Genomic DNA, 230,686 nt, shown 5'->3' on the forward strand with positions numbered 1-230,686 from the left:
TTAATTGGTGCAGATGGTGCGCACAGTACAGTAAGACATCAACTACAAATACCTTTTAAGGGCGATACTTATCCGCATGAGTTTTTCCTGGCTGATGTGAAACTGAAGCACCCGCCTTTACCTCCCCAGGAAGTTGAATTATATTTGAATAAGGCACAGTTTGCGGCTTTTTTTCCGATGCAGGAGGAAAACAGTTACCGTATTGTAGGCAGCATACCACCTGATGTAGATGAAGCCAAGTTACAGTATGAGGAGATGGTACCCAAGCTTAGCGAGATTATAGGGTTCGCTCTGGAAACTGAAAAATGCCGTTGGTTTACTACCTACCGGCTGCACCACCGCATGGCAGAGCAGTTTAACCTGAACCGTTGTTTTCTGGTTGGCGATGCGGCGCATATCCATTCGCCCGTGGGCGGCCAGGGAATGAATACAGGCTTGCAAGATGCTTATAATCTGTCCTGGAAGCTGGCCGGCGTTGTAAGCAGAAAACTACCATCCGAAATATTGAAAACCTATGCCGCCGAACGCATTCCTGTGGCTACTGAACTGCTGCAAACTACCGACAGGGCATTTAACCTTATTACCTCCAACAACTTATTTACCGGTTTATTCAAAAAGCTGGCTTTACCATATCTGCTTAGCTGGCTTTGGAAAAAAGAACACGTAAAAAAGAATTTCTTTGCACGTATATCGCAAACTGGCATACAATACCGTAACAGTAAGCTGAGTTTGCATCTGAGCCAGGCCGGAACAGTGAAAGCCGGTGACAGATTGCCTTACCTGAAAATATATGATGAAAAGAAAAAGCAGGATACTGACCTGCATGCCTGGTGCAGCAAGCCCGGCTTTACGTTGATCACCATGGGGCCATTAAAGGAGCAGGAGCTCTTCAGCTTTGCCAAATGGATAACCCAGGGCTACAGTAGCTACCTCAACTTCTTTCACTTGCCACCATCCGCAAAAAACCTGGAAGTATTTGACCGCTTTGAGATTAAACAAGGGCATGTAAAAGCGTTGGTGGTACGGCCGGATATGTACATCGGCTTGCTTTCAGATATGGCCGATGTGGAGACAGTAAGAACTTATTTGAGGGATGTGGTAGGAGTGATTTGATTTTTTGTAGCTGGTGCAGCTATACGCTTAAGTGGTTCTGTGCTTTTGTTATTGGCAGTTTACTTTTTGCTTGATCAAAAAGTAACAAAAAATCAAGGCAGAAACAATCCTTCCCCGCACAAGGCCACCGCATGGCCCGGGCGGTTTCTGCCAGCCCACCGCGCTTAGGTACAGAGGCAGACCACCGCCACGTCATTGCGAGGACCGAAGCAATCTCTCTGCAAGCAGATCTTACATGGTGCTGACTCGTAAGTCGGGGATTGCTTCGTTCCTCGCAATGACGTGTTTAAATAAAGAATAGATTCTGATGTAATCATTAATCCTTATCCATGTATGGTTTCCTTTTTACCATAATTTTGTATCACCTGCGCTTCGTAGGCTAGGAACTCTTTCCAGCGGGCTTCTACATCTATGTTGCCGGCATATTTCTTGGCCAGGCGGATGAAGGTAGTATAGTGGGCGGCCTCGCTGATCATTAGCTCGTAATAAAAATCGGCCAGCTCTTTGTCGTTGATATTTTCCGATAGCACTTTAAAACGTTCACAGCTGCGCGCTTCTATCATGGCGGCAAACAGCAAGCGGTCAATCAGTTGGTCGGTACGGCTGCCGCCTTTTTTCATGAATTTTAACAGTTCGCCTACATAATCATCTTTACGCTCTTTGCCCAACACATAGCCCCGGGCGAGAATGATATCATGTACCCGTTTAAAATGATCCATTTCCTCCTGCACCAAGGCGGCCATTTCCTGCACCAGGTCCGACAGTTGCGGGTTCTGCACAATCAAGGTAATGGCGTTACTGGCTGCCTTCTGCTCGCAAAAAGCATGGTCGGTTAATATTTCCTCAATATTGCTTTCTACCACGTTGGTTACCCAACGGGGGTCGGTAGGCAGTTGTAGTTTTAAAATCGTTTTCTCGCTCACAGCTACAAAGATAAGTAAAGTGCATATTATATAAAGCAGCAAGGCCCGGCGTTTCATTACGTCGGGCCTTGCTGCAGGTTGATAAAGATATAAGGTTTAGAGTTTAATCTTTACAAAATACAAGCGGTTATGATCAACCGAGTTTGTTGCCGGTAAAATTTTGGCGGCAAACGCATTTGCGCCGTTATCTACCACACCAAAATCATCATCATTAGAGATTACCAAAATATTGCCGGGCAATAAGGCTAAACCCTCGGCTTTATCGTGCGGATACACTTTCGGTAAATCCTTCAGCAAATCGAGCACTAACGTTTTGCTTACTGGTGCAATACCTGCAGTTTGCAAACCGGCGGCATCGTTTAACTGCTCTACGGTTTTACCATTGTATAGCTTCCCGTTGGTACCATTGGCCGGGTCAGAAATATCGGTAGCGTTGCTGATATCTATTTTAAACACTTTTTTAAATGTGGATGGATTAGTAGACGCTCCACCATAGTTACCATCACGTTCGATAGTTAAAAAAGTAGTGGCATTTACGCATAATATTTCACTCACACCGGTTAACGAGGAATTATCCATTAAGTAGGCATATTGTTTGGTAGCACCCGTTGCAATATCAAAAGTAAGGATACGAAGTACGGTTGAGTTAGATACGGCTGACTTAGATGGATTATACATAGGCGATTGCATGATGCCTACCAGCGTTTTGCCATCAGGTGTGATGGCTAAACCCTCCATACCACGGTTGGCACGGCGTGTAGCAAATACGGCTGGTATTTTTCGCCCTCCGGTACCTGTACCAAAAGGATTGATACGCTCTATGGTACGCCCTGCAGCATCAAAGTGAACAATATGCGGGCCGTACTCATCACTTACCCAAAAAGAACCATCAGCGGCCAATACCAGGCCTTCAGAATCAATACCATCGGCGCTTGGGGCAATCACATTACCGTTCAGGTCATAAGCGGTTTCGCCTGAAGCACCCATACCTGCAGGATTGGGCAAACCGTTCAGTTTGCCGCCGGCAGCATTCTTAAATTCAATGATCTGCTCCAGCACCAGTTTCCCATCTTTTAAGCGGAACTTGCCGATTTCGGGCGTAAACTCCGGCCTGCCGATAATAATGGAATTGGCCGCCTGCCCTGCTACATTTGGTCCACGGTCGGTAAGCATATAAAATACATCGGGCGAGTTGAGGTCAGCTGCAACAGCAGAGCCAAAACCACCATTATACACCTTTACGCCATTGGCAGTGGTATACAGCACTGCCGGGTCGGCAGCTTCTGCCATATCAGGGTAAGTAAAAGGCGTATTTACGTCGTTGTGGTTTTTCTTGCACGAGGTAAAGCAAGCGGTTGCCAATAAAAGCAAACCGAATGTTTTATTGAATTGTGATAATGATTTCATATTACCACAAAAAGAAGATTATACTATGAACAGAGTGTTAATGACAGATTAATATTGTAGCTGCTTAATATTACTTATAACACAATAAGCAATTAATATTAGCTGTACAGGTTTTTATCATCAATAAACTTTAGCACCGCATCAGGTACAAAGAATTGTACGCTTTTCCGCTGGGCGATGGATTGACGGATGAAGGTAGCCGATAACTCCATCAGCGGTGTCATGGTAATGGTTACGGCCGGGTCTGATGCCAGGTCGGCGTTTTCATAACCGGGGCGCGGGTAAACATAAATCTTATAATTTTTGAGTATCTGCTTATAATTCTTCCATTTGTGCAATGATGCCAGGTTATCAGAACCCATAATTAATACAAACTCATGTTGCGGATACTTTTCAGACAGGTGGGTAAGCGTGTCAATGGTATAAGAAGGCTGCGGCAATTTTATTTCTACATCACTTACCTCAAGGTTATCCGCATTATCAGTGGCCAGTCGGGCCATTTCCAGCCGGTCGTAGGTATTAATTAAACTGCCGTATTTTTTAAAGGGATTTTGTGGGGTAACCACCAGCCAAACTTTATCCAGTTCGGTGTGATTGGCCATATAATTGGCAATAATTAAATGCCCGATGTGTATCGGGTTAAAAGAACCGAACAACAAACCAATTTTCATATTCAGTTTCGCTTTAAAAACTAACTTTCTAAAAATTCTTTCACCAGTGTTCTCGCCTCGGCGCAGGCCGTATCCAAATCATAATTTTTAAGTATGATATCGAATTTAGGCGCATAGTTCAATTCCTTCTCCGCCTTGGCGAAACGCTCCTTTAATTTTTCGGCGCTGTCTGTGCCACGGCCGGTTAAACGCTCAATCAGCACCTCTAATGACGGGGGTTGAACAAATATAGCCAGGGCTTGGTCAGCATATTTGCGCTTCAGGTGAAGGCCGCCTTCTACATCAATATCAAATATAACGGTTTTGCCTTTTTTCCAGATGCGCTCAATTTCCTGGCGTAAGGTGCCGTAAAAAGTACCCGAATATACTTCTTCAAACTCAACAAACTGCTTTTTGGCAATGCGGTGCAAAAATTCTTCTTTGCTGATGAAATAATAATCTTTGCTATCCTCTTCATCTCCCCTGGCCTCGCGGGTAGTGGCCGAAATAGAAAACTCCAGTTCGGGAAAGTGTTGCAGCAGGTGGTGTACAATAGTGGTTTTACCTGCGCCGGAAGGAGCCGAGAAGATGATAAGTTTGCCTTGTTTGCTCATTAGTTTTAGGGGTTCATTAGTTACGGGTTCATTAGTTCATTGGGATTCTTTTTCTACCCAAATGTACCAATGAACCAATAAACGCTTTACAGCACATTTAACAGTTGTTCTTTAATTTTTTCCAGTTCCTCTTTCATGCCTACCACCAGCTTTTGGATGTTGGCATCATTGGCTTTCGACCCCAGAGTATTTACCTCACGGCCTATTTCCTGAGAGATGAAGCCCAATTTTTTACCATTGGCATCAGCACTGTTCAAGGTCTCTAAAAAGTAGCTGCAATGGGTTTTTAAACGCAATTTTTCTTCAGTAATATCTAACTTATCAATATAATAAATCAGTTCCTGCTCCAAACGGTTCTGGTCAATGTGCTCACGGCCGGCAACTTCTGCCAAATGCTGGTTCAGGCGCTCACGTATTACCGGAATACGTTTAGGCTCCTCCACCTCCACCAATTCCAGGTTTTTCTGAATTAAACCAATGCGGTACTTCAAATCGTTTTCCAGCACTTTACCTTCTTCAGCCCTGAATTTTTGAAAAGCAGCCACGGCTTGTTTAAAGGTATTGTCTACCGCTTTCCATTCTTCTTCGGTTACACTTTCTTCGGTATATTTCACTACCTCGGGTAAGCCCAAAGCCAGTTCCATCAGGTTAGAAGTGGGCTCGTTCAATTCGGTGCTTACAGCTTTTAACTGTTCATAATAATATTTAAGCAAGGCGGTATTGATACCGGCGGCTTTCACTTGTCCTTCGTTTTGCTCAACGTTGATTGACAGGTTCACTTTACCGCGTTCCAGTTGCTTACTGCACTCGGTGCGCAGCTGAAACTCTTTATCAGAAAATGCTTTGGGAATACGTAATGACAGCTCCAGAAATTTGCTGTTTAACGATTTGATCTCGACGGTATATTTAACATTACCAAAATCGGTAACTGCCACTCCATACCCGGTCATGGATTTTATCATGCGCAAAGATAGGCTTTTTAAGCGATTTGTAAACGGCCGAGGCGTTTAACACTTTTTCACACTTTAAATTTTACTAAAGCGTTATGTTTACACATGCTTATTAATGCCCGGCTGCTGCCGTTTAAATGTTTACTGTTTATAGCAGTGCTATCTGTTTTTTCCCCGTTTTTTGCCAATGCGCAAACATTGCCGGTCATTAAAGGCTTAATTGTACGCTCTTCAACTTACGATCGCCTGGCCGAAGTAAAAGTAACCAACCTGCGTACACAAATAATTAAAGTGAGTGATGAACAGGGCATTTTTACCATACCCGCCAACATAGGCGATACGCTTGAATTCAGCAAAACCGAATATGCGGTAATGAAGCAAGTGATTACCAGCACTAATGACATTATTGTGAGTATGCAACGTGCGGTAACATTAAATACCGTAGTGGTAAAAGGCTACAGTACAAAAACCGAGCAGCAGGCTACTATGGATGCCTACCGCAGTAAAGGGGTTTATTATAATGGCAAGCCACCGGTGCTGTCTTACCTGGCTTCGCCTGTTAATGGTTTGTATGAGTTGTTTGGCAAGGAGCCTAAACGTGCAAGGCGCTTTAACGCTTACATTAAAGCCGAAAATGAAGGTATACAGATTAATAAGCGCTTTACCAAAAGCCTGATTAAACAGGTAACCGGCCTGCCCGATGAAGAAATACCTGCCTTTATGGATGCTTACCGCCCGCAATATGAAGAGGCTGCCAAATGGAGCGATTATGAACTGATGAACTACATCAAAAAATCTTATGCTGCGTATGAGGCTTTGAAAAAAGCGAAAGCCCAACCTGCTCCCTAATACCGTTTCAGATAGACAAATTAGTACAGGCTTTTTCGGCTGCTAATTTTTCGGCTGTTTTTTTATTGAACTCTTTTCCTAAACCCATTGGCTCATTGTCAACCGTTACCTGTATGGTAAACAGTTTGACGCTTTCACCTTCAGCATTAGGGATCAACTCAAACAATACATCTTTACCATGGCGCTGGCACCATTCAATCAGCTTGCTCTTGAAGTTGGTTTCGGTTTGCTCCAAAGTATGGATGTCAATATGCGGCTTAATGATGTGATTGATGAGGAAACTTTTGGTAAAATCATACCCTTTGTCAAGGTACACGGCACCAATCAGTGCCTCAAAAGCATCGCCCAATAAGGAGCCCTGGCGGGCAGAACCTACAGCGCGCTGGTCATACTCTATCAAACTTTCTAAACCCAGTTTGCGCGATAACTGGTTAAGGTTAACACGGCTCACCATTTTAGAACGCAGTTCTGTTAAAAAGCCTTCGTCTTTATAAGGGTATAATTTAAACAATACCTCTGCCACTACGCTGCCCAATACCGCATCGCCCAGAAACTCCAGGCGCTCGTTGCTGTTTTTTACACCCTTTTTAATGGATTGGGCAACCGACTTATGCCGAAAAGCCAAACGGTATAAAGACAAATTGCCCGGTGTATAACCGAGCAAATTCTTTAACTGTTTAGTATATTTTCTATGCGGAGATAAATAAAGCTTATATAACCGACGAATAGGCATGCAGCAATTTACGAAAAATTATGCTTCGTATTTTTTAAATATAACAGAAGCATTGTGGCCGCCAAAACCAAAGCCGTTGCTTTGCGCTGCCCTTACTTCACGTTGCTGTGCAGTGTTAAAGGTAAAGTTAATTTTAGAATCAAAAGCCGGATCATCAGTAAAATGGTTGATGGTTGGCGGAATGATATTATTTTTAACTGCCAATATAGCCGCAATAGCTTCAACCGCACCTGCAGCACCCAGTAAGTGCCCGGTCATGGATTTGGTAGAGCTGATGTTTACACGATACAACTCGTCGCCATATACATCCTGAATAGCTTTTACTTCTTGCGGATCGCCTATCGGGGTTGAGGTGCCGTGTACGTTGATATAATCAATGTCGGCCGGTGTCATGCCTGCATCTTGTAAAGCAGCACGCATTACCAGTGCAGCGCCCAAGCCTTCAGGGTGAGGAGCCGTCATGTGATAAGCATCGGCACTCATACCACCGCCCATCATTTCGGCATAAATTTTAGCGCCGCGTGCCTTGGCATGCTCCAGTTCTTCCAAAATAATGGTACCTGCGCCCTCGCCGGCCACAAAGCCGTCGCGGTCTAAATCAAACGGACGTGAAGCCGTTGCAGGATCATCATTACGGGTAGAGAGGGCGTGCATAGCGTTAAACCCGCCAATACCTGCCTCATTAATAATCGCTTCGGAGCCGCCGCTGATAAACATATTGGCTTTACCTAAACGAATGTAATTGAAGGCATCAATCAGCGAATTATTGGATGATGCACAGGCCGAAACAGTGGTAAAGTTTGGCCCTCTTAATCCGTATTTGATAGAGATATGGCCAGGAGCAATATCTGCAATCATTTTAGGGATAAAGAAAGGATTGAAACGTGGGGTACCATCGCCTTTAGCAAAGTTAACCACTTCATCCAAAAAGGTTTTTAAACCACCAATACCTGATCCCCAGATAACACCTATACGGTTTACATCCAGTTCATCAAAATTGAGGCCGGCATCTTTCACCGCTTCCTCGGTAGAATACAGGGCGTATTGTACAAAGGGATCCAGCTTACGGGCATCTTTACGGCCCAAAAATGCATCCGCATCAAAACCCTTCACCTCACAGGCAAACTTGGTTTTGAAATGCGTTACATCAAAACTCTTAATAAAGGCAGCACCACTCACTCCATTGATCAACCCGTTCCAGTATTCTGCAACGCTGTTACCAATTGGAGTAAGTGCACCCAGCCCGGTTACGACAACTCGCTTAAACTCCATTTAAACTTCTCCAGGGAGTTATTTATTTAACGTTTTTTTCCAGATAAGCGATAGCCTGACCTACTGTACCAATGGTTTCAGCCTGATCATCAGGAATAGCTACGTTAAATTCTTTTTCAAACTCCATGATCAGTTCCACGGTGTCTAATGAATCAGCACCAAGGTCATTGGTGAAGCTTGCTTCTGGTGTAACTTCACTTTCGTCAACACCTAATTTTTCTACAATGATAGCTTTTACTCTTGAAGCGATATCAGACATAATGTGTGATGTTTAATGTGTAAATAAAAATTTCTGTGCAAAGAAAAATAAATTCTGGTAAATATCAAACCTATTTTCCGAATGCTTAATGTTAACAAAGTTTTAGGTATAGAGTTTCAGTTTGTAATTTTATACGCTAAATAATTAGAAACTTGAATAAAAAGGTTTTAAAGGTAGGCGCCGATCTGGATTTCGAGCTGATTGCCATCACTTCTGCACTTAAAGATTACCGGGTTTGTTTCCTGATTAACAAACACTTGAACTTCAATTTCAGGAAAGAAGATGACTTGAAAGTAGATATTTATAAGAACAGTGTTGAGCCTGCCCTCTTTTCTTTATATCACTACCAGTGGGAAACCACGGAGACTGATTTTTATTTTATTGCCAACCGCGGCTCTGATGGCTTGCTGATTCCGGAGATGCGCCAGGCCGATTATTTTCTGATGATACGTAATTATATAGATACAAATGATCTGAATGAGATCATTTCGGGCTTAAATACCCTACCCGAAATCATTTCTGCAATAAAGATTGATCCCAAAAAAATAAAATCAAACGAAAATCTGTTATTTTAGCGCAAATTTTAAGTGTCGGATTTACACTAAATGTACACCGGCACCTGTTTTTATAGGTAAAGGCAAAGCCAGTTAACTCTAAAATATGAAACTATCTTACAACCGTACTAAAATTGTGGCTACCATGGGCCCGGCATCTACCAAGAAAGATGTACTGCTGGCCATGATTAAGGCAGGTGTGAATGTATGCCGCCTGAATTTCTCGCACGGCCGCCCGGAAGACCACCAGAAAACCATTGACCTGATTCGTGAAATTAACGAACAATATAAAGTAAACATTGGTATCCTGGCCGATTTGCAAGGACCAAAAATTCGCATTGGTTTGGTAAAAGATGGCGGTATTCACCTGGTAAACGGTAAACATATTGATATTACCACCCATGAGTGCATTGGTGATGATCATCAGATTTATATTACCTACGAAACCTTCCCTCAGGATGTACAGGCCGGCGAAATTATATTGCTGGATGACGGAAAATTGCAGTTACGCGTAATTGAAACCAACCGTAAAGACACTGTTAAATGTGAAGTGGTACACGGCGGTATCTTAACCTCACGTAAAGGTGTAAACCTGCCAAACACCAAAGTATCTATCCCAAGCTTAACCGAAGAAGACTTGGTAAACCTGCAATTTGCATTGCAAAACGATGTAGAGTGGATTGGTTTATCATTCGTACGTACCGGCGAGGATATTGTAGACCTGAAACGCATTATTGCACAAAGCGGCAAGCCTTCAAAAATTATTGCCAAGGTTGAAAAACCAGAGGCTATTGACAATATTGACGCCATTATTGCCGCTACTGATGGTGTAATGGTAGCCCGTGGCGACCTGGGTGTGGAAATGCCTTTAGAAGTAGTGCCAATGCTGCAAAAAATGATTGTACGCAAGTGCCGTGCAGCTTCAAAACCGGTAATTGTAGCCACCCAGATGCTGGAGTCAATGATTACTACCCCACGCCCTACCCGCGCCGAGGTGAATGACGTAGCCAACTCTGTACTTGACGGCGCCGATGCTGTGATGCTGAGCGGTGAGACCTCTGTAGGTGAGTTCCCGGTGATTGTAATTGACACAATGGCTAAGATTGTGCGGAACGTAGAAGAAAGCGGTTATCCGTTTAATGCGCCTAAAACAACCATTACTGACGTGAGTTCTCCGGTTTACCTGAGCAACGCCGTATGTGAATCTGCCGTTTACCTGGCCGACCATACCAACGCTGCGGGCATCGTATCCATGACGGTTTCTGGCTATACGGCTTTCGAAATATCGAGCTACCGCCCTAAGGCCAGCACTTATATCTTTACTTCGAACAAAACTTTATTGAATGCACTAAGCCTGGTTTGGGGTGTAAAAGCGTTTTACTACGACCAGTTGGAAAGCACTGATAAAACCATCAGCGAAGTAAACGACATTCTGAAAGGTGAAAACCTGGTAGAAGCCGGCGAGGTTGTTATCAACACCGCTGCTATTCCAATCGAGAAACAAGGCAAAACCAATATGCTGAAAGTTACTGTGATTGACTAACACCATTCAGACAAAGGATAAAAAGAGAAAGGACAAAGGATTTGGAAATTACTTCCTCATCCTTTGTCCTTTCTCTTTTGTCAATAATCTCAACTTTAGAACACTTTAGCTTTACAAATCTTCTTGTGAAGCTTGTTCATGCTGCTAAAGCGGTAGTTCCAGTAAATAGTAAACAGTTCCATACGCTTTCATCTTTGTTTTGAGGTGCTTAATATTGACAAACGATGAAAGTAATAGTTTAAGTATTTTTAAACTTTATAACAACTGAATATTAACAACTTACTGCTTCTTTTTCATGGTGACAATAACAGCTCCATTCGCAGCTTTTTCACCATACTTAGCTACAGCGGTTTTATCCTTTAATACTTCGATGGTTTGAATATCATCAGAACTTAAATTATTTATACGATTTACTTCTTTACCGTCTACAATATACAAGGGTTGGTTAGGACCCTCTAATGAAAGATTGACCCGGCCACCATTCTGGTTTCCGCTGCCAGTTGAATTGGCTTTAGCACTGGTACCATATCCGACCACCACTACTTCATTTATATTTTTGTTAATCGCAGGCTTGCCAGATTCCTCGGGGGGATGTTTTGCGTCCGGCAAACTGAACTGTATAGGCACAGTATACTGCGTACGTACCGGCCTGCCATTTTGCCGCCCAGCCGCCCATTTAGAAGAGTTAGAAACGGCCCTTACAGCCTCCTCATCCAAACCATAGCCGGGTCCTCTTACTGCTTTCACGTCAGACAGGCTGCCATCTTTCTCTACAATGAAGGTTACAATTACCCTGCCCTGTATGCCTGTTTCTCTGGCCTTAGCCGGATAGTGAATGGTTCTGCCTAAAAATTTATAAAATTCATCCATACCGCCTACATACATAGGGCTTTGTTCAACAGCGGTAAATACTTCACTTTTAATTTCAGGCACGGTATCAATCTGCAACTGCAGCACGTCGGCTTTAGGCCTTAGCGCAAAGTTTACCGGTATCACCAATGCAGTTCTGGCAGGTTTGCCATCTTTGGTACCGGGTTTCCATTTGGCTGAGGCTGACACCGCTTTTACTGCCTCTTCATTTAAGCCATAACCAGGTCCTTTAATGGCATGCACATCGGTCAAGCTTCCATCTTTCTCTACCATAAAGCCAACCATTACTTTACCGGCTACCTTAGCCTCGCGGGCAGCTGCGGGATAATGTACCCGACTGCTTATCTCATTGTAAAAAGACTTCAGGCCACCAGCCGGAACCGGAGGCGTGGTGCCTTCTGTAACATTTATCGTCATTGATTCGGCCGGGGCTTCATCTTTATTGGGTGCGTTGGTTGCTGTTGTAACCAGCTTTGCAGCATCAGCAGCCGCCACATCCAGTGCAGCATCGGTTTTAAAATTAATTTGAGTGATGATTTGGCTCTTGCTTAAAGTTGCTGATGAGAGCACCAGCATGGCGGCAAACAGCGGTGCCGACAGCCCGTATTTGACGAGCGCCACACGTTTTGACTTGTTTTTCTGTAGCATGATGATTCGTTGTTTGAGTAAACTTTTATTAAAGAATGGATTGATGAGTTGGTGGGGCGGCGCCATAAAAGCCTGGTTCACCAGCAGCTGGGCATATTGCTTTTTAGAGGTTCCGGTACTCACCACCTCATCATCGGCAATAAACTCGTGCAAATGCTTTACCGCACGGCGGTATAAGTAAATAACAGGGTTGAACCAGCTTACAATCAGCAGCACTTCGAGCAGCAGACGGTCGGCCGAATGTAATTGCCGACTGTGGGTTTCTTCGTGTGCCGTAATAATGTCATGGCCAGGCTGCGCCTCGTTCACTTGTATCTTGTTAAAAAAAGAATAAGCGGCTTCACTTTCGGGTCTTTTTAGCAGCCGGCGCAGGGCAATCAACTGCAGGCAAAGCTTTACGGCCATAAATAATAAGCCGAATAGGTATACATAGCTCAGCAAATCGCCCAGAGTAATGCGGTTATCAGGCATGGCCGTTACCTGGAACAGTTGCGCCGGGTTTACCTGATAAATGGTTTGCTCCACCCGCTCGGTAATCAGCCAGTGCTTCACCCAATCTGACTGCACCAGCGGCAGGATGAATGACAGCGCCGCCGAGGCTACCAGGTAAATGCGGTTAAGCTGAAAAAAAGTTTCGCGCTTTAGCAGCAGCGCATAAAAGGCATAAAATAAGATAAGGTATAGGTTTGCTAATAACAGATAGTGCCACCAAGTTGTCATCGCTATTCATTTTTAAATTTTTCAATCAGTTTCATGAGTTCATCGGCTTCCTTCAGGTTAATTTTCTCTTTTTGCACAAAGAAGGAGAACATGCGTTTCACCGAGTTATCGAAGTAGCCGTTCAGCAGCTTATCTGCTGCAAAATCTTTATAAGCCTCTTTGCTGATCAGCGGGTAATATTCATGGCTTTTACCATGGGCTATGTGCCCTACAAAGCCTTTGGTCTCCAGTATCCGTATAATGGTGGATACCGTATTATAAGCCGGCTTTGGTTCGGGCAATTGCTCAATTACATCTTTTACAAATCCTTTTTTTAGTTGCCACAGCACCTGCATAAGTTGCTCTTCGGCACGGGTAAGTTCCTTTATTTCCATAGTGAGTGATGATAATTTATTCAGCGTCCTGGTATATAGCCGGCCCGCATTGGGCAAACTTTTTACCGGCTGTAATTTTCAGTTTATATGTTTTTACAAATTGATTAAGCAGTGTTATAAATTGCGCTTGTGTTTCGGCAGCCATACCTGTAGGTTGTAAGTTGAGCAGGTAGTAATCAATGGTACCATCCGGCTCAAAATAAATACGGTGCACAATGCGGGTTGGCTTACCCCAAGTAAAATTATTAGCTTTCATGTAACGGGCTACATCCTGCAGCAGTGCTACATAAGCACTGTAAAACGCTTTGGTTCCTGCTCCCCTGAATACGGATTTAGCAGAATCAACATCTAATGCATTGGCATAAACCCTGTCCAGCTTTTGAACAGTTAAGCCTTCCTTTTCTGCGTCCTGAAAAGTGATAGCTCTTTGCGCCGAAACGGTTAAGCTCCAAAGCATTAAACAGATTAAAGTTAAAAATTTCATCGTTAATATCGGTTAAAATAGCGCTTTCAACTAAGTTCTTAGTCAAAGATATTATTTCAACTTTACATTATCAACTAAAGTTTTAGTTTTTTATAAAAATATATTTATCAGTGATGTAATTGCTACTTAACAACCACTCCAATAAACATTTGCCTGCACTGGTACGTTGCTATCCTACTAATTATAAAATTTTACAGCTACCTATTACATGCATATTACTTTTCATGGCGCTGCCCGTAATGTAACCGGCAGCAAGCACCTGCTCACTTTAAATGATGGCACCTCTGTACTGCTGGACTGCGGCATGTTTCAGGGCCTCGGCGAAAAAACAGAAAACCTGAACGAACACCTCGGCTTTAATCCGAAAAAGGTGGATTATATGATTCTCTCTCATGCTCATATTGACCATTGCGGCTTGATTCCAAAACTGGTGTCAGAGGGTTTTGAAGGTCAGATATTTTGCACTGCCCCTACTATGGAGTTGGCCCGCATCCTATTAATGGATTCTGCTAAGATACAGCAACAGGACACTGACTATAGTAACCGGCAACGCAGCAAAAAGAACGAGCCGCATTTAACCGCATTGTATACCGAAGAGCAGGCGATGGAAGCCATGCGCCTGTTTAAGATTGTAGACTATAACGAGGAATATGAAATTACACCCCGCATCAAATTTAAATTTACTGACGTAGGCCATGTAATAGGCAGTGCGGCTGTTCATCTCACCGTGCTTGAGGATGGTAAAGAAACCTGCATTACTTTTAGCGGCGATGTGGGCCGTTACGGCGATTTGCTGTTACGCAGTCCGCAAACCTTTCCGCAGGCCGATTATGTTTTGCTTGAATCTACCTACGGCGATTCATTGCATAAAGAATTGGAACCAATAGAGGATGCTCTGTTGAATGTTATTAAACATACCTGTATAGATAAACGGGGAAAACTCATCATCCCGGCCTTCAGCGTAGGGCGTACGCAAGAATTACTGTACACATTAAACTGCCTGGAGCAGGAAGGCAGGCTGCCGGATGTACCTGTTTTTGTAGATAGCCCTTTATCGTTACAAGCCACAGAGGTATTGCGAAACCATACTGAAGTTTTCAATAAAGATGTAAAAGAAACGATGAAAACGGATGCCGACCCGTTTTCGTTTAAGAACCTGCATTTCATTGAATCGACGGCTGAATCTATTGCCTTGAATGATGATGCCCGCCCCTGCGTAATCATATCCTCATCGGGTATGGCGGATGCAGGCCGTGTAAAGCATCACATCAAAAATAATATTGGCAACCAGAAAAACACCATCCTGATTGTAGGCTATTGCGAGCCCGGCTCATTAGGCGGCCACCTGATGCACGGTGACCATGAAGTTGATATTTTTGGCGACAAGTACCAGGTGAACGCCGAAGTACAAGTAATTAAAAGCATGAGCGCCCACGGTGATTATGAGGATTTACTACACTTTTTAAGCTGCCAGGATCCGAAACAAGTCAAAAAACTTTTCTTGGTACACGGCGAATACGAAACACAAAAACACTTTTGCGATAAGTTAAAGGAAAAAGGTTTTGGCGAAGTGGAGATACCTTTTCAGCATCAACGGGTGGAGCTGGAGTAACTGCTTGTGGTTGACTATAAATAGTTTGTCATGGCGAGGAGGAACGACGTGGCCATCGCACGGAGGCATCTGCGCCTCTGTATAGCAAGCGGTTGCCACGCTATCGCTCGCAATGACAATCCGTACTATTATACAATTTCACCCCAACTTCCCTATCACCTCAAACCGTTCAAATACACCGGCTGTGTGCGGTGCATCGGCCAGTTCGGGTGTTAAATCCTGCCCGGCCCAGTGTTCGTAGTGCTTACCGTTTCGCCAGAGGCGGCTTTCGGTAACATCATAAATTAAGCCCTGATAAGCTACCCAGATCTGCGGCTTGTCTTGCCCGTTGCGCAAAGCCAGCTGCGAGCGGCTATACACCGGCAATTGATTTAGCGAGGGCTCCATCTGCGTTTAAAATATTCAAAAAAGGCGGTATTCATGAGAAGCAGCGCCAAGGAGTAAAAATGATCTTCAAAAGGTATGGTGCCAACACGAATGGCCATGTTTTCGTGATTGTTGTATAACACAATAGGTATAGCCGTTAGCACCCCGTTTACTACATAAAACGGAATGAGTGATACCACATAAGCCATATAAAAGCGGCCTAACCAGGGTGATTTGATCAAAAACTGTAACGTTAAAATTATCACCAGCAACAAACCAAAGGTAACCAGTGTATACAAGCGGGTATGATACGTTACCAATAGCACAGCGCTTAGCCCCAGCAATAAGCCGGAAATGAGATAAGTCAACATTTTTCCGGGCTGCCATTTAACATAGTAATTCAGGCAGGCATAAATAAACAGGCAGGCGAAGGGAACGGTTAAAAAAAACAAGATCTCCTCCAGCGGTAGCTGGAATACTTTAATACCCAATATATAATCGGGGTTGAACGACCATACATTGTTTAACGTAAACTGTACATCCCAGTATAGAAACACCAAGCCCGTAATCAACAGGCCAGGGGCCAGATACTTCCAGCTTTTATAAAATGCTACACGGCGGTCGAACGACAGAGCTATGGGAAATACAATAGTCAGGAAGTTAATTAACAGGTAGGCAGTATTCACTTTAAAGCGGCTAAGTTTTTCCGCAAATCTACGGTTTCGGCCGCCGTGCAGCGGCCCGAATCCAACAAAAATTTAATCACTGTAACCGCAAGGTCTCTATCGCTGCTGGGGTAGTGTTTACCATCAATCAACTTCACCAGCTCTTGCCGGTCGGTGTTCAGGTGCTTGCTGTAACCTAAAAAGGAAGGTACATTGTGTTCAATTGAAAAACGAATAAACCGCACTTCAAGATGGTGGGTGTTTTGTTCTACCGCTGTATCGAGGTGCTTTTCTGCATCGCTTACATAACTTATTTTCGAGAAAGGGCTCCATACCTGTTTGGCCTTCAGAGCTTCTGTTGCAGCTAAATAAGCATTTTGCTGGGCACTGCGGTTATTTACATTCAGGAACGATTGATACAATGAGTCTGTAAGGCGCTTGTTGTTTAAGGCCACCACCAGTTTTTGCCTCACCTGCCGGGCAGAGGTTTGCCCCTGTACCTGCAGCGAACAACATAAGAACGCGCTCAACAGCCAACCTATATGCAATACTTTTAAACTCATTTTAAATGATGTTTAACTTTTGATGGAGTACCGCTTTCATATACAGCGCCATTTTGCGCCGGTCTGATACCCGGATGCGTTTTTGCATGATTACGCTGGCCGGTGTGTGGCTTATTTTTTTAAATAATTGCAGGTAATATACATAGGCAATGTACACCCCCAGCCTGCTGCCGCGTGGCAACTGCTTAATGCCTTCGAAAGCATCGTCAAAATCTTTTTTGATGTCGGCTTCAATTTGGGCCTTCTCCTCATCGGTAAAGCTATTGAAGTCAATATCCGGAAAGTAAGTGCGGCCGCGTTCTTCAAAATCGGCTTTTACATCGCGAAGGAAATTTATTTTTTGAAACGCTGAACCCAGGCTGCAGGCCATAGGTTTGAGGCTTTGGTATTGCGCTTCGTCATTTTCGCAGAACACCCGCAGGCACATCAGCCCTACTACTTCGGCCGAGCCATAAATATAATTTTTGTAGCCATCGTGATTATAAGCTTTGTTCTCTAAATCCATTTCCATAGAATCCAGGAAAGCATGGATCAGTTCATGCTCAATGTGATAAGCATTTACAATGAGTTGGAAAGATTGCAATACCGGATTTAAAGAGATGCCATCACGTATGGCCTTAAAGGTTTCCTGCCTGAAGTTGGTAATAAGTTCGTGCTTATCATAGGCATGAAAGGTATCTACAATTTCATCAGCATAGCGTACAAAGCCATAAATAGCATATACCGGAAAATGAAAACGCTTACTGAAGGCCCTGATACCAATACTAAAAGAAGTACTGTATTTGGTGGTAATCAGCTTACTGCACTCAAAGCAGGTTTCATCATATAGATTCATAGGGAACCGAAGGCATATTTTAGGTAGCGGATATATCAAATATACATAAATATGGCTTAGTTGTTTAGTTGTACACTAAAACATTTTGCTTACTTTGAACTTGTAACAGGGCATTTCTATACATGAGTCAACCAAAATCAGTTATTGTAATAGGCGCGGGCTTCGCCGGAATGGCTGCCGCCACGCTATTGGCCAAAGAGGGCTATCAGGTTACCCTACTCGAAAAAAATGACCAGCCCGGCGGTCGTGCCCGAATTTGGGAAAAAGACGGGTTTAAGTTTGACATGGGCCCCAGCTGGTACTGGATGCCCGATATCTTTGAAAATTACTTCGCCTTGTTTGGCAAAAAGCCGTCCGATTACTATAACCTGAAACGCCTAGACCCTGGTTACCGCATTTATTATGGAAAAGACGACCTGATAGATGTACCTGCCGCCATGCCTGAGTTGGAAGCCTTGTTTGAGCGCATAGAACCTGGCAGCAGTCAGGGGCTAAGAAAATTTCTTAGTCAGGCTGAGTACAAATACCGCGTGGGCATGAATGAATATGTACAGCGCCCCTCGCACTCCATTACCGAGTTTATTGACTGGAACCTGATTAAAAAAAGCTTTGGTATACAATTGCTCACCAGCATGAGCAAACATGTACGGCAGTATTTCAAAAACCCCAAGCTGATCAAGTTATTAGAGTTTCCGGTACTTTTTCTGGGTGCTACCCCACAAAACACCCCGGCCATGTATAGTATGATGAATTATGCCGACCTGGTTTTGGGCACCTGGTACCCTGATGGCGGCATGAACGAAATTGTGCAAGCCATGGTAAAGCTGGCTCAAGAATACAATGTGGATATCAGGCTGAATACAGAAGTAACCGCCATACATACCGATGGCGATACGGCAAGCGGCGTAATTACTACACAAGGAGAATACAAAGCCGATTTTATCATTGCCGGTGCCGATTATGAACATGTAGACCAGCAACTGGTAGACCAAGCTCACCGCAACTATACTCCCAAATATTGGGACAACCGCACTATGTCGCCCTCCAGCTTATTGTTTTATGTGGGGGTTAACAAAAAGCTGCCGAACATTCAACATCATAACTTATTTTTTGATGAAGATTTTGAGCTGCATGCCCATGAAATTTACACTGAGCCCCAATGGCCCACCAAGCCATTGTTTTATGTATGCTGCACTTCAAAAACAGATGCCGGTGCCGCCCCCGAGGGTTCTGAAAATCTGTTTTTCCTGGTTCCGCTAGCCCCGGGACTAAATGATAATGAAGAACTGCGGGAAGCATACTTTAACAAAATTGCCGACCGCTTTGAACAGCTTACCGGCGAAAATATTCGGGAGCATATCATCGTCAAACGCAGCTACGCCATGAACGACTTTAAGGCTGATTATCATTCTTATAAAGGCAATGCCTACGGCTTAGCCAATACTTTGGCGCAAACTGCCTTTTTTAAACCAGCCATGCGCGCTAAAAAGATTAAAAATATGCTTTACACCGGCCAGCTTACTGTACCCGGCCCCGGAGTACCGCCGGCGTTGATATCGGGACAGATAGCGGCGAAGGAAGTGATGAAGATGATGCCAAGCCCCCTAACCCCCTAAAGGGGGAACAGAAGTTAGGAGAAAAGAGAAAGGACCAAAGATCAAGAATTGAACCTTTGTCTTTTATCCATTCTCTTTTCATCTTTTGTCAAAATTTCTCCTCTCCCTTTAGGGGCTGGGGGGCACAAAAAAAGGCCCGTTCAATCAACGGGCCTTTTTTTGTAATATATAGTGAGTTTGAATGAGCTAAGATTTATTCCTCTTCTGCAAAGATTGGTTTTTTCAAACCGTTATCATAAGCTTTCAGGTTTTTCTTCAGCAGCTTGCGGGCTACGTGAATGCGGGTTTTTACAGTACCGATAGGGATGGTTAAGTGATCGGCAATTTCGTGATATTTGTGGCCTTCAAAATACATGGTGAAAGGCACGTAATAATCTTCAGGTAAACGGTCTAAAGCACGGCGGATGTCATCCATAATGAATTTAGACTCACCTTGGTTTTTGGTTGAACTGAATACCAGATTAGCTGATGAAATTTCTTCAGATTTGGTTACAAAAGTGCTCATCTTAACAAACCGGCGGTAGTTATTGATGAATGTATTTTTCATGATGGTATACAACCATCCTTTTAAGTTAGTTCCTTCTTTAAACTTGTTGTAGTAAGTGATGGCCTTTAACATTGTATCCTGTACAAGGTCGTTAGCATCGTCTGCGTCATGAGTGAAGTGTAAGGCGTAAGAACGTAGTGAACTTGCCTGACGTAGTACCATGGTGTTAAACTCTGTCTTTGTCATTCTATTTCAGTTAAAGTTTGTACTGAGTAGGTTGCAAACATGATACCGTTTTGCTTTGGCACAGCTATAAGCTGTACATAAACGCCAAAAAAGTTTTAAACAAGCGTGAATAAAACAAATAAATATGCTGAAACCGAAATACGTAAACAACTATGCATAAGTAGCTTATCTGCCCGTAAATGCGCCAAATGCAATTAAATTCAAATATTAATCTAAAACATTTATCAAGTTTCAGCACTTGATATAGAAAAAAGGGAAGTAAGGTCTTTTTAGGACAGTTAAGTACATTAACCGATCATATTTACCTCGCGCTCCAGCATAACGCCAAATTTAGTGTACACACTGTCTATGATTTGCGACGACAGCGCATACACCTCTGCGCCTGTGGCACCGCCATGGTTTACCAATACCAGCGCCTGATTTTTCCAGGTTCCGGTGTGGCCTACTACTTTTCCCTTCCAGCCACATTGCTCAATGAGCCAGCCGGCGGCCAGTTTTACCAACCCTTCTCCTGCCGGGAAATTAACCACTTGCGGGTATTGCTCTACCAGTCGGTTAAACTGTTCGGCTGGAATAACCGGATTTTTGAAGAAGCTGCCTGCATTACCGATGGTAGAAGGATCGGGCAATTTAGACACACGGATATGTGATACCACCTGCGCTACATCTTTTAAAGTAGGCGCTGCAATACCGCGCTGAGCCAGTTCCTGCTCAATAGCACCATAGTGCAGCTTTAAATGGGGGATTAAAGACAATTGGAATTTTACCGAGGTAATAATGTATTGCCCCTTCAGTTGCTTAAAAATACTTTCGCGGTAACTGAAATGGCAATCCTCTTTGGTAAAAGTTTTAAACTCACCGGTAGCAATTTCAAAAGCTACACAACTGTGAAATACATCTTTCAACTCCACGCCATAAGCCCCGATGTTTTGTACAGGCGAAGCCCCTACCGAGCCGGGAATGAGCGCTAGGTTTTCCATACCGGCGTAACCATGATCTACACAGAACAGCACCAGTTCATTCCAGTTTTCGCCTGCACCGGCCTCTACAATTACTTCATCATGATGAATGCGATGCTCGATGCCCCGGATGTTGAGGCGGATAACCAGCCCTGCAAAATCATGAATGAACAGCATATTGCTGCCACCGCCCAAGATCAGGCGCTCGGTCTGCAGCCATTGCGGGTCGGCAAATAATTCGGAAAGTTCTTCGGGCCGGCTAATTTCTACAAAATAGCGGGCGCTGGCTTCAATACCAAAAGTGTTAAAGTTTTTCAAAGAAACGTTTTCCTGAATCTGGAGCATGGTGTATATAATATGTATAGAGCCGCAAATTTCGGAATTAATCTATAACTTACAGATTATAGTTCGTATTTAGTAAATTTGTTATATGGCAAACCCAATAGACTATACACTTTTTATTGAAATTGAACCAGAAGTGCGTTTTGGTAAACCGGTAATTAAAGGCACACGCATTACTGTGTATGATATATTGGGTTGGTTAGCTGCAGGACTAACACATCAGCAAATTTTAGAAGACTTTCCCCAATTACAAGAACAGCACATTCTTGCTTGCCTGGCTTACGCCGCTAATAAGGAAAGGAAATTGAAAGTTGGCTGATATAAGACTCATAATTGATGAAAATATCTCTTGGCGCCTAAAGAAACTCTTACCTGAATGGATGCTGCTTCCTGTAAATGAGATCAGTCCTTCACAACGCATTAATGATTACGGAATTTGGTCTTACGCAAAGCTTCATCAATACCATATTCTTACTTTTGATGAAGATTTTATTGAATTACAAAACCTGTATAACTATCCGCCAAAAATTATCTGGCTTAGAACAGGCAATGTAACCACTTCAGAAATTGCCCGATTGCTTGTATTCCATCAACCTGTGCTTAAAGTTTTTTTAGCAGATAGAGAATCTGGCATAATCGAACTCCAGTAAAGTTTACTTAAAATACTGCTTTCTCGTTACCAGTAACCCAAACTCTTCAGAGGGTAAACGCTCGGTGGATTTATGATGAATTTTGTGCGCCCGGCGGATATTGAGTAAATACCGGTTATAAGTACGAAAAGGCCGCATACGGCTATGAATGTACCAGTCGTGAAAAATAAAATAGATAACACCATATACACTGATGCCCGCACCTATCCAAAACCGGTAATCCAAAGTTTTATGTGCTACCCACATTAGCCATAGCGACAAAGCAGCAAACCCCAAGCTAAACAAATCATTCCACTCCAGCCATCCCGATTTTTTATGCTGATGATGAGTTTTATGAATAAACCACAGCGGCCCATGAAAGAGATACTTATGGATAGCCCAGGATAAAGCTTCCATGCCGGCAATGGTGAGCACTACAATGGCGGTGTTAATTAAAAATTGCATCAATAGAAATACAAATAAACAACTATTTTGCTTGTAATGCTTTTCTCAAAGCCCCTTCCACCCTCATGGCGTAGGCCTGCTCTTGCTCTTTTTCAAAACCTGTTTCCTTAAAAATTAATTTACCTTGTTTATTGTATATCATCAGCGTTGGGTAACCTCTGAAACTAAACTGAGCATCGGGGCACAGTTTTTTATTATAGCTTTCGCCCGCTTTGGCATAAACACCAACTTTTTGGTTACAACCCGGAATAAAATAAACCGGTAATAAAAAATCTTTTCGCCCGCTTCGCTGCTGATACCAGTCAATAAACCCTTTAATGTGAGCATCACCCGCTAAAAACTTTTTAACAATGCCACTATCTGTGCGGCAAATGGTAATCAACTGCACTTGGGTGTTATTTTTATATTTAGCATGTAATTTATGCAGGTAACCCAATTCGGCAAAACAAGGCGGACAGGGAATAAACCAGTTATCAATAATCAGTACCTTGTTTTGACCTAACCGCTTTAAAGTGGTATGCTTACCTTTCAAATCATAAATTTCCAGGTCAGGTATTGCCTTAATGCCTGCGGGCTGCTTGCGCTGCGCTGATACATGATTAAAGTAAGCTGTACTTAATAGAACAAGCAGGCAGATTCTAAGGCTCATAAAATTTAAGTTTCGCTAAATATAAATATGGAGGTAACGCTTATGCAACAAAAAAGGCAGCTTTAATTATAAAGCTGCCTTTTTGTATTATTCAAAAGGGAGAAATTAAATATGTATCGCCCTGTTTTCAGTTGCTGCCAAACATGCTTCACGGATGGCTTCGGTGTACGTTGGGTGAGCATGGCTCATGCGCGATACATCCTCGGCGCTGGCACGGTACTCCATAGCTACTACACCTTCGGCAATCATGTCAGCCGCACGCGGGCCAATCATGTGCATACCCAAAATTTCGTCAGTAGTACTATCAGCCAATACTTTTACAAAGCCATCAGTATCCATACTGGCGCGCGCACGGCCGCTGGCCTTGAACGGGAATGAACCCGATTTGTATTTTACACCTTTTTCTTTCAATTGCTCCTCGGTATAACCTACCGAAGCTACTTCAGGCCAGGTATACACCACACCCGGAATCAGGTTGTAATTGATGTGCGGTTTCTGTCCGGCAATGTGCTCAGCCACAAAAGTACCTTCATCCTCGGCTTTGTGAGCCAGCATCGCACCGCGAACCACGTCGCCAATGGCATATATACCTTTAACGCTGGTTTCCAAGTGCTCATCTACCGCAATCTTTTTACCGCGCTCTTCTACCTGGATACCAATGTTCTCTAAGCCTAAACCTTCAGTATAGGCTACGCGGCCTACAGCCACCAGGCAGTAATCACCTTTCAATTCTTTCTTTTCGCCTTTCGGGGTATCAAAAGTTACGGTTACTTCATCACCTTCGGTTGTTGCACCGGTTACTTTATGACCGAGGTAAAACTCCATGCCTAGTTTTTGCAGGCTCTTTTGCAGTTCTTTACCCAGTTGCTTATCCATAGTAGGGATAATTGAATCCATAAACTCAATTACCGACACCTTGGCACCCAAACGGGCATAAACCGAACCCAACTCCAAACCAATCACACCACCGCCAATTAACACCATGTGCTTAGGCACTTCGGGCAAACTGATGGCTTCGGTTGAGGTAATGATGCGTTTTTTATCCACCTGCAAAAACGGCAGGCTCGATGGTTTTGAACCGGTAGCAATAATCACGTTCTTGGTAGTCAGCGTTTGCTCAGTGCCGTCATCTTTTTTAACAATAATCGTATTCTTATCTTTGAAAGAACCAATACCCTGATAAGAATCAATTTTATTCTTTTTAAATAAGAAAGTGATACCGCCGGTGGTTTGCGCCACCACTTCGTTTTTGCGTTTTACCATCTGGCCGAAATCAACCTGCAGGTTATCCAGGCTGATGCCGTGCGCCTTAAAGGTATGGGCCGCATTATGATAATGTTCTGAAGAATCCAGTAATGCTTTTGACGGAATACAGCCTACGTTTAAGCAGGTACCGCCAAAAGTGCCGTATTTTTCTATACAAGCAGTTTTTAAACCCAGTTGGGCACAACGGATAGCAGCTACATAGCCACCCGGACCCGAACCGATAACAATAACATCATATTGCATAACAGTAGTGTATTTGATTGGTGCACAAAGGTAAAACAATAATTGTACGAAAGGCTAAATTTGATGTGTTTGCTGTGTAAAGCTGACAAGAGTTGTATAATTATGTCTGTACCTGTCATTTCGACCGTAGGGAGAAATCTTCTTTGCCATGCCGGTCTGCTGTAGATTTATCGCTCGAAGAAGATTTCTCCCTACGGTCGAAATGACAAGCAGGATAAATTTAAAATTCATCCGCTACCATACCAAACACTTGCGACTTCACTGCATTAGGTAGGATGATTTCCTTCTCAAAACTCAAGCCCAGTTTAGTCAACAGTTTTATCGAACGTTCATTATCGGGCACAACAGTTGCCAGCAAGCGCTTTAAACCCAGTACTGTTTTGGCGTACTGCTGTACAGCGGCTGCCGCTTCAAACGCATATCCCTTGCGTTCATATTCCGGCAGTAAAGCATAGCCAATATCTGGTGCATCCAAATAATCACGTTTGGCCAATCCGCAGGTACCGATTACAGTGCCGTCTGCTTTTAACGATACCCTCCAAAAGCCAAAACCATGTTCATCATAGCTTTTAATAATATTATCAGATAAATAGGCTTCCGCATCGGTTACATGATGTACCTGGCGGTCGCCAATATACTGCAGCCAGCACGGGCTGTTTAACAATTGAAGGATAAACTCCGCATCGTTCAGTGTAAATTCGTGTAAAATCAGGCGAGTAGTTTCAAGTATCTTTTTCATTACAAAGCAGTGCAGTTACAGCAATTACGCCATTATCAGTTTAACAATCAACTAAACTTATTAAATTAGGCTCCGGAACACTTCAATCCCCTCTTTATGAAAAAAATTTGCTCACTGCTACTGGTAGCCGCAGCCTGGTGCACCGGCGTTCAGGCCCAGGGTACCTCCAACTATGCTAAAGAACACTACACCAAAAAAGATGTGTACATCACCATGCGCGATGGTGTAAAGCTGTTTACCTCTGTTTACATTCCTAACGATGCATCACCACAGCATAAGTACCCCATGGTAATGCAGCGTACCTGCTACAGTATTGCCCCCTACGGCGCTAATAAAATACCTGCCCGTTTAGGCCCTTCTGATATTATGATGAAGGAAGGTTATATTGTAGTTTACCAGGATGTACGTGGCCGCTACAAGAGCGAAGGCACTTGGACCAACATGACCCCGGTAGTAGAGCACAAAACCAAAAAGGATGTGGATGAAGGCACCGATACCTACGATACCATTGACTGGCTGGTAAAAAACATACCGAACAACAATGGCCGCGTAGGCCAATGGGGTATTTCTTATCCTGGCTTTTATACCGCAGCCGGTATATTATCCAACCACCCGGCGTTGAAAGCATCATCGCCGCAGGCCCCAATTTCCGATTTCTTTTTCGATGATTTTCATCATAACGGCGCCCTGTTGGAAAGCTACTTCTTTACTTACCCGGTATTTGGCGTGCAAAAGAAAGATACAACCAGTAGCGCCTGGTACGGTAGCCAGATGTTTAACCCCGGCACCCGCGATGGCTACCAGTTTTTGCTGGATATGGGCCCGCTGAAAAATGCCGACAAGTATTATAAAGATAATTTCTTTTGGCAGGAAACTGTAAACCATCCTAACTATGATGAGTTTTGGCAATCCCGCAGCCTGCCCCGCCACTACGGCAAAGTGAAACCTGCTGTAATGTTTGTAGGCGGCTGGTACGATGCTGAAGATTTGAGCGGCCCACTGGATATGTTCAAGCGCATTAATAAAACCGATCCTTCAGCTTACAATACCATTGTAATGGGGCCATTCGGCCATGGCCGCTGGTCGCGCGAGACGGGGCACACCATGCACAGCAACGTGTACTTTGGCGATAGCATTGCTACCTTTTATCAGCGCGATATTGAGGCGAAATTCTTCAACCATTTCCTGAAAGGTAACGGCGATAAAAATTCAGGTTTGCCCAAAGCTTACATGTATGATACCGGCAACAAGGAATGGAAGCAATTTGCGCAATGGCCGGCCGCTAATGCATCGCACGTTAAAATGTATTTAAGCGCTGATGGCAAGTTACCGATGACTCAACCTGCACAAAGCGCCTCTACCTCTTACATCAGCGACCCATTAAAACCGGTACCTTACACCGAGGACAACACCACCACCATGGGCTTTACCCCGCATAATTATATGAGCGAAGATCAGCGCTTTGCTGGTCGTCGCCCTGATGTATTGGTGTATCAAACAGATGTATTAACTGAAGATATGACTTTAGGCGGCGAGATTATGACTCACCTTAAAGTAGCCAACAGCAGCACCGATGCCGATTATGTAGTGAAATTGATTGATGTATATCCTCCGGATGAGCAGAACAACCCTTACATGCCGAACAAAAACATCATCCTGAGCAACTACTGGCAAATGGTGCGTTCAGAAATTATGCCGGCCCGGTTCCGCAATAGTTTTGAAAAACCGGAAGCGATGGTACCCGGCCAGAAAACCGAGGTGAAAGCGCGCCTGCAGGATGTACTGCACACCTTTAAAAAAGGACATCGTATTATGATTCAGGTACAAAGCACTGCCTTCCCGCTGTTTGCCCGCAACCCGCAAAAGTTTGTGGCCAACCCTTACAAAGCTGATGAAAGCGACTATGTAAAAGCTACTGAAACGGTTTATAACGATAGCTATGTTGATGTGGAGGTTTTAAAATAGTTGATGGTTTATGGCCCATGGTTAATGGACAATAAATTACAATAAACTCCAACGCGTCATTGCGAGGAATGAAGCAATCCCCGAATTATAAAGGGGCTGTCAAAAACTTGATAATGCTTCCCTCCCTGCAATGACGCTTTTTTATTTACTTTAGACGCGCATTAAATCTTTCTCATGAAATTGAAATTATTAGCCCTGTTGCTGGGCCTTACTCCTTTCATCGCACAAGCACAGTTGATGAAGGACAAAGAAACCTTCACCCGTGCCGATACGCTGCGCGGTACTTTAACACCGCTTCGTACCTGCTATGATATCAACTACTACCACCTAGATGTGAAGTTTGACATCGACAACAAATCTATTAGCGGCAGCAACCTGTTTAAATTTACCGCTACGCAGGACTTTAATAAACTACAATTCGATCTGTTCGAGAACCTGAAAATAGAAAAGGTAGTATACAAAGGTAAATCCGTGCCTTTCACACGCGAGTTCAATGCCGTGTTTGTGACCTTCCCCAACACCATACAAAAAGGATATCATGATGAATTTACGGTATATTACTCCGGAAATCCGCGTGTAGCAATAAACGCCCCTTGGGATGGCGGCGTACAATATAAAACCGACTCGCTGGGCAAACCTTGGGTGGCTACCGCCTGCCAGGGTTTGGGTGCCAGCGTATGGTGGCCCACCAAAGATCACCAGGCCGACGAGGTAGACAGTATGCTCATCAGCATCAGCGTACCCAAAGGTTTAAAAGATGTATCAAACGGCAGACTGCGCAAGGTTACCCAACTGAAAGATGGCTATACCCGCTACGATTGGTTTGTAGCTAACCCCATTAATAATTATGATGTAGCCGCCAACATTGGCGAATACGAACATTTCAGTGATACCTACGATGGCGAAAAAGGCAAGCTCACTTTAGATTACTGGGTACTACCCTACAATTTGGATAAAGCCAAAAAGCAATTTGCGGCCAACGTAAAACCCATGCTGAAAGCACACGAGCACTGGTTTGGCCCCTACCCCTGGTATGAGGATGGCTACAAACTGGTGGAAACCCCGCACCTGGGCATGGAGCACCAAAGTGCTGTAGCTTATGGCAATCATTATAAAAATGGTTACTTGGGCCGCGATCTTTCGGGTACCGGCTGGGGCTTAAAATGGGATTACATTATTATTCACGAAAGCGGCCATGAGTGGTTCGGCAATAATATTACCAGTAAGGATTTAGCCGATATGTGGATACATGAAAGCTTTACTTATTATTCAGAATCGCTGTTTACGGAGTTTTACTATGGTAAAGAAGCCGGTCAGGCTTATGTGAATGGCAGCCGGTTAAGCATTTCTAATGACCGCCCGATTATAGGCCCATACAATGTAAACAAAGAAGGCTCGGGTGATATGTACCCTAAAGGCGGCGTATTGCTGAACATGGTGCGCACCATTATTAATGACGACGCCAAATGGCTAAGCATACTGCGTGGACTTAACAAAACCTTCTATCATCAAACCGTAACCACCGAGCAGATTGTAGGCTATATCAACAAAGGATCGGGCATGAATTTAACGCCGGTGTTTGACCAATACCTGCGCTACAATACCCTGCCGGTACTGGAAATTGCAAGCTACCGGGGCCGCCTGGCCTGCCGCTGGGTAGCCAACGAAAAACGCTTTGCCATGCCGGTAAAGCTGCGGGTTAAAGGCGGTGAGTACCAGTTTGTGAATGTAACCTCGCAATGGCAGCCACTTACGTTGCAAGGCGCTACCAAAGATAATGTAGAGGCCGATACCTTTAATTATTATATAGGGGTGATGGTTGACTAACCACTCGCAAAGGCCGGCTGATTAGCCGGCCTTTTTGTTTTATAATTTTATTGTTTGTGCTGGTTGGGGGTTGTACTGTATTTCCGTTGTTGTTCTTTTGTCTTGATACAAAAGAACCAAAAAATCAAGTGCAGCCCGCTTAGGCTTTTTTGCCGCACGGGGCTCTGGCTGCAAAGGCGGGCAGCACCACAGGCTGTTTAGTGTTTACGTATGAGCAGGCTTGTGCTTTATTTACTGGCAGTGCAAACACTAAAAGGCCTCTTCCTTACGCACAAGGCCAACGAGTGCTGCCCGCCTTTCGCCCAAAGCTGAGGGGCTGACAGAGGAGAAAAGGAGAGTCAAGAAGCAAGAGTCAAGAACCAAGAATTAAGAAGGAACAAGCAGCGTACACCCATCACCATCACGTCATTGCGAGGTACGAAGCAATCTCTCAACGCCCGACTAAGACAAGGCGCATAGAGATTGCTTCGTACCTCGCAATGACGCAGTGGGATGAACTAAGCGTCACAACGCATTCTGCTCATTCTTAAATTCTATACATTCTGATTCAGGCAACTGCAACCACTGTACACACATACTCCCCCCTTGTGGCCTTGGCTTTTTCGGCCACCACTACCGGCCGCCCACGCACTGCACACCTCATAGAAAAAGACGCAGACACGAGTTTTCTTTTTGGTTCTTTTTCTTTTGCGGAAAAAGAAAAAGAACATCCACTGACGTTCATAACAGGCAACCCCGGCCTCATGAAATATTCAAATAAAATGCTAAAATCCAACCCATCTCTTATAGACCACAACAAATAATCAAAAACTAAAAATTTATTTTTAAAACCGTGCAACGTTCCTATACTCTACAGCATCTAATAGATACAAATCAAGCAAACCATGAAATCACTATCAAAAATCTTACTGGCAGCCGCTTTACTGAGCGGTGCCGGTGCAGTACAAACCGTTAATGCAGCCACTTTTACAACCACCAGCGCTTTCGATACGCAAGACCGTCACCTCAGCGGCTTTAATGCCATTGATGCTACCGGTTCTTTTGATGTTATCATCACCCAGGGCAACACCGAATCGGTAAAAGTAGAAGCACCTGCCGATGTGATTGACCGTATTACCACCGAGGTGAAAGGCGGCGTATTGAAGTTAGGTACCAAACGTAACAACGGCTGGAACTGGAATTGGAACGACAACAAACGTATTGTTATTTACGTCAGCATCAGAGAGGTAAACGCGGTAAATTTAAGCGGCTCAGGCGATGTGATGTTTAAAAACGGTTTACGCGCCGAGAACCTAAGAGTAACCCTGAGCGGCTCGGGCGACATCAGCGGACGTGTGGAAGCTAAAACTTTAGAGAGCCGGATCAGCGGATCGGGCGACTTGAAACTGAGCGGGCGCGCCAGTTATTCATCCATCAGCATCTCAGGTTCGGGCGACTATTCAGCCGAGTCACTGGCCTGCGAAGAAGTTGCGGTACGCATAAGCGGATCGGGCGATGTACATGTGAACGCCAATAGCAAAATTGACTCTTCAATCAGCGGCTCAGGCGATGTGTACTACAGTGGCAATGCCAAGCAAATCAGTACCTCAAAAACCGGCAGCGGTGAGGTTCATCATATATAATAGTTAATTAATTTAAACCAGAAAGGGGCCAATTAGCCCCTTTCTGGTTTAATAATGTTTTAATAACCCCTCCTGTTATTATTTTCATTCTAAGGTGAAATCTTTGCCATCAGGCAACGCTATCATTAGCCTATCGCTTAAAGGTCTCTCCCTGCATCATTAAAATAATAACTTTTTTCATGCATTCCGGCTTGCAATGCGCCAGGTGTTCACGTTCATGTGTCGTGAACACCTGTGAACGCTTTTTATGACGTTTAGGTAGGTGGAATTTAACTTTCCTGGAAGCATAATTACATGTAAGTCATTAACAAACAACACCATATGCCCAAAAATGTTAATTTTACTGATAGTTAAACTTGATGCACGTGAACGCTCGTGAACAGGCGTGAACACCCGTGAACGTTCATGAACACCGGCAGCGTGAACACACTGATTGCAGTTGTCATGATTGCCATAGGTGCTTTCACTTTGCGCATTAGCACCAACGAAAAAGCCACAAGGCAACAAAGACTTAAGTTTGCTCTGTTGCTTGTGGCTTATTACATATCGCCGAAGTACTTCGGCCAGCGTAATTTATTTAATGGTTACCGGTACTTCCAGTTTTTCCCAACGTAAGCCGAAACCGGTTTTGTAAAATACAAACGTTAAATGCTCCTGCATTGCGGCTGGCTTAGGTTTGGCGGATACAGTCAGCACATTTTTAGCTTCTTCGTAATTAGCCTCACCTGTACGTTTAATACCCCACTGGCCGGTTTGCGAATTGAAAATATACTTCCACTCGGTTTTGCCGGGGATGATAAACAGCGTATAAGTACCTGCAGGCAGCTTTTTACCCTGTACCATAATATCTTTATCAGTGGCAAAAGTGGTTGCCTCATCGGCGCCTGCACGCCAGGCCTTGTCATAAGGTACCAAGTCACCCCATATCGTGCGGCCTTTTACCGCCGGACTGCCGTATACAATACGGATATTAGCACCGGCTACTTTACCCGAAATGGTATCGTGCGGGCTGTTTTTATGCGGCTGCGCTTTCAGTGCAAAAGGCAATAGCAAAGTAGCCACAGCTAAACTCAGCGTTTTAATGAACATGTTTTTTTTCATTTGGTGTAATGGATTGGTGATTTACGTGATTAAAGGTAATGATTTATAATCAATCAAAAAATTCACTTACGCCAACGCGTTAGTATAACGAATGTATTTTTAATCCCTGAACCGCACCAGTGGTTTGCGGCCTAAATCGTACATAATGCGGAAGGCTTGCTGGCTATCGCCCAACTGCCCCGGCGACTGGTGCAGGCTTAATACAAACTGGCCGGTAATGCGTTTAAAAACAAAAGGCGAATAAATAATATCCAGGCGGTTATACATCTTTTTTTCATAATAGGCATCGCCGTAGGAAATATGATGGCCCTGGCCGGCGTAAAATTCATCAAAAAACGCAAAGCGGTGGTAGCGGGCATATGCGCTGGCTACAAAACCAAACGGATGCTGCAAACCGGTTACACTGCGGGTACGCTCAATAGAAGCCATGGCGCCAGCTTCCACCGAAAGGGAATCAAATACAGTTTTATGGCTGAAATCCATACCCAGCCTGATCTGTAAACCACCGTTATCGCGAATATGGTCACCGGGGATGGCTACAGCCGGGCCGGCATCATGCAGCAGCAGGAAATAATGCGATAAATAGAACGGACCGAAAGGATTGGGCAGGTACTTACCGGCCAAACCGAATAAAAACTGCTCACGGTCGGTATTGGTTTGGCGGCTTACCCAGTCAATCCAAAGCGTTTCGTAACCATACTCAGTTTGGTAACGGGTGAGCAAACCCTCTACATTAGGCCGGTAATAACGCAAGGTATCATTCAACAGCGCACGCGGGTATTGGGTAAGTAAGCCCTCGCGCGGAAACATACCTGCATTGAACAGCCATTTGTGGCTTTCAAATTTATAGTAGGCTACTGGGTCAACCCGCAAAAAATAAGGCTTGGCACCATACTCGTGTATGCCGTTGATACCCACAATAAAATGGTTCAGGCTATCGAAATTCAGGCCCAAATCTAAAGCTACCCGGGTGCCCGAGTAAGTGCGCGAGCGCTCGGTAAACGCTTTGTATTCGCGGTTATCAAAAAAGCCGAAGCCATTGAAATGAATATCCAGGCTACCGGCGCGGGTGGTAGTATCTTGTGCTTTGGCAGCAAAGCTAAAGCATAATGCAGCAGCAAACAGTAAGGCGTAAAAATTTTTAATCATATCGTATCGTTAATCAAGGGGCTAACGGACGGTAAAGTTAATAATTCTGCTGTTGCGGCCGCCTGCAAACGGCACTGTACGCACAGAAAATACCAAATCGTACCGGCCAGGCTGTGCCGGGGCTTTTACAACAAAGCGGTAATTCGCATTGCCATGCGCGGGTACGGTTAAGCGGCTCAGCTCCGCCCCTGCCTGCTCCTCGTTTTTTAATTCATCACCCTGAAAAAAGCAGGCCGATAATTGGACTGGCTGACTTTGTGATAATTCAGCAAAATTAGCTGCTAAGCCAGAACGGTTGTTCAGCCTCAAATTTAATTCGAGTTGCTGACCGGGCCGGGCCTCAACTTTGGCATGGCCTAACTCTATATCCAGTAGTTGAAATGTACGCACATTGGCAATCGGTGTAAAGTAGCGCATCCCCTTAACCGTGAGCATAGAGTCGGTGCTGAGGCCAGGCAGCGGCTGGTCGGTTACAAATAATGCGGACTGGTGCTGCAGGCTGTCTTCCAGCGGCCATAGGTCGTACTGTGTGCGGCGGTAGTAGCGCTCATCATAATCAAACCCTTTCAGGCTTTGGGTATAAAAATTATACTTAGAGGCTTCCTGAAAGCTGGAAGGAATGATAACATGCCGGTTACCGGCTTTTTGCTGAATTTGCTGCGCCCACTGCTTGTAAAAGAAAAAGCTTTTAACCGGCCGCCAATGGGTAAGCAGTGGCAATTGCACAATGAGCAGCAGGCGAAACAATATAATTAACCCGGCATTTACCAACGCCAGTTTATACAGCCATAAGGGCCGGCTACCCGGCTGGCGCAAATGAATCAGTACCAGCAGTACCACCGGTACAAAGCTGATTAAGGTCCAATGGGGCTGTACGTTGCCTTTAATGGTGTTGAGCAAAAAGAACAACAATGTACCGATAGCATTCACCATCAGGCAGCGAATAAAGGCATTTTTAATGCGTGTAGTAAAGGCGTAGTAAAATAAGAACCAGCCAATTAAAGGCCCTGCCATTAACAATTGCCCTGGTATGTAAAGGTAGGTATGCTCAAGCTGATAAACTTCGGATGAGCGCTCAAACAAGTGGTAAACCAGCGATGGGTACTCGTGGTTAACCTGCCATAAAATGTGCGGTACATACAATGCCGCCGATAGCAGGATGATGAGATAAAATGATGGCCGTTTAAAGAGTTTAATGTTGGCCAGCACTGTAAACACAATTAGCAATACACCATGGTATTTACTGTACAACAGACAGGCTATGGTGATGCCCAGCAATAATGCAATGGTCCATTTATCTTCTTCTAAATACTGCTGGTAGAAATAATAAAAAAGGATGGTAAAAAACAGCAGCGGGGCGTCGGGCGTAGTAATAAAACCATAGATGTGAAAGGCCAGAACACCTGATACCACCACCACGAACCAGCGGGCATCTGTTTTATATTTTTTGGCAATGAGCCAGAGCAGATAAAGCCCCAATGGGTTAATAAGCACAGTAACCAAGCGCAAGCCTAACTCATTGTGAAACAAGCTGTAGCCTAACTTAATAAACACCGCCACCATGGGTGGATGATCAAAATAGCCCCAGTCCAGAAAGCGGGAGTACATCCAGTAATATGCCTCATCGGAGTGCAGCCCTAAAGTGGCAGCCTGCAACAGGTTGAGCGCCGTCCAACACAATAAAAACAACCCAATAGTTCTGTTGGGCCGTGTGGCAGGCGTAGAGGCAGATGAGAACATAGGCAGAAAGATACCACTTGTAGCAGTATGCCGGCAAAGGTAATTAAATTATTACAGGGCTGAATGACCTTACTTCTAAGCGGTTTAAATTAACTTTCAGCTATGTCATCCTGAGCGATAGCGGCATCTAATTACAAAGCTATCCTTGAGCACGTCATTGCGAGGACTTAGTTTATTGTTAGTAATGCGGTTAAGTTGTTTTGCAAAGGGTTGTTATCATATGCCGCGATAGCCCAAAGTAACAGGGCTAAGATCAACCTTGTCATTTCGACCGCAGGGAGAAATCTTCTTCGGCAAGGCAGTTTGTAGTAAACTCATCATGTGAAGAAGATTTCTCCCTGCGGTCGAAATGACAAGAGGAAGAGATAATAATGTATTCTGCTACTTTCATCAGTATCCCTTTATTTACCTAATCCCTACACTACTTTCATTTGCCCGGCATCCCAGTGGATGATCTTTCCGCTAAAATAACTTTCATTACAGGCGAGTGCCGGGGCAGCAGCGCGGAAACCGAATACGGCATCCTCGGTTACGGGTTTGCCGGTACGAATCGAATCCATAAAATTGGCAAAATGATCATTGGAGGCATTGTAACCGCGCGGAGATTCATACTTTACTCCTTCCAACCTGGGCGCCGCTTTATCTGCCGATGAGTATTTTGAGTCGTACCTGGCAGTAAGCTCCTTCTGCATGGCTTCGGGGTAAGTAGACAGCGAATCCCAGCCGCCAATGCCCGGGGCATTAGGCATTTTGTTTTTTACTATCGTAAAACCATCGCCCTCACCAAACAGGTTGATGACGCCTTCGGAGCCGATAATTTTGGTGGTGGAATAATCCCCTTCTCCGCTGATAAAGTCCACCTGCAAATTCACCTGAAAAGCCGGATGCTCTTTGGTTTCCGGGTAATGAATAATGGCACTCATTACATCGGGCACATTACGGCCATCCTTCCAGTAGGTTAAACCGCCTATAGAAAATATTTTATCCGGGCCTTTTGAGTCAGTAATATAATGAATCCCGGTAAGCAGGTGTACAAACAAATCGCCGGCTACCCCGGTGCCATATTCACGGTAGTTGCGCCACCTGAAAAAGCGGTTGCTATCATACGCATGCTTGTTTTTTTCATTAGCCTGGAAGCGGTTCCAGTTTACGGTGTTCGGGCCGGCATCCAGCGGGATGGTGTATTGCCAGGCCCCCAGAGCGCTTTGGCGATTAAACGATGCTTGTATGGTATTAATTTGCCCGATAGCGCCTGCCTGGTATAATTCTTTAGCCTTACGGTAAGCCAAACTGCTGATGCGCTGGCTGCCCACCTGAAATACGGCTTTGGTTTCGCGCTGTGTTTTAATCTCATCCAGTCCTTCGCTAATGTAATGCACCATTGGCTTTTCGCTATACACAGCCTTGCCCTTGCGCATAGCGGCTTTGGCAATGGTGCTGTGCCAGTTATCGCTGGTGGCAATAATGACGGCATCTATATCTTTGCGGTCTAATAGCTCTTCGTAATTGTCAGTTGTGAACAGTGCCTGCCCGTATAATTCTTTAGCACGTTCCAGGCGGCCTTTATACAGGTCGCAAACGGCTACCAGTTCAACACCGGGTACGGTGAGGGCGGCGCGGGTATCGTTAAAGCCCATAATGCCCATGCCAATAGTGGCAATACGTATTTTATCATTGGCACTGATGCGCTTTTCAGATAGCAAGATGCGGCGCTCGTATTCTTCCTGTGCAGCTAAACTGGTTAGTGAGGCAGAACTAAGCAATATGGCTCCGCCGAAATGCTTTATAAAGCTTCGTCTGTTGCTTGACATGAAAATAGAATTTAGGTGTGGATTTAATTGGTTAAACCGCTGGCTGGCAAGAAAGTAGCCCGGCGGTTATGAAATACAAGGTAAGGAATAAGTTTCGGAAGATGACTAATAATGTAAACCTTATTAAATAAAATCAGGTAAGCTTAACATGAACGAGACCGTAGCCAGATTTCAATCCCAAAAACAGTATTATATTGTAGGCATTGGCCACATACTAACTGGTCAAACTGTAGGCGGGAGCATTGAGTACGGTAACCAAATCCGCCTTCAATCGGATAACACCGAGATCATCTATACTATTACCGACGTACAACTCATTGAGTATATGACCTCCGGCACCAGTGAAACCGCCCTGATACTGGAACTCACGCAAGGCAACCCGGAAAATAATTACTTAGAAAATATTGCAGGGGAAGTGATATCTATTGTGAAATAACCTCAATTATACAGCATGCACAGCTTCCCCTTCGCTCAATTGAGGCAGCCAGCGTTTGGTATATTCTCCTTTAGGGTCTAATTCTTTAACTAACTTGGTAATGTTGTAGGTACGGCCTTCGCGCGGATCGTTGCCTACGCCGGCTATAGACGCCCAATTGCCCCAGTTACTGGCCGGCGAATAGTCTATCAGCTTTTCTTCAAACCAGGCAGCACCCAGTGTCCAATCCACCTTTAATTCTTGTACCAAGTAAGCCGCTACCACCTGGCGGGCACCGCTGCCAATGTAACCGGTGGCGCAAAGTTCGTGCATGGCAGCATCAATAAAAGGCACGCCTGTAGTACCGGTTTTCCATTGTTCAAACAGTTCCTGTTGATTTTCGGCGGTTGCGGGCGCTTCGGTTTTAAAACCGGCGGCATCGGCAAACTTGCTACCGTGCTTTTTAAACATAAAGCGGTAATAATCGCGCCAAAGCAGTTCCAACATTAGCGGATAGTTGTTAGAACTATACTCGTGCTGCATAATGGCCCAGTATACCTGACGCAACGACAAACACCCTAAAGCCAGCCATGGTGACAAGCGCGAGGCCTGTGCTTTGCCCTTTCCTGTAACCGGCATGGCATCACGGTTAAAATAAGCTGCCAACTGCTGCAGGGCCATAGTTTCTCCGCCGGTAAAACCTGCGGCACGTACATCAGCTTTAGGTTCGGATAAACCCAAATCTTCCAAGGCTGGCAAAGCACCCGCATCTGGCAGAGTAGGGATAACAATTTGCTCCGGCGTATCTACACAAGGCCGCACTGCACTCTCCCGCTCTACTTTTTTACGGAAGGTGGCAAAGCTATCAGGAATATCTTTTATCGGAAAAGGTAAATCTTCTTTATGATACAGGGTGTGGCCAATAAAATGCTTCAGGTTGATTCGCATCTTCCACAATGCGGCTTCTACCTCTTCAGATATGGCAGTTTCTTCAGAAGCTACCTCCCGGTGGTGATATACTTCGTTTACTTGGTACTCTTCTACCAGTTGTAGCAAAATTTCGGCCGGGTTGCCGATACGAATGATCAGATCGCCGCCCAACTGCTGCAGGTTACGGCGCAGATCGGCTACACTTTCTATAATAAATTTGGCACGGATATTACCGGTTTTAGAGGTTCCGGCTGCATTTGCTGTAAAATAATGAGTATCAAAAATATATACCGGCAGTATCTTATCGGCTTTACGTGTGGCTTCTAACAGTATCTCGTTATCATGCACGCGTAAGTCGTTCCGAAACCACACCAGTATTATTCTTTCGCTCATTATTTGAATTAATCTAAATCAGGACAGCTAATCTACAAAAATCGCTATAATTTATTTCTCCTGCAGCGGTCACTGCAATATTTGACATCATCCCAACATTTTTCCCACTTCTTGCGCCAGGTAAAAGGTTTCTGGCAAGTGGCACATATTTTTTGAGGAAGATTTTCTTTCAGAATTCTTTTCGGTGCGGGCACCTACAGTAAACAACATGGGGCTGATAATGTTATTGAGCTTGAATAATTTATGACAGATTTTAATCAAAAAAATATCCTGGTGGCCGGCGGAAGTTCGGGCATCGGACTGGCCTTGTGCAACAGGTTAGCTGCAAAAGGCGCACGGGTAATCAGCCTATCACGCCATGCTGCCGAAAGCTGGGCTACAGGCGTTACCCATTTACCATTTGATGTATTAAAGGATGATTTTACCGCTTTACCGGCTCAATTGCCCGAGCAGTTACATGGTGTGGTTTATGCCATTGGCAGCATTAACCTGAAACCGTTTAACCGCTTAAGTACGCAAGATTTTCTGAATGATTTTCAAGTCAACACTTTAGGGGCAGCGCAACTGCTACAACAATGTTTAAAACCGCTGAAGGCAGCCGGTTCGGCTTCGGTGGTGTTATTTAGTACCGTGGCTGCTTCAACAGGTATGGGTTTCCATGCCAGTATTGCCATGGCTAAGGGCGGCATCAATGGTTTAACGCTGGCGCTGGCTGCCGAGCTGGCACCACAGCACATCAGGGTAAACGCCCTGACTCCGTCACTCACTGATACGCCGCTGGCCGGAAATTTACTAAGCACAGAAGATAAGCGTGAGGCTTCCAACAAACGCCACCCACTGGGCCGGTATGGCAAGCCGGATGATTTAGCCGCTGCTGCAGAATTGTTATTAAGTGATGATGGCAGCTGGATAACCGGACAAATTTGGGGTATAGATGGCGGATTGTCGGCTATCAGACCTTTATAAGTGCTCATGAGTTGTACAGGTAGTGTTACTGTCAACCTGTCGTTTAATTAACACAAGCATGATATTTGATTTGCCTGTTATAACTATATTTACATAAAACCAATACCCATATGGCCACCACAGAAAGCATACAAGCCGCTTACATAGATTATGTACTCACCGAAGGTCATGAGCCTAAATCGGTATACCTGTTTGCCAAAAATAATGAGATGACCGAAGAAGAGTTTTATCGCTTTTTTGGCTCTTTTGAGGCTGTAGAACAAAGCATTTGGGCTGATTTAGCCAAGCGAACCATTACTGAAATCAAAACCCAGGAGGTCTGGCCGGAGTACTCTGCCCGCGAAAAGGCTTTGTCTTTCTTTTACAGCTTTTTCGAATTGCTGAAGGGTAGCCGCAGTTTCGCGGTGTATAGCCTGAGTAAGCACCAGCGCACTATGGGTTCGCCGCGTGTGCTCGATCAGCTGCGCAACCTGGTAGAAAACTTTGCTGAAGACATCATTCGCCAAGGATTGGAAAGCAACGAGCTGGCCGACCGTAAATTTTTTACCAGCCGGTACAAAGATGCCTTTTGGGTACAGTTTGGCTTTGTGCTTAATTTTTGGGTAAATGATAATTCCGCCGGGTTTGAGAAAACTGACGAGGCTATTGAAAAAGGCGTAAACCTGACGTTCGATTTGTTCCAGCGTTCGGCAGTAGATAACCTGCTGGATTACGGCAAGTTTTTGTTTAAAAACAGCGCCTTTAAAGATAAAATGCATCAGCGCCGCTGGTAAGTGCTGCCGGAATGAACAAAAGCACTGCAACGTTCATTATTAGCAGTAGATGACACAGCACGCTGCAATTTTTGATATGGATGGTACACTGGTAGACAATAACCCCTACCATTACCAGTCGTGGCAGGTATTGTTCGAAAGGCATGGCCTGCCGCCCCTGAGCCTGCAAACATTTAACGAAAGCATGAGCGGTGTACCCGGCATGGTAATTTTGCGTAATTTTTTTGGCGACAGGGATGAACAAGAACTCGAAGCCCTGTACCACGAAAAAGACGCCATTTATTACGATGCGTACCGGCCTTACATGGCACCCATCAATGGCTTGGAGCGACTGTTGAGCGAACTGAAAGATGCGGGCTGGAAACTGGCCATGGCATCATCGGCCGCGCAGCGCAATATCGATTTTATATTGAATACGGTAGCGATCAAGCCATACTTCGATGCCATTATTAACGGCACACGTGTACATCAGCCCAAACCTAACCCACAAATATTTTTAAAAGCAGCAGATGAGTTGCAGGTAGCACCCGGAAACTGCGTTGTATTTGAAGATTCGATTTCAGGTGTAAAGGCGGCCAACAGCGCAGGCATGAAAGTAGTAGCCATTACCACTACCCACAAAGCCCATGAGCTGCACCCGGTAAACCTGATGATAAATGATTATGCAGGGCTGAAGGTACTACAACTGGAAGCTTTGTTTGAGAAAGATACTATATGAGCGAACAAAACAATGAGCAGAACAGCATACCTACCAGCAAGGTAGAGCGTTCGGCCAAATTTGTAAAAACAGGGTTTAAAATAGGCGGTAATTACATTAAGCATTATTCAAAAAAACTCTTTAACCCCGATTTGGATAAAAGCGAGCTGAATGAGGATAATGCAGCAGATATCTATCAATCGTTAAGCGAGCTGAAAGGCAGCGCCCTCAAAGTGGCGCAGATGCTGAGCATGGATAAAAACCTGCTGCCTACGGCATACGTCGAAAAGTTTTCGCAATCGCAATACAATGCCCCGCCCCTTTCGGGCCCGCTGATTGTGCAAACCTTTAAAAAGTATTTTGGCAAAACACCGGAGCAGATTTACGATAAATTCAATCTTAAATCAACCAACGCTGCTTCTATTGGCCAGGTGCACCAGGCAGAACTGAACGGGCAAAAGCTGGCTGTAAAAATTCAGTATCCCGGCGTGGGCGATTCTATTTCATCCGACCTGAAACTGGTAAAACCTTTTGCCTTTCGGTTATTGGGCATGAGCGAAAAAGAATTGGATGTATATATGCGCGAGGTAGAAGAACGCCTGCTGGAAGAAACCGATTATGAACTGGAAGTACGCCGTTCTATTGAATTTTCTAACGCTTGTTCGGTGCTCAATAATATTGGGTTCCCTACTTACTACCCCGAACTTTCCAGCAAGCGCATTATTACCATGAGCTGGATTGACGGGCAGCACCTAAAAGAATTTATGGCTACCAACCCTTCTCAGGAGTTGCGTAACCAGATTGGTCAGGCTTTATGGGACTTTTATAACTTTCAGCAACATGAACTGCGTGCCGTGCATGCCGACCCCCATCCGGGTAATTTTATGATTACGCCCGAAGGCAAACTTGGCGTGATTGATTTTGGCTGCATCAAAGAAATGCCGGCCGATTTTTATTACCCTTTCTTCTCGCTCACCTCTACCAATATGCTGGAAAACAAGGAGGAAACCATTAAGGCCTTCCGCCAGCTGGAAATGATTTTGCCTAATGACAATGCCGCACAAATTGAATTTTACTACGGCATGTATAAGCAAATGATTGGTTTATTTGCCCAACCTTACATGAGCGGCAGCTTTGATTTCAGTCAGACTGAGTTTTTTACCAGCCTGTATAATTTTGGTGAGCAGATTGCCAAGATGCCCGAGTTTAAGCAAGCCCGAGGCGTAAAGCATTTCATTTATGTAAACCGCACCAATTTTGGCCTCTACAATATTTTGCATGAGTTAGGTGCTGAAGTAAAAACCGATACCTACAAGCCACACCTGCTGGCAGAAGCCTGATTACAGCAAAGGCTTTATCTTTCGATAAAGCCTTTGCTGTAAATTATAAGTTAGCTTATGTACGTGGCCGTTTAACGTTATAAGCCACCAGATACCTTAAATCATCTTTTAAAACTGTATTTACATCTAAAGCTTCCTGAATTTTGCTCAAAGGCTGATTCAACCTTGACTTGATTTCGTGAAATATAGGTAAAACCGTTTCAGGAAACATCCTGGTAGCAATGTATGGGTAATACTGCCGCTGAATATCTGCCTTTTCAGCATCGGCCACTAAGTTAATTTCCCAATTGTCGTCGGTTTTAAAGCCATGTTCACGGGCTGTGTTCATCAAATCAAATAAGTAGATTCGTATTTGCTGTTCAACTTGCTGCTCGTTCATCTTACTTACTTTTCTTTTTAACGGAAGTATCACTTACAGATGATGAACTTTTGTCGGTTTGATAGGCCGATACCTTTTTATTCAGGTTGGTAGAAGGTGCCTTCTTGGCATCTTTTTTCATTTTTTGATCTTTACTCATAGGTAGTGTATTTTATTTGATGTTTAATTCTTTTTCAAGGCGGCGTATATTGGCTTCAAGCAGGGTGCTGCTTAAATCCTGGTAATGCGCCATACGGTATTGCTTTAATTGGTTAATGCTGGCTTCTGCCTGCCGGGTTAGCTCATTGATATATTTCTGAGCGCCTGCTTTGGCTTTTTCCAATGCGCGTATGCGGGTCATATAGCCATAGAACATTTGCTCAGCTACAGGTAACGAATAATGACTATCAGATAGCTGGCAAAGGTGGTCTTTAAAATCATCGGCCCTGCTTACCCTGCGAACGAATAGCTGATGATTAACCGGCTTAAAATCATTAGTTGAGATTTCTGTAACCGCCGTATCGTACATAAATACACGAAAGTACCTGTTGTAGTTGTTCTGTTTCATTGAGTAAATGCTATTAGCTTAGCTAAGCTTAAAGATTGGCTGCTCCAGAACAACAAGCAATGCTTAAGGGTAGGAAATGCTGGTGGTAGAATGAATTTTACTAAAGGTACCTTTTATTTAAGTAGAAATTGCAAGATTTTCAAATTATTTATATATAAGTTAAAAGAACACGCTTTTTTGTTTCTGGGTGTTGCATTTCGAAGCATTTACCCGTAATACCTGTATGGTTAGAAGTATATGATATTGATGTAACCTTTTAACTACACTATTCCATTAAATTGCAATCTTATTATCTTCGCCCGTAACTTATCACAAGTCATGTATAAATATATCATCACCGCTGCTTTAGCTGTAGCTTTGGGCAGTTCTGCCGCACAAGCCCAAACCCAACCCGATTCTACCACTTTAGATTTAGGCCGCTTTCAAATCAATAAAAAACTGGCGCAAACCGTTACCATCAAAGGTAAAGATCTGGAGCAGATGGCTTTTACCAACTTAGCTGATGCTATTAACGTATGGCTCAATGGTGCCTATACCAATTCATCGTCATTAGTGTACGTGGTAGATGGTTTAACCATAAAGGATGTTAACGCTTATCACATCAATGATATTGAAGAAATTACACTGGTACAAAATGCGCTGGGCCATGTAAACGGCTTAAACAACGGGCAGCAATTGGTATTAATTACCACCAAGCGCCGCAAACATACCGGCATAGAAGCATCAGGACAAGCCAACTGGGTGCGGCCCATGAGCGAACGTAATAATATTGGATTTCAGAATGGTGACAAGCAAAACAGTATATACCATAATTATTATTTGTCGGCCTTTACCGGCTCCGATAAGTTGCAGGCAGGCATATCTGCCAATTATCAGCGCGATGTGGTGCCGACGGTTCAGTCGACTAACTTCAGGGCCAATGAGTTATACCGTATTAACCGCTTTAGGTTCAATGGTTATGTAAGCAGCCGATTAGGCGAAAGTTCAGTAATTGATTTCACTGCTGGTTACGCCCCTCAAAATAACAAAGCCAATATCACCACTTTGGGGCAAGACAACGTGTTACAGCAAACCAGTAATATGGATGAACACTTGTTTAATACGCAATTAAAATTGAGCAGTCATGTAGGCAGTCAATTTAGCAACGTTTTCAAGGCCGGCTATAGCAATTATAATTTTGATAATAATCCTACTATTACCGTATTCAGCACTTTAGGCGGCGGTTCCCAAAGCACTTACATCAACAACAATTCAGACAGCAGCCACACTTTTAATATTGTTGACCAGCTTAAATATACGGCGCAGCTAAACAACTGGAAGATTGAACCGCAAGTGAATTTCACTTACAATTACATCACATACGGCATTACCTCCTTTACCCAAAACTCGTACAACAGTACTTATGTAAGCAGTTCGGGCAGCACTTACGGCAATAAGTATAAGCAATACCTGCTTACGCCAATGGCCAGCATCAGCTACAAAAATGCATTTAACATAGAAGGTGGTTTTTTATATGACATTCATCATGCCCTCACTACTGTTAGCGGGCAAAAAGAGAAAAAAATATTTCCCTTTGTTTCTGCCGCGCTTGATGTCATACAGTTGCTTGATCCGTCGGCTAACCAAGCTTACAGTGTAAAACTTTACAGTTCGTATGCTTTGTCTAATAACTATTACAGGTATTCTGTACAGTTAAGCAACTTCTTCTCAAATCCGCTTATTGGAAATACGTTGGGGCAAAATTTTATCTATTCGCATTATAACTATTCCAAATCACTTAGCGCCGGCGCAGAGCTTGGCTTTTTAAATAACAGCTTAACGCTTGCTTATAATTTTCAACGTTTAAAATATGTAGATCCAATTACGATTTCTCCACCATATTATACTAACAGTGCTCCGTTTACTGTTTATCCTTATACCTATACCAACATTCATCGCATTGGGTTAAACTATAAAATATTAAACGCATCACATGTGCAGTTTAACAGCGGTTTAAATGCATCATTAATTAAATCACGCATTGATGTTGACCCTGGCTATCAGGTCATCACCAGTAGTAAGGCATGGACCGGTGGCTGGGTAAACCGCTTAACTTACAACCATTTTATTGCCGGGGTTGATGTATTATATATACTGGGTTCGCCTGATTTGTATGTCAACACTACAAGCATTTCAGATAAGAAAAATGCAGTGCGGGTACAAAACCTTTATGCCGGTTACCGCTTATCACCGGCTTTTGCCAAACAGTTACAGGTATATGTGAACGTACGCAACCTTAACGACGATAAAAACAGCTTGTTTATCGATAACCGCCGTTATGTAGGATTAGGTTTTAGCGCGGGTTTTTAAAACCGCGCCGCCCTTTTTATTGTTGATATGGGATATGAAGGTTTTGCTCACAGGTGCGGGAAGTTATGTAGGCGCTCATTTGGTTCCGGTATTGCTGCAGAAAGGACATGAGGTGCTTTGCCTGGTACGCGATGAAAAGCTTTTCAGAAAGCAAAACCCCTGGGCTGATAAAGTGAAACTAATTACGGGCGATTTACTGCGCACCCGTAACATGCAGCCCCTGCCGCAAGATATTGATGCTGCCTTCTATCTCACGGCATCATTAACGCAAACCTCGGCCTTTGCCGGCCTGGAAGCATTGGCTGCCGAGAATTTTATTGGCTTTATAAATGAAACCAATTGTCAGCAGATTATTTCGCTGGGCGATATTGATGACGAAGAGTCAGATACGGCCCGTTCGCGGCGACATGTAGAAGAGATTTTGTATGCAGGTAATGCCTCGCTTACCGTATTGCGCACCTCGCTGATCATCGGCCCGCACAGCATAGCAAGTGAAATGCTGAACGGCCTAACCGAAAAGAACCCCATTGTAATTGCACACAACTGGGCCCAGGCCCGGGTACAACCTATTGCCCTATGCGATGTACTGGGTTATATGGAAGGCTGCCTGCTGAATAAACTTACCTACAATACTGTATTCACTATAGGCGGTCCCGAAGTGCTGACCATTAAGGAAATGATACATACGTATGCCGAAGTATGCAAGCAAGCACGTGTACACATGGTACTGGTGCCATTGGTTTCCAAACAATTATCTACCTACTGGCTCAATTATTTAACGCCCATCAGCTTTACGGCGGCGCAAAGTTTAATTGAAAACCTGGAGCATGACAGCATTGCGCAGGATGACAGCCTTACCCGCATTATTCAGCGTAAACTGATGCCGTACCGGGAGGCCCTGCAGCAATCTGATGAACTGATGCACCAGTTGGCGTCAAACTAAAAAGCAGAGATAATGGTTATGCACTTATAATGCAGCAACATATTCTGATTACCGGTGGCAACGGACTCATCGGTAAACACCTCACACAAGCTTTATTGCAACAAGGGCATAAGGTAAGCCACCTGAGCCGCCATCCAACCGTAGTATCGGGCGTTACCTCGTTCAAATGGGATTTACACCGCCAGCAAATTGACATGCACTGTATTGACGGGGTGGATACCATTGTGCACCTGGCAGGTGCCGGCGTTGCCGATAAGCGCTGGACAGAAAAGCGCAAAAAAGAAATCCTGGATAGCCGTACGCAATCTATTCGATTAATTTATACGCTGTTGCAGCAAAAAGAGCATCAGGTAAAGTCTGTTGTTTCTGCATCGGCCACCGGTTATTATGGCAGCCGTAATGATGAAGTGCTTACCGAAAGCAGTGCCCCTTCTGATGACTTTTTAGGGAAAGTTTGTGTAGAATGGGAGAATGCGGTAGATAAAGGCAAAGCTTTGGGCTTGCGTATTGTAAAGTTTCGCACCGGTGTGGTGCTTACCACTGAAGGCGGCGCTTTACCACCGCTGGCCGCACCCGTAAAACTCGGTTTGGGCGCCCCGTTGGGTAACGGCCGGCAGTGGATTCCGTGGATACACTGGCAGGATGTGGTTGACCAGTACCTGATGGCAATTAACAAACCTGAGATGGAGGGCGTTTTCAATATGTCGGCCCCGGAACCGGTTACCAACAGGCAATTAACAGAAGCTGTTGCCCATCAGCTTAAAAAGCCGTTGTGGCTGCCTGCTGTACCTGCATTCGCATTAAAACTGGCGTTTGGCGAGATGAGCGAGGTGGTACTGGGCAGTACGCGCGCAATTCCCGAAGCTTTGAAGCATACCTCGTATCAGTTTAAATACCCCACTATAGCCGAAGCGTTAAAAGAAATTTATGGATCATAAACAACCCGTTAGCATTTTTTGGTTCCGGCGCGATTTGCGCCTGCATGATAATGCAGGACTGTATCATGCCCTGAAGGGAGAACACCCGGTATTGTGCCTGTTCATATTTGACAGGGAAATATTGGATGAGTTAGAAGATAGAGATGATGCCCGCGTTACCTTTATTTACAACAGCATTGAAAAAGTACGTGATGAATTGCATAAACACAGTAGCAGCATAGAGGTTAGATACGGCACACCAGAGCAAGTTTTTGATGATTTACTGCAAGCGTATACTATTGCAGCCGTATATACCAACCGCGACTATGAGCCTTACGCCAAGCAGCGCGACAAGGCTATTGCTGAAAAACTACAGCAGCACAACATTGAATTTAAAGATTATAAAGACCAAATGATTTTTGAGCGCAATGAAGTGGTAAAAGATAATGGTGAACCTTATACTGTATTTACACCCTACAAAAAGCGCTGGTTTAAAACTTTAAAGCCATTTTATTTAAAGTCTTACCCTACCGAGAAGTATTTTAAAAATTTAGCCAAAACTAAACCCCTGCCTTTAATAGCTTTAAAGGAAATGGGCTTTGTTAAAAGTGAGCTTGAATTTCCGAAAGAAGAGTATCAGGACATTATTGATGATTACGCCAAGAACCGCGATTACCCGGCTAAAAAAGGCACCTCACACATTGGCCTGCATTTGCGCTTTGGTACAGTAAGCATACGCGATTGCGCCCGTGCCGCTTTTGAAAAAGAACAAACCTGGCTGGGCGAACTAGTATGGCGCGAGTTTTATATGATGGTGCTCGACCATTTTCCGCAAACGCAAACCCAGGCTTACCGGCTCAAATTCGACCACATCAGGTGGCGCAATAATGAAACTGAGTTTGAAGCCTGGTGCAAAGGCGATACCGGCTACCCCCTGGTAGATGCCGGTATGCGCGAACTGAATGCCACTGGTTTTATGCATAACCGGGTGCGCATGGTAACTGCCAGCTTTCTGGTTAAACACCTGCTTATTGACTGGCGCTGGGGCGAACAATATTTTGCACGTAAGTTACTGGATTATGAATCATCCACCAATGTGGGCAGCTGGCAATGGGTAGCCGGCTCGGGTACGGATGTAATGCCTTACTTCAGGATTTTCAACCCTGATGCACAGTTAAAAAAGTTTGACCCCAAAAAAGAATATGTAAAACAATGGGTACCCGAGTATGACAACCCGGATCAATATGCCTCACCCCTGGTAGACAATAAAGAGGGCAAGGAGCGTGCCCTAAAAACATATAGGGCAGCAGTAGCCAATGTATAACAAAAGCGCCTTGTAATTAATTACAAGGCGCTTTTTGTTAGGTAAAAAACCAATCTAATTGGTTACTGATGCAATACTTACATCATAAGCAATGCATGTATGGGCCGCATATGTGCTATTACCACTTAAGCCATAAGCTAAACCCGAGGGCAATATCAAACTAAACTCTGTATCTGTACCGGTTGCGCCGGCTTTTAACAAGCCTTGTCTTACCCCCTCAATTTGCCCTGGCAAACTGTTATTCATATAATACACTCCCGGAACAGCATTGTTAGTTTCTGTATAACCTAAAGGTTCCACAATGGAGCCATTAAAAATGGTTGTGCGATAATTAATATTTACCACCGAACTGGTAGTTACAGGAGTAGAGCCGGTACCGGCTCTGCGCAGTTTGTAATAATATTTTTGACCTAAGTACGGCCCAGCCTCAGTAATGGTAACAGGTGTGTAACCGGTCAGGTTATTGGCAGCCATATATTTCTGAATACTGATATCATCATAAGCGGCCATGTTGTTGTTATAAACTACTCCGTTGTATGAGTTTACGTTATTCACAACATTCAGGTAAAAATCGAGCGATTTATTACCACCAATTCTGTTATTGCCAATCAGGCCACCGCTTTGCCCGTAAGCCAAATGCGAAGGGATAATTACACGCAAGCGTGTACCTTGCCGTTTAACCAGATTACGCAAGGCCAATTGAAAACCATTTGGCCCGGCCTGGCCGCCATAAATATATTGGTGGTTAATAAAAGTGTCTTGTACGGAATAACTGCCATCCAGTGCTTTTACTGTTAAGGTAAGCGATAGTGGTGTAGATTCATCTACCGGTGCACCGGTACCCGCGCCCAAAATTTCGTAATAAATACCAGAGGTATCGCCGCCGGTGGTTTCGCGTTTCATGTTGCTCAAGCCGTTGGCTGATATATAAGCTTTAATCTGGGCATCATCATACTCTTTAATGTTCTGCTCCACTTTATCTTTGCGGCACGAAATCAGGCCTGCCGAAACCAGTAAAGAAAGTAAGTATATTGTTTTTCTCATGAGTCTTAATTAATAATATCATATACAGTGATCTCAAAATCGAGTACTGAATTGGCCCGCAGGCCCAAGGTTTGCAATTGGTCATACGGCCCATAAGCATAGCGCGAAGCCGTAATGATACGAATGGTTCCATTCTTTCCCACCTGCGATTTTGGAATGCACTGGCTCCAGGCCTTAATGGTTTCCCCAATACTAAAAGAAGGGTGAAAGGTGTCTGTTTTAACAAAGGGGTTACCCATTGAGCCAAGCACCCGCCCGGTATAACCAACCGTAATGCGGGTTGAAGTACTATACAACGCCTTTTCAGTACCGGGGTTAGTTACGCTGTACCACAGGCCGCTACTATCGGCAATAGCTTTGGTAAAACTACCGGCCAGCTTGTTGGCAGCCAGGTAATCGGTAATAATTTGATCATCTATGGCTGCCTGCGCTTTTGCCTGGTTGGCTATGCTACCATCTTTTTTGCAGCCTGCAAAAAACAAAGCACTTAACACCAGTATATATAACAGCCTGCGCATCAACTTTTTTTGAAACGGCAAATTTATTGTTTTATCCATCAAAACAAGCAGCTTAACATTTTTTAACACATAAAAAGGCTTAGCCCGGTTGGATAACGTAAGAAGAGCAATAAAATGATATTAAAAGCGAAGATAAAAGCTTATAAATTTTCGGGTTTATAATCCAGCGTAAGCTGATTGAGTTTTTTAAGCAGATTAATGAGGTAGTTTTTATCTTTTTCGCTGATGTGCTCATTCAGATAATTATTGAACTCTTTAACCACACGGCGGGCCATACGCCGTTTTTCGCGCCCCATTTCGGTTAAATATACTTTAACCGAGCGCTTATCGCCCTGGTTTGATTCCCGGTAAATTAAACCCATTTGCTCCAGCTGGCTTAGCATGCGCGACAAGCTGGTTGACTTTAAGCCCAGCAAGGCCGCTACCTGCGAAACGGTGGTGCCCTCCTTTTCGTCAATATTAATTAAAAGATAGCCAATGGATTGGGTGATCCCATGTTCTACCACCAATTGGTTGTACCGGTTGGCCATAGTTTGCCATACCACTTTTAAAAAATAATCTATCGTTTCCTGGTGCTTCATCTACTATGCAAGCATAATAATAATATCTCAGCTTTAAAAATCAGAACTTATTATGCAAAGGCAATAACGGCTATTTCAGTAAAATATGATAATCAAGAACATTTAGGTTACCAACCCGCTTTCGTATCATCTCCCCTCGGATCGGCTCCGCCCTCGTAACCCTTTGCCGTTTTCAAAATCGCATCTACCCTGCCAATACCCCCGCCTTCTCTTATCTTGTAGCCTTTTTGTTCCAACACGGTTTTGACTTGCGGCTGCAGTGCACCAAGTTCGGTATGTACTTCATCGGGCAGCCATTGGTGATGAAAGCGTTTGGCGGCTACGGCCTGCTGTATGTTCATGTCAAATTCAATCACATCAAGTATGGTTTGGAAAACCGAAGTGATAATGGTGGAACCGCCGGGTGTACCTACTACCATAAACAGATGTCCGTTTTTTTCCAGTATGGTAGGCGTCATGGAAGATAACATGCGCTTGCCAGGCTGTATGCTATTAGCTTTACCACCTACCAGGCCATACATGTTGGGGCTGCCGGGCTTCGAGCTAAAATCGTCCATTTCGTTATTCAACAAAAAACCGGCACCTTTTACCACTATTTTGGAGCCAAATGAGCCGTTAAGCGTAGTAGTAATAGACACAGCATTTCCCTCCTTATCCACAATAGAATAATGAGTAGTTTGGTCGCTTTCGTACCCTACAAAACTGCCCGGCTGTATAACCGAGCTTGGGGTGGCCTGTGCCCAGGTAAAGTTGCTCATGCGCGAAGCGGTATACGATGGTCTTAACAAGCTATCCACCGGAACCTTGAAAAAATCAGGGTCGCCCAGATACTTAGAGCGATCTGCATATACCCGGCGTTCAGCTTCGGTAATAAGCTGCACAGTAGAATCTGTATTGTACCCCCAGCGGTGCAAAGGGTACTTTTCAACCGATTGCAGCAATTGCAAAAGAGCAATACCGCCGCTTGATGGCGGGGGCATGGTAATCACCTTATACTGCTTGTACTTACCCACAATGGCTTTGCGCCACACCGAATGATAGTTTTTCAGATCGGTTAAAGTCATCAACCCATTACCGCTTTTCATTTCGGCTACCAGGGCATTTGCCACCCGGCCCTCATAAAAACCAGCCCGCCCCTTTGTGCTGATGAGTTGAAGCGTGTTAGCTAAATCGGCTTGCACCAATATATCACCGGCTTGCCAGGGTGTTTCTTTTATAAAGTAGCCCTTGCCGGGATTCAGGCGTTTGAAATCAGCTTGATTATGGTTTAAATCGGCAGCCAGGCGGGCTGTAATCTTAAACCCGTTGCGGGCCAGATCAATAGCGGGTTGCACAAGTGTTGCCCAGGGCAGCTTACCGTATTTACGATGCGCCTCCACCATACCATCCACAGAGCCCGGTACACCAGAAGCCTGATGGGTATATAAGCTTTGATTAGGTATAACGTTGCCTTTATCATCCAGGTACATGTTCGCGCTGGCCGCGGCCGGGGCCTTTTCCCGGTAATCGAGCGTGTTGGTTTGCCCTTTGGCCGAACGGTACACCATAAAACCACCTCCTCCAACATTACCCGCTTCGGGCAAGGTTACTGCCAGCGCAAACTGTACAGCTACCGCGGCATCAACGGCATTACCACCCTTTTTTAATATGGTTAAACCTGCCTGTGCAGCATCCGGATAGGCACAGACCACCATACCATTATGAGCGCCCGGCTCTGCTGTAACCTGTGCTGATGCCTGCATTGTAAGCAGCGCATTTATTGCTATAACTGCAACTGTATTAACACCCCATTTTAACCACTGAAGTTTCATGAAGCCAATTTAAGCGTTCTGGTGTACTTTTCACTAAAATGCCCCGGCACTCAATAAAAAATCTAAAATAAAAAGCATTCATTTTCAGTCGGCTAAACCAAAAGCGGGCATTTTAGTCCTACCAGCCGTACCGAATTTTGCTATTTGTACGTTATTTACCAAAATCAAGCATTAAAAAGCATGAAGAAATTTACCTACTTATTCACGTTGCTGATTGCAGCATTATGTATTTCCACCACCGTAAAAGCGCAATATCAGGCTGCTGCCGGCTTAAAGTTTGGCGGCTATGAAAACGGCATTGCCGGAAAATACTTTTTGAACGAAGGCGCTGCCATAGAAGGTGTGCTGGGTTTTCGCTCTCATGGCGTAGTGGTTACCGGCTTGTATGAAATTCATCAAACTGCCTTTAATGTTAAAGACCTTAAATTTTACTACGGTGGAGGTGCACACGTAGGCGGTGTAGGCAGCGGTACTTATAAACGCTATAACGGAGACGACTACAATTATCATAACAGCACGGTATTGTTAGGTGCTGATGGTGTTATTGGTTTGGAGTATGTAATTCCTGATTCGCCCATTGGTATCAGCTTGGATTTAAACCCACGTGTAGAGCTGGCTACCGGACCCTTTTTTGATATTGCCCCAGGCTTGGGATTAAAATATACGTTCAAATAAGAATTACATGAGGAAAGGGTGAAGCGGAAATGTGCTTTAACAACCATCTGCTTGTGCAATTACTGCTTCACCCTACTCCCTCCTCATTCGTTTATTTTGTAATAATCACTTTGCTGCTATATACTTTCGTACCCAATTGTATTTTAAGTATATAAGTACCTGCCTTGATGTTGGCTACCCCGAACGAGCCGATATAATTACCTGCGGCCACCGCAGCAGCATTAGAATAAACGGTTTGCCCCGCTGTGTTTACCAATGAAATGTTCAGCTGACCAGCTTCGGGCGCTGTAAGCGCTACTGTGAGCTGCGTACTGGCCGGCACCGGGAAAACCGACAGGTTGATATCGGCCCAGTTGCCACTGGCTTCGCCGGGTTTGATGTAAACAAATACTTCGGAATTTAAGGTACAACCACCTGCCAGTGTAATTTGCAATTGGTAACTACCGCTCACCTGCGGTGTATAAGTTTGCCCGGTAGCACCAGCGATAGCCTTACCGTTTAAGTACCACTGGTTACCAGTAGTAACATTTGACGTAAGTACATTTCCGTTTAAACTGATAGCAGGGCGTGTAACAGCAACCGGCACACGGGCCAGCGAAGCGCAGCCACTGCTGGCTACCTGCATATTGTAAAAATAATAATAAGCTGCTGCAGCCCCTGCACTCCCTGTATTACCCGAAATACGGAAAACAGAGCCGGCAGCAAACGGATAGCCGGTTACGCCAGCATTACTGCGGTACAGGGTAGCCCCGTTGAGGTAAGCCACATTAATAGTATAGTTGCCCGCTGCCGGCAGCGATAAATTAAGTTGATATACAGCACCCTGATCATTAAGATCATCAGGTTGCGCACCTGCGCCCGGCGTACTGCGGGTAGCGGTTACAGCAATAGTAGTGGTAGATACCACCAATCCGCTTGCATTGGTTACCGTAAACCGAACACGTCCTGAATTACCCACGTACAGGCGGGCGCTTTGTATGATTAAAGGTATCTGCGTGCTTACAATTACACCGGGCGTATATTGGTTATAGCCGCCTCCGCTAAATACATTTTTAGTGGCTGGCCCCACAGTGGCATTAAAATCATTTACACCTGCATAAAAAGTATTATTTACCGGTGCCAAGGTTGTAGCGGAGTTAGCCCCAATAGCAATAGGTGTAACATCATTAGCGTTGGCATACCATAGCAGTTGCCCGTCGGCAGCGCCGGTAAGCAGGTATTGGTTGCTGTTGTTGCAATAATAAGCCGCCAAACCAGCTGGTGCCGGGTTGTTACCCGTTACATAATTTATGCTAAACTGGTTGTTGGCCGCAATAGCATCGCCCGCCAGGGTGGTGGTAGCCGTAACCGTGTATGTGGCTCCCGCCACGGTATTGAACGTATTGGTTAAAGTATAGTCATCTTCGGCATTAGGGGCTAAGCTACCGGTGTAGGTACCACTCAAAGTCACCGTTGAACCGTTAGGCATACTTACCCTCACAGTTACCGGAACAGAGGTTAGTACATTAGTGCCAAAGTTTTTCAAGGTAACAGTTACATTGGTACGCCCTGCACAGGTACCGCTCACTACGGCATCATTGATATCAATCACACCAGCATCAATGGCAGTCTTTACGAATTGCACACGATAATCCTGAGTTTCGCCTTTGGCATAATTTGCACAAGGTGTAACCTCGTTTGCGTTGGATGTTTCTACCAGCACCACCCGCATCAGCGAGTAATTACCCGGTGTAACAGTAACCGGTACAGTAACGTTGGCGGTAAACGTACCTGTACTGTTAATAACACCAGTTGTAGCTACTAATTCTCCGGCATCGGTGAAGTTGCCGTTGGAGTTCCAATCGACGTACACTTTTGCAATTTTATTATTATTCGTCCCGCAGGTACCCAGGCTCAGGATGAGTGGATAAGTTTTGCCCTGTTCCAATTGTGCGGTGAGTGATGTATTGTCAGTATACGCCGTGCACCCGTCGGCCGACGTGGTATTGATATTGGCTAATGAAAAGCCGGTAATTTTTGAATCAGCGCTGGAGACAGGGGCCGAGCCACAATACGGGCTGCCACCCGAACCTGTAACAATCAGCGAATACGGCTGACTGCCTGATTGTAATGTTTGCTTGTTTGAGACAATAATTGTATACGTTTTTCCGGGCGTTGCACCATCTACTATAATTTGTTCAATATTGTCCCTGATGTTGTCGCCCTTGGTGGCTGCCACGCCCGGCTGCTCAGGGTTCAGCACCCAGGGCAACAGCGTGCCGCTGCCATTGCTGATGCGTATATCTAAATCATTCACCAGTTTTGGGCTGCGGTCGTTAATAGTGCCATCAGGGGTTATGGTACCTTCAGGATCTGTCCAGGCCAGGGTGGCGGCCAATACGCCGCTGCCTGAAGCGGTTACCTGGATGGTTTGCGGCTGCCCCTGTTGAAGGGTATTTTCCAAAATCAAACTCTTGGTACCGTTATCGGTAATCGCCTGGGCGGCGCGGCGCATATCCAGCAGGCCCCAGCCATAAATGTAATCGGGGCCTATATTGCCGCCATCAAAAGCGGTATGGCAGGCCAGTGCCTTAAGCGTAGCCGAGCGCATAAAATTGTTGCTGTTTTTTTGAGCATAATACTCCTGCAGCAAGTAAAGCGAACCGGTAATATTTGGGGCCGACATAGATGTGCCCGATAAAGTTAAATAATCAGTCGGACCACTATTATCGGTAGATAATACATTGTCCCCATTGCCAACCAAATCAGGTTTGATGCGCCCATCATCTGTTGGGCCCCAACTGCTGTAGCTACCAATCACCACATCAGCCGGAGTTGCCGGTCCGAAGGGCAATGCCTGCACCGCCCCCACTGTAATTACATTTTTGGCGTTAGCCTCCAAAGGAATTACATCATACCCATTATTGCTACTGATACCCGATGGGCGCGGGCCCTGGTTAACAAGTGTTTGGTCTGTACGGCTGCGAAAGCCATAATAACTCTCCCCTATGCCGGGGCCGGTGTCATTACGGCTGTTACCGGCGGCTACCACAATGGTGTAATAGGGCGCGTTATAAGCTACACGATCGTACCCTTGGGTGTAGCTGCTGTAAAAACCAAATTTATAATCTACAGAATCGCCGGGAAGGCCATACCATTCCCAGTGCCCTTCGTCGCTGTTGTAATTCCAGCCGGCAATAGCGCCGTATGAATGGTTGGACAGCAGCAGGTTAGTACCTGCCGTACCCATCTCAGCTACATCGTTGTCGAAATCATAAGACAGTAAAGTTGCGGCATTAAAAGCCATACCCTTAACCGCTGGCACTACACCTTTGGCTACCATGGTACCGGCTACGTGTGTGGCGTGTTCGTTACTACCTACTCCATCAGGGTTGGTAATGGTTTTTCCGGCAAATTCCTGATGACCGGCGTATACTGAACCACCATCCCAAATAGCCAGTTTATCGTTCAATAAAGTACTCGAACCCGATAAATTAAGACCCAAACTGCCGCCGGGCTGCACCGAATTGGTACCGGTGGTAGCGGCTGAAATTGTGTTGTTATACGTTTGCACGTATACAGGGAACCCCAATGGTGTTACCTGTTGCAGGCTAATGACCTTACCTTGCCGGCTTTTTCTTTTCAGTACCCAGCCGTGCTGTTTGGCCAGGGCTATCGCCTTTTGCTGATCAGCCTGATGAAGGGTGTTGGCCTGAGCTGATATTTCATTTAACGCCCTCCTGTTCTCGGCTGTAACTAAAGGTTTTTGGGCGTAGACTACTGCCGCAATACATACCCCTAAAAAGCTTAATAATGAAATGCGGCGCAATTGAATCATACAATAGTTTTAAAGTTAGGCAGGTTGGAAAAATTGGCTGACTAAAGTACTTACTTTTTACCGATAGCGATAGCATACAACTATAAGTTTTACGAATATTTATCAAATAAGTTGCTGAAACAAGTTTAAATGGAAAAAATATCTGGTTTATGAAAGCAAGCACCATATCATGACATGAGGTTGATCTTCCTGACAGATTAAACTATATGGGTGAGAGGAGAAAATTAGCCGGAAAAGCGAGTAAGACTCAGTTATAATTAATTAATGATTATAAATTTTACTTATAGTAAATATTAAATATTAATTTTAATATATTTCAACGCCCCGAAATCCAGCTTCGGCGCTTTATACGTATCTTGTGCGTTATTTGTTTAGAAAAAATTTAACTTTTTTAAATAAATCTTTTTCATCCCCTTAGCACTAATTAATTTGAAAACACAGTTACTCCGGTTTATTTGTGTAAGTATTATATTTTGTATTGCAACAATAGCAACTGCACTTGCTCAATCCCCTCCTCCCGGAACGGTCACTTTTCAATATTTAAACTCTAACCAAACCAACTCTCCTACCAACTATGTAAATTTTGTTCCAAGCTCTGCATTTAATCAAGACGGTGGGTATGGATTTGAGTTTGTGACTTATGGTACCGGAACCGGAGCCACCAGTACTTATAATGCTGTACAAGTATCATTCGCAGTTTTTTCCGGCAATGATGCAACACTTAGTTTTGACAGAAGCAATGCGAACGTAACTGTTCAAACCGCATATATTCAAAGTGCAAGCAGTACCGCCGCAAACTCACAAACACTTACGGCCGTGCCCAACGCCGGAGGAGAGTTTAAACTTAACTCGATTGATTTATTAACCGTTTCGGGAACTGCTACAGTTAGTATAAGAGCTTACAAAGACAATGTACTTGTAGGCACAGCAGTTAGTGCAGCTATAAATGCAACCACCAAGACTACCGTAAATTTATCAGCCAATACAGATTTTAACAATATTGACAGAATAACCATTACCGGTTTTAGCGCTGATGGCGTAAGAGCAGATAATATCACTACAGTTGCAGCTGTAGGCCCAGCCACAGTAACAACAACAACTCCTTCAAATATTTCAAGCACATCAGCAACTGTGGGTGGTAGTATTACCGCAACAGGTGGTAGTACAGTTACAGAGTATGGGGTAGTATATTCTGCAACTGCTACTACACCCACTACTGCTAACAGCAAAATTGCAATTGGCACTTCAGCAACAACTGCTACTACGTTTTCCGGTACACTTTCCGGCTTAACCGCAGGAGCCACTTATTACATTAGAGCATATGCCATCAACAGTTCAGGTACCAACTATGGACCAGTAAGTACAATTACAACATCTACCGCTCCTACTACGCCAATCAACATCAATACCACTGCTCCTGTACTTTCAGTACCCGAGAATTCTGCCAATGGTACAACCGTAGGCTTAACCGCTTATTCATCTGATCCAACATTAGGCTATAATTCAACCAACCTGGCTTTAAATAAAACGGTTACAGTAACCTCATTGGAGAACGGCGCACAGTTTCCGGCTTCGGCTGCGGTGGATGGCAATACCACTACACGTTGGTCAAGCGCCTTCTCTGATCCGCAATCAATTACAGTTGACCTTGGCGGATTTTACGACATCAGCCGCGTAAGAATTTTGTGGGAAAATGCTTATGGCAAAGATTATCAAGTTCAGATCTCATCAAACGGCACCAGTTTTAATACGATTAAAAGCGTAACCGGGAACACTTCAACGAATAATGATATTACCGGCTTAAGCGGACAGTCAAGCATTGCCCGCTATGTTAGAATTTACGGCACTACCCGCGCCTTAACCGCCTATGGTTACTCTATTTACGAGCTTGAAGTTTACGGTTCGCCAATCCGGTATTCGCTAAGTAATGATGCAGGCGGCCGTTTTACGATCAATACGCTTACAGGGGCGGTAACCGTAGCAAACGGCACACTGCTAGATTACGAAACCAATACATCGCATACCATTACTGTAGTGGCCACCAACCCTAATAACAATACAACATCATCTCAAAACTTTACTATTGCCGTTACTAATGTTAACGAAGCACCTACTATTACGTCGGCAGCTACGGCTTCTGTAAGTGAAAGTACTACCGCTGTTGCTGTAGTAACAGCCACCGACCCGGATGCCAATACCACCTTAACTTACAGCATTTCAGGTGGGGCCGACCAAGCGAAGTTTACTATTAATTCGTCTACCGGCGCTTTAAGTTTTATTACGGCGCCACAGTATAGTTCGCCCGGTTCAGCAGCCGGAACTAATACTTACCTGGTAAATGTTACCGCTACAGATAATGGCTCACCTGCGTTAAGCAACGCTAAAAGCATGACCATTACTGTAACGCAGACTACGTTTTTAAACAGTTATGCTTACCGTTTACCGCTAACATTAAATACAACCGGCCTGGGCCTGAGCGGCGATTTAAATTATTTCCCCTTACTGTTAAAAATTACCAGCAATGATTTAAAAGTTGTTTCGGGCGGCTGTGCTAACAAGGTGCAGTTTCCTAACGGGCCTACCGGATATGACTTTGCCTTTGTTTCCCCTTCAGCACCTTCTACAGAGCTTAACTACCAGGTAGAAAGTTACGACCAAACCAATGGTATACTTTTGGTTTGGGTACGTGTTCCTACCGTGAGTTACCAGTCAAATAACAACTTATTTTTTTACTTTGGTTCGCCTGCTGCCCAAACTACCCATACTGCTGCTTTTTCACAAGCCACCTGGGCACAGTTAGTTTCAAGTACAAGCCCGCAGGCTTATAAAGGTGTATGGCACTTTAACGAAACCCCTTCTTCGGCCACTGCAACCTTAACTGATGCTACCGGTACCGGGAATAACTTAATTATTGGTTCTGGTACGGTAACCCAAAGCTCGCCGTCTTCGCCTTTGGTAGCCAATGGTGTTTTGTTAAACTCAGGCACGGTGTATAACCCATCGGCAACCAGCCTGCCGGCACTCAGTACAAATCTTACCATGTCGGCATGGGTTAATTACTCAACCTATCCGAGTGGTGTGGCTAATGTGATGGTATTGCAAAACGGTTCATCATACACCCAACTGGGTTTCAGAGGTACCAATTCACCGGTGAGCGTTAATTACGGAGGTGGTGCATCGTTGGTAACCAGTACCTCTACGCCTGCTATAAACACCTGGCATCATTTGGTATATACATTTACGCCTACTACCAACAATTTGTATGTAGATGGCGCGCTGGTACAAACCAGCACCACGGCACCGCAATCGGGCACGCCAAGCACGGTTATATTTGGCAGCTATGCTACCAATGGCGGTGAGTATTTCAATGGTTACCTGGATGAGGCCCGTGTAATTAACACAACTTTATCTGATAACTGGATTAAAGCCGAATACGGAAATATCAATAACATCAACTCTTTTACTACAGTTGGAACATTAAGCACTGATCCAACCAATGTTACCGGCATTCCAGGCGGTGTAGTATATTCTACCAGCAATGGTATCTCGTTTACGGTTTCACCGAGCGGCGTATCCACTACACCCTCAAATAATGGCAAGGAAAGCTTTATTTTAACCGGCAATGCTTCGCAGCCTACCACTACCAATGTTTATGCTTATACCATCAACAGCGGTAATACTTACACCATCAATAACCAAACCTTAAACGTAGGGTGTGATCTTACTGTTAATGGTACGCTTGCCGCAACCAGTGGCACCATTATATTCAATGGTACCAATTCGAAACAAAATTTAACAGTAAGCGGCACAGCTACTTTAGGAAATTTAGAAATTAAAAATACTTATAATACTACCGGTGGAGGTAATACACCAGGTACAATTAACCTTACAGGTGGTAATGTTAACCTTACTACATCACTCAAACTTACTCAGGGTAATTTAGTAATCAACAATGCTGCAAACGGATCATTAACTTTAAAAAGTACAGCTACCTCTACGGCATATGTAGCCGCAATTAATGATCTTACTTATAGCATTACCGGTAATGTAATTGCCGAACGCTTTGTAAAAGGTAACAACTCGCTTACCAGGCGCCAGTATCGCATGTTATCTTCGCCTGTACATACCAATACATCCGGCACCAACGTATATAACTTTAATTATTTACAAGCCTCTTCTTATGTTACGGGCCCGGGCGGTACTGCCAATGGTTTTGATAAAGATACCAACCCTTTACTTTATTTATACCGGGAAGACTATTTAGCAAGCAGTGCAGGGTTCAATTCCGGCCCATATAAAGGGGTTACTAAAATTACCTCCGGAAGTAACCAGGTAAACGTAGTGCTGAACACTACCGTAGCCGGTGGAAGCGAAACTGTTACCATACCCATTGGCAACGGCTTCCTGTTTTACTTTACCGGTAACCGTTCTACCTCCTTAGCTTCTAAAACTGCGCTGCCGCTTACCCCACCCGAAGATGTAGTGTACAGCAATACCGGCATACTTAACCAGGGGCCTGTTAACGTAGCTTACTGGCACAGTCCGGCTACCATAGGGTTGCCATACACCGGCACCAGCAACGGCTATTTCCTGGCGGGTAACCCTTATGCGTCATCTATCAATCTTTTAACGTTTAGCAGTACGGTAAGTACGGCAGGAATTTATGGCCCGGGCCTTGGCTCTACACCATATTTCTATGTATTAGATCCTTTGAAAAAAACTTACGATACCTACCAGGTAACCGGATCGGGTACTGGTATAGGAACCGGAAATGCAACCAATATTATTGCCAGCGGGCAAGGCTTCCTGGTAAGGTCTACCAGTGCGGGTAAATCTTTAATTTTTAATGAGGCTGCCAAAGTTGCTACTCAGCCCACCACAGCAACAGACCCGAATAACACTTTACTGATGAGTACCCCTACCCAAAGCCTGAGTGATTTTGGTGCCGGTTACCCTGTACAGAAAGCGATGAATGCAACAAATATCAAGACAAGCAATCAACCTCAATATCTGCGCTTACGCCTGGAGCAGGATACCATGTATAATGATGAGGTTATTATACGCATGGACGAGAAAGCAACAGATGCCTTTAATCCGCAACAAGATGCGGAAGATTTAGGTGGTGTAGGTGCTCCGGTTGCGCTTTCTTCACTTTCGTCTGATCAGGCCCTGCTGGCTATCAATTGGGTATCTGCACTTAATAAAACAGATAAACATATTAAACTGAATGCAAGTGCTACCGCTACCGGCTTGTATGCACTTAAAGCACCCGAGATTGTAAATATACCCGAGCAATATGAGATATGGTTAAAAGATGCCTACAAAAAGGATTCTTTAGATTTGGGCAGATACAAGCAGTATAACTTTAACATTGACCGTACCATACCTGCCACTTTTGCTTCCGGGCGTTTTGAAATTGTAATACGCAAAAAAACATACCCAGCTTACGAACTGGTTAATTTAACAGCCAGCGCAGTTAAAGATGGTATTAATGTTACCTGGAAAGTATACAATGAATACAGCTTTTACGGCTTCACTTTACAAAAGCAGGACGGCAGCAACCAATTCATTCCCATTTCGCAATTGCAGTCTGATGGCCGGGGTAATTATAGCTACTTAGACCGCTTTCCAACCAAAGGCATCAACATCTATCGCTTGCAGCAAAATGATGATGAAGGAAAAAGCACCTACTCGGCAACAGCATCAGTAATGTTTGGTGCTGATGGAAAGAGCAGTACAACACATGATGCTTTTACGGTGTTCCCCTCCCCTGCAGTAAGCCAGATCACTATCCATTTAAATCAAGATGTGCTGTCTTTTAATGGCCAGATGCAGGTACGGGTTTATAACGGAAATGGCAACACAGTAATTAATCAATTAATGAGCGGAAACGACTGGAATCAGGATATCAGCCGACTGCTTCCCGGCTCTTATGTAGTTGAGGTGACGGATAAAGGCACAGGAGCATCATTAGGAAGAAGGTTATTTATAAAATTATAAGAGGAAGAAAATTGAGATGAGAGAATATAAAAAGTTTGCACTTACTTTATTATTTATCCTGCTGGCCAGTATAACTTTTGCTCAGCAGCCCGGCGACTTACCCTGTGAGGATGCCGACCCTACTTTAGGAAATGTGGAAACCTGCCCGTTAGATACCTGGGTATATGTGATGATTACAATTACGGTAATCCCAGCTGTTTATCATTTGTATCAACAAAAAAAGCCAGCTATCAAATAGCTGGCTTTTTTTGTTGATACAAATGCTCGGCAATTAAATACTGCCCTGGCCTGTTACTGTCACAGGCAATTGCTTAAACATACCTTCAATCACTTTCGGTATCTCATCAATCGACTTTTTCGGATTGCGTTTCAGCTCGCCGGTACCAAAACCACGCCATACCACCCGGCGGGTGCGGGCATCAATCAGGTCAACAGTAAGTACGCCCTCTTTAAAGTGTTCTACTGTTGGGTAACCATAGCCACCCCAACCACCGTAAGGGTAGCCCCAGCCGCCCCAGAACGGACGCCAGCCATAACCCCAACCCCAGCCAGCATAAAAGCCGCCATAGTACGGATAGCTGTAGCCCTGACGACTACCACGGTCAACCATGGTAGAGTACTGTACCAGCAAATCGGCGTTGCGGCCTTCGGCCTGGGTAAGGCCTTTGGCAGTTAAAGCCGCAACAGTAGCCTGACGGATACGCTCGGCCGCTACCGGGTTGTTGTAGTACTTGTTGTTGTTAATATAGTTTAATTGATGCGGCACGCTGCTGTTAATAGCCGGCATGCGGGTATTGGCATTCCCTGTAGGCACCAAAGCAAAGGTGCGGTATTGCCGTAAATTCAGTTGGTCGGCCCCGGCCTTGTAGTAGTGGTAGCTGGTACAAGAAGACCAAGCCATAACCAACAGTGCGAAAAATAAAATATAGCTGTATTTTTTCATGGAATTGTGAAACTTATATAATTAGACTTTGAAATGCCTGAAGGTTTAACAGGAATAAAAATATTTTTTAGTTTTTAAGCCGCAAAATAATACATCCTTTACCTGATTACAATAGGTATCTGCCTTTAAATGTTTCAACCCAAAATGTTAAAATCATCATATTAACGCAGCAGGCTCAATCCGTAAAAATTGAGCCTGCTGTTTGGTTTCCGATTAAGATAAATATCTGCCTACAATTGGCATCCTGCGCCCCATGCCGAAAGCTTTGGGCGATACCCTGAGGATAGGCGGCGTTTGATAACGCTTATGTTCAGCTGTGTTTACCAGTTTAATTACCCGCCTTACGGTAGTTTCATCATATCCTTGTTTAATGATTTCTTTTGAAGAGTAACGATGCTCAAGGTAAAGCTTCAGCACAGCGTCAAGCACATCATATTCGGGCAGCGAGTCTGTATCCTTTTGGTCAGGGCGCAACTCTGCTGAAGGTGGTTTACTGATGGTATTTTCCGGAATAATCTCACGTTCGCGGTTAATATATTTAGCCAGCTCGAATACCTGAGTTTTATACACATCGCCAATTACGGATATACCGCCGCACATATCGCCGTACAGGGTACCATACCCTACCGCTACTTCACTTTTATTAGAAGTATTAAGCAGGATATAGCCAAACTTGTTACACATGGCCATCAATAATACAGCGCGGCTGCGCGATTGTATATTCTCTTCGGCAATGTTAAACGGCAGCCCTTCAAACTGTGGATGCAGGGCGGTTTCAAAAGCTTCGGTAATAGATTTGATAGCAATAGTTTCAGATTTACAGCCCAGATTGTTTACCAAATCCTCGGCATCTTTAATAGAGTGATCGGTGGAATACCGTGAGGGCAGCAATACAGCCATTACATTTTCAGGCCCCAGGGCAGCTGCCGCCAGTGCACACACCACAGCGGAGTCAATTCCGCCCGACAAACCCAAAGTAGCCTTTGAAAAACCGGATTTACGGAAGTAATCCTGAATGCCCAGTACCAGGCCATTATAAATCTGTTCAATATCGCTTTGGCGCTGTGCCTGCAGGGTAACCGGCTGCAATGGCTTAATGGCTTCGCCCCTATTAAATTCATAATAAGTTACCTGCTCAGTAAAGTAAGGCAGTTCATCAGCCAGCGTACCATCAGCATTAAATGCCATGGAGCCGCCATCAAAAATAATTTCGGTTTGGGCACCTACATGGTTTACATAAAACAGCGGCAGTTGGTAACGTTTCACATTATCACCTAAAATGGCAATCCGCTCCTCATCGTGGTTGTAAGCAAAAGGCGAGGCCGCAATATTAATCATTACATCGGGCTGCTGCTCAATCAGCTTATCCATGGGGCGGGTTACATACAGCGGGTTTTCAATGTCGTTCCACAAGTCTTCGCAAATAGTAAGTGCAATGCGGATGCCTTTATAATCTATGCACTGAAACTCGGTTTCAGGCTCAAAATACCGGTATTCATCAAATACATCGTAATTGGGCAGCAGCGCTTTGTTCACTACGGCTTGTACTTTGCCATCAGCTATAAAATAAGCCGAGTTGTGCAGATCTTTACCTTCCGGATCGTTATTAGGTGTAGGCACGCCAATAATGCAGGCAATACCGGTGCATGCTTGCGCAACCTGCCGGGCAGCTTGCTCGCATTCATCAATAAATTCTTTAAACTCTAAAAAATCCCGGGCCGGATAACCGCAAATGCAGAGTTCGGAAAATACCACCAAATCGGCGCCCTGCTGCCTGGCATCGTTAAGGGTATCAATAATTTTAGCGGTTATTTTTTCGAAATTACCGATGTGATAATTGAGCTGTGCTAATGCAATTTTCATAATGATGCGGATACTTATCAAAGCCGGCTAAAATCCAACCGGACAAAAAACTGTTACTTTTGTTGTTATGTTAACAACGCTTGGCTTTAAAAACAGATTTCAGCAAATATATTTATTTTTACTTACCGCACTGGCTTTACAGGCTTGTAACCGGCATGCCAAGGTAGATGTAAGCCACATCCCGGTAAATGTGACTATCCAGCGGTTCGATCATGACTTTGCACAACTGCAAAACCCTCCGGTTGGCCCCAAAGCGCAAAACCTGCAACGTAAATATGGTGTATTTTATACCGATTTTATATCGCACATTTTACAAGCCGGCAGCCCCCGCGATACCAGTTATTTTAAAACCCTGCACGATGTATTCAACAGCCAGGCATATCAGGACTTAAAACACGAGGTAGACTCAGTTTACCCTAATATGGACAAGCAAAATGCAGAATTAACAGATGCCTTCCGGCACATCAGATATTATTTCCCTAAACAATCTTTACCTAAGGTGTATGCCTACTTTTCAGGTTTTCAGGCACAAACTTCTATTGGTGATGGCTATTTTGCCATTGGGCTGGATTTGTTTTTGGGGGCAAAGTCTAAGTTCTATCCGGCACTTATCGAAGCTTATCCGCATTACATTTCGCGCCGCTTTACACCTGATAACATTGCTCCGCGTACTGTTGAAACCATCGTACGGGAAAACATTTTCCCTGAGCCAGATGCAGATAAAAGCCTGTTGAGCCGTATGGTATATAATGGTAAAGTGATGTACATAATGGACCAATTATTGCCTGATGCGCCTGACAGCCTGAAAATAGGTTACACTCCGCAGCAACTGGATTGGGCTCAAAAATTCGAAGGTGATACTTGGGCTTACTTTTTGGAAGAGAACCTGCTTTACGAAACTGACTATAACAGAATACAAAAATACTTAAGCGAAGCGCCGTTTACTCCCGGCCTGGGCGAGCACAATGATTCGGCTCCTAAACTGGCTATATTTACCGGCTGGCAAATGGTAAAGCAATACATGGAGCGCCACCCGGATACTACCCTGCCGCAATTAATGGCGATGGATGATGCACAAGCCATTTTAAACCAATCGAAATATCGGCCGAAGGTTGAAAAGTAAGCACATAAAAAAAGCGCCTTTTATAAAAGGCGCTTTTTTTATGTGGTAAAGCCCGTTGGCTTATTGTAAAATCTTAAATACTGCTTTTAAGGCGATGATTACACCAACCACCAAGATAATCCATGAAATTAAAGAAAACATCATGCTATCGTGTATAAAGCGGAAGTACACGCCCACGATGCCTACAATAATGGCCAGGACTAATAAAAGATAATTACTGGTTTCGTTAGCTTTTTCTATAGAGTTCATGGTTTGTGTGTTGCTATTTAATTACGCCTCAAAAATAAAAATGTTTAACTGATTTTACGAATTTGTTTTCTACTTAAACCGGCTGTACAACCAATTTTCTTTTGCGATAAATTTTTACCATATACCACAGCACCAATCCGGTTAAAATACAAGCCCATAAATTCATGATTGCTAGTATGGCTTCCTTAAATAAATACCAACCGTTTTCAAAAGCTAAAGCTAAACGGTTAAAGAAACCTAACTGATAAGCAGAAGGATTATCATTAGCTATTATCTCTTTCATAATTACATTGCTTTGGTAAAAACTTAAATCTACCACGCTGTATTTAACCTCATCATTCACTTTCAAATTATTGATTTTTTCATCAATCATATCATCTTTTAAGTACAGCACATCCGCCGGGCTTTTGATCACCACTTTACCAGCTTTTTGCTGCTGTATGAGTTGGGTCCGGCTTTGCAGTTTGAGCTTTGATGACAGGTAATCGAACGTTCTGTCCTCAATGTTCATCCGGCGAAGATTGACGTAAACGCCCATTTTCTCTACTTGATCCATATACTCCTCCAGCCGCTCGGAAGGCACTTTAACCGACATTTGTGCTGATATATTTTGTGCCGACACCCGCATCAATGAATCACTACTGAGTTTAATATCCTGGCTTTGTTCATTCTCCGTAGCCGTTTCGTGGTGCATTACCACACCCTGGTACCGTTTGGTTAAGGCTTCTATTTGTGTACCGCTTTGCTGCACATTTTTTACTTTGAAGCGAATTTCGGCCGTTTTCACTAACTTGATTTCACTGGTTGTACTATCCGTGTTTTGAACAGTACTTGCGGTATCTGCATTACTCAATGGTTCATAACGACCGCTGTTTTTACAAGCGTTCAGTACTAAAGCAGTCAGCATTAGTACAATTGATAATTTCTTTCTCATGATACTAAGTATTTGGTTATGTATATCTTAATATCAGCATATGGTATAAAGTAACCTGAGCAAGAAGCTTATAACTGAAAAGTTACGAAAGAATAAAAAGAAATAATTAAGCCCTGAGAAACGTCATTGCGAGGTACGAAGCAACCTCTATGCGCTTAATTATGACAGGGTGCAGAAAGATTGCTTTGTACCTCGCAATGACGTTTTGATAAATACTAGCTGAAAAATGTAGGTGCACCACACAAAAAAAGGCTCCCCTATTGCTAAGGAAGCCTTGATATAGTTGTAAAAATTAAAACGCTTATCCGTTCAGGGCTGCGGCACCGCTTACAATCTCGGTAAGCTCGGTAGTAATGGCGGCCTGGCGTGCCTGGTTATAAGATAGCTTCAGGTTACGCAGCAACTCGCCGGCATTATCTGTTGCTTTATCCATCGCCGTCATGCGAGCGCCATGCTCAGAAGCATGTGAATCCAACACAGCACGATACAATTGTATTTTGATATTTTTAGGGATCAACTGATCAACAATAGCTTCTTTAGATGGCTCTAAAATGTAATCCACCTGCACGTTGCCCTTTTCTGAAAAGTTGATTGCAGCTTTAGCTGACTTGGCTTCCACCTCTTCAGCTTTCGGCACAGGTAATAATTGTTCGGTAGTTAAAATCTGTACCGCAGCGTTACGGAAGTGATTGTACACCAGTTCTACCCGGTCATACTTTCCATCCACAAAGCCTTGCATAATCTCTTCGGTAATTACCGATACCGTACTGAAGTTCAAATCAGAGTAAACCTCATTGTTATTACCAATTACGTTGTAACCACGCTTTTGATAAAACTCCTGCGCTTTACGGCCAATGGCTACAACAGAAAGGTTACCTGCTCTGTATTGGGCATTGTATTTACCTGCAATCAGGTTGTTGGCAGTTTTGATGGCATTGGTATTGAAAGCACCGGCCAAACCACGGTTAGAGGTAATTACCACCAGCAATACCCGCATCGGCTCACGTTCCTGCAAATAAGGTGATGAACCCTGCTCTAAACTGGCCGAAAGGTTAGCCAGCAACTCCTTTAGTTTGGTAGCATAGGGGCGCAGTTGGATGATAGCATTGGTAGCCCGTTTCAACTTAGCTGCCGAAACCATTTTCATGGCCTTGGTGATTTGCTGCGTTGACGTTACCGACGAAATACGGTTTCTTACTTCTTTTAAATTTGCCATTATACGAGATGTGAGATTTGAGATGTGAGATTTGAGATTACTTCTCACTCACCTGCTCTAAACTCCTTTATGTTCTGATTAAAAAGATGTGAGCATGAAAATTTCTCATATCTCACATCTATAATCTCATATCTAAATATTAATACTTTCCTGTCAGCTCTTTAGCTACAGTTTCCAGTACGCCGGTGATGTTATCATCAAACTTGCCTGCTTTAAGGGCAGCTAAAGTTTCAGGATGACGCATTTCCAGCTGGCTGGTGAACTCTGCTTCAAACTCACGTACTTTATTCACAGGTACGTTACGCATTAGGTTTTTGGTACCAATGTAGATGATAGCAACCTGCTTTTCTACAGATACCGGTGAGAACTGACCTTGTTTCAGCACTTCTACGTTACGGGCACCTTTATCCAATACGTTTTTAGTAGAAGCATCCAAATCAGAACCAAATTTAGAGAAAGCCTCCAATTCGCGGTACTGGGCCTGGTCAAGCTTTAAAGTACCGGCTACTTTCTTCATAGATTTGATCTGGGCGTTACCACCTACACGCGATACCGAAATACCTACGTTGATTGCCGGACGCACACCTGCGTTAAACAGGTTTGACTCCAGGAAGATCTGACCATCAGTAATCGAGATTACGTTGGTTGGAATATAAGCTGATACGTCACCTGCCTGAGTTTCGATAATTGGCAATGCAGTTAATGAACCACCGCCTTTTACCAAATGCTTGATAGATTCCGGCAAATCGTTCATATCGCGGGCAATCTCATCATTGGCGTTAATTTTAGCGGCACGCTCTAATAAACGGCTGTGCAGGTAAAATACGTCACCAGGGTAAGCCTCACGGCCCGGTGGGCGGCGCAGTAACAAAGATACTTCGCGGTAAGCAGTTGCTTGTTTTGACAAGTCATCATAAACAATCAGTGCCGGGCGGCCGGTATCACGGAAATACTCGCCGATAGCAGCACCTGCAAACGGCGCAAAGAATTGCATTGGAGCAGGATCAGAAGCTGAAGCCGCTACAATAATGGTATATGGCATAGCGCCGTTCTCTTCCAGTGTGCGTACAATGTTGGCTACGGTAGAGTTTTTCTGACCGCAGGCTACATAAATACAAATCACCGGCTGGCCGGCATCATAAAATTCTTTTTGGTTAATGATGGTATCAATACAAACCGCAGTTTTACCGGTTTGGCGGTCACCAATTACCAGCTCACGCTGTCCGCGGCCAATCGGAATCATGGCATCAATCGCCTTAATACCGGTTTGCAACGGCTCGGTTACCGGCTGGCGATAAATTACGCCTGGCGCTTTACGCTCCAGAGGCATATCATAAGTTTCACCGGTGATAGGACCTTTACCGTCAATAGGCTGACCTAAGGTGTTCACCACACGGCCCAGCATGCCCTCACCCACTTTTACCGAACCAATGGTGTTGGTACGCTTAATCGTATCACCTTCACGAACACCTTCGCTTGGGCCTAACAATACTACACCTACATTGTCTTCTTCCAGGTTTAACACGATACCTCTCAGGCCGTTGTCAAACTCAACCAGCTCGCCCAGTTGTACTTGAGATAAACCGTAAACACGGGCAATACCATCGCCCACCTGCAATACGGTACCTACTTCTTCTAATTCAGATTCTGACTTGAAGCCGGCCAGTTGCTGACGCAAAATGGCTGATACTTCGTCTGGTCTTACCTCTACCATAGTTTTTTTATCTATTTTTTAAGAGTATGTATACTATTATAAAATTGCATTCTCTGCAAAATCTTTCTTCAATCGTTTCAGGCTGCCGCTCACCGAAGTATCAATCTGCCTGTCGCCAACAGTTAATACAAACCCACCTATCAGTGCCGGGTCAACCTTGACTTGCAATACAATCTCGCCGCCAACAATCTGCTTTACTTCATCAATAATAGCCAGGCGGTTGGCTTCACTCAAAGGTGCTGCCGATACTACCGAAGCTTTTACAATGTGCTTTTTGATATTGTACTGGTTCACAAACTCCTGGGCAGTAAAATACAATACATCACCACGACTTTTGTTAACCATAATGGCAAAAAAGGCCTCAGTAGCTTTAGATACCTTATCGCCAAACAGTGCTTTTAAGATGTTTACTTTCTTGTCGTGCGATATGATAGGGTTGCGCAATACAGCCTGCAGCTGACTATTGGCTTTCACTACCTGCACAAAAAGCTCCATATCCTTCTTGGTCTCTTCTAAAGTATTTTGCTCTTCAGAAAGATCAATCAGTGATTTAGCGTAACGGGATGCAACAGTTAGTTCTGACATTCTTTTTTATTTCGGATTTCGGATATTCGATTTCGGATTTGCTTTTAAGCTTTTGATCAACCGGATTTATACAAAATCCTAAATCGAACATCCGAAATTCAAAATCTATCTTACTTCAAATTAACTTCTTTTAATAAATCGGCTACCAACAGGTCTTGCTCACGCTGGTTTTCAAATTGCTTGCGTAAAATCTTCTCTGCAATATCTACCGAAAGTACAGCCACCTGGTTCTTTACATCGGCCAGGGCAACTGCTTTTTGATTGCCAATCTCAATTTTCGCTTTTTCAATCATGCGGGCACCTTCTTCATTAGCCGCACTTTTAGCTTCATTAATGATCTGGTCTTTCATCTGGCGTGCTTCTTTCAAAATCAGGTCACGCTCGGCACGAGCTTGCTTCAACAGGCTTTCGTTCTCATTGGTTAAGCGGGCCATTTCCTCTTTAGCAGCTTCAGCTTTTAATAACGCATCTTCAATTGAACGCTCACGCTCGGTAATAGCGCCCATAATAGGTTTCCATGCAAACTTACCTAACAAAATCAGCAAAATCACGAAGGCAACTGTAGACCAAACCACAAAGCCTAAATGATCATTTAATAAACCTTCAAATAATTCTTCCATGAGTAATAAAAATCTTCAAATTAACTTTTAATCAAAACAAAGCCGGCCGCCAACCGCTGCCAGCTTTGTTTTTTTGAGGCAATTACTTGCTTAACAGTGAAACTACCACCCCGAACAGGGCAACACCTTCGATTAGAGCGGCAGCAATAATCATAGCGGTTTGGATTCTTGAAGAAGCCTCTGGCTGACGAGCAATACCTTCCATTGCTTTACCACCAACCTGGCCAATACCAAGGCCTGCACCGATAACTGCTAAACCTGCACCTAATGCAGCAATACTTCCAGTCATGTTTGTTAAAATTTAAAAGTTAAATATATAATATAATTGTTTACTAATTAATGGTGATGCTCTTCTACCGCCGCACCAATGAACAAGGCGGTCAGCATCGTGAAAATGAACGCCTGCAGAAAAGCCACCAGCACTTCCAGTACATCCATAAACAATACGAATGCTACTGATACAGGTGCGATCCAAAGGGTTTTGAAAATAAAGATCAGTGAAATCAAGCTCAGTACGATAATGTGACCGGCTGAAATGTTCGCATACAAACGAATCATTAACGCGAATGGCCTTGAAATCACACCAATCAATTCTACTGGAATCATAATCGGGTATAACCACAGCGGTACATCAGGCAACAAAATGTGTTTCCAGTAATATTTATTACCGCTAAAGTTCACCACCAGCAACACGATGAATGACAGCACAAAGGTTAACAGGATGTTACCGGTAACGTTAGCACCTCCCGGGAATACCGGAATCAAACCCATGATATTGTTGATCCAGATAAAGAAGAAGATGGTTAACAATATCGGCATATAGCGCTGATGACGGTAACCAATGTTAGGGCGCGCAATTTCATCGCGCACAAAAACAATAACCGGCTCAATCAATGACTGAAACCCTTTAGGGGCTTTACCTTCACGTTTTTTATAAGCTGATGCCACACCAATAAAGATAATCAGCAGCAGCGTACCCGCCAGCCACATCGCAATCACATTTTTAGTGATCGAGAAATCATAAATATGCTTTGACGCTTCTTTGTCTACCTGACCCTCGGCATTTACTACTCTTACCTTATCTTCGGTTAAAGTATAAGTATAATACTTACCCTGGTAGTTGCTTTTACCATGCTCGAAGTTTTTGGCTGAGAAAAACTCAGTTCCCTTATCTGTAAACAGGATAATAGGCAACGGGATTGACACCTGACCGCCTACATGCCAGTAATGCGAATCGCCAATGTGTTCCAAAATGGCAGTGGTAGGATTAAAAGCCTCTTGTTCGGCGTTTTTTTCCTTTACTTCGGCCTTTTCGCCTTGCATAGCGAAAGTGTTACAAGTGAAAAAAGCCAGAAAAACGCTTAAAATGACGCTTAACGTGATTTTTTTTGAGTTCAAAATGTGGCTAAAATCCATTAAAATAGAGCTTTTTACGTTTTATTTTGGAGCCGCAAGTTAGTTAATAAGGCGTAAATCTCAAATAGTGTATTTAATAAATACAGATAAAAAAAACACACCACAAATTCAATACTGTTTACGCGGTGAGTATTGAGGTAATACAGCGCATAGCCCATGCAGGCCAATAGCTTTATAGTAGTGAATATCAGGAAGAACTGCGCCCCTGATCCCCCGCCCCAACCCTGCCCTATGGCAATTGTGGTCACCAGTACTAAAGTAAGCACGGCATAAAAGGCAAACATCACCCAAAATTGAGGAATCAGGACAATCGGAGTATGATAATATTGCACTAAAATTGGTGGCAGAGCGATAGCCAGCATACACACAACATATAATAGTAAAATACGTATCAATCTTTGAGTGATTTAAGTGTAATAAATAAAGAGGCAAATACGCCCACCAGCGCAAATATGGCAGTGGCCCATTGGGTGGTATGGTTATAATGCTGATCTATTTCGTAACCGACAAAGGTAAGCAGACCAATGATGGCAATCATCTGAAACCCGATACCGGTGTACTTAATGGCATTGCTGTATTGTTTGTTAGCGTTAGGTTTATCAACAGGCATTTGCAAATTTATTAATCGTTGCACAGATTTTAGTAATTTAGCTTGCTTTTATAAAATCCCTCTGATTTGATTTTGAGAAAATCGTCGTCTTTGCTGTTGTTGGTGTGGTGTATAGGCTTGCTGGCTGCCTGTTCTCTCGAAAAAAAGAGCGCTGTAAACCGGGGTTTACAAAATCTTACTGCGCATTATAACATCCTGTTTAATGCCAATGAGGTTTTAAAAGCCAAGCAGGATGCTTATGCCGCTTCTTATGTGGATGCGTATACCGATATACTGAACGTTTTCCAGGATACCATAAGCCATGCCGGCAACACCGCCGACGACCAGGACCTGCAATCGGTCACTTCACGCGCCAATACCATCATTAATTTTAAAGAACAAAGCCATTACATTGGCGATGCTTATCTATTGTTAGGTAAAGCCAGCTTTTTGAATGGCGATTATTTTAATGCTACCGAATATTTTGGCTATGTAACCCGCTCTTATAAAACACAGGAAAATTTGGTACAAGAGGCCCGTGCCTGGCAAGGCCGTTCGCTTATTTATTTGAACCTGTTGCCGCAGGCCAAACTAGTGCTTGATACCGCCTTGCAAAACATCAACTCCAAAGCCAACGCTACGGCACAGGTGTATGCCGCCCGCCTGCAATATGAAATTAAGGCCGAAAATTACCCCGAAGCTGAAGCAATGGCAAAAAATGCGTTGACAGCAGGCCAGAGCAAAACCGAACGCCAACGCATTACATTTATATTAGCGCAGTTACAGGAACTTAACCACAAACCCGATGAAGCTTATGCCAATTACAGCCGCATTGTAAACAGCAACGCCCCTTTTGTAATGGCATTTAACGCTGAGCTAAACCGCATCAGGATGGAGGATGCCCAAACCGGCAGGCACATGAGCCGGGCCGACCGCCTGCGCAGCCTGCTGCGTAATGAGAACGACCGTGAGTTTGCCGATCAGATTTATTATCAATTAGCTGAGCTCTACCTGTCGCAAGGCAATATAGAAGAAGCCATTAGAAACTATAAGTTGTCTACCCGTTACAGCCAGCGTAATCAAACACAAAAAGGGCTATCTTATTTACGCCTGGCCGACATCTACTTTAAAAACCAGGGTGATTATGTTATGGCCAAACAGTATTATGATAGTACCCTACTCAACCTGCAGCCCACCTACCGCGGCTATAACAGTATTCGCATCAAAGCCGATAATCTCCAACTGCTGGCCGACCGCCTGCAGCTCATCTCACGCGAAGACACCCTGCAAATGCTGGCTGGCCTGGATGCCAAAACCCGCCAAGCACGCATTGATCTATTAGTAAATCGGTACAAAATTCAGCAGCAGGCCGCCGCTGCTAACCCACAACAAGCTGTTAATCCTGATGATCCTTTTAGTGCTGCGCCATCGGTAGCACCACAGGGCAGTATACCCAATGGCAATAGTTTCTATTTTTACAATACCAATGCGGTAAGTCAGGGTTTTACCGCTTTTAAGCGCGAGTGGGGTAACCGGCTTTTAGAGGACAACTGGCGGCGCAGCAGCCGGGCCAATGGCGATATCACTGCCAACACCCAAAACACCACTAATAATATCAACCCCGCCGTAGTGCCTGACCAGTTGCTGCGAACCGAGGAAGATGTAGCTACTGCCGCCTACCGCCGCGAATTGCTGCAAAACATTCCGTACACACCTGCACAATTGGCGCAATCTAATACCCGCATTTATAATGCCTATTTAGATATTGCCAATTTTTACCGTGATATATTAAAAGACCAGTCCGAAGCTATTGCAGTTTACGAATTACTGCTCAAGCGCTTTCCTAACAATGATAATATTCCGCTGATATATTACAACTTATACCGATTGTATGCAGATAGCGGCAACAAGCCAAAGTCTGATGAGTACAAAGATTTATTATTAAAAAACTTTGCACAAACCCCATATGCCAAAGTTATCCTCGATCCGGAATATGCCCAGCGGCTGGATGACCGCGATGCAGAATTAAATGCTTTATACAACGAAGTATACTCGCTGTATGCCAAGCGCGATTATGCCCAGGTAATTGTACGGGCCGAGCAGTTGCAGCTGCAATATCCCAACAGTAAGCTGGCAGCCCAACTCGCTTACCTGCGCGCAATTGCCTTAGGTCACCAGGAAAAATACCAGCCATTTAAGGCTCACCTGCAACAAATCGTGGCCAGCTATCCTGATGACCGGCTGATTACCCCGTTGGTAAATCAGCACCTGGCCTACCTGGATGCCAATGCCCGCGAGATATCGGCCCGCCGCTTTGCCTTGATGGACAGCGACCCAAATGAAATACCATTTATACCGGCACCAGTGGTACAGCAGCAAACGCCCCGTGTAACTGCTAACCCCGTAGCAGCAAACAAACCGGCAATTGCTCCACAACAGCAAACGCCATTAACAGCATCACAGCCTGCAGCACCAGTAACCCTGCAACGGCCAGCGGCCAAGCCGCAAGTAAACTTGCCGCAACCAGCACCGGTAAATGCTACTGCTACAGCACCTGCTAAACCCGCGCCCCAATTATTTAATGAGCGCGATAGTACCAATTATTATTTTGTGGTAAATGTAGCCAGCGGCAATACCAACCTGGCGTCTTCACGGTTTGGTATAGGGCAGTTTAACCGTACCACGTATCAGGGCAGTGCCATTAAACACCAATTGAAACCAATTGGTGCCGACAACCAACTGATTTTTGTAGGCAGGTTCTATCATTTAGAGGATGCCAAGGAATATGGCCGCCGTATTATACCGCTGATGAGCCAGATTATGAAAGTTCCGGCAGATAAATACAGCTTTTTTATCATCACTCAGGAAAATCTGGATAAATTAGCCGACCGAAAAATGCTGGATAATTACGCTGAGTATTACCAGAAAAGTTTTTAAGCTATGATTATTAAAAATTCCCCTCAGGATACCAAACGATATAACTGGATGATATGGAAATTCGTCATCGGTATATTTGTTTTCATTGTACTGCTGTTTAGTCTTACCGCTTTCGGCGTATTTGGGAAACTGCCTTCCTTCCGCGACTTGGAAAACCCTAAAAGCAACCTGGCCTCAGAAGTTTACTCATCCGATAAGCATATACTGGGTTCTTACTACGTTCAAAACCGTTCAAATGTAACTTATAAGGAAATCTCACCTAATGTGATAAACGCTTTAGTGGCTACTGAGGATAACCGTTTCTTCGACCATTCGGGAATAGATTTTGGCCGTACTTTTACCATCATCTTTTATAACCTGATTGGCAGAAAGCAGGGCGGCAGTACCATTACCCAGCAGCTGGCTTTAAATCTGTTCTCCGAGCGTTCGCATAATGTAGTAAAGCGTATCCAGCAAAAATTGCAGGAATGGATTATTGCCGTACAACTGGAGCGTAAATATACCAAAGAGGAAATCCTCACCATGTATTTGAATACGGTTGATTTTGGCGCGTACAATACCTTTGGCATTAAATCGGCCGCACGTACTTACTTTAACACCACCCCGGCCAAACTAACGCCCGACCAGGCTGCTCTGTTAATAGGTATGGTAAACGGTCCTTCCATCTTCTCGCCTATCCGTCATCCGCAAAATGCCATTAACCGCCGAAACCTGGTATTGCGCCGCATGGCTGCCGAAGGCTATTTAAGCGAAGGCCAGGCCGAAGAGTTTATACAAAAACCATTAACGCTGAACTTTCATCCCGATGACCACAACGAAGGCCTGGCTACTTACTTCCGCTCGGCTTTGAAAAAAGATGTGCAACGCATTCTGGACGAACAATCCATCAACAAAGCCGATGGCACCCCTTATGATATTGACCGCGATGGTTTAAAAATTTATACCACCATTGATTATACCATGCAGCAATATGCTGAGGAGGCGCAACGCGATTATATGAAAGACTTGCAGCGCCAGTTTAACCAGCATTGGCGCGGCCACAGCTTATGGAAAGAAATCAACAACTTCTCGTTGCTGATGGATCAGGGCATGAAACGATCTGACCGTTATAAATACCTGAAATTGCAGGGAAAATCTGACGATGAGATTAAAGAAGACTTTAACACCCCTGATACCCTGAACCTGTTTACCTGGCATGGTGCAGTAGATACGGTGATGAAACCAATAGACTCTATCCGCTATTGCAAAATGCTGCTGCGCAATGCCATGATGAGCATGGATCCTACCACCGGTTATGTAAAAGCCTGGGTAGGCGGTATTGATTTTGCCCACTTTAAATATGACCAGGTGCGCACCGGCACCCGCCAGGTGGGGTCAACAGCCAAGCCTTTTACTTATGCCGTGGCAGTTGAAAACGGCTACTCACCCTGCCAGCAGGTAGACAACGTACCCGTTACTGTAGAGTGGGAAGGCACCACCTGGACGCCCGGATCGGCCAAATCAGAAACTGTACCTGGCGTGATTACTTTGCGTAAAGCGCTGGCCCGCTCACAAAACTGGGTGACCGCTTATGTAATGAAAGAAGTAACGCCACCGCCCGTACGCGACTTGATTAAGAAGATGGGTATCACCAGCCCGGTACCTGCGGTACCGTCTATTTGCCTGGGTGTATTTGATGCCTCGGTGTATGACATGACCGGTGCATACAGCGTATTCGCCAACCAGGGCACCTGGACGCAGCCTACCTATTTGCTGCGTATTGAAGATAAAAACGGTAACGTGTTATATACTCACCATCCTAAAGTAGTGCAGGCCATGAACGAGCAGGATGCTTACGTAATGAACTATATGCTGAAAGGTGTAGTAGACGAAGGTACCGGCTGGCGCCTGCGTAGCAAATATGGTTTGCGTAACCCTATCGGCGGCAAAACAGGTACTACACAAAATAATTCGGATGGCTGGTTTATCGGTGTTACGCCACAACTGGTTACCGGCGTTTGGACGGGTTGTGAAGACCGAGATATCCATTTCCGCTCTACCAACCTGGGCGAAGGGGCCAACTCGGCTCTTCCTATTTTCGCATTGTACATGAAAAAAGTATACGCCAACAAAGCGCTCGGCATCAAACAAAACATAGACTTTGCCCCGCCTAAAGGTGGCGTAAGTGTTACGCTCGATTGCAATGCCTACAGCCAGCAGCAACAGGGCACTAATGAGGTAGATGAGAAATTAGGATTTTAAGAGCCTCCTACCCCCTAAAGGGGAACAGAAGTTGAGATAAACGGCAAAGGACGAAAGATATAGGATGTAATTCCGGTCTTTCGTCCTTTGTCGTTTTAATCTTTTTCCGAAAGGTGTCCTGACTCTTGGTTCTTGTCTCCCGACTCTTTCTGCAAGGGCAAACTTAACGCCCGGTTTTACCGTTATTAAAAATAGATATGTCGAGTTTTGATTATAAAGAAGCGTTAAAAAAAATACCTCACAAGCCTGGTGTATACCAGTATTGGGATGAACATAATGAGTTGATTTATATTGGTAAAGCGAAAGATTTGCGCAACCGTGTATCTTCTTATTTTGTAAAAGACCATCATGTAAACTCGAAGACTAAGGTACTGGTATCTAAAATACGCAATATTACGTTCACCATTGTTGATAGCGAGATTGATGCCTGGCTGCTGGAAAACAGCCTGATTAAAAAGCACCAGCCGCGATACAACATTATGCTGAAGGATGATAAAACCTACCCCTGGATTATCATCAAAAATGAGAACTTCCCGCGCATTTTCTGGACACGACGCATCATCCGTGATGGCTCAAAGTATTTAGGCCCGTACGCATCGGTGAGTATGATGCATACTATATTGGGACTGATACGCGAAACCTATGCGCTGCGCACCTGTAACCTGGCTTTAACGCCGCAAAATATAGCGGCAGGCAAGTTTAAGGTATGCTTGGAGTATCAGTTAGGTAATTGCAAAGGCCCCTGCCAAAATTTTCAATCCGAAGATGATTACAACAAATGCATTCAGGAAATCAAGGACATTCTGAACGGCAAAATTGGTGGCGTCATCCGTGATATGAAAGCGGAAATGGAGCAGGCAGTAAGCAACCTTGATTTTGAAGCCGCCCACCGGGTAAAACGCAAACTCGATTTGCTGGAAAATTACCAAAGCAAATCTACCATTGTTAATTCTTCTATTACCGATGTGGATGTGTTCAGTATTGCATCAGAAGAGAAATATGCCTTTGTGAATTTCTTGAAAGTCATGAACGGTACTGTCATCCAAACGCAAACCATTGAGCTAAAAAAGCGGCTGGATGAAAGCGATGAGGAACTGCTCTCCATAGCCATATCAGAGTTTAGGCGGCGATATAACAGCCAGTCTAAAGAAATCATTGTTCCGTTTGAAATGGAACTGGATGATTCGAATATTAAATTTACCGTACCCAAACTGGGCGAAAAGAAAAAGCTGCTTGATTTATCACAAAAGAATGTACAGTTCTTTAAGCGTGAAAAAATAGACCAATATGAAAAGCTCAATCCTGAAGTAAAGACTGAACGCCTGCTGACGCAGATGATGAAGGATTTGCGCATGAATACCCTGCCCCGGCATATTGAGTGTTTTGATAACTCTAACTTTCAGGGCAAGTATCCGGTTTCGGCCATTGTGGTATTTAGGGATGCCCGCCCATCTAAAAAGGATTACCGGTTTTTCAATGTAAAAACAGTAGAAGGCCCCAACGACTTTGCCACTATGGAAGAGGCCGTACACCGCCGTTACCGCCGCCTGTTAGACGAAGGCCAGGAGCTGCCGCAGCTGGTAATCATCGACGGTGGTAAAGGCCAGCTTTCCTCTGCGCTAAAAAGCCTGAGGCTATTGGGTATCGACAAGCAATTAACCGTTATCGGCATTGCCAAACGCCTGGAAGAGTTATACTACCCCGGCGACCAATATCCTTTATATTTAGATAAGAAATCAGAAACGCTGAAAATCATACAGCAATTACGAGATGAGGCTCACCGCTTTGGCATCACCGCCCACCGTAAAAAGCGGGATAAAGGCACCCTGGCTACTGAACTGGAATTGATACCCGGTATAGGTAAACTTACCGCCGAAAAGATGTTGAAGTATTTTAAATCAGTTAAAAAGATACGGGAAGCGAAGGAAGAAGACTTGCTGGAAGTCATCAACCTGAAACAAGCGAAAGCCGTGTTGGAATATTTTGCGGGAGAAGAGGCGCCTTCTGCTTAGTGAATATTAAAATTCCATCTTAAACCAAGAACACCGCCGTAACGTCATTGCGAGGAACGAAGCAATCACTCAGGGATTTGCTATAACCAAACGTACAGAGATTGCTTCGTTCCTCGTAATAACGTTATGTTAATATAAAAATAACAAAGGCCGCTTCGTAAAAGCGGCCTTTGTTATCAATATTGCACTCCCCTTTAGGGAGACGGGGGGCTTAATAGCTCCACAAACCTAACTCCCAATCCATCAGCGATTTTTTGATGCGCTCAGATTCGTAGAGGCGGTCAATGCCTTGTGCGTAGTCTTTAATACGTTCGTCTTTGTCATTAGATTGCTTAACAATGTAGCTGGCAAAAATGCGTTTCATAAACACGTCATCAAAGCTTAAGCCGGTGGCATCGCTGTTGCGGCTCATGGCTTCTTTAACTGCCAGTACCTGGCGTGCATCAGGGAAGTAAATCCAGAAGGCAGGCTGGTAGTCAGTTTCGACACCGTTACCCACTTTAGGTTTTACCATAGGGGCAATACCTACAATACGGGGCTCGAAGATAGAACGCTGGCGGTCAAATACCCAGTCCTCTTTAATACGGAACTTGATCACACTATCCGGATTAAATTCACCTGCTACCATTTTCGAACCAATTTTGTCTCCAGTTTTCGGGTCGAACTGGTCCACCACCGTACTATCGGCAAATTTGGCCATTGCCTCTCCCGGTTTTAATGGGGTAGAAAAACTATCACCATTAGGGTCGTCCTTAGTTGGCGTTGGATCATAAGCGGTAAGCTCACCCGCCATTACAGCGTTCATCAGCACATCAATTAACCGGGCTTTAGGCGAACCTAAATACTGGTTCATCTTTTCGCGCAGGTCAATCTCGCGCCATATCCGCTTGGCAAAAGCCACATCGTTTTCGCGCAGATTAGGATATGGTGTTACTTTGGCGCTCAGGATATTGGTTTTCTTGAAATAACCATCCAATGGGCGCTCAAACGGTTTGGCTGTAGCTACCGATGTTTTTGAAGCATCATCAGTTTGTGTACCCAAAGCTGTTTGCTGTGGCTGGGCGGCAGTAGCAGTTTTTTTAGGTGCAGCTTTGCGCGTGGTACGCTTGCGCTGTGCCATGCTGCTGCTAACCGATAACACACACAAAGCTACAATCAGAATCTTTTTCATTTTTAGCATTAATTTGCTGTTAATAACACATCATTTAAGCTGCGCGGAGAACCATCAGGACCAACGGCAACAATATTGCTCAGTGCCACACGCGAACCGGGGCCAATACCTGCTAATGCAGCCTTCATAGCGCCAGTTAATTCACCGCCTGAACTGCTTAGGGTAACAATATCCTGGCGGGGCTTAATGATAGACATGGTAAAGCGGGTTACACTAAACTTGGCATCAAAGTCAAAGTTATCCAAGCGTGCAAATACACGGTCCTGGCCTTTAATGTTGGCTGTACCGGTAGCACCACCGCTTTTGCCTGCAAATACGGCGATAGGGTCAGGAATACGTTTTACACGGAAATCCATTGCACCCAATACACCACCTTTTTTGCTGCTTACGGTAATTTTAGCGGCACCCGGGCTGCTTACTTTAACAGTATAATGGCCGCCTGAACCGCTGATAGAACCGCCGCTCATGCTCACATTAATATCTTCTTTAGCTACGCCAGGGGCAGAAACAGAAACCGGGTTAGGTACACCAATGTACAACACGTTCATTTTATCAGGTGATACTACGGCTGATGGACGGGCCACCATATATTCGCCGTTTACCGGAACTTGCATTGACTTGGCACCGTTAACGCCAGGAACGGTAATAAAGCCATTCCATTTGTGCATACCCTCACCGCTGGCGGTTACACTATAAGTACCCTTACCACCAGAAACCGGAATAGAAGAACCGTTTACAGTGATGTTGGGGTTTGAGTTTTTATCATAAGCGGTCAGGAAGATGTCGGCAGTGTATTTTTGGCCGGCTATTACATAGCTGCTTGGCGCTACTGCTGCACCTACAAAGGTGTTCAATACTACTTTAGCCTGATCAACCTTACCCAAAATTGCTTTTACTACTTCGTTTTCTGAGTTTTTAGCATCAGCCTGTACTTTGCTTAATGAAGTCATGGCAGCGCCCATAGGCACGCCATCACCAAAAGCTGATTCCTGCCAGGTAGTTTTTGCCACACCCGGACGAGATTTAGGGTCAAGCGTTTGCAAGGGTAAATTCACATTAACAGAATCCTTACCCAGCAATGCCAGTAACTTACCACGGGTTTCGTTAATTTTTTGGCGAAGCTTTACACCGTTCTTCTGGTCAATCATTAATCGTGGAGATACATCCTGATTGTCACGACCTTTGTAGTCATTGATTTTTTCATCAAAACCACCTCCGGCTTCAACCAGTTGCTTTTTCAAACTTTCTACATAAGTATCCAGTTCTGCCACTAATGAAGTTGCCTGTTGGGCTTTTTCATACAAAGGCTTTGCCTCATCCGGCTGCTCCTTCAGTTTGGTTTGAAATGCAGCATAAGTATTCTTTATACCTGTGTCTACATTTCCTCTTGAAGCGTCCAAACTATCGCTTATATTTTTGAATGCGGCCAATAAATTGTCGGGTATGTTAATGGCTACAAGCCCTAACAATACCAAATACAATATACCGAGCATTCGCTGCCTTGGGGTTTCTTTACCTCCAGCCATCTGCTATCTTTCTATATATCTTATGGGTATAAAATTCAGTTAATTAAGCGCGGGGCTGGTTCATGGCAGTCAGCATGTTACCATACACAGCATTTAACGAAGCCAGGTTTTTAGCCAGGTGACTCACTTCTGTTTTGAAGTTTTGGGTATCGGCCACCGAGTCGTTAAAGTTTTGCATGGTTACTGAAAGGCCCTGGTAAAATTTGTTCATCGCCTTTAAGTGCGCACTTGAATCCTGTAATTCCAGCTCGTACACTGCATTTAATGCTGATAAATTTTTAGCCAGATTATTTACCTGCTCATGGTAAGCTTTTGAATCTACATTGGTTGAAGCCATTTCGCTCAGGTTAGCTGAGGCTTTAGCAAATGCACTGCTCAGGGCATCATAGCTGGCAGAGGCCGCTTTTACTTTAGCAGTAAACTCACTGGTGGCAGCACCAGCATCAGCTACAGTAGATATAGAAGCAACTTTATCACCAAAAGTTCTTAAACCGGTACCCAGGCTTTCAATCAGCTCAGGACCAATTTTAGCATCGCTCAGCATTTTATCTAACGCGGCGGTGTTACCTGTTGCTACCGGAGCAGCAATAGCACGGCTTGAAGCTTTTGGCAGCTCACCATTGTAATCGTCTCTTAATTCAGGATAAGCTCTTGACCAGTCAATCTCCTGCTCTTCGCGTTGAAAGCCTAAAATAAAGAACAAAATGGCTTCCGCTCCTAACCCAACTGCAATGAATATTGTAGAGCCCGGTAAGTGCAGAATTTTACACATCAAACCAATAATCACAATTGTTGCACCCCACGATACGATGTTGTTAATGCCGTAAGGTTTTTTCTTTCCTGCCATAAAATTTGTTGTAGTTTGTTTGTTTTGTTTGTTGTTGCTTAATTAATGAGGGCAATTGCTAAGTAAGGTGGTTGATTATCTTTTATCCTTAATATCTCTGCCTAAGAAATGGCTTACGGAGCGGAAACCAATGTAAGCTTTTGCAGTATCCTGATATTCGTAAGTACGGGTAGCATTCTGTAAAAAATACCCAATATCTTTCCATGAACCGCCACGTACTACTTTGCGTTTCAGCACTTCAGGATCTGTGGCTTTAGCCTCGTAGGCGAAGGTTGGGTTCATATCATGCACAAAGGTGGAAGCCGATTCATCAAAGGCTGATGAAGTCCATTCGGCTACGTTACCGGCCATATTGTACAAGCCATAATCGTTAGGAAAATAAGCACGAACATTTACGGTGTAAGCGCCGCCGTCATCGGTATAATTACCGCGGCCAGGCTTAAAGTTGGCCAGCAAACAGCCTTTTGCGTTTTTAATGTATGGGCCACCCCAAGGGTAATCGGTACCGATACGGCCACCGCGTGCTGCGTATTCAAACTCGGCTTCATTCGGCAACGAGTATGGTGCACGGTGAGGCAAACCGCGTTTATCTTTATAAGCATCGTTATAACGGCCTCTCCAGGTATTAAAAGCACGTGCCTGGCGCCAGGTTACCCCAACTACCGGGTAATTACGGTAAGCCGGATGAGAAAAATAGCCTTCCACCATCGGCTCGTTGGCCGCATAAGAAAAATCATTTAACCATACCAGGGTATCCGGATAGATAGGCACAGTATCGCGGATGATGAAATCTGAGCGTCTTTTGGTTTTATCAAAACGATAGTTTGAGGCATCACGTAACGACATCAGCGCATAGTTGTATTTCAGCAAACGGGTGTCAATTTCGTTACGGTCAAAAATACGGTCATCGCCCTGGTAATACATGCTTTGCAGTTTCTGCGAGTTATTGTTCCCCTTGCGGCTGCTAAACACCGGATTTTTTTGCACGTATGCCCAGTTGATATATTTTTTACCGTTGGCATTGGCTGCCTGCCCTTTAGGGGTCAGGTAGTATTTCTGGTCGTTCAGGTAATTGGTGATGGCAATTGAATCACGCACCCAATTCACAAACTGCTTGTATTGTGTGTTGCTCACTTCAGTTTCGTCCATAAAGAAGGGAGAAACGGTTACCTGTTTGGTTTGTGCAATTTGTGCAAAGGTTACATCCTGATCAGTTTGCCCCATCAGAAACGAGCCTCCTGGGATGTACACCATTCCGTAAGGTACTTCTGCCCGAAAAGAACGCTGGCGCACGCCTCTCACTTCACCACGGTCGCCACCGCCACCGCCAATACTGCCACAACCAGACAGTACAACACAAGCTATTGCCAACAAAAGAAAGTAATTATATTTCATTCAGTTAAAAATAGTATTCAGGTAAATCAATATTTTAAATTAATAATAGCCCCCGAAAATAAAGAATATGTTGCACTAAATCACCATGATAAGTGTGCAAAAAATCCATCTTCACGCAAAATATTTCGTGATATTAAATAAAAGTTATTTTAATATACTCTCCATTAAAATACCTGTACGTAATTTTAAAACTATTACGTAAGCTTCAATGAAAAAGTTTCAGGAAAACAGCATTGACTCCGGCTTATTTATTGGCCATTTTAGCGTATTGCTCAATAGCCATGGTCATGGACGGGGCACCGGGTGTAGGGGCCGGTATATCCAGAATCAGGCCGGCATCGAGCACTGCTTTATGGGTAGTGGCTCCAAATGCTGCTATACGGGTGTTATTCTGTTTAAAATCAGGAAAGTTTTTGTAGAGGGATTGAATACTTGATGGACTGAAGAAAGCAATCACATCGTAAAACACATCGGCCAGGTCAGACAAATCACTGCAAACAGTGCGGAACAGCACAGCCGGGGTAAAATTATAACCGTTCTCGGTCAAAAACTTTTGGGTTTCTTCGGCAGCTACATCCGAGCAAGGGTACAGGAATTTTTCGCCCGAGTGCTTTTTCAATACCTCCGCCAGATCGGCAGCGGTTTGTTTACCAAAAAATATTTTACGCTTGCGGTATTGAATATACTTTTGAAGGTACAGGGCAATGGTTTCAGAAAGACAGAAATACTTCATCTCGGCCGGCACCTCAAAACGCATTTCTTCGCAGATGCGGAAAAAATGGTCGGCTGAATTACGGCTGGTGAAAATTACTGCTGTAAAATCTGCCAGGTTAATGCGCTCTTTACGGAAGTCTTTAGCCGGTACACCTTCTACGTGAATAAATGAACGGAAGTCAATCTTCAGGTTCAGTTTCTTAGCCAGCTCTGTGTATGGATTTTTATCGTTTTCAGGTTTGGGCAATGTAACCAGTATGCTTTTAACCTTTTTCTTTCTATCTTCCAATGTGTTTCCTTACTACCTAAGTATTAATATTCAGCGCCTTAATCAATATTAGTATTGGGCAAATTTCGAGGGCACAAAGATAAATAAATAAATAAAACTTATGAAATCTAAAGCTAGAAATAATATTTACGCTGCTGCGCAGGTATTGCCATACAAAAATAACCACCACTAAAAACAAAGCTGTACCTAACATATAGGGTATATACGGAGCTGCCAGCAAACTAAAGCATACCAATACAGGCAAAAACACAAAGGTGATATTGAAGTAGGTGAGATATAATATGGAACTATATTCGCCCACCAAACGACTGATGTTGAATACAAAACCGATAAAGCGCAACACAATAAGCTTAACGGCAAACAGCACAATAATGAGTATGGAAAACGACACGAAAAGCTGCGGTCCGCTGATGGAGTAGAATACGTTGTAGTAACCGGCCAATTGGTAAATAAACAAGCCAAATGTAAAGCCGAACAAAATAAACAACCCCACGAACGACCATGAATTGAGCAAACCATCCTCCTTACTCACCTGCGACAGGACGCGCTTGCTGTAAAACGACTGCCATACGTTTCGCACATCTTTACTCATTACCCGGGTAAGCAATGCGGTATAAAACACCAGGCCAATAATGATGATCAGCACACCCGGGTCGCGGGTGCGGCGGCTATGGCCTTCGCGCAGGTTGTGCTTGCTGTTTACCGGCATGCTGTAAAACCCGTATTGCCTGTACAGGCTGGGACGCACTACGGCCTCGTACAACTGATTGCGGCGGTTACTGTCGGGCACCTTGATATAACGCATGGCTAATGAATCAGATACGCGCTGCTCATGATTACGCATGGCAGCGGCTACTGAATCGAGCACGGTGTAAACGCGGGGGCGATATACGCGCTGTGCGGCAACTATAGTATCAGGTGCTGTAACGGCGCCTGAATCTTGCTGCGCATAAGCGCTGCAAAAATTAAAACACCAAAAAACCAATACCCAGATACAAAAACGCATACTAATGTGCTATCACAGTTAACTGTCCGCGAATTTCAGAAAAAATTTTAACAAAGCTGGCAGCAATCATAGCCGGAGCATAATGCCCGGTTAAGTATAAGATGAACAGCGGAGTTTCTTTTACTCATGCAATTGCAATCTTACCCGCAGTTTGTTGTTTCGCAACAGCTTTGTAGATTACCTTTGCACCGTGGCGGGTATTTACATCCATATTCCTTTTTGCAAACAAGCATGTTATTACTGTGATTTTCACTTTAGCACTTCGCTCAAATACCGTAAAGAACTGGTACAAGCTTTGGGTAATGAGCTGCGAATGCAAAAAGATTACTTAAATCAACAAACGGTTGAAACTATCTATTTTGGCGGCGGCACTCCTTCGTTACTTGATGCTGATGAAATCAATTTTCTGCTTGACGAAATCCATCGCTTTCATCAGGTAAGTTCAAATGCAGAAATTACATTAGAGGCTAATCCGGATGATTTAAGCGCAGACAAGATTAACGCCTTACGCCAAACCCCGATAAACAGACTGAGCATTGGTATACAATCATTCTTCGACGAGGATTTAAAATGGATGAACCGCGCCCATTATGCCGGCCAGGCGCTGCAATCGGTACAGCTGGCACAGGATGCCGGGTTTGACAACCTGACGGCCGATCTCATTTACGGCTACCCGCTACTCAGCGATGGAAAGTGGCAGCATAACCTGCAGACTTTATTTGATTTGAATATCCCTCACCTCTCGGCCTATGCCATGACGGTGGAGCCGCAAACGGCTTTAGATACCTTTATTCGACGCAAGCAGCAGCCCGCGATGAACGAGCAGCAAAGTGCCCATCAATTTACTCAACTGATGCAGGCCATGCAAACACAAGGTTACGAACATTACGAAATTTCAAACTTCTGCAAGCCGGGCCGTTATTCTAAACATAATTCCAACTATTGGAAAGGCGTACACTATTTAGGCATCGGCCCATCAGCACATTCGTTTAACGGACAGAGCCGGCAATGGAATGTAGCGAATAATGCTCAATACCTGAAAGCGGTTACTGATAACATCTTTGCTGCCGAAACTGAAGAACTAACCACAGAGAACCGGCTAAACGAGTATATCATGACTTCGTTGCGCACGCAATGGGGATTGGATTTGGAGCATTTGAACAATATTTCTTCAGGTACAGCCCGTACGCTGCTCAGTGAGGCTCAATCTTATTTCGACAAGGCCTGGCTACAACAACAAGACAACCATATTTACCTTACCCCTGCCGGTAAGCTATATGCTGACCATATTGCGGCTGCACTTTTCTTTTAGTTTATAAAACCGGAGCCCATCACATCCCGTATATACCTCATTTAACCACTCGTTACACTTAGTAATTGTACACAAATGGCATTAAATAAATACCAAATACCGGCAATTCACTGATTTAAAAATACTTATAAAAATTTTTAAATTTATTAAATCCATATTTCACTTGTCATCGTAATTGATTTCAAAACACCAAAAACAATTAGACAATGAAAAAATTAATGATGGCAGCGTTTGCTTTAGTAGCTTTAGCCGTTGCACCTAAAGCCAATGCCCAAACCAAAATGGTAGGCGGTGCCCCCATGTATCCTACCAAAAACATTGTAGAGAACGCAGTAAATTCTAAAGACCACACCACGCTGGTGGCTGCTGTAAAAGCTGCCGATTTGGTAGAGACCTTACAAGGTGCCGGTCCATTCACCGTATTTGCCCCAACAAATGAGGCTTTTGACAAACTGCCTGCCGGTACTGTAGATAACCTGGTGAAGCCAGAGAACAAAGCTACCTTAACCAAAATTTTAACTTACCACGTTGTAGCCGGCCGCTTAAGCGCTGCTGATTTGATGGCTAAGGTTAAAGCAGGTAATGGCAAAGCCGAATTAACTACCGTAGAAGGTGGTAAGCTGACTGCCATGCTGCAAGGCAAAAAGCTGTACCTGGTTGACGAAAAAGGCGGCAAATCATGGGTAACTATTGCTGATGTATTTCAGAGCAATGGCGTAATCCACGTGGTAAACACAGTGTTAATGCCTAACTAATATTGCCCAATACAATTAACTAATATATACACGATGAAGCCCGGCTGCAATAAAGCGCTGGGCTTTTTTGTGTGCAAAATGAAGTGAATACCAATTTATGATAACATTAAAGCACCTTTAATGTTAATTTTGCTACTCGTTAACTTGTATACTACCATGGGATTGATTCTATCGCCGATTGACCGTGTTGACCATATCACTAAAGAGGATTTTGTAAACAACTATCTTAATCCGCGCAAACCGCTGGTTATTCGGAAAGCTACAGAAACCTGGCCTGCTCTGCAGAAATGGACATTCGAATACTTGAAGGAAAGTGTAGGCGAGCAAATTGTGCCCTTGTATGACAGCTCAAAAGCCGACCCTTCGAAACCCATTAATGCAGCTGCTTCAGAAATGAAGTTTGGCGATTATATTGACCTGATTCAAAAAGAGCCCACCGACCTGCGCATTTTTTTATTTGACCCCATTAAGCATGCGCCGGGTTTGTTACAGGATTACCGCTCACCTACCGATTTAATGGGTGGCTTTTTGGATAAGTACCCTAATATGTTTTTCGGTGGTGCCGGTTCGGTTACATTTTTGCATTACGATATTGACCTGGCCCATATCTTCCACACCCATTTTCATGGCCGCAAGCATGTGATGTTGTTCGATTACAAGTGGAAAGAGCGGTTGTATTGCATTCCTTTCGCTACTTATGCACTGGAAGATTATGACATTGAAAACCCGGATTTCAGTAAGTACCCGGCTTTGGATGGTATTGAGGGACAAGAAACTATTTTAGAACATGGCGACACCTTGTTTATGCCCACCGGTTTCTGGCACTGGATGAAGTACCTGGACGGCTCCTTCTCTATTTCATTGCGCGCCTGGGATAAATCATGGGCTATTAAAGCCAAAAGCCTGTACAACCTTACCATACAGCGCAATTTCGACAATTTTATGAAACGCCGCTACAAAGGCCGGTATATGAATTGGAAAGAAGAGTTAGCTATTAAACGAGCCGATGCAGCACTGGCAGCGCATTTGCCGAAGTAGGAAGCAGTTATCCTCTCTTGTCATTTTTCCCTGCGGTCGAAATGACATACCTATTTTGGTGTTTGCTGCTTTCTACCTGTGCTTAGTCACCCCTACTTGTTCACAATACTCCAGCACCGGGCAGGTGCTGCAATGAGGCAGGTTGCCGGTGCAGATGTGCTTACCAAAAGGCATTAATAATCGGTTGATATCAATCCATTGTTCTTGCGGTACTTTCTGTTCCAGGGCCAGCAAGGTTTTTTCGGGTGTTGAAGCCTTAATGAAACCCCAGCGGTTAACTACCCTGTGCACATGAATATCCACACTAATAGCTGGTGTATGGGTGGCCACGCCCAGCGCCAGGTTAGCACATTTAGGGCCAACGCCCTTCAGGTCTGTAAGCGCAGTATAATCGGCAGGCAGTTCACCATTGTATTTTTCAATAGCCGTTCGGGCAATATCCAGCATGGTATAGGCTTTTTGCCCGTTGTAAGAGGAACCATGCAGTAAAGTCTCCAATTCCTGCGGGCTTAGCTTCAGCATTTCCTGCGGGGTACGTGCTTTTTCAAATAAGCGTAATGATACTGGTATAGAAACCTCATCCATGGTCCGGATAGATATGATGCACGACATCAGCTGCTCAAACAGAGACGTATAGCCCCGCTCATACAACTCAAACATAGCCGCTTTAGGGTAAGCCGCAATAGCTTCGCCAATTCGGCCCAGCATATCGGTTAAGTTGTATGGTTTTTTTGCAACGGTTTCCATTAGGATATAACTTGTTGAAACTACAAAAGGTTTATCCTGTTGTCATTTCGACCGTAGGGAGAAATCCTCTTCAACAAGTTGGTTTACCGTACGCTCAACGCTCGAAGAAGATTTCTCCCTACGGTCGAAATGACATGGGTAGGAATTACGAAGTATGATCGCACACAATTTTCCAAGCTCCTTTAATCTTTTTGAACCATAAGGTAAAGTAACCGCCTGGCTCGTCTTTTTCGCGCTTTAGATGCCATCCGCCCAATACAAAGGCATTATGAGCATCCAGCAATTGTATTTGTTTGATATCAAAAGTAAGCTGGCCCATTGCCGCCCTATCAGGATAATTTTTCTGATAGTTTTTAAGTGTAGCCTGCCAGCCGTAAGTAACACCGCTTTTACCTACAAACATCAAAGAGTCCGACTCACGGTAAGCCTGCATAAATTCCTCAAGATTTCCTTTGTTCCAGGCCAGGCGTTGTGTTTCCAATACCCGGGCAATGGCTTGTTTATCCTGTGCCTGACATAAATCAAACATGATCAAACTCAAACACAGCAGCAAAAACTTTTTCATGCCGTAAGTTAAACATTTTCTTGGCTAAAATCCTTTAGCTTTACGCTTATCAACAGGTAACATCAATTTATGGACAAGCTTGTACTCTGCTTCGGCGAAATATTATGGGATGCCTTTGGCGATGGCAAAAAAGCAGGTGGTGCACCCTTCAATGTGGCCCGCCATTTGGTTCAGCAAGGGGTAAACGCCCTGCCGGCCAGCCGGGTTGGGGCCGATGATTCGGGTATGGAACTGGTGGCTACCCTTCAGGATGCTGATATCAACACTTTGTTAATACAACAAGACGAGAAACTGCCCACTTGTGAAGTTACGGTAAAACTGGATGAAAATAACCATGCCACTTATACCATACCCGAGCCGGTATCTTGGGATAATATGCAGCCTGAAAAATGGCTGATGGAACATGCCGAAAAAGCAGATGTAATCGTATTCGGCAGCTTGGCTAACCGTAAAGAAACTACGCTAAACACTTTATTAGATGTGCTGGACAATAGTAAAGCTTTACGTGTTTTTGATGTAAACTTGCGGCCACCGCATTACAACCTGGATACCATTGAAACCTTAGCAGCCAAAGCCGATGTAATTAAAATGAATGAGGAAGAAGCTGCTATTCTTTTAAGCACCACTTATGCAAGTAAAAACTCATTAGCTGACCAGTTAGCCGAGTTCAGGGCCAAATTTCATGTACAAACCATTTGCATTACCCGCGGCGAAAATGGTGCTGTCATCTGGCACGATGAAAAACTATACGAACACCCCGGCTTTGAAATTACCGTTGCCGATACCGTAGGTGCCGGCGACTCCTTTTTAGCTACGCTGATTTGCGGCTTACTAAAAGAAGAGCCTATTGATACCATTTTACCCCGTGCCGGTGCGGTAGGTGCCTATGTAGCCAGTCAGCGCGGCGCTAACCCAGTTTATGATGAAGGGGTGATTGAGGGGATTATGAGGGGTTAGTGTTTTTTGTTTATTGCTGCTATGTAGTTCTGTGTTGTGTTGAATGGTAGTTTACTTTTTGCTTGATCAAAAAGTAACAAAAAATCAAGGCAGAAACAACCCTTCCACGCACAAGGCCAACGCATGGCCCGGGCGGTTTCTGCCAGCCCACCGCGCCTGGGTGAAGATGCATTCCCTCCCTCAAGCACGTCATTGCGAGGAACGAAGCAATCTCTATGCACCTTGTCTTAGTCGGGCGTATAAAGATTGCTTCGTACCTCGCAATGACGTGATGGTGATAGGTGTGATACCAGTTATTTCTTGATTCTTGGTTCTTTACTCTTGATTCTCTTTCTCTCGTCAGCCCCTCAGCTTTGGGCGAAAGGCGGGCAGCACTGATGGCTTTGTGTGGTAGAGAGAGGCCTTTTAGTGTTTGCACTAACAACGGGCAAAGCACGATCTGTTCATACGCAAACACTAAACAGCCTGTGGTGCTACCTGGCTTTGCAGGGTAGGCCTCGTGCGGCAAAAAAGCCTTACGGGGCTGTACTTGATTTTTTGTTACTTTTTGATCAAGACAAAAGAACAACAACATTCAACAAAGCACAGAAACAAGAAGCGAATAGCACCAATATCAAAGCAACAAGCAAGCGCCTTTTGTCATATTTCCCCAACAATTCACATCTCCCCGCTCTGCACCTAAACTTTTAAGAAATTTTATTCGTTACTTTAAATAAGAAAGGGATTACTATGCGCGGTTTTGGATTTTCAAAACACATCGCCCGCGAACTACCTAAAGGCGGGTTTGATGAATTATTAAAATTATTTCTGGAGCTGCTCAACTATACCTCCGGCGATGCAGGCGAAGCCTTGGCCTGGCTGAACGAACTGGATAAGCAATATAACATCACCAATGACGACTATGGCATGGGTGATTTTATTGACGAGCTGAAGCAGAAAGGCTATTTAACTGAAGATGGCGAAAAAGGCGAGTTTAATATTACAGCCAAAACGGAGCAAAGTATCCGGCAATCGGCCCTCGAGGAAATCTTTGGTAAATTAAAAAAATCAGGTAAAGGAAATCACCGTTCGCCGCAATCGGGGCAGGGCGATGAGCGTAACTCCGAGCGGCGGGAATTTGAGTTTGGCGATAGCCTGGATCAAATTGATATGACACAGTCTATCCACAATGCCCAGGTAAACCACGGCATCGGCGATTTTATGATGACCGAACGCGACCTGGAAGTAGAGGAGATGGACTACAAGACTCAAACGTCTACAGTATTGATGATCGACATTTCGCACTCCATGATTTTGTATGGCGAAGACCGCATCACACCAGCCAAAAAAGTAGCCATGGCTTTAGCTGAATTAATTAAAACCAAGTACCCGAAAGACACCTTGGACATTGTGGTGTTTGGTAATGATGCCTGGCCCATCAGCTTAAAAGACTTACCTTATTTGCAGGTAGGCCCCTACCATACCAATACGTATGCAGGTTTAGAACTGGCAACCGATATTTTGCGCCGCCGTAAAACCAGCAACAAGCAAATTTTTATGATTACCGATGGTAAGCCTACTTGCTTAAAAGAAGGCACCAAGTATTATAAAAACAGTATCGGGCTCGACCGTAAGGTGGTGAATAAAACATTAACCATGGCAGCACAATGCAAACGGTTGAAAATACCCATCACCACTTTTATGATTGCCAAAGACCCTTACTTGCAACAGTTTGTACGCAAGTTTACGGAAACCAATGGCGGCAAAGCTTTTTACAGCTCACTAAATGGCCTGGGCGAATATATTTTTGAAGATTACATCCGTAACCGCAGAAAAACGGTAAGATAACCTTCTGTTTAAACACAAAACATATCACTTCCGGATGTTTGGTTTACGCCGCTTCCGGACTTATTAAAAGCAATGAACGAAAAACTAAATATTAAAACCCTCGGACAACTGAAGCAAACCGATTACCGGAGCCGCTCGGTTAAAGAAGAACTAAGAGAAAACCTTATTCTGCAATTGCAGAAAAAAGAAGGTGGCTTTGAAGGCATTGTGGGTTATGAAGATACCGTCATCCCCGATTTGCAAACGGCTATTTTATCTCGCCATAACATTTTGTTGTTGGGTTTACGCGGTCAGGCAAAAACCCGTATTGCCCGCCTGCTCGTGAACTTGCTGGATGAGTACATGCCTTATATTGAAGGATCAGAGCTGTTTGATGATCCGCTGGCTCCTATCTCGTGGTTTGGTCACAATACCGTTAACGAGTTGGGCGATAATACCCCAATTGCATGGGTACACCGCTCAGAGCGCTATACCGAAAAGCTGGCTACGCCAGATGTAACTGTAGCGGACTTGATTGGCGACGTAGACCCTATTAAAGCAGCTACCTTAAAACTAACGTATTCTGATGAGCGCGTGATACACTTTGGCTTAATTCCGCGTGCACACCGGGGTATATTTGTAATTAATGAGCTGCCCGATTTACAGGCACGTATCCAGGTATCGTTGTTCAATATCCTGCAGGAAAGAGATATACAGATACGCGGTTTTAAATTGCGCCTGCCGCTGGATATTCAATTTATGTTTACTGCCAACCCTGAAGATTACACCAACCGGGGTTCCATTGTAACCCCACTGAAAGACCGGATTGAAAGCCAGATTTTAACTCACTATCCACGTTCAGTGGAGATTTCTCGTAAAATTACCCAGCAGGAAGCTCAGTTAAGCGCAGAGCAGCGCGTAGCGGTGGAAGCAGACGGCTTGGTAAAAGACCTGGTAGAGCAGATTGCTTTTGAAGCCCGTAATTCGGAGTACGTAGATAAAAAATCAGGCGTATCAGCCCGTTTAACTATTTCAGCCTATGAAAACCTGATTAGCAATGCAGAGCGCCGCATGATTATTAATCATGAGAAAAGTACGTTTGTGCGCATTGCCGACTTTTTAGGCGTTATCCCGGCTATTACCGGTAAAATTGAGCTGGTATATGAAGGCGAATTGGAAGGTTCGGCTAAAGTAGCTACCATTTTACTGGGCAAGGCCATCAAAATATTGTTCTCTAAATTTTTCCCTGATCCTGAAAAAATTAAGAAGGGCAAAAAAGCTAACAGCACCAACCCTTACAATGATGTAGTGAGCTGGTTTGCAGGCGGCAACACGTTATCATTAGTAGATGATTTGCCTTTGCAAGAATATAAAAAGATGCTCAACTCCGTAACCGGATTGAAAGAAGTGGTAAAACAGTTCCACCCACGGCTAACCGAAAACCAGCAACTACTGCTGATGGAATTTGTATTGCACGGATTGGCGGAATTTTCGCAACTTAGCAAAGGATTTTTAGATAACGGTTTTGCCTTCGGCGATATGTTTGACAGCTTGTTCAACCTGCAGCCGGATGATGACGATCTGGATTTCAACGACGACCGTTATTAGTATTTGCTTCACCCATGCAGGGACAATTTTTTAAGTTACTACTTTTCGGCATCGGCCTCTTATTGGCCGATGCTTATATTTTAAGCGGTATCCGTAGCGCTTTTCCGAAACGCACATGGCCCCGCCGGCCCGCATTTACTTATTCGTACTGGGTATTCAATGTGCTGCTGATAGCGGGTTTGCTGCTTAGCGTTTATGTAAAGTTTGGCGTAGGCGCCAAGGCAGGCACGTTAATGGTGGCTTGTATTGCATTGGTATTTAAAACTATTTTCCTGTTGTTTTTACTGGCCGCAGATGCCAAGCGTTTGCTCAGCCGGAAAACGAAGACTAAAGAACCTGCATCAGTAACTGATTCCCAACCTCCATCCTCCCATCTCCCTGTAATACCACGTTCAGAATTTTTACTCAAAGCCGGTTTAATTGCCGGTGCGGCCCCATTGGTGTCAGTGGGTTTCGCGATCACGACAGGCGCGTATGATTATCATATTCGCATGCAAACCTTGTACCTACCCAAGTTGCCCAAAAAGTTTGATGGCATACGCCTGGGGCAAATTTCCGACATTCACTCCGGCAGTTTTTACAATAAACGCGCCGTGATGGGTGGTGTAGAAATGCTGATGCGGGAAAAAGCCGACTTCATCTTTTTTACCGGCGATTTGGTGAACATGATGTCTAAAGAGTTTAATCCTTATTTTGATGTATTCAACAAGGTAAAGGCTCCATTGGGTGTCTATTCATCTTTAGGCAATCATGATTACGGCGACTACTACAGCTACTGGCCCGGTAACTCCAAACAGAAAAATTTTAATGAACTGTTGGAAGCCCACCGCCTGTTAGGTTGGGATTTGCTTCGGAACACCAATCGCCGGCTGAAAGTAGAGGGCGAAGAAATTGGAATTTTAGGGGTAGAAAACTGGGGCGCTTTAAGTCGTTTTCCTAAATACGGGCGCTTGGATTTAGCTACGCAACATACCGATGACCTGCCGGTAAAATTACTCCTCTCGCACGATCCCTCCCATTGGCGCGGTGAAGTACTGCCGCATTACCCGCAAATTGATGTGATGTTTTCGGGTCATACGCATGGCATGCAATTCGGTGTCCGGGCCGAAAGTTTTCAATGGAGCCCTATAGAATATGTGTATAAAGAATGGGCCGGCCATTACCAGCAGGCGCAGCAGCAACTATATGTAAACGTGGGCTATGGTTTTCTAGGTTTCCCCGGCCGCGTGGGTATACTACCAGAAATTACCATATTTGAGTTAAAAGCTGCAGAAGCACCTAAAATAAACGCTTAACCTAAAGCTATTTTACTGTAAGGCTGCTTATATTCACGCCATTAATTGCCCATAGGCATTTAATGGTTTTCAGCCTATATGAAGAAACTCCTGCAATCCGCATTCGATGCTTTGCTGTTCAGCAATATATTTATGGCATTGTGTGCCGTGGCGCAAGGCCTGGTTACTTTTCTTCTGATTGATGCTCAACCTACCCTGCCTGTTTTACTGTTATTATTTAGTGCTACATTGGGCCTGTATAATTTCTGCATTTTAATAACTAAACCCCGGTATCCCGAAAAATCATCCTACCGGCGTGTACGCTGGTTTTTTGGCCACCACAAGGCGATGATGATATTTACCATCGTAGCCTTGCTTTCCCTGATACCCGTCTTCTTTTTATTATCAGTCGCTTCAAAACTGTTGCTTATTTTTTTAGGTATACTTTCTTTCAGTTATGGATTTCCATTGTTCAAGGCCGGCACTCAGCAGTTCGGGCTGCGCAACATTCCGGGGTTAAAACCTTTTTTGATTACTTTAGTGTGGACATTAAGCTGCGTACTATTGCCAGTACTGGAAGCCCAGAACATGGGCTTGACTCATATAGGATCAAAGGATACCTCAATACTCATTGCCAAACGTTTTTTGTTTATCGGTGCACTCACCATTCCATTTGATATCCGTGATCTGTTTCAGGATCGCCAGGCTGGTTTAAAAACCATACCTGTGGCCTGGGGCGAAAAGAATGCATACTTGTTTTGCCAATTGCTGCTGGCTGGCTATGTGGCTTTGCTCTTTCTGTTTCGCAACAATGGATTCAATATCGATTTTTGGGCGCTTACGTTTGCCGTAATCTTCACGGGCATATTAATATTTAATGCCCGCTGGAAGAAAAATGAGTATTATTATTTCTTTTGGCTGGATAGCGTATTGATTTTGCAGTATGTGATGCTATTGGTATTTCATCAACTTCATTTTTAAACCATGGCTGCCAATTATGATAATGTGGCCTGGTTTTATGACCGCCTTTCGCGCCTGGTATTCGGTAACCGGCTGATGGCCGCGCAAAAGTTTTTGCTGTCCTATATTCCGGCAGGCAGCCATGTTTTAATTGCAGGAGGCGGAACCGGCAGTATATTGGATGAACTAACCCGGCTACACTCCTCCGGCTTACACATTACTTACATTGAAATATCGGCTAATATGATTGCTTTATCCAAAAAGCGAAATGTTGGACAGAATCAAATCACATACATTACCGCCCCCGTTGAGCAGGTACAAAAAACCGAAGTTTATGATGTTATCTTCACCCCTTTTTTGCTGGACAATTTTACCAACCAGGAAATGCAAGCCATTTTTACTCACCTGCATCATCAGCTAAAACCCGGGGGGGCGTGGTTGTGTGCAGATTTTCAGTTGCAGGGTAAATGGTGGCAAGCCATCTTATTGAAAACCATGTATAGATTTTTTAAATTATTGGGGTGTGTACAAGTGAGTCAACTACCTGATATTCGGGGCGCTTTTTCAAATTATCAGTATAATACCATAACCTCGAAAACATATTTTGGCGGATTCATTCAATCAACTGTTTACCAAGCTCCATTAAACCCTTAATTTGCCGGAGATGTTAAGTGCGGAAGACATACAGTATTACTTATCTGTTTTTAAAGAGCTCAGTATAACTGATTTGATAGGCCTGTTTAATATGGCCGGTACCAAGCGGCTGCCTGCACATAGTGTTTACATTAAAGAAGGAGCGCTGCACCGCAAACTGGCTTTTATTAAAAAAGGCCTCATCAGGGCTTATTTGCTTAAAGAGAATGGCGAAGAAATTACGGTACTGCTGCGCTGGGAAAACCAGTTTATTGCCTCGCATGATAATATCATTCTACAGCAGCCTTCACGTTTTATTTATGAGGCCATGGAAGACACAGTGATATTAGAAATTGATTACGATAAAGCTCAGGAACTGCTCGACCGCAACCCTAAGCTGGCCGCTCAGCGCAATTCATTCATCTTAAACATGCTGGCCGATTCCATGACAAGGGTAGAGTCTTTCATCCTGCTTACACCCGAAGAACGTTACCTGCAGTTGGTGAAAGAAAAAGCCAACATTGTAAACCGGGTGCCCGATAAACACCTGGCTACTTTATTAGGGATCACCCCAGTATCCCTTAGCCGCATTCGTAAGCGTATTGCTGCAGGTGGCCGGCATTAATTAACTTTTGTTAATTTTTTGAGGCAGGGTACCGTCGTAATTTTGGGTATTATTTTAAATCAGATCTCTTGTTATGCAAAAATTACTGGAAGGTACTGCCTCAATTTTCGGCGTACTCACCCTCAGATATTTTATTTTAGCCGGCATACCGTTTCTCATTTTTTACTACTGGCTACACAACCGGTTCAGTAAATTGAAAATTCAAAAGAAAGCTGCCGGCCGTACCGATTTCTGGCGTGAAATTCTACACTCTGTACAAAGCACAGCGGTGTTTGCCATTGCATCAGCGCTTATTCTACTTACGCCGTTCCGGCAGCATACACAGGTGTATACCCAGCTGCATGATTACCCTTTGTGGTGGGTTGGCGTAAGTTTATTACTCACCCTCATTGTGCACGATACTTATTTTTACTGGACGCACCGCCTGATGCATCACAAAAGCATATTTAAGTATGCGCACCTGCTGCACCATAAATCAACCAATCCTTCTCCTTGGACTTCTTATGCCTTTCACATACTGGAAGCCGTAGTTGAGGTTGGTATCTTGCTGGTGATTGTGATGATTATGCCGCTGCACCCCATTACTATTATGCTATTTACTGTAGTCGGCTTTATTATCAATGTGTATGGGCACCTGGGTTATGAAATTATGCCGCGTGGTTTTAGAAACACCGTTTGGTTCGAGATACTGAACACTTCTGTACACCATAACCTGCACCATAGCAAATTTAAAGGCAACTACGGCTTATATTTCCGGGTATGGGACCGTTTGATGGGCACCGAGCACCCTGATTATGTAAAAGATTACGACCGTGTACAGGCACAGCGTTTTGGCGGGATAGCAAAAGATGTGATTGAGGCAGAAGTTGAAGTGTTTAAGCCTAAAACATCGTTTAAAGCGCGGAAATATAAGGCAGCTTAGGTAAGTAACTCTGTCATTGCGAGCGATAGCGTGGCAACCGCACGGAAGCATATGCGCCTCTGTACAGCAAGCGATTGCCACGCTACCGCTCGCAATGACAAAAAGTAAAGGCCTTCCCATTTAGAAAGACCTGGGGTGAGGTTTACCCTTCGTATACAAACTTATATCCTATTCCACGTACCGTTTGCAGGTACTGAGGTGAATCGGGATTATGCTCAATTTTTTTGCGCAGGCGAACGATGTGCATATCTAATGTGCGGGTGTTTACATCAGCATTGTAGCCCCAAACCTCCATCATCAGTTCCTCGCGGTTAATTACCTTGTTCCTGTTTTTCAGGAAATACAGCAGGATACGGTTCTCTAATATGGTCAGCTCTATTTTGCGGTCATTTTTAACCAGCAGGTGCGTATTGGGGTGGTGCTCCATCCCATCAAAGCGGTATACTTCTGATTTATTATCGGTATTGAGCGAAAACTTAATCTTGTTGTCAATCATCGCCACCAATACATCCATGTTAAATGGTTTAGTGATATAATCAGATACGCCAAAGTTATAAGCCTCAATTTTATCAACATCCTGCGCTTTGGCTGTCATCATAATTACCAGTTTATCAAAGCCCTGGTTTCTTATACTGGTACAAACTTCAGAACCCTGTTTGCCGGGTAACATCCAGTCCAACAATACAATATCCGGATCGCTGGACAAAATCATGGCTTCCGCTTCGTCTCCGTTAGCTGCTTCCAGCACTTTATAACCTTCACTTTCCAGTCGCTCGGCCACTAAAAAGCGCAGGTTCTCGTCATCTTCAACTAAAGCAATTTTTATCTCTTTGTTCATAATTTAGTTTTCGTAAGGCAAGGTAACTGTAAACTCCGAACCTTCGTTCACTTTACTTTTTACCGTAATATCGCCGTTCATAAAATTAGCCAGTTCTTTGCAAAAAGCCAAACCTAAGCCCACGCTTCCGTTTTGGTTATACTTGTTTTGGATGCGGTAAAACTTTTTAAACACGTTGGCCAGCTCGGCTTTGGGTATACCAATGCCTTTATCTGTAAACGAAAATACAATATTCCGCTTATCCAGCATCACACTGATGTTCAATTCTTTATTTTCAGGATTAGAATATTTATAAGCATTCTCTATCAGGTTTTGAAACAGGCTGCCCAGCAATACCGGATCTGTAAAAAAAACCAGCGGCTGCTCAATCTGATAGCTTAATACAAAGTCGGGATATTTAATGCGGAACGTTTCAATATACCCTTTTACAAATTCTTCTACGTTAATTTCCTGTTTTTTCAGATGAATTGACCTGTTCTCTATTTGCGTAAATGAAAGCAGCTTGTTCATCAAATTATTCAGCTTATCAGCTTCTTCATCCAGTATACGCCCATAATGCTTACGCTGACGTTCAGTAAGTTCACCTTCCCCTTTCAGGTTTGAGCCGGCAATTTTGATTACGCTTACCGGCGTTTTAAACTCATGCGTAAAATTGTTGATAAAATCATACTGCAGTTTAAACAGTTTTAAGTTGGTATTTAGGTTACGGTTAATCAGCCAGCCAATGAGTACCAGGAATACGTAAATAAGAATTACAATAGATGCTGTGGGCGCAAAACGCCGGTAAATTTCATTATTCAGGTAAGCCTTCGGCGAACGGAAATACAATTTATAATCAGAAAACGCACCTGGAAAGGCTACCTCCGTTTTAATGTCGCCATCTTCATCATTCAGCGGGTCATACACCACCCGTTGTATACTGATCTCTCTGTACAGTTCGGGATGGTTATTCTTCACCTTTAAAGCTTTGGCATCCAGCAAAAAAGCCATCATGTTTTGCTTATAAAACGCACCGGGGCGATAGTTTTGCTGTAACTGCTTATAGGCTTTAATTTCTTCGCGCCGCGGAATGTTCAGGTAACTGATGCGGGCCGGCTTTACATCGTAAAAAGTTTTATATTGCTCGTCCTGGTCGGGTACCCGCGAGGTATCGGCTGTTTCAATATAATTGCTGAACTTGTCGGCCACTAACTCAAAATCCTGATCAGTACCTCTGTTTTTTAAAACAGTACCTGCAACGCTTCCATGGTTGGGCAAATACTGATAAACTGCTTTCACCGCAATGTTAAGGCTGCTTTTATTGGCCGGCTGCTGGCGGCTGCTGATGATAATATCATAAAAACGTATGCGCTTTACAAAGGAGTAACTTCCAAACACCGATCCGGCATAATTACCGGCCGAAGCTGAATCCAAAAACCCTTGGTAAGAAGTTACTTCAGGGATTTTATTTTGAAAAAAATCGGTATAGGGCTTTAACGTTTGCTCCAGCACATCAATCTTGCGCGAGGCAAATTCATTTTCAACATACTTCTTCGTCAAATTATAAGTTAAAATCAGTGCAGCTACCAAAGCAGCCGATATCAGCACCATAAAGATGACAATAAGCGAAAGGTTCTTTTTGAAAATATGATTTTGCGGCTGCATCACCCTTTCTTTTAGGGTTTAACCTTCATGTGTTCAGCCAGAAACGCTTCAATCTGGGTATACATTTGCGTACGGTTATGTTCGCTTTTGAAGTAACCACGTTCGTTCTCTTTCAGCACGTAAGTTACAGGCGCCTGATTACGCTTTTTCAGCTCGCGCACAAACTGGTTTAACTCGCTAATGTTAGCGCGCGGGTCTTTAGCTCCCTGAAAAATCAGCAGCGGGGTTTTTATTTTATCAGTATGAAATACCGGCGATATATTGCGCAATTGCAGGGCATCCGTTTCGGGGTTTCCTACCATCTCGTAGGTCATTTGCAGGTAAGGCTTAAAAAACGGCGGTGCATCTTTAATGTAAGTAAAAAAGTTAATAAGCCCGTTCTGCACGATAGCGCAGTTGTATAAACCCTGATGGGCAGCTATACCGTTTAAGGCCGAGAACCCCCCGAATCCACTGCCCATAATGGCTATCTTTTGAGGATTAGCTATTTTTTGAGCAATCAACCAGTGTACACCATCCGTAATATCCTGCTGGATGCGCCCACCCACTTGCTTGAAACCGGCACTGTGAAATGCCTTGCCATAGCCCGACGAACCACGGTAATTGACCTGGAAAACTGCATAACCCCGGTTGGCTAAAAACTGTACTTCTGCATTGTAGCCCCAAACATTGCGCCCCCAGGGATCGTTATGGGGCATTACTACTACGGGAAGGTTATCAGCCTTTTTGTTTAAAGGCAAGGTTAAATAACCATGTATCAGCAATCCATCGCTGGCTTTGAATGATACCGGCTTCATTGCACACAAATTATCGGCTGATAGCGATGTGTTGATATTACCCAGCAGGGTTAGTTTCTTTGTTGGCTGGTTATATAAGTAGTAGCTACCCGGGTTACGATCATTATAGGCGCTTAATATAAAGTTGTGCCCTGCTGTATCACGATCAATTAGCCGGATGGACATACTGTTGTTCAGTTGCCTGCGGATGTCGGTATACATTTGCTCAATACTATCATTCAAAAAATGCTTCTTGGGCTTGGTATCTTCCCAGGCGGCATACTCCAATGTACCTTTTAAGCGCGAGTAACTCACTTCCTGAATGTCAGCATCACTGGTGGCATAAATCACTTTAGCTTCTTTACCGGTATGGGCATCAATCTGCACCAGCGCCATTTTATCGCGGTTTACATTAGATAAGGCGTAGAAAGCATTTGGGGTGCTGGTAAAAGGTACCGGCTCTACCGAGTTTTTGAAATTATTTTTAATAATCGGCTTGAATGGCGCACTATCATCCGGGCGGAACAAGATAGTTTCATCTACCCCATCAGACGACTTGGCCAACCGGATTTTTCCATCTATATCCGGGAACCACTCAGTAATATTACCGGGATTGGGCTGATATAAATCCAATTTGCCGGTAGTGATGTTCAGCTTGTAAATATCGAAGCTGGCCGGGTTACGCTTGTTCATGATCAGCGTAATTACATCCGGGTTGTGCTTATCCAAATTCAATAAACGCACACGCAGTTTCTCCTGCGAAATCAGGGTTTTTAATTTCAGTGTATTGATGTCCAACGCATACATGCGGTATTCATCCATAGCAATACGGTCCTGACTAAATACCAAATGGTTATTATAGGTCCAGAAATAATCGCGTACCGAATAATCGGCAAACGAAGTGACCATGCGCTCCCTGCCATCAGCCAACGACAGGATGAACAAATTCTGCTTCTCTTTATATGGTTTGAGGTAAGTAATATACTTACCATCAGGAGAGATTTTAAAAAAGCTCTTTTCGGGCGTTTTAAAAAAATAGCGCACCGGTATCTGCTTCACTTCACTCCTCTGACAAGCGGTGAATAAACAGAACAGTACTGTAATGTATAGTAAAATTTTAAGACGATTCAACATGTGTATAAGCGGCAATACCGGATATATTCAAAGTTTAAACATAAATAAATTTAATTTATGCGTATTTAATGTCACTACAATTTTACCCATCAAAAACGTTATATTAACTCAAGTAAAGTACTTGGTAACAAACCATTTATATTAGGTATTTTTGAACTGCATGAGGGTTAAAGTCATTATTATTTTACTGGTTTACTGCGTATTCGGCACCGTTGCGTTTGCTCAAAACACCGAGTTGCAGTTAGCACAGCAGTATATCAACAATTCTGAGCCGCAAAAGGCTGCAGAGGTTTACGCTAAGCTGTTCAATCAGGATAATGAAGCCTTTTATCGTTACTATGCGGATGCCTTGCTGAACCTGAAAAACTTTGCCGAGGCCGAGCGCATTACCCGCCGCATGATGCAAAACCATCCGGAAGACAGCCAGTTTGCGGTGATGCTAACACAAATTTACCAGCGTCAGGGTAATACCGCAAAAGCCGACGAATTGTTTAAAACACTGATTAAAAGCTTACCTGCCGATAAGGGTGCCGTAGCCAGCTTGGCCATGCAGTTTTACCAAGCCGAAAATGCCGATGCCGCCATTAAATGTTTTTTGCAGGGCCGTAAGTTGCTGCACAATAACCAATTGTTTAGTATCGAGCTGATCAGCCTTTACCGTTATAAACGTGATAAAATAGCTTTAACTGATGAATACCTGAATTATGTACCCGAAAACCCGGGTTATTTGAGCCAGGCTGAGGGCACCCTGGCCGCTTTATATGATGGCTCGGCCGATTATGAGCAGCTCAGAGTTAAATTGCAAAAGTTACTGCAGAAGGAGCCGCAACAAGTGGTATACAATCGCTTGCTGATATGGCAGTACTTGGAACAGAAGCAATATCAGCAGGCATTAGATCAAACCATTGCCGTGAGTCGCCTGATGAAAGAAGATGCCGGCCGGGTATTTGATTTAAGCCGCACTCTGGCAGATAACGAGGCTTATGACGAAGCCATTAAAGGATATCAATATATTATTGATTTAGGCGCTGCCAATAATGAGCTGTACTTGCCCGCAAAAATTGACCTTATTAATACCAAAAACCTAAAAGTAACCGCTGGTAAGTATGTTGCTGCCGATTTACTGGGTCTCGAAAAAGATTATCAGAGCCTGTTAAACGAATTTGGCACCAATGCACGCACAGCCTTTGCCATGGAGCGCCTGGCCAAACTGCAGGCGTTTAAACTGCATAAACCTACCGAAGCCAGAGCATTGCTGCAAAAAGCGATAACTATTAATGGACTGCGCCCCGATTTGCTGGCCGCCTGCAAACTTGATTTAGGTGATGCTGAGCTGATGTGTGGCCAACCCTGGGAAGCAACTTTGCTATACAGCCAGGTATCTGGAAGCAACAAAGGAATGCCGCTCGCGCAAGAAGCCTTATTTCGTAATGCGCGGCTGGCCTATTATACCGGTGATTTTAAATGGGCCAAGGAGCAGTTGGATGTACTGAAAGCCGCCACATCACAATTGATTGCCAATGACGCCCTTAACTTATCGTTACTGATTACTGATAACCTGCTTGCAGATACCAGCGGAGCCGCCTTAAAAGTATATGCACGTGCCGACCTGCTGATATTTGAAGAACAACCTGAAAAAGCCCTGCAAACATTGGATAGTATCACTACCGCCTACCCGGGCAATACCCTGGTGGATGATATACTGATGGCAAAAGCCCGTATAAGCCTGCAGCTTAAGGATTATACAGCCGCTTTGCAGCCGTTAAAACAAATTTCGGAGCAACATCCATCAGGGTTATGGGCTGATGATGCGGTGTTTATGCTGGGCGATTTGTATGAGCATCAGTTAAATGATAAACAGCTGGCTAAGGTTTATTACCAGAAAATTATCACCGCTTACCCCGGCAGCTTGTGGATTGGTGAAGCGCGTAAACGTTTCCGCATTTTAAGGGGCGACCAGCCTGATAGTTCATCTTAATTTATATTTTTGCAATACATGATTATTTATAACGAAACCTACGTAGTTAACCCCGAAGTGAATGAAACCTGGCTGGCCTGGATAAAGCAAAATCACATTCCAGGTGCCTTAAGCACCGGCTTGTTTAACTCGTACAAAATACTCACGGTACTCAATTCACCCAATGAAGGTGTAACCTACTGCATACAGTTTGTGACCGACCAAATTGAAAAATATACGCAGTTTACCGAAAACCATTTGGACCAGTTGCATATTGTTCATAACCAGCAATTTGAAAACCAATATGTACTGTTTAACAGCATTATGCAACTGTTAGAAGAACACGCCGCATGAAAGTAACGACCACAACCATCGAAGGGTTGCTCATCATCGAACCCCGCATATTTCCTGACGATCGGGGTTTCTTTTTTGAGAGCTACAATAAAAAGAAATACGAAGAGGCAGGCATTACTGCCGAATTTGTGCAGGATAATCAGTCTATTTCCCACAGAGGTGCCATCAGAGGTTTGCATGCCCAGGCGCCGCCTTTTGCACAAGGCAAACTGGTGCGTGTACTCCAGGGCCGTGCGCTTGATGTGGTGGTAGATGTACGCAAAAGCTCACCTACCTATGGCCAGCATGTAAGCCTGGAGTTAACAGGCGAAAACAACATTCAGCTGTGGATACCTGAGGGCTTTGTACACGGTTTTGCCGTGCTAGAGGATAATACTATTTTCAGTTATAAAGTAACCAATTTTTATGATAAAGCCTCTGAGATTGGAGTAATCTGGAACGACCCCGAGCTGGGTATTGGTTGGGGTATGGACACGCGCAATGTAGTTACCTCGGCCAAAGATGAGGTACTGCCCGCACTGAAAGATTTTGTAAGCCCGTTTTAAGCGGGCTTTAATGATTTGGGCATTCGGCCATGTAACAGAAAATCTGCCCACTTCTCGTTCCCATTACTGCGTGCATTGGCCGAGGCTTGGTGCCAGTCATAAGCACACAGCACTTGTTCAATACTTACCTGCTGTCCATCCACACTTACAATGGCATACTTGGCATGGGGCGACATCGACTCCATTGCGAAGTAATATTCGCCATTACCTAAATAAGCCGGCAAACCCACACTACCAGGGTTTAGGATGATTTTATCATTCGATAAGTAGATTACCCGGTTCACATGCGAGTGTCCGCATAAAATTATACGCTCATTAATGTGAGCTGTACGGCGTATCAATTCTTCATCATTGTATACAAATACACCATGCGGAGTTACCTGCTCCAGTAAATACTCATCATCGCTTTCAGGGGTACCATGGCATACAAAAAATAAGCCGTCGCAGGTAGTCGTTTGCGGCAGGCTTTTCAGCCAGCTGGTAGATTGTTCGGAAAGTTCTTTTTGCACCCGCTCCATGCCCTCTTTAGGCTTATTTTCCAGTATCTCACGGTCGGTGTTACCATTGATGCACAGCATTGGATTTTCGCGCAGTATCTGCGCTACGCTTTCCGGCTCCAGGGCACCAAAAAAGTGATCACCCAAGTTAATAATATGGTCAATGCGCCTGGCTTTAATATCCTTGAGCACTGCAAGCAAGGCTAAGGTGTTACCGTGTATATCTGATATGATGGCGTACTTTCTTTGCATAGTTTAATTTGTATTCATTTTAAATCGGTAACAGAAATGCATTACCCATCTCTTGTTACGCTCAACCACCCTGTCATGCTAATGCACTCGAAGCATGTAGCATAGCCATTCATCGGATCCGTTTGTGCAATCATGCTTCGAGTGCATTAGCATGACAGGAGTAGTATAATTTTCTGTTACTTCCATATTAACAAAAAAGCCCCGGCTTAGTGCCGGGGCTCACAAAATTATTACAGGATGATTACTTGGTAATCAAGTTATACAGTTCATCCAGCTTAGGCGTCAGCACAATTTCAATGCGACGGTTGCGGGCACGGGCAGCGTCGGTATTGGCCGGGTCAATGGGCTGGTACTGGCCCTTACCGGTAGCCGTTAAACGATGTGGATCTACTTTTTGCACTTCAGTTAAGAAGCGGGTTACCGAGGTAGCACGTAATACACTCAAATCCCAGTTATCTTTGATCTGCCCGAGGTTGACTACACGTTTATCGTCGGTATGGCCTTCTACAGCAATATTGATGTCAGGCTCTTTGTTTAACACTGCGGCTAACTGCTCTAAAGCTTGTTTACCTTTTTCATCAATTACAATACTGCCGGATGGGAACAGCAGCTTATCTGTTAAGGATACATACACCTTACCATTACGGATATCAACAGTAAGACCGCTGTTTTGGAAGCCCAGCAACGCCTGTTGTAACTTATTACGCAGAGCATTGGTAGCTTCATCGCGCTTGCGCAAAATATCTTCTACCTCGCGCAAACGGGCTTCGCGTTTTTTCAGGTCGTCTGATAGCTGGCCTACTTGGTTTGAACTTGCGTTATAATCTTTGTTAAGCGCGTTAAACTTGGTTTGCAAATCGGCAATCTGGTGGTGCAAGCGCGCCGTATCAGCCTGCAGTCGGGCCAGTTCGGTTTCCAGGTTGGTGGTTCTGTTTTGCAGTGAATCGCGGCTGGCCAGCAAAGTATTGTACTTTTTGGTTGATACGCACGAGTTCATCATAATGCAGGTGAGTGCTGCTAATAGTATGTACTTCAATTTCATGGTATAAGTAGGTTAAGTGAAAAAAACATTATGCTATGGCATTGGCCAAAAATATATTCAAAGGTTGAATTTTGCCGCACAAATCAGTTACATGTTGCACCGCATCGGCGCTTTGCAGTTCAGTGTCTTTTAAATCATGTATGGCTGCAAAACTTTTCAACTTCAACAGTTCAATATTTTCGTTATCAGGTTCATAACCCTTGGGCATTACTTTTAGTTTTTCCTGATTCCTGAAATCGCCAAACAGTTGCTTAAACTCCGGCGCATCAACTATATTTTTCAGTTCAGCTGCGTTGTAATCAATCTCCTGCCTGATCGCTTTCAAATCTTCTGCCTGTGGCATCCAGTAGCCACCGGCTATAAAAGACGCGCCCGGCTCAATCTGCAAAAAGTAGCCAATTCCCTCTTTGGCATTGCCGGTTCTGAGCCTACCTACAGACATGTTGGTTTTATAAGGTGTTTTATCCTTACTGAAACGCACATCGCGGTAAATACGCAGCACACACTTTTTAGGGTCTTTATCAGCGCTGATGGTTGCATCTATTTTGCTCAATCCTTTAATTAATTCGGCTGCAAAATCAACTACGTTTTGCTGCGCGGCATCATAACGCTCTTTATTGTCCTGAAACCACTCGCGGTTATTGTTTTGCGCTAAATCATGTAAAAAGCTAAACGTCTCTTTGCGGATCATCAGTATCTAGGTATGAGTGATAATGTATTTTGGGTGAAAGCCAGTATAATAGCAAAATGCGCGAATAACGGTAATTAAATGGTGCCATTAGAAAGCATCCTCCCAGTACAACACCCAGGTACAACCAGGGCGAATCCATATTATGAGTGAAAATATAGGTGGCTACGCCCAGCGTAACCGCTTCGGCAACGTTGAGCGCATAACTTACATACATCGCCGCGTAAAAGTAACCGGGTTCAATTTCGAAATGAAAGCCGCAACGTGGGCAATTCTCATTCATGCCGCTGTTGCCAATGGCATACATACCGCCGTAAAAAATATTGCCCCGGCGGCAGCGGGGGCATTTGCCGTGCAGTATTGCCCAGCCTTTGGGTGTTGTGGCCATAGTATAGATAACCGGCCTAACCGGTATTAGTTCAGGTGAAGTTTTTCATCGCGCATCTTCAGATCTACGTTTTTGCGACGATATTTTTTATACCAGATGAAACCTACTGCCGCTGCTGCAATATATGGCGCAGCCAGCAAGTACATAATGCCATTATTAAGCCCGTTGGCCGTAGTATTTCCGTTTTGAGTACCTGCATCAGCTGTGGCCGAACACATGGCGCACTGGGCTTTTACTTGTGTAATACCTGCAGCGGCAAAAGTTAAAACAGTGGCGATAATGAAAATTCTTAATGCTTTCATGTGTTTACAAAAATAACTTAAAACCTATAATAAGGCGATATCATGATGTATACAATTACCCCGGTTACGGTTACATAAAACCAGATTGGAAACGTCCAGCGTACCAGTTTTTTGTGTTTGGCTACCTGCATTTGCAAACCACGGTAAAAGCTCATTAATATTAACGGTAAAACAACCGCAGCCAGTACAATGTGTGAAATTAATATCACATAATAAATATAGCGTATACTACCGGTTGCCGCCTTCTCCTGGTCAGATACCAAATGGTCGCCGTTCAAATCTCCAAACTTGGTTTCAGGTGCCAGCCAATGGAACAAAATATAAGAAACAAGGAACAGTGATGACAACACAAAGGCCAAAACATTAATGCGCTTATGCATAGTCACATTACCGTTTCGAATATAAAACAAAGAAATGAGCAGCAGCACACTGCAAGTGCCATTCAGTATGGCATTCAGCTTAGGTAAATAGGGAGTAAAGGCAGGGAGTTGGGCCGGCACCGGTAATACCTTAAGGTTAAGTATCACCACTACTAAAAAAACAAATATAGATACCGCAGCTACAAAGCGGAAAATGAACTTATCAGTCATGGAATTAGAAATTCTTATAAATCAGGAGCTTTAATTTTTCGTAATTCTTCGGCTATTTGCACTTTTATCTCATCATTGAGGCGCATTACTTCAGTTATTGAGCCGCCGGTGTAATAGCCGCGTATGCGGTTTTCGGCATCTATCAAAATCATTTGGTTGCTGAAAACAAAGTTGTTGGCGTCTACCTGCGCCGCATTCACTAAAAAGCCTTTACGGGCCAGCGGGTACACCTGCGCCGTATCGCCGGTGAGAAATTGCCACTTGTTGGTTTTAGCTTTATATCGGGTGGCAAATTGCTTCAGTTTCTCGCTATTATCTACGCTGGGGTTTACTGTAATAGATGCGAAATGAATCAGGCGGTTTTTAACATAGTTATGTACCAGGCTGTCCATATTATTGCATACGGTAATACAGGCATCGGGGCAGCCGGTATAAAAGAAATTAACTACCGTAATGCGGCCCTTCAGGCTATCAGCAGTAAACGGTTGTCCGTCTTGATTGATGAGTTGAAAAGCAGGCAGCTTATGGTAAATAGTATCGGCTATATATTTACCATGAAAGGTATGGCCGGTTTTGGCCACTACTTTGGGGCCATAAAATGGCAATGGTTTATAGCGGTTTTTGCCGCCAACCATCAGTAAATAATACAAAAATCCTGGTACTGCTAAAATGAGCACCAGGATTGTAACTTGTTTAAATCCGATTTTTTGCTGTTGCATTACCCGCGTAAATCAAGCCAATGGTGGCTTTCATTGGTAAGCACCAGAATTAAGCCGATGATAAAAATAATCGGGATGAGGATGGTATATGCTAAACCTACTTTTTCAAACTTTAAGTGCATAAAGTAGGCAACAATATAAAATGCTTTAAACAATGTAAGCACGATGTATACCGGGTTTACCACATTGATAGGCACAATTCCTTTTGGAACCAAAACCAGTGCGATAAAAAATTCAACAGCGGTGATACCCAGTAAAATCCAGAATACCCTCCATATTCTTTTTTTACTCATGGTGTCATGCGATGCATGATCGGCATGAGGATCGTTATGTATTTCTGATGATGACATGATAATTCAGATTGAATGTGTTAAACTAAATAAAAGAAGGTAAATACGAATACCCAAACCAAATCTACAAAGTGCCAGTACAAGCCTACTTTTTCTACCATCAGGTAACTGCCGCGCTTGTCATATGTACCTTTAAGTACATTAATAAGGATAATGATATTGATAATTACCCCGCTAAATACGTGGAAACCGTGGAAACCGGTGATGGTAAAAAACAGGTTGGCAAACTGATGCGCATAAGTAGTAGAAGGCGTACCGTTAAACAGGTGCTTCAATTCCTCCATGCTTGGGATGCTCCCCCACCAAAAACCTTCGTGGTGTAAGTGGGTCCACTCCAGTGCCTGGCAACCCAGAAACATGAAACCACCAATTACAGTAGCAATCATCCACCCGGCAACTTCTTTGCGTGCACCACGGTGACCGGCTTCTACGCCTAATACCATAGTTACAGAGCTCATGATCAGGATGAAAGTCATTAAACCTACGAATACCAGCGGAGCGCCACTGTCCAGCACACCGGGTACCGACTGAAATACTTTATCGGCCGCAGGCCAGTTGGTTGAACTAAAACGTAAAGCGCCGTAGGCGATAAGTAATGATGAGAAAGTAAAGGCATCTGATAACAGGAAAAACCACATCATCATCTTTCCGTACTCTACCGAGAACGGAGACTTGCCGCCTGACCAAGGGCCAGACTTTACTTCATCTATTTGTGATACTGCTGCTGTACTCATTTGTACTAATTATAGAATTATTAATGTTGGTTCAAAAGTAAAAAAACATAGAGATAAATCCATACCAAATCCACAAAATGCCAAAATATTGAGGCCATTTCCATGCGGTATAAATTCAGCACTTGTGGTGTTTTGCCATATGCACTGCGCAGGCTTATAATTAGTAACACCAAACCCGCCAAAATGTGTATCATGTGCATGCCCGAAAACACATAAATAAACGAGATGGAAGCGTTGGGGTTTATAAAAAAAGCTTGTAAGCGGTAAGTTAAAGTATACCAGGCAAAAATCTGGATTACAAAAAACGCAATGCCTAAAGCAAAGCTGATCCATAAAAACAGGCGTTGCTTGTCAAACTGTAAGCCTTTAGCCGCCTTATTAGCTAAAAACAGGGTAATGCTGCTTAATAAAATGGTAGCCGTACTGTAAGCAAATGCAGCCGGCATTTGTATTTGTAAAGCATGCCCCCGCCCTCCTACGTACACAATAAATGCGCTGGTAAGCGCAGCAAAAAACATAAAGGAGGTAAATATGAACACCCACATGTTAAATTTCTTTGGGGTGAGATCAAGTTTTGTGTTGTCGTCTTGTAAGTAAGCCATGAGTTTATTTTCCTATAAAATCAAATAAAAACGCTAACTGCACTATGGGCAGATATAGAAATGAACCAAACATCAACTGCCTTGCCGACGGAATGGTTAACAAACGCAGCAAATTGAATGCCTGATATAAGAATATAACGCTGCAAACCAGTGAAATGATACCTACATAATTGCCGCCATAACCATATATAGTTGGCAGCAAACTTACGGGTACCAGTATCAGCGTTACAACAAAAGTTACTATAGCACTGGTACGGTCGCGCTTCTGGGTAGGCAGCAGGCGGAATCCGGCGAGCTTGTAATCATCGTCCAACACCCAGGCTATGGCCCAAAAGTGCGGGAACTGCCAAACAAATTGCACAAGGAACAGAATAACAGCTATTTCGTCAATCCGACCATAAGCAGCTACATAACCAATAAGCGGTGGTAATGCACCCGGTATTGCACCCACAAATACCGCAAAAGGCGATTTGCGTTTCATAGGCGTGTATACAAAGGCATATAATACAATAGCAAAAATTGATAAGTAGCCGGTAAGCAGATTCAGGCTACCCAACAAGTAAGTACCACCCAAGCCCATGCCCAAGCTTAAGATCAGTGCCTGACCATTAGTCATGCGCCCTGAAGGCAGCGGACGATCTGCCGTGCGTTTCATCAGGCGGTCTAAATCCTTTTCAATAATTTCGTTAAAGCCATTGGCAGCGCCGGTAATCAGGAATCCGCCTACAACAAGCTTCAACCAATCTACCCAATGAATCATGCCGGTTACTTTGTTACCGATGATGAAGGAGATAGAAGCCGAAAATACGACCAGGAAGGTAAGCCGGAACTTAATCAGCTTAATAAAATCTTTCATCTGCGCACGGCCTCCGCACCTGCCGATTTATAAAAATTCAATAATAGATAAAATTGTGCCCCAAACATTAAACTGGCTAGCACGATATGTGTAGCCTGAGCAAAAGGCGGCAGCGCAAAATATGATAAGGCAATGCCGGTGCCTATCTGCAATACAATAAGCAAAAATATAAAGCTCATTAATTGCTGATGAACCGAATGCCGACTGAAGTTGCGGCGCACCAAAGCATACAGCATCACGTTGATTATCAATACCAAAATGGCGGTGTCTCTATGATGAGGAAACACCGGCCCGGTATCATTTACCCAACGCTCGCGGTATTGCTGCTCAAAATGGCCGGCCACAGCATCTACCTGCTCACGAACCTCTGTGCCCAGTGTGATTTGAACAATGCTGATAATTAACGCAATAATAGCTACAACACTCAAAAACGAGCTGATGCGTAATGACTGCTTCCCTTCCACTTTTGATACATGGTAGGTATAAATACTAATAGCTAAGATAGCCAGCGCAAGCAACATGTGAACCGTTACGATCCAAGCAACCAGATTAGTAGAAACCACGATAGAACCTAACCAAGCCTGGAAGAATACCAGCAATAAGTTGAATATACTCAATACCGGTATAATGCTTTTTTGCCCAAAATATTTAAACGAGTAAACCATGGTTAGCAGCAAAAACACGCCCGATAAAGCACCAATTAAACGGTTAACATATTCCGTCCAGGTACGGGTAGCGTTAAATTCCTCAGGTACCAAAATTGATTTGTCGTTACGCAGGCGTTGGGCTAAATCAGCATAACCAAATACATCAAGCGTTTTTGCAAACCGTTCGTTTTTCTTGGCACGGCCGGCCACATACGTTTGCTTGTAGTCCTTGGGGAGTTCAGAAGCATCGGTGGGTGGTATATAACGGCCAAAGCACTTGGGCCAATCAGGGCAACCCATACCAGAGCCACTACTGCGTACTACCCCACCAGCTAAAATAACGGCAAAAAGCAAAACGATGGTTATCAGGTTAACCTTCTGAAATCTGGCTTTTGCGGTGGAATCAATCATCTTTCTTCTTAATCGCTCGGGGGTTGATCAACTTAAGTTATAGGATAGCAATGTATATTAGTTAACTTAACTTGAACATCAACAGAACCCTCTATGAACAATTTAGGGTACCTGCTGCCGAAAGAGCATGCTTTCCGGTACAGGTACCCTAACTATTTCTTATAACAAGTGATTACTTTACTTGCTCATTTGAGCTTTGGGTATTCTCTTGGTGCATTTTCAAACCAGCATCAATATCTTCAAAATCATGAGGTAAGTTCGAGCTCATGGTTTGAGAGAACGGTACGGTTTGAGGAATGAAATCTTCATCATGCCCTGGCTTGCTGTAATCATATGGCCAACGGTAAACAGTTGGTATTTCTCCAGGCCAATTGCCATGGATGTGCTCAACAGGTGTAGTCCATTCCAGCGTGTTTGAATTCCATGGGTTTTGAGTGGATTTCTGTCCGAAGAAGATCGAATAGAAGAAGTTCCATAAGAAAATCAACTGCGCGAATGCTGCCATGATAGCAGACCAGGTTACAAATACGTTTACTGACACCCATTTTTTCAATGGCTCTATCTCAGTAAATGAGTAGTAACGGCGAGGCACGCCATCTAAACCCATAAAGTGCATTGGGAAGAATACCAGGTAAGCACCAATGAAAGTTAACCAAAAGTGCAGGTAACCCAATTTGCTGTCCATATGGCGGCCAAACATTTTAGGGAACCAGTGGTACACACCAGCCAACATACCAAATATTGCTGCCGAACCCATTACCAAGTGGAAGTGAGCAACTACAAAGTAAGTATCATGCAGGTTAATATCTAATGCAGCGTTACCTAAGTATATACCGGTTAAACCACCAGAGATGAAAAACGATACGAAAGCAATTGAGTACAGCATAGCCGGTGTAAACTGAATGTTACCGCGCCAAAGCGTAGCCAGCCAGTTAAATGTTTTTACTGCTGATGGTACCGCAATAATCAACGTCGTAATCATAAACACACCACCCAGGAACGGATTCATACCCGTAACAAACATGTGGTGGCCCCATACGATGAACGACAACACGGTAATACCAATTAATGAATACACCATGGCATGATAACCGAAGATAGGCTTACGTGAATTGGTAGCCATTACTTCTGATACCAGACCCATTGCCGGCATAATTACAATATATACTTCAGGGTGACCCAGGAACCAGAATAAGTGCTGGAACAAAATCGGGCTACCACCTTCAAAGTTCATCACCTGGCCTTGTACTACAATGTCAGACAAGTAGAAGCTGGTACCAAAGCTGCGGTCAAAAATCAATAATACCACACCTGCTACCAGTACCGGGAACGCTAACAAACCTAAAACGGCAGTTAAAAAGAAAGCCCAGATAGTTAAAGGCATTTTCCATAAGTCCATACCCTTGGTACGCATGTTCAGAATGGTACTGATGTAATTGATACCACCCATCAGCTGCGAAGCGATGAAGAACACCATACTTACCAACCACAAAGTCATACCCATACCAGAACCAGGCATAGCTTTTGGTAAAGCCGACAGTGGAGGGTAAATCGTCCATCCCGGACCAGCAGGGCCTTTTTCTACAAAGAATGAACCCAGCATGATCACACTGGCAATGAAGAAAAACCAGTAGGAAAGCATGTTCATGAAAGGTGAAGCCATATCACGTGCACCTAACTGGTAAGGGATAAGCAAGTTACTGAAAGTACCGCTCAAACCTGCAGTTAACACAAAGAATACCATGATGGTACCGTGAATGGTAACCAGCGACAGGTAGAAGTTTGAATCCAAATGCCCGCCTGGTGCCCATTTACCTAACAACACTTCCAGGAAAGGGAATGATTTTTCAGGGTAAGCTAATTGGATACGGAACAGGATAGACAGGATCATGGCGATAACGGCCATAATAATACCAGTAATCAAAAACTGCCGTGCGATCATTTTGTGATCCTGGCTGAAGATATACTTGGTTATAAACGTCTCTTTATGGTGATGTCCGTGATCGTGATCATGATGTGTAACGCCATGATCTTGAACTGATAATGTTGACATATGCTCTCGTTATCTTGTATTAATTATTCAATGCTAATCTAATCTGTTCTTTGGTGGGCTGTACTGCAGGCACGTTGTCTGCAAATTTCAGCTCTTTCTTCAGTTGTTCGCTCAAGTAAGGCTTTTGGTGAGCCAACCAAGTATAATATTCCTCTTGCGTTACCACTTTGATCAGCTTCTGCATGTTGTAGTGGCCACCACCACAAATTTTGTTGCAGTACAAATGATAATCAAAAGTCTGGTCATCCAGGTTTCTGCGCATTTGCTCTGTAGTAATGGTTGGCGTAAACTTGAAGTAAGTAGGCAAACCAGGTACCGCATTTATTTGTACCCTGAAATTTGGCATGTACACACTATGAATTACATCCTGCGCCAAAATATTCAAACGAACCGATTTGTTTACCGGCAGTACAATGGTATCGGTACGTAAATCGTCAAAGCTATTGCGGTCTTTAAAATTTACACCTAACACGTTGGTACCGCTTATCAATTTGTAATCTTTCAAACCTAATTTACCATCGTGTCCAGGGTAACGAATCTCCCACGCGAACTGATGGCCTGTTACATCTATTTGTAACGATGCAGGTTCGCCTTTAGCATCAACAGTGTTAGTTATTTTTCTCCAGGAGAAAAAACCAAAGATTACCAAAGCTGCTAACACAATTGCAGGTGTAATAGTCCACGCCTTTTCAATAGTGTTATTATGCGGATAGTAATAAGCTTTACGTGTTTTTTGACCGCGGTATTTATAAGCGAAGCCGAACAACAGAATTTGTGTGGCGAAAAACACAATTACAGTGATACCAAATGTAACCCAGAACATAGTATCCAGCGTTTTACCATGTGCAGAAGCAGATTCAGGTAATATCATGCTGCCATGAACTGTAAACGAGTAATAAACGCCTACCAAACCAGCCAGCAAGAACAGGATGAAGCCAACAGCCATTGACTTGTTCCAGTCAATACCTTTTTTACCTTGCATTTGCAGGGTAAGGTCATATATTCTCAAAATTTTACCTACAATACCAATAATTACACCGGCCAGCACGACCAATACAACATAGTAAGCTACAGTAGTCCACATACCGGCTGTTTGGGCCGATTGGTCGGCTGTAGCAGTAGCATTTGAACTGGCGGTGCCCTGCGCCATTAAAGCGGTTGCGCCTAGCATAAACACCGTGAGCAACGAAAGGAATTTATTAGAACTTATATATTTTTTGAATCCCATTTTAGTGTTTGTTTTGGTATTCTTAATGTGATGCAAAGGTAGCAATTATTAAATGTGATGGTGAAGGCTTTCCTCCAAAAACGGATGCTTTTTGGGTACTAATGATTCGAATTTACTCAATGAATTCAGCATCAGGAATACAAACAAACCAGCGAAACCTAAAAAGATGCATATTTCCTCAACACCAAACCCTGTACCTTTAGGTCCTACTGTTCCAGGCATAATCATTAAGTAATAATCCAGCCAGTGACCTAAGATGATGACGATTGAAGCCAGCTTCATTCTGCTGAACATACGTTTAGCATCACGAGACATCAATAGTAATAAAGGAGCTAAGAAGTTGATCACGATGTTCAGCCAGAATAACCATTTAAACTCCGGTTCCCAACGTTTGTAGAAATACACACTTTCCTCCGGTATATTAGCGTACCAGGTAAGAAAGAACTGTGCAAACCAAAGGTAAGTCCAGAATATAGAGAAGCCGAACATCAGCTTACCCAAATCATGCAGGTGGTTGGAAGTTACCCATTGCATATAACCTTTTTCACGCATCCAAATCAGTGTAAGGGCGATTGCTGCTAATCCGGTTACGTGCATTGCAGCCAGGTTATACCAGCCAAACATCGTAGAGAACCAATGAGCCTCTAACGACATGATGGTAGCAAAAGCAAACAGCGGAAATGTAAAACCCAACACTACTAAAAACACCACTGAGTATTTAAAGCTCTTGTTATAGTTGAACATGCCTCCGCGCGAATCTTCAGCAACTGAAGCATTAACTAAAACACGGCCCAGTATGCTGTATGCGCCCAAGAACACAACAAGCATTAAAAAGAATGTTCCGCGGTTTAAGAAGGCCGATTTACCTGCAATAGTCGCATCATAGTTGGGGCTTCCTTTTGTTACCAGGCCATCTGTAGCCCAATGTGCGTACAAAAATGGCTCGGTTACCGTTTTACCATCCTCTACATAAGTGTGGTTGATAAACAAACCGGCAGCTGCAATGCCAATTAGGATGATGGATGCTACAGGCAATACTCTTGCAAACGCATGAGGTACGCGTATAATAGAAGCAGACCAGCCAGATTGCGAAACGTATTGTATTGCGCAGAAAAAGATACCACAGATGCAAATACATGCAAAGTAATAACTCATCAACAGCAGGTTTGAAAACGTGCGTTCTGCGTGTTCACCGTTTTTATAAAGAAAGCCAAACAGAATACCTATTACCCCAATAGCAATGCATGCCAGGCTGAGGGTCTTAGTTCTTCCGCCAAACTCAAATCTTTCTTCTATAGTATGATTATGAGTACTCATTAATGTAATATGTTATAAAGTTTGTAAATGGTGAACATACATTACTACTTTCCAGCGCTCCTCGGGCGATAGCTGTGAAGCGTAGGAACCCATGGCATTTACACCATAAGTAATGGTATGATAAATTTTTCCGTCGGTTAAATCTTTCATGGCACCACCGCGTGATGACTGGCCTTTAGAGTAAGATGGCGGCGCAGGATAACCGTGCTGTACTACTTCGCCGTCACCTTGCCCGTTAGGGCCATGGCATGGGGAGCACATGTGCTCGAAAAGCAGTTTACCTTCTTTGTAATTTTCATTACCAGATTTTAACGGGTTAGTTACTGCCAAGCTGGCTGCTTCATAACCATCCTTGGTATTAGGATAGTTAAAGCGCACAAAACCGATTGGTGTTGTACCTGCCGGCGGTAACTGCGATGTTTTACCATCACGGAAATTCGGGTTCTTCTGGTCGTACTCAAAAGCAATATGCTCATACATATTTGGCGCGTACTGCCATCCCGTGCTTCTTTTATCTTTACATGAAGTAAATACAAGGGTAGCGGCAATGGTAACTGCCATGGCGCCTAATATTTTACTTTTATTCATAGCTAACATATTTTCTGTCGTTATGCTTAATTTCTACAGCTCCGGCTTCTTTCAGTATCCGGCTGATATCATCGTGAGGAATATTACCTTTAGCATCAATGGCAATCACAAAGCGGTCATCAGTAGCGCGCAAGTCCATTACCCGCGGCGCACGGCCCGGAAACAGGTGTGTTGCTGCGTAAAAGGTTAACACCATGCCAAATGCGGTAAATAAGATTGTCCACTCAAATGTGAAAGGAACAAAGTTAGGTATGGCAAAATTGGGCTTACCGCCAACATTCATTGGCCAGTCGTGCACCAGGGTGTAATATACAATGCTAAAGATAACGGTAGCACCCAAACAGCCAAAGCAAAAGGCAGCATAGCCGAGGCGGGATTCCTTTACACCCAGTTTATCCTCAATGCCGTGAATAGGCATTGGAGTATATACATCATAAATCGGAACGCTGTTCTTTTTCAGCTGATCAATCCCGTGCATCATTTCATCGGGATCATCAAATAAGCCTAATATAAATTTTGTGCTGCTCATGTTTTTACTTTTCGTAGTCAGACAGGTCTACACTATCATACTTAATTAACGATTGCTTGTATTCGTCCACCTGTTCAGGATCGAGCTGTTGGTGGGCAATCAGCGCTTTCTTGGCTTGCTCGCTCGATGTTTTAACGAGTAACTTCACCTCGGCGATAGCAATAGAAGGCAATACGCGGATAAAGAGCAAGAACAAGGTAAAGAATACCCCTATTGAACCTACGAATACACTTACATCAACCCAGGTTGGGTAAAACATAGCCCAGCTTGATGGCAGGTGATCGCGGTGTAACGATACAACGATGATTACAAAGCGCTCGAACCACATACCGATGTTTACAATGATAGACAGTACCCATGACAATGGGATGTTTGTTCTTACTTTCTTGAACCACATCAGCTGCGTCATACCGATGTTACAGCCGTACATCATACAGCCAGCCCACCAGTACGGACCGATAAACCTGTTAAGGAAGGTATACTGTTCACCTTCAACACCAGAGTAGTAAGCAATGAAGAACTCTGTCAGATAAGCTACACCTACAATGTTACCGGTAAGCAGGATGATTTTATTCATCGACTCGATGTGGAACATCGTAATGTAGTTTTCGAGGCCCAATACTTTACGGGTAACCAAAAGCAGGGTTTGCACCATGGCAAAACCAGAGAAGATAGCACCCGCAACGAAGTATGGAGGGAAGATGGTAGTATGCCATCCTGGCTCCAGAGATGTTGCAAAGTCAAATGATACAATGGTGTGTACCGAAAGTACCAGCGGTGTAGAGATACCGGCCAGGATTAATGACACAGTTTCGAAACGTTGCCAGGTTTTAACCGAACCAGTCCAACCAAATGACAGTACAGAATAAATGCGGCGGCGTAAACCAACGGCACGGTCACGGATGGTAGCAATATCGGGTAATAAACCGGTGTACCAGAATACCAGTGATACTGAGAAGTAAGTTGAAATCGCGAATACGTCCATCATCAGCGCTGAGTTCCAGTTTACCCATAGTACATACTGGTTTGGCAGCGGTAAAGTGTAGTAGGCTAACCATGGGCGGCCCATGTGACCTAAGATGTAAGTAGCCGCACAGATAACCGCGAAGATGGTCATCGCCTCGGCAGAACGGTTGATGGAGTTACGCCAGTTTTGACGGAAGATTAATAATACCGCAGAGATTAGCGTACCGGCGTGACCGATACCTACCCACCAAACGAAACCTGTAATATCCCAGGCCCATCCAACGGTTTTGTTCAAGCCCCATTCTCCGATACCGAACCAGAAGGTCCAGCTGATAGAGAACAACCATAATAACGCGCCTAAACTTGCTACGGTGAAACCAATCCACCAGGCTTTGTTCGGCATATTTTCTACAGGGTTTAATACCTCATTGGTTATTTGCGCGTAAGTGATATCCTTACCCGTAATTAACGGTTCCCTGATTATTGATTCACTGTGAGATGCCATGTTATACTCTCTTTTAAAATTTAAGCCTCAGTTTCTGTTGCAGTTGCAGCTCTGTTTCTAACTTTTGCCTGGTAAGCAATGCCTGGTTTGGTTCCCAGTTCTTCCAGCACATAGTATTTACGCTCGCTCTTCATCGCTTTTGATACCTCTGAGTTAGGGTCAGCCGCGTTACCAAAGATGATTGCATTGGCCGGGCAGGTTTGCTGACAGGCTACTTTGATTTCACCATCTGTTACCGGGCGTTTTTCCATTTTGGCTTTTAATTTACCAGCCTGGATACGCTGTGCACACATTGAGCATTTTTCCATCACCCCACGGAAACGGGTAGTTACATCAGGGTTAAGTACAAGCTCAGTGTAATCGTTTTGCAGGTAATTTTCAAAGCGTGAATCGTTCCAGTAGTTAAACCAGTTGAAACGGCGCACTTTGTACGGGCAGTTGTTAGCACAGTAACGGGTACCCACACAACGGTTATAAGTCATCTGGTTCAAACCTTCAGACGAGTGGGTGGTAGCCAGTACCGGGCATACGGTTTCGCAAGGAGCATGATCACAATGCTGGCAAAGCATTGGCTGGTAAGCAACCGATACATTGTCAAAATTCTTCAGATCATCGATCTCTTTCTCGCGGGTTACTTCTTCGTTGTTGTTTTCGCCGTTGAAGGTGTAGTAGCGGTCAATGCGTATCCAGTGCATTTCGCGGCGGCGGCGAACTTCATCGCGGCCTACTACCGGAACGTTATTTTCAGCGCTACAAGCTACCACGCAGGCACCACAACCGGTACAAGCGTTCAGGTCTATGGCCATTACCCAGTTGTAATCGGTATACTGGTAATCATTCCATAAATCGTAAGGCTCTTTCGATTCCTTGCCTTCCTTCATGGCTTTAGCAGGGTTCTTCACAAACTCAGCCAGGGTAGTTTCTTTAATAATGCCTTCGCGGCCTTCGTAAGAATTGTGGGTTTGAGTTAATGCCAGTTCTACCCGCTCTAAACCTGCTGATTTGATATCGGCAGTTACCGCAGTTTGGAAGGTGCCGTTACGGAATGTCATGAACGGATAAGCGTTCTGACCTACGCCATCGCCTACTTTACCGGCTTTGGTACGGCCATAACCTACAGCTACAGAGATGGTATCTTGTGCCTGGCCTGGTTGTAACAACACCGGCAGGTTGATAGAATAACCATTAGCGCTGATGGTTATTACATCGCCTTGCTCATAACCCAGTTTTTTTGCAGTAGCAATAGACATGGCTGCAAAGTTATCCCAGGTTACTTTTGATACCGGTTCAGGCAACTCCTGTAACCAAGGGTTGTTGGCGTATTTACCATTTTTTACTGTTCCGTTTTCATACACGGTAAGTTCTACTTTACCGTTTGATGCAGCCAGTTCATTGCTGTGCGATACAATAGTTTGTACCACCGCACCCAAATCATGGGTAAAAGTGTAGGTACCTTTAGGCTTATCGGCTGCTTTTACAAAGCCGGTTTGCAATAAGGTTTCCCAACCTGCTGCACCTGCTAAACCGCCTTGCGGCAGAATGGTAGTAGTCCAGGTATTACGAACGAAAGTATAGTAATCTTTTACCGGAGCATTAGCCCAGTTTAATAAGCTTTCTTCAGCACCACGGGTATCATATACCTTGTTGATGGTAGGCTGTATAATAGTATAGTAACCTTCTACTGCATTCTCATCACCCCAGCTTTCCAGGTAATGGCTGGCTGGTGCTACGATGTTACACAGTGAAGCGGTTTCATCATTGTAATCAGCGAATGAAACGCGCAGACGTACTTTTTTCAAAGCGTCGGTCAGCTCTTTAGTTTTGTAATAGCTGTAAACCGGGTTAGCGCCCATAAAGAATACGGCATCAACCTCTCCCCTTTTAAGTTCGTTTACAAACTCTACAAACTCGGCATCGTTACCGGCGTATTTTTTAATCGGGTTATCCAGATCAATAGTGGTACCGTAGCTGCCCAGCAGGGAGTTAATGGCGTTCACTAAAATTTGGCAGGCTACATCATTTGAACCCGAAACTACCAGGGCGCGGCCCTTGGCAGCTACCAGCTCTTTAGCAGCCAGTACAATGGCGTTATCAACTGCGGTGTTGATTTTTTTAGAACCTGGTAAAGTAGTACCTGCAACAGCGTTATACAAATTTACCAGCGCCAGGCCTTCTTCTGATGGTTTTAAAACGATACGGGTATCAGCGTTTGAACCGGTGATGGTCATACCACTTTCGAACTGAATGTGGCGAGACATCTTTTTGTCTTCAAGCGCTTTCCAGCTGCGTTTTGAAGTATACTGACGCATCTGCTCGGCCTGAATTAACCATGAACCCAGGAAATCGGCACCAAAGCTTACAATTACATCCGCATTTTCGAAGTGATAGTGTGGAATTACTGCTTTACCGAAGCTGTTTTGATTGGCCTGAATGATACCTGTATAAGATACGGGCTCATAGTTTACCAGTTTAGCATTCGGATAAGCTGCCGTAAAGTTGGCAATTACGCCAAGGGTAGACGGGCTGTGAACCGAAGAAGCAATGATGCGGATTTTTTTACCACCGGCTTTAATGGCCGCCAGCTCGTTTTTCACAAAGCTGTCAACACCACTCCAACCGCTGTCACCACCGTCCTGCATCGGGCCTTTTAAACGGTTTGAATCATATAAATCCAATACCGAAGCCTGTACCTGTGCGGTTAAACCGCCTTTACCGAATATATCGTTGGGGTTACCTTCTACTTTAATCGGGCGGCCTTCGCGGGTTTTTACCATAATGGCATAACCCTCGTGGCTTGACACGTAGTAGTTTGATACACCCGGAGTTACCTCTTCAGGCTTAATTAAATAAGGAATAGATTTATACACCGGAGCTTTTTGACAAGCTGCCAATGAAACTGCACCTATACCAAAACCCAGAGTTTTCAGAAAGTCGCGGCGCGGAGTTTTGCCCATCAGGCCGTTTCCGCTCAGTACTTCTTCAATAGGCAGCGGTTCGGCAAATTCATTTTTATTTGCTTCAACAAATTCCGGCGTGCTGTTTAGCTCTTCTAAACCCTTCCAGTATTTTTTATTGCTTTCCATTTAAGCTATATAAACTGTAATTGCTAAGTTTTAATTCAATTATTAATAATGGCACTTGCTGCAATCGGTTCCACCCAGCATTGCTACAGTTACTTTTTCGCCATTTTTAAGTTTTTCGTGTGCTTTCAGCAGGTTATCATAGTAACCATTGCCTTTAGCATTCACGTTGGTGCGGCGGTGGCACTGTATACACCATTTCATGGTAAGCGGTGAGTATTGGTACACCTCTTTCATAGTTTGGATCGGGCCGTGGCAAGCCTGACATTGAATGCCGCCTACACGGGTATGTTGTGCGTGGTTAAAGTAAACCAAATCGGGCAGGTTGTGGATACGTACCCACTGTATTGGGCGGGCCTTGGTAGTATCATATTTAGCTGTTGCCGGATCGTAACCCAACGCATCGTAAATTTTGTGAATTTCCGGAGATTCTGTTTTAACTACCTTGTGGCAGTTCATACAGATATTCAGCGACGGAATAGTTGCGTTTTTGCCTTTGTAAGCCGGAGAGTGGCAATACTGACAGCTAATTTTCATTACACCGGCATGCAGCTCGTGCGAGTACTTGATTGGCTGTACCGGCTGATAACCCTGGTGAACATTGGTGTTCCACATGGTTACCCAGCTCCAGCTACCCATAGCAATAGTACCACACAGAATGATAAAGAACACCAGCTTCTTGTTTTTCAGCAGCTTTTGAGCGGCAGCCAGGCGGGCAGCTTTTTTAGCAGCCTTAGCTTCGTCCTGCTCTTCTTCATCAGCAGCTAATAATGCAGTAGTATCAGCTTTCTTTACCAGCAGGCGCTCTAAAGTAGCTACCACGCGGTTTAATACCAGGATAACAGCGAAGGCTACTACGATTAAGCCAATTAAGCCCCAAACCAACAAATCGCTCGGGCCTGAATCGGCAGCGGCAGTTTGACCAGGTATAACCGGAGCTGCTTTAGGCGGCCAGTTGGCGCGCACATAAGTGATAATGTCAGCCACATCACCGTCAGACAACTCGGTAAATACGTTCATACCAGCCTGGTTGAACTCGTTGTATACCTTTAATGCCTTTGGATCTTTAGCAGCAATTAACGCCTGGTTGTTCTGAATCCATTTGGTTAACCATTTATCATCTGTTTCTGATGTAATACGTGGACCCAGTGCCGGACCAACCATATTCACATCCAGTTTATGACAAGCAGTACATTTGGCTTTAAATAAGGCCTCACCTTTGGCGGCATCGCCCGCCGCACGTGCAGTAAGTGTAGAAGCAGCTAAACCGGCAATTACAAGAACCGACCGGGAAAACTGTTTAAGAATCAATGAGATATTTCTCATAAAGCGTATTTATGCTAAATAATTATGTGTTTTGATGATAAAACCGTTGAAAAAAGTGCAGATGTAACCCTTTTTTCAGTCCACAAAAGTAAAACTTATTACAGTATGGCTGACAAATTCCTGACACAATGTTATAATTTATAATCGTTCTAAACAACCAAAAAAAATAGCCCTTAATGCGAAATTAAGGGCTATTTTATATAGTTACAGTTAAACCAAACTATTGTTCGGTTAAATTAAATTTGCCGGTATAAATTATTGTTTTAGCAACCAGGCGAATATTAATGGCGCTACAATCGTAGCATCAGATTCTACTATAAATTTAGGCGTATTGATATCCAGCTTACCCCAAGTGATTTTTTCATTAGGTACTGCACCCGAATATGAACCATATGAAGTGGTGGAATCAGATATCTGGCAGAAATAGCTCCAGAACGGAATGTTTTCCATTTCCATATCCTGGTACAACATTGGTACTACACAGATAGGGAAATCACCGGCAATACCGCCACCAATCTGGAAAAAGCCGATGCCTTTGCCATCAGAGTTTTTTACATACCAGTCGGCCAGCCAGCCCATATATTCAATACCACTCTTCATGGTAGTGGCCTTAATTTCGTTTTTAATTACGTATGAGGCAAAGATGTTACCCATGGTAGAGTCTTCCCATCCGGGTACTACAATAGGCAGGTTCTTTTCGGCCGCAGCCAGCATCCACGAATTTTTAGGGTCAATCTCGTAGTATTGCTCCAGCTCACCGCTCAATAATATTTTGTACATATACTCATGCGGAAAATAGCGCTCGCCTTTGTCGTCCGCATCTTTCCAAATCTGGTAAATGTGCTTTTGTAAACGGCGGAAAGCTTCCTCTTCGGGTATACAGGTATCAGTAACGCGGTTGTAGTGGTTTTCTAACAAATCCCACTCATCCTGCGGGCTCAGATCACGGTAATTAGGTACGCGTTTATAGTGTGAGTGCGCTACCAAGTTCATGATGTCTTCCTCAAGGTTGGCACCTGTACAAGAAATAATGGCAATTTTATCCTGACGGATCATTTCGGCCAGGCTAATGCCCAGCTCGGCAGTACTCATAGCACCAGCCAGGGTTACCATCATTTTACCGCCTTCTTCCAAATGCTGTTCATAGCCTTTGGCGGCATCCATTAAAGCGGCTGCATTAAAGTGTAAGTAATTCCTTTCAATAAACTGTGATACAGGGCCTCTTTCTATGCTCATGAATTTAAATTGCTTTTTAATTAATTTTCTGCAAAAGTAGGTATTTTCAGGCAAACGTAGTTTTAAAATCAAAAAAGCTGATTTTATGTTGACACGTGCATAAGGCGTGTATATTAGCCGCCGCAAACTCCATTACATGAAGAAATTCTTTGTGGTGCTGATGCTATTAGCCAGCTTTACGGCTACACAGGCGCAGCCCCGTTTCATACCCAAATTTGTGCGCAAAATGCTGTTTGAAAAAGACAGCACCAAGCACAGTAGTTTTTTTCTGCTTCCGGTATTTAGCTCGGCGCCCGAAACCGGTGTAGAGCTGGGCGCTTCGGCTTTGTACTCTTTTTATACCGATACCCTGCACCAGGGTACGCGGGTGTCTAACATTTTTGCTTACGGCACCTTCACTACTAAAAGCCAGCAGCGCCTGAGCCTGAGCACCAATTACTGGACGCCAGCCAACCGCTATCATTATACGGCCTCCATTAAGTACACCAATTTTCCGAACAATTTTTATGGTATCGGCAGCAATACCGCTCTGGCCGATAAAGACCCCATCTCCGAAAAGCGACTGCTTGTTAACTTAGAAGCTGAGAAACGCTTTGGCAATTATATTTATGCCGGGTTTGTAGCCGGCGGCTCCGATTACCGGTACCACAATAAACAGGCGGGTGGCATTTTTGAAACCAATCCGCTGGTAGAAGACCGTAACGGGGGCAGCCTCCTGTTCATTGGCCCGAGCCTGACTTTTGATAACCGTAACAACAATACTTATACCACACGCGGTATACATGTAAACGGCTACCTGAACTTGATGCAGGGCCTGTTTAACAACAATGCTTACCGGGGAGGCTTTTTAAATATAGAATATACCCAGTTTTTTCCGCTGGCTAAACGCTGGGTACTGGGCACCGATATACAGAGCCAGAACCTGGTGGGTGGCCAGTCGCCTTTTTACCTGCTGCCTTCATTAGGTAATGATGAAATGATGCGGGGTTACTATAACGGCCGTTTCCGCGACCGCAACCTGATTGCCGGGCAAGCCGAATTGCGCTACCGCCTGAGCGACCGATTGGGGTTGGACGGCTTTGTAGGCATGGGCACCGTTTTCAGAAACAGCTTTAACCTGGATGACCTGAAACCCAATTACGGTGGCGGCATCCGCTACTTTTTTGATGTAGAGAAAGGCCTCACTCTGCGCCTGGATTACGGTATTGGCGAGAAACGCCCCGGCGAAAACCGCATCAGTGGGTTTTACTTTAGCTTAGGCGAGGCTTTTTAATAGCGCTATTTCTAAATTAAGGTACTAAAGGCAGTTAAATAATTTGCCGAACTATCAGCAATAGCCTTAGCCCACCGCTTTTTAATGTTTTCCGTATTGAGGCTTTAGACAGGCAGATTGCATTTACCGTAAGAAGTACGAATACATCCTGCAGCGTTCACAGTACTGGTGTTCATGAACGTTCACGACTGTTCACGAGCGTTCACGCTTATACTTATTAACCATAAGTACAATTCAATAATTATTTACATCAAATTGAATGTCAATTAATTACTAAAGAATACGATTTTATCCAGTTAAATTTCACCTACTTAAACGTCATGAAAAGCGTTCACGAGTGTTCACGAAACATGAACGTGAACACTCGCAAGCTTATACATAAACGTACAGTTAAAAACGCAATTAATACTTCACCCTGAAATGCTCCTTGCGCTGACCTGCCCTGAAAAATACCAGTTGCAGCCAGAATAAATCAATAGTCACCGTTACCTGCGGATGGGCTTTAATGGCCTGCCATTCGCTTCTACCCTGCGGGTTACGGTAAATATTCTGGATGATGATGACATCATCGGGCTGAACACTGAGCGCTATTTGTTGAAGCAACTGCAAAGCGGACGAACTGCCTGCATCTACATAAACCAGTGCCGGGTGGCCTGTTAATCTGAGATCATTAATCTCCCCTATTTTGATACCAGGCAGGGCCAATCGGAATACCGAAGCGATTACGGGATTATGCGCCCCCACGGTATACACAACCCTATATTGAAACCTGGCCAGCAGCCGATATAGCAGTTGCAACACTTTGAGCGGTGGTGTTGTAAACGTACGGTCATATCTAAATTCAGCAGCTTGCTTTTTTAACTCGGGATATGCGTTTTTGGCACAAAAATCGTAAATTACTTCATCAACCAGCCGGTAAACAAAGGGAGAGTGCAAACCATGCCTGTTATTTGCGGTAATGCGATGAAGCAGGTATTTAATGGCCAACCTTACGTTTAACATGGCTGCAAAAATATACATTGATTTAATATTTTAATACCTGTTACTGAATGATGAATACATCAGAAATAAATTCCCTCATCCGTCTTTTGGATGATCCTGATAGCGAAATTTACACTCATGTACACGATAAGCTGCTCAGTTACGGGCACGATGTAATTGAACACCTCGAATCTGCCTTTACCGAAGCTTTTGATCCTATACAACAGGAACGCATTGCCAACCTGGTACACGAAATACAATTTACCATTGTAAAAAACGAGTTAAAGCTTTGGTACCAGGGCGGTGCCTTTGATTTGCTGCAGGGCGTACTGGCCATCAACAAGTACCAGTACCCTGATATTGATGAGCAGAAAATAATTAACCAGTTAGAAGCCGTTAAGCGCGATGTATGGCTGCAATTAAATAATGAAAGCAGCCCGGCCGAACAAATTAAATTGGTAAACCATGTATTATATAACATTTATGGTTTCACCGGCAATACTAAACACCACCAGGACCCTCAAAACAGCTATTTGAGCCAGGTGCTGGAAAGCAAGAAGGGCAACCAGATTTCACTGGCCATCATCTACTCAGTTATTGCACAAAAGCTGGATATACCGGTATATGGTGTTAACCTGCCCCAGTATTTTATACTGGCCTATATTGATGAAAGTAATGCCTATCCCGATTTTAACGACAATGGTGTATTGTTCTACATTAACGCCTTTAACAAAGGCCAGATTTTCGGCAAGCGAGATGTAGATATGTTTTTAAACCGGCTGAATCTCAAATCGGATCCGCAATTTTACCTGCCCTGCAGCAATGCCGATATTATAAGGCGCATCATCCGCAACCTCATTAGCGCTTATGAGCAATTAGGCTCAACAGAGAAAGTAGATGAGTTGACAGAGCTAATGGAAATTGTAAGTTGAGGTTTAAAGTTAGGATAAAGGACAAAAGATGCATACTTAATTGCCGTCTTTTGTCCTTTATCTTTTATCCTGAATTCTTATTGGGCTAACCAGCCTTCCACTTTCATCCAGTTGACCAGGCGGTCAAACCATTGATCTTGGGTGGTGGGATTGTTAAGGCCGAAACCGTGGCCGCCTTTTTCGTAGATGTGCAGTTCGCCTTTTATACCGGCCTTTACCATAGCCTCATAAAACATCAGGCTGTTTTGAACCGGCACGGTTTTATCATCCTGCGCATGAACCAAAAATGTGGGCGGCGTTTGTGCGGTTACCTGCTTTTCGTTCGAGAAAAAATCCATTTGTGCTTCTGTTGCATTTTTACCCACCAGATTATGTTTCGACCCTGTATGGGCAGACTCGCCAAAAGTAATTACCGGGTAAAGCAGCACCATAAAATCTGGCCGCAAGCTGGTTTGCTTGGGGTTGTCAATTACAACTTTATCGAAATGTGTGCCCGCTGTAGAAGCCAGGTGCCCGCCGGCCGAGAAACCGACAATACCCACTTTATTGACATCAATTCCCCATTCGCCTGCCCGCTCACGCACCATTTGCAAGGCACGTTGTGCATCCTGCAAGGGGCCGATAGTTTTATCAACCATAATCTGATCGCTGGGTAAGCGATACTTAAGCACGAATGCCGTAATGCCAACTTCGTTAAATTTTTTGGCAACAGCTTCACCCTCGTGGCCCATGGCCAGATGAACGTAGCCGCCGCCGGGGCATATCACTACAGCCGTTCCGTTAGCTTTACCTTTTTCAGGAAAGTAAGGCGTAAGCGTAGGTTCTGTCACCATCCCCACGCTCGTTCCTTTCGAATATTCTTTATAATCAGCCGGTGCCTCTTTACTATTAGGCACTCCTTTAGGGTATAAAGCAATCGGTGTAACAGACTGTGCCACAGTTATAGATGATAGAAAGAATAATACCATTAAAGTTGCTGCATATTTTTTCATACCTGCAAATCTATAATGCTAACATTAATTGATTATTTACTCCCGCCAAACTCCATTAAATAGGCTTTCAGAAAATCGTCCAGATCGCCATCTAATACGGCTTGTGCGTTTGAGGTTTCGTGGTCGGTGCGTAAATCTTTTACCAACTTGTAAGGATGCAACACATAGTTGCGGATTTGCGACCCCCACTCTATTTTCTTCTTATTACCCTCAATAGCATTGGTGGTCTCCATACGCTTACGCATCTCAATTTCATATAACTGCGACTTCAGTAAGCGGATGGCGTTTTCCTTGTTTTGCAATTGCGAGCGAGACTCCTGGTTTTTGATAATGATGCCTGAAGGTTTGTGATATAAACGAACAGCGGTTTCTACCTTGTTCACGTTCTGGCCGCCGGCACCGCCCGAACGGAAAGTTTCGAACTCAATATCGGCCGGATTGATTTCAATCTCAATGGTATCATCTACCAGCGGGTATACGTACACTGAGGCAAAAGAGGTATGGCGCTTGGCATTGGCATCAAATGGCGATACGCGCACCAAACGGTGTACTCCGTTCTCCCCTTTCAGGTAACCATAGGCAAATTCACCTTCCAACTGCAGGGTTACGGTTTTTATACCGGCCACATCGCCTTCCTGCGAATCTTGCTCGGTTACTTTGTAGCCGTTTTTTTCGCCCCACATAATGTACATACGCATCAGCATACTGGCCCAGTCGCAACTTTCGGTACCACCGGCACCGGCGGTAATTTGCAACACGGCATTCAGCTGGTCTTCTTCGGCCGAGAGCATATTTTTAAATTCAAGCTCTTCTACTACTTTCAGTGAGCTGTTGTACTGCTCGGTCATTTCGACCTCGCTTACATCGCCGGCCTGATAAAATTCAAACAGCACCTGGGTATCTTCTACCGAGGCCACCACCTTATTGAAAGCATCGGTCCAGATTTTTTTGGCTTTGATAGAGGCCAGCACTTTTTCTGCTTCTTTAGGCGCATTCCAAAAATCCGGACTTACTGTAATTTCCTGTTGTTTGGTTAATTCTTCAAGTTTGGTATCAATGTCAAAGATACCTCCTCAGGGAAGTTGTTCTATCCCTTAAATCCTGCACTTGTTCTTTAGTCATAAGGGCAAAGATAAGTTTTTAAGATACACAAATCAGGCATAATTTAAGTGCCTGCAACCAACGCAAAAGGCCCGTACATTTGTACGGGCCTTTTGCCATATCACACCACAAGGGTAGTTTAGTTTTATGCTACTACCATTAATTGGTGTACCAGGCCGCTTAAATCGGCACGGTTGCCATTTAAGGTAGAAAGCATAGAGCTGATATTCTGCTCGCCGCGTGACTGCTGCACCAACTGCTGCATTACCGGCGGAATAAGGCTCTGAGAGGCTGCTTGTGCAGAAGCCGGGTCAATATCATAATACTTGTTCAGTTTGTTGGCAAAACGGTTGATAATACTGGTGACCAGCGATGTATTGTTTACACCGGTTAACTGAAAGAACTTAATTAAATCATTAATTTTTCCGCTTTCCATCTGGCCCTTCAACACCTCAATAATTGAGCTTGAAGCCTCATTGATGGTAGCCTCGCGGTATTTGGCCGGGATAACCGGGTTTTGCATAATAGCATTGCCGGCATTGCTTTTTACAAGTTGGAACAATTTTTCAAACATAGTGGTAGATATTAATTTCAATTTTTTCTAAAATTATCGCCCATCGATAATAATAAGACAAATATAATAGTAATTACTTTTAATAATCAAAATAAAATTAACAATTATTTAATAAAATAATAAAAATGAAGTGTTTAACCAACACTAACCTAAAAGTGTTCATATCACACTTCAGGCATGAATTTATTCTGAAATAATTGGTTTATTTTTGCCCAAAACAGTTCAATTATGCTGCCAACTATTGATTTTACTACTACAGAGGCTTACAAGTATTTAACCGACCATTTTATACAACTGGCCGGTACGCAAATAAAAGATGAGTTTGCTGCTGATAAACAACGTTTTGAAAAATTTTCGGTTTCGTTCGAAGACATTTTATTCGATTTTTCTAAAAACCGCATTAGTGATACCACTATCGCTTTATTAGTACAGCTGGCAAAAGAGTGTAGATTAAATGAGGCAGTAGCCGCCATGTTCAGCGGCGAGGCAATAAATGTTACTGAGGGCAGGCCGGTATTACATACGGCTTTACGCTATCAGGGCAACCAGCCGGTAATGGCCGAGGGCAAAGATGTGATGCCTGAAGTTAAATCCGTGTTGGCACAAATGCAGCAGTTTAGCCAGTCGGTAATCAGCGGGGAATGGAAAGGATACAACGGGCAGGCCATTACTGACGTAGTGAATATAGGCATAGGCGGCTCTGACCTGGGGCCGGTAATGGTAACAGAAGCACTTAAGGCTTACAAAAATCACCTTAACCTGCATTTTGTATCTAATGTGGACGGCACCCAGATTGCTGAAACATTAAAGGTATTAAACCCTGAGACTACCCTGTTTTTAATTGCCTCCAAAACCTTTACCACTCAGGAAACCATGGCTAACGCCCATACCGCGCGCGAGTGGTTTTTAAGCAGCGGTGCTGCCGAGCAGGATATTGCCAAACATTTTGCAGCCCTCTCTACCAATGCCAAAGGCGTAGCTCAGTTTGGTATTGATACCAAAAACATGTTTGTATTTTGGGATTGGGTAGGCGGCCGTTATTCATTATGGAGCGCCATTGGCCTTTCTATATGCCTGGGCATTGGTTTCGATAATTTTCAGGAGTTGCTGGCCGGTGCATATGCCATGGATGAACATTTTAAAAATACCGAACTGGAACAAAACATTCCTGTATTGATGGCACTCATCGGCATTTGGTATAACAACTTTTTTGAGGCCGAAACGCAGGCCATTTTGCCATACGACCAGTACATGCACCGTTTTGCAGCTTACTTTCAGCAGGGCGATATGGAAAGCAACGGCAAATCAGTTGACCGTAACGGCGTACCGGTAAATTACCAAACCGGCCCTGTAATTTGGGGCGAACCGGGCACCAATGGCCAGCATGCCTTTTACCAGTTAATTCACCAGGGCACTAAATTAATACCCTGCGATTTTATTGCCCCGGCACAAACGCATAACCCTGTAGGCGAACACCACACGTTGCTGCTATCTAACTTTTTTGCCCAAACCGAAGCGCTGATGAACGGCAAAAGCTATGATGAGGTAGTGACCGAATTTAATGCCGCCGGTAAAAGCGAAGCCGAGATTGAAAAGCTGGCGCCATTTAAAGTATTTGAAGGCAACCGCCCTACTAACTCTATATTGGTTAAAAAAATCACCCCGCGCACGCTGGGCTCCCTGATTGCCATGTATGAGCATAAAATTTTCACTCAGGGCATTATCTGGAACATTTACAGCTTCGACCAATGGGGAGTAGAACTGGGCAAACAGTTAGCCGGCAAAATACTGCCTGAGCTACGCACGGCTGATGAGGTTACTGCGCATGATGGTTCTACCAATGGGTTAATTAACCAGTATAAAGCCTGGCGGTAAGAGGTTAATTTGATGATTAGCTATTGTGAGTGCGTCATGCTGAAATTGCTTTAACGACACACTTTATGAGGATACATAAAAGCCGGTAGCGCAACTACCGGCTTTTTTTATATAAATACATAGGGCATCATCTTTACAAATTTGTAAGGGATGCTGATTATACAAAGTCAAATGCAATCTGAATGCTTTAAAGAGCAATAAAATGAAAGCTCAGTTTTCTATTTTCGAAAATCTTTTGGCCACCACACATATCAATATCGTTACCCTGTCTTTTAGTTCGCCTCCGGCGAAGCTTTGATATTCCATATCTTTTCTGCTTTGCGGCCAATCAGCCAAAAGGAAACAGCTAACACCGAAAAGAACAAGGTATGCGGAATATGCTGCCACAGGTACTCAAAGTACTTAGTATATAGAAAGATGAGCAAAAAGGTGATACCAAACTCCCGGGCGATAACATCATTGGCTTTGAGGCCATATAATAAAAAGCCGCCTGCAATACCCAGCGCAATGAGGCCCCAGTAATAAAGAGAAATTTGCTTAATCAACATCCACTGATCCAACTGTCCGTAATTGCCAAAAATGCTGAGCAGCCATAAAGACAAGAACAGGTACAACAACCCCATTACATAGGTAAGATCACAAAAATGGGCGAACCACTTTTTGGTTCTCAACACAAAAGTTGACGCTACCAATAAGGCCCCAAACAACACAAAGCGCAGGGGGTAATTCATACCTAAAAAGTAATAGCTCCAGCGGGTTTGATAACCGGTTTCGGTACCGAACCAACTGCCCAGCGAAATAAGTGCAAACAGCCAGATGAGCCTTGAGTTTAAACGCCAGCCCAAAAAGCCATATACAAACACAGAGAACAGGAACAATAAAGAATAATGCCCCGAGCCATTATCGAATGTTTTACCCAGGTAAGCTATACAGCAGGCGGTGAACAAAATACCAATAAAAATAATGGCCTCGTTACTGAAAATCTGCTTGGGATATCTAAGCTCGCGCATACGGCCGGTATAAAAGAAACCTGCTGCTGCTGCACCTGATAATATACTGATGACAATATCGGGCGTATAGTACAACTGCTTCAGCCAGTTCAGTACATCATCATTTACCAGCAAGGAGGCAAAAGCAATACCGCCGCAAATCAGCGCAATCCAGAAGGAGTACTTAGCCAGCCGCATCCAGTCGAAGCCTTTGGTTTCATAAGAACTGCGCAGGCCTTCGGCCTGCTCACGGCTTACCAGCTGCTCTTTTTCCCAAAAGGCAATCAGCTTGCCTGCAAATTCACTCTCCTGCTTATCTAAATTTATTTTGGGCATACTACTGTAATGACTAAGGTATAGCTTGCAGTACCAAATATAAAAATTAAGTTAACAGGTTGAACCTTTATTGCTGCATTTTGCCTGTAAAGAAATTACTTACCGTAGCGTTAAACTGATCCTTGTATTTAATCAGCGTATCGTGTCCCGAATTGGGCAAAATCCACAAATAGGCATTAGGAATAGATTGTGCAATTAACAGCGTATGCTGAGGTAAAATGGCATCGTGGTCGCCACCAATAACGAGTGTAGGGCATTTGACCTGTTTGAGCAATGCAGGTTGTATTTGCGGCTTGGTAGCCATCAGGTGCACCAGTTTGTAAGCATTACGAGCCTTATTGCCGGTAAAGGCCAGCTTTTTTAGAGCAAAATCTTCTGCTTTTAAGGCCCGGTAAGAGCCGGGGCCAAAAGCGGTACTATCTGATACCAGGTTTGCGCCCGATATAGCCAGCTTACGCACTTTATCAGGATGGCGAACGGCCAGCAGCAAACCATTGATCCCCCCATCGCTCCAGCCAATTACATAACATGATTTTACATGCAGGTAATTCAGCAGCGAATCCATATCATCAGCCATCATACTATAGCTTAAAGAATCTTTTGGGTCTTTTGATTTTCCCTGTGAGCGGCTATCAGCAGCAATCACACGGTAATGTTTAGCAAAATAAGGTATCTGATTTTCGAAAGCCTTAATAGAGCCACCATTGCCATGAATAAGCAATAAGGGCCGGCCGCTGCCGTAGGTTTCGTAATATAAATTAAACCCGCGCAGGTTTGCATAATGCCCGGCGGAAGGGTTATTGCCATAACCGGTTTTAGCTTTACCCTTTGTTGCCCTTTGCGAAAATGCAGATAAAATCGGGAACAGCATTAAACAAATTAAACATAAACGTACAAGTAACTTCATCCGGACGAAAATTTTGAAAGTAAATATAGGTGTTATCAGCGTTTTAAAGGTATGCTGTATGTACACGGTCAGGTTTTGGTTTATCAAACATCAGATAACAAAAATTGGTTGCATCAAATGTGATTAAATAAATAATTTTTTGATTTACAATCAATTATATGCAAAACAAGCCCATCAATTGTAATCTCAAACTCACTTAAAATATAATATCAATCCAATATTTGTTTTTATGAGTTAAATACGTACTTTTGCACCCGATTTGACGATGTTGTCAGATACGTTATTTTAATTCATGAATAACCCATTTTTAGAACTGGGAATCCGTCATGATATTGTTAATGCCATCAGCGATTTAGGTTTCGAGAAACCATCGCCTATTCAGGAAGCTTCTATTCCTGTTTTACTGTCAGGCAGCAACGATTTTGTCGGATTAGCCCAAACGGGAACCGGAAAAACCGCTGCATTCGGACTGCCTTTATTAGAACTTGTCGATTTCGAGGATAAGACCCCTCAGGCGCTTGTACTATGCCCTACACGTGAACTTTGCTTGCAAATAGCAAATGATTTAACCAAATATGCCAAAAACATGCAAAATGTGCATGTAGTTGCAGTTTACGGTGGTGCCAGTATCAGCGATCAGTTGCGCAGCATTAAACGCGGCGTACAGATTGTGGTAGCTACACCCGGCCGTATGCTGGATATATTGAACCGCAATGCCATCGACTTCTCCAACATCCAATACGTAGTACTGGATGAGGCAGATGAAATGCTCAACATGGGTTTCCAGGAAGACATTGATGAAATCTTGTCGACCACGCCTGAAGAAAAGAAAACCTGGCTGTTTTCAGCCACTATGCCAAGCGAAGTTCGCCGCATAGCTAAAAAGTACATGACTGACCCATACGAATTAACGATGGGTGAGAAAAACACCGGTAATGCCAACATTGAGCACGAATACTACATTGTACGTGCCCGTGACAAGTATGCCGCGTTTAAACGCATTGTTGATTTCAACCCTGAAATTTTTGGTATCGTATTTTGCCGTACCAAAATTGAAACTCAGGAAATTGCAGAATCATTGATTAAGGACGGCTATAATGCCGATGCCCTGCACGGTGATTTATCGCAGCAGCAACGCGACAAGGTAATGAAACGTTACCGCGAACGCAGCTTGCAGTTATTGATTGCAACCGACGTAGCTGCCCGTGGTATTGACGTAAACGACGTTACCCACGTTATCAATTACTCGTTGCCTGATGAGATTGAGAACTATACCCACCGTAGCGGCCGTACCGCACGTGCAGGTAAAACCGGTATCTCTATCGCCATCATTAACTCAAAAGAGTTAGGCAAAATTCGCCAAATTGAAAAGGTAATTGGTAAACGCTTTAATAAAGCCGAAATACCAAGCGGTTTTGATGTATGCGAAAAGCAACTGTTCGGCATGATACATAAAGTGCATAACGTAGAGGTAGACGAAACTCAGATTGAGCAGTACTTACCCCGCATTATGGACGAGTTTGCCGACCTGAGCAAAGAAGACCTGATCAAGCGTTTTGCTTCACTGGAGTTCAACACATTTTTAGATTATTATAAAAACGCGCCAGACCTGAACGTACAGGAAGACAGCCGCAGCCGCGAAGGTGGTGAGAAATTCCCTCGCACCGGAGCCCGTGCCGATTTTACCCGTTTGTTTATCAACCTGGGTTCGGTAGATGGCTTTAGCCGTGGCGATTTGCTGGGCTACTTCTGCAACCAAACCGGCATTAGTGGCCGTACCATTGGCAAAATTGATGTAAAGGGTGTTTACTCTTTCATCGAAGTAGCCAATGAAGACTCAGATCGCGCTTTCAACAGCTTTAAAGAAGCCGATTTTCATGGCCGCCAGGTGCGGATTGAAATTTCTGCTGATGGTGACCGTAACAATAGCCGTGGTGGTTCGTCTAACTATCGTAAGAGCGAAAGCCGCGACGGTGGTTTCAGAAGCAACAGCCGCCGCGATGGCCGCAGCAGCGAAAGAGGCAACTCTGGCGGTGGGTTCCGCGATTTCTCCGGCAAACGCCGTGAAGACCGCACCGAGCGCCGCAAGAAATATTAAGGATTTAGTTTTTTCTTCATAGCAGCTTCTGCTGCGGCAGAAGCTCCATTAGTTTTAGTTTTAGTTTAGTTAACAAAGCCTTTCCCTCATACGGAAGGGCTTTTGTTTTTAACGGGTAAACTCTACGGTGATAGAATCGGGGTAAAGCAGCTTCAGGTTATGGTCATCCAGTTGCTGGATTACAAATTTGGTATAAGGCTGGCTGCCTTCGTATGAAGTAAGAATGGTATCACCTTTCATGATATAATCTTCGGGCAGCGGCGAGCCGTTGTCCATGATAAATTCTTTACCGGTGATTTTAAGACGAGTCTCGCCATCTTTAGAACGCCACTCACCTTTCAGTTCTGATTTTTTGGCGTTAGATGAACAGGCAGATAAGCTAAGTAATGAGGTGCAGAAGAAAGATAAGAGTATAAAGTTTTTCATAGGCTGTATGGTATCAATAAATAAGCGCCTGCTTTAGGGCAGGCGCTTTATCATATTACATAGGTTTGCTTGTTCTTAAGCTGGCTTTGGCTACATATACACGGTGGCCTTTGCTGTTTACATAGTAATATTTTGATTTATCATTAATGTATACTGTTTGACCACCCGGGCCATAATGACCATCATATTTTTTATCAACTACTGCAGCAGCACCTTTTGATGCAGTATGGGCAGTGGCATGGCCAACTTTTTTACCGGCTTTGCCAATATCTTTCCCGGCATTTTTCAAATCTTGTCCTACGGTTTGTGCATTTACCTGCACAGCGGCAAATAATCCTGCGGCTAATAGCGCAGCTTTAACGAAATTTTTCATGGTATAAGAACAATTTAAGTGTTGTTAATAATAACGCTTAACTCAATTGTTCTGCCAAATGTTTCATTTCTGTTACAGGCGACCGTTTTTGGTATAAAATAGCGTAAACAGCGTTACAAATGGGCATAGGCACTTTGTAATTTTTATTCACCTGGTGTAGGCAATTTACTGCATAATAACCCTCAGCCACCATATTCATTTCCAACTGGGCCGAGGTTACGGTGTACCCCTTGCCTATCATGTTACCAAAGGTGCGGTTACGGCTAAATTGCGAATAGGCGGTTACCAACAAATCACCCAGGTAGGCAGACTCTTTAATATCCCGCTCAATGGGGTGCACGGCATCCACAAAGTTTTTTAGCTCATTAATGGCGTTTGAAATCAATACTGCCTGAAAATTATCGCCATAGCCTACCCCATGGCAAATACCGCTGGCTATAGCATAAATATTTTTCAATACAGCCGCATATTCGGTACCGTAAATATCATCAGATACGATGGTTTTAATATAACGGGTATTGAGCATGCCGGCAAAACGGGCAGCCAGCTCTTCATCTTGTGAGGCTACAGTAAGATATGATAGTTTTTCTAACGCCACCTCCTCAGCATGGCAAGGGCCGCTCAGTACCACCAAATCGGTAAGCGGAATGTGGTAGCGCTCATGCATAAATTCCCCGATGATCATGTTTTCATCGGGCACAATGCCTTTAATGGCCGAAATGATTTTTTTACCGGCCAGGTCATCAGGTGCAATATCCTTCAATGCATCTTTCAGAAAAGCGGCAGGTACATTGAGCAATATCATATCAGCCTCAGCTACCAACTGCCTTAAATCGGTGGAGATATGCTGAGCCGGTACTTTGATTTCAACCGAGCTTAGGTAGCTGGGGTTATGCCTGAACTTTTGCAAATGCTCCACGGCCTGTGCATTGCGCATCCACCACATCACCTCTTTAGGTGTGGTATTATCCGTTAGCATTTTTACATTGGCTGTGGCCCAGCTGCCCCCGCCTACCACCAGTATTTTATTGCTCATTAAGGGCAAAGATAGGTTAATAGAAGCAAGAGACAAGAATCAAGAGCCAAGACCAAAAATATTAAGCCATTATAAACACGTATCTAAAATTCTAAAATAACTAACTCTTGGTTCTTGACTCTTGTCTCTTGCTTCTATTCCTCTATCTTTACAAGCATGTACCTCATAAAAACGCCTTGGTGGTTAAAGCGCCTGTACCCGCAGCTGTTGTGGAACATGCCCCGCCATGAGCGTACGTTGTACATTACCTTTGATGATGGCCCTATCCCTGATGTAACCCCTTTTGTTTTAGCCACCCTGCGACAATATCAGGCCAAAGCCACCTTTTTTTGCATAGGCGATAATGTGCGCAAGCACCCTGATCTATACCAACAGGTAATAGCCGACGGCCATGCCATCGGTAACCATACCTTTAATCACCTTAAAGGTTGGGTAACTGAAGATGACGTATATATAGATAACTACCGCCAAGCCGATGAACTGTTAAACGCCCCACTATTCCGCCCGCCCTATGGCCGCATGAAGCGCAGCCAGATCAAGTTGTTGCAGCAAGCCCGGCCGGATATCAATATAGTGATGTGGGACGTATTGAGCGGTGATTTTGACATCAACCTCGACCCTGATAAATGCCTGCGCCATACGTTGAAGCATACCGAAAATGGTTCCATTATTGTATTTCATGATAGCTTGAAGGCATTTCCGAGGTTGAAATATGTGTTACCGAGGGTGCTGGAAGTATGGAAGGAAGAGGGATATGCCTTTAAGACGTTATAATAAAACCCAACTTGTCATTTCGACCGTAGGGAGAAATCTTCTTCTGTCGACAGGTCTACAACAGACTGGCATGTTGAAGAAGATTTCTCCCTACGGTCGAAATGACAACTCCTTATAATGTTCTCAACCTTTTCATGCCTACAGTGGCCTGCATTAGCGCAACATTGTTTGCGAATAGCTTCTGCTTCAATGCCTGCGGTTGGTGTTATCACCAACCGCTACTTGCAGTGCACAAACTTAGGTTATCTTTAACTGTATTCACCCGAATCATTCTATTCAAATAAGCTTGTTTGTATATGGCGGTTGATAATAACACCAACTACAGGCAGTAAAACATATCTAATACTGTTTCTATTATCATTGTTGAGTCAAGTTTAAATATTGCACCAAACATTTATTCAATTACATGTTTAAACATCTATATTAGCATTTAAATAAACTAAAACTACCATGTCAAAAATTCTGAATGTCATTTCCAGTCCGCGCGGCGCGGCATCCAACAGTATTAAACTGGCTAACGCGATTATCGACCGGCTGAAAGAAAAAGATCCCGGTGCCGCCGTGCATACCCGTGATTTAACCAAAGGGCCCTTTCCTCACCTGGAAGAAGCCCATTTAAATGCCTTCTTTACCCCGGCTGAGCAGCATACTGAAGAAAATAAAGCAGCTATCAAACATTCTAACGAAGCAATTCAGGAGATTATGGATGCTGATATCATAGTAATTGGTGCCCCTATGTACAATTTCACCATTTCATCTACCCTAAAAGCATGGATTGACCATATTTGCCGTGCAGGCATTACTTTCAAGTACACTGCTACCGGCCCGGTTGGTTTGGTTAGCGGTAAAAAAGCTTACGTGGCTGTAGCTACCGGCGGTGTGTATGCTGATGGTGCACAATCAGGTGACTTTCTGACTCCTTATATTAAATCTATACTGGCATTCATCGGTATTACTGATGTGACCTTTGTTACCGCTGAAGGTTTTGCCATGCCCGATTTACAATTAGGTGCTTTAGACAAAGCGATAGACAGCATTGCAATTTAAGGCGCTCTTAGCCATTAATATAAAAAAGGGAACCCGACATTGGGTTCCCTTTTCTGTTTTGATAACTGCTTAATTTCACCCTAACATTTCATTATTGCCATAGCAACCGATGGCTTGGCACTCGCACAGCAATACGCTCACCCCCGTGATGACGAAAGTTAAACGCAAAAATTACTGACACATTTGTGCCACTGCTGCGGGTGCTGCGCAGTGCTTCACCTGCTGCATCCGCTGCGCGCAGCACTTATGCAATAGTATCTTTCATATTTGCTTTATACCACTGATCTGCCATACTCCAAAAGCTAATACTACGGTTGCGGCTCTCCATACCTGCTACATTCGTTATCATCTTTTATTGTGGTTGTTACAATAGCACTTGAAGCAGCAACAATCTTATCTTTCAATACAAAAACTCAAATTAAGTAAAAGCGGTGTAACGTTGTGTGCTTTATTAACGTCATGGGTATAAACAACCTGAGTTCATATCATGAAACGTATTTTAATTGTTTGCCTGCTTGGCCTTGCCAGTTTTACCAGTTGTAAAAAAGAGAAGAAAAGTGCCATACAGCCACCCGACAATACTTCTATTCCGCAAAACACTTTTCACTGGCAGCTTTATACGCAAACCAACTCTCAGCTCAGCAATAACCAGGTAAACGCGATTGCCATAAGTAAAGCCGATGTTAAATGGATTGGCACAGCCAATGGCCTGGTACGCATTGAGGGTAACAACTGGACGATCTATAACGAGTATAATTCGCCGCTGCCATCTTCAGCCATACAAGCATTGGCCGTACAAAACAATGGCAATGTTTGGATTGGCACTAACAAAGGAGCGGTTAAATTTGACGGAATCAACTGGCAAACCTATACTCCCGAGAACAGCCTGTTACCCGATAAGGCAATAATGAGTATTGCACACGATGGCATTTATAACCGTACATGGTTAGGCACTGCCAAAGGCCTGGTTGAAATTAAAGAGGATAACAGCTGGCACCTGCATGATGAAACCGACGGAGAATTACCCCTATCCTTAGCCACAGACCATAATGGCGCGCTTTGGATGGGCTGCCATGATCATTTAAATTTCAGGGGAAAAATCAAGCGGTTTCAGTTCGACAAGTGGGCAACTTATCAATTAGACAAAATGGGGTTCGAATCCGCATTTCCGTATGCTATTGGTGTGGATAAGAACAATGCCATTGTAGCGGTACTCACCGGTACTGCCGTACAATCAGTTATTCGTTTAAACGATGGCACTTGGAATGAAGTTAACCGGCCGGAAAATTTGCACGGAATGCGATCGCTGGCGCTCGAAGGAGAAAAAATATGGGTAGGCGGCACTTCTCTTGCCTTATTGGGTGAAGTGCCCTCCGCCGCACTCCCTATTACAGGCACAGATGCAGGTATACTGGCGATGGCTGTTGACAGCAAAGGTAATAAGTGGATAGGCACAGCAGGCGGCGGCCTGGCTGTTTACCATGAATGATACAACGTGGGATATCTACAGCTATACATTTGCTGGCAAAAACTTCATCTATATCATCATAACACCTACTCATGCAAAACCTGGCAGTAGCAAAGCAGCCAGTTGCTGCCAGGTTTTTACTCGTTCCGGATGACCGGTTAACAAGGCAATCTCACTGTATACATCTGCCGGTGTTTTACCCTGTTCACGCAGATACTTAACAGAAGTTGCTCCGGCTGATTTTGAAAGCTTTATTCCATCAGCACCTAAAAGCAAGTCATGATGGTAAAACCTGATTTGCTGAAAAGCCTCCACTTTTAAGGCAGCAGCCAACTCCTGCTGTGCCAGAGTAGATGACCATAAATCCTGCCCCCGTACTATCAAATTTACGCCGAAGTGCAAATCATCTATTACCGAACTTAACTGGTAAGCCGGAAAGCCATCTTTTTTCCTTACCACAAAATACTGCATATCTGCCGGTAGCAAAGCTTGCATTGCACTATCCGGATAAGCAGGCACATTTAACAATTGACGGTCATCAGTCAACAGGCGCCAACTGGTATGAGGTGCATTTAGCGGAATATTTTGCTGGCAGCAGGTGCCGGGATAAATATCATTACCACTGTTGCTGCGTATTTGCGCCCTTGAACATGAGCAGGCAAACACTTTTCCCTCAGTTTGCAATTGGCGAAGCGCCCGCTCATATAAAGGCAGCCGGTGCCTTTGCGACCACTCGGCTTCAAACTCCTGTACACTGCGCGGCCCCACATGCCAGGGGATCTCTAAAAAATGCAGCGTGTCAAACACATCCTGCACGTACAAAGGGTTTACCCGCTCGCGGTCCATATCATCAATACGCAGCAGTATGCGGGCACCTGCCTGCTGGGCAACTGCTGCCGTTAACACAAATGACAACACATTGCCAATGTGGAGGTATCCGCTGGGTGTAGGCGCTATACGTGTGAGCATAGGTTGAGTGGTGAGTTAAACCAATTACAATTGTAAAATATTGTTTTTGAATTTTTACTTTTCAATTTTGGCTTTCAACCGCCTGCTAATTTAGAATATATCCAAATAACATTCGCGCAAACCTGCAAAGCCATTTATGTGTTAAATTTCGTACATTCGCGGCGTTGAGCATTTTTTGTGCTTTAACTTCCCGATTGTTCACTTTTTTACCTAAAAATCAATACAATGGCATTTGATTTAGATATGATTAAAAAGGTTTACGACCGCTATACCAGCCGCATTGAGGCTGCCCGTACAGCTACCGGTAAACCTTTAACCTTAACCGAAAAAATATTATACGCCCACTTATCTGAAGGAGATGCTCAAAAGGCTTTCCAACGCGGCGTTGACTATGTAGATTTTGCACCAGACCGTGTGGCTATGCAGGATGCAACTGCGCAAATGGCCCTGTTACAGTTTATGCAAGCCGGCCGCCCGCAGGTAGCTGTTCCTTCTACCGTACACTGCGATCACTTGATTCAGGCCAAAGTAGGGGCTTCTGAAGATTTGCATACCGCAATTGATATCAATAAAGAAGTTTACGATTTCCTTTCTTCAGTATCTGATAAATATGGTATTGGTTTCTGGAAACCAGGTGCAGGTATTATTCACCAGGTAGTGCTGGAAAATTACGCCTTTCCTGGCGGTATGATGATCGGTACCGACTCACACACGCCTAATGCGGGTGGCTTGGGTATGATTGCCATTGGTGTTGGTGGTGCTGATGCCTGCGACGTAATGGCCGGCCTGCCTTGGGAACTTAAATTCCCTAAACTGATTGGTGTTCACCTGACTGGTAAATTATCAGGCTGGACTTCAGCAAAAGATGTTATTTTGAAAGTAGCAGGTGTATTAACTGTAAAAGGTGGTACCGGCGCTATTGTTGAATATTTCGGCGAAGGTGCCCGTTCATTATCAGCTACCGGTAAAGGTACTATCTGTAACATGGGTGCCGAGATTGGCGCTACCACTTCTATCTTCGGGTATGATGAAAAAGCTGCTGCTTACCTGCGTGGCACAAAACGCGAAGACATTGCTGACTTAGCCGATGCCATCAAACACCATTTAACCGGTGATGATGAAGTATATGCTAGCCCTGAGCAGTACTTCGATCAGGTAATTGAAATTAACCTGAGCGAATTGGAACCACATGTAAACGGTCCGTTCACCCCCGATCTGGCATGGCCGATTTCTAAATTTGCTACCGCTGTTAAAGAAAACGGCTGGCCTGAGGCTTTGGAAGTAGGTTTGATTGGTTCTTGTACCAACTCTTCTTACGAGGACATTACCCGCGCGGCATCTTTAGCTAAACAAGCTATTGACAAAAATCTGAAAACCAAAGCTGAATATACGGTTACACCAGGTTCAGAACTGGTACGCTACACGGTAGAGCGCGATGGTTATTTAGATACCTTTGCTAAAATTGGCGGTGTGGTATTAGCTAATGCCTGCGGCCCATGTATTGGTCAATGGAGCCGTCATACCAATGACCCAACCCGCAAAAACTCAATCATCACTTCGTTTAACCGTAACTTTGCGAAACGTAATGATGGTAACCCGAATACACACGCTTTCGTGGCTTCACCAGAAATTGTAACAGCTTTTGCTATTGCAGGTGATTTAACCTTTAACCCATTAACCGACACTCTGACCAACGAAAACGGCGAACAGGTAAAACTGGACGAGCCTATGGGTATTGAATTACCAGTAAAAGGTTTTGCGGTTGAAGATGCCGGCTACCAGGCCCCTGCCGAAGATGGCAGCCAGGTAACCGTACAGGTAGATCCTAACTCTTCACGTTTGCAATTACTGGATCCGTTCCCGGCTTGGGAAGGTACTGATATTACCGGCTTACGCCTGTTAATTAAGGCCAAAGGTAAATGTACTACTGACCATATCTCTATGGCCGGCCCATGGTTGAAATTCCGCGGCCACCTGGATAACATCAGTAATAACATGCTGATTGGTGCCATCAATTACTTTAACCTGACTGCCGACAGCGTGAAAAACGAACTGACCGGCGAGTACGGCCCGGTACCTGCTACCCAGCGTGATTATAAAGCTCATGGCATTGGTACAGTTGTAGTGGGTGATGAAAACTATGGTGAAGGTTCATCTCGTGAGCACGCGGCCATGGAGCCACGTCACTTAGGCGTTCGTGCCATCCTGGTAAAATCATTTGCCCGTATTCACGAAACCAACCTGAAAAAACAAGGTATGCTGGCTATCACTTTTGATAACGCTGCAGACTATGACAAAGTTCAGGAAGATGATACCATTGATATTACCGGCTTAACTGAGTTTGCACCTGGCAAACAGTTAACCGTTGTGTTGCACCATAAAGATGGCAGCGAAGAGTCATTCGCGGTAAACCATACTTATAATGCACAGCAAATTGAGTGGTTTAAAGCCGGCGGTGCTTTAAATATCATCCGCAAACAACAAGTACAATAAGCTATATTTAGCTTTGCGATACAAAAGCCTCTCCATCCGGAGAGGCTTTTTTTGTTTATCCGTTTTCTGAGTTGTAAAAACACGAGTTTATGAACAACAACGCGCTCATTCACCACGTATAAAAGGTTATACTCATATCCCCGCTGAGTTCTCACCGCCAGTCATCAAACCATTATAACCAACTATTTAATTATTAACTCCATTATGAAAAGCACAATGAAATCATTGTACCTGTCAGCAGTGCTGATAGCTGCCACTGTGTTTTGTTCTTGTAAGAAGGACAACGTGGTAACCGCACCGGAAAGTGGCAACAACACCATCGTTGCACGGGCAATAGGCCGGAGCGGCCCCAAGAGCGTTTGCTATGTAGAAGTAAACAACAACGACCTGCGCAATGTGGGTAAATACACATTAACCTCAGGTGGGCAGCAATTATTTGATATTGCCATCATTTTTGCCGCCAATATCAACTATGATGTAACCAATAAAAAGGCAGTTTTATATTTTAACAGCAATGTGGCCAATGTACTTAACAATAAAGCTACATATATACAATCCTTACAAAGCAAGGGTATTAAGGTGCTGTTATCTGTATTAGGCAATCATCAGGGCGCTGGTATTTCTAATTTTCCATCGCAGGCCGCAGCGCAGGATTTTGCCCAGCAGCTAAGCGATGCGGTAACTACTTATGGCCTGGATGGTATTGATTTTGACGATGAATACGCTGATTACGGTAACAACGGCACCGGGCAGCCCAATTCAAGTTCGTTTGTATACCTGGTAACGGCCCTGCGCCAGTTAATGCCCAATAAAATTATCTCATTTTATTTTTACGGCCCCGCAGCATCCAGGTTATCTTATAATGGGGTAACGGTAGGCTCAAAAGTTGATTACAGCTGGAATGCTGTTTATGGTACGTATTCGGTTCCGAATGTGCCCGGCCTGGCCAAGTCCAACCTCGGACCGGCTGCAATAGATATTACAGCTACCAGTTCAAGTACTGCCAAAACGCTGGCTACACGTACCGTAAGTTATGGCTATGGTATTTATCTGTATTACAACCTGCCCAATACCGATCAGCACACTTACTTATCTAATATATCGCAATCATTATACGGCAGTGCAACCAGCTACACTCCATAATACAACCATTATTGAAATAAATTGATATCAGGACTGGACGATATAAAGCAAAAGGCATTTGAACATACAAATGCCTTTTGCTTTTTCTACTCATTGCAGTTTCTTTTTCACCCTTTTCAACACCAGCAAACTCTCCGCAGTTTTACTAAAGCCGCTAATGTTGTTCTGGTACAGGTTTACCAGTTTATCATAATATAAAATCACTACCGGTGCCTGTTGCATTACCAAATTATCCATTTGGTGGTAAAGCTGGTAACGCTGCCCGTTATCAGTGGTATGGTAAGCCTGTTCAAACAGTGCATCAAATTTAGGATTACTGTAACCCGTATAGTTAGGGCCAAACGGAATTTTGTTTTTGCTGTAAAACAGCGAGAGGTAGTTTTCGGCATCCGGATAATCGGCAATCCAGGAGCCACGGAAAAAGTTAACACCGTTTTTAGCAATCAACTCGCGCAGGCTTGCCCCCTGTACCACTTCTACCCGGGTGCGGATACCGGCCTGATTAAGCTCGCCTTGTACGTATTCAATCAAATCGCGGTAGGTAGTAGTGGTGCTCAGCAATATTTCGGGTAAGCCTTTACCATGCGGAAAACCGGCCTCGGCTAATAACTGCTGCGCCTTAGCCGGATTATAAGCGTAACCTTGCACAGCTTTTCGGTCAAAACCGGGCATGCCCTCGGGTACAAAGCCGGCATCGCCGGGGGTACCTATACTGTTACGCAGATATTTAATGAGTTTCTGCTTGTTAATAGCATAATTGATAGCCTGCCTGACTTTGAGCAACCGTAAAGGCGAATGTTTAACGATAGCCAGATTGGAATCCACCAGCATACCTATATACTCGGTGTTTAGGTATGGGCCTATAATAAGTTGAAACTTACCTTTATGCTTTTGGGTAATATGGCCACTCTTGGTGAGGATATCATCGCGGTAGCTGCCGTCTATGCTGTTAAAATAGTCGAGCTTACCTTTTATAAACTCCATAAAGGCAGTTTGCTTATCACTGATAAAGGTGGCACGTACTGCATCTAAATAAGGCAGTTGATGCCCCCCGGCATCTTTTTCCCAATAATGGTTGTTTTTGAGCAGCACCAGCACCTCCCCTTCCTTCCAGTATTTGAACCGAAAGGGGCCGGTACCTACAGGATGGCTCCGAAAGTCTTTTCCATAATGCGTAACAATCTCTTTAGGTACCACAGAGCAATATTGCGCCGTAAGCAAACTAAGCAATGGAGGAAAAGGCTGCTTGAGGTGGATTTGAAAAGTGCTGTCATTGAGGGCTTGAAAAGCTGCTTCGCCGCTTACCTTGTCACTAAAAATCCAGGAGCCGGAGCTGGCCACTTTAGGGTCAATCAGTCGGCCGAAGCTGTAGGCAAAATCACCGGCTGTAACTTTGCGGCCCTTACCCTGTGGAAACAACGGGTCATCATGAAAGCTAACATCCTGCCGCAGGTGAAAGGTATAAGTTAAACCATCGGCCGATATCAGCCAGCTTTTGGCAATGCAGGGTTGGGTGTGCAGACTATCATCAATTTGTACCAGGCCGTTGTACAGCTGATTATCTATCCAAAGGGCATTTTTATTACGGGCGAAGGCCGGATCCATGGAGGTAAGGCCTTCATCCATATTGAAATTAAATACGGCTTTGTCTTGATTGGTAACATCAGGCCGGCAGGCAGCTAACGTTCCTAACCACAACAATACAGCATATAACCGGCGCTTATTCATCAGATTAAACAGGGTAATTAATATCAACCATGATATCAACCGATATCCGTAATACCCGAAATCTTCCCGCCATCAAAAGTAAAAACCGAGGTACCGCTGAGTTGCAGTAAGTCACCTTGTTTAAGGCCATTGGGTAAATCAGCAGCTACTATGGCCTGGTAGTCTATAGTTACTTCGGTTTGGGCAGGTTCGTGCTTATAATCGGTTACGGTTTGCTGCCGCTGGTTGAAAAATGCAACAGCCTGTATAGCCTGTTGTTTAAACGCCTCCAGGCCCTGCAAATGCAGGTCGACCACACCACCGGTTATGTTTTTAAACTCCATACTGTTTTTCAGGCCCGCCATCATTCCTTCAATATCAAAATTATTGTAGGCGTCTATATAGGCCTGTATCAGTTGCTCGCGTTTATCGTATCCGGTCATGTTTTTCTGTGTGGTAAAAGTTCGAAAGTAACTATTTTCAATGAGTTCACTCTAATTTAAAATGTTTAACCAGCCTGGTCGTCTACCCTTTTAAAACAGATATATTTTGAACGCTGCTGTAATACCCCTTGATATTCAACACACACTGGTTGCCGCCGTTAAAAAGTATGGCAGCGGGTTGTTGCGCTTTATACGCAGCAGGGTAAAAACCGATGCGGATGCCGAAGATATATTGCAGGATGTTTGGTACCAGCTGAGCGCCGTAGTTAACGCCGCCCCCATTGAGCAAACCGGCGCCTGGCTGTACACGGTTGCCCGTAATAAAATCATCGACCGCTATAAAAAGAAACATGAGTTTTTGCTGGATGATTTAGCCGCTGCTGACGAAGATGAGGACGAGGATAGCCAGCAAATCAGCGCGCTGCTGCTTACCGAGGCTACTACGCCCGAAACGGAGTACCTGCGTAACTTGTTTTGGGAAGAACTATTTGCTGCGCTGGATGAACTGCCGCCCGAGCAGAAAGCGGCTTTTGTGGCGCAGGAACTGGAAGGCAAAAGCTTTAAAGACCTGGCCAAGCAAACCGGCGAACCAGTACAAACCTGGATAAGCCGAAAATACTATGCCGTAACCCACCTGCGCAGGCGATTAAAGCAGTTGTATGATGATTTGATGTACGATTAAACCAACCCACCATGAAAGAATTATTTTTTAAAAGACGTTTTGTATTGATGCCTTTTTTGGCCGCCGCCTTTCTGGCCTTGGTGAGTTTTGCCATAATGGAGTTATGGAACAACCTGATGCCCGACATTTTCCATTTAGGCACCATAACCTATTGGCAGGCACTGGGCCTATTCATATTGAGCAAGCTGTTGTTTGGCTTTGGTGGCCGCGGCCGGTTTGGCGGCTCTTGGGGCAAGGGCCGCATTCAGGAGCGCTTTGCCCAAATGAGCAATGAAGAGCGCGAAGCTTTTAAAGCCCGCATGAAAGGCCGCTGCGGCCCCGGATGGCGCAATTTTTACGACCCCGCCCCCCATGAGCAACCTATATCTTAACACCACAGTTTTATATTTAGCAGTTTAAAACTAACAAAGCCGGTTAGCCATCCATAGCTAACCGGCTTGTTTCGTTTAATGACTTAGATCATTGAATCTTGGCATTGGCATCACTATATAAGATGCGTTTAGGTCTACAGAACTTTTGGTATTTACACCGCCGTTTTAATTACTCCACCATCAACACGAACAGCAGCGCCGTTAGTAGCGGCTGCCAGCGGACTAGATAAATACGTAACGGTATTGGCCACTTCTTCAGGTGTGATGAAACGTTGCAAGAGGGAGGTTGGCCGAATGGAGATGAAAAAGTCATCTTCTACATCTTTTACACTTTTCTGCTGGTTTTGTGCCAAAGCATCAATAAAACCACCCACACCTTCAGACATAGTTGGGCCGGGCAATACCGTATTTACAGTAACGTTAGTTCCCTTGGTTAACTCGGCCAGTCCACGGGCTACACCTAATTGCGCTGTTTTACTTACCCCATAATGAATCATTTCTGCAGGTATTTGCAAAGCGGATTCACTTGAGATAAAAATGATACGCCCCCAGTTTCTTTTCAGCATCCCATCAAAATAAGCACGCGAAAGCCGGATACCACTCATTATGTTTACTTCAAAGAAACGGAGCCAGTCCTGATCTGATATATCAGCAAATTCTTTAGGCTCAAATATGGCCACGTTGTTAATTAAAATATCTACTTCAGCTACTTCATTAATCAACGCAGCAATCTGGTCTGCCTTTGCAAAGTCGGCTATTACACCATAAACTTCATTATTACCAGTGCTGGTTTTTATCTGATTAACGGCCTGATCTACCCGTTCCTGAGTGCGGCCGTTTACCCACACCTGTGCGCCTTCAGCAGCCAGCCTTTGTGCTGTAGCATAACCAATACCCGCTGTTGAGCCGGTAACCAAAGCCCGTTTTCCTTTTAACTGCAAATCCATAGTTATCAACTTAATTTGTTCAGCTGAAACAACAGGTTAGCAATAGGTTTTGTGTGCATTTGAAAGCCATATGGAAGTAAGATTGAAATTTGCGCTTATTTCCCTTTAATTTTCGTCCGGTGCTTCATACCGAATTCAACCAGCGCATCAATAACCGGTTTAATTTCAACAGCATGCGTAGTTAAGGCATAAGATACAGTTACAGGTTTGGTGTTATTTACGGTACGGGTAATAAACATGTTTTCTTCCAAATCCTGTAATTCTTTTGACAGCACTTTCGGTGTTATACCCAACGTCGTTTCCTGTAAATCCTTAAAGCGCATCGTTCCATAATTATACAGTCCTAACAGGATGCAGAACTTCCATTTGCCACTTACCAACTCTATAGCATCTTTTAATGCCAATATCTTTTCATGAGAGAGTTGAGCATCCTCTTTATTACAATTCAAATAATCCATAATAAATAGTTACTTTCCAAAAGGTAACGAATAGCAAATGTAAATTAACTTACCAATATTTTTGATCTGTATTTAAAATTAACCGATATGAAAAAGACAATTTTTATTACAGGCACTTCATCAGGCATTGGCAAAGCAACCGCTAAACTATTTGCCAATAAAGGTTGGCAAGTTATTGCCACCATGCGTAAACCTGAACTTGAAACAGAACTAAACCAACTTGAAGGCATAACGCTGTTACCGTTGGACGTTACCGATTTAAAGCAGATTGAAGAAATAACTAAAAAAGTATTAGCATCAGGTGATATCGACATTGTGCTAAACAATGCGGGCTATGCACTAATTGGCCCATTAGAGGCTTCTACCGATGAGCAACTGGTGCAGCAGATGGAAACTAATTTTTTGGGAACTGTGCGTGTTACCCAGGCATTTATTCCTTACTTCAGGGCAAAAAAATCAGGCCTTTTTATCAACACCACTTCTTCGGCTGGTTTAATAGGATTTCCGGTAAGCTCGATGTATGATGCCAGCAAATGGGCGTTAGAAGGTTGGGCCGAAAGTTTATATTATGAATTAGATGAATTTGGCATTAGCATCAAAAATATTGAGCCGGGACTTGTGGCTACCGAAATAGGCGCAAAATCACCTATTACCTCACATCCGGCTTATGAAGAATTATCATCCAGTTTTTTTGCATTGATCAGTAACACATCAACCAAGGTATCTACTTCTGAAGAAATTGCAGAGGTAATATATGAAGCAGCGACCGATGGCAAAGATCAATTACGCTATGTATGCGGTGCCGATGCTATAGAGTGGTATGCAAGACGCCTTGAAGTAGGCAATGAAGCTTTCAGGAAAGAAGTAAAGCAGATGCTGAAGAAGTAAACGAAGTGATGATTAAGAGTTGCCTGATTAATTATAGGCAGCTCTTAATAGGTTAATGCGATTAGAAAGCAAAAAAAATTAAGTAAAAAAGGGGCCTATAAGCCCCAATCTATTGTTATATCCTCAAAGGATGCCGATATTGATTTTCAATTCGGTCGTAAGTGATTTATTTGCCTAACCCAAATTCAAATGACCACTTATCGTCTGCATATTTTACATTAAACTTTATAAAAGGTAAAATAGCAACTAATATGGCTAATGTCATATTAATTTCGTTTTATAATTAGAACCACAGTAAGTAGTTCCTGAGTCTTTGCATACTAAGAAGCAAAGAAAAAATTTATAATGCAAATATCCGGGTAAAAGTCCCCTTTGTCAAGCTTAGACAATTAATTTTTATTTGAATTTAAATTTTACGCTTGTTTGCAGCGCCAATCTATGTTCTGCACTTGCATTTATAACATTGAAGATATATTTTAACTTTACACTTCTAAACTATGTCAGACCAGTACTGTGTACACAACCATGAAGCCGTTTACTTTGTTACATCTACAAATATTAACGAAATAGACCTATTTGGCCACTCCGCTTACAAAGACATAGTTACTGAAAGCCTACAATATCACTATGGACATAAAAAATTGTAATTGCATTTTGGTGGTAATAATTATCATTTGCTTTTATTAGTCGCAGCTAAGGATGGAGATCATCTACCAAATATTATTCACAATTTTCAGAAGCATACAAGTAAATAACTAATTAACTTAGACAAGTGCCTCAAAAACCGCCGCATTGGGATATTAAATCGCTTTGCTTTTCATATCAAGTTCAAAAGCCGAATTGAAGAATATAAAGTTTGGTATAGCAGTTACAATGTGAGAGAATATTTAACGTCCGGAATGATGCGGTAAAAATTAAGAAGGCATTGTAAACCCCGGATAGAGCTAAGTAGCTCATTATAAAGGAGCGTAAGTAAAGAGGTGTATTTAAAGCTTTGATTTTTAAGTTATATGCATACAAAATTCGATCTGTTCACAACCTTAGAAAGTCCTAAATATATAGTAACATCATTTGCTAATGGTGAGCTAACATTTATATTTTTATTTAAAAACAGAGGTGAAGCAGTACAAGCAAGTAAAATCTTTGGACATGTTCTAAAAATGGATGTAAATGTAAACGAAACCATACCAGAATATTATATCTCAATAAAATTTAATGACAATTCAAAAGGGAGCTTTAAAGTGTTAAACGAACAAAAAAATTATAAAGCGATGTCTTTATTAGTTGAAGCAGAGATAAAAATATATTCAATAGGATACTATATTTTAACTGGAATACCCAGTTTATTAGTACCTAACTATCACCCTCTAATACTTTCTGTGTTTAACGATTGTTAGAATGTTATTTACGCTTGCGCTCGTTTGTAACGAGCGCTTAACTCTGTCCGGCGTTTGCAACGCCCTTCTACGCCCTACTCAAAATCCATTTCTACGTCCGGCTCCCAAAACAAGGTTTTAAAGTTTTGTATTTTATCCCCAATAACGGTAACCCCTTCTTCGGCCAGTAGCTGCGCCCGTGTTTCAATACCCGAAGTTCCGCCGGTGAGTTGCCCCTGGCTGCTCACTACCCGCCAGTAAGGTACCGGCGGCTTCAAACCATGAATGAGCCCCATAGCATAACCCACTTTGCGCGACCAGTTACCCCGGCCTAAAAATTTGGCAATGGCACCATAGGAGGTAACACGACCTGTAGGAATAAGGCGAACTACTTCAAATACATGGTTATTGAAATTGGGATCGGTGGGCATGGTGGTTATTTTCTTAACACGTCATTGCGAGAAACCAAGCAATATATCTGCACCTTGTTAGTTAGGTGTATAGAGATTGCTTCGTTCCTCGCAATGACGTCGTATTGGGTGATTTTAGTTATTTATTCACTTACCCAGCCGTTCTTTTAAAAACTGGCCGGTATAACTTTTCTTCACTTTAATTAAATCTTCGGGAACGCCTTCAAACACTAGGTTGCCGCCTTTGTCGCCACCTTCGGGGCCAATGTCAATCACCCAGTCGGCACTTTTAATCACGTCCATATTGTGCTCAATTACCACAATGGTATTGCCTTGTTCCAGCAGGGCGTCAAAAGATTTTAGCAGCTTTTTGATATCGGCAAAATGCAACCCGGTGGTAGGCTCGTCAAAAATGAACAGCGTTTTGTTGGCATTGTTACCTTTCACCAAAAAGGAAGCCAGCTTAATACGCTGCGCTTCGCCGCCCGACAGTGTGTTAGACGACTGGCCTAATTGCACATACCCCAAACCTACTTCTTGCAGGGGCCTGATGCGGTTGGCTATTTTAGGGTCGTTCACAAAAAACTCCAGCGCTTCGTCAATGGTCATCCCTAAAATATCAGCTACGTTTTTATCCTGATAGGTGACATCCAGAATATGCTGTTTGAAACGTTTACCGTTACAGGCTTCGCAAGGCAAAAAGATATCGGCCATAAACTGCATCTCAATCTTTACCTCACCTTCACCCTGGCAAACATCGCAGCGGCCACCTTCTACGTTGAAAGAGAAAGCTGAAGGTTTCAAACCACCTGCTTTGGCAGCGGGTTGTGCGGCAAACAGGTTGCGTACTTCATCCCAGGCCTTTACGTAGGTAACCGGGTTAGAGCGCGACGAACGGCCGATAGGATTTTGGTCTACCATCTCCACCTGCTCTACTTTAGCCATATCACCTTCAATGGCGTCATACTGCCCGGTAATTTCTCCTGAATAATTGCCTAAAGCTTTTTGCAACGCAGGCTGCAGGATACGCTTTACCAAACTAGTTTTACCCGAACCAGACACGCCGGTAACTACAGTAAATACCCCCAGCGGAAATTTAACATCAATGTTTTTTAGGTTATTCTCACGGGCGCCTTTAATCAGCACGTAATCGTTCCATTTGCGGTGCTGGGTGGGTACAGCAATTTCTTCCTTTCCGCTCAGGTAACGGCCGGTCAGGCTGTTATCATCGTTGATAATCTCGTTATACGTACCGGCGAAGATTAACTCGCCGCCATGCGTACCGGCTTCGGGGCCAATGTCAATCAGGTGATCAGCGGCCTGCATAATTTCTTCTTCGTGTTCGACCACCAATACGGTATTGCCTACATCACGCAATGATTTCAATACGGTAATCAAACGCTGGGTATCGCGCGGGTGCAAGCCAATGCTGGGTTCATCCAACACATATACCGAACCTACTAAACTGCTGCCCAATGAGGTAGCCAGGTTAATGCGTTGTGACTCGCCGCCTGATAAGGTATTGGATAACCGATTCAGGGTTAAATAGCCCAAGCCTACATCATTTAAAAAATTCAATCGATTGGCAATTTCCATCAGCAGGCGGCGGGCAATCTTTTCATCGTGCGCATCCAGCTCCAGGGTTTTAAAGAATTGATACGCCTGATCTAACGGCATCAATACAATATCGGTAATAGATTTATCCTGTATTTTCACATAGGTAGCATCAGGCCGCAAACGACTTCCCCGGCACTCGGGGCAGGTGGTTTTGCCACGGTAGCGCGACAGGATAACCCGGTATTGTATTTTATACGTTTGCTCTTCTACTTCTTTAAAAAAGGCATCAATGCCACGAAAGTATTTATTACCTGTCCATAGCACCTTTTTGTCCTTCTCACTTAGCTGACTGTAAGGTTTATGGATGGGAAAATTAAATTTATCGCTCTGGCGGACGAGCTGCTGGTTCCACTCGCTCATCTTTTCGCCACGCCAGGGGGCAATGGCATTGTCATATACTGATTTACTTTTATCAGGTATCACCAAGTCCTCATCAATACCGATGATCTTGCCGTAACCCTCGCAGCGCGGACAAGCCCCGTAAGGGTTGTTAAAGCTGAAAAAGTTAGGCGTAGGTTCTTCAAAACGAATACCGTCCAGCTCAAATCGGTCGCAAAAGAAAGCTTCAGTTTCTTCTTCCGCTTCGGGTAAAGTATAGCGCACAAAACAATCGCCTCGGCCTTCAAAAAAAGCGGTCTGGGCCGAGTCGGCTACGCGGCTCAGCGTTTCCTCTTCTTCGTTTTTGGTGATACGGTCTATTACAATGCGCACGGTATCGGTAGCTGCTAAGGTTTCATTGCCGATGTTTTCATTTTCCAGCAAAGCCTCAATGCGCGAAACGGCCTGGTTGTATTCTACCCGTACAAAGCCTTTTTGCAACAATACAGCCAGCTCTTCTTTCAGGCTGCGGTTATTGTGCGGATGCAGGGGGCAAAGTACGGTTACCTGCGTATCATCCGGCAGATTCTGCACAAAGTTCACCACATCGGTTACTGTATCGCGTTTTACCTGCTTGCCCGATACCGGCGAAATGGTTTTGCCAATACGTGAGAACAGCAGCTTAAGGTAATCATATATCTCAGTGGAGGTACCCACGGTAGAACGCGGGTTGGAAGTAATTACTTTTTGCTCAATGGCAATAGCGGGTGCAATACCGCGGATATAATCTACATCGGGCTTATTCATCCGCCCCAAAAATTGGCGGGCATAAGAAGATAAGCTTTCTACGTAGCGGCGCTGCCCTTCGGCATAGAGCGTGTCAAAAGCCAGGGATGATTTACCCGAGCCCGACATGCCTGTAACCACCACCAGCTTATTCTTAGGGATGGCCACATCAACGTTTTTAAGGTTATGCACCCTTGCACCTTTTATAATGATATTTTTTTGAGGATCTTGCTCTGCTTGATTCGTCATGCTAATGTTCATGGCGCATAGTTCAGGGTTCATAGCCAAATTTTATCTTACGAACTATACGCCATAAGCTATGAACCGAGCGGCAAATTTCCTAAAATATTTAGCAACTTGCAAATGTCCGCATTGCCTGTTGCCCAGGCAGATAACAACCCGGGCGAAGGTAAGTTTATATAATCACAGTTGGCTTCGATATTAATGATCAGGCTTTACAGGAATCACTTATAACAGGCTGGAAGACTGTTATTTAACTACAACCTATATAATTTTGATTAAAAGCGAAATGACAATACGATGGCTGGATATTTTTTCTATACTGTTAATCTATTTCGCTATATAATCATCTAACTTATTGTTAACTGACATAAAAGCGACAGATTATTTTTTCAAATATTTGTTTTGAAAAATATTTTTTACTTTATTTGATATACCGTTAATTTAAAACTAAAAGGAGAACCCCTTATTGATTAGAACTTTACTTTAAAACGTTTATTGTTCCAGTAATTATTATATTTTAAAGTAGTTCTATGGATTTTCAATTGAAAAGTGATCAGGATTTAATCCATCAATACATTGGCGGCGATGAGGGAGGATTGGTTGAACTCATCCGGCGCTATCAGTCAAAAATTTATACATCCATTTATTTGCTGGTAAAAGACCAGGATTTAGCCGAAGATATTTTTCAGGATACCTTTATTAAGGTCATCAATACCCTGAAAGCCGGCAAATATAATGAAGAGGGTAAGTTTTTACCTTGGGTGAGCCGTATTGCCCATAACTTGGTAATTGACCACTTCCGCAGGGAGAAACGCACGCCGTTAATTAATGGTGGTGATGATTTCGATATCTTCGAGGTATTAGGCAACTATGATGAAAGCACTGAAGACCGCATGGTGCGCGAGCAAACCCACCGCGATTTGAAGGCGCTGATTCACCTGCTGCCTGCCGAACAAAAGGAAGTATTAATTATGCGCCACTTTGGCAATATGAGTTTTAAGGAGATTGCCGATGTTACTGAAGTAAGCATTAATACTGCCCTGGGCCGTATGCGCTATGCCTTAAACAACCTGCGTAAAATGATGCAGGTAAAAGAGATGAGCTTAAAGAATTAGTACCTGATTTTTCTTTTAATATTTTTTTCAAAAAAAGAAAATATTTATTTCCCTGCTGCGTTTATGAGTAAACAATTATTCAAAAAAGCTTATGGGTGAAACTTCTACTACTACTTTAAAAGCCATCACTAACATAGCCGACGTGAAAGGATTAGACACTATTGAAAGCCTGAATGCAGACGAAACTGTATTCTACTATGCGCTCAGAACTGAGCTTGACCGCTTGCAAAAGCAGCCCAAAACGCAAACAGTGGATCGTATCCTGAAGTACTCGAAGAGCTTACGTTAACGATATAATAAGAGCCCTGCGTTTGCAGGGCTCTTATTATATTTGCCCCATGCTAAAAAAGGAACGTTACCGCCTGTTTGTTGAATATTTTTCGCAGCACCAGCCCAACGCTGTTACCGAACTCAATTACAGCAATCCTTATGAACTGCTGGTAGCCGTTATTCTATCGGCCCAGTGTACCGATAAACGCATTAACCAGATTACCCCTGCCCTGTTTGAACGCTACCCCGATGTACAGGCACTGGCGCAGGCTACCTCTGATGAAATATTCGCTTACATTCGCAGTGTAAGCTACCCCAACAATAAAGCCAAGCACCTGGCCGGCATGGCCCGTATGCTGTTGAATGATTTTAACGGCGAGGTGCCCTCCGATATTAATGAACTGCAAAAATTGCCCGGCGTAGGCCGCAAAACCGCCAATGTAATTGCTTCGGTGGTGTATGATGCACCGGCTATCGCCGTAGACACCCATGTGTTCCGGGTAGCCAATCGCATTGGCCTCACCACCAAAGCCCGTACCCCGCTGGCTGTTGAGCAGCAGCTAACAGAGCATCTGCCCAAAAACACACTGGGTATGGCGCACCACTGGCTTATTCTGCATGGCCGTTATATCTGTGTGGCGCGCAACCCCAAATGTAGTATTTGCCCCCTTACCTACTTTTGTAAATACTACGCCACCATTACTTCTGATACTTACTTGCTAAAACAGGAAGCTTTAAAAGCAAAGAAGGCCGAAGCAGCTCGGAAAAAGAAGCAGCTGGATGCAATTGCCAAAGAGCTGAAAAGGCGGAGTATATCTTCAGAAGAAGCTTATTAACTTAAATGTCTACTAATTTTTTGGTGTCAACATTTGTTAAAAGTTGTTAAAACCATTGACTAATTACGAAAGTATCGTAGATTTACGAATAATTCGTAACAGGTCAGGTTTATCCTGAGTCTATACTTAAACTTTTAACCATGCAACTTAAACATTTCCTCTTATCAGCCTTGCTATTACCAGCAGCATTATTTACCCAAGCACAAACACCCGATACGGCCAGGCTGGTGGTTCATTACCAGTTTACCCACATCAGAGATACCACTGACAAAGAGCACCCCTACACCGAAAATATGATGCTGCTGGCCGGCAACCGGGCCAGCGTTTATAAAAGCTACGACCGTATCAAGCGCATGGCGCAGGTACAGGCCGATGTGAGCAACCAGATTAAAAACAGTGCAGGCGGCGCAGGTGGGCCGCAAAACTTCACTATCCGCAGCAGCGGTCCGGTGGGTTCCCGTGCTGAATACTTTTATTTCTTTCCTGAGCGCAAATCTTACCGCCGCGAGCAAATCATCAACAACTATATCATAGAGCAGCCCTTTGAAACACCTCAATGGAAAATCAGCGCCGATACCCTGACCATTGGCGGCCTGCATTGCCAAAAGGCCACTACCCATTTTAAGGGGCGTGATTATTTGGCTTGGTTCTGTACCGACTTGCCTTTTCATACCGGCCCTTGGAAACTGGTGGGCTTACCGGGCCTGGTGGTACAGGCGGCCAGCACTAAAGGCGATGTGGTGTTTAAGTTTGATGGCATAGAAGAAGCCTCGAAACTGGTTGCCAGTCAGCCCAAACCGCCTGCTGCACCAGGAGGGCAAACGCGGATGATTATGATTGGCGGCCTGGATGATAAACAGCCAGCCGATGTTATTGCCCTGCCCGAAAACGGACTCAAAGTAACCGAGAAGGATTTTACCCGGTTAATGGAGATGCGAGACAAAGACCCACAGGGCTTTTTACAGGCGCAAATGGCCGGAGCAGGCATTACACCACCATCTGGCGGTGGGCAAATGTCGTTTAAAATACAAGCGCCGCCTGCCGGCATCAAAAAGCCGGTAATTAATAATCCTTTAGAATTGACTAACGGTAAATAACACCCCTAAACCTTATCACTTTTACATGAAAGCACTTTTCATCGCTTTCCTGCTGGGCTGTGCGTTGTTGTGGAGCAGCTATGCACATGCCCAAACCCTTAGGGGTACTGTAACCGACAGCCTGGGCAAACCGGTATCTTATGCTACCATTAACTTAAAAGGTAGCGGTAATCTTGTATTAGGGTATACCAACACAGACAATAAAGGTATTTACCAATTACCTGTCCCGCCTGATGCAGACCAAAAGAACTTGTATCTGGAAGCCAGTTACCTGGGGTATAAAAAGCAAAGCAAGCAGGTTAACAATGTGTCGGCACTTTACAATTTCAGGCTATCACCAGCCAGCCGGGAGTTAAATACGGTAATCGTTAAAGACAACCGCCCTCGCCTGCGGGTAAATGGCGATACACTGAGCTACAAAGTATCAGAATTTAGCACCCCGCAGGATAGAGTTATAGGTGATGTGATTAAGAAGCTGCCGGGCATAGAGATGGATGCCAATGGTAAAATCAAATACAATGGCAAAGCCATCTCTAACCTGTATATCGGCGGCGATAACCTGTTGGATGACAAATACAATATTGCCACCAGCACCATCCCCAGCGATGCGGTGGACAAAGTACAGGTAATGGAAAACCATCAGCCCATAAAAATGCTGAAGGATAAAGTAGTGAGTGATGATGTAGCCTTGAACATCAAATTAAAAGATGAAGCCAAAATACAACTGGTAGGCCAGGCTACTTTAGGCGCCGGCCTGCCCAAAAAGTATGATGAAAACATCAATGCCATGATGTTTAAAGACAAGTACAAAGCCATCAATTACTTTAAGGGCAATAATACCGGCTTTGATGTGGCTAACGATTTAATTTCGCACAATATCAACGATTATCTGAACCGGCTGGATAATAATAAACCGAGCACACTGCTTTCGCTGGGTGCGGCAGGTAACCCCGATTTGCCGGTTAACCGTTATCTGTTTAACCAATCGGCCCTGTTCAATTTCAATAACCTGTTTAATGTAAAAAAGGATGTGCAATTGCGGGCTAATATTTCTTACCTGCACGATGTGCAACGCCAGCAGTACTCAAAATTTACGCAAACTTACCTACCCGATGATACCATTACCTATACCGAAACCCAGCGTAATAAACGCCGCCCCGATCTGATACATGCGCAGTTGAATGTGAACATTAATAAAGAAAAATATTACCTCAACAATGCTTTCATCGGCGATATCAATTACAACACAGCCTATTCTGCCCTAAACACCAACGGCAACCAGGTTAACCAAAAGCTCATACAAAACAGCTTCGATTTTTCGAATGAATTTAACTACCTGAATACATTTAAGTCAGGTAAAATCATCAACTATTATTCTTACATTAATCATGTAAGCCAACCCGAGAACCGGATAATTGAGCCGGGATTGAATGCAAATATATTTAACGGCGGAGTGCCATATAACGAACTCTTGCAGCGGGCTAATGTACCTACCTGGTTTACCAACAACTACGTGGGTTTAAAACTGCCGGGCAATAAATTGACACAGCAATACAAGCTGGGCTTCAATATGCAATCTCAACAGTTAACTTCCTCTTTGTATACTATACAAACCAACGGCAACACTAAACCGGCCTTAGATAGCGCCATGAACGACCTGAACTGGCAACGCAGGAAATTTTATGCCGAAGCAGGATTTGACATACCCGGCAACAAATTAAAAATGAGCTTTAATGTGCCGGTTACCCTGCAACAAATTGCTTATGATGAAGAGTTATACCAACTGCATGAATCATTAACACGCTTGTATGTAAATCCGCAGCTATCATTAAAATATCAAACCAGCGCCGAAAATTACCTGAGCTTCAGTTACGCTTACCGCAATAACATAGGCGATATCAGTAACGTTTACCGGGGTTATATCTTAACTAACTACCGTACGCTTTATGCCAATAACGCTGGCATCACCGAACGTAAATCACAAAGTGCTAACCTGGGTTTCAACTATCGTAAGGCCATCCAAATGTTTTTCTTCGGCGTGAATGTAGGCTACACGCACAGCGAAGCCAACAATATCACTTACAGCAATATTACCCCAAACTTTCAGCAACGTATTGTATTGCCCTACCAGAACGCAACTGATAGCTGGACCGCTATGGGCAGCGTAAGTAAATATGCGTTTGATTTGCGCAGCACCTTTAGTGCAGGAGCGCTGTGGCAAGCCAACCGCTCCAACCAGATTGTGAATCGTATTTTGCTGCCTTACCAAACCTATATAACCAGTATAAATGCCGGCGTAGAATCAAAAATAAGCAACCGCATCAATTTTAGTTATAAGGCTTACCTTACCCGTACCGGCAGCCGTTCGTCGGTTGCTACCAGCACGGCATTTTATCAATTGCAACACCAGGCATCTATTAATTATAACCCGACAGATAACCTGCTGTTCAAGCTTTCGGGCGATAACTATTTTACCCATCAGCCGCAGATGAATAATTTGAATTATGCTTTCGCCGATTTCTCTGCCCGCTATAAATTCAACACAAGCAAGATTGATGTGGAGCTGAACGCTTTAAATATCCTAAACACCAAAACTTACAGCAACGCATATTTAACCGCCAATACATTTACCTCAAGCGTATACCAGTTGCCGGGGCGAATGTTGGTAGCTAAAATATCATTCAACTATTAACCGGTAATAACTTTCAAATGTTAAGGTGTGTTAAATAACTAATCTGAAACCACTTAACTTGTAATTTAGACAAGCAGCAGACAAATACTTACCCAGCTGCTGTACCAATTGCATGAAATCATTTTATTGCCTGTTGCTCATGTGCTGGTGTAGCCCATTATGGGCGCAAACCCTGCACGGAAAACTGATCGACCCGTTAACCCATATGCCTATAGCTAACGCCGGCTTAAGCAGTGCCAACACCAAAACGTTTAGTGATGTAAACGGGCGGTTTACTCTATATCAAATAAAACCGGGTGATACTGTTAATATCACGCATCCTAATTATCAACCTTACTATTATACCGTAAAAAGCAAATCATTTAAAGACACCTTAGTACTTTACCTAACCTCCTACTCCATGATACTGCGCCCGGTGATCATCAATGGGAAGCGCGACTTTAAAAAAGATTCTGTGCGTAACCGTAAGGAGTTTGCATCGGTATTTAATTACAAGGCCCCTACTATTAAAGATGCCTTTATTACCCGATCGCCTTATGCTTATAAGCCACCTAACTATATTGATGCGCCTAACAATACCACCTCATTAGTGAGTGTTAACCTGCTTTCGGTTGTCAGTTTGCTGGGTAAGCACAAAGCGCCCAAATCCCGCCTGCAAAAAAACCTCATCAGAGATGAGCAGGTAGCCGCCGTTGACCAATCGTTCAGCCGCTCAAGAGTAAGCGCCATTACAGGTTTAAAAGGAGATTCTTTGCAGTTGTTTATGGAAAAGTACCGGCCTTCGTTAGGGCAGGTACACCAAATGAACGATTATGAATTAATGTTGTACATCAAAAACTCTTATACCGATTTCACCGGTTCCCGCAAATAAGAACCTGTAGGCCGCATTATTTTTAACGTGATTTTATAAAAACGCACTTTCCTTATGGTTATAATATCATGCTATTGTAAAGGCAGAAACATGCCGTATAAGTATCTGTTTATCAATACCATTATTTCATGAAATAAGCCTTGCATTACTGTTAACTAACAACAATTATTTGTATATTTATATTATAAATCAATAAGAACTTAAGGCTGATTTTACTGTTCATCATTATTATAAATTTGATTTACACCGGCAATTTCAGGCACTTATTTTTTACTAATTAATTTAGCAAATCAATTAAATTCAGTATATTTGTTATACAAATAAACAAGATGAGTAACGCAAACGCAGATAAACTAAAAGCCCTTCAGCTTACCTTAGATAAGCTGGAAAAATCGTACGGTAAAGGAACCATTATGAAATTAGGCGAGAGTGCAATTGAGCCTATTGAAGTGATCCCTACCGGTTCGTTAACGCTCGACCTTGCCCTTGGTGTAGGTGGTTTACCTAAAGGCCGTGTAATTGAAATTTACGGTCCGGAGTCGTCAGGTAAAACTACCCTGGCTATCCATGCCATTGCCGAAGCACAAAAGAAAGGCGGCATTGCAGCCTTTATTGATGCAGAGCACGCTTTTGACAGATTTTATGCACAAAAATTAGGCGTAGACGTAGAGAACCTGTTAATCTCTCAGCCCGATCACGGTGAGCAGGCGCTTGAAATTGCCGACAACCTGATCCGCTCAGGCGCTATTGATATTTTGGTAATTGACTCGGTAGCTGCCTTGGTACCTAAAGGTGAGATTGAAGGCGAAATGGGTGACAGCAAAATGGGTTTACAAGCCCGCTTAATGTCACAAGCCTTACGTAAGCTTACCGGTACCATTAACAAAACAGGCTGCTGCTGTATCTTTATTAACCAGCTGCGCGAAAAGATTGGTGTAATGTTCGGTAACCCTGAAACTACCACCGGTGGTAACGCCCTGAAATTCTATGCTTCAGTACGTTTGGATGTACGCCGTATATCACAAATTAAAGATACCGACGAAGTATCAGGTAACCGTGTGAAGGTAAAGGTGGTGAAAAATAAAGTAGCGCCTCCGTTCCGCCTGGCTGAGTTTGATATCATGTTTGGTGAAGGTATTTCTAAAGCCGGTGAGATCATTGACCTGGGTGTAGAGCACAACATCATTAAAAAATCAGGTTCATGGTTCAGCTATGGCGAAACCCGCCTGGGCCAGGGCCGCGATGCGGTTAAGCAACTGGTGCATGATAACCCTGAGTTAGCCGAAGAACTGGAAAACAAAATTAAGGAAGCTGTAAATGGCGACCTTGCCGAAGCATAAGCTAGATTAACTATCAGCTTTTATAAAAAAGGCCCTTTAGCATTTGCTGAAGGGCCTTTTTTATTAAGATATACACAAGTGAACCGGTAACAACAGTTAAATAATTCTGTAACCTTTATTTAATTATTGCGTACAATAACATCCGAATCAACGAAGTCGAGAGCTTTAAAAGTATTTCATTTCAGTGAAATCCAAACCTCTTTTGGCAACGTAAATTTGGATAGTATTGATTAATAAGAGTTGATTATAGATTGAAAAGTGTACCCAATTAGTATGAACAGCTTTCACATTATCCTTACCCTGCTTATATTAGCCTTTGGCAGCTTTTTATTTATTATAAACGCAAAAAGTACTGAACCCACTTTAGAGCTGGCTGATGAAGAAGCAGACGAACTGCTGGAAAACGAAATTTACCAGTTGATGAAAACCATTAACGCCGCAAACCTTACCGAAGAGGAGCGCCAGGCCCGCTACCGCGACATCAAAAACAAATACAAAGATACCTTTACAGTACTAGGCCACGATTTTCCTGAATATTCATCCCTGAAACGGTAGTTGCTGTACTACCGCTGCATTTTCTAAGCCTTTTTGTGCGTCTTGCTCCGCCCTCTTTTTGAGCATTACAAACATATAAATGATACCGCCTACCACAATTACCGCCAGCACCAGCAGGCCGGTTTTGCCTTTACGTTTATCCTGCCGCAACACCCAAACCAACACAGCCAGCAAGGGCAGAACGAAAATCAGCCAAAAAATTACAGAAGCGGTAGTCATGTTATAAAGTCAAAATTAAAAATTCAAAAATCAAAAAACTGAGGTTATGTTTAGGGTAGAAGCATGATTAATCATTCCATCCCTCACAGCTTCACTCATTAGTTAAAAAGGCATACGGGCCAGGGGTGAAACATCCTGACCTACAAAATCTCCTTTTAAAAACTTATGATAACCGGCAATGGCTATCATTGCTGCATTATCCGTGCAGTATTCAAATTTGGGGATAAAACTGTTCCAGCCCTGTTGCTCACACAACTGTTGCAGCCCCTGGCGCAGGCCGGTATTGGCAGATACGCCGCCTGCCAAAGCCAAATCTCTAATACCATATTGCAGAGCCGCCTTTTTTAGTTTGTTCAGCAAAATTGTGGTGATCCGTTTTTCAACAGAAGCGCAGATATCCGGCAGGTTCTCCTCAATGAAGTTTGGATTTTTGGCTACATTATCGCGGATGAAATACAAAATAGCTGTTTTCAAACCGCTGAAGCTAAAATTGTAGCCCGGTATCTGCGGTTCCGGAAACTGGTAGGCATCCGGATTGCCTAAACGAGCATTTTTATCAATCAAAGGCCCTCCGGGATAAGGCAAACCCAATATTTTACTGGTTTTATCCATCGCCTCACCTGCAGCATCATCCTGGGTTTGGCCGATGATTTCCATATCAAAATAATCTTTCACCAAAACTATTTGCGTATGTCCGCCCGAAACGGTCAAACATAAGAACGGGAATTGTGGTTTATGTTCAGCAATAAAGTGTGCCAACACGTGGGCTTGCATGTGGTTAATTTCAATAAGCGGTATACCTTGTGCAAGCGCAAACGCCTTTGCAAAGCTTACGCCTACTAAAAGTGAACCTAAAAGACCGGGCCCGCGTGTAAAAGCTACTGCATCAATATCATTTTTACTTATTTTTGCGTTTAATATAGCTTGTTGCACAGCAGGAATAATGTTTTGCTGATGAACGCGTGAGGCCAGTTCGGGCACTACGCCGCCATAGGCTTCATGTATAGTTTGGTTGGCGATGACATTGCTCAGCATTACGCCATCAGCGCATACAGCAGCCGAGGTTTCATCGCACGAAGATTCAATTCCTAATATTACAGGCACAATAGGGTTAACTCTGATTTTTAAAATACAAAGTTATTAAAAAACTACTCAAAATAACGCTGGGCGTGGTGCTGGTTATCTTCCTGATGATTGGTATTATTCTTTTACTTTTCCAGTACAAGCCGGTGCAAACCTGGGCAGCTAAAAAAGGCGCATCCTACTTATCCGGCGAGTTACATACCAAGGTAGATATCAAAAGTCTGTATATCAAACCCTTCTCTTCTGTTGTTTTAGAAGGCTTTTATATTCTTGACAAGCAAAAAGATACACTATTACGTACCCCGCGCCTTACGGTAAAACTGAGTGGGTTTTCTATCTTCAACAGCCTGAAACGGCGCAGCATTAATTTTGAACGCATACAGCTGGATAACGGTACTGCTTATTTAAAGCAGTATAAGGACAGCACCAGCAACCTCAAATTTATTATTGACTATTTCAGCAGCGGTGGTAATGACACCACTACTACAACACCCGGCAAGCCTTGGCACCTCAACTTTCAAAAAATTGCGGTAAACAACTTGCGTTTCCGTTATAAAAATTACCTGGAAAAGGATACGGCGATGGGCCGCCAGGTAAATTTTGACGATGTAGATGTAAAGCGCCTCAGCGTGGAGTTGAACGGTATGGATTTATCCAACCACTTGTTTAAAGCCGGTGTACAGCATTTAACCCTCAAAGAAAAAAGCGGCTTTTACGTTAAGGACTTTAATGCCAATGCTACAATAGATACGAACCAGATTTTGTTGCAAAACTTATCTATTGTTACACCCAACTCCCGCCTGAAAAACTATTTCAGGATGCGGTTTAAGTCGTTTGATGATTTTTCGGATGTGGAGCGTAAGGTGTATATGGAGGCCGATGTTCAGGATTCCAGAATCTCATCAACTGATATTCGCTACTTTACCAGTTCGCTGGAAGGTATCAACTTCAATTTCGGAGTAGATGGTCGTGCCTGGGGGCCGGTCAATAATTTAAAAGCCCGGCACTTAACCGTTACCGGCGGACAAGCTACCTATATAAAAGGTGATTTTCATTTAAGGGGTTTACCCGATTGGGAACGCACCTACCTTAACCTCAAGTTTGACCAGCTGGCCACCAATAAACGGGACCTAGAGCGCATTTTAGGTCCTTTAACCAACGATGCAAAATTCAAATTGCCTGATTTTTTGAACAAGTTTGGCAATATTAATTTTACCGGTTTAATGGATGGCTACCAGAATAATTTTGTTACCCGTGGTACTTTTAAAACCAAGCCGGGCCGGTTTGATTCTGACGTGCGTATTAAGTTTGATAAAAACATGGTGCCCTCTTATGCAGGCAAAGTAACAGGCTATAATCTGAACTTAGGTTACCTGCTTGATCAATCCGATTTAGGCCGCAGCACCTTTACTGCCAATATTGATGGTAGCGGCGATGATGTAAAAACTTTGGGTATAAAGGCTGATGCCCGCCTCACTTATTTAACTTATCAGGGCTATACTTACAACAACCTTAGAGTTAACGGCAGCTTCATTAAACAGGTGGCTAACGCCAAAATCAACATCAACGATCGTAACATTAAGCTGGCTATTAACGGCCGCATCAATTTAAATTCAGCACTGCCCACTTACTCAGTGAATGGGTTGGTTAGTGATGCTAACTTGTTTAGGTTACATTTATTGAAAGATACCATTACGCTGAGCACTCACATTAACACTGCATTTTCGGGTAACAATTTAAAAAATTTACAAGGCAGTGTTGTGCTATCTCCTGTACGGATTATTGACCCGCGCCACAACTTTTTAGTAGACTCTGTAGCTTTAACCGCACGCGGCCGCGGCGCAAACCGTATAATTAGCCTGCGTTCTGATTTAGCTGATGGCAGCATCAGGGGCACCTACGATCTGGCTACCCTGCCCTCTTATTTCAAAGCTATCGTCAAAAAATATATTCCTTCGCTTAAAACTACCATCACCAAACCGGGGGTACAAAATTTTGATTTCACGCTTCGGCTTAAAAATCTGAGCCCGGCATTAGCCATGTTTGCGCCGCAGGTGCAAATACCAGATGAAGGCACGTTTAACGGCCACTTCAGCTCTGCCGATAAAACAGCAACCCTGAATGGTCTTATCAAAACCATCAAATACGGCAAAATTGTACTTCATGATTTTATTATTGACGAGAGCACAAGTGATAGTGAATTAGGTGTCAACCTCTCATTAAGCCGTGTAGATTTAACCGACAGCCTTTTTATCAGGGATATTAACATTACTAATTTCCTGAAAAACGACAGTTTAAACTTTAACGTTAAGCTATCAGATAAAAGCGCGGTAAACCAGCTCGACTTGTACGGCCTGGTTGAGTTTGGCCGCGATACCACTGCTAAATTAAAACTATTGCCTTCAGATGTAATTTTGGAAAACCAGCGCTGGAAGTTACAGCAGCAGGTACGCATCCGTTTACTGGACGGCAAAACGCAGATACAAGGTTTTGAACTTTCAAACGGTGAGCAGCGGGTACGCATTAACGGCTTTGTTTCAGACAGCCCTGATGATAAGCTGAATGTGGTGTTCGATAAATTCAGCATGGTAACCCTTGACCAGCTGACTAAGGCAGCAGGCGTACATTTCACGGGTAAACTGAATGGTGATGTGGTGCTCACCTCTGTAACCAAATCGCCGGGTGTAGATGCCGATTTAAGGGTAGATACCCTAACCATGAACAATACGCTGATTGGTAACCTGAAAATTAAATCGAACCTGGATGAAGAGCGGAAACTGGCCAACATCAAACTTAATATATTAGACCGAGGGCTGGAGACGATGAACATTCAGGGTGCTTATCGCCTGGGTGAAGACAGCGAGAATGCGTTGGATTTTGATGTTCGCATGAACCAAACCAAGTCAGTTATCTTTTCGCCTTTCACTACAGGTTTGGTTTCTGACTTGAAAGGCAATATCTCTACCGACTTGAAGCTTACCGGCTCGGTATCTAAACCTCAGTTAAACGGAACTATTACATTGGCCGGCACCGGCTTAACGGTAGATTATTTGCAGGTGCCTTATACTATTGATGATAAACTGCAGGTGACCAATAGTGTAATCAAAATCAGTAACCTTAAAATGCGTGGTCCGCGGGGCGGTGTGGGTACTGCCAATGGCACCGTTGATTTAAATAACCTGAGCAATCCTACCTTAGATGTAAACATTGATGCCCAAAACTTAATGGCATTGAATACTACGTTTAAAGATAATCACTTGTATTACGGCAAAGCTTTTGCCTCTGGTCGGTTCAGCTTTACCGGGCCGATAGACAGTATGTATATCGACATTAAAGCCCGTAGCGAAGACAGCACCGTATTCAACATCCCGCTTAATACTTCGGCTACTGCCAGCGAGTATGATTTTGTGAAGTTTGTAAGCCATAAAGATACTACCCAAGCCATTAGTAATGGTAATGCATTCAAAGGCATCACCCTTAATTTTGATTTGAGCATTGATGAGAAAACCCTGGTACGCATTACTACCGATTTAGGTGTATTGGAAGGCCGGGGTGTGGCTAACAACCTTAATTTAAAAATTAACAGTTTTGGCGACTTTGATATGTATGGCGACTTCCTCATTTCATCGGGTAAGTTTGAGTTTACGGCTAAAAACTTTATCAGTAAAAACTTCGAGGTAACCCAGGGTGGAACTATACGATGGACGGGGAATCCTTCAAATGCCGAGATTAACCTGCGCGCTATTTATGAAGTGCGTACCAATATCAATAACCTCTATACGGCTGCCGGCCTGCAATCACCCACTGGTAACCAGCAAAAACTGGTACAAGCGGAATTGATTATTACCCGGTCGCTGCTGCAGCCGCAGATCGATTTTGACTTTACCTTCCCAACTGACCCATCCATTAAGGATGACGTGGCCACTTACCTGAACGATTATAATAACCGTAGCCAGCAGGCGCTTAGTATTATTGTACGCCGGCAGTTTGCACCGGGTACAGGCAGTAACATTAACAGCGAGTTGCGCGGCACGGCCACCGAAGCAGTAAGCGAATTTGCCTTTAATAAGCTGAATAGTATTATTGCACAATCTAACATCAAGTATTTCGATTTAAACATCCGCTCGTTTAACGATGCCAGCGCCTCGTTTAAATTCTGGAACGACCGCCTGATTTTTAGCGGAAGTTTGTACAATACCAATGGCAGTAATGACCTTTTTAACAGCAATACCAACCTGTTAAACTCCAACTTTAATAACCTGACGCGTGATTTTAGCGCAGAGTTTTTGATCAGAACCGATGGACGACTGCGTGGCCGCTATTCTTACCGGGTGTTAAATACCACTACGTTAAATAACTTAACAGAGTCGCTGATTCCGCAGTATGTAAATGGCATAGGTTTAATTTATCAACGCGATTTTGAAACCTTTAGCGATTTCTTCCGCGAAATGTTTGGCAACCGCAACCGCCGGTCAAGGCGTAACACTACGAATAACGGTAACAATAACACCACTACTGCACCCGCCCCTACACCTGCCGGTACCGATAAAGATCCGGGTGATGAGGAAGATGAAAAATAGTTGTTGGTGGATGAGATGCTAAACTTGTTTCAGCATCTCTCAGGGTAAATAAAGCGATAAGCATCCGTAACTTATCAAGTTAGGTGCTGAAACAAGTTCAGCATAACAATTATGATGGAAATAACAGAAGAAAGTTATGTCTTTACAGTCCTTACCAACATAAGGCTATGCTGTGCTCCCTTATGGGTATTGTGAATTAAAATAGTATGATACCCGCCTGCTGAACCCTGTTTTTTAACCGCGTGAGCAGGCAAACTAACCCCGCCGCTTACCAGCATACAACTTAACCACATCGCAAAAGCCGAAGCCGTTGGATATTCGCCGCACATGTGCTTGAAGCGGGCTATGGTAGTATCTGCCCCAACTAAAGCTTCGCTGATTTCATAAAAACGGGTTTGCCGGCTGTCGCCGCCATCACCACTCAGTAATAAATCAATTTGGCCGCCTTGAGGTAAATGTTGCTGCAAGAATTTAGTTAATTGCTGCCTAAATACTTGCGCATCTGTAGTGGTGCTCATGGTGTAAGCCTGTACCTGCGCCATAGCACCAGCTGCGTTTGTACCGGTTAAAAACATAGCTACCCCTTCGCCGGCAATGCTGCCGGGCGTTGAGCTATAATATAAGTTTCTGTTGTTAACGGCCTCCTGCTTAAACCAGCCGCTTAATTTATCAATTTCATGGTTGTATGAGGCAATTTCATCAACCCCACCCAGCAAATAAACTTTGTCCGGATATTCTTTTAACAGCATATCCGTATCCATCAGGGCATTTTCGAAAGATAGCCCCCGCTGCACATGGGTAATATTATACTCCCGCCGTTTGAGCAGCAAACACAGCTGCGAAGTCACCGTATTCGGGGTACTTTGCACAAAGTTGCCGGGTGTAAGCATGTCTTCGTCATACTCTACAATTTGGTTCAAAAAGCGCCCACTTTCTTCCATACCACCGTTGCCGCTGCCCATAATAATGCCTTGCGGCGGATGTTCAGCATCAATTAGCGGTGTAGCAGCAGCAGTACCCAGCTTAACTGTTTTGCTCATTCGGCGCAATACGTTGGCAGGTATGCCTTCATAACGTGGCTCAAGAGCTTGCAGTTTATTATCGGCCGATTCACGCAGGTTGTCAAGGTCTACAGCACCGAAAGTTTGCTGAGGAGAAATACAGGTGGCTTTGTAGATATAAAACATACCAAATCAGACCTTGGAGAATATAAGTGAAGTACAACTACCACCAAAACCAAAGGAGTTGGACATCACATGATGTACAGGCAGCTGTTGATATTGAGTTACCGGACTGAGGTTTTCACCTCCGGCAGATTGTTTAAAGTTTAAGGTAAGATAAATTTCCTGGTATTGCAAGGTTAAAATGCTGAATACAGCTTCTACCGCGCTTGCCGCACCCAAAGTATGCCCGGTATACGCCTTGGTAGAATTGTACTTAGGCAGTTGATTAAACAACCGGCGCATAGCCTGCAACTCCACTTCATCATTATTTTCGGTAGAGGTGCCGTGGGTATTCACATAATCAATATCGGCGGGCATTAAATGCGCCTTGTGCAAAGCCTCTTGCATGGAAAGATACGGCCCTTCACCATCATCACATAACGATGATGGATGATAAGCATCATTGGTATTGCCATAACCGCTAAGTTCGGCATATATTTTTTTACCAGCTACATCTTCTGCACGCTCCAGTACCAGGTAGGCAGCGCCTTCGCCTAAATTTAATCCTTTACGCTGTGCATCAAAAGGCTTACAGGGTTCATCAGATAAAATACGCAGTGCATTAAACCCATTGACTGTAAACTTTGAAAGACTGTCTACCCCTCCTACAATCACACGGTTGGCTAAACCATTGTTGAGTAAGCGGGCGCCGTATATTATGGCATTAGCTGATGACGAACAGGCGGTATTAATGGTATTGAGCACCCCTTCAATTTGAAAATTTTCCTGCAAAAACAAGCTTACCGAAGCATAGTCATAAGATGCCAAATACTCTTCGTTTCCGGCTTTGCCGTTACCGTTGGCATACAACTCTTCGGTTAAGCACATACCACCTACAGTGGTTGCATTAACCAATGCGGTATGCGAAGATGCCAATTGCGCTGAAGTTAAACCTGCATCAGCAATGGCTTCTTTAAAAGCATGTAGGGCCAGTAAGGTAGTACGGGTAACACCCAATTCGGTTACCTGCAACTGCGCTTTGAGTTCATCAGTACTTACAGGCACCTCACCAAAAGGCATCTGCCCCGAAAATTTGGAAGGAAAATGACTGGAACGGGTTATACCACTACGGCCGGCGGCCAGTGCTGCATGGTTTTCACCTACAGTACTGCCAATCGCAGTAATAATGCCCATCCCGGTAATTACAACCTTACTCAAATCTTATTCCTCCGGTATTTTATTTAGTGCGGTTTTGCTCCACGTAATCGGCCATGGTATTCACATCGGTAAGTGCCTTGCGGCCTTCCTTCGGATCATTGATGGTAATACCATATTCCCTTTTTAAAAGCACAATCAGTTCTAACGAATCGATAGAATCTAAGCCCAAGCCTTCGCCAAACAGAGGCTCATCGTCTTTAATATCTTCCGGTTTTAAATCGGTTAAGTTTAAAAATTGTATAATCTGGCTTTTCAGCTGCTGCTTTAGCGCCTCTTTTTCCATAAATTTATATTAAATGTTTGCGTTTTAAACCTGTATAGGTAATCAGTTGTATCAGCAGAGTAATAACCAGCAAAGGTACAATGTTTTGCCAAACATCAGTAAGTTTGCCGCCTTCTAAAAACAAACCATAATAAGCTTCGAGGCACCAATGCAGCGGCGAAAAGTTCATGATGGTACGAAACGCGCCCGGCATGGCAAAGCTGGGCACCATCAATCCACCAATGGCGGCCAGTATAACAATAGAAACCGCGCCGAAACCATTAGCCTGCTCCAGGGTGTGTGCAAATGTGCCAATGCAAATGGCATAACTTACCGCACACCAGCCACACAATAAGGTAACGATTACAAGCCCACTGATATCGGCCGGTAAATTGAGTTTGGGTAATCCGATTACAGGAAATAACCACACTCCAATGGCAAAGATTACCAACGCCTGCAATAGCGTAACCCCCAGGTATACCAGCTGTTTGGAAATTAAGCTTAAAGTATAATTGGTAGGTAGAGTTTTTAAGCGGATAAAGCTGCCATTCAACTTTTCGCGCACAACACTGCCGCCCAAAGAGATGGTGATGAAGAACATGGCAAAAATAGTCCAGGCCGGTACATTATGCTGGGAGGCATTGGGCACTGTGCGGCTGCCGTTACGCAGTACCGGTACCTGGTTAATTACCGTACGGTTGTTCAGCATTTCGTTTTCCAGTTGTGCGGGCAATGGCTTATCGTTAATAGCCAGGTAAAGCTTACGCAAGGTTTGCCTGCTTTCAACCAATTGCAAACCGCTCTGCATAGCGCCTTGTACTGATAAGCGAAGCGACTCCTGTAAAACCGGATTATAAAACAGCGTAAGCGGATCAACCGTTGGAGCTGCTTTTACGCTATCGCCCTCCAAGCCAAAACTTTTCAGCGCTTTGCTTGCTGCGTTACCGGCCTTTGCATTTACCTTAACCGAAAAGTTGCCCGGAATGATAACCGCAAGCATGGCATCCTGCACGCGCATACGTTCAGTAAGCTGCTGTTCGTTGAGGCCTTTTTTGGCCGGAAGCAATTTAAACATGCCGATGTTATCAATTGCCTGCGTAAACTCCTGCCCGGCTTTGCCGGTATCAAGGTTACAAACCAGTACTTTTAATTTTTCGTTTTTTACCAGTTGAAAAGTGCTGTTCTGTATACCGGTTACAATTATCACGAGCAGAATGGGCATGCCGAACATCAGGATAAGCCCTGCCTTATCGCGGAACAGAATCCGCACATCTTTAATAATAGTGGCCCAAAGCTTAAACATATTAATTACGATAAGCTTTACCGGTTAAATGAATAAATAAACCTTCCAGGTTTTGCTGCTGGTACTGTATAAGCAAATCTTCAGTTTGCCCCTGTGCGATGATTTTACCTTCATCAATTAAGGCGATTTGCCGGCATAACTCCTGCGCCTCGCTTAACTGGTGCGAGGTATATATTAATGTAGTGCCTCTGTTGTTCAATTCTTTTAAATAAGTAATGATTGCGTGGCGGGTTTGAACATCAACCCCTACAGTAGGTTCATCTAAAAATAACACCTGTGGTTGGTGAATAACACCAATGGCCAGGTTTACCCTGCGCTTCATGCCACCCGAAAAATGCTGCACCGGCTTATTCTTTACTTCGGTTAAGCCCAATACTTGTAGCAGCTCATCAATACGGGTAAGTATCTGTACTTTACCCAACCCTGCCCAGGCACCAAAAAACTCCAAGTTTTCGGCCGGACTCAGTTCATGGTAAAAAGAAAAGTCCTGCGGCACAAAGCCGAACAATTGGTTGACAGTCCCTTTTCGTCCCACCGGGTAACCTGCTAAAGTAATGCTCCCCTGCTGTGCTTCCAGCAAACCGGTCATTAAGCTCATCAGCGTAGTTTTACCGGCACCGTTAGGCCCGAACAAACCGAAACGCTCGCCTTGCTGCACCTCCAAGTTCAACCCGCTAAAATGTACTCCGGATTGCTGCGGATAACGAAACCCTAAATTCTCGATATGTACTGCTAATGCACTCATGCGCGCCACTGTATTTTTTTAAGTGCGTTAAAAGCAGCTTCTTCAATACCGGCTACTTCCAACAAGTAATCGCCCATGGTATTAAAATCTTCCTGGCTCCCCAGCCGGCCTTTGTAAATACCTGCGGCATGTACGGCTGCTGTGCGCCATAAATCACCGGCCTGAGTAAATTGTGCGGCTATTTGCAATAGCTCATTCTGTTGGGGGTGGTAGCCATGTGCCTCCTGCAGAAAAGCGCCGTACATATAGCGAAACCCACCACCACCGGTACCAATCTCCTCCTGCATACGCACCAACTGCGCCAGATAAGAACCGGCAGTTTTGAGACCTAATTTATCGCGCCAGCCTTTAATTTTTTTACCTGTATACCTGATGCCATCTACACCGGCAAACCAGCCGGGAATAGACAGCATATTGAATACATTTTTTTTAATACCATTTTTTATGGCCTGCTGTATTTGCTCATTGGTAATGGTTGCATTACTTTCAGGATAGTAGATTTGCCCTTTGGGCGCTAATGCACCTTTGGCAAAGCGCACACGTTCCAATTCGTAACTGGTTAGCGTGGTGGGCGTTTCCATTATGGGGTCGCTGATAAGGTAATTGTCCTCATCTTTACCAAATACCACCAGGTTATGTGCATTAAAATGAAAACGGTATTCGCGCGGAAAATAGGATAGATAATATACCCCTACCTGGCAACCCACCGGCTGCCCTTCATTCAACCGTTCCTGCAAAAAAGCCTCGGCCTGTTCTTTTGAACTGAACTTTTTACTGCGAACCGGGATGCCCAACGATTTGCAGGTACGCTTAAAAATATCGCCGGGCATGGTACGAAAGGCAATAGCCGGCCCATTATTTATTTTTATAAACGGGATATAGGCAAAAAACAGCCCAGCCCCAATGCCAAAAGCCAGGGGTTCGGTAATTTTGTTGTTAGAAATTTTGCTAAGCAGATTACTGGTAACACCCGATTCACAATGTGCAGCCTGCCGGTGTTCAAAATCAACTTTCATTTACAGTAAGGGTATCAAAATCGGCTGCCTTAATATTAAAGGCTTCCGCATATTTGTTTAATTTTTGGTCAGACAGCTTTTTAAACCCCTCGGTTTTTAGGTGTCGCTTTACCTGCCATTGCCAAAAGCCGGTATAGGCAGCCAAGGTAGGTATATCCATCAGGCGGGCCTCCATAAAAAATAGGATGGGGCTGGCCTTGCCATCCAGCACCTGCTTTCTGGCATCGGCGATGCGCACATCAATATCCTGCCAGGCTACATCTAAGGCGGTAGCTTTTACTTCCCAACCGGTACTCAGTTCTTTGGTATAATTTCCCTGACTGTCGGTAGCATATACCACTTCTTTGGTTACCCGGCCCAATGCGCCTTTGTCTTGTGGAACCTCTTCCTTTTTCATGGCAGATGATTAATTAAACTACCGTTAACATGGCATACATGTAAGAAAAACGGGAGCTTTCGGGTACCAATAGCAACAGCCGCTCGCCTTTTTTCAGTTTACCACTATTGAATAATTCGTTTACCATCAAGTAGGCAGAAGCCGCACCCACATTGCCCACAGTTGACAGGTTTACAAACCACTTATCGTACGGAATACCTCCACCATACACATCAATCATCTCATAAATTTTCGGGCGGAAGAACTCGCTCGACATGTGTGGCATGAAATAATCAATATCGGCAGCCGTCATGCCTTTGCGTTCAAAAATCTCTTTGATCTTCTTTCCGCCCAAAGCCACGATATTATCGCTCAGCAAGCTGATATCTTGCTTTACGCTGAACAGCGATTTATTTTTGATTTCTTCCGGGGTAAAATCCATAAAGCCTTTTAATGTACCATCGGGCTGCTTTTCAGTACCCATGTACATACAGGCTTCAATTTCATTAGCAAAAGAAACACCCTCTATCCAATCAATGCGCAGGCTCAGGCCTGCTTCATTGGGTTGATTTGACAATAGAAACGCCGAAGCACCATCAGATAACATCCAGCGCAAAAATTCTTTCTGAAAAGCAATATAGGGGTTGGCGTCCAGTTCAATCAAGTGCTGCACTTCATCCTCAAATACATCAGATACCAGCAAGCCCGAAAAACGTTCAGAACCGGTGGCTACCGCCAATTTCACATCGCCGGTTTTTACGGCCATGTACGCATATTTTAAGGCATGCATACCAGCGCAGCATACCCCGGCAGGCGATACTACCTCAATACCTTCTGCCTCGGGCAGCCAGCCATGAGTCATTACACCATGGCTTGGCATCATCTGGTCGGGCGATGAAGTACCGCATGACAGCAGTTCTATTTCCTTAATTTTTTCAGGATGGTCTTTAAAAAGTTCGCGCACCGCCTCAGCAGTCATTTGTGCGTTGGTATGGGTAGACTTTCCACCCTTTTCGAGTGCGTAATAACGGTTTTTGATGCCGTTGTTGCGCAACACTATCTTTTTCGACTTGGAAGGTTTGTTATTAATATACCCCAAATACTGCTCCATCTCATCATTCGAAACCGGCTCATTCGGGAACCAGGCGGCAGTGCTGTTGATGTATACTTCGGTAGCTGACATGTCTCTTTTTATGTTAGGAAATTTGCAAATAATAATTCTTTTTGGCTTTGATGCGTTTGGCCGAAAATGGCTTAATCAATAAGGCATCAACTACCATTAAAACAGGAGCTCCTATAAAGAAAGCTACCAGTAAATAGTATTTAAAAACCGAAATCCATAATTCACGGTTTTTGCGTTTGGCAATAAATTTGGCCCAAACCGCATAAATGGTTTTCGCCTTAATCTCGGTAAACATCAATTGATATTTTACCTTAACAGCTTTTTTATTTATCCATTGCTGCTGTAAACCGTTCCACTGCTGGCTTTCCAGCAATGGCAATACATCCTGCCCATGCACCGCCATATTAGCAATATCTGCATCGGCCACACCAGGCTTGGGAAATAAGTTTAAGTACCGGTCTTTTTTACCAGTGAGCATCCAGTAAAAGATAGTAATGAAACTGATACCATTATGATGCTCATCAACCAGTGCCAGGTTGCCTACTAAACAGGCCCCGGCTTCTTTTAAAGTTTGACGTACCCGCTCAAAAGCGTTCAGCCACATGTTACGGGCCCCGGTGAGGGTAATTACCGGGGTATCTTTTAACACAGCCCTAAACTGCGGGTGCTGCAGCAGGGAGTTTACCGGAATGCTGGGCGACAGAAACCAGGACTGGTAACCCAGTACAATTAAATCATATTGCTGGTATTTAAAACTGAAGGGCTGCAATTCAATGGTGTTGCCCAATACACAATCCGGAAACACGTTAAAAAAGCGCTTACCTGTCCAGGGGAAAGCATAAGGTACGGCAGGCTGCACCACTACGGTCTCTACCTCCATGCCGGCATCCGCCAACGGTGAGGTAAAAGATTTCACAATTTCGCCCAACTGGCCCGATTGTGAATAATAAATGGCCAAGACCTTTTTACTCATCAATCTGCTTATTCAAAATCTTGAGGTGATAATACCTTAGAGGTTTTACTGTAATCGCGTACGGCATGCTGAACAGCCGGAGGCAATGTTTTATAAGCTTTTTTTACCAGCGCTGCATCAGCCGCTATATCCGCCTTATATTTTACAATTTTAGGCGCATGCTCCTCAATAATGAGGCGTAAAAAATGGTATTCAGCATTATCCGCATCATTACGCAAAGCGGTTTCCAGTTCAATACGTCCGGCTTTAAAATATTTCAGTTTATCTTTTGGCAACACAACCAAACCGGCCTTTTTCATCAACAAAGCGCCTTCATAGGCTTCCTTCTCTGTGCCTGAGAATCCTTTTAACAATTCAAGCTGCTTTTCAACCGCTGCTTTGTGATCAGAAGCCATCGCTTCAAAATAAGCAATCTTATCTATCCGTTGCCACATGGAACCGGCTATGGCTGTAGTAACAGTCAGTATCATCATTAAAATAAAGATGAATCTCATCTTTGTACTCAGCATCTGTTTAATCACAACCAAAATTACTAAAATATATAAAAAAGCTGTTACCAATCTATTGTTCGGCGCCGGTTAGACAGTAACAGAGGCATTACTTACATTGGCTATAAACGATATCGTTAGCGAGATAATACCCCTCCTTTACCAAAATCCCAACTAATTTTAGTTACTTTGAAGATTAATTTGTTAATAAATTACTTCATTTAATCTTTCCGCGCTCACTGTATATGACTGTAAAAAGCCGGTTAAGTTTAAACAGATACAAAGCGAAACAAAGTATAAGGTGAATCAGTATAAACCGCAGTTTTCCGGGCTATGGGCAGTTATTTTAGGCGGATCGAGCGGCTTCGGGCTGGCAACGGTTAAAAAACTGGCCGCCCATGGTATGAACATCGCGGTACTGTACCGCGAACCTGCAGCCATAACCCGTAAATTGAAAGCTGAGTTTGAAGCTTTAGCCACCGAACACCAGGTTACTATTCTGCATTACAACAGCAACGCCTTAGATGCTGCAGCCCGCAATTCATTTTTAACAGATTTTATAAGTGCCGTTGATAACCAACCTGTGGTACGCTTACTGCTGCATGCCGTTGCCCGTGGTAATTTAAAACCCCTTGCAGCCGAGCAGCCCGGAGCGGGAGATGCTTATCATTTGCTTTCGGTTGATGATATACAGCATACCAGCTATGCCATGGCCAACAGCTTACTGGATTGGGCCCGACTGCTGCTTGATGCCGGTTTATTTTATAAAGATGCCCGCATTATTGGTTTAACCAGCGAAGGTGCGCACCGCTACTGGAACAGCTATGCGGCGGTATCAGTAGCCAAAGCTTCATTAGAAAGTTTGGCCACTTATATGGCGGTTGACCTGGCCAGGTTTGGTTTAAAAACAAACATCATTCAGGCGGGTGTTACGCCTACCCCATCATTAAAACGGATTGCCGGCAGTGAGCAGTTGCTGGACATGATACCGGAGCGCAACCCTATGGGCAGGGCTACACAGCCCGAAGATGTGGCTAATGCCATTTATTTGCTTTGTATGGATGAAGCGTTTTGGATTAATGGTTCGATTATTCATGTAGACGGTGGCGAACATTGTCGGTAAAATGTACTTTTAGCTGCCTATGTACCAAAACGTATTAAACCATTTGCCTTATAAATCATCTTTTAGGTTTGTGGATCATCTTCAACGGCTGGATGAGAATGGCGTAGAGGGTACATATACTTTACGTGAAGATGCTTTTTTTTATGAAGATCATTTTCCCGGTCATCCGGTTACTCCAGGTGTAATTGTGACCGAGATTATGGCACAAATTGGCCTGGTGGTGTTGGGCATCTATTTATTGCTTCAACAAGCACCGGTTGCCCAGCCGCAAGAACAGGTGTTTCCGCTATTCACTTCATCAGAAGTGGAATTTTATAAAGTGGTATTACCAGGAGAAACTGTAAGGGTAGTATCAGAAAAAATGTACTTCCGTTTTGGAAAGTTAAAGTGTAAGGTAACCATGCTGGATAGCAACAACAATAGAATAGCAAAAGGAACTTTTTCAGGTATAATGAGAAAAGCAGGAGATTTGAAATGAGCAGGCGTGTTGTAGTCACCGGCATGGGTGTGGTGTCTCCTAACGGCATCGGCCTCCCCGATTTTCTGGAAGCCTTACAACAAGGCAAATCAGGTATACGCTTTGTGCCGCATTTTGAAGAACTGCATTTCAGTTGCCAGGTAGCCGGCGTGCCTCCTTTTGAATGGGACCATTTGCGCCCGCATATTTCTGATGTAGTGTTACATGGCCTGAAAGGGGTAAACATTGGTTACGGCCTGAAAGCCGCGGTTGATGCCTGGCTGCATGCCGGATATTCGTTAAACACTACCGAAACGCTGTGGGATACCGGCTGTGTATTCGGCAACAGCGTGGCTGATACGGAGGCCATGAAAAACGTAATCAGCCGTGTAGATAACAAAGAGGTGAAAAAGCTGGGTTCGCGCGTTGTAGAGCAGGCCATGAACAGCGGCGTTACCTCTTATATTTCAGGTCGTTTAGGCTTGGGTAACAAAGTACTCACCAATTCGGCTGCCTGTGCTACCGGAACCCAGGCAATTTTAATGGGTTACGAGTACATTAAGCATGGCATGGCCAAACGAATGCTTACCGGCAGCAGCGAGTATGTGGATACTTATGTATTCGGCTCATTTGACTCGATGCGGGTATTGTCGCGCAAATTTAATGCACAGCCCGAAAAAGCTTCACGCCCCATGAGTGCTACTGCCGGTGGTTTTGTACCGGGTTCGGGCGCGGCAGCTTTGATGCTGGAAGATTTAGACACTGCCCTGGAACGCGGCGCTACCATTTATGCCGAAGTACTGGGCGGCTCAAGCAATTCGGGCGGGCAGCGTAACGGTGGCTCCATGACGGCAGCCAACCCCGAAGGTGTGATTCGCTGCATTACCGAATCATTAGCCAGTGCGGGTATAACCGGGCAAGATGTTGATTTGATCAGCGGGCACTTAACCGCTACAATAGCTGATAAGCATGAGATATTAAACTGGACCAAAGCTTTAGGGCGTCAGGGCAGTGATTTTCCGCTGGTAAACTCCGTTAAATCTATGATCGGGCATTGCCTGAGCGCAGCGGGCACTATAGAATCCGTAGCCTCAGTATTGCAGATTATGCATGGTTTTGTGCACCCGAATGTTAACCTGGAAGATCCGCAACCAGGCATTACTGAACTGATTGACCCAACTTGTTTACCCACAAGTTTGATAAAAAAAGATATAAATATCGTTGCAAAAGCTAATTTTGGCTTTGGCGATGTGAATTCGTGTATTATATTCTCAAAATATAACCCTTAATGAACAGACAAGAAATTTTAGATGAGCTTAAAAAGGTACTGGCTCCCTATACTGAAGATAAAGAGCAATTAAATACAATCAACGACCAGACCGACCTGATAAGAGATTTAAAAATCAACTCTGCCAATTTAGTGGATATCATTATTGATGCCGAAGCCAACTATAATATAGAGATTGATTATGATGCAGCCGAGGAAATGACCACTGTAGGCAGCTGTATTAATGTAATTGAAGCCCGCCTGAAAGCACAAGGTGAATAGTATTGGTAATGATGTGGTAGCGCTGGCAGGTATTAACCCGGAGCGCACCCGTCAGTACCGGTTTTATTCTAAAATACTCTCTGTTAATGAGCAGGATGCTTATCCGGCTCTTCAGCACTCCTTGCCATTTGAGCACTACGTTTGGTTGCTATGGTCGGTTAAAGAATCGGCCTATAAGTTTTTTAAGCGCCTACAGCCCGATTTAGTTTTCTCCCCTACTAAACTTATTGTTGAAGATGTAAGCTGCCCAACTACTGGCAAGTATCAGGGCAGGGTTACTTGTAATGGGTTGTTCATATATTTTAATGCCGATTATACTAACGACTACATACATAGTATAGTTGGTATTGATGCTACATTTAAGTACATACACGCCTATGTTAACCAAATTGCACAAAGCGATTACTCATCACAATCGGCAGCAGTGAGGCAATTTGCCTTACAAAAACTGGCTACCTTATGGCCTGATGCAGAAATAAGCTTTCGACAACATGATATAGGTTACCCGGAAGTATTAATTGATCAAAAAACTATAATGCTGCCACTTTCATTTTCTCATGATGGCAGGTACACTGCCTACGCTTTTAACTATATGAATTTCGAAGCCGTTAGTACTTAAAGTTATAAGCTATAAAAATCATTAATCACTGTTATAAATAGTTTATATTTACTTAATTTTGCACGTTGTTTTTCAATAACTTATATGCTCTCGAAAAAAACCAAGTATGCCCTTAAAGCATTGATTGTTTTAGGTAAAAACCTCAACAATCCGCCCATGCAGATTGCACAAATTGCAGAGATGGAGCGCATACCCAAAAAATTTTTAGAGCAAATATTATTAGAGCTGCGCAAGGCCGGCATGCTATACAGCAAAAAGGGAGCAGGCGGTGGCTACACACTTAACAAAGCCCCTGAAGACATTTATATTGCGCAGGTTCTCCGCATTACAGATGGACCCATTGCAATGGTGCCTTGTGCCAGTTTAAATTTTTACCACCGTTGCGAGGAATGTATCAATGAATCTACCTGCGGTATCCGTAGTCTGTTTGTTGATGTTAGAGATGCTACGCTGAAATACTTATCAGAAACCAGTATTGCAGATTTGATAAAAAAGGAAGAAGCAACTGGCAATCACACCTTAATAAGCTAATCAGCCTGATACAATTTAGTCTCCTTACTTCCAACATCCCTGCAAAACTTGTTTCTTTGCAACAGCAATGAGCAACGATCTTACTGACAAAGCCTTTTGGGCCAACTATTGGGAATTAAAAAAAGGACTGGCCTTTCCGGTACCTGCTACCTATACTTTTCATCAGCTTTTTAAGCAAATTATTGGCAAAGGCGGCATTCAAACGGCTATCGAACTGGGCGGATTTCCGGGTTACTATGCCATATTTCTGAAAAAGTATTTTGGCCTGAACACTACTTTGTTCGATTTCTTTGTTCATCAGCCTATCCTGAAAGAAGTGTTAGCTGCTAACCAGCTTACCACGTCAGATGTAGGCGTTATTGAAGGCGATTTATTTCAGCATGAACCTAAAGAGCAGTATGATCTGGTACTTTCATGCGGCCTGATTGAGCATTTTAACGACACCAAAGACATCATTGCGCGCCACCTCAACTTTTTAAAACCAGGCGGCACGCTATTTATTACCCTCCCCAACTTTACCGGCGTAAACGGCTGGGTACAACGCCGTTTCGACCCGGACAATTACAGCAAGCATAACATCAATAGTATGAACCCCGCCTTGTTGGCACAATTGAGCCGCGAACTGGGGTTGAAAGAAGTGCAATCCTATTATTTCGGCAAGTTTTCCATATGGCTCGAGAACCGTGCTCAGCAAAATGCAGGTGTAAAGGCGTTTATTAAAACGTTATGGCTGGCTGGTAAAGTTGCTACCAAACTGGTGCCAGTAGAATCCAAAAATCTTTCTCCTTATATTGTGCTGGTGGCGAAGAAGTAGGTTACTCATTGGTAAGTTTTGTATTTCATGAAGACAGGGTTGGCTGTTATGAGCGTTAATGGATGTCCTGTGGTTAGAAGTTGCCTAAATCAGAATTTATAAGTTGAGAATGAACAGAACGCTTGACACCACTACGTCATTGCGAGGTACGGGCGCCATCTCTCTGCCTAACGCCCTTACTTCACGTATAGAGATGGCTTTGTTTCTCGCAATGACGTGGTGGTAATGTATGTACTGCTTGTTTCTTGTCAATTCATGTTTCTTGAATTCCCTTCCTCCCCTGTCAGGCCCTCAGCTTTAGGCTAAAGGCGGGCAGCACATGGTGGCCCCGAGCGGAGGTAAATGCCTTTTTGTGTTTGTACTGCCACTCATTAAAGTATTATCTGTTCATACGCAAACACTAAACAGCCTGTGGTGCTGACTGGCTTTGCAGGGCTGGCCTTGTGCGGCAAAAAAGCCTGACGGGGCTGCACTTGATTTACTCGCTATCGCTCATGAGATCGCTGCGCTAAGTTTTTGGTTCTTTTGTATCAAGACAAAAGAACAACAACTGAAATAAAGCACAGACCCAACCAGCGGATAGCACCACAAAACCTTCCCCTTGTAAAATATAAGTTCTAACTGCTGTTCGTTACAGCGCTTAAAGTGTTCGGTTCCGAACAGGTATTAACCCAGAGCGAACTCACAAGTATTTACAAATCAATAACTTAATTAAGTGGCATTGTACTTGGCATAGACGTGCACAATCAACACAACCCAAGCATCATGACATCACAACAAGACAACTTAAAAAGAATTTTGGAGGCTTGCCTAAACCACGACGGCAAACAACAGGAACTGTTATATAAAATAATGGCACCTAAAATGCTGCGCGTGGCCCGCCAATATGCCAAAGACGCCGATGAAGCACAGGATATTTTGCAGGAAGGGATGATTAAAATGTTTAACAACCTGCACAACTATCGTGGTGAAGGAAGTTTTGAGGGCTGGATTCGCCGCATAATTGTACACACAGCTATCTCACGTTATCGCAAATTGAAGAATATGGTATTGGTAGAGGATTTTTCTGAAACTACCATTATACACCCTGTTTCACGTAACGAAAACAATTTGGAATTGAAAGAAATGATGAAACTGGTAAACGAATTACCATCATCTTACCAATCAGTGTTTAATATGTATGCCATCGAGGGCTATTCGCACCAGGAAATCAGCAACAGCTTAGGCATTTCAGAATTGCTGTCTCGCACCACTTTGCACCGTGCACGCGGCGTGTTAAAAGAACGCATCAACCGCTTGCAGCAAAAAGAAAAATGCCGGATGGCTGTATAACCAATCCGGCATTTTTCCTCCTATTACTACTTATATACTATTATTTATGCTTACTGCTCATATAAAAGGTAAGCGTACCGCCGGCAAACAATTCGGCATCTGTTAAATACAGGCGGTTCAGCGGCTTGCCGTTCAGTAATAATTTCTGCACATATACATTTTTATCCGACTGATTTTTCACATCTACCACAAACGTTTTATTACCAGCTAAATGGATGGTTGCCTTTTGAATAGCCGGACTGCCAATGGCATATTGCCCCGAACCAGGTGCTACTGGGTAGAAACCAAGCGTAGTAAAAATATACCAGGCACTCATCTGTCCCGTGTCATCATTACCACCTAAACCATCAGGTGTAGGTTTATACATCTTAGGCAAAATCATCCGCACACGCTCCTGTGTTTTCCAGGGCTGGCTGGTCCAGTTATATAAGTAAGCTACATGGTGCGAAGGCTCGTTGCCATGTACATAATTGCCGATAATGCCATCGCGGGTAATATCTTCAGTTTCGGCAAAATACTTATCCGGCAGGTTCATGGTGAACAACGAATCCAGATAGCCCACAAAACGCTTTTCGCCACCCATCAATTGAATCAGTTCTGCCGGTTGGTGCGGAACGAACAAGGTGTAATTCCATGCATTACCTTCAATAAAGCCCTGGTTGTTGGTACTTAAGGCATCAAAGCTTTTACGGAAAGTACCATCATTCAAACGCGGACGCATAAAGCCTGAGGCCGGATCATATACATTACGGAAGTTTTCTGACCGTTTAATAAACTCGTTATAAATATCAGTACGACCCAGTTTTTTAGCGGCCTGAGCAATACACCAGTCATCAAAAGCATATTCTAACGTGTTGGATACGGATACTCCGCTGGCCTCATTAGGTACGTAACCTTTATCAATGTAAACACCAATACCTTCGTAATTACGGTGACGGGCGGTTACCACACAAGCATCCAGTAACTGGTTAGCATCCGCATCAATGTTCCCTTTAATAATAGCATCGGCAATTACCGGCACACTGTGGTAGCCCGACATACACCAGTTCTCGTTACCAGAGTTAGACCATACCGGCAGCATCTGCTCCGGGCTTTGCTGGTAGTGGCGCAGCATAGAGGTAACCATATCGGCATTGCGCTTCGGCTCAATAATGTTTAACAGCGGGTGCAGGGCACGATAAGTATCCCATAATGAGAAGGTGGTATAATTGGTAAAGCCTTCTGCTTTATGAATATTACCATCCAGGCCCTTGTATTGCCCGTCTACATCCATATAGATGGTAGGGTTGATGAGGGCATGGTACATAGAAGTATAAAAGTTTTGCTTCTCTGTTTTGCTGGGCGATTGAATTTCAATTTTATGCAGTTCATCTTCCCACTGCTGTTGCCCTTTGGCTTTCACCTGCTCAAAATTCCAACCCGGCACTTCGGCGCAGAGGTTGTTCAACGCACCATCCATACTTACCGGCGAAAGCGCCATTTTCATTTTGATTTTCTCACCTTCTTCGGTTTTGAAATCAAAATATGCCTTTATTTGAGGTGCCGCCAGTTCAGGAAAGTTTTTTCGCTGATCGAATTTTCCCCAAAAGCCGCGGTATACTTCGCGTTTAGAGTAATTGGCAAAACCATGCTGCACAAAAGGCTTTGAAAAAGTAAGTGCAAAATACAATACCCTGTTTTTGGCCCAACCATTGGTACGGCGGTAACCGGTAACCAAAGTATCATTTACCACATGGATGTAGGTCCACACATTTTTGTCGGGATAGTTATAGATACCCGACATCAAATCTAAAATGATATGTGCTTTATCCGTTTTCGGAAAAGTATATTGATGGAAACCAACGCGCGGCGTAGTGGTTAACTCTGCCGTAATATGACTGTCGTCCAGTTTTACTTTGTAATAGTTGGCTTCGCTTACCTCATTATTGTGCGAAAAAGCAGAGCGGTAGCCGCTGTTGGGGCGGTCGGCAGTGCCGGGGTTTAGTTTCAGTTCGCCTACAGTGGGCATCACTAAAAAGTCGCCTAAATCTGAGTGACCGGTTCCGCTAAAATGGGTATGACTAAAACCCACTATAGTCTTATCGTCATACTGGTAGCCGGCACAGTACTCATATACTTTAGGATTATATTTTCCATTGTATTCATAACTTACTGTATCAGTTTCAGGGCTTAATTGTACCATGCCGAAAGGCACCGTAGCGCCCGGGTAAGTATGCCCCATACGCTGGGTACCAATAATGGGTTTTACATAAGATACCAGCTTTTCTGGCTTTGGGGTTTGTGCAATGCTTTGTGCCAGAGCGGCGGTAAAAAGTGCAGTAAATAGATATTTCATGAATAGAAGCTGCAAAAATGCTTTAATGTAAGGCTAAGATATAAAACCTTATGTTAAATTTTGCATTAATAGGATGATGCATCAACGGTGTTACAGAGTTTGCATCCGTTACGTTGTAACATTTATACCATTTAGCAATCCAATACAACAATTACATCACTTAACAATTAAAACACACCATGAAAAAATTACTGTTCGCAGTTTTGTTATTAATGACGGCCATGTCCTTCAGCTCTTGCAGTTATAACAGCATTGTACAGGCCGATGAAGATACCAAAGCCAAGTGGGGTGCCGTACAAAGCCAGTACCAGCGCCGGGCCGATTTGATACCTAACCTGGTAAATACCGTAAAAGGTGAGGCCAATTTTGAAAAAGGTACATTAACCGAAGTAACCGAGGCCCGCGCCAAAGCTACTTCAGTACAGGTAGATGCCAGCAAGTTAACACCAGAAAGCGTACAAAAATACCAGGAGGCACAAGGTGAACTGAGCACTGCATTAGGCCGATTGTTAAGCGTAACTGAAAACTACCCGACCTTGCGCGCTAATGATGCATTTAGAGGTTTACAGGCACAATTAGAGGGTACCGAAAACCGCATTAACGTAGCCCGTAATGACTTTAACGGCTCTGTACAAACTTACAACAGCAAAATCCGCGCATTTCCGGCTAACCTGACTGCCAAAATGTTTGGCTTTTCGCCTAAGGGTTACTTTGCTGCAGAAGCTAATGCACAAAAGGCTCCCGAAGTTAAATTTTAACCCCAGAAGAAGCGTAAGATAAATACGCGTTTATGTATTCATTTTACGCTTCTCAATTCTGTCATCCTTCACTCCATCACTCATCAATATATGGCTGTTTTTAACGATCATGACCAACAGCAGGTACGCCTGGCTATTGAAGCGGCTGAGCGGCAAACTTCGGGGCAGATACGGGTTTGTGTAGAAGAAACCTGTAGTGAAGAACCCGTAGAACGGGCCGCTAAATACTTTCACAAACTGGAAATGCACCAAACCAAGCAACGCAATGGCGTGCTTATTTACCTGGCCACCAAAGACCGCAAGTTTGCCATTATTGGCGATGCCGGTATAAATCAACTGGTACCCGACAATTTTTGGGACAGTACCAAAGAAAGCATGCTTACCTTTTTTAAACAAGGTGACTTGGTTGGCGGCATTGTAGACGGCCTGCAGCATGCCGGTAGCCAGTTAAAAACTTACTTTCCGCATAAAAGCGGGGGCAGCAACGAGTTGCCCGATGACATTGCCTTTATGAACGGCCAATAATTTTACCCCAATGCTGAAAAGATTGTCATGGCTGTTTAGCCTGTTATTTATTATATCCACAACTTTCGCGCAAAAGCTGCCGCCAAAGCCTAACACTTTAGTGGCTGATTTTACCAATGCACTTTCTGCCGATCAAAAACAGCAGCTGGAAAGTAAACTGGTGGCTTTTGACGATTCTACCTCTACGCAGGTAGCTGTAGTCATCATACGTTCGGTGGGCGAGTATGATATTAATGAATACGGTACACAACTGGGCCGCGCCTGGGGCATAGGTAACAGCGGTAAAAACAATGGTGTACTGTTGCTGGTAGCGCTTGATGACCGAAAGGTAACCATACAAACAGGTTATGGTATGGAAGGTGCCCTTCCAGATATTACTACCCAGCAAATTATTGACCGTGATATTAAACCGCGCTTTAAACAAGGTGATTATTATGGTGGCCTGGATGCCGCCACCGATGATATTATAAAAGCCACCAAAGGCGAATATAAAGCTGATGCTGATTATGCCAACCGTGGCCGCAAGAAAGGCGACAATGATGGCGGTGGCAGTGCTGGCTTTATCATCATTATTGTATTGATTATCATCTTCTTTATTTTCCGTAATCGTGGAGGCGGTGGGGGCGGCCGCATTATTGGCGGCCGTGGCGGCGCCAGTCCGTTCTGGTGGTTTTTGGCAGGTAATATGCTAGGCGGTGGCCGAAGCAGCGGCAGTGGCTGGGGTGGTGGCTCCGGTTGGGGCGGCGGAAGCTCCGGTGGCGGAGGTGGCGGCTTCGGAGGCTTTGGCGGCGGTAGCTTTGGCGGTGGCGGTAGCAGCGGAAGCTGGTAGTTCATTGGTTCATTGGTTCATTGGTTCATTGGTTCATTAAGGAGAATTGTGAGTGGGGTAATTTGTTTTTGATACTTTTGAGCATCTGATAATTGATATGATAACTGACGACCAACTGAAATGGAAGTTACTTTCCTCCGAATATATACATAAAGGCATGTGGGCTACCATGCGGGTAGATACCTGCAAAATGCCCGACGGCCGTATTGTGGATGATTATTATGTACTGGAATATGCCGACTGGGTAAATGCAGTAGCTTTGACTGAGGACAATCGAATCATCCTGGTGAAACAATATCGCCATGCCGTGGGCGAAGTATCCCTTGAATTACCAGGTGGCGTAATGGACGAAGGTGAAAGCCCGGAAGAAGCTGTTAAGCGTGAATTGCTGGAGGAAACCGGTTATGAATTTGACAGTGTTGAACTGTTGTGCAATTTGTGGCCCAACCCATCTACCGGCAACAACAATATACGTTGCTTTTTAGCCAAAGGCGGCAAAAAAGTAACCGGGCAGGATTTAGATCCACACGAGGAAATCGTCATTGAAATTTACAGTATTGATGAAGTAAAGCAACTATTGGCCGATAATAAAATTATGCAGGCCATGCATGTTGCGGGCTTGTTTTATGCCATGGCGAAGATGAGCTGAAGATTATACTTTAAGTTATCATTGTGAGGTACGAAGCAATTCCCTAAGAAGCACAGCTACGAGATTGCTTCGTACCTCGCAATGACAAGAGCTAATGTTTTTCTATTTACTCCACCACACAACCATCCTTATGCCGGGTATCGGCAATGTAAATAATTTTCCATCCGGCGGCAATTTTCATTAATTGAAACACATCTACCCCGCAGTGACTGAACTTACTTCCCAAATAAAATTGATAAGGCACCCACACGCTTGCCAAATCAGCATCAATTTTAATATCCATTTTACCGAGGCGCTCGTCGTACATTTCTTTGTGCGGGGTGCCTATGCTTTTAATAAAATCATCGGGTTTCTCGTTAACCAGTACAACTGAGCCATCTGCCCTGGCAGCTACGCTATGCAACACCATACCTTTGGCAAAAGCCGATCGTACCAATGTTGTATCCGCTCTGCGCATGCCATCAAAAAGGTTAGCTATGGTTTGCTTAATGGCTGCAGTTTCATTTTGCTGGGCATAAGCACCGGTGCTTATTACTATTGCGATAAGTAAGATGAATAGAATTCTCATACTTATAAAAGTAAAAAGCCCTGTACATAAGTACAAGGCTTTTCTTTATCCATTGCGATTAAATATTTTATGACATTTTCAGTTTCTTCTGAATATCGGCCACGTAATTTTTAAACTTTTTATCGGTATCAATTAAATCTTCTACCGTTTGGCAGGCGTAAATTACGGTAGAGTGATCGCGGCCGCCAAAGAAGTTTCCGATGGTTTTCAGTGAACTTTTGGTATGGGCTTTTGACAGGTACATGGAAATCTGGCGGGCCTGCACAATTTCGCGCTTGCGGGTTTGTGATTTCATCATATCCACCGGTACTTCAAAATACTCGCACACCAGGTTTTGAATGTAATCCATTGATATTTCTTTTGAAGAATTTTTAACAAAGTTCTTCAGCATCTGCTTAGCCAGGTTCAGGTCAATCTCCTTGTGTGTTAAGGTAGACTGGGCCAACAATGATACCATGGCGCCTTCCAGTTCGCGCACGTTGTTATCAATGTTGTGGGCTACGTATTCCATTACATCATCCGGCAGTTCGATACCATCCTGATAGATTTTGCTTTTCAGGATAGCCATACGGGTTTCCAGATCAGGCACTTGCAAATCGGCAGATAAGCCCCATTTGAAACGCGACAGCAGACGTTCTTCTAAGCCGGCTAAATCTTTAGGCGCTTTATCAGAAGTGATGATCAGCTGCTTACCGGTTTGGTGAAGATGGTTGAAAATATGGAAAAAGAAATCCTGCGTTTTTTCTTTACCGGCAAAGTTGTGCACATCATCCATAATCAGCACATCAATGGCCTGGTAAAAATTCACAAAGTCGTTAATGTTGTTGTGCTTTAAGGCATCTACAAACTGCTGGGTGAATTTCTCACAGCTTACATACAGTACCAGCTTGTCGGGCAGGGTACGTTTAATTTCGTTACCAATGGCATGGGCCAGGTGGGTTTTACCCAAACCTACCGAACCATAAATCATCAGCGGGTTAAATGAGGTACCGCCTGGTTTAGCAGCCACCGCATAACCGGCCGAACGGGCTAAACGGTTGCAATCACCCTCTACAAAGTTTTCGAAGGTATAGTTTTGGTTCAGTTGAGGGTCAACATGCAGCTTTTTTAAACCCGGTATTACAAAAGGGTTTTTAATATCCTTATTCAAAGAAATAGGCATCGGCATTGACTGGTTCTTTGCTTCAGCACCATTTCCGTTCGAGGGCATGTTGGTAGTTAGGGGCTTGCTTGCTGATGACTGGTCAACCACAATATTGTATTCCAGCCGGCCGTCTTCGCCTAACTGATTTTTGATCGTTTTACGCAGCAAACCTACATAATGTTCTTCCAGCCACTCGTAAAAGAACAGGCTGGGTACTTGAATGGTCAGCACACTTCCATCCAAACGTAAAGCTTTAATCGGGTCAAACCAGGTCTTAAAACTTTGGGCCGGAATGTTGTCTTTGATGATCTGCAAGCAGCTATTCCAAACATGAGTACAAGTTTTTTCCATATCGCAATGTGATAAATTGTTGATTTTCAAACCGCGTGGCTTATTTAAATCGGCCGCCTACGGAATATCGAATATTGACAAAAAAGTGGATAAAAAAAATAGGTTTTTCAGTTTTTGTGGATATTTATTTTCAATTAATTCACCACAAGTTCAACTATTTTTCCTATAAACGCCACGCGCGGTACCTTAAAGTAACTGTATTCTGTTGCAGGAGTAAGTGTGTTTCCATGTGAGGTTGTTTTGTTGAGTATACACTGGGTAGTTGAAGCCCAATTTGGTGTTACTATACAACAACAGCCACGCCACAATGTGGATAACTTTGGGCTTAAAATTTTAAGTGATTGATAATAGGGCAGATAATATTTTGAAATGCAATGTGGATAAAATATGGCAAGATTACTGCTTGTTGATAAACATGTATATTAACTTAATTTTAATATACAATTAATATTCACCAAACACGCTACGCAATACATCAGCAATTTCGCCCAGTGTTGCATAATGTTCCACAGCAGTTAGTATATACGGCATCAGGTTATGGCTTCCTTTGGCGGCTGTTAATAACTCACTCAGCGCCTTTTGCACTTGTTCATTATTCCGTTCGGCCTTCAGCTTTTCTAATTTTTCAATTTGTTGAATACGGATAGTATCATCCACCCGGAACACTTCTGTTACCTGCTGCTCTGCCTCAGTAAACTTGTTTACCCCTACCAGTATACGCTCCTGGTTTTCAATTTCGGTTTGGTACTGATAAGCTGATCGGGCAATTTCCTGCTGTATATAGTCCTGTTCAATCGCTTTTACTGAGCCCCCCATCGCATCAATCTTATCTATATATAATTGTGCAGCAGCTTCCAGTTCGTCTGTCAGGGTTTCTACAAAATATGAACCAGCCAATGGGTCTACTGTATCGGTTACGCCGCTTTCAAAGGCGATGATTTGCTGTGTACGCAAGGCTACCTTAGCAGCCGCTTCGGTGGGTAACGACAAGGCTTCGTCATAACCATTAGTATGCAGGGATTGTGTTCCTCCCAATACCGCAGCCAGTGCCTGGTTGCTTACCCGCACAATGTTGTTCATAGGTTGCTGGGCAGTTAAGGTAGAGCCGCCAGTTTGCGTATGGAAGCGCAGCTTTTGTGCACCGGCATCGGTAGCGCCCAGGCTTTGGGTTATATGCGCCCACATACGCCTGGCCGCCCTGAATTTGGCTATCTCCTCAAAGAAATTGTTATGGCAATTAAAAAAGAACGATAAACGCTTGGCAAACACATTTACATCCAACCCTTTTTCTATAGCAGCCTTTAAGTAAGCCTTGCCATTAGCTAAGGTGAAGGCCAATTCCTGCACGGCAGTTGAACCAGCCTCGCGAATATGGTAGCCGGAGATGGATATGGTGTTCCATTTCGGCACCTCTTTACTGCAATACTCAAAAATGTCAGTTATTAACCGCATAGATGGCCCAGGCGGGTAGATATAGGTACCACGTGCGGCATATTCTTTCAAGATGTCATTTTGAATAGTACCCGAAATTTGTTTAATATCTGCTCCCTGCTTTTTAGCCAAAGCAATATACATCGCCAGTAAAATAGATGCAGTGGCATTAATCGTCATGGATGTGGTGATTTTTTCAAGCTCAATGCCGTCAAATAAAATCTCCATATCCTGTAACGAATCAATGGCCACACCTACCTTACCCACCTCACCTTCGGCTAAATCATGATCAGAGTCGTACCCGATTTGCGTAGGCAAATCAAAAGCTACGGACAACCCCATAGTACCCTGCTGCAACAGGTAATGATACCGTTTATTTGATTCTTCGGCGGTAGAAAAACCGGCATACTGGCGCATCGTCCAGGGCCTGCCCCGGTACATATCTTTCTGTATCCCCCTGGTATACGGAAACTGCCCCGGCAGTTCATTCATTGCTGAAGGAGTAGTATATACTTCTTTAATTTCAATACCAGAACTGGTAATTACCTTCTTCTCTGCCATGTTGCTTAAAATAACTCTTCTAAATCACGTTTAATTACACCTGCAGCAGCATCGTAAGGACTCTCCTCCATTTGCCCCAATTGGGTTAATATCAGTTTGGCTAAGTCCAGTCCGGTAGCTTCAGATGGTAAAGTGCGGGCAGCATTGTTGATCAGGTTAATGGTATCATCTTTTATACGCCTTACCATACCCCAGGCACGGCTGCTGATATAAATTTGCTGGGTGATATTGTGCTGAAACTCTTCGCGCAACTCATTTACAATTATAGTTTGCAGTTCAGCAGCGGTATAGGCAGGTGCATTTAAGCGCACAAACAAATTGGCCGGATTGATGCGCTCAATAAATAAGATTACACGTTCGTAAGCCTGCAGGCGTAAAGGCAGCAGCTGGCTGCTGGCAGCTTTTTTTAGTTCAAGCACCTGTATTTTTTCGGTACGGTCTAAATAAGGTTTAATTAAATAAAAAGCAATCCAGATGAGGCCGATGCCGGCAACAGTGTATTTAAAAATGTCAAATAAAAGGTTTGTTAGCATGATGCGGGCAATGTTAAACAAAGGTCATAAACGGGCGTGCCGTTAACAAAAATGTATATTTTAACTTATATTTGTTATAACTAAATAGAAATTAAAATGAGTACTGCTGTGGATACTGCGATAGCGCCTGTTTCGTTTACCGAAGGGGCAGTAAAAGAAATTAACAAACTGAAAGATCAGCAAGAACTGAATGATGACTTTGGCCTGCGCATTGGTGTTGAAGGTGGCGGCTGTGCAGGGATGAACTATATTTTGGGCTTTGACCAGCAAAAAGACGGCGACCAGATTTATTATATTGACGGTGTTAAAGTATTTATGCACAAAGCCCATGGCTTATACCTGGTAGGCATGCAGATTGATTTTCAGGATGGTTTGAATGCCCGTGGGTTTGTATTCAACAACCCTAATGCAGCCAGCACATGCGGTTGCGGCACATCGTTCTCTGTGTAAACATATTTCGCAAATACAATAAAAAAAGCCGGTTCATGAACCGGCTTTTTTTATTTCATCCAATGTCTTCTTTATCCAGTGGGCAGTGGCGGGGCCAAAACCAGATGTGTGAAACCGGACTATTCCATCTCCATCAATAATAACGTTGGTAGGAAAAGTACGTATTCCCCACTTTGTTGTCCAATAGCGGCTGTCAGCTACCAAATGATAATTGAAAGGCGTATTTTTTGTGAATTTATTGATGTCGCCTTTATAATCAAGCGCTGCAGCAATGAACACTACATCCGGGTTATCTTTATAGGCCTCCACTATTTTATTTAATTCCGGAATTTCGGCACGGCAGGGCGGACAATCAACAAACCAAAAGTTGAGCACTACAATTTTACCTTTCAGCGTTTTCCTGTTAAATGAATAACCATCGATAGCTTTATCACTAAACATATCCAACACACCACCAGTATTGAAATATGGACTTTCAGGCGGCTTAGGCATGTTCATTAACATTATCTCCTTTTGCAGAGCGTTAAGCTTTGTGAGGGTATAGGCTGATGTACTGTCTGCCGGATTTACCCTTTTAACTATATAGTTACCGCTCATCAACATAAGCCGCCACTCATCAGTCTTCATCTTTTTACCTGCAGAATCCAGAAAGACAGTGTTTTCATCAATTTTCAGCGGGCTACGTTTCACAATGGTTTCCTGGGCATGTACATAGCCGGCAGCCAACAGGAATATGGCAATGAGTATTTTTTTCATGTGATAAGTTTATGCCCTAAGATAACGACAAAAAAGAAATCCGTCAAAATATACATTTAAACAAACTCACTTCAATTTCAGTTGATATAGCCATGTATACGGTACAAAAAACTCTCTTACTTATACTTCTCATTTTAGTATTTTGCCTGTCTGCACAAGCCCAGCTGAAACCTAACTTTGATGCACAGGAATATCTGGAACTGTTGCGCATTTCGAGGCAACAGATGGATACGGTGATTAAAGGAGAAAGTGTTCCTACGCCTCGCCTGTATCACCGTATATATCGTTCGGCCGTAGGGCCGCTCAAAAACCGTTGGGATTTGTGGGTGAATAACCGGCAAACTGCCGTGATTAGCATCAGGGGTACCACTGCCGAAAGCGTGAGCTGGATTGAGAACTTTTATGCGGCAATGGTACCTGCCAGCGGACAATTACACATCAGTAACACCCAAACTTTTAATTATCATTTGGCTGATGACCCGAGGGCTACCGTGCATATAGGCTGGCTATTGGGCATGGCTGATATTGCGCCAACAGTAATAAGTCAGTTAACCCAACTGTACAACAAACAGCATATTAAAAACTTCATCATTATGGGACATAGCCAAGGTGGAGCTATTGCTTATCTGCTACGCTCATACCTGGCTAATTTGCAGCAACAAAAAGCATTACCGGCAGATGTTGTTTTTAAAACCTATTGCAGCGCGCCGCCTAAACCTGGTAATACTTATTATGCTTACAGCTACGATTACCTTACCCGTGGTGGCTGGGGGCTATCCGTAATTAATGCTGCCGACTGGGTGCCCGAAACGCCTTTCTCATTGCAAACGCTTAATGATTTCAACCAACCCAATCCTTTTGGCGATGTTGGGCGCATTACTAAAGGGCAATCGTTTATTAAAAAGCTGTTTATTAAACATATTTATAACCAGCTTAAAAATCCTCCCGAAAAGGCATTAAAGCATGATCAGAAATATTTAGGCCATCTGGTGTATAAGTTTATTAAGAAAGAATTGCCTGAATTTGCTGAGCCGGTGTATGCCAATAATAATCTGTATACCCATTGTGGAACTATTATTATGCTGATGCCTGATGCCGTATATCGAAAAAAGTATCCTAATCAGCCTGATAAGCTGTTCACCCATCACTTGTTCAGCCCTTATTATGAGCTAACGGAGCGTGAGTATGCAACCGCTCCTTAAAGAAGGAGCTTATTTCTTAACGGATAACCTTCGGCAATCAGCTTTGCGGCATAAGTAGTGCGCAAAGCATTCTGAAATGCAGCGGCATGGCGCGGGTGGTGCATATCGCTCGATGTAAAATCAATCAGGCCATAATCAATCAGGGTTTCTGCCAGCTTTTTGGTTTCACGGCTATAATAACCGGTAAGCGAAATAATATTGAGCTGAAACAAGCATCCCCAATCATGAATCATCTTAAACTCATCAATACTGAGATAAGGATAACGTTCGGGGTGCGCTAAAATAGGCTGATAACCCTTTGCCCTCATTTTTTGGATGACCGCAAAAACATTGGGTGGTTTGCTGATAAAAGGAAGCTCGAACAACACATGGTTGCCAGCCATTACCATCAGTTCGTCGCGGTCTATGCGCGCTTCAAAGGTTTCATCATGGTAGTGCTCAGCAGCAGCTTCTATAATAATATCAATTTGCTGGCGCTGCAGTTCTTCCTTTAAAATGGTTAAAGCGTTGTTAATGGTAGTGGCATCGTTACGGTAGTAATCGGCCATAATATGAGGGGTGGCGATAATTTTTTTTATCCCCACCTCCATCATTTTTTTTATCAGTATAATTGAATCTTCGGGCGTTTTGGCACCGTCATCAATACCGGGCAGTACATGCGAGTGCATATCAACGCCCAGCTCTGCATAGTTGAATGTAATCTCGCGGTTGGCCTGCTTTTTTTTAAATAAGCCGAACATGGTTAACGATTACTGTACTGCTCCTCATAATACTGCTGGTAATGGCCCGAAGTTACATCGTTCAGCCATTCTTCGTTGGCTAAATACCAATCCACAGTTTTCTCCAACCCCTCTTCGAAAGTAATGCTCGGCGTCCAGCCCAACTCGTTTTTAAGTTTGGTTGCGTCAATAGCATAACGCAAATCGTGGCCGGCACGGTCGGTTACGTAAGTAATCAGCTTTGCTGATTCGCCTTCTGCCCTACCCAGCTTTTTATCTAAAATACTGCACAACAGGTTAATCAGGTCGATATTCTTCCACTCGTTGTGGCCACCAATATTATACGTTTTTCCGGTTGCTGCGTTATGAAAAATCACATCAATAGCGCGGGCATGATCTTCTACCCATAGCCAATCGCGTACATTTTCTCCTTTGCCATATACAGGCACAGGTTTGTTTTGTGTAATGTTACGGATAGCCAGCGGAATCAGCTTCTCCGGAAAATGGAAAGAACCATAATTATTTGAACAGTTGGATATTACGGTGTTCATGCCGTAAGTATCCTGATAGGCACGCACAAAGTGGTCTGATCCTGCTTTTGATGCCGAATACGGTGAATGCGGATCATAAGCGGTTTCTTCGGTAAACATACCTTCCTCGCCTAATGTACCGTATACTTCATCTGTAGATACATGGTAAAAACGATGCTGATCATATTCCCCTTTCCAGTGGTAACGGGCGGCGTTTAACAAGTTTACCGTACCTACAATATTGGTCATCACAAAATCGAGCGGGCTTACAATAGAACGGTCTACATGCGATTCGGCAGCCAGGTGAATTACGGCATCCGGCTTTTCGTTAGCAAAAAGCTCATCAATAAAAGCAGCATCCACAATATCGCCTTTTACAAACTTGTAATTGGGCGCATTTTCAATGTCTTTTAAGTTGGCCAGATTGCCGGCGTAAGTTAACTTATCCAGATTGATGATTTGGTAATCAGGATAATTGTTTACAAACCGGCGTACCACATGCGATCCGATGAAACCGGCACCGCCGGTAATGATGATTTTCTTCATATCCGTACTTTAAACAGTTCGAATTTATAAAGGATTTTGTGCGATAAACTTTTCCCAGGCCCAGGCAGAAGCCATCATGGCATCAATACCCAGCTCGGTACTCCATTTCAATACTTCTTTTGATTTGGTTACATCACCCCATACCTGCTCCACATCGCCCGGGCGGCGCGGGCCAATAGTATAAGCCAGCTTTTCGCCGGTTGAACGTTCAAAAGCATCAATAATTTGCAGTACAGATGTCCCTGTTCCGGTACCGATATTAAACATATCGTACCCGGTAAAGCTTTCCTGTTCCATCAACCTTAATGCAGCCACATGTGCTTTAGCCAAATCGACTACGTGAATGTAATCTCTGATACAGCTGCCGTCAGGGGTGTTATAATCATTGCCGAACACGGTTACCTTTTCGCGTTTGCCTATAGCTGTTTGGGTAATAAACGGCACCAAGTTTTGAGGTACGCCAATAGGCAATTCACCGATCAAAGCCGATTCATGAGCACCTACCGGGTTAAAATAACGCAATGCGATTACTTTATATTTTGAACCGCCCGAAGTGATCATATCCTGCAGAATTTCTTCAGCAATTTGCTTGGTGTTACCGTATGGCGATTGGGCCGGTTTTACCGGTGCATTCTCGGTTACCGGCAGTTGCTCAGGCTGCCCATAAACTGTACAGCTGGACGAAAACACAAAATTAACCGGCTTGCTGTAATAGGCATTAAGCAGATTAATTAACGAGTAGAAATTGTTACGGTAATATTTTAACGGGTATTGTACCGATTCGCCAACGGCTTTAAATGCCGCAAAATGAATAATGCCGTCAATTTCGGGCTCAGCCGTGAACAATTGCTGAACACTGGCCTCATCACACAAATCGAGCTGATGAAAAGCAGGCTGATGCCCTAAAATTTGGGTTAGCTGGTCTAAAATCTTAATGCTAGAATTTGACAGATCATCTATAATCACTGGCTCATAACCGGCATTTATCAATTCTACCACGGTGTGCGAACCGATAAAGCCTAACCCTCCTGTCACTAATATTTTTGACATTATTGCTTATTATAATAAGTAAAATCTTTATGGTTTATTTCGTGCTCCGGCAATGATTTAAAGTATTCATAAGTAATACGTAAACCTTCGCTGCGCGATACCTTCGGCTCCCAGCCTAAAATGGCTTTGGCTTTAGTAATATCAGGGCGGCGTTGCTTAGGGTCGTCAGTTGGCAGTGGCTTGCTGATCAGTTCCTGGTTGGTACCGGTTAACTTAATAATTTCCTCGCCGAATTCTTTAATGGTAATCTCATCAGGGTTACCAATGTTCATCGGCTGTACATAATCACTATGCAGTAAACGATAGATACCTTCAATCAAATCATCTACATAGCAGAAGGCACGGGTTTGCGAACCATCACCAAACATAGTTAGTGGCTCGCCACGCAAGGCCTGACCAATGAAAGCCGGCAATACACGGCCATCATTCAGTCGCATACGCGGACCATAGGTATTGAAGATACGCACAATACGGGTTTCAACACCATGGAAGGTATGGTAAGCCATAGTAATGGCTTCCTGAAAGCGCTTGGCCTCATCATATACACCACGAGGGCCTACCGGGTTTACATTACCCCAATATTCTTCAGGTTGTGGGTTTACGTTAGGATCGCCATATACTTCTGAAGTAGAAGCAATAAGCATACGTGCATTTTTAGCTTTGGCTAAACCCAGCAAATTGTGCGTACCTAATGAACCTACTTTTAGTGTTTGAATAGGAATTTTCAGGTAATCAATCGGGCTGGCCGGCGAAGCAAAGTGCAGGATATAATCAATATCGCCCGATACATGCACATACTTAGAAACATCGTGGTTATGGAACTCGAAGTTTTCGAGTTTAAACAGATGCTCGATATTGCGCATATCGCCGGTAATCAGGTTATCCATAGCGATAACATGATAATCTTCCTTGATAAAACGGTCACATAAATGTGAGCCTAAAAAGCCGGCTGCGCCGGTAATAAGTATACGTTTACGTGCCATTATTTTACTGTTTTTCTGCCGATGCTGTTATAATAAAATCCGCATTCGTTCATTCTGTCCAAGTCATACAGGTTACGACCATCGAAAATAACCGGTGCTTTCAGTTTTTCTTTAATAAAATCAAAATCAGGTGTACGGAAAACCGACCATTCTGTTACAATCAATAAAGCATCTGCATTTACCAAAGCATCATAGCGATTCTCGGCATATGAAATTTTATCGCCAATCAGTTTCTTTATGTTTGGCATACCTTCAGGATCGTAAGCAGTAATGGTAGCGCCAGCTGCCACCAGATCATCAATAATATACAGTGCCGGTGCTTCGCGAATATCGTCGGTTTCAGGTTTAAAGGCCAATCCCCACATGGCAAAATGCTTGCCTTTTAAATCGCCGCCGTAGTAAGCTTTAATTTTTTCTACCAGTACGGTTTTCTGAATTTCGTTAACTTCCATTACCGAGTTCAGAATTTTAAAATCGTATTTATTTTCTTCGGCAGATTTAGCCAGGGCCTGCACATCTTTAGGGAAACAGCTACCGCCATAACCTATACCGGCAAATAAGAAGCGGCGGCCAATACGCTCATCGGCACCTATACCACGGCGCACCATATCCACATCAGCACCTACCAGTTCACACATGTTGGCAATTTCGTTCATGAACGAAATTTTGGTGGCTAAGAATGAGTTGGCAGCATATTTTGTTAACTCTGATGAACGCTCATCCATGAAAATTACCGGGTTACCCTGGCGTACATATGGGGCGTACAATTCACCCATCAATTTACGGGCGCGCTCGTCGGTAGTACCTACCACTACGCGGTCAGGCTTCATAAAGTCTTCTACGGCCACGCCTTCGCGTAAAAACTCGGGGTTTGATACTACAGCAAACTCCTGAGTAGTATGTTCTTTAAGGGCTGCTGTTACCTTATCGGCAGTACCTACCGGCACAGTTGATTTAGTTACAATTACTTTATATTCGGTAATTAATTTACCGATATCGCGCGCAGCACCCAGTACATAGCTTAAATCGGCTGCGCCATCTCCACCCGGAGGCGTAGGCAGAGCCAAAAATATAATTTTAGCATCAGCAATAGCATCCGCCAAATTGGTAGTAAAAGTTAAACGACCTTGTTTAATATTACGGTGAAAGAGCAAATCAAGGCCTGGCTCATAAATAGGGAGCTGACCATCTTTCATCATTTGCACCTTTTGCTCATTGATGTCAACGCAGGTAACCTCGTTACCCGTTTCAGCCAAACAAGTACCTGTTACTAAACCTACATAGCCTGTTCCAACTACGGCAATTTTCATATGTGAATAAGTTAATTGTTTTTGTTATTATTTTTACACCCGGACGAAGATAATCATTTCTGCTATAAATGCTTTTAATATATAATATTGGTATTAGATTTTATGCGCTCATCATACGTATAGTTGCTGTATTTAATACTAAAGCTAAGCAATGGGTAAGCGGGCGCCGAACACAACAATTAGCCCAAATAAATAAGGGTGGCAGTATATGGTTTCATTTCGCCTCTTTAGGGGAGTTTGAACAGGGCCGGCCGGTATTAGAACAACTTAAAAGACGGCATCCGGAAAAGAAATTCGTGATTACCTTTTTCTCGCCATCAGGGTATGAGGTCAGGAAAAATACGCCCCTTGCCGACGCTGTATACTATTTACCGCTGGATACCCCAAGCAATGCCTGCATCTTTATTGAAACTATACGACCCTGCCTGGCCGTTTTTACCAAATATGAATATTGGTACCATTTTTTTAACGAACTGCACCAAAGGCAAATCCCGCTGTACCTGATTTCAGGCATCTTCAGGCCCGAGCAAATCTTTTTTAAATGGTATGGGGGCTTGCACCGGCAAATGCTGAAATATATCAACCAGCTATTTGTACAGGATAAAGCTTCCGAACAACTGCTACATAACATTGGTATTCAGCACGTACAAATAAGCGGCGATACTAGGTTTGACCGGGTATGGGCTAATGCTTTACACCCCAAAGCACTGCCGTTAATTGAAGAATTCAAAAAGCATTCGCCCCTGTTTATTGGCGGCAGTACCTGGCTGCCAGACGAGGAACTGATTGCCCCACTGGTAACCCGCTACCCAACCTGGAAATTTATATTTGCACCACACGAAATCAATGAGTCTAAAATTCAGCAATTGGTCAGTATGCTTCCGGCTCAGCAAACCATTCGTTTTTCAATGGTTGAAAGCGCCCGGGGCTCAATAGCGGATTATCGCATATTGATTATAGATAACATCGGGATGTTATCAGCCTTGTATCAGTATGCAGACATTGCTCATATTGGGGGTGGTTTTGGCGTAGGCATACACAACACACTGGAAGCAGCCGCGTTTGGATTACCTGTTATTTTTGGCCCCAATTATCAGCGGTTCAGAGAAGCACGTGAACTGATTGAACAGCATGCAGGCTTTGGCATCAGCAATGCTGAAGAATTTGATAAAGTGAGCGAACAGCTGATTAATGATACAGATAAACGGTTACAGGCAGGAAACAATGCCAGGCAATATGTAAAGGCGAATACCGGCGCCACAGCGATGATTATTAATTATGCTGAAAAAGCGTTTTCGGCTAAGTAATAGTAATTAAATGACAACGCTTATCGTGCTGGTGCACCCGAAACATGGGCGTACAAGCCACTCCAATAAAGGTTTCTGTACCAACCCTTCAGGTGCCACAGTATAAGAATGGTAATATCAAACTTCGTTTACGAAAGTAGCTTAAGCACTTAGATTAACAAGGAGATTAAAACAGGCCTACAGATTCTTCACTGCGCCACTTAGGATGATATTATTTTGCTCGTTAACCCCTTACCATACCTTCCAAAGCATCAATAAATAGCGGCGAATCGTTCAAGCTTTCTACCAGCTGCACGTGCTCTCCGCCCAGCTGCTTAAATTCGGATCCGTATTCCTCTGTTACTTCAAAAACGGTTTCCAGGCAATCGGCCACAAAGGCGGGGCAAAATACCAACAGGCGTTTTTTACCCTCGGCAGCCAGTTTGGCAATAATCTCACTGGTGTAAGGTTGCACCCAAGGGTCATTACCCAAGCGGGACTGGAAGCAGATAGTATATTTATCTTTAGGTATGTTCAGCTTGGCTGCAATCAGGCGTGCGGTATGGTGTGACTGGGCTGAGTAACAAAATTTATTTTTATCGTTCAGCGTATCGCAGCAGCCGTTTACCTTCAGGCAATAATTGTGCGTATGATCAGATTTTACCAACTGGCGCTGCGGCAGGCCATGGAAGCTGAACAGCACATGGTCATAATTCTCGGGATTATACTTGGCCCCATTTTGAGCAAAGTTTTCAATCATCAATTCATTATCATGAAAAGAATTAATGAAAGAAATACTTGGGATGGTAGGCCATTCGGCCACCAGCTGCATTACCTTCTGGTACACCGAGCCGGTACTGGCCGATGCATATTGCGGGAATAAGGCAATGACGCGGATATCATCTACCAAAGCATCTTTAAGGCGTTTCAGGGCATCTTCAATAGAGGGGCTTTGGTAACGCATGGCCAGTTCTACCATATAAGCATCACCCAGGCGCTCTTGCAATAACTGCTGCTGCCGGATGCTGTAATACAACAATGGAGAACCTGTTTTTTCATCCCAGATTTCCTTATATAATTTAGCTGATTTCGGTGCCCTGAATGGCGCAATGATACCTTTTACCAGGAGAGCACGCGATACGGGGTTGATATCAATCACCCGGCCATCCATTAAAAATTCGTTGAGGTATTTGCGTACGTCGCTTGTTTGCGGACTATCTGGCGTGCCCAGATTGACCAGTAGAACTCCCTTTTTTGCCATAATTAGTAGCTGCAAAGGTAAAAAATTGAGGCAAGAGCCAAATGCTATACGTAAAGAAATACGAGGTTTGACTTTGAGTACAGATTTGAGCTTCTGATTACACTTTTAATTACCGCCGCTGCTTGATAAATCGCAGCAACCGTTGCCACAAGGTACCTTTTCGGTGAGCCAAAAAGTATTTTATGGCTCGGTAGGCTTCACTATTTTCCTTAATTACAGTTGGAAACTCGGTAACCGGATTCCGGCTGATGTGCACTTGATAAATATCTTCGTTGTTGGAATGCGTACCACTACCATCGTGCCCAATATTTTGAATTAATGATTTGGAAGGATTAAGCGTTAACCCACCCTGCAAAAAAACTGAGGCATACCAGCGTATAGCCCACGAATTATTCTTCCCCGCTTTAAAGTCCTGCATCTGCTTCCAAAAATTCATTTTCCTTTCAATAGAAAACTGATGAATTTTTGCGCTGTCAAATTGCCTCATCAAATGGTTAATATCGGGATTGAAATGCGCCCATGCTCTATCCCATGTGGCCCAGCCCCAGCTGGTAGCTGCGCGGTAAAAAAAGGTTTGCGGCAAACCGGGCGTTTTTAAATCGTACATATAGGCGCCAATGTGCATCACCTTATTTTTATCGGCATAGCGAACAAGCGCCTCATTGAAGTATTGCAAGGTATACGGTGAGGATAAAAGATCATCTTCAAATACAATTACCTTTCCATATTCTTTTACCAATTGTGTTACGCCAGCTATGATAGAATTGGCCAAACCCATATTCTGCTCCCGTTTAATTACCTTAACTGACTTAAATCCGTTAACTTCTGCTGCTACCTGCCGGGTTTGTGCAACCTTGCTTTCATCGGCATCGGTTTTGGCAGCATCAGAAAAAATAAACAGGCGTGAGTTTTCGGCTAATACATTTTGCTGCAAATAATTGAGAGTACGGCGCGTATGGTCGGGGCGGTTATAAACAAAGAGGGCAATGGGCGCCAGGTTTTGCATTACGTTTCCGGTTAAAATATATCGGCCTGTTGCCCGGCTTTGCGGCAAAGCACCGTATAAGCGTTTGCTTTTTCTTCTCTTACCTTTTTGCCACCTAACTTACCTAGCAAGCTTTTGATGCCATATTCTAAATTTATTTTCAAATTAGTAATTGCACTTTTGGGCTTACGCTGATTAATGTAGGTGTTAAATTTAGTTACCTCTGGCTCAATCATCGAGGTAAGGTCTTTAACTACTTCCAATCCTTCGGTTTTCAACAAATAACGCAGTGAGGTTGGCGTATACATGTTGATGTGCCCGTAAGCTAGAAAATGCTTGATGCGGTTATCCACCCCGGCTTTGTAATCGCGCGGTACTTCAATCACCAGCATATTGGCAACACGTTTTAATTCGCGCAACAGCATACGCTCATGCTCAACGTGTTCTAATACATGCGACAGGATGATCAGGTCAAAGCTATTATCTTCAAAAGGCAAATGATAGCCGTCAAATACCTGTACCGACTGCAGGTTTTTGATACGGCGGTTCAAAATATGCGCTACGCCACTATCCGATATCTCTACAGCGGCATAAAGGGGCGCAAAATTTTGGTCAGCCAGGTATTGCAGTATGCTGCCATCGCCGGCACCTACCTCAAGCACCTTATTAAAGCTTAAACCTTTACACACCTCTACAATGTGCTGCGCTTTATACCGGGCTCCCAGCATGCGCCAGGCTTCATCATGCTTTTCGTAAAACTCATCATAAGCAGCTTTTACATTGCTGCTAATTATATCTTGGGCCATAATTAAATGTCCAGGCAATTATTGGGTTTATAAAATACAGAGGTTGCTTTTTCATAAAACAACCCGGGCGATATACCGGTGAATGGCAATTGCTTAAAACCCTGACTCAATAAAAAATTGATTCCTTCTTTGTAATTTTCCCGCTCAGAGTCATCTAAAACCACCACGCCTGTGTCTGACAAGGCTTCTACCGCCTGTTTACAACAATTCACACGGTCGCGGCCATCAACAATGATGATATCGAATTTTTCTTCCAGCCTGATGGGCATACGGCAGTATTCACCGTCGGGCTGCAATTCGCAATAAATCATTTCAGCATTTGCGGGCTTGGTTTCTGTAATTTTTTCATACCAATCTTTATCATGCTCCACCGAAACTACTATGCCTACATGCTGCGCATAAAACAGCGTTGAATTACCTGAGCCAAATTCGAAGATGGCCTGTTGTTTGTTTAAACGGGTTTTAATAAAATTAATAAATGAATAAGTAACCCATGGGATAGGATTTCCCTCACCATCAACCGGCGATTTGTTATCAAAAGCCTTAAACCAGCCAATGCTGTTCAGGTATCCTTTTTCATTGTATGATAACAGGGCTTTCAGCCGCTCGGGCTGCTTTAATATATTCAGAAGCGATGTAAATTTGCTCAACGTTTATATACTTTTTGAAAAAGTGAAATTAAGAATAATGATTTTAACATCATAAATGCCTGCTGGCTAACTTTAGGAATAAATATGATAAAGAAAGCTGAACTGGCATAAGCAACAAGTGTAGCAATAGCAGTCCCCATCATTCCATAACGGGGGATGAGTATCAGGTTAAGTATTACGTTAATCACCGCCCCGAATCCGGTACGCAGAAAAGATAATCTTGCATAGTTTTCAGCTATCAAGTATTGTCCGTTAGCTGCTCCCAGAAACACAAACACACCTGACCATATATGCAAAGAGAGCACAGGGGCTGCACTGGCATACTCAGGTTTATATAATTTATAAATGAGCGGGGCGGCTATGGAAATAATAAGGGCGATGGGCAGACTAATATAAACCATCAGATCATATAAATCTTGTATGCGCTTCCTATAACGGTTTAGGTCATCGCGGCGGGCGTTTAGAATAGCCGGAAACAAGGAAGCTACAATTACGGATGGAATAAAATTCCAGGCTTCACTCAGGTTAACTGCAGTAGCATAAGCACCAGCTTCTTTGGCTCCACGCATATTTTGCAGCATCAACTGGTCTATCTTCATATATACCGATACCATGATGCCTGATATGATCAACGGCCACGACATAGCCAGCAACTTTTTAGCTAGTACACCATTATAACTCCACATAAGAAGACTTCGCCCTTTACGCTGATAAGTTAAAAAGTAACCGGCCGACAGCAATATCACATCAAATAAATAAGCATATACAAACCAGGTAATGGATGCTTTATTATAAATAAGCAAAAGCTTTATAATAGCAGATAGCAGCGTACCACCCATTTGTACCTGCATAATATATTTGGATTGCACCTGCGATTGAAAGTAAGAATCAATTACATTAAAGGCTTGCACAATGCCAATAAACGACAGTATTAAAGTATAGCTGTATGGTGTTGCTTTAGCCGGATACAACTGGTAAGCCATATAAATGAGCGGTATACATATCACTCCGGCTATTACTTTAAGCCAAAAAGCTGTACCTAATATACGGTCGCGGTTTTCTGGAAATTGATGCAGCTCTTTTACAATGAATTGATCAAGCCCGAGGGTAGCGATAGCTGAAAAAAAATAGATATACACAATGCCGCCTGCCAGTATACCATTACCCTCAGGATGAAGGTAATTAGCTACCTGAATACTAACCAGCATTTTAATGAGTAAACTACCTACTTTACCCACAAACAGCATACCCGTATTTTTCAGATACTTTTCAAATGCCTGCTGATTAAATCCGGGGATGCTGGGTATGCGCATAAATTGCAGGCAAAGGTATAAATATTTTATAGTTGGTTAACGGGTTCACTATTCAGTGATAATCTACTAATTCTATATACTAAATATTTTTTGTTTATTTGCATTATTAGATCACAGTAAACATCGCACTTATGGCATTTGTAACTGAAAAATTCGAAGACATCGCTAAATTCAAACCCCACCATTCCTATTCGCAAGATGGTGAGGATATGCTGCTTAGACATTTATTAACCGAGCAAATACCCAATTACAATTCGTACCGGGGTTGGTTTGTAGATATTGGTGCTTATCATCCCTACCGGCACTCCAACACCATGCATTATTACGAGTTGGGCTGGCAAGGTATCAACATTGAACCTACGGCTGAACATTTAGAGTTGTTCAATAAATATCGTAACCGGGATATCAACTTAAATATTGGTATTGGCGAACAGGAAGAAATGCGTGAGTTATACTGCTTCGAAGACCCCAGTTTGAATACGTTTGACAAAGATGTAGCCAGCGCCCGTGTAAATGGGAACCGCACACAACAAATAATTAAAACCGATTGGGTAAAAATTGTACCTCTATCGAAGGTGTTGGATGCTTATCTACCGGCCGGAGTAAACATTGATTTTATGAGCTTCGATGTGGCAGGGCTAGACATCCATATCCTTAAATCAAACAACTGGACGCAATACCGGCCAAAGTTTGTACTAGTTGAGGATGTAGACAGTAACCTGGAACACCTGGACGCCTCAGAACAGCACGACTTTCTAACTTCAAAAGGATATGAACTGGTAAGCAAAACATTAAGAACATTAATATATCAACAAAAAAGGCAGGTTTAACACCTGCCTTTTTTGTTGATATTATCAGCTTGCTTATTGATTAAGCTTGTAAAGAGCAAATGCATTATTTGTCCACCAAGGTAAGCCTTGCGGTGTAACGGCTACATTTGTAGCAGCAGCATTTGGCACAGCAGTCCAACTGCCATCAACCATATATTTATAAAGTGCTGCTTCGTTGCCTTTGCTGCCTGAGGTAATATTTTGAGCGGCAACATATATTGCTCCATTTGCACTTATGCCAATATCGGTACCGCTTACGCCATACCATGGGTTCCATAGGTAATTACCGCTGTACTGATAAACAATGTTTAATTTATTCACTACCCATGGAATTCCATTCGGACTCACAGCAATACGAATACCGGCACAATCAGGCAGGGTTTGCCAAGCATTACCAGTCCATTTCATAATATTAAAGCCACCGGTATAAGAAGCTACCTCCCTGCCAATAGCAAATACAGATCCATCGGCACCAATACCAATATCAGTGGCCAGTCCGGGAAGTAAATCCCAGTTACTTCCATTATACTTAAGAATATGCCCTGCGTAATCTACTACCCAAGGCATCCCCTGTGGAGATACCGCCACCCGCATAGCACCACAATCAGGCAGTTTACTCAGCTTACCATCATTATATTTTGCAATGGCATGCCCTCCAGCTGTTAATGAATCCGCTGTTACTATAAATACAGACCCATTAGCACCAATGCCAATATCAATCGCCTTAATATCTAAAAAAGTAATTTTTCCGTCGGCAGAAGTACTGCCGCCTGTAGCAGGTGGGGCAGGTGTATCAGTTACCATAACTACGCATCTGGCAGCAACTGCGGCTGTTTTACTTTGTACATTAATATTAGCTTTACCACTTTTTTGGCCAAAACCAAGCCATTGGCATCAACACTTACAATTGTTGTGTCTGATGAGCTCCATTTTAATTCGTTAGCCGGAAAGTTTTTGGAAGATAGCTGCTGCGAATTACCCTTAACCATTCGCAAGGTATCATAAGTTAACGATACAGATTGATCAGGATTTTGTACTGCTTCTTTCACGCAGGAAACTGAGAAAATAATCACACTGCCAAAGAGCAGTAACAGTATTCGCTTCATTATACAGATAAGGTTAAAATGTTGGAGCTAATTTAGTTAATGCCTGTAGCTTAATTGTGCATCCCCATTTAAAGCCATGTATCATTTTTATTACAAACGAAAAAGCCCCGGTGTAACCGGGGCCTTAGATAAAAATTTATGCTATTTATTGATTCACAAACTTTTTAGCATTCACTTTACGCTCATTTTCATTCAGGAAAATTTTACGTAAACGGATGCTTTGTGGAGTTACTTCAATGTACTCATCGGCTTGGATATATTCCATTGATTCTTCTAAGGAGAATTTAATGGCCGGTGCAATACGTACGTTGGTATCACTACCCGATGCGCGCATGTTGGTTAACTGCTTACCTTTGGTTAAGTTGATTACCAAATCGTTATCACGAATATGCTCACCTAAAATCTGTCCTTCGTAAATATCAACGCCCGGTTCAATATGGAAACGGCCACGGTCTTGCAATTTGTCAATGGCAAATGCCGTAGTTTTGCCAGTATCCATTGATACCAACACACCATTTAAGCGGCCAGGTATCGGGCCTTTCCAAGGCTCATAAGCCTTAAAGCGGTGTGCCATAATAGCCTCACCACCGGTAGCAGTAAGAACGTTATTACGCAAGCCGATAATACCACGGGCCGGAATATCAAATTCTAAATGCTGTAAGTCTCCTTTAGGTTCCATTACCAGCAAGTCACCTTTACGCTGTGTTACCAGTTCAATTACCTTACCGGCAACATCACCAGGTACATCAACAATCAGGGTTTCAACCGGCTCGCATTTTACACCGTCAATTTCTTTTACAATTACCTGCGGCTGGCCTACCTGTAACTCATAGCCTTCGCGGCGCATGGTTTCAATTAGTACCGATAAGTGCAGGATACCACGCCCGTATACCAGATAAGCATCCGGCGACTCGGTTTCTACAATTTTAAGGGCCAAGTTCTTTTCCGTTTCTTTATATAAACGGTCGCGCAGGTGGCGTGATGTTACAAATTTGCCTTCTTTACCAAAAAACGGTGAAGTATTAATGGTAAACAGCATGTTCATAGTCGGCTCATCAATGTGAATTACCTCCAGTTGCTCAGGATTTTCAAAATCAGCAATAGTATCACCAATATCGAACCCTTCGATACCCACAACAGCGCAAATATCACCAGAGCTTACTTCAGTCGCTTTAACTTTACCCAAGCCTTCAAAAGTGTATAATTCTTTGATGCGTGATTTTTGGATAGTGCCATCGCGTTTTACCAAAGATACCGGCTGATTTTCTTTGATGGTGCCACGCGCTACACGGCCTACCGCAATACGACCTACAAATGAAGAGTAATCCAATGAAGTAATCTGCATTTGCAAAGTACCTTCATTAACTGGTGCTGCAGGGATGTTTTCCAAAATGGCATCCATCAATGGGAAAATGTTATCCGTTGGTTTCTTCCAATCGGTGCTCATCCAGCCTTGTTTAGATGAACCGTAGATAACCGGAAAATCCAGCTGCTCTTCGGTAGCATCAAGGTTAAAGAACAACTCAAAAATCTGCTCGTACACTTCTTCAGGGCGGCAGTTCTCTTTGTCTACTTTATTTACAACTACAATGGGTTTCAAACCTAACGCCAGGGCTTTTTGGGTTACGAAACGGGTTTGCGGCATGGCGCCTTCAAAAGCATCGCACAACAGCAATACACCGTCGGCCATTTTCAACACACGTTCTACCTCACCACCAAAGTCGGCGTGGCCCGGGGTATCAATAATGTTAATTTTAACGTCTTTGTACCGTACCGAAACGTTTTTGGATACGATGGTAATACCACGTTCGCGCTCCAGGTCATTGTTATCCAGTATCAGCTCACCGGTTTCCTGATTGTCGCGGAAAATGGCGCAGCTATGCAGAATCTTATCAACCAGCGTAGTTTTACCGTGGTCAACGTGTGCAATAATTGCTATATTTCGAATGTTTTGCATGAAAATTATGCGTGCTTATTTTTGCTGCAAAGGTAAGCTTAATATATCGCATTTAAAAACAATGGCAAGTTTTATACATCATTGTTCAGTCATTTCGTTAACTGTTGATTTCGAGTACATAAGCAGTTAACCCTTAGTTTATAATGCCCGCTCAAATATTCTCTTGCTACGGGCATTATTATTGCTTAATTTTTTTACATTCATACGATTGTGCTTTTGCTGACGTATGTACTGTAAAACTTATTTTTGTCTTATGATTCAAATAATTATCATTGCTGTTCTGTTTATAGCTGCAATAGCTTATGTAGGCCGCATGATGTATAAAAGCCTTACCACAAAAAAAGGCTGCGGAACCAATTGTAAGTGTGGTGTTGATTTCTCGAATGTGAACACTAAAAACTGAGCAAATAACATTTGCACACCTGAACTTTAATTTTTCGTTGATAACCAATGGCTGAAAAGCAAATATTTCAAGCTGATACCCCCGACCGCTGGAACCGGTTTAAATGGCTGAGCCGCATTTTGCTAGGCCTGTTAATAAGTGCCGTTATTGCAGCCAGCATTACCATCACTTCTAACGAATATCCGGCATTACCTAATTTAACCCCGGCCCCTAAGAAACTAACAGCTGAAGAACTGGAGCGTATTAAGCGCTCGCCGCGTTATAAAGATTTTACCATTCAAAAAGCAGAGATCAACCAGCTGAAGCGCAACCGTGAACTGCACCAGCGGCAGCATCCCAATAATAAAAAGCGTATTAATGTTTGCTTTTACCGCGAATGGGATCCGCAAGCTTATACCTCCCTGGCCGATCATATAGCCCAGGTGGATATGATTAACAGCGAAGGCTTCAATATGGTGCCTGGTGCCGATACAATACAAGTGCGGCTGGATACAGGCTTAGTGAAATTAAACCGCAACTACCACAAGCCGGTATTAATGACGTTGAGCAACTGGATTAATGCGACCAACAGTACAGATGTTAAAGATGTATTGCGCATTACCGACAACCCGGCGTTGCGTACTCAATTCATCAACAATTTAGTAACTAATCTCAGCCGTTATCAACTGCGTGGGCTTAACCTGAGCTTTGATGATATACCCGACCGCAACAGCAAAGCTTTTATCAGTTTTGAACAAGAATTATACAACGCCTTACATGCCAAGGGCTTTTTGCTTACCCAAAACATCATCCCCGATGATGAAAGCTATAATTTACCCTTACTGGCAGGGATCAACGATTACCTGTTTGTAATGGCTATTGACCAGCATACCGAAAACAGCAGCCCTGGCGACATTACCCACCAGCGCTGGGTAGAATTGATGCTGGATAAGGTATGTGAAAAAATACCAAGCGAAAAAGTTATTTTAACCATACAGGGAGGCGGCTACGACTGGCCTTTTCAAAGTGTAGGCAAACTACTCAGCTATACGCAGGCCATTGGTACCGCAGAGAGCGCTCATGCTAAAGTGCAGTTCGACTCCTTATCGGCTAATTTACATTTTAAATATACCGATAATAACAGCCTGCCGCATGATGTATTTTTTACCGACGCTGCCACCAACTTCAACATCATACGTATGGCGGATGACTGGGGTACAGCCGGCGTAGCCCTGTGGCGTATGGGTACCGAAGACCCGCGTTACTGGCTGTTCATTCAAAAAGACCTTTCTATTGAAGCTTTGCGCAAAACAGGGCTCGATACCCGCCACATGCGGAACATTGGCCTCAATGATCGCATTGATTATGATGGCGACGGTGAAATATTAGACCTGGCTACGGTACCTGACACCGGCAAGGTAAATCTCAAAATAGATCCGGAAACGTATACCATTACCAACCAGCAATATCTAAAATTGCCTACCAAGTACCTCATCAGGCGCTATGGTTATGACCCTAAAAAGGTAGTGCTCACTTTTGATGACGGCCCCGACCCTAATTACACCCCACGCATTTTAGATATCCTGAAACAGGAAAAAGTTCCGGCTGCCTTTTTTGTGGTAGGCTCTATGGTAGAAAAAAATATCCCGCTGTTGCGGCGCGAATTTGACGAAGGATATGAGATTGGCAATCACACTTATTTTCACCCCGATATTTCGGCCATCAGTATTCCGCGTGTAAGGTTAGAGCTTAATGCCACGCGCAGCATTATTGAAACGGTTACCGGCCACAGCACTATTCTGTTCAGGCCTCCATTCAATGCCGATGCAGAGCCAACCACCATCCCCGAGGTGATACCGGTGGCTGAGAGCCGCAAACAAAATTATATCAATATTGGTGAAGCCATTGACCCGCACGATTGGGAGCCCGGCGTAACTGCCGACAGCATTGTGGCCCGCGCTATTGCCCAGGCCGGCAGCGGCTCCATGATTTTGTTGCACGATGCCGGGGGCGATACCCGTGAGGAAACGGTGAAGGCACTGCCCCGCATTATTCAGTATTACAAATCACACGGTTACCAGTTTACTACCATTGCCGATGTATTGGGCAAGCCCAAAAGCGCCCTGATGCCCCCTATTGAAGATGATGCTGACAGTGGTGTTACCGGGCCTTTGTATAAATTTTTCACCGTTAGCTTATTTTATTTTAACTGGTTTTTACTCTATGTGTTCTTGTCGGCTATCTTTTTGGCTATTACACGTATTATATTAATTGGCGTATTAGCTTTAAGGCAGTTCATAGATGAACGCAAAGAAACCAAGGCTATTGATATTGCTTCCCTGCCGCCGGTAAGCATTATAGTGCCCGGGTACAACGAGGAAGTAACTGCTGCAAAAACCATCCAAAGCTTGCTGGCGCTCGAGTACACTGAACTGGAAATCATATTCGTAGATGACGGCTCCAAAGACCGCACTTTTGAAGTAGTGAGCCATGCCTATGGCAATCATCCCAAAGTACAAGTACTTTCCAAACCCAACGGTGGTAAAGCATCTGCCCTAAACTTCGGTATCAGTAATGCCAAATATGACTATGTAGTTTGTATAGATGCCGATACCTTGTTAAAGCAGGACGCTATTTTGCACCTGATGGCCCAATTTACAGATGATGAAATAGGTGCTGTAGCCGGTACGGTTAAGGTGGGAAATGAGAATAACCTGATTACCCGCTGGCAATCCATCGAATACATTACCGCCCAGAATATGGACCGCAGGGCCTTCGATTTGCTGAACAGCATTACGGTAGTGCCGGGAGCTATCGGCGCATTTCGTAAAGAAGCCATTGCCAAAGTAGGCGGCTTTACCACAGATACCTTAGCTGAGGATTGCGACCTTACTATGCGTATTCTGAAACAAGGTTACATTGTGCGCAATGCAGGGAATGCCATCGCTTATACCGAAGCGCCCGAAACGCTGAATGCACTGCTCAAACAACGCTTTCGCTGGAGTTTTGGCGTTATACAAAGCTTTTGGAAAAACCGCGATGCGCTGTTTAACAAAAAGTACCGCTTCTTTGGTATGGTAGGCATGCCCAATATCCTGATCTTCCAGATTGTGCTGCCGCTGTTTTCACCACTTGCTGATTTAATGATGGTGATTGGCTTATTTAGTGATAAACCATTCAAAATATTGGCCTATTATCTGGCCTTCATCGTGATAGACTTACTGGTATCTCTGCTGGCCTTCCGTATGGAAAAGGAAAGTTATAAAAAGCTGGTGTATATTATCCCGCAGCGCTTTGTTTGGCGGCAACTGATGTACTATATTCTCTTTAAATCCATTCGCAAAGCAGCCAAAGGCGAGCTAAGCGGCTGGGGGGTATTAAAACGAACAGGAAGCGTAGTGGTGAAAGAGTAAGCGGCAATCAGGCTGTAATTAGTTATGATTATTTACTGATAATGGAGTAGATTTTAGTACCACTGCTTGTCACCCTAAGGCACTCGAAAGGTAAGTATAGAGCCTTTCATAGCAGGAGCCTGTGCACCCAAGCTCCGGGTGTCTCAGCATAACTGCGATAGATTAGGTGGATAAGCTTCGTATGGCTTAGGATGAGAAAGTGAAAGGATATGACTATACTTTTTCAATCAAACATACCGCGTAAGCCACTACACCCTCCTGCCTGCCAATAAAGCCCATCTTTTCGTTGGTAGTGGCTTTAATAGAGATATCATCCTCATCAATACCGGCTGCTTCGGCAATCTTTTGCTTCATGGCCGGGATGTGTGGGTTGATTTTTGGAGCCTCGAGACAAATCATAGCATCGATATTGCCAATGGTATAACTCTTCTCTTTAAGTAATACCACTACCTGCTGCAGCAAAATCAGGCTGCTGATGCCTTTCCAACGGTTATCGGTATTAGAAAAATGATAGCCGATATCGCGCAGGTTTGCGGCGCCCAGCAGGGCATCACAAATGGCATGTACCAGTACGTCGGCATCAGAGTGTCCGTAAGCGCCGGAGTGGTGCTCCAACTGCACGCCGCCCATTACAAAAGGGTGGCCTTCTTTCAACTCATGTACATCAAAGCCGAAGCCGGTTCTTATTTTAGCCATTGTTACTTTTTGCCGCCAAAGTTAACACTTAGGGTTAAGCGAAGGGTATTGGCCAAAGGACTTTTTTGCTGACTGGCTACCAGGTACGATACATCAAACTGATACACATCATACTTAAAGCCTGCGCCTACCGTAAAATACTGGCGGTTGCCTTTATTGGGATTTTCGTAAAAATAACCGGTGCGCAATGCAAACTGCTTATTGTATACATACTCTAAACCACCGGCATAACTAATCTCTTTCAGCTCCTCACTAAAACCACCCGGTGCATCGCTAAACGAACCAAAAATACCCCCGGGTACTGAGCGGTTATCATCCTTACCGCTGATAATATTGCCGTTGCTATCGCGGATAGGTGGCGTAGGCACCAACAGTTTGTTGACGTCCAGCAGCACAGTCAGTTCGTTAAAATCATCCAGGTACCAGGTATTGGCAGCGCCAATGCGTAGGTTGGTGGGCAAAAAGTATTTTTGCCCCTGCTCGGTATAACTAATTTTAGTACCAATGTTTGAGATATTCATACCCAGCGCGAAAACAGCATCTTTGCCGAACTGCTGTGTAGGTTTGCGGTAATAAGCAGAAACATCAGCCGCAGCGGCATTGGCCGGGCGGGTTTGCTGCGTACCTAAAAATGCACCATTCGCTAAGCTGGAATGAATGTAACGCAGTGTTAAACCCAAAGACAGGTTTTCGCCAAATTTACGTGCAAAGGTACCATCAATAGAAAATTCGTTAGGCTTATAAGTACCTAAATCGGCAGCGTTGCCATCCCGCAAGTCAATAGTACCCAAATTAAAATACCGCACCGAGGCTCCTATACTGTTACGTTCATCCAGTTTATGGGCATAGCTCAGGTAAGCCAGGTTCACATCAGGCACCAGGCGGCGCAGCCAGGGGCTGTAAGAAGCCGATACACTGTTCTTATCTTCTAAAAAAGTAAGTTTCGAAGGGTTCCAGTAATTGGCATTTACATCGGGCGAGAGCGCCACCCCTGCGTCACCCAACGCACCTGAGCGTGAGTCGGGCGTAATCGTCAAGAAAGGCACGGCCGTTGTGATGGCTGTACCGGAGCTGCCGTTGGTATTTGTTCCGCTAGGGCCTATTACTTGCTGTGCGAAAACAAATCCGGGAGATAACAACAGGGCTGAATACAAAAATATTTTCTTTACAAGAGAAGTAAAAATACTCATGCGGATGGTTTACAAGTTAAACTATGGGCTGATAAAGATAGGTTTATATACGTGATGAGAACCAATAAAGTTCGAATTTTCATTAAAATGCTTTGTTTAAGGTAACCCAAACTTGCTTGTTTACGTTTAACAGCAATAAAGTAAATGTAGTGTGCAACCTGAAGCAAAATTCTATTTTTGCACACTTTTATATATTTTAATATTATTTATATTTACTGTCTGATTAATTTAGCAAATATGAAGTTAAATATTACACATACTGCTTGTGTATTACTGGGATTGGGAGCTTTGATGAGTAGCTGTAGTAAGCCCATGAAATCGCAAAAAACCGGCATTACTTATAATGATAAGAACAATGGCGGTTATATGCGTTATCGCCAGGCGCATCCAGCCCCCGGTCCGGGCCTGATTCCGATTGAGGGCGGTACATTCGTATTGGGTGGCAGTGCCGACCAGGATGTAACTTATGATTATAATAATACCCGCACTCGTGTTACCGTAGCTTCATTTTATATGGATGAAACCGAGGTATCTAATCAAGACTGGCTGGATTACCTGCACTGGATCAGCATCACTTTCCCCGACGACCGCGAACTTTATTATAATGCCACACCAGATACACTGGTATGGAGACGTCCGCTGTCATACAACGATCCTTATGTAGATAATTACCTGCGCCACCCTGCATTTCAGGATTATCCGGTGGTGGGTATTACCTGGAGCCAGGCACAAGATTACTGCGTATGGCGTACTGACCGTATGAATGAAAACATATTGCGTGAGCAGGGCCGTTTAGCTTCTTGGAAAGATTTTTCGGGCAATGGCAAGCCCGGTGCCAATCAAACTGCCGGTGGCGCCAACGCTTCTACACAACCTTTCAATACGGATATATACTTAAACGGCCAGATTAGAGGCCAGGGCATTGACGGTAAAAAGATGTTGCCGGATTTAAATCCGAATGCTAAAACTGTTGCTGGTGCAACTGCCGGTAAAGGTGGTAAAGTTACCCGCCCTGTGCGTTTGGAAGATGGTATATTGAAATCGGGTTACCGTTTGCCTACCGAAGCCGAGTGGGAGTACGCTGCATTAGGTTTAGCCGGCAATACCGAGTTTGAAAACATCAACGATGGTAAAGTGTACCCTTGGAATGGCATGGGCGTACGCTCGGCCAGCCGCAAAACCCGCGGTATGATTTTGGCCAACTTTAAGCGTGGCAAAGGCGACAACATGGGTGTAGGCGGTTACCTGAATGATAAGGCTGATATTACAGCACCTGTTCGTGCTTATGCACCTAACGACTTCGGTTTATATAACATGGCCGGCAACGTGAATGAGTGGACCCAAGATACTTACCGCCAGATGAGTTTTGAGGATGTGGAAGACTTTAACCCTTTCCGTGGAAATGAGTACACCAATAAACGCCTGTCTGACCCGGCCAAAGGCATTTACGCCAAAGATAAGTACGGCCGCCCGATTAAAGACCCGGCAAGATCAAACCGCAAACTAAGCTGGGCTGAATTTACGGCACAGCAGCAAGGCAGCACTACAGCTGCTAATGGCAATGCCCCTGCAAATGCCGCAGTTACCGCTGCCGGGCAGCCAGCAGCGAACAGCGCTATTGCCGGTAAACCTTACGACCCGGATTTCAGAGGCTTTGTGGATTCTACCAACACCGCTTTATATGGTACTACTACTTTGGTGGATAACCATTCTAAAGTATACAAAGGCGGCTCCTGGAACGATCAGGCTTTCTGGCTGAACCCGGCTACCCGTCGTTTCTTAAACCAAGATGATGCCAGCGCCGAAATTGGTTTTCGTTGCGCTATGAACATGGTAGGTGCCCCTGAAATTCACCCTTCCGGCAAACCACATTTCAGCACTAAAAAACCAAGAGATTTTAAAGCAAAGTAATTGCTGACAAACCTAACAAGAAAGGGGTGCCTTATTCAGGCACCCCTTTCTTGTTAGGTAATACTTTATATTCACATTCTTTTGTCATTTCGACCGCAGGGAGAAATCTTGTTCAAGCGATAAATCTACTATAGACTGGTTTGGTGCAGAAGCTCTCTCCCTGCGGTCGAAATGATAAGAAGAGATAGCTATTGTTGTGATAACATTTAGGCGAACTGCAGGAGCACCTGCCCTTTTTCTACTTTATCCTGCGGAGCAATCTTAATTGCTTTTACAGTTACGTCAGCTGGGGCTTTGATGATATTCTCCATTTTCATGGCTTCTAATACAAATAGGTTATCGCCCTTTTTTACTTCACTGCCTTCCTGCACAAATATTTTGAGCACCAGGCCAGGCATTGGCGCCTTCAACTCACTTACTTTAGCACTGTTCAGGTTACTCATACCTAATTGCTCCAGCAGCGCGTCGAATTGGTCTTTAGCTACGATTTGATAGATGCGCCCGTTTACCTTTATACTGGCAGTTTTAGCCGCAGCATCGAATTCAACTACTTCCGCCTGGTAAGATTTATGCTGATGAATAACATGATAACGCGAGCCCCCCAATTCCTGTACATCAGCTTCAACCGGCTCCTGGTTAGCCATAAGATGATCTGCCGAACGGTTGATATCAAATTTAAATTTATCGTTTACAGTAAGTGTATACATACATTTATTGAGTAAGAGCGTATTGAATTAAGTTTGCGCCCATTTGCAGGGCTTTATTTCGTATTTCCTGACTATCGCCGGCATAAGTGCCATAATCTTCCCAGCCGTTGCCTAAATCGCATTCATAATCGTAAAAGCACACCAAGCGGCCTTTATAAGTTAAGCCGAAGCCTTGGGGGCGCTTGTTGTTATGCTCATGTACTTTGGGCAAGCCATCTGGAAAATTATATTTTTGATGATATACTGGATGATTAAGAGGCAGTTCCACAAAGTTCAATTCTGGAAACACTTTCTTCATCTGCGAACGGATGAAAGGGTCTAAGCCATAATTATCGCATACATGTAAAAAGCCGCCGCCTGTTAAATACTTACGCAAGTTGCGCGCTTCCTGGTCAGAAAACATCACGTTACCGTGCCCAGTCATAAACACATACGGATAATTAAATAATGAGGAGCTTCCTACTTCTACAACATCTTCCTGCGGCTCAAAGTTTGTTCTCAGACTGGTGTTACAAAACCTGATCAGATTGGTTAAAGCCGTACGGTCGCCATACCAATCACCGCCACCATTATATTTTAGTCGTCCTAGTTTATAGGCAGGTGCATAAAAGCTGGTGAGGCATAAGCCGGCAATAACAATAAGTGTAATCTGTTTGAATTTCACCTTTAAACTTTAAACTAAGCTATAAAAAGTTTATCGGGATTGCGAATGTCCGGACAGAATTTATCCTGTTCTGCTTACCGGTTTAATAAGTTGATTTCAAAGCAGGCCGCTAAGGCAGCTGTTTCTGTACGCAGGCGGCTTTCGCCTAAAGTAATGGGCTGATAGCCTGCTTGCAGGGCCTGGTCTATTTCCTGCTCGTTAAAATCGCCTTCTGGCCCTATTAAAATTAAATAACGGCCATGTAGTTGCGCCAATTGCTGCAAGGTGCATTTTTCTTCACCAGGCAAACAATGGGCAATAAATTTTTGACTTTCAAAGGGCTTAGTTATAAACTTTGAGAAAGCAACCGGCTCGTTCAGTTGCGGATGGTAAGCCTTTACCGATTGCTTTACTGCAGAGGTAATAATTTTATTTAACCTGTCGGTCTTAGCCTCACGGCGTTCTGAACGCTGGGTGATTATAAGGGAAACCTCATCTACACCCATCTCGGTAGCTTTTTCTAAAAACCACTCCAGCCGCTCAATATTTTTTGTTGGTGCTACCGCGATGTGTAAATGATGGTTACGCTTTTGAAACTCTGCCTGTACCGAGAGGATGCGCAGTTGCGTACGTTTGGGATGAGCATCGGTAATAATGGCATGATACAAATTACCTTTGCCATCAATCAATTGAAGCTCATCTCCGGTTTGCAGGCGCAATACCCGCACGCCATGTTTGCTTTCCTCTTCGTTTAACTGATAGAAAACCGCATCAGGTATAATATCGGGCGTATAAAAGAGTTGCATAGGTTTAATGCAAATCTACGGTATCTTCTTCGTTCAGCAGCAGCTCCAGCTTTACCGACTCCACGTTTTGCTCTGATTTACGCAATACGGTAATATCATAACCATTGGCCTCGGTGCGCTCACCTACATCCGGAATTTTGCCAAATATTTCGCCCAGCCAGCCTGATACCGTGTCATAGTCTCCATCTTCAGGCAAATCATGCGGCAGGTGGCCATTTACGTCGTATATAGGTGCAGAAGCGTTAACAATGAATTCACGGTCACTCAGCTTTTCAACAATGGGTTTTTCTTCATCATATTCATCCTGAATTTCGCCTACCAGTTCTTCCACAATATCTTCAAGGGTTACCATACCGGCAGTACCGCCAAACTCGTCTAACACAATGGCAATTTGAATGCGCTTTTGCTGCAATTCGGCCATCAGGTCATTAATTTTCTTAGTTTCCGGAATGAAGTAAGGTTTACGGATAATATCTTTCAATTCTATATCCGCATTGCGGGCCAGCAACGGCAGAATGTCTTTGGCATGTACAATACCTTTAATTTTATCAATGGTATCATCGTACACCGGCATACGGGAGTAACCTTCGGTAATCAGTGTTTCCAGCAGTTCATCCTTCTCAGTAGTAATTTCAATACCGGATATACGGGTACGGGGTACCATGATATTTTTAACCACGCGCTCATTAAAATCAAATACATTTTTAATCAGGTCGTGCTCATTTTGGTCTAACGCGCCGCTTTCTTTGCCTTGCTCCAATAAGTACTGCAACTCTTCAGAACTGTGGTGGCTTTCTTCGCCGCTTACCGTATGGATACCGAATAAGCTCAGGATAAAGTTAGCAAATGAGTTTAACACCCAAATGGCCGGCCTGAATACCACAAAAAATACACGCAGCGGCAATGATACCGTTAACGCAGTACGTACCGATCGTTGAATAGCCAGTGTTTTGGGGGCCAGTTCACCAAACACAATATGCGATATGGTAATTAAGGCAAAGCCCATTACATGGCTGGCACTGATGAGGAAGTTGGAGGTAATAGTAAGCCCTACCAATGAGAACAGGTTGAGCATGGCGCGGGTGGCTACCTCCTCGCCTACCACACCCAGGGCCAATGAAGCAATGGTGATACCCAGCTGCGTGGCAGCCAGGTAACCATCCAAATTATGCATAATGCCACGGGCCACTTTAGCCATACGACTACCGGCCTTGGCCTGAATTTCAATTTGTGAGCCTCTTACCCTCACCATGGCAAACTCAGCTGCCACAAAAAAACCATTCAGTAAAACCAAAAATATGGTTAGAAATACAGAAAACAGGCTTATATGTAATTCGGGGCCCATTTAATCAATTATTGGTAAGAAGGGAAAGTAGACCTGTACAGCTCTATACTTTCGTTAATTACTTTAAGCGCATAAGGTTTACCCATTAAGTGCTCAATGGTAACGTTTTTGCCTTCCAGCTTTTTATAATCCTGAAAGAAACGTACAATCTCTTTCATGGCATGCGGCGGCAGTTCGTTCAGGTCGTTAATGTAATTTACCGACATATCGTTCTTTGCTACAGCAATAATTTTATCGTCCTGCTCACCGTTATCCACCATGTGCATTACACCCACTACTTTGGCTTCGATAATTGACATTGGGAAAACGTCAACCGAGCATAATACCAGAATATCTAAAGGGTCTTTATCATCGCAATAGG

General features: G+C 43.9%; 215 protein-coding genes (2 of these 215 only partly in view). 82 read left to right on the top strand and 133 right to left on the bottom strand.

The annotated features are described in order from the left end of the window. Positions 1 to 1,113: the 3' portion of an FAD-dependent oxidoreductase gene (locus tag ACYVNW_RS09170; protein WP_460679555.1), read on the top strand. Its footprint begins 483 nt before the window's first position; 1,113 of the gene's 1,596 nt are visible here — the last part of the coding sequence; its start codon lies beyond the left edge, outside the window; it ends in the stop codon at positions 1,111 to 1,113. A 323-nt stretch (positions 1,114 to 1,436) separates the two neighbouring features. On the opposite strand, the gene ACYVNW_RS09175 is transcribed toward ACYVNW_RS09170, so the two are convergent. The 5 genes from ACYVNW_RS09175 to ACYVNW_RS09195 form a co-directional block, all read right to left on the bottom strand. After that, positions 1,437 to 2,036, bottom strand: a complete 600-nt coding sequence (locus ACYVNW_RS09175) for a MiaE family protein (RefSeq protein ID WP_460679556.1) — start codon at positions 2,034 to 2,036, stop codon at positions 1,437 to 1,439. A 96-nt stretch (positions 2,037 to 2,132) separates the two neighbouring features. Continuing rightward, complete coding sequence (locus ACYVNW_RS09180; protein WP_460679557.1) at positions 2,133 to 3,443, bottom strand: esterase-like activity of phytase family protein; 1,311 nt, start codon at positions 3,441 to 3,443, stop codon at positions 2,133 to 2,135. A gap of 98 nt (positions 3,444 to 3,541) precedes the next feature. Continuing rightward, positions 3,542 to 4,114, bottom strand: a complete 573-nt coding sequence (nadD, locus tag ACYVNW_RS09185; protein WP_460679558.1) for a nicotinate (nicotinamide) nucleotide adenylyltransferase — start codon at positions 4,112 to 4,114, stop codon at positions 3,542 to 3,544. A gap of 20 nt (positions 4,115 to 4,134) precedes the next feature. Next, on the bottom strand, positions 4,135 to 4,707 hold the full coding sequence (gene gmk, locus ACYVNW_RS09190) for a guanylate kinase (protein WP_460679559.1): 573 nt from the start codon (positions 4,705 to 4,707) through the stop codon (positions 4,135 to 4,137). A gap of 86 nt (positions 4,708 to 4,793) precedes the next feature. Continuing rightward, positions 4,794 to 5,669 carry a YicC/YloC family endoribonuclease gene (locus tag ACYVNW_RS09195; protein WP_460679560.1) on the bottom strand — a complete coding sequence of 292 codons (876 nt, stop codon included), beginning with the start codon at positions 5,667 to 5,669 and terminating at the stop codon, positions 4,794 to 4,796. 93 nt (positions 5,670 to 5,762) lie between these two features. Between ACYVNW_RS09195 and ACYVNW_RS09200 the strand changes: the two genes are divergently transcribed. Next, positions 5,763 to 6,506 carry a hypothetical protein gene (locus tag ACYVNW_RS09200; protein ID WP_460679561.1) on the top strand — a complete coding sequence of 248 codons (744 nt, stop codon included), beginning with the start codon at positions 5,763 to 5,765 and terminating at the stop codon, positions 6,504 to 6,506. Between the two features lie 7 nt (positions 6,507 to 6,513). Here the strand turns inward: ACYVNW_RS09200 and rnc are convergent, their stop codons facing one another. Genes rnc through ACYVNW_RS09215 form a run of 3 tightly spaced genes read right to left on the bottom strand, consistent with a single transcriptional unit; the run spans position 6,514 to position 8,770 of the window. Next, entirely contained in the window at positions 6,514 to 7,239 is a 726-nt protein-coding gene (gene rnc / locus ACYVNW_RS09205; RefSeq protein WP_460679562.1) for a ribonuclease III, read from the bottom strand. A gap of 18 nt (positions 7,240 to 7,257) precedes the next feature. Further along, positions 7,258 to 8,511 carry a beta-ketoacyl-ACP synthase II gene (gene fabF, locus ACYVNW_RS09210; protein WP_460679563.1) on the bottom strand — a complete coding sequence of 418 codons (1,254 nt, stop codon included), beginning with the start codon at positions 8,509 to 8,511 and terminating at the stop codon, positions 7,258 to 7,260. Positions 8,512 to 8,533: 22 nt separating this feature from the next. After that, on the bottom strand, positions 8,534 to 8,770 hold the full coding sequence (locus ACYVNW_RS09215; RefSeq protein WP_008508386.1) for an acyl carrier protein: 237 nt from the start codon (positions 8,768 to 8,770) through the stop codon (positions 8,534 to 8,536). A 152-nt stretch (positions 8,771 to 8,922) separates the two neighbouring features. Between ACYVNW_RS09215 and ACYVNW_RS09220 the strand changes: the two genes are divergently transcribed. Together ACYVNW_RS09220 and pyk are read left to right on the top strand one after the other, a co-directional pair. Then, positions 8,923 to 9,345 (top strand): IPExxxVDY family protein, encoded by a 423-nt coding sequence (locus ACYVNW_RS09220; RefSeq protein ID WP_460679564.1) that lies wholly within the window; start codon positions 8,923 to 8,925, stop codon positions 9,343 to 9,345. Between the two features lie 85 nt (positions 9,346 to 9,430). Next, positions 9,431 to 10,867 (top strand): pyruvate kinase, encoded by a 1,437-nt coding sequence (gene pyk / locus ACYVNW_RS09225; protein WP_460679565.1) that lies wholly within the window; start codon positions 9,431 to 9,433, stop codon positions 10,865 to 10,867. Positions 10,868 to 11,146: 279 nt separating this feature from the next. On the opposite strand, the gene ACYVNW_RS09230 is transcribed toward pyk, so the two are convergent. The 3 genes from ACYVNW_RS09230 to ACYVNW_RS09240 are packed head-to-tail and all read right to left on the bottom strand — an operon-like array spanning position 11,147 to position 13,963. After that, positions 11,147 to 13,105 (bottom strand): TonB family protein, encoded by a 1,959-nt coding sequence (locus ACYVNW_RS09230; RefSeq protein ID WP_460679566.1) that lies wholly within the window; start codon positions 13,103 to 13,105, stop codon positions 11,147 to 11,149. Between the two features lie 2 nt (positions 13,106 to 13,107). Continuing rightward, positions 13,108 to 13,479 carry a BlaI/MecI/CopY family transcriptional regulator gene (locus ACYVNW_RS09235; RefSeq protein ID WP_460679567.1) on the bottom strand — a complete coding sequence of 124 codons (372 nt, stop codon included), beginning with the start codon at positions 13,477 to 13,479 and terminating at the stop codon, positions 13,108 to 13,110. A 16-nt stretch (positions 13,480 to 13,495) separates the two neighbouring features. Continuing rightward, positions 13,496 to 13,963: a hypothetical protein gene (locus ACYVNW_RS09240; RefSeq protein WP_460679568.1), complete on the bottom strand. Its 468-nt coding sequence runs from the start codon at positions 13,961 to 13,963 to the stop codon at positions 13,496 to 13,498. Between the two features lie 208 nt (positions 13,964 to 14,171). Between ACYVNW_RS09240 and ACYVNW_RS09245 the strand changes: the two genes are divergently transcribed. Then, entirely contained in the window at positions 14,172 to 15,575 is a 1,404-nt protein-coding gene (locus ACYVNW_RS09245) for an MBL fold metallo-hydrolase RNA specificity domain-containing protein (RefSeq protein ID WP_460679569.1), read from the top strand. Between the two features lie 138 nt (positions 15,576 to 15,713). Here ACYVNW_RS09245 and ACYVNW_RS09250 read toward each other — a convergent pair whose 3' ends face one another. Genes ACYVNW_RS09250 through ACYVNW_RS09265 form a run of 4 tightly spaced genes read right to left on the bottom strand, consistent with a single transcriptional unit; the run spans position 15,714 to position 18,004 of the window. Next, positions 15,714 to 15,962 carry a cytochrome b5 domain-containing protein gene (locus ACYVNW_RS09250; RefSeq protein ID WP_460679570.1) on the bottom strand — a complete coding sequence of 83 codons (249 nt, stop codon included), beginning with the start codon at positions 15,960 to 15,962 and terminating at the stop codon, positions 15,714 to 15,716. Then, entirely contained in the window at positions 15,947 to 16,627 is a 681-nt protein-coding gene (locus ACYVNW_RS09255; RefSeq protein ID WP_460679571.1) for a lycopene cyclase domain-containing protein, read from the bottom strand. Before ACYVNW_RS09255 ends, ACYVNW_RS09250 begins: the two co-directional genes overlap by 16 nt. Further along, entirely contained in the window at positions 16,624 to 17,169 is a 546-nt protein-coding gene (locus tag ACYVNW_RS09260) for a hypothetical protein (RefSeq protein WP_460679572.1), read from the bottom strand. The genes ACYVNW_RS09255 and ACYVNW_RS09260 overlap by 4 nt, the downstream gene beginning before the upstream one ends. A 1-nt stretch (position 17,170) precedes the next feature. Continuing rightward, positions 17,171 to 18,004, bottom strand: coding sequence for a phytoene/squalene synthase family protein (locus tag ACYVNW_RS09265; protein WP_460679573.1), 834 nt, complete (start codon positions 18,002 to 18,004; stop codon positions 17,171 to 17,173). A gap of 122 nt (positions 18,005 to 18,126) precedes the next feature. Between ACYVNW_RS09265 and ACYVNW_RS09270 the strand changes: the two genes are divergently transcribed. After that, positions 18,127 to 19,620, top strand: a complete 1,494-nt coding sequence (locus ACYVNW_RS09270) for a phytoene desaturase family protein (protein ID WP_460679574.1) — start codon at positions 18,127 to 18,129, stop codon at positions 19,618 to 19,620. A gap of 193 nt (positions 19,621 to 19,813) precedes the next feature. On the opposite strand, the gene ACYVNW_RS09275 is transcribed toward ACYVNW_RS09270, so the two are convergent. Continuing rightward, on the bottom strand, positions 19,814 to 20,353 hold the full coding sequence (locus tag ACYVNW_RS09275; protein ID WP_460679575.1) for a sigma-70 family RNA polymerase sigma factor: 540 nt from the start codon (positions 20,351 to 20,353) through the stop codon (positions 19,814 to 19,816). Positions 20,354 to 20,640: 287 nt separating this feature from the next. Further along, complete coding sequence (gene murB / locus ACYVNW_RS09280; protein ID WP_460679576.1) at positions 20,641 to 21,657, bottom strand: UDP-N-acetylmuramate dehydrogenase; 1,017 nt, start codon at positions 21,655 to 21,657, stop codon at positions 20,641 to 20,643. Positions 21,658 to 21,742: 85 nt separating this feature from the next. On the opposite strand from murB, the gene ACYVNW_RS09285 reads away from it, so the two are divergent. Both ACYVNW_RS09285 and ACYVNW_RS09290 read left to right on the top strand, forming a co-directional pair. Further along, a complete protein-coding gene (locus tag ACYVNW_RS09285; RefSeq protein ID WP_460679577.1) occupies positions 21,743 to 21,973 on the top strand; it encodes a DUF433 domain-containing protein in 231 nt (76 codons plus the stop codon). Next, positions 21,966 to 22,304 (top strand): DUF5615 family PIN-like protein, encoded by a 339-nt coding sequence (locus ACYVNW_RS09290; RefSeq protein WP_460679578.1) that lies wholly within the window; start codon positions 21,966 to 21,968, stop codon positions 22,302 to 22,304. The genes ACYVNW_RS09285 and ACYVNW_RS09290 overlap by 8 nt, the downstream gene beginning before the upstream one ends. A gap of 3 nt (positions 22,305 to 22,307) precedes the next feature. On the opposite strand, the gene ACYVNW_RS09295 is transcribed toward ACYVNW_RS09290, so the two are convergent. The 4 genes from ACYVNW_RS09295 to ACYVNW_RS09310 all read right to left on the bottom strand — a co-directional run bounded on the left by ACYVNW_RS09295 (position 22,308) and on the right by ACYVNW_RS09310 (position 25,645). Then, positions 22,308 to 22,748, bottom strand: coding sequence for a sterol desaturase family protein (locus ACYVNW_RS09295; RefSeq protein WP_460679579.1), 441 nt, complete (start codon positions 22,746 to 22,748; stop codon positions 22,308 to 22,310). Between the two features lie 22 nt (positions 22,749 to 22,770). Continuing rightward, the gene (locus ACYVNW_RS09300) at positions 22,771 to 23,397 is read right to left on the bottom strand and encodes a TlpA family protein disulfide reductase (RefSeq protein ID WP_460679580.1); all 627 of its coding nucleotides are present in this window, start codon (positions 23,395 to 23,397) and stop codon (positions 22,771 to 22,773) included. A 105-nt stretch (positions 23,398 to 23,502) separates the two neighbouring features. Further along, positions 23,503 to 24,906 carry a dihydrolipoyl dehydrogenase gene (lpdA, locus tag ACYVNW_RS09305; protein WP_460679581.1) on the bottom strand — a complete coding sequence of 468 codons (1,404 nt, stop codon included), beginning with the start codon at positions 24,904 to 24,906 and terminating at the stop codon, positions 23,503 to 23,505. Positions 24,907 to 25,126: 220 nt separating this feature from the next. Further along, positions 25,127 to 25,645, bottom strand: a complete 519-nt coding sequence (locus tag ACYVNW_RS09310) for a GNAT family N-acetyltransferase (protein WP_460679582.1) — start codon at positions 25,643 to 25,645, stop codon at positions 25,127 to 25,129. A 96-nt stretch (positions 25,646 to 25,741) separates the two neighbouring features. On the opposite strand from ACYVNW_RS09310, the gene ACYVNW_RS09315 reads away from it, so the two are divergent. The 3 genes from ACYVNW_RS09315 to ACYVNW_RS09325 all read left to right on the top strand — a co-directional run bounded on the left by ACYVNW_RS09315 (position 25,742) and on the right by ACYVNW_RS09325 (position 31,059). Further along, positions 25,742 to 27,610, top strand: coding sequence for a CocE/NonD family hydrolase (locus ACYVNW_RS09315; RefSeq protein WP_460679583.1), 1,869 nt, complete (start codon positions 25,742 to 25,744; stop codon positions 27,608 to 27,610). A 174-nt stretch (positions 27,611 to 27,784) separates the two neighbouring features. Beyond that, positions 27,785 to 29,437: a M1 family metallopeptidase gene (locus tag ACYVNW_RS09320; RefSeq protein WP_460679584.1), complete on the top strand. Its 1,653-nt coding sequence runs from the start codon at positions 27,785 to 27,787 to the stop codon at positions 29,435 to 29,437. An 884-nt stretch (positions 29,438 to 30,321) separates the two neighbouring features. Beyond that, on the top strand, positions 30,322 to 31,059 hold the full coding sequence (locus ACYVNW_RS09325; RefSeq protein WP_460679585.1) for a head GIN domain-containing protein: 738 nt from the start codon (positions 30,322 to 30,324) through the stop codon (positions 31,057 to 31,059). A 573-nt stretch (positions 31,060 to 31,632) separates the two neighbouring features. Here ACYVNW_RS09325 and ACYVNW_RS09330 read toward each other — a convergent pair. The 4 genes from ACYVNW_RS09330 to ACYVNW_RS09345 all read right to left on the bottom strand — a co-directional run bounded on the left by ACYVNW_RS09330 (position 31,633) and on the right by ACYVNW_RS09345 (position 36,860). Then, positions 31,633 to 32,160: a DUF2911 domain-containing protein gene (locus ACYVNW_RS09330; RefSeq protein WP_460679586.1), complete on the bottom strand. Its 528-nt coding sequence runs from the start codon at positions 32,158 to 32,160 to the stop codon at positions 31,633 to 31,635. A 99-nt stretch (positions 32,161 to 32,259) separates the two neighbouring features. Next, positions 32,260 to 33,309 carry a hypothetical protein gene (locus tag ACYVNW_RS09335; RefSeq protein ID WP_460679587.1) on the bottom strand — a complete coding sequence of 350 codons (1,050 nt, stop codon included), beginning with the start codon at positions 33,307 to 33,309 and terminating at the stop codon, positions 32,260 to 32,262. Positions 33,310 to 33,330: 21 nt separating this feature from the next. Then, positions 33,331 to 35,049, bottom strand: a complete 1,719-nt coding sequence (locus tag ACYVNW_RS09340) for an ArnT family glycosyltransferase (RefSeq protein ID WP_460679588.1) — start codon at positions 35,047 to 35,049, stop codon at positions 33,331 to 33,333. Between the two features lie 416 nt (positions 35,050 to 35,465). Continuing rightward, entirely contained in the window at positions 35,466 to 36,860 is a 1,395-nt protein-coding gene (locus ACYVNW_RS09345) for a Gfo/Idh/MocA family protein (RefSeq protein WP_460679589.1), read from the bottom strand. A 148-nt stretch (positions 36,861 to 37,008) separates the two neighbouring features. On the opposite strand from ACYVNW_RS09345, the gene ACYVNW_RS09350 reads away from it, so the two are divergent. Next, positions 37,009 to 37,296, top strand: a complete 288-nt coding sequence (locus tag ACYVNW_RS09350) for a hypothetical protein (RefSeq protein ID WP_460679590.1) — start codon at positions 37,009 to 37,011, stop codon at positions 37,294 to 37,296. Between the two features lie 6 nt (positions 37,297 to 37,302). Here the strand turns inward: ACYVNW_RS09350 and ACYVNW_RS09355 are convergent, their stop codons facing one another. Then, a complete protein-coding gene (locus tag ACYVNW_RS09355) occupies positions 37,303 to 38,598 on the bottom strand; it encodes a DASH family cryptochrome (RefSeq protein ID WP_460679591.1) in 1,296 nt (431 codons plus the stop codon). A gap of 44 nt (positions 38,599 to 38,642) precedes the next feature. Continuing rightward, complete coding sequence (locus ACYVNW_RS09360; protein WP_460679592.1) at positions 38,643 to 38,792, bottom strand: DUF2256 domain-containing protein; 150 nt, start codon at positions 38,790 to 38,792, stop codon at positions 38,643 to 38,645. Positions 38,793 to 38,841: 49 nt separating this feature from the next. Here ACYVNW_RS09360 and ACYVNW_RS09365 point away from each other — a divergent pair, with 49 nt between their 5' ends. From ACYVNW_RS09365 to ACYVNW_RS09380, 4 genes are all read left to right on the top strand, one after another. Further along, positions 38,842 to 39,564, top strand: coding sequence for an SDR family NAD(P)-dependent oxidoreductase (locus ACYVNW_RS09365; protein WP_460679593.1), 723 nt, complete (start codon positions 38,842 to 38,844; stop codon positions 39,562 to 39,564). 110 nt (positions 39,565 to 39,674) lie between these two features. After that, complete coding sequence (locus tag ACYVNW_RS09370; RefSeq protein ID WP_460679594.1) at positions 39,675 to 40,337, top strand: TetR family transcriptional regulator C-terminal domain-containing protein; 663 nt, start codon at positions 39,675 to 39,677, stop codon at positions 40,335 to 40,337. A 49-nt stretch (positions 40,338 to 40,386) separates the two neighbouring features. Further along, positions 40,387 to 41,055 (top strand): HAD family hydrolase, encoded by a 669-nt coding sequence (locus ACYVNW_RS09375; protein ID WP_460679595.1) that lies wholly within the window; start codon positions 40,387 to 40,389, stop codon positions 41,053 to 41,055. Next, a complete protein-coding gene (locus tag ACYVNW_RS09380) occupies positions 41,052 to 42,374 on the top strand; it encodes an ABC1 kinase family protein (RefSeq protein ID WP_460679596.1) in 1,323 nt (440 codons plus the stop codon). The genes ACYVNW_RS09375 and ACYVNW_RS09380 overlap by 4 nt, the downstream gene beginning before the upstream one ends. 55 nt (positions 42,375 to 42,429) lie before the next feature. Here ACYVNW_RS09380 and ACYVNW_RS09385 read toward each other — a convergent pair whose 3' ends face one another. The 3 genes from ACYVNW_RS09385 to ACYVNW_RS09395 are packed head-to-tail and all read right to left on the bottom strand — an operon-like array spanning position 42,430 to position 43,300. After that, a complete protein-coding gene (locus ACYVNW_RS09385; RefSeq protein ID WP_460679597.1) occupies positions 42,430 to 42,753 on the bottom strand; it encodes a hypothetical protein in 324 nt (107 codons plus the stop codon). A 1-nt stretch (position 42,754) separates the two neighbouring features. After that, on the bottom strand, positions 42,755 to 42,892 hold the full coding sequence (locus tag ACYVNW_RS09390) for a hypothetical protein (protein ID WP_460679598.1): 138 nt from the start codon (positions 42,890 to 42,892) through the stop codon (positions 42,755 to 42,757). Between the two features lie 12 nt (positions 42,893 to 42,904). Next, positions 42,905 to 43,300 carry a hypothetical protein gene (locus ACYVNW_RS09395; RefSeq protein ID WP_460679599.1) on the bottom strand — a complete coding sequence of 132 codons (396 nt, stop codon included), beginning with the start codon at positions 43,298 to 43,300 and terminating at the stop codon, positions 42,905 to 42,907. A gap of 318 nt (positions 43,301 to 43,618) precedes the next feature. Between ACYVNW_RS09395 and ACYVNW_RS09400 the strand changes: the two genes are divergently transcribed. From ACYVNW_RS09400 to ACYVNW_RS09415, 4 genes are read left to right on the top strand one after another with little or no spacing between them, the layout of a single operon-like run. Then, entirely contained in the window at positions 43,619 to 45,649 is a 2,031-nt protein-coding gene (locus tag ACYVNW_RS09400) for a TonB-dependent receptor (protein ID WP_460679600.1), read from the top strand. 34 nt (positions 45,650 to 45,683) lie between these two features. Beyond that, entirely contained in the window at positions 45,684 to 46,592 is a 909-nt protein-coding gene (locus ACYVNW_RS09405; RefSeq protein WP_460679601.1) for an NAD-dependent epimerase/dehydratase family protein, read from the top strand. Between the two features lie 29 nt (positions 46,593 to 46,621). Then, positions 46,622 to 47,530, top strand: coding sequence for a TIGR01777 family oxidoreductase (locus ACYVNW_RS09410; protein WP_460679602.1), 909 nt, complete (start codon positions 46,622 to 46,624; stop codon positions 47,528 to 47,530). Beyond that, positions 47,520 to 48,833 carry a cryptochrome/photolyase family protein gene (locus ACYVNW_RS09415; protein WP_460679603.1) on the top strand — a complete coding sequence of 438 codons (1,314 nt, stop codon included), beginning with the start codon at positions 47,520 to 47,522 and terminating at the stop codon, positions 48,831 to 48,833. Before ACYVNW_RS09410 ends, ACYVNW_RS09415 begins: the two co-directional genes overlap by 11 nt. A 54-nt stretch (positions 48,834 to 48,887) precedes the next feature. On the opposite strand, the gene ACYVNW_RS09420 is transcribed toward ACYVNW_RS09415, so the two are convergent. From ACYVNW_RS09420 to ggt, 4 genes are all read right to left on the bottom strand, one after another. Further along, on the bottom strand, positions 48,888 to 49,877 hold the full coding sequence (locus ACYVNW_RS09420; RefSeq protein ID WP_460679604.1) for a hypothetical protein: 990 nt from the start codon (positions 49,875 to 49,877) through the stop codon (positions 48,888 to 48,890). Between the two features lie 5 nt (positions 49,878 to 49,882). Further along, a complete protein-coding gene (locus ACYVNW_RS09425) occupies positions 49,883 to 50,434 on the bottom strand; it encodes an FKBP-type peptidyl-prolyl cis-trans isomerase (RefSeq protein ID WP_460679605.1) in 552 nt (183 codons plus the stop codon). A 101-nt stretch (positions 50,435 to 50,535) separates the two neighbouring features. Then, positions 50,536 to 50,976 carry a MarR family winged helix-turn-helix transcriptional regulator gene (locus tag ACYVNW_RS09430; protein WP_460679606.1) on the bottom strand — a complete coding sequence of 147 codons (441 nt, stop codon included), beginning with the start codon at positions 50,974 to 50,976 and terminating at the stop codon, positions 50,536 to 50,538. Positions 50,977 to 51,083: 107 nt separating this feature from the next. Continuing rightward, positions 51,084 to 52,787, bottom strand: coding sequence for a gamma-glutamyltransferase (gene ggt, locus ACYVNW_RS09435; RefSeq protein ID WP_460679607.1), 1,704 nt, complete (start codon positions 52,785 to 52,787; stop codon positions 51,084 to 51,086). 180 nt (positions 52,788 to 52,967) lie between these two features. On the opposite strand from ggt, the gene ACYVNW_RS09440 reads away from it, so the two are divergent. Further along, complete coding sequence (locus tag ACYVNW_RS09440) at positions 52,968 to 53,462, top strand: hypothetical protein (protein WP_460679608.1); 495 nt, start codon at positions 52,968 to 52,970, stop codon at positions 53,460 to 53,462. A gap of 91 nt (positions 53,463 to 53,553) precedes the next feature. On the opposite strand, the gene ACYVNW_RS09445 is transcribed toward ACYVNW_RS09440, so the two are convergent. Next, positions 53,554 to 57,279, bottom strand: coding sequence for a S8 family serine peptidase (locus ACYVNW_RS09445; protein ID WP_460679609.1), 3,726 nt, complete (start codon positions 57,277 to 57,279; stop codon positions 53,554 to 53,556). A 429-nt stretch (positions 57,280 to 57,708) separates the two neighbouring features. Between ACYVNW_RS09445 and ACYVNW_RS09450 the strand changes: the two genes are divergently transcribed. Next, complete coding sequence (locus ACYVNW_RS09450; RefSeq protein WP_460679610.1) at positions 57,709 to 63,279, top strand: DUF2341 domain-containing protein; 5,571 nt, start codon at positions 57,709 to 57,711, stop codon at positions 63,277 to 63,279. Between the two features lie 16 nt (positions 63,280 to 63,295). After that, complete coding sequence (locus tag ACYVNW_RS09455; RefSeq protein ID WP_460679611.1) at positions 63,296 to 63,517, top strand: hypothetical protein; 222 nt, start codon at positions 63,296 to 63,298, stop codon at positions 63,515 to 63,517. Positions 63,518 to 63,550: 33 nt separating this feature from the next. On the opposite strand, the gene ACYVNW_RS09460 is transcribed toward ACYVNW_RS09455, so the two are convergent. Together ACYVNW_RS09460 and ACYVNW_RS09465 are read right to left on the bottom strand one after the other, a co-directional pair. Then, the gene (locus ACYVNW_RS09460) at positions 63,551 to 64,222 is read right to left on the bottom strand and encodes a DUF4136 domain-containing protein (protein ID WP_460679612.1); all 672 of its coding nucleotides are present in this window, start codon (positions 64,220 to 64,222) and stop codon (positions 63,551 to 63,553) included. Between the two features lie 213 nt (positions 64,223 to 64,435). Then, positions 64,436 to 66,085 (bottom strand): NAD+ synthase, encoded by a 1,650-nt coding sequence (locus ACYVNW_RS09465; RefSeq protein ID WP_460679613.1) that lies wholly within the window; start codon positions 66,083 to 66,085, stop codon positions 64,436 to 64,438. A 67-nt stretch (positions 66,086 to 66,152) separates the two neighbouring features. Between ACYVNW_RS09465 and gldB the strand changes: the two genes are divergently transcribed. Then, positions 66,153 to 67,208 (top strand): gliding motility lipoprotein GldB, encoded by a 1,056-nt coding sequence (gene gldB / locus ACYVNW_RS09470; RefSeq protein WP_460679614.1) that lies wholly within the window; start codon positions 66,153 to 66,155, stop codon positions 67,206 to 67,208. A gap of 60 nt (positions 67,209 to 67,268) precedes the next feature. On the opposite strand, the gene ACYVNW_RS09475 is transcribed toward gldB, so the two are convergent. From ACYVNW_RS09475 to ACYVNW_RS09520, 10 genes are all read right to left on the bottom strand, one after another. Continuing rightward, on the bottom strand, positions 67,269 to 67,457 hold the full coding sequence (locus ACYVNW_RS09475) for a hypothetical protein (protein ID WP_460679615.1): 189 nt from the start codon (positions 67,455 to 67,457) through the stop codon (positions 67,269 to 67,271). Between the two features lie 73 nt (positions 67,458 to 67,530). Then, positions 67,531 to 68,391, bottom strand: a complete 861-nt coding sequence (locus ACYVNW_RS09480; protein ID WP_460679616.1) for a DUF4349 domain-containing protein — start codon at positions 68,389 to 68,391, stop codon at positions 67,531 to 67,533. 301 nt (positions 68,392 to 68,692) lie between these two features. Further along, positions 68,693 to 69,607 carry an ATP synthase F1 subunit gamma gene (gene atpG / locus ACYVNW_RS09485; RefSeq protein WP_460679617.1) on the bottom strand — a complete coding sequence of 305 codons (915 nt, stop codon included), beginning with the start codon at positions 69,605 to 69,607 and terminating at the stop codon, positions 68,693 to 68,695. Positions 69,608 to 69,746: 139 nt separating this feature from the next. After that, positions 69,747 to 71,321: a F0F1 ATP synthase subunit alpha gene (gene atpA / locus ACYVNW_RS09490; protein ID WP_460679618.1), complete on the bottom strand. Its 1,575-nt coding sequence runs from the start codon at positions 71,319 to 71,321 to the stop codon at positions 69,747 to 69,749. 36 nt (positions 71,322 to 71,357) lie between these two features. Further along, positions 71,358 to 71,906 (bottom strand): ATP synthase F1 subunit delta, encoded by a 549-nt coding sequence (gene atpH / locus ACYVNW_RS09495; RefSeq protein WP_460679619.1) that lies wholly within the window; start codon positions 71,904 to 71,906, stop codon positions 71,358 to 71,360. A 110-nt stretch (positions 71,907 to 72,016) separates the two neighbouring features. Beyond that, positions 72,017 to 72,526, bottom strand: coding sequence for a F0F1 ATP synthase subunit B (gene atpF / locus ACYVNW_RS09500; RefSeq protein WP_460679620.1), 510 nt, complete (start codon positions 72,524 to 72,526; stop codon positions 72,017 to 72,019). Between the two features lie 82 nt (positions 72,527 to 72,608). Beyond that, positions 72,609 to 72,815, bottom strand: coding sequence for an ATP synthase F0 subunit C (gene atpE / locus ACYVNW_RS09505; protein WP_460679621.1), 207 nt, complete (start codon positions 72,813 to 72,815; stop codon positions 72,609 to 72,611). Between the two features lie 47 nt (positions 72,816 to 72,862). Further along, entirely contained in the window at positions 72,863 to 73,849 is a 987-nt protein-coding gene (atpB, locus tag ACYVNW_RS09510) for a F0F1 ATP synthase subunit A (RefSeq protein ID WP_460679622.1), read from the bottom strand. A gap of 107 nt (positions 73,850 to 73,956) precedes the next feature. Next, entirely contained in the window at positions 73,957 to 74,304 is a 348-nt protein-coding gene (locus ACYVNW_RS09515) for a hypothetical protein (RefSeq protein WP_460679623.1), read from the bottom strand. Between the two features lie 29 nt (positions 74,305 to 74,333). After that, on the bottom strand, positions 74,334 to 74,552 hold the full coding sequence (locus ACYVNW_RS09520; RefSeq protein WP_460679624.1) for an AtpZ/AtpI family protein: 219 nt from the start codon (positions 74,550 to 74,552) through the stop codon (positions 74,334 to 74,336). Between the two features lie 66 nt (positions 74,553 to 74,618). On the opposite strand from ACYVNW_RS09520, the gene porW reads away from it, so the two are divergent. The 3 genes from porW (at position 74,619) to uvrC (ending at position 81,721) form a co-directional block, all read left to right on the top strand. After that, complete coding sequence (gene porW, locus ACYVNW_RS09525) at positions 74,619 to 77,468, top strand: type IX secretion system periplasmic lipoprotein PorW/SprE (protein WP_460679625.1); 2,850 nt, start codon at positions 74,619 to 74,621, stop codon at positions 77,466 to 77,468. Between the two features lie 3 nt (positions 77,469 to 77,471). Next, on the top strand, positions 77,472 to 79,709 hold the full coding sequence (locus ACYVNW_RS09530; RefSeq protein ID WP_460679626.1) for a penicillin-binding protein 1A: 2,238 nt from the start codon (positions 77,472 to 77,474) through the stop codon (positions 79,707 to 79,709). A 197-nt stretch (positions 79,710 to 79,906) separates the two neighbouring features. Beyond that, complete coding sequence (gene uvrC / locus ACYVNW_RS09535) at positions 79,907 to 81,721, top strand: excinuclease ABC subunit UvrC (protein WP_460679627.1); 1,815 nt, start codon at positions 79,907 to 79,909, stop codon at positions 81,719 to 81,721. 211 nt (positions 81,722 to 81,932) lie between these two features. Here the strand turns inward: uvrC and porN are convergent, their stop codons facing one another. The 6 genes from porN to ACYVNW_RS09565 form a co-directional block, all read right to left on the bottom strand. Continuing rightward, positions 81,933 to 82,892: a type IX secretion system ring subunit PorN/GldN gene (gene porN / locus ACYVNW_RS09540; RefSeq protein ID WP_460679628.1), complete on the bottom strand. Its 960-nt coding sequence runs from the start codon at positions 82,890 to 82,892 to the stop codon at positions 81,933 to 81,935. 8 nt (positions 82,893 to 82,900) lie between these two features. Further along, a complete protein-coding gene (gene porM, locus ACYVNW_RS09545) occupies positions 82,901 to 84,418 on the bottom strand; it encodes a type IX secretion system motor protein PorM/GldM (RefSeq protein ID WP_460679629.1) in 1,518 nt (505 codons plus the stop codon). 43 nt (positions 84,419 to 84,461) lie between these two features. Continuing rightward, a complete protein-coding gene (gene porL / locus ACYVNW_RS09550) occupies positions 84,462 to 85,265 on the bottom strand; it encodes a type IX secretion system motor protein PorL/GldL (protein ID WP_460679630.1) in 804 nt (267 codons plus the stop codon). A 75-nt stretch (positions 85,266 to 85,340) separates the two neighbouring features. Then, positions 85,341 to 86,660: a T9SS ring complex lipoprotein PorK/GldK gene (gene porK, locus ACYVNW_RS09555; RefSeq protein WP_460679631.1), complete on the bottom strand. Its 1,320-nt coding sequence runs from the start codon at positions 86,658 to 86,660 to the stop codon at positions 85,341 to 85,343. A gap of 244 nt (positions 86,661 to 86,904) precedes the next feature. Then, the gene (locus ACYVNW_RS09560; protein ID WP_460679632.1) at positions 86,905 to 87,663 is read right to left on the bottom strand and encodes a uroporphyrinogen-III synthase; all 759 of its coding nucleotides are present in this window, start codon (positions 87,661 to 87,663) and stop codon (positions 86,905 to 86,907) included. A 16-nt stretch (positions 87,664 to 87,679) separates the two neighbouring features. Continuing rightward, positions 87,680 to 88,669, bottom strand: a complete 990-nt coding sequence (locus ACYVNW_RS09565; protein ID WP_460679633.1) for a DUF4271 domain-containing protein — start codon at positions 88,667 to 88,669, stop codon at positions 87,680 to 87,682. A 190-nt stretch (positions 88,670 to 88,859) separates the two neighbouring features. Here ACYVNW_RS09565 and hemW point away from each other — a divergent pair, with 190 nt between their 5' ends. The 3 genes from hemW to ACYVNW_RS09580 all read left to right on the top strand — a co-directional run bounded on the left by hemW (position 88,860) and on the right by ACYVNW_RS09580 (position 91,774). Further along, complete coding sequence (gene hemW / locus ACYVNW_RS09570) at positions 88,860 to 89,981, top strand: radical SAM family heme chaperone HemW (protein ID WP_460679634.1); 1,122 nt, start codon at positions 88,860 to 88,862, stop codon at positions 89,979 to 89,981. 206 nt (positions 89,982 to 90,187) lie between these two features. Then, positions 90,188 to 90,736, top strand: a complete 549-nt coding sequence (locus ACYVNW_RS09575; RefSeq protein ID WP_460679635.1) for a fasciclin domain-containing protein — start codon at positions 90,188 to 90,190, stop codon at positions 90,734 to 90,736. A 156-nt stretch (positions 90,737 to 90,892) separates the two neighbouring features. Beyond that, a complete protein-coding gene (locus ACYVNW_RS09580) occupies positions 90,893 to 91,774 on the top strand; it encodes a cupin-like domain-containing protein (RefSeq protein WP_460679636.1) in 882 nt (293 codons plus the stop codon). A gap of 72 nt (positions 91,775 to 91,846) precedes the next feature. On the opposite strand, the gene ACYVNW_RS09585 is transcribed toward ACYVNW_RS09580, so the two are convergent. Both ACYVNW_RS09585 and ACYVNW_RS09590 read right to left on the bottom strand, forming a co-directional pair. Further along, entirely contained in the window at positions 91,847 to 92,521 is a 675-nt protein-coding gene (locus ACYVNW_RS09585; RefSeq protein ID WP_460679637.1) for an endonuclease III domain-containing protein, read from the bottom strand. Positions 92,522 to 92,666: 145 nt separating this feature from the next. Then, positions 92,667 to 93,086: a YybH family protein gene (locus ACYVNW_RS09590; protein ID WP_460679638.1), complete on the bottom strand. Its 420-nt coding sequence runs from the start codon at positions 93,084 to 93,086 to the stop codon at positions 92,667 to 92,669. A gap of 69 nt (positions 93,087 to 93,155) precedes the next feature. On the opposite strand from ACYVNW_RS09590, the gene ACYVNW_RS09595 reads away from it, so the two are divergent. The 8 genes from ACYVNW_RS09595 (at position 93,156) to ACYVNW_RS09630 (ending at position 101,871) form a co-directional block, all read left to right on the top strand. Then, positions 93,156 to 94,043 carry a carbohydrate kinase family protein gene (locus tag ACYVNW_RS09595; protein WP_460679639.1) on the top strand — a complete coding sequence of 296 codons (888 nt, stop codon included), beginning with the start codon at positions 93,156 to 93,158 and terminating at the stop codon, positions 94,041 to 94,043. Positions 94,044 to 94,772: 729 nt separating this feature from the next. Then, complete coding sequence (locus ACYVNW_RS09600; protein WP_460679640.1) at positions 94,773 to 95,870, top strand: vWA domain-containing protein; 1,098 nt, start codon at positions 94,773 to 94,775, stop codon at positions 95,868 to 95,870. A 72-nt stretch (positions 95,871 to 95,942) separates the two neighbouring features. Further along, on the top strand, positions 95,943 to 97,457 hold the full coding sequence (locus tag ACYVNW_RS09605; protein ID WP_460679641.1) for a sigma 54-interacting transcriptional regulator: 1,515 nt from the start codon (positions 95,943 to 95,945) through the stop codon (positions 97,455 to 97,457). Positions 97,458 to 97,471: 14 nt separating this feature from the next. Next, on the top strand, positions 97,472 to 98,752 hold the full coding sequence (locus tag ACYVNW_RS09610; RefSeq protein ID WP_460679642.1) for a metallophosphoesterase: 1,281 nt from the start codon (positions 97,472 to 97,474) through the stop codon (positions 98,750 to 98,752). Between the two features lie 78 nt (positions 98,753 to 98,830). Further along, positions 98,831 to 99,712 carry a UbiA prenyltransferase family protein gene (locus tag ACYVNW_RS09615; RefSeq protein ID WP_460679643.1) on the top strand — a complete coding sequence of 294 codons (882 nt, stop codon included), beginning with the start codon at positions 98,831 to 98,833 and terminating at the stop codon, positions 99,710 to 99,712. 3 nt (positions 99,713 to 99,715) lie between these two features. Continuing rightward, positions 99,716 to 100,345: a class I SAM-dependent methyltransferase gene (locus ACYVNW_RS09620; RefSeq protein ID WP_460679644.1), complete on the top strand. Its 630-nt coding sequence runs from the start codon at positions 99,716 to 99,718 to the stop codon at positions 100,343 to 100,345. 10 nt (positions 100,346 to 100,355) lie between these two features. Continuing rightward, positions 100,356 to 100,949: a Crp/Fnr family transcriptional regulator gene (locus ACYVNW_RS09625; protein ID WP_460679645.1), complete on the top strand. Its 594-nt coding sequence runs from the start codon at positions 100,356 to 100,358 to the stop codon at positions 100,947 to 100,949. 73 nt (positions 100,950 to 101,022) lie between these two features. Then, complete coding sequence (locus ACYVNW_RS09630) at positions 101,023 to 101,871, top strand: sterol desaturase family protein (RefSeq protein ID WP_460679646.1); 849 nt, start codon at positions 101,023 to 101,025, stop codon at positions 101,869 to 101,871. 142 nt (positions 101,872 to 102,013) lie between these two features. Here ACYVNW_RS09630 and ACYVNW_RS09635 read toward each other — a convergent pair whose 3' ends face one another. Genes ACYVNW_RS09635 through ACYVNW_RS09645 form a run of 3 tightly spaced genes read right to left on the bottom strand, consistent with a single transcriptional unit; the run spans position 102,014 to position 106,188 of the window. Beyond that, positions 102,014 to 102,709 (bottom strand): response regulator transcription factor, encoded by a 696-nt coding sequence (locus tag ACYVNW_RS09635; RefSeq protein ID WP_460679647.1) that lies wholly within the window; start codon positions 102,707 to 102,709, stop codon positions 102,014 to 102,016. Between the two features lie 3 nt (positions 102,710 to 102,712). Further along, a complete protein-coding gene (locus tag ACYVNW_RS09640; RefSeq protein WP_460679648.1) occupies positions 102,713 to 104,353 on the bottom strand; it encodes a sensor histidine kinase in 1,641 nt (546 codons plus the stop codon). A gap of 11 nt (positions 104,354 to 104,364) precedes the next feature. After that, positions 104,365 to 106,188 (bottom strand): S9 family peptidase, encoded by a 1,824-nt coding sequence (locus ACYVNW_RS09645; protein ID WP_460679649.1) that lies wholly within the window; start codon positions 106,186 to 106,188, stop codon positions 104,365 to 104,367. A 235-nt stretch (positions 106,189 to 106,423) separates the two neighbouring features. On the opposite strand from ACYVNW_RS09645, the gene ACYVNW_RS09650 reads away from it, so the two are divergent. From ACYVNW_RS09650 to rfbC, 3 genes are read left to right on the top strand one after another with little or no spacing between them, the layout of a single operon-like run. Further along, positions 106,424 to 108,241, top strand: coding sequence for a tetratricopeptide repeat protein (locus tag ACYVNW_RS09650; protein WP_460679650.1), 1,818 nt, complete (start codon positions 106,424 to 106,426; stop codon positions 108,239 to 108,241). An 18-nt stretch (positions 108,242 to 108,259) separates the two neighbouring features. Then, the gene (locus ACYVNW_RS09655) at positions 108,260 to 108,574 is read left to right on the top strand and encodes a DUF4286 family protein (protein ID WP_460679651.1); all 315 of its coding nucleotides are present in this window, start codon (positions 108,260 to 108,262) and stop codon (positions 108,572 to 108,574) included. Beyond that, a complete protein-coding gene (rfbC, locus tag ACYVNW_RS09660) occupies positions 108,571 to 109,119 on the top strand; it encodes a dTDP-4-dehydrorhamnose 3,5-epimerase (protein ID WP_460679652.1) in 549 nt (182 codons plus the stop codon). Before ACYVNW_RS09655 ends, rfbC begins: the two co-directional genes overlap by 4 nt. Here rfbC and ACYVNW_RS09665 read toward each other — a convergent pair. From ACYVNW_RS09665 to ACYVNW_RS09765, 21 genes are all read right to left on the bottom strand, one after another. Further along, positions 109,116 to 109,868 (bottom strand): metallophosphoesterase family protein, encoded by a 753-nt coding sequence (locus tag ACYVNW_RS09665; protein WP_460679653.1) that lies wholly within the window; start codon positions 109,866 to 109,868, stop codon positions 109,116 to 109,118. The two genes, rfbC and ACYVNW_RS09665, sit on opposite strands and share 4 nt — an antisense overlap. 241 nt (positions 109,869 to 110,109) lie before the next feature. After that, positions 110,110 to 110,910, bottom strand: coding sequence for an OmpA/MotB family protein (locus tag ACYVNW_RS09670; protein WP_460679654.1), 801 nt, complete (start codon positions 110,908 to 110,910; stop codon positions 110,110 to 110,112). Between the two features lie 28 nt (positions 110,911 to 110,938). Then, positions 110,939 to 111,601, bottom strand: coding sequence for a DUF2461 domain-containing protein (locus ACYVNW_RS09675; protein WP_460679655.1), 663 nt, complete (start codon positions 111,599 to 111,601; stop codon positions 110,939 to 110,941). Further along, positions 111,579 to 111,986 (bottom strand): DUF983 domain-containing protein, encoded by a 408-nt coding sequence (locus tag ACYVNW_RS09680; RefSeq protein WP_460679656.1) that lies wholly within the window; start codon positions 111,984 to 111,986, stop codon positions 111,579 to 111,581. The genes ACYVNW_RS09675 and ACYVNW_RS09680 overlap by 23 nt, the downstream gene beginning before the upstream one ends. Before the next feature lie 26 nt (positions 111,987 to 112,012). Further along, positions 112,013 to 112,288 carry a hypothetical protein gene (locus ACYVNW_RS09685; RefSeq protein ID WP_460679657.1) on the bottom strand — a complete coding sequence of 92 codons (276 nt, stop codon included), beginning with the start codon at positions 112,286 to 112,288 and terminating at the stop codon, positions 112,013 to 112,015. Positions 112,289 to 112,305: 17 nt separating this feature from the next. Beyond that, a complete protein-coding gene (locus ACYVNW_RS09690) occupies positions 112,306 to 112,878 on the bottom strand; it encodes a DUF420 domain-containing protein (RefSeq protein ID WP_460679658.1) in 573 nt (190 codons plus the stop codon). Positions 112,879 to 112,892: 14 nt separating this feature from the next. Then, positions 112,893 to 113,597, bottom strand: a complete 705-nt coding sequence (locus ACYVNW_RS09695) for an SCO family protein (RefSeq protein WP_460679659.1) — start codon at positions 113,595 to 113,597, stop codon at positions 112,893 to 112,895. After that, on the bottom strand, positions 113,597 to 113,947 hold the full coding sequence (locus ACYVNW_RS09700) for a cytochrome C oxidase subunit IV family protein (protein WP_460679660.1): 351 nt from the start codon (positions 113,945 to 113,947) through the stop codon (positions 113,597 to 113,599). The genes ACYVNW_RS09695 and ACYVNW_RS09700 overlap by 1 nt, the downstream gene beginning before the upstream one ends. 20 nt (positions 113,948 to 113,967) lie before the next feature. Continuing rightward, positions 113,968 to 114,681 carry a cytochrome c oxidase subunit 3 gene (locus ACYVNW_RS09705; RefSeq protein ID WP_460679661.1) on the bottom strand — a complete coding sequence of 238 codons (714 nt, stop codon included), beginning with the start codon at positions 114,679 to 114,681 and terminating at the stop codon, positions 113,968 to 113,970. Between the two features lie 20 nt (positions 114,682 to 114,701). Then, positions 114,702 to 115,283: a cytochrome c oxidase subunit 3 gene (locus tag ACYVNW_RS09710; RefSeq protein ID WP_460679662.1), complete on the bottom strand. Its 582-nt coding sequence runs from the start codon at positions 115,281 to 115,283 to the stop codon at positions 114,702 to 114,704. Between the two features lie 4 nt (positions 115,284 to 115,287). Then, a complete protein-coding gene (cyoE, locus tag ACYVNW_RS09715; protein WP_460679663.1) occupies positions 115,288 to 116,139 on the bottom strand; it encodes a heme o synthase in 852 nt (283 codons plus the stop codon). Continuing rightward, positions 116,136 to 117,197: a COX15/CtaA family protein gene (locus ACYVNW_RS09720; protein WP_460679664.1), complete on the bottom strand. Its 1,062-nt coding sequence runs from the start codon at positions 117,195 to 117,197 to the stop codon at positions 116,136 to 116,138. Before ACYVNW_RS09720 ends, cyoE begins: the two co-directional genes overlap by 4 nt. Before the next feature lie 172 nt (positions 117,198 to 117,369). Then, positions 117,370 to 119,250: a cytochrome c oxidase subunit I gene (locus ACYVNW_RS09725; protein WP_460679665.1), complete on the bottom strand. Its 1,881-nt coding sequence runs from the start codon at positions 119,248 to 119,250 to the stop codon at positions 117,370 to 117,372. Positions 119,251 to 119,269: 19 nt separating this feature from the next. Next, positions 119,270 to 120,478, bottom strand: coding sequence for a cytochrome c oxidase subunit II (locus ACYVNW_RS09730; RefSeq protein WP_460679666.1), 1,209 nt, complete (start codon positions 120,476 to 120,478; stop codon positions 119,270 to 119,272). A gap of 48 nt (positions 120,479 to 120,526) precedes the next feature. Next, entirely contained in the window at positions 120,527 to 121,795 is a 1,269-nt protein-coding gene (locus ACYVNW_RS09735) for a quinol:cytochrome C oxidoreductase (RefSeq protein WP_460679667.1), read from the bottom strand. Positions 121,796 to 121,807: 12 nt separating this feature from the next. Beyond that, entirely contained in the window at positions 121,808 to 122,383 is a 576-nt protein-coding gene (locus tag ACYVNW_RS09740) for a c-type cytochrome (protein WP_460679668.1), read from the bottom strand. Continuing rightward, entirely contained in the window at positions 122,376 to 122,912 is a 537-nt protein-coding gene (locus tag ACYVNW_RS09745) for a DUF3341 domain-containing protein (protein WP_460679669.1), read from the bottom strand. Before ACYVNW_RS09745 ends, ACYVNW_RS09740 begins: the two co-directional genes overlap by 8 nt. Before the next feature lie 4 nt (positions 122,913 to 122,916). Then, complete coding sequence (gene nrfD / locus ACYVNW_RS09750; protein ID WP_460679670.1) at positions 122,917 to 124,383, bottom strand: NrfD/PsrC family molybdoenzyme membrane anchor subunit; 1,467 nt, start codon at positions 124,381 to 124,383, stop codon at positions 122,917 to 122,919. Between the two features lie 20 nt (positions 124,384 to 124,403). Further along, positions 124,404 to 127,466: a TAT-variant-translocated molybdopterin oxidoreductase gene (locus tag ACYVNW_RS09755; RefSeq protein WP_460679671.1), complete on the bottom strand. Its 3,063-nt coding sequence runs from the start codon at positions 127,464 to 127,466 to the stop codon at positions 124,404 to 124,406. Between the two features lie 42 nt (positions 127,467 to 127,508). Beyond that, positions 127,509 to 128,789, bottom strand: a complete 1,281-nt coding sequence (locus tag ACYVNW_RS09760; protein WP_460679672.1) for a cytochrome c3 family protein — start codon at positions 128,787 to 128,789, stop codon at positions 127,509 to 127,511. Between the two features lie 255 nt (positions 128,790 to 129,044). Beyond that, the gene (locus ACYVNW_RS09765) at positions 129,045 to 130,025 is read right to left on the bottom strand and encodes a deoxyhypusine synthase family protein (RefSeq protein WP_460679673.1); all 981 of its coding nucleotides are present in this window, start codon (positions 130,023 to 130,025) and stop codon (positions 129,045 to 129,047) included. Positions 130,026 to 130,161: 136 nt separating this feature from the next. Here ACYVNW_RS09765 and ACYVNW_RS09770 point away from each other — a divergent pair, with 136 nt between their 5' ends. Beyond that, a complete protein-coding gene (locus tag ACYVNW_RS09770) occupies positions 130,162 to 131,298 on the top strand; it encodes a BamA/TamA family outer membrane protein (RefSeq protein ID WP_460679674.1) in 1,137 nt (378 codons plus the stop codon). Between the two features lie 402 nt (positions 131,299 to 131,700). On the opposite strand, the gene ACYVNW_RS09775 is transcribed toward ACYVNW_RS09770, so the two are convergent. Continuing rightward, entirely contained in the window at positions 131,701 to 132,318 is a 618-nt protein-coding gene (locus ACYVNW_RS09775) for a hypothetical protein (protein ID WP_460679675.1), read from the bottom strand. Positions 132,319 to 132,347: 29 nt separating this feature from the next. On the opposite strand from ACYVNW_RS09775, the gene ACYVNW_RS09780 reads away from it, so the two are divergent. Further along, complete coding sequence (locus tag ACYVNW_RS09780) at positions 132,348 to 133,211, top strand: transglutaminase-like domain-containing protein (RefSeq protein ID WP_460679676.1); 864 nt, start codon at positions 132,348 to 132,350, stop codon at positions 133,209 to 133,211. 77 nt (positions 133,212 to 133,288) lie between these two features. On the opposite strand, the gene ACYVNW_RS09785 is transcribed toward ACYVNW_RS09780, so the two are convergent. The 3 genes from ACYVNW_RS09785 to ACYVNW_RS09795 form a co-directional block, all read right to left on the bottom strand. Next, a complete protein-coding gene (locus tag ACYVNW_RS09785) occupies positions 133,289 to 134,203 on the bottom strand; it encodes an alpha/beta hydrolase (RefSeq protein ID WP_460679677.1) in 915 nt (304 codons plus the stop codon). 32 nt (positions 134,204 to 134,235) lie between these two features. Next, positions 134,236 to 135,325, bottom strand: a protein-coding gene (prfB, locus tag ACYVNW_RS09790; protein WP_460679678.1) for a peptide chain release factor 2 whose coding sequence is annotated in 2 segments (ribosomal slippage) — positions 134,236 to 135,264 and positions 135,266 to 135,325 — 1,089 coding nt in all. Because the reading frame shifts where the segments join, the coding sequence is not laid out codon by codon here. A gap of 124 nt (positions 135,326 to 135,449) precedes the next feature. Further along, complete coding sequence (locus ACYVNW_RS09795; protein WP_460679679.1) at positions 135,450 to 135,878, bottom strand: hypothetical protein; 429 nt, start codon at positions 135,876 to 135,878, stop codon at positions 135,450 to 135,452. A gap of 228 nt (positions 135,879 to 136,106) precedes the next feature. Here ACYVNW_RS09795 and pgi point away from each other — a divergent pair, with 228 nt between their 5' ends. After that, on the top strand, positions 136,107 to 137,753 hold the full coding sequence (pgi, locus tag ACYVNW_RS09800) for a glucose-6-phosphate isomerase (RefSeq protein ID WP_460679680.1): 1,647 nt from the start codon (positions 136,107 to 136,109) through the stop codon (positions 137,751 to 137,753). A 272-nt stretch (positions 137,754 to 138,025) separates the two neighbouring features. On the opposite strand, the gene ACYVNW_RS09805 is transcribed toward pgi, so the two are convergent. Both ACYVNW_RS09805 and ACYVNW_RS09810 read right to left on the bottom strand, forming a co-directional pair. After that, positions 138,026 to 139,078 carry a DUF2157 domain-containing protein gene (locus ACYVNW_RS09805; protein ID WP_460679681.1) on the bottom strand — a complete coding sequence of 351 codons (1,053 nt, stop codon included), beginning with the start codon at positions 139,076 to 139,078 and terminating at the stop codon, positions 138,026 to 138,028. A gap of 67 nt (positions 139,079 to 139,145) precedes the next feature. Then, positions 139,146 to 139,985, bottom strand: a complete 840-nt coding sequence (locus tag ACYVNW_RS09810) for an alpha/beta fold hydrolase (RefSeq protein WP_460679682.1) — start codon at positions 139,983 to 139,985, stop codon at positions 139,146 to 139,148. A 292-nt stretch (positions 139,986 to 140,277) separates the two neighbouring features. Here ACYVNW_RS09810 and ACYVNW_RS09815 point away from each other — a divergent pair, with 292 nt between their 5' ends. Continuing rightward, positions 140,278 to 142,083, top strand: coding sequence for a DEAD/DEAH box helicase (locus ACYVNW_RS09815; RefSeq protein ID WP_460679683.1), 1,806 nt, complete (start codon positions 140,278 to 140,280; stop codon positions 142,081 to 142,083). A gap of 108 nt (positions 142,084 to 142,191) precedes the next feature. Here ACYVNW_RS09815 and ACYVNW_RS09820 read toward each other — a convergent pair whose 3' ends face one another. From ACYVNW_RS09820 to ACYVNW_RS09830, 3 genes are read right to left on the bottom strand one after another with little or no spacing between them, the layout of a single operon-like run. Next, entirely contained in the window at positions 142,192 to 142,509 is a 318-nt protein-coding gene (locus tag ACYVNW_RS09820; RefSeq protein ID WP_460679684.1) for a hypothetical protein, read from the bottom strand. A 55-nt stretch (positions 142,510 to 142,564) separates the two neighbouring features. Next, a complete protein-coding gene (locus ACYVNW_RS09825) occupies positions 142,565 to 142,882 on the bottom strand; it encodes a hypothetical protein (protein ID WP_460679685.1) in 318 nt (105 codons plus the stop codon). A 37-nt stretch (positions 142,883 to 142,919) separates the two neighbouring features. Then, entirely contained in the window at positions 142,920 to 143,918 is a 999-nt protein-coding gene (locus ACYVNW_RS09830; protein ID WP_460679686.1) for an NAD(P)H-dependent glycerol-3-phosphate dehydrogenase, read from the bottom strand. A gap of 156 nt (positions 143,919 to 144,074) precedes the next feature. On the opposite strand from ACYVNW_RS09830, the gene ACYVNW_RS09835 reads away from it, so the two are divergent. The 3 genes from ACYVNW_RS09835 to ACYVNW_RS09845 all read left to right on the top strand — a co-directional run bounded on the left by ACYVNW_RS09835 (position 144,075) and on the right by ACYVNW_RS09845 (position 147,228). Continuing rightward, the gene (locus tag ACYVNW_RS09835; RefSeq protein WP_460679687.1) at positions 144,075 to 144,692 is read left to right on the top strand and encodes a polysaccharide deacetylase family protein; all 618 of its coding nucleotides are present in this window, start codon (positions 144,075 to 144,077) and stop codon (positions 144,690 to 144,692) included. 450 nt (positions 144,693 to 145,142) lie between these two features. After that, positions 145,143 to 145,739 carry an FMN-dependent NADH-azoreductase gene (locus tag ACYVNW_RS09840; protein ID WP_460679688.1) on the top strand — a complete coding sequence of 199 codons (597 nt, stop codon included), beginning with the start codon at positions 145,143 to 145,145 and terminating at the stop codon, positions 145,737 to 145,739. A gap of 487 nt (positions 145,740 to 146,226) precedes the next feature. Further along, positions 146,227 to 147,228, top strand: coding sequence for a ligand-binding sensor domain-containing protein (locus ACYVNW_RS09845; protein WP_460679689.1), 1,002 nt, complete (start codon positions 146,227 to 146,229; stop codon positions 147,226 to 147,228). Between the two features lie 69 nt (positions 147,229 to 147,297). Here the strand turns inward: ACYVNW_RS09845 and ACYVNW_RS09850 are convergent, their stop codons facing one another. Then, positions 147,298 to 148,176, bottom strand: coding sequence for a glutamate--tRNA ligase family protein (locus ACYVNW_RS09850; protein ID WP_460679690.1), 879 nt, complete (start codon positions 148,174 to 148,176; stop codon positions 147,298 to 147,300). Between the two features lie 225 nt (positions 148,177 to 148,401). On the opposite strand from ACYVNW_RS09850, the gene ACYVNW_RS09855 reads away from it, so the two are divergent. Continuing rightward, positions 148,402 to 150,669, top strand: coding sequence for an aconitate hydratase (locus tag ACYVNW_RS09855; protein ID WP_460679691.1), 2,268 nt, complete (start codon positions 148,402 to 148,404; stop codon positions 150,667 to 150,669). 204 nt (positions 150,670 to 150,873) lie between these two features. After that, complete coding sequence (locus ACYVNW_RS09860) at positions 150,874 to 151,812, top strand: endo-beta-N-acetylglucosaminidase H (protein ID WP_460679692.1); 939 nt, start codon at positions 150,874 to 150,876, stop codon at positions 151,810 to 151,812. A 90-nt stretch (positions 151,813 to 151,902) separates the two neighbouring features. On the opposite strand, the gene ACYVNW_RS09865 is transcribed toward ACYVNW_RS09860, so the two are convergent. Together ACYVNW_RS09865 and ACYVNW_RS09870 are read right to left on the bottom strand one after the other, a co-directional pair. Further along, positions 151,903 to 153,540 carry an ABC transporter substrate-binding protein gene (locus ACYVNW_RS09865; RefSeq protein ID WP_460679693.1) on the bottom strand — a complete coding sequence of 546 codons (1,638 nt, stop codon included), beginning with the start codon at positions 153,538 to 153,540 and terminating at the stop codon, positions 151,903 to 151,905. Between the two features lie 35 nt (positions 153,541 to 153,575). Next, positions 153,576 to 153,962 carry a nuclear transport factor 2 family protein gene (locus ACYVNW_RS09870; protein WP_460679694.1) on the bottom strand — a complete coding sequence of 129 codons (387 nt, stop codon included), beginning with the start codon at positions 153,960 to 153,962 and terminating at the stop codon, positions 153,576 to 153,578. A 106-nt stretch (positions 153,963 to 154,068) separates the two neighbouring features. On the opposite strand from ACYVNW_RS09870, the gene ACYVNW_RS09875 reads away from it, so the two are divergent. Both ACYVNW_RS09875 and ACYVNW_RS09880 read left to right on the top strand, forming a co-directional pair. Then, on the top strand, positions 154,069 to 154,644 hold the full coding sequence (locus ACYVNW_RS09875; protein ID WP_460679695.1) for an RNA polymerase sigma factor: 576 nt from the start codon (positions 154,069 to 154,071) through the stop codon (positions 154,642 to 154,644). Positions 154,645 to 154,655: 11 nt separating this feature from the next. After that, positions 154,656 to 155,015: a hypothetical protein gene (locus ACYVNW_RS09880; protein ID WP_460679696.1), complete on the top strand. Its 360-nt coding sequence runs from the start codon at positions 154,656 to 154,658 to the stop codon at positions 155,013 to 155,015. Between the two features lie 152 nt (positions 155,016 to 155,167). Here the strand turns inward: ACYVNW_RS09880 and ACYVNW_RS09885 are convergent, their stop codons facing one another. Together ACYVNW_RS09885 and ACYVNW_RS09890 are read right to left on the bottom strand one after the other, a co-directional pair. After that, positions 155,168 to 155,962, bottom strand: a complete 795-nt coding sequence (locus tag ACYVNW_RS09885; protein WP_460679697.1) for an SDR family NAD(P)-dependent oxidoreductase — start codon at positions 155,960 to 155,962, stop codon at positions 155,168 to 155,170. A gap of 95 nt (positions 155,963 to 156,057) precedes the next feature. Then, entirely contained in the window at positions 156,058 to 156,420 is a 363-nt protein-coding gene (locus ACYVNW_RS09890; protein WP_460679698.1) for a winged helix-turn-helix transcriptional regulator, read from the bottom strand. Positions 156,421 to 156,507: 87 nt separating this feature from the next. Between ACYVNW_RS09890 and ACYVNW_RS09895 the strand changes: the two genes are divergently transcribed. Both ACYVNW_RS09895 and ACYVNW_RS09900 read left to right on the top strand, forming a co-directional pair. Then, positions 156,508 to 157,308, top strand: a complete 801-nt coding sequence (locus ACYVNW_RS09895) for an SDR family oxidoreductase (protein WP_460679699.1) — start codon at positions 156,508 to 156,510, stop codon at positions 157,306 to 157,308. Between the two features lie 1,010 nt (positions 157,309 to 158,318). Beyond that, positions 158,319 to 158,705, top strand: coding sequence for a hypothetical protein (locus ACYVNW_RS09900; protein ID WP_460679700.1), 387 nt, complete (start codon positions 158,319 to 158,321; stop codon positions 158,703 to 158,705). A 74-nt stretch (positions 158,706 to 158,779) separates the two neighbouring features. Here ACYVNW_RS09900 and ACYVNW_RS09905 read toward each other — a convergent pair whose 3' ends face one another. Both ACYVNW_RS09905 and uvrA read right to left on the bottom strand, forming a co-directional pair. Then, a complete protein-coding gene (locus tag ACYVNW_RS09905) occupies positions 158,780 to 159,115 on the bottom strand; it encodes an MGMT family protein (protein WP_460679701.1) in 336 nt (111 codons plus the stop codon). A 126-nt stretch (positions 159,116 to 159,241) separates the two neighbouring features. Further along, on the bottom strand, positions 159,242 to 162,064 hold the full coding sequence (gene uvrA, locus ACYVNW_RS09910; protein WP_460681007.1) for an excinuclease ABC subunit UvrA: 2,823 nt from the start codon (positions 162,062 to 162,064) through the stop codon (positions 159,242 to 159,244). 524 nt (positions 162,065 to 162,588) lie between these two features. Here uvrA and ACYVNW_RS09915 point away from each other — a divergent pair. The 8 genes from ACYVNW_RS09915 (at position 162,589) to ACYVNW_RS09950 (ending at position 170,834) form a co-directional block, all read left to right on the top strand. Beyond that, the gene (locus tag ACYVNW_RS09915; protein ID WP_460679702.1) at positions 162,589 to 163,173 is read left to right on the top strand and encodes an RNA polymerase sigma factor; all 585 of its coding nucleotides are present in this window, start codon (positions 162,589 to 162,591) and stop codon (positions 163,171 to 163,173) included. A 91-nt stretch (positions 163,174 to 163,264) separates the two neighbouring features. Then, positions 163,265 to 163,462 (top strand): hypothetical protein, encoded by a 198-nt coding sequence (locus ACYVNW_RS09920; RefSeq protein WP_460679703.1) that lies wholly within the window; start codon positions 163,265 to 163,267, stop codon positions 163,460 to 163,462. Positions 163,463 to 163,511: 49 nt separating this feature from the next. Next, positions 163,512 to 164,279 carry an endonuclease III gene (nth, locus tag ACYVNW_RS09925; protein ID WP_460679704.1) on the top strand — a complete coding sequence of 256 codons (768 nt, stop codon included), beginning with the start codon at positions 163,512 to 163,514 and terminating at the stop codon, positions 164,277 to 164,279. A 140-nt stretch (positions 164,280 to 164,419) separates the two neighbouring features. Continuing rightward, positions 164,420 to 165,376, top strand: a complete 957-nt coding sequence (locus ACYVNW_RS09930) for a GLPGLI family protein (protein ID WP_460679705.1) — start codon at positions 164,420 to 164,422, stop codon at positions 165,374 to 165,376. Between the two features lie 25 nt (positions 165,377 to 165,401). Then, positions 165,402 to 168,068: a carboxypeptidase regulatory-like domain-containing protein gene (locus ACYVNW_RS09935; protein ID WP_460679706.1), complete on the top strand. Its 2,667-nt coding sequence runs from the start codon at positions 165,402 to 165,404 to the stop codon at positions 168,066 to 168,068. Between the two features lie 112 nt (positions 168,069 to 168,180). Beyond that, positions 168,181 to 168,939, top strand: coding sequence for a carboxypeptidase-like regulatory domain-containing protein (locus tag ACYVNW_RS09940; protein WP_460679707.1), 759 nt, complete (start codon positions 168,181 to 168,183; stop codon positions 168,937 to 168,939). 329 nt (positions 168,940 to 169,268) lie between these two features. Then, on the top strand, positions 169,269 to 170,279 hold the full coding sequence (recA, locus tag ACYVNW_RS09945) for a recombinase RecA (RefSeq protein ID WP_460679708.1): 1,011 nt from the start codon (positions 169,269 to 169,271) through the stop codon (positions 170,277 to 170,279). Positions 170,280 to 170,552: 273 nt separating this feature from the next. Further along, entirely contained in the window at positions 170,553 to 170,834 is a 282-nt protein-coding gene (locus ACYVNW_RS09950; protein WP_460679709.1) for a hypothetical protein, read from the top strand. Here ACYVNW_RS09950 and ACYVNW_RS09955 read toward each other — a convergent pair. Beyond that, positions 170,817 to 171,053, bottom strand: a complete 237-nt coding sequence (locus ACYVNW_RS09955; protein ID WP_460679710.1) for a hypothetical protein — start codon at positions 171,051 to 171,053, stop codon at positions 170,817 to 170,819. The two genes, ACYVNW_RS09950 and ACYVNW_RS09955, sit on opposite strands and share 18 nt — an antisense overlap. Positions 171,054 to 171,155: 102 nt before the next feature. Next, positions 171,156 to 172,157, bottom strand: a complete 1,002-nt coding sequence (gene tsaD, locus ACYVNW_RS09960) for a tRNA (adenosine(37)-N6)-threonylcarbamoyltransferase complex transferase subunit TsaD (protein ID WP_460679711.1) — start codon at positions 172,155 to 172,157, stop codon at positions 171,156 to 171,158. 65 nt (positions 172,158 to 172,222) lie between these two features. On the opposite strand from tsaD, the gene ACYVNW_RS09965 reads away from it, so the two are divergent. Then, on the top strand, positions 172,223 to 176,716 hold the full coding sequence (locus tag ACYVNW_RS09965; RefSeq protein ID WP_460679712.1) for a translocation/assembly module TamB domain-containing protein: 4,494 nt from the start codon (positions 172,223 to 172,225) through the stop codon (positions 176,714 to 176,716). Between the two features lie 134 nt (positions 176,717 to 176,850). Here ACYVNW_RS09965 and ACYVNW_RS09970 read toward each other — a convergent pair whose 3' ends face one another. From ACYVNW_RS09970 to ACYVNW_RS10015, 10 genes are read right to left on the bottom strand one after another with little or no spacing between them, the layout of a single operon-like run. Continuing rightward, positions 176,851 to 177,903: a beta-ketoacyl synthase chain length factor gene (locus tag ACYVNW_RS09970; protein WP_460679713.1), complete on the bottom strand. Its 1,053-nt coding sequence runs from the start codon at positions 177,901 to 177,903 to the stop codon at positions 176,851 to 176,853. A 6-nt stretch (positions 177,904 to 177,909) separates the two neighbouring features. Continuing rightward, positions 177,910 to 179,097, bottom strand: a complete 1,188-nt coding sequence (locus ACYVNW_RS09975) for a beta-ketoacyl-[acyl-carrier-protein] synthase family protein (RefSeq protein ID WP_460679714.1) — start codon at positions 179,095 to 179,097, stop codon at positions 177,910 to 177,912. Positions 179,098 to 179,116: 19 nt separating this feature from the next. Next, positions 179,117 to 179,380 (bottom strand): phosphopantetheine-binding protein, encoded by a 264-nt coding sequence (locus tag ACYVNW_RS09980; RefSeq protein WP_460679715.1) that lies wholly within the window; start codon positions 179,378 to 179,380, stop codon positions 179,117 to 179,119. Positions 179,381 to 179,384: 4 nt separating this feature from the next. Continuing rightward, positions 179,385 to 180,662 carry an ABC transporter permease gene (locus ACYVNW_RS09985; protein ID WP_460679716.1) on the bottom strand — a complete coding sequence of 426 codons (1,278 nt, stop codon included), beginning with the start codon at positions 180,660 to 180,662 and terminating at the stop codon, positions 179,385 to 179,387. 1 nt (position 180,663) lies between these two features. Beyond that, a complete protein-coding gene (locus ACYVNW_RS09990) occupies positions 180,664 to 181,407 on the bottom strand; it encodes an ABC transporter ATP-binding protein (RefSeq protein WP_460679717.1) in 744 nt (247 codons plus the stop codon). Further along, positions 181,404 to 182,423 (bottom strand): BtrH N-terminal domain-containing protein, encoded by a 1,020-nt coding sequence (locus ACYVNW_RS09995; protein WP_460679718.1) that lies wholly within the window; start codon positions 182,421 to 182,423, stop codon positions 181,404 to 181,406. The genes ACYVNW_RS09990 and ACYVNW_RS09995 overlap by 4 nt, the downstream gene beginning before the upstream one ends. Further along, positions 182,413 to 182,820: a hypothetical protein gene (locus tag ACYVNW_RS10000; protein ID WP_460679719.1), complete on the bottom strand. Its 408-nt coding sequence runs from the start codon at positions 182,818 to 182,820 to the stop codon at positions 182,413 to 182,415. The genes ACYVNW_RS09995 and ACYVNW_RS10000 overlap by 11 nt, the downstream gene beginning before the upstream one ends. Before the next feature lie 13 nt (positions 182,821 to 182,833). After that, positions 182,834 to 183,982 (bottom strand): beta-ketoacyl-ACP synthase III, encoded by a 1,149-nt coding sequence (locus tag ACYVNW_RS10005; protein WP_460679720.1) that lies wholly within the window; start codon positions 183,980 to 183,982, stop codon positions 182,834 to 182,836. A gap of 13 nt (positions 183,983 to 183,995) precedes the next feature. After that, positions 183,996 to 184,895: a hypothetical protein gene (locus ACYVNW_RS10010; RefSeq protein ID WP_460679721.1), complete on the bottom strand. Its 900-nt coding sequence runs from the start codon at positions 184,893 to 184,895 to the stop codon at positions 183,996 to 183,998. An 8-nt stretch (positions 184,896 to 184,903) separates the two neighbouring features. Continuing rightward, the gene (locus tag ACYVNW_RS10015) at positions 184,904 to 185,389 is read right to left on the bottom strand and encodes a hypothetical protein (protein ID WP_460679722.1); all 486 of its coding nucleotides are present in this window, start codon (positions 185,387 to 185,389) and stop codon (positions 184,904 to 184,906) included. A gap of 295 nt (positions 185,390 to 185,684) precedes the next feature. Between ACYVNW_RS10015 and ACYVNW_RS10020 the strand changes: the two genes are divergently transcribed. The 8 genes from ACYVNW_RS10020 to ACYVNW_RS10055 all read left to right on the top strand — a co-directional run bounded on the left by ACYVNW_RS10020 (position 185,685) and on the right by ACYVNW_RS10055 (position 191,808). Then, the gene (locus ACYVNW_RS10020; RefSeq protein WP_460679723.1) at positions 185,685 to 186,506 is read left to right on the top strand and encodes an SDR family oxidoreductase; all 822 of its coding nucleotides are present in this window, start codon (positions 185,685 to 185,687) and stop codon (positions 186,504 to 186,506) included. Between the two features lie 19 nt (positions 186,507 to 186,525). Beyond that, positions 186,526 to 186,984, top strand: a complete 459-nt coding sequence (locus tag ACYVNW_RS10025) for a 3-hydroxyacyl-ACP dehydratase FabZ family protein (RefSeq protein ID WP_460679724.1) — start codon at positions 186,526 to 186,528, stop codon at positions 186,982 to 186,984. Next, on the top strand, positions 186,981 to 188,252 hold the full coding sequence (locus ACYVNW_RS10030) for a beta-ketoacyl-[acyl-carrier-protein] synthase family protein (protein ID WP_460679725.1): 1,272 nt from the start codon (positions 186,981 to 186,983) through the stop codon (positions 188,250 to 188,252). Before ACYVNW_RS10025 ends, ACYVNW_RS10030 begins: the two co-directional genes overlap by 4 nt. Further along, positions 188,252 to 188,512: an acyl carrier protein gene (locus ACYVNW_RS10035; RefSeq protein ID WP_460679726.1), complete on the top strand. Its 261-nt coding sequence runs from the start codon at positions 188,252 to 188,254 to the stop codon at positions 188,510 to 188,512. Before ACYVNW_RS10030 ends, ACYVNW_RS10035 begins: the two co-directional genes overlap by 1 nt. Then, on the top strand, positions 188,505 to 189,131 hold the full coding sequence (locus tag ACYVNW_RS10040) for a 4'-phosphopantetheinyl transferase family protein (protein ID WP_460679727.1): 627 nt from the start codon (positions 188,505 to 188,507) through the stop codon (positions 189,129 to 189,131). Before ACYVNW_RS10035 ends, ACYVNW_RS10040 begins: the two co-directional genes overlap by 8 nt. An 84-nt stretch (positions 189,132 to 189,215) precedes the next feature. Continuing rightward, positions 189,216 to 189,662 (top strand): RrF2 family transcriptional regulator, encoded by a 447-nt coding sequence (locus tag ACYVNW_RS10045; protein WP_460679728.1) that lies wholly within the window; start codon positions 189,216 to 189,218, stop codon positions 189,660 to 189,662. Positions 189,663 to 189,729: 67 nt separating this feature from the next. Next, entirely contained in the window at positions 189,730 to 190,476 is a 747-nt protein-coding gene (locus tag ACYVNW_RS10050; protein ID WP_460679729.1) for a class I SAM-dependent methyltransferase, read from the top strand. Between the two features lie 765 nt (positions 190,477 to 191,241). Next, entirely contained in the window at positions 191,242 to 191,808 is a 567-nt protein-coding gene (locus ACYVNW_RS10055; protein WP_460679730.1) for an RNA polymerase sigma factor, read from the top strand. A 40-nt stretch (positions 191,809 to 191,848) separates the two neighbouring features. On the opposite strand, the gene ACYVNW_RS10060 is transcribed toward ACYVNW_RS10055, so the two are convergent. After that, a complete protein-coding gene (locus ACYVNW_RS10060; protein WP_460679731.1) occupies positions 191,849 to 194,143 on the bottom strand; it encodes a GH92 family glycosyl hydrolase in 2,295 nt (764 codons plus the stop codon). A 179-nt stretch (positions 194,144 to 194,322) separates the two neighbouring features. Here ACYVNW_RS10060 and ACYVNW_RS10065 point away from each other — a divergent pair, with 179 nt between their 5' ends. From ACYVNW_RS10065 to ACYVNW_RS10080, 4 genes are all read left to right on the top strand, one after another. Then, the gene (locus tag ACYVNW_RS10065; RefSeq protein WP_460679732.1) at positions 194,323 to 194,901 is read left to right on the top strand and encodes a LemA family protein; all 579 of its coding nucleotides are present in this window, start codon (positions 194,323 to 194,325) and stop codon (positions 194,899 to 194,901) included. A gap of 90 nt (positions 194,902 to 194,991) precedes the next feature. Beyond that, positions 194,992 to 195,426, top strand: coding sequence for a TPM domain-containing protein (locus tag ACYVNW_RS10070; protein WP_460679733.1), 435 nt, complete (start codon positions 194,992 to 194,994; stop codon positions 195,424 to 195,426). Positions 195,427 to 195,436: 10 nt separating this feature from the next. Then, a complete protein-coding gene (locus tag ACYVNW_RS10075; RefSeq protein WP_460679734.1) occupies positions 195,437 to 196,255 on the top strand; it encodes a TPM domain-containing protein in 819 nt (272 codons plus the stop codon). A gap of 97 nt (positions 196,256 to 196,352) precedes the next feature. Beyond that, on the top strand, positions 196,353 to 196,904 hold the full coding sequence (locus ACYVNW_RS10080) for an NUDIX hydrolase (RefSeq protein WP_460679735.1): 552 nt from the start codon (positions 196,353 to 196,355) through the stop codon (positions 196,902 to 196,904). Positions 196,905 to 197,010: 106 nt separating this feature from the next. Here the strand turns inward: ACYVNW_RS10080 and ACYVNW_RS10085 are convergent, their stop codons facing one another. From ACYVNW_RS10085 to ACYVNW_RS10100, 4 genes are all read right to left on the bottom strand, one after another. After that, the gene (locus ACYVNW_RS10085) at positions 197,011 to 197,472 is read right to left on the bottom strand and encodes a hypothetical protein (RefSeq protein WP_460679736.1); all 462 of its coding nucleotides are present in this window, start codon (positions 197,470 to 197,472) and stop codon (positions 197,011 to 197,013) included. 67 nt (positions 197,473 to 197,539) lie between these two features. Further along, positions 197,540 to 198,967 (bottom strand): chromosomal replication initiator protein DnaA, encoded by a 1,428-nt coding sequence (gene dnaA / locus ACYVNW_RS10090; protein ID WP_460679737.1) that lies wholly within the window; start codon positions 198,965 to 198,967, stop codon positions 197,540 to 197,542. A gap of 444 nt (positions 198,968 to 199,411) precedes the next feature. Then, complete coding sequence (locus ACYVNW_RS10095) at positions 199,412 to 200,959, bottom strand: acyl-CoA mutase large subunit family protein (protein WP_460679738.1); 1,548 nt, start codon at positions 200,957 to 200,959, stop codon at positions 199,412 to 199,414. A 5-nt stretch (positions 200,960 to 200,964) separates the two neighbouring features. Next, on the bottom strand, positions 200,965 to 201,492 hold the full coding sequence (locus tag ACYVNW_RS10100; RefSeq protein WP_460679739.1) for a DUF7935 family protein: 528 nt from the start codon (positions 201,490 to 201,492) through the stop codon (positions 200,965 to 200,967). A 96-nt stretch (positions 201,493 to 201,588) separates the two neighbouring features. Between ACYVNW_RS10100 and ACYVNW_RS10105 the strand changes: the two genes are divergently transcribed. Further along, positions 201,589 to 201,942: a HesB/IscA family protein gene (locus ACYVNW_RS10105; RefSeq protein ID WP_460679740.1), complete on the top strand. Its 354-nt coding sequence runs from the start codon at positions 201,589 to 201,591 to the stop codon at positions 201,940 to 201,942. Positions 201,943 to 201,975: 33 nt separating this feature from the next. Here the strand turns inward: ACYVNW_RS10105 and ACYVNW_RS10110 are convergent, their stop codons facing one another. Continuing rightward, positions 201,976 to 202,698, bottom strand: a complete 723-nt coding sequence (locus ACYVNW_RS10110) for a TlpA disulfide reductase family protein (RefSeq protein WP_460679741.1) — start codon at positions 202,696 to 202,698, stop codon at positions 201,976 to 201,978. Positions 202,699 to 202,790: 92 nt separating this feature from the next. Between ACYVNW_RS10110 and ACYVNW_RS10115 the strand changes: the two genes are divergently transcribed. Next, the gene (locus ACYVNW_RS10115) at positions 202,791 to 203,900 is read left to right on the top strand and encodes a lipase family protein (protein WP_460679742.1); all 1,110 of its coding nucleotides are present in this window, start codon (positions 202,791 to 202,793) and stop codon (positions 203,898 to 203,900) included. Here the strand turns inward: ACYVNW_RS10115 and ACYVNW_RS10120 are convergent. Genes ACYVNW_RS10120 through ACYVNW_RS10140 form a run of 5 tightly spaced genes read right to left on the bottom strand, consistent with a single transcriptional unit; the run spans position 203,897 to position 209,038 of the window. Next, on the bottom strand, positions 203,897 to 204,640 hold the full coding sequence (locus ACYVNW_RS10120) for a tyrosine-protein phosphatase (protein WP_460679743.1): 744 nt from the start codon (positions 204,638 to 204,640) through the stop codon (positions 203,897 to 203,899). The genes ACYVNW_RS10115 and ACYVNW_RS10120 overlap by 4 nt on opposite strands. Before the next feature lie 2 nt (positions 204,641 to 204,642). Further along, positions 204,643 to 205,695 carry a dTDP-glucose 4,6-dehydratase gene (gene rfbB / locus ACYVNW_RS10125; RefSeq protein WP_460679744.1) on the bottom strand — a complete coding sequence of 351 codons (1,053 nt, stop codon included), beginning with the start codon at positions 205,693 to 205,695 and terminating at the stop codon, positions 204,643 to 204,645. Between the two features lie 24 nt (positions 205,696 to 205,719). After that, positions 205,720 to 206,745, bottom strand: coding sequence for a UDP-glucose 4-epimerase GalE (gene galE / locus ACYVNW_RS10130; RefSeq protein ID WP_460679745.1), 1,026 nt, complete (start codon positions 206,743 to 206,745; stop codon positions 205,720 to 205,722). Next, a complete protein-coding gene (locus ACYVNW_RS10135; protein WP_460679746.1) occupies positions 206,745 to 207,728 on the bottom strand; it encodes a UDP-glucuronic acid decarboxylase family protein in 984 nt (327 codons plus the stop codon). Before ACYVNW_RS10135 ends, galE begins: the two co-directional genes overlap by 1 nt. Beyond that, complete coding sequence (locus ACYVNW_RS10140; protein ID WP_460679747.1) at positions 207,728 to 209,038, bottom strand: UDP-glucose dehydrogenase family protein; 1,311 nt, start codon at positions 209,036 to 209,038, stop codon at positions 207,728 to 207,730. The genes ACYVNW_RS10135 and ACYVNW_RS10140 overlap by 1 nt, the downstream gene beginning before the upstream one ends. Before the next feature lie 68 nt (positions 209,039 to 209,106). Here ACYVNW_RS10140 and ACYVNW_RS10145 point away from each other — a divergent pair, with 68 nt between their 5' ends. After that, positions 209,107 to 210,345, top strand: coding sequence for a 3-deoxy-D-manno-octulosonic acid transferase (locus ACYVNW_RS10145; RefSeq protein ID WP_460679748.1), 1,239 nt, complete (start codon positions 209,107 to 209,109; stop codon positions 210,343 to 210,345). Positions 210,346 to 210,568: 223 nt separating this feature from the next. On the opposite strand, the gene hemH is transcribed toward ACYVNW_RS10145, so the two are convergent. The 5 genes from hemH to ACYVNW_RS10170 all read right to left on the bottom strand — a co-directional run bounded on the left by hemH (position 210,569) and on the right by ACYVNW_RS10170 (position 215,339). Beyond that, a complete protein-coding gene (hemH, locus tag ACYVNW_RS10150; protein ID WP_460679749.1) occupies positions 210,569 to 211,585 on the bottom strand; it encodes a ferrochelatase in 1,017 nt (338 codons plus the stop codon). 109 nt (positions 211,586 to 211,694) lie between these two features. Beyond that, the gene (locus ACYVNW_RS10155) at positions 211,695 to 212,591 is read right to left on the bottom strand and encodes a glycosyltransferase (protein WP_460679750.1); all 897 of its coding nucleotides are present in this window, start codon (positions 212,589 to 212,591) and stop codon (positions 211,695 to 211,697) included. A gap of 11 nt (positions 212,592 to 212,602) precedes the next feature. Further along, a complete protein-coding gene (locus ACYVNW_RS10160) occupies positions 212,603 to 213,376 on the bottom strand; it encodes a class I SAM-dependent methyltransferase (RefSeq protein WP_460679751.1) in 774 nt (257 codons plus the stop codon). 2 nt (positions 213,377 to 213,378) lie between these two features. After that, the gene (locus ACYVNW_RS10165) at positions 213,379 to 214,026 is read right to left on the bottom strand and encodes an O-methyltransferase (protein WP_460679752.1); all 648 of its coding nucleotides are present in this window, start codon (positions 214,024 to 214,026) and stop codon (positions 213,379 to 213,381) included. Then, a complete protein-coding gene (locus ACYVNW_RS10170) occupies positions 214,023 to 215,339 on the bottom strand; it encodes a flippase (protein WP_460679753.1) in 1,317 nt (438 codons plus the stop codon). Before ACYVNW_RS10170 ends, ACYVNW_RS10165 begins: the two co-directional genes overlap by 4 nt. 131 nt (positions 215,340 to 215,470) lie before the next feature. On the opposite strand from ACYVNW_RS10170, the gene ACYVNW_RS10175 reads away from it, so the two are divergent. Continuing rightward, positions 215,471 to 216,169 carry an FkbM family methyltransferase gene (locus ACYVNW_RS10175; RefSeq protein ID WP_460679754.1) on the top strand — a complete coding sequence of 233 codons (699 nt, stop codon included), beginning with the start codon at positions 215,471 to 215,473 and terminating at the stop codon, positions 216,167 to 216,169. 33 nt (positions 216,170 to 216,202) lie between these two features. Here the strand turns inward: ACYVNW_RS10175 and ACYVNW_RS10180 are convergent, their stop codons facing one another. The 3 genes from ACYVNW_RS10180 to typA all read right to left on the bottom strand — a co-directional run bounded on the left by ACYVNW_RS10180 (position 216,203) and on the right by typA (position 219,232). Beyond that, positions 216,203 to 216,973: a hypothetical protein gene (locus tag ACYVNW_RS10180; protein ID WP_460679755.1), complete on the bottom strand. Its 771-nt coding sequence runs from the start codon at positions 216,971 to 216,973 to the stop codon at positions 216,203 to 216,205. Positions 216,974 to 216,975: 2 nt separating this feature from the next. Then, entirely contained in the window at positions 216,976 to 217,275 is a 300-nt protein-coding gene (locus tag ACYVNW_RS10185) for an Ig-like domain-containing protein (RefSeq protein WP_460679756.1), read from the bottom strand. A 145-nt stretch (positions 217,276 to 217,420) separates the two neighbouring features. Further along, complete coding sequence (gene typA, locus ACYVNW_RS10190; protein ID WP_460679757.1) at positions 217,421 to 219,232, bottom strand: translational GTPase TypA; 1,812 nt, start codon at positions 219,230 to 219,232, stop codon at positions 217,421 to 217,423. A 253-nt stretch (positions 219,233 to 219,485) separates the two neighbouring features. Here typA and ACYVNW_RS10195 point away from each other — a divergent pair, with 253 nt between their 5' ends. Further along, complete coding sequence (locus tag ACYVNW_RS10195; RefSeq protein ID WP_460679758.1) at positions 219,486 to 219,635, top strand: FeoB-associated Cys-rich membrane protein; 150 nt, start codon at positions 219,486 to 219,488, stop codon at positions 219,633 to 219,635. 47 nt (positions 219,636 to 219,682) lie between these two features. Beyond that, positions 219,683 to 223,027: a glycosyltransferase gene (locus tag ACYVNW_RS10200; RefSeq protein WP_460679759.1), complete on the top strand. Its 3,345-nt coding sequence runs from the start codon at positions 219,683 to 219,685 to the stop codon at positions 223,025 to 223,027. Between the two features lie 213 nt (positions 223,028 to 223,240). Here ACYVNW_RS10200 and ispF read toward each other — a convergent pair whose 3' ends face one another. Together ispF and porV are read right to left on the bottom strand one after the other, a co-directional pair. After that, entirely contained in the window at positions 223,241 to 223,723 is a 483-nt protein-coding gene (ispF, locus tag ACYVNW_RS10205) for a 2-C-methyl-D-erythritol 2,4-cyclodiphosphate synthase (protein ID WP_460679760.1), read from the bottom strand. A 2-nt stretch (positions 223,724 to 223,725) separates the two neighbouring features. Continuing rightward, complete coding sequence (gene porV, locus ACYVNW_RS10210; protein WP_460679761.1) at positions 223,726 to 224,913, bottom strand: type IX secretion system outer membrane channel protein PorV; 1,188 nt, start codon at positions 224,911 to 224,913, stop codon at positions 223,726 to 223,728. A gap of 237 nt (positions 224,914 to 225,150) precedes the next feature. Between porV and ACYVNW_RS10215 the strand changes: the two genes are divergently transcribed. Then, a complete protein-coding gene (locus ACYVNW_RS10215) occupies positions 225,151 to 226,824 on the top strand; it encodes an SUMF1/EgtB/PvdO family nonheme iron enzyme (protein WP_460679762.1) in 1,674 nt (557 codons plus the stop codon). A 206-nt stretch (positions 226,825 to 227,030) separates the two neighbouring features. Here ACYVNW_RS10215 and ACYVNW_RS10220 read toward each other — a convergent pair whose 3' ends face one another. The 5 genes from ACYVNW_RS10220 to ACYVNW_RS10240 form a co-directional block, all read right to left on the bottom strand. Next, on the bottom strand, positions 227,031 to 227,531 hold the full coding sequence (locus tag ACYVNW_RS10220) for an acyl-CoA carboxylase biotin carboxyl carrier protein subunit (RefSeq protein WP_460679763.1): 501 nt from the start codon (positions 227,529 to 227,531) through the stop codon (positions 227,031 to 227,033). Positions 227,532 to 227,535: 4 nt separating this feature from the next. Then, positions 227,536 to 228,195 (bottom strand): DUF4159 domain-containing protein, encoded by a 660-nt coding sequence (locus ACYVNW_RS10225; RefSeq protein ID WP_460679764.1) that lies wholly within the window; start codon positions 228,193 to 228,195, stop codon positions 227,536 to 227,538. A gap of 74 nt (positions 228,196 to 228,269) precedes the next feature. Next, positions 228,270 to 228,980 (bottom strand): 16S rRNA (uracil(1498)-N(3))-methyltransferase, encoded by a 711-nt coding sequence (locus ACYVNW_RS10230; RefSeq protein ID WP_460679765.1) that lies wholly within the window; start codon positions 228,978 to 228,980, stop codon positions 228,270 to 228,272. Between the two features lie 4 nt (positions 228,981 to 228,984). Beyond that, on the bottom strand, positions 228,985 to 230,325 hold the full coding sequence (locus tag ACYVNW_RS10235) for a hemolysin family protein (RefSeq protein WP_460679766.1): 1,341 nt from the start codon (positions 230,323 to 230,325) through the stop codon (positions 228,985 to 228,987). A gap of 8 nt (positions 230,326 to 230,333) precedes the next feature. After that, on the bottom strand, positions 230,334 to 230,686 hold the 3' portion of the coding sequence (locus ACYVNW_RS10240; protein ID WP_460679767.1) for an inorganic diphosphatase. The gene runs 193 nt beyond the window's last position; the window shows 353 of its 546 coding nt (coding positions 194-546); its start codon lies beyond the right edge, outside the window — the gene reads right to left on this strand; the stop codon is at positions 230,334 to 230,336.

The sequence above is a fragment of the Mucilaginibacter koreensis genome, assembly GCF_054783355.1.

Bases quoted from the DNA above. Each gene is read 5' to 3' on its own strand.
- ACYVNW_RS09690 (WP_460679658.1), bottom strand. From the start codon at position 112,878: ATGACTGATAAGTTCATTTTCCGCTTTGTAGCTGCGGTATCTATATTT.
- nrfD (WP_460679670.1), bottom strand. From the start codon at position 124,383: ATGGCATCTCACAGTGAATCAATAATCAGGGAACCGTTAATTACGGGT.
- ACYVNW_RS09710 (WP_460679662.1), bottom strand. From the start codon at position 115,283: ATGGCTTACTTACAAGACGACAACACAAAACTTGATCTCACCCCAAAG.
- rnc (WP_460679562.1), bottom strand. From the start codon at position 7,239: ATGCCTATTCGTCGGTTATATAAGCTTTATTTATCTCCGCATAGAAAA.
- ACYVNW_RS09590 (WP_460679638.1), bottom strand. From the start codon at position 93,086: ATGAAAAAGTTTTTGCTGCTGTGTTTGAGTTTGATCATGTTTGATTTA.
- ACYVNW_RS09320 (WP_460679584.1), top strand. From the start codon at position 27,785: ATGAAATTGAAATTATTAGCCCTGTTGCTGGGCCTTACTCCTTTCATC.
- ACYVNW_RS09700 (WP_460679660.1), bottom strand. From the start codon at position 113,947: ATGTCATCATCAGAAATACATAACGATCCTCATGCCGATCATGCATCG.
- ACYVNW_RS09200 (WP_460679561.1), top strand. From the start codon at position 5,763: ATGCTTATTAATGCCCGGCTGCTGCCGTTTAAATGTTTACTGTTTATA.
- ACYVNW_RS09850 (WP_460679690.1), bottom strand. From the start codon at position 148,176: ATGCTCACACGTATAGCGCCTACACCCAGCGGATACCTCCACATTGGC.
- ACYVNW_RS09380 (WP_460679596.1), top strand. From the start codon at position 41,052: ATGAGCGAACAAAACAATGAGCAGAACAGCATACCTACCAGCAAGGTA.
- ACYVNW_RS09605 (WP_460679641.1), top strand. From the start codon at position 95,943: ATGAACGAAAAACTAAATATTAAAACCCTCGGACAACTGAAGCAAACC.
- nth (WP_460679704.1), top strand. From the start codon at position 163,512: ATGCTAAAAAAGGAACGTTACCGCCTGTTTGTTGAATATTTTTCGCAG.
- ACYVNW_RS10005 (WP_460679720.1), bottom strand. From the start codon at position 183,982: ATGTCAGCTACCGAAGTATACATCAACAGCACTGCCGCCTGGTTCCCG.
- ACYVNW_RS09230 (WP_460679566.1), bottom strand. From the start codon at position 13,105: ATGACAACTTGGTGGCACTATCTGTTATTAGCAAACCTATACCTTATC.
- ACYVNW_RS10085 (WP_460679736.1), bottom strand. From the start codon at position 197,472: ATGAGAATTCTATTCATCTTACTTATCGCAATAGTAATAAGCACCGGT.
- ACYVNW_RS09995 (WP_460679718.1), bottom strand. From the start codon at position 182,423: ATGAAAGTTGATTTTGAACACCGGCAGGCTGCACATTGTGAATCGGGT.
- ACYVNW_RS09650 (WP_460679650.1), top strand. From the start codon at position 106,424: ATGAGGGTTAAAGTCATTATTATTTTACTGGTTTACTGCGTATTCGGC.
- ACYVNW_RS09810 (WP_460679682.1), bottom strand. From the start codon at position 139,985: ATGAAGTTACTTGTACGTTTATGTTTAATTTGTTTAATGCTGTTCCCG.
- ACYVNW_RS09575 (WP_460679635.1), top strand. From the start codon at position 90,188: ATGAAAAAATTAATGATGGCAGCGTTTGCTTTAGTAGCTTTAGCCGTT.
- ACYVNW_RS10230 (WP_460679765.1), bottom strand. From the start codon at position 228,980: ATGCAACTCTTTTATACGCCCGATATTATACCTGATGCGGTTTTCTAT.
- ACYVNW_RS09375 (WP_460679595.1), top strand. From the start codon at position 40,387: ATGACACAGCACGCTGCAATTTTTGATATGGATGGTACACTGGTAGAC.
- typA (WP_460679757.1), bottom strand. From the start codon at position 219,232: ATGCAAAACATTCGAAATATAGCAATTATTGCACACGTTGACCACGGT.
- ACYVNW_RS09250 (WP_460679570.1), bottom strand. From the start codon at position 15,962: ATGGAGCCCTCGCTAAATCAATTGCCGGTGTATAGCCGCTCGCAGCTG.
- porV (WP_460679761.1), bottom strand. From the start codon at position 224,913: ATGAGTATTTTTACTTCTCTTGTAAAGAAAATATTTTTGTATTCAGCC.
- ACYVNW_RS09245 (WP_460679569.1), top strand. From the start codon at position 14,172: ATGCATATTACTTTTCATGGCGCTGCCCGTAATGTAACCGGCAGCAAG.
- ACYVNW_RS09785 (WP_460679677.1), bottom strand. From the start codon at position 134,203: ATGAAAAAATATGCAGCAACTTTAATGGTATTATTCTTTCTATCATCT.
- ACYVNW_RS10195 (WP_460679758.1), top strand. From the start codon at position 219,486: ATGATTCAAATAATTATCATTGCTGTTCTGTTTATAGCTGCAATAGCT.
- fabF (WP_460679563.1), bottom strand. From the start codon at position 8,511: ATGGAGTTTAAGCGAGTTGTCGTAACCGGGCTGGGTGCACTTACTCCA.
- ACYVNW_RS09410 (WP_460679602.1), top strand. From the start codon at position 46,622: ATGCAGCAACATATTCTGATTACCGGTGGCAACGGACTCATCGGTAAA.
- ACYVNW_RS09825 (WP_460679685.1), bottom strand. From the start codon at position 142,882: ATGAAAAATTTCGTTAAAGCTGCGCTATTAGCCGCAGGATTATTTGCC.
- ACYVNW_RS09335 (WP_460679587.1), bottom strand. From the start codon at position 33,309: ATGATTAAAAATTTTTACGCCTTACTGTTTGCTGCTGCATTATGCTTT.
- lpdA (WP_460679581.1), bottom strand. From the start codon at position 24,906: ATGCAATATGATGTTATTGTTATCGGTTCGGGTCCGGGTGGCTATGTA.
- ACYVNW_RS09840 (WP_460679688.1), top strand. From the start codon at position 145,143: ATGTCAAAAATTCTGAATGTCATTTCCAGTCCGCGCGGCGCGGCATCC.
- ACYVNW_RS09480 (WP_460679616.1), bottom strand. From the start codon at position 68,391: ATGAGAAAGAAATTATCAATTGTACTAATGCTGACTGCTTTAGTACTG.
- ACYVNW_RS10180 (WP_460679755.1), bottom strand. From the start codon at position 216,973: ATGGTAACTGATACACCTGCCCCACCTGCTACAGGCGGCAGTACTTCT.
- ACYVNW_RS09635 (WP_460679647.1), bottom strand. From the start codon at position 102,709: ATGAACAAAGAGATAAAAATTGCTTTAGTTGAAGATGACGAGAACCTG.
- ACYVNW_RS10050 (WP_460679729.1), top strand. From the start codon at position 189,730: ATGAGCAACGATCTTACTGACAAAGCCTTTTGGGCCAACTATTGGGAA.
- ACYVNW_RS09770 (WP_460679674.1), top strand. From the start codon at position 130,162: ATGAAGAAATTCTTTGTGGTGCTGATGCTATTAGCCAGCTTTACGGCT.
- ACYVNW_RS10010 (WP_460679721.1), bottom strand. From the start codon at position 184,895: ATGAGTAAAAAGGTCTTGGCCATTTATTATTCACAATCGGGCCAGTTG.
- ACYVNW_RS09885 (WP_460679697.1), bottom strand. From the start codon at position 155,962: ATGGATTTGCAGTTAAAAGGAAAACGGGCTTTGGTTACCGGCTCAACA.
- ggt (WP_460679607.1), bottom strand. From the start codon at position 52,787: ATGAAACTTCAGTGGTTAAAATGGGGTGTTAATACAGTTGCAGTTATA.
- murB (WP_460679576.1), bottom strand. From the start codon at position 21,657: ATGCTCCAGATTCAGGAAAACGTTTCTTTGAAAAACTTTAACACTTTT.
- ACYVNW_RS10140 (WP_460679747.1), bottom strand. From the start codon at position 209,038: ATGAAAATTGCCGTAGTTGGAACAGGCTATGTAGGTTTAGTAACAGGT.
- ACYVNW_RS09735 (WP_460679667.1), bottom strand. From the start codon at position 121,795: ATGAGTACTCATAATCATACTATAGAAGAAAGATTTGAGTTTGGCGGA.
- ACYVNW_RS09835 (WP_460679687.1), top strand. From the start codon at position 144,075: ATGTACCTCATAAAAACGCCTTGGTGGTTAAAGCGCCTGTACCCGCAG.
- atpB (WP_460679622.1), bottom strand. From the start codon at position 73,849: ATGCAAGGCGAAAAGGCCGAAGTAAAGGAAAAAAACGCCGAACAAGAG.
- ACYVNW_RS09670 (WP_460679654.1), bottom strand. From the start codon at position 110,910: ATGAAATTGAAGTACATACTATTAGCAGCACTCACCTGCATTATGATG.
- ACYVNW_RS09915 (WP_460679702.1), top strand. From the start codon at position 162,589: ATGGATTTTCAATTGAAAAGTGATCAGGATTTAATCCATCAATACATT.
- ACYVNW_RS10075 (WP_460679734.1), top strand. From the start codon at position 195,437: ATGCTGAAAAGATTGTCATGGCTGTTTAGCCTGTTATTTATTATATCC.
- ACYVNW_RS09755 (WP_460679671.1), bottom strand. From the start codon at position 127,466: ATGGAAAGCAATAAAAAATACTGGAAGGGTTTAGAAGAGCTAAACAGC.
- ACYVNW_RS10070 (WP_460679733.1), top strand. From the start codon at position 194,992: ATGGCTGTTTTTAACGATCATGACCAACAGCAGGTACGCCTGGCTATT.
- porN (WP_460679628.1), bottom strand. From the start codon at position 82,892: ATGAAAAAGATTCTGATTGTAGCTTTGTGTGTGTTATCGGTTAGCAGC.
- ACYVNW_RS09350 (WP_460679590.1), top strand. From the start codon at position 37,009: ATGAACGAGACCGTAGCCAGATTTCAATCCCAAAAACAGTATTATATT.
- ACYVNW_RS09980 (WP_460679715.1), bottom strand. From the start codon at position 179,380: ATGGAAAAAGAGGCGCTAAAGCAGCAGCTGAAAAGCCAGATTATACAA.
- ACYVNW_RS09530 (WP_460679626.1), top strand. From the start codon at position 77,472: ATGATTATTAAAAATTCCCCTCAGGATACCAAACGATATAACTGGATG.
- ACYVNW_RS10100 (WP_460679739.1), bottom strand. From the start codon at position 201,492: ATGCTAACAAACCTTTTATTTGACATTTTTAAATACACTGTTGCCGGC.
- ACYVNW_RS10055 (WP_460679730.1), top strand. From the start codon at position 191,242: ATGACATCACAACAAGACAACTTAAAAAGAATTTTGGAGGCTTGCCTA.
- ACYVNW_RS09905 (WP_460679701.1), bottom strand. From the start codon at position 159,115: ATGCCCACCGATCCCAATTTCAATAACCATGTATTTGAAGTAGTTCGC.
- ACYVNW_RS09940 (WP_460679707.1), top strand. From the start codon at position 168,181: ATGAAATCATTTTATTGCCTGTTGCTCATGTGCTGGTGTAGCCCATTA.
- ACYVNW_RS09390 (WP_460679598.1), bottom strand. From the start codon at position 42,892: ATGAGTAAAGATCAAAAAATGAAAAAAGATGCCAAGAAGGCACCTTCT.
- ACYVNW_RS09765 (WP_460679673.1), bottom strand. From the start codon at position 130,025: ATGAGCATAGAAAGAGGCCCTGTATCACAGTTTATTGAAAGGAATTAC.
- ACYVNW_RS09285 (WP_460679577.1), top strand. From the start codon at position 21,743: ATGGCAAACCCAATAGACTATACACTTTTTATTGAAATTGAACCAGAA.
- ACYVNW_RS09430 (WP_460679606.1), bottom strand. From the start codon at position 50,976: ATGAAGCACCAGGAAACGATAGATTATTTTTTAAAAGTGGTATGGCAA.
- ACYVNW_RS10065 (WP_460679732.1), top strand. From the start codon at position 194,323: ATGAAAAAATTACTGTTCGCAGTTTTGTTATTAATGACGGCCATGTCC.
- ACYVNW_RS09610 (WP_460679642.1), top strand. From the start codon at position 97,472: ATGCAGGGACAATTTTTTAAGTTACTACTTTTCGGCATCGGCCTCTTA.
- ACYVNW_RS09215 (WP_008508386.1), bottom strand. From the start codon at position 8,770: ATGTCTGATATCGCTTCAAGAGTAAAAGCTATCATTGTAGAAAAATTA.
- ACYVNW_RS09420 (WP_460679604.1), bottom strand. From the start codon at position 49,877: ATGAGAAAAACAATATACTTACTTTCTTTACTGGTTTCGGCAGGCCTG.
- ACYVNW_RS09475 (WP_460679615.1), bottom strand. From the start codon at position 67,457: ATGAACTCTATAGAAAAAGCTAACGAAACCAGTAATTATCTTTTATTA.
- ACYVNW_RS09235 (WP_460679567.1), bottom strand. From the start codon at position 13,479: ATGGAAATAAAGGAACTTACCCGTGCCGAAGAGCAACTTATGCAGGTG.
- ACYVNW_RS09395 (WP_460679599.1), bottom strand. From the start codon at position 43,300: ATGAAACAGAACAACTACAACAGGTACTTTCGTGTATTTATGTACGAT.
- ACYVNW_RS09365 (WP_460679593.1), top strand. From the start codon at position 38,842: ATGACAGATTTTAATCAAAAAAATATCCTGGTGGCCGGCGGAAGTTCG.
- ACYVNW_RS10115 (WP_460679742.1), top strand. From the start codon at position 202,791: ATGTATACGGTACAAAAAACTCTCTTACTTATACTTCTCATTTTAGTA.
- ACYVNW_RS09815 (WP_460679683.1), top strand. From the start codon at position 140,278: ATGAATAACCCATTTTTAGAACTGGGAATCCGTCATGATATTGTTAAT.
- atpA (WP_460679618.1), bottom strand. From the start codon at position 71,321: ATGGTAGAGGTAAGACCAGACGAAGTATCAGCCATTTTGCGTCAGCAA.
- ACYVNW_RS09445 (WP_460679609.1), bottom strand. From the start codon at position 57,279: ATGATTCAATTGCGCCGCATTTCATTATTAAGCTTTTTAGGGGTATGT.
- ACYVNW_RS10030 (WP_460679725.1), top strand. From the start codon at position 186,981: ATGAGCAGGCGTGTTGTAGTCACCGGCATGGGTGTGGTGTCTCCTAAC.
- nadD (WP_460679558.1), bottom strand. From the start codon at position 4,114: ATGAAAATTGGTTTGTTGTTCGGTTCTTTTAACCCGATACACATCGGG.
- ACYVNW_RS09695 (WP_460679659.1), bottom strand. From the start codon at position 113,597: ATGCAACAGCAAAAAATCGGATTTAAACAAGTTACAATCCTGGTGCTC.
- ACYVNW_RS09265 (WP_460679573.1), bottom strand. From the start codon at position 18,004: ATGAATCTATATGATGAAACCTGCTTTGAGTGCAGTAAGCTGATTACC.
- porL (WP_460679630.1), bottom strand. From the start codon at position 85,265: ATGGCAGGAAAGAAAAAACCTTACGGCATTAACAACATCGTATCGTGG.
- ACYVNW_RS09985 (WP_460679716.1), bottom strand. From the start codon at position 180,662: ATGTTTAAGCTTTGGGCCACTATTATTAAAGATGTGCGGATTCTGTTC.
- ACYVNW_RS09300 (WP_460679580.1), bottom strand. From the start codon at position 23,397: ATGAGCCTTAGAATCTGCCTGCTTGTTCTATTAAGTACAGCTTACTTT.
- ACYVNW_RS09455 (WP_460679611.1), top strand. From the start codon at position 63,296: ATGAGAGAATATAAAAAGTTTGCACTTACTTTATTATTTATCCTGCTG.
- ACYVNW_RS09675 (WP_460679655.1), bottom strand. From the start codon at position 111,601: ATGATCCGCAAAGAGACGTTTAGCTTTTTACATGATTTAGCGCAAAAC.
- ACYVNW_RS09425 (WP_460679605.1), bottom strand. From the start codon at position 50,434: ATGGATAAAACAATAAATTTGCCGTTTCAAAAAAAGTTGATGCGCAGG.
- ACYVNW_RS09400 (WP_460679600.1), top strand. From the start codon at position 43,619: ATGTATAAATATATCATCACCGCTGCTTTAGCTGTAGCTTTGGGCAGT.
- ACYVNW_RS10045 (WP_460679728.1), top strand. From the start codon at position 189,216: ATGCTCTCGAAAAAAACCAAGTATGCCCTTAAAGCATTGATTGTTTTA.
- ACYVNW_RS10185 (WP_460679756.1), bottom strand. From the start codon at position 217,275: ATGAAGCGAATACTGTTACTGCTCTTTGGCAGTGTGATTATTTTCTCA.
- ACYVNW_RS09585 (WP_460679637.1), bottom strand. From the start codon at position 92,521: ATGGAAACCGTTGCAAAAAAACCATACAACTTAACCGATATGCTGGGC.
- atpH (WP_460679619.1), bottom strand. From the start codon at position 71,906: ATGTCAGAACTAACTGTTGCATCCCGTTACGCTAAATCACTGATTGAT.
- ACYVNW_RS09685 (WP_460679657.1), bottom strand. From the start codon at position 112,288: ATGAAAGCATTAAGAATTTTCATTATCGCCACTGTTTTAACTTTTGCC.
- ACYVNW_RS09515 (WP_460679623.1), bottom strand. From the start codon at position 74,304: ATGCTGGCTATCGCTCTGCCACCAATTTTAGTGCAATATTATCATACT.
- atpE (WP_460679621.1), bottom strand. From the start codon at position 72,815: ATGACTGGAAGTATTGCTGCATTAGGTGCAGGTTTAGCAGTTATCGGT.
- ACYVNW_RS09370 (WP_460679594.1), top strand. From the start codon at position 39,675: ATGGCCACCACAGAAAGCATACAAGCCGCTTACATAGATTATGTACTC.
- ACYVNW_RS09565 (WP_460679633.1), bottom strand. From the start codon at position 88,669: ATGCGTTTTTGTATCTGGGTATTGGTTTTTTGGTGTTTTAATTTTTGC.
- ACYVNW_RS09415 (WP_460679603.1), top strand. From the start codon at position 47,520: ATGGATCATAAACAACCCGTTAGCATTTTTTGGTTCCGGCGCGATTTG.
- rfbC (WP_460679652.1), top strand. From the start codon at position 108,571: ATGAAAGTAACGACCACAACCATCGAAGGGTTGCTCATCATCGAACCC.
- ACYVNW_RS10170 (WP_460679753.1), bottom strand. From the start codon at position 215,339: ATGCGCATACCCAGCATCCCCGGATTTAATCAGCAGGCATTTGAAAAG.
- ACYVNW_RS10235 (WP_460679766.1), bottom strand. From the start codon at position 230,325: ATGGGCCCCGAATTACATATAAGCCTGTTTTCTGTATTTCTAACCATA.
- ACYVNW_RS09180 (WP_460679557.1), bottom strand. From the start codon at position 3,443: ATGAAATCATTATCACAATTCAATAAAACATTCGGTTTGCTTTTATTG.
- ACYVNW_RS10145 (WP_460679748.1), top strand. From the start codon at position 209,107: ATGCTTTTAATATATAATATTGGTATTAGATTTTATGCGCTCATCATA.
- ACYVNW_RS09665 (WP_460679653.1), bottom strand. From the start codon at position 109,868: ATGCAAAGAAAGTACGCCATCATATCAGATATACACGGTAACACCTTA.
- ACYVNW_RS09460 (WP_460679612.1), bottom strand. From the start codon at position 64,222: ATGAAAAAATACAGCTATATTTTATTTTTCGCACTGTTGGTTATGGCT.
- ACYVNW_RS09950 (WP_460679709.1), top strand. From the start codon at position 170,553: ATGAACAGCTTTCACATTATCCTTACCCTGCTTATATTAGCCTTTGGC.
- ACYVNW_RS09440 (WP_460679608.1), top strand. From the start codon at position 52,968: ATGAAGAAATTTACCTACTTATTCACGTTGCTGATTGCAGCATTATGT.
- ispF (WP_460679760.1), bottom strand. From the start codon at position 223,723: ATGGCTAAAATAAGAACCGGCTTCGGCTTTGATGTACATGAGTTGAAA.
- ACYVNW_RS09340 (WP_460679588.1), bottom strand. From the start codon at position 35,049: ATGTTCTCATCTGCCTCTACGCCTGCCACACGGCCCAACAGAACTATT.
- ACYVNW_RS09315 (WP_460679583.1), top strand. From the start codon at position 25,742: ATGAAAAAAATTTGCTCACTGCTACTGGTAGCCGCAGCCTGGTGCACC.
- ACYVNW_RS09295 (WP_460679579.1), bottom strand. From the start codon at position 22,748: ATGCAATTTTTAATTAACACCGCCATTGTAGTGCTCACCATTGCCGGC.
- ACYVNW_RS10220 (WP_460679763.1), bottom strand. From the start codon at position 227,531: ATGTATACACTTACTGTAAACGATAAATTTAAATTTGATATCAACCGT.
- ACYVNW_RS10060 (WP_460679731.1), bottom strand. From the start codon at position 194,143: ATGAAATATCTATTTACTGCACTTTTTACCGCCGCTCTGGCACAAAGC.
- pyk (WP_460679565.1), top strand. From the start codon at position 9,431: ATGAAACTATCTTACAACCGTACTAAAATTGTGGCTACCATGGGCCCG.
- ACYVNW_RS09580 (WP_460679636.1), top strand. From the start codon at position 90,893: ATGGGATTGATTCTATCGCCGATTGACCGTGTTGACCATATCACTAAA.
- ACYVNW_RS09955 (WP_460679710.1), bottom strand. From the start codon at position 171,053: ATGACTACCGCTTCTGTAATTTTTTGGCTGATTTTCGTTCTGCCCTTG.
- ACYVNW_RS09640 (WP_460679648.1), bottom strand. From the start codon at position 104,353: ATGCAGCCGCAAAATCATATTTTCAAAAAGAACCTTTCGCTTATTGTC.
- ACYVNW_RS09775 (WP_460679675.1), bottom strand. From the start codon at position 132,318: ATGTATATTTTTGCAGCCATGTTAAACGTAAGGTTGGCCATTAAATAC.
- ACYVNW_RS09275 (WP_460679575.1), bottom strand. From the start codon at position 20,353: ATGACAAAGACAGAGTTTAACACCATGGTACTACGTCAGGCAAGTTCA.
- ACYVNW_RS10105 (WP_460679740.1), top strand. From the start codon at position 201,589: ATGAGTACTGCTGTGGATACTGCGATAGCGCCTGTTTCGTTTACCGAA.
- ACYVNW_RS09600 (WP_460679640.1), top strand. From the start codon at position 94,773: ATGCGCGGTTTTGGATTTTCAAAACACATCGCCCGCGAACTACCTAAA.
- ACYVNW_RS09780 (WP_460679676.1), top strand. From the start codon at position 132,348: ATGATGAATACATCAGAAATAAATTCCCTCATCCGTCTTTTGGATGAT.
- ACYVNW_RS09325 (WP_460679585.1), top strand. From the start codon at position 30,322: ATGAAATCACTATCAAAAATCTTACTGGCAGCCGCTTTACTGAGCGGT.
- ACYVNW_RS09615 (WP_460679643.1), top strand. From the start codon at position 98,831: ATGAAGAAACTCCTGCAATCCGCATTCGATGCTTTGCTGTTCAGCAAT.
- ACYVNW_RS09935 (WP_460679706.1), top strand. From the start codon at position 165,402: ATGAAAGCACTTTTCATCGCTTTCCTGCTGGGCTGTGCGTTGTTGTGG.
- ACYVNW_RS09240 (WP_460679568.1), bottom strand. From the start codon at position 13,963: ATGAAATTTTTAACTTTAATCTGTTTAATGCTTTGGAGCTTAACCGTT.
- ACYVNW_RS09520 (WP_460679624.1), bottom strand. From the start codon at position 74,552: ATGCCTGTTGATAAACCTAACGCTAACAAACAATACAGCAATGCCATT.
- ACYVNW_RS10155 (WP_460679750.1), bottom strand. From the start codon at position 212,591: ATGCAAAACCTGGCGCCCATTGCCCTCTTTGTTTATAACCGCCCCGAC.
- ACYVNW_RS10080 (WP_460679735.1), top strand. From the start codon at position 196,353: ATGATAACTGACGACCAACTGAAATGGAAGTTACTTTCCTCCGAATAT.
- ACYVNW_RS10000 (WP_460679719.1), bottom strand. From the start codon at position 182,820: ATGAAAAAGGAAGAGGTTCCACAAGACAAAGGCGCATTGGGCCGGGTA.
- ACYVNW_RS09405 (WP_460679601.1), top strand. From the start codon at position 45,684: ATGAAGGTTTTGCTCACAGGTGCGGGAAGTTATGTAGGCGCTCATTTG.
- ACYVNW_RS10200 (WP_460679759.1), top strand. From the start codon at position 219,683: ATGGCTGAAAAGCAAATATTTCAAGCTGATACCCCCGACCGCTGGAAC.
- ACYVNW_RS09820 (WP_460679684.1), bottom strand. From the start codon at position 142,509: ATGAAAAACTTTATACTCTTATCTTTCTTCTGCACCTCATTACTTAGC.
- ACYVNW_RS10035 (WP_460679726.1), top strand. From the start codon at position 188,252: ATGAACAGACAAGAAATTTTAGATGAGCTTAAAAAGGTACTGGCTCCC.
- ACYVNW_RS09680 (WP_460679656.1), bottom strand. From the start codon at position 111,986: ATGGCCACAACACCCAAAGGCTGGGCAATACTGCACGGCAAATGCCCC.
- galE (WP_460679745.1), bottom strand. From the start codon at position 206,745: ATGTCAAAAATATTAGTGACAGGAGGGTTAGGCTTTATCGGTTCGCAC.
- ACYVNW_RS10175 (WP_460679754.1), top strand. From the start codon at position 215,471: ATGGCATTTGTAACTGAAAAATTCGAAGACATCGCTAAATTCAAACCC.
- ACYVNW_RS09860 (WP_460679692.1), top strand. From the start codon at position 150,874: ATGAAAAGCACAATGAAATCATTGTACCTGTCAGCAGTGCTGATAGCT.
- ACYVNW_RS09855 (WP_460679691.1), top strand. From the start codon at position 148,402: ATGGCATTTGATTTAGATATGATTAAAAAGGTTTACGACCGCTATACC.
- gldB (WP_460679614.1), top strand. From the start codon at position 66,153: ATGTTAACAACGCTTGGCTTTAAAAACAGATTTCAGCAAATATATTTA.
- ACYVNW_RS09630 (WP_460679646.1), top strand. From the start codon at position 101,023: ATGCAAAAATTACTGGAAGGTACTGCCTCAATTTTCGGCGTACTCACC.
- ACYVNW_RS09805 (WP_460679681.1), bottom strand. From the start codon at position 139,078: ATGCCCAAAATAAATTTAGATAAGCAGGAGAGTGAATTTGCAGGCAAG.
- ACYVNW_RS09745 (WP_460679669.1), bottom strand. From the start codon at position 122,912: ATGAGCAGCACAAAATTTATATTAGGCTTATTTGATGATCCCGATGAA.
- ACYVNW_RS09385 (WP_460679597.1), bottom strand. From the start codon at position 42,753: ATGAACGAGCAGCAAGTTGAACAGCAAATACGAATCTACTTATTTGAT.
- hemH (WP_460679749.1), bottom strand. From the start codon at position 211,585: ATGGCAAAAAAGGGAGTTCTACTGGTCAATCTGGGCACGCCAGATAGT.
- ACYVNW_RS09920 (WP_460679703.1), top strand. From the start codon at position 163,265: ATGGGTGAAACTTCTACTACTACTTTAAAAGCCATCACTAACATAGCC.
- ACYVNW_RS10135 (WP_460679746.1), bottom strand. From the start codon at position 207,728: ATGGCACGTAAACGTATACTTATTACCGGCGCAGCCGGCTTTTTAGGC.
- ACYVNW_RS09345 (WP_460679589.1), bottom strand. From the start codon at position 36,860: ATGTCAAGCAACAGACGAAGCTTTATAAAGCATTTCGGCGGAGCCATA.
- ACYVNW_RS09310 (WP_460679582.1), bottom strand. From the start codon at position 25,645: ATGAAAAAGATACTTGAAACTACTCGCCTGATTTTACACGAATTTACA.
- ACYVNW_RS10110 (WP_460679741.1), bottom strand. From the start codon at position 202,698: ATGAAAAAAATACTCATTGCCATATTCCTGTTGGCTGCCGGCTATGTA.
- ACYVNW_RS09730 (WP_460679666.1), bottom strand. From the start codon at position 120,478: ATGGGATTCAAAAAATATATAAGTTCTAATAAATTCCTTTCGTTGCTC.
- ACYVNW_RS09465 (WP_460679613.1), bottom strand. From the start codon at position 66,085: ATGAAAATTGCATTAGCACAGCTCAATTATCACATCGGTAATTTCGAA.
- ACYVNW_RS09330 (WP_460679586.1), bottom strand. From the start codon at position 32,160: ATGAAAAAAAACATGTTCATTAAAACGCTGAGTTTAGCTGTGGCTACT.
- ACYVNW_RS09270 (WP_460679574.1), top strand. From the start codon at position 18,127: ATGAGTCAACCAAAATCAGTTATTGTAATAGGCGCGGGCTTCGCCGGA.
- ACYVNW_RS09865 (WP_460679693.1), bottom strand. From the start codon at position 153,540: ATGAATAAGCGCCGGTTATATGCTGTATTGTTGTGGTTAGGAACGTTA.
- porK (WP_460679631.1), bottom strand. From the start codon at position 86,660: ATGAAATATAATTACTTTCTTTTGTTGGCAATAGCTTGTGTTGTACTG.
- ACYVNW_RS09870 (WP_460679694.1), bottom strand. From the start codon at position 153,962: ATGACCGGATACGATAAACGCGAGCAACTGATACAGGCCTATATAGAC.
- rfbB (WP_460679744.1), bottom strand. From the start codon at position 205,695: ATGAAGAAAATCATCATTACCGGCGGTGCCGGTTTCATCGGATCGCAT.
- ACYVNW_RS10025 (WP_460679724.1), top strand. From the start codon at position 186,526: ATGTACCAAAACGTATTAAACCATTTGCCTTATAAATCATCTTTTAGG.
- ACYVNW_RS09830 (WP_460679686.1), bottom strand. From the start codon at position 143,918: ATGAGCAATAAAATACTGGTGGTAGGCGGGGGCAGCTGGGCCACAGCC.
- ACYVNW_RS09760 (WP_460679672.1), bottom strand. From the start codon at position 128,789: ATGAGAAATATCTCATTGATTCTTAAACAGTTTTCCCGGTCGGTTCTT.
- ACYVNW_RS10160 (WP_460679751.1), bottom strand. From the start codon at position 213,376: ATGGCCCAAGATATAATTAGCAGCAATGTAAAAGCTGCTTATGATGAG.
- porM (WP_460679629.1), bottom strand. From the start codon at position 84,418: ATGGCTGGAGGTAAAGAAACCCCAAGGCAGCGAATGCTCGGTATATTG.
- cyoE (WP_460679663.1), bottom strand. From the start codon at position 116,139: ATGAAAGATTTTATTAAGCTGATTAAGTTCCGGCTTACCTTCCTGGTC.
- ACYVNW_RS09880 (WP_460679696.1), top strand. From the start codon at position 154,656: ATGAAAGAATTATTTTTTAAAAGACGTTTTGTATTGATGCCTTTTTTG.
- uvrA (WP_460681007.1), bottom strand. From the start codon at position 162,064: ATGACGAATCAAGCAGAGCAAGATCCTCAAAAAAATATCATTATAAAA.
- ACYVNW_RS09725 (WP_460679665.1), bottom strand. From the start codon at position 119,250: ATGTCAACATTATCAGTTCAAGATCATGGCGTTACACATCATGATCAC.
- ACYVNW_RS10120 (WP_460679743.1), bottom strand. From the start codon at position 204,640: ATGTTCGGCTTATTTAAAAAAAAGCAGGCCAACCGCGAGATTACATTC.
- atpG (WP_460679617.1), bottom strand. From the start codon at position 69,607: ATGGCAAATTTAAAAGAAGTAAGAAACCGTATTTCGTCGGTAACGTCA.
- ACYVNW_RS10215 (WP_460679762.1), top strand. From the start codon at position 225,151: ATGAAGTTAAATATTACACATACTGCTTGTGTATTACTGGGATTGGGA.
- ACYVNW_RS09740 (WP_460679668.1), bottom strand. From the start codon at position 122,383: ATGAATAAAAGTAAAATATTAGGCGCCATGGCAGTTACCATTGCCGCT.
- pgi (WP_460679680.1), top strand. From the start codon at position 136,107: ATGCTGCCAACTATTGATTTTACTACTACAGAGGCTTACAAGTATTTA.
- gmk (WP_460679559.1), bottom strand. From the start codon at position 4,707: ATGAGCAAACAAGGCAAACTTATCATCTTCTCGGCTCCTTCCGGCGCA.
- uvrC (WP_460679627.1), top strand. From the start codon at position 79,907: ATGTCGAGTTTTGATTATAAAGAAGCGTTAAAAAAAATACCTCACAAG.
- ACYVNW_RS09625 (WP_460679645.1), top strand. From the start codon at position 100,356: ATGTTAAGTGCGGAAGACATACAGTATTACTTATCTGTTTTTAAAGAG.
- ACYVNW_RS09990 (WP_460679717.1), bottom strand. From the start codon at position 181,407: ATGAGTGCATTAGCAGTACATATCGAGAATTTAGGGTTTCGTTATCCG.
- ACYVNW_RS09970 (WP_460679713.1), bottom strand. From the start codon at position 177,903: ATGTTTTATATCTACAAAGCCACCTGTATTTCTCCTCAGCAAACTTTC.
- ACYVNW_RS09195 (WP_460679560.1), bottom strand. From the start codon at position 5,669: ATGATAAAATCCATGACCGGGTATGGAGTGGCAGTTACCGATTTTGGT.
- ACYVNW_RS09900 (WP_460679700.1), top strand. From the start codon at position 158,319: ATGCATACAAAATTCGATCTGTTCACAACCTTAGAAAGTCCTAAATAT.
- ACYVNW_RS09260 (WP_460679572.1), bottom strand. From the start codon at position 17,169: ATGAGTTTAAAAGTATTGCATATAGGTTGGCTGTTGAGCGCGTTCTTA.
- ACYVNW_RS09890 (WP_460679698.1), bottom strand. From the start codon at position 156,420: ATGGATTATTTGAATTGTAATAAAGAGGATGCTCAACTCTCTCATGAA.
- dnaA (WP_460679737.1), bottom strand. From the start codon at position 198,967: ATGGAAAAAACTTGTACTCATGTTTGGAATAGCTGCTTGCAGATCATC.
- ACYVNW_RS09620 (WP_460679644.1), top strand. From the start codon at position 99,716: ATGGCTGCCAATTATGATAATGTGGCCTGGTTTTATGACCGCCTTTCG.
- recA (WP_460679708.1), top strand. From the start codon at position 169,269: ATGAGTAACGCAAACGCAGATAAACTAAAAGCCCTTCAGCTTACCTTA.
- ACYVNW_RS09845 (WP_460679689.1), top strand. From the start codon at position 146,227: ATGAAACGTATTTTAATTGTTTGCCTGCTTGGCCTTGCCAGTTTTACC.
- ACYVNW_RS09895 (WP_460679699.1), top strand. From the start codon at position 156,508: ATGAAAAAGACAATTTTTATTACAGGCACTTCATCAGGCATTGGCAAA.
- ACYVNW_RS09795 (WP_460679679.1), bottom strand. From the start codon at position 135,878: ATGTTTGAAAAATTGTTCCAACTTGTAAAAAGCAATGCCGGCAATGCT.
- ACYVNW_RS09930 (WP_460679705.1), top strand. From the start codon at position 164,420: ATGCAACTTAAACATTTCCTCTTATCAGCCTTGCTATTACCAGCAGCA.
- ACYVNW_RS10015 (WP_460679722.1), bottom strand. From the start codon at position 185,389: ATGAGATTCATCTTTATTTTAATGATGATACTGACTGTTACTACAGCC.
- ACYVNW_RS09705 (WP_460679661.1), bottom strand. From the start codon at position 114,681: ATGAGTACAGCAGCAGTATCACAAATAGATGAAGTAAAGTCTGGCCCT.
- atpF (WP_460679620.1), bottom strand. From the start codon at position 72,526: ATGGAAGAATTATTTGAAGGTTTATTAAATGATCATTTAGGCTTTGTG.
- ACYVNW_RS09595 (WP_460679639.1), top strand. From the start codon at position 93,156: ATGGACAAGCTTGTACTCTGCTTCGGCGAAATATTATGGGATGCCTTT.
- ACYVNW_RS09355 (WP_460679591.1), bottom strand. From the start codon at position 38,598: ATGAGCGAAAGAATAATACTGGTGTGGTTTCGGAACGACTTACGCGTG.
- ACYVNW_RS10095 (WP_460679738.1), bottom strand. From the start codon at position 200,959: ATGGCAGAGAAGAAGGTAATTACCAGTTCTGGTATTGAAATTAAAGAA.
- ACYVNW_RS09655 (WP_460679651.1), top strand. From the start codon at position 108,260: ATGATTATTTATAACGAAACCTACGTAGTTAACCCCGAAGTGAATGAA.
- ACYVNW_RS09720 (WP_460679664.1), bottom strand. From the start codon at position 117,197: ATGATTGATTCCACCGCAAAAGCCAGATTTCAGAAGGTTAACCTGATA.